The sequence below is a fragment of the Polaromonas sp. P2_G11 genome (assembly GCF_056403595.1).
The window spans coordinates 336,165-562,605 of sequence record NZ_JBFUFE010000003.1; the positions used below are offsets into that span (position 1 = coordinate 336,165).

Sequence of the window (226,441 nt, forward strand, 5' to 3'; positions counted from 1 at the left end):
GGGTTCAATACTGCAGGCAGCCTGCGGGTACTTTCAGCAAAAAAACGCTCGCCTGCCAGTCCTTTGCTGTACTTTGCTTAACGCAGGCCGGCAATGTAGTCGGCCAGCGCACGGATTTCACGGTCGTTCAGCTTGGCAGCCACCTGGCTCATGGGCAGGCTGTTGCCGCGGCCGCCGTCACGGAAAGCCGTCAACTGCGTCACCGTGTACTCAGAATGCTGGCCGCTCAGGCGGGGATATTGGGAAGGAATGCCGGCGCCAGTCGGGCTGTGGCAGCCTGCGCAGGCTGCGATCTGGCGGTCCTGCACGCCGCCGCGGTAGATACGCTCGCCGAGTGCAACCAGTTCCTTGTCTTTGGCAAAGCCGGTTTTGGCTTTCTTGGACGTCGCCCAGTAAGCGATGTTTTTCATGTCGTCTTCAGACAGCGCGGACGCAAAGCCTTGCATGATGGGGTTCTTGCGCTTGCCGGCCTTGAACTCCTGCAGCTGCTTGACCAGGTATTCGGGGTGCTGCTGCGCCAGCTTGGGGTTGGCGGGGGTGCCGGAATTTCCGTCGGCGCCGTGGCAGCTGGCGCAAACTGCGGTGAAGCTGGCCTCGCCCTTGACCAGATCAGGCTTGGCAATCTTGGCCGGGGCTGCTGCTGCTGCGGGAGCCGAAGCGGCGCCATGTGCAGGTGCGGCTTCGCCGGCAGCATAAGACGACACGGCAGGCACGGCCAGCAAGGCGGCCAGGAGAGAAGTAACGAACAGCTTCATATCGGGGGTTTTAATTGGTTGGCGCACAAAACTTATAACTTTCTGATTTTACAATGGCTTCAGGGCACCCCCGATTATTCGGGTCTTGCCGCGGCAACGGGCCAGCAGCTCCGCACCGCCTCAGCGCTTCCCGGGTTCCGTCCCCGAAGCCATTGCTCCCTCCAACGCATGCCGGTAGCGTGCAACCGATCTCCAGGGACCGCCCGATCATGACCTCACCCTCTCCGTCCAAACCACCCTTAGCCGCAACTGGCGCGCCCGATCCCAAAATCGCGATGGGCTGGCTGCACACCGCCAAATTCCTGACCACAGCGCCTGAGCTCAAGCACCTGCCCCGTGTCGACGTGCCTGAAATCGCCTTTGTCGGCCGTTCCAACGCCGGCAAATCCACCTGTATCAACACGCTGACGCAGCAACACCGGCTGGCATTTGCCTCCAAGACGCCGGGCCGCACGCAGAGCATCAACCTGTTCAGCTTGGGCAAGCAGGGCGTGACGGACGCCGTACTGGCCGACCTGCCGGGCTACGGCTATGCGGCCGTGCCCAAGGAAGCCAAGTACCGCTGGCAGCAGGTGATGGGCAACTATTTGCAGACGCGCGACAACCTCAAGGCCGTGGTGCTGCTGTGCGACCCGCGCCTGGGCCTGACCGAGCTCGACGAGATCCTGCTGGACGTGATCCGGCCGCGGGTGGAAGACGGCCTCAAGTTCCTGGTGCTGCTGACCAAGTCCGACAAGCTCAACAAGACCGAAGCGGCCAAGGCGCTGTCCATTGTGCGACTGCAGGCCGGCGGCGGAGACGTCAAACTCTTTTCTTCGCTGAAGCGCCGCGGTGTCGAGGAAGTAGCCCAGCATTTGTGGGACTGGGCCCATCCGGCCGAAAAACCGGCAAAGCCTGCCAAAGCGGCGCCTGAAGAGCTGCCCGAGATCAATGACTGAGGCAGCTCTCCAGCGCTGAAATTTCAGGCAAATACCGGCTCCAACCCAACTGGGACAAGCGCAAACAGCTATAAAAAGTGTAGCAACATGATCGCCACCCGCTTGTATGCATTGCCCCACGGCATCACCCTGTCCTGCCGGATTGCGGGCGAAACGGGCCGCCCTGTCCTGATGTTCCTGCACGGCTTTCCGGAAGCCGCTTTTGTCTGGGACGGCTTGCTGGAACACTTCGCGCGGCCTGAAAACGGCGGCTTTCGCTGTGTGGCGCCCAACCTGCGCGGCTTTGAACATTCCAGCGCGCCGCTGGAGGCGACCGCCTACCGGCCCAAACACCTGGTGCAGGACATTGCAGCGCTGATTGCGCTGGAAGGTGGCCAACTGGAATGCCTTGTGGCCCATGACTGGGGCGGCGCGGTGGCCTGGAACCTGGCTGCGGGCCATCCCGCGTTGATGAAAAAGCTGGCCATCATCAACTCGCCGCACCCCGGCACTTTTCTGCGCGAACTGCAGCATTCGCCGGCGCAGCAAGCCGCCAGCGCCTACATGAACTTCCTGATTCGCCCCGACGCCGAAGCCTTGCTGGCCGAAGATGACTTTCGGCGGCTCTGGGATTTTTTTGCCAACATGGGCGCGGTCGATGGGCCGCACGCGTGGCTGACCGACGCCATCAAGGACCAATACCGCGAAATCTGGCGCAAGGGCCTGACAGGCCCCTGCAATTACTACCGGGCTTCGCCCTTGCGCCCGCCCCGGCCCGGGCCGCCGCACAACGACCCGGCCGCCGCGGCAGTGAGCATTCCACGGGACATGCTGGAAGTTCACCTGCCGACGCTGGTGCTCTGGGCACTGGACGATACGGCCTTGCCGCCCGCACTGCTGGAAGGCTTGGGCGACTACGTGCCGCAGATGGATTTACGCCGCATCGAAGGCGCAACCCACTGGATCGTGCACGAGCAGCCCGCATTGGTGGCGGCACACCTGCAGGATTTTCTGCGCTAGATTGCTATTGATTTAATAGCTTCTTGCGCTCATTCCGCCTGGCCCGGAGGACTATTCCCCTAAAATTTCGGCCCAACCCGCCCGCCGTCAATACAGGGACGGCTCGCCTTCTGGTCGGGTTTTAAAGCGCTTGTGCACCCAGTAGTACTGGGCGGGCATGGTGTTGATGTAGTCCTGCAGCTGCGCGTTCATGCGTGCGGTGTCGGCCACCGGGTCGTCGCTGGGGAAATCCGCCCAGGCCGGCAACACCTCCACCTCATAGCCCGTCGGAGTGATTCGGGGCAACAGGGGCAGCACCTTGGCGCGGCCCAGGCGTGCAAATCGAGAGAGAGACGGGACCGTTGCGGTGGGTATGCCGTAAAAAGGCACGAACACTGAATCGTCAGGGCCGAAGTCCATGTCGGGCAACAGGTAAAGCGGCTGCCCTTCCCGAAGCGCGGCCACAATGGGCTTGACGCCATCACCCCGCCCAAAAAGCCGCAGGTTGCCAAACCGCCGCCGGCCCCGCAGTATCCAGCGGTCGACCAGTTTGTTCGACTGGTCGGTGTAAATGGTGGTCGAAGGCCGCGGCATCTGCAGCGCCACACCGGCCCATGCCGCATCCAGGCCGACGAAATGCGGCAGGAATATCACCGTGGGCTCATTGCCCTCCAGTTCCTGCACAGCCCCCGTCACCTGAACGCGCCGCTGCACCCAGGCCTGGGGCGCGTGCCACAGCCAGGCGCGGTCCAGCCAGGCCTGGGCAAAAAATACAAATGTCAGCACCGTGAGGCGGCGCCGCTCTGCGGTCGGGTAACCGGGAAAGCACAACGCGAAATTGGTGGCCACCACGCGCCGGCGCGAGCCTACCATCGCATACAACATCCAGCCGAGCAGCACGCCCAGGCCACGCGTCCAGGAAAGCGGCAGCAGCGCCAGCACCCGCATAAAGAAAATGCCGCCGCGGGTCACGATTCGGCTGGCCAACTGGCGGGGAGTCTTCAAAGGGGAGTTTCCTTGCGAGGTGTCTTGTAGCGTGCATAGCCCCACAAATACTGGCCAGGCTGGCTCAGCACAATGGCTTCGATCGCCCGGTTGATCTGTGTCACCCCATGCAGCAGGTCGGCGCGCGCGCCGGAATCTGAGGCGTCCATCCCCTGCACCGGAGGCCATATCTTGAGGAAATACCCTTTGCCGCGGGCCAGGCGCTCGCAACTGACGGGCAGCAGCACCGCACCGCTTTGCAACGCCAGCCGCGCAGCCAGTGTCATCGTGTAGGCCGGCTTGCCAAAAAAAGGCGCCCACACGCCCAGGCCTTCGGGCGGCACCTGGTCCGTCAGCAAAGCCACGGCCTGATTGGCTTTGAGGGTTTTATGCATGAGGCGGATGCCGCTTAAGGAAGCGGGCACGACGGTGAGATTGGCCCGGTCACGCGCCAGGCGTTCCAGCCGGGCCAGCCAGGCCTTGCGCGCGGGCCGGTAAATCGCGGTAATGGGCCCATACAGCTCGGCCAGCGCTTGCGGGCCCAGCTCGAAGCTGCCGCAATGGGGACCAAAAAAAATCACCCCGCGGCCTTCGGCGAAGGCCTGCTCCGCATGCACCTGGCCTTCGATGCGGACATTACCCAGGCAGGACTCCGAAGCCGGCCGCATCCACAGCTTGGGTAGTTCGGCAATAAAGCGCCCAGCCTCGGCAATCGCCGGGCGGGCGACCGCGAACGGCAGTCCGGCCTGCGCCACATGTGCCCTGAACTGGGCGCGGTAGCGCGGACTCAAGCCCCACACCAGCCAGCCCAGCATGCCGCCCAGCGCATGCAGGGCGGCCAGCGGCCAGAGGGAAAAGAAGCGAAACAACCAGGGCATGAATCAGGTGAAAGGGGTATCGAAAGGTTACGCCGGCCAAAAACCAGCCGTCATATAATGCAGGCTGTCGCCGAGTTACTGAACTACTTGCAGGGCGACATTAAACCAAACTGCTAAAGCGTTCGCCGAGGCATTCCAGCCGGCAACGCGCCGACAAACTTCATGGAGTGTACGCAATGGCGAACGATTTTCTCTTTACATCCGAATCCGTCTCTGAAGGCCATCCCGACAAGGTCGCCGACCAGATTTCCGACGCGATCCTCGACGCAATTTTCAAGCAGGACCCACGCAGCCGCGTCGCCGCCGAAACCCTGACCAACACCGGCCTCGTCGTGCTGGCCGGCGAGATCACCACCAACGCGCATGTCGACTACATCCAGGTCGCGCGCGACACCATCAAGCGCATCGGCTACGACAACACCGAGTACGGCATCGACTACAAGGGTTGCGCCGTCATGGTTTGCTATGACAAGCAGTCCAACGACATCGCCCAGGGCGTAGACCATGCCAGTGACGACCACCTGAACATCGGCGCCGGCGACCAGGGCCTCATGTTCGGCTACGCCTGCGACGAAACGCCCGATCTGATGCCCGCGCCGATTTACTACGCACACCGCCTCGTCGAGCGCCAGGCCCAGCTGCGCAAGGACGGCCGCCTGCCTTTCCTGCGCCCCGACGCCAAGAGCCAGGTCACCATGCGCTATGTGGACGGCAAGCCGCACAGCATCGACACCGTGGTGCTGTCGACCCAGCACAGCCCCGACCAGAGCGAAACTGCCCACAAGATGAAGGCCTCGTTCACCGAAGCCATCATTGAAGAGATCATCAAGCCCGTGCTGCCCAAAGAGTGGCTCAAGGACACCAAGTACCTGATCAACCCGACCGGCCGCTTCGTCATCGGCGGCCCGCAGGGCGACTGCGGCCTGACCGGCCGCAAGATCATCGTCGACACCTACGGCGGCGCCTGCCCGCACGGCGGCGGCGCGTTCAGCGGCAAAGACCCCAGCAAGGTGGACCGCTCAGCTGCCTACGCAGCCCGTTATGTGGCCAAAAATATTGTGGCCGCGGGCCTGGCACGCCAATGCCAGATCCAGGTGGCTTATGCCATCGGCGTAGCCCGCCCCATGAACGTCACGGTCTATACCGAAGGCACCGGCGTGATCTCCGACGAGAAACTCTCGGCTCTCGTCAATGAACACTTTGACTTGCGCCCCAAGGGCATCATCCAGATGCTGGACCTGCTGCGCCCCATCTACGAAAAGACGGCAGCCTATGGCCACTTCGGCCGCGACGAGCCGGAATTTACCTGGGAACGTACCGATAAAGCTGCTGCGCTGCGCGCTGCAGCCGGCCTGTAAGGCCGCCGGTCGGACAGCCCGGTATCAGTTCTTCAGCGCAGGCTCACTTCGCGCAGCGAAGTTAAGGGCCGAAGGCCTGCGCCGAAGCTAAACGACCGATAAAGCTGCTGCGCTTCGCGCTGCAGCCGGCCTGTAAGGCCCCGAACGAAGCGAGCTTGTGCGGCTTTCAGCGCAGGCTTGCTCGCGCTGCGAAGTTAAGGACCCAAGAGGTCCCTCCCCTCGCTAATCCAGAAGATCAACCCCGCGATTCAACCGCGCGTGTAGGGGCTTTTCCCGACATGCGGGGTATTGCCCAATTCTTCGGACGGCGCATTGTCGGCTTTGGGCTGCGCGATGGTCTTGTTGGTGCCCTCTCTGCCGTATTCCTCGGCAGATATGGCGTCAGGCTGTGCGGCTGACCCGTTCTTGCGGTCACGATCACTCTTTGGATCAATACGTTTTTTCAGGCCCATCTCGTGTCCTTCGTGTCGCTGAACGTCACGTAACAAAGCTGCCGGGATCCGCGGCGGGAAATGCGGATGCCGACATTGAGGGCATTCCCCCCCGGGAATCACGGGCAGCATGCGATACACCAAAACCGTTGCCGGTGACGATGAACGGCCAGGCACTGCGGAATTTCCCCGCTTCCATGGCGACTTCGCGCGCAGGCCGGGTTGCCCGGATTTCTGGTTCATGCAGGGGAAAGCTGTCTAGAAACATGGCGGCGCCAATGAAGGCTTTGAGTGGCTGGGTTTTGACTGTAGGTTCACACTCGGCCACAAAGCGTCAGCGGGATAGGAAATGCGTGTAGGACAAGCCCGAATCAGGCACCACTTTCTTGATTCGAGCTTTAATTCCCGGCTTTCCGGCCGCTGCTTTTTACCCGCATCAGGCAACGAGGCAGGACATCAGGCTTTCGTAATCCACCGGTTTGACCAGGTGGTGGTTAAACCCGGCCAGACTGGCAAGGGCTTTGTCTGTTGTCTGTCCCCAGCCAGTGAGTGCAATAAGGACCATACTTTCAGCGGCCGGCTGCTGGCGGATCAAGCGTGCTGCGTCGTACCCGTTCATGCCGGGCATTCCGATGTCCATAACGACAACGTCCGGCCTGTGGGCCTTGGCTGCAGCAACGGCGGCCACACCGTCATACGCCGTTGTCACTGCAAAACCATCCATGCCAAGCAAAGCGCCCAAGGTATTGGCCGCATCCACGTTGTCGTCCACCACCAGGATTTTTTTGGCATTTCCGGACCGGGCGGAGCCCGCCATTTGCACAGGCGATGCAGGCTGCCCGCCCTCCAGAACCACCGGCAGCGCCAGGACGAACTCACTGCCATGACCCAGGCCTTCACTGCTGGCGTGCAGAGTGCCGCCGTGCATCTCGGCAAACTGCCTGGCCAGGCTCAGACCGATTCCCAGACCGGTCGGCGCTTCGCCAGGCACGGGCGTCTGGGCAAACAGGTCAAAGATCTTTGCCAGAGAAGACGCCTCAAGCCCGATCCCGTTGTCGGCGACCCGGAAAGTCACCACAGGCCCCTCGACTTCCGCGCGCAGCACGATATGCCCGCCTGGATGCGTGAACTTGGCGGCGTTGACCAGAAGGTTGGCGACGCTTTGTACCAGGCGCGCGTGATCGGCATCCAGAAAATACGGTGCGTCCGGCTCCTGCACGTCCAGCCGGTGCTGCTTGCTTTCCATGGCGGAACCGGAAATCTCCACCGCATGGTTGATCACTGATTGCAGTGTGATCTGCCCCCTTTTCAGGGTGACCTTGCCGCTGGTGATGCGGGCCACGTCCAGCAGGTCATCCACCAATCGCGTCAGGTGAGCCACCTGGCGGTCCACGACATTGCGCAACTCCGTGATCTGGCCCGAATCCGGGTAAAGATGCCTGAGGATTCCCATGGACGTACGGATCGGCGCCAGCGGATTGCGCAGTTCATGCGCAAGCGTAGCCAGGAACTCGTCCTTGCGCTTGTCGGCATCGCGCACCTGGTATTGCCTTTCGCGGGCCCGCACGGCCGAACGGGTGGCGGTAATCAGGGCAATGGTGCGCACGGGCCGCTCCACCAGCGTGACGTTACCCAGATGCTCGACCGCCCGCTGCACATCCAGCGAATCGGCGCCGCTGCGTGTCAAAAGCAGGATGGGGATGTCCGACCAGGTGGGCTGTGAGGCCACGTATTCGGCCAGTGGCCGCATGGCGGCACCACTGACAACCTCTTCCACCAGCAAGAGGGCGCCGGCACCCAGCGGGAGTTGCGTCATAAGCTCATCGCTGTTTGCACACACAATGCTGTGGATACCCACGGACCGGAGCACTTTGGCAGTCAGCGCTGCGTCCCGCCCTGTAGGCGCACAAATGACGATTCGCCGCTCCACCTATCTCGCTCCGCGGGCGCCACCCACTTCAGGATCGTTACCGACATAAACCGGCACCCCCGTCAGGATGCCGCGGAAGCCGCGCAGAGGCGCACCTACGTGGATACCCTTGCGAGACATGGAGAATTCGCGGATGGTGCGCTCGTGCAGGCTGCCTCGCTTTTTGAACACCGATACGGCCTGCTTGACCTCGCCGTCATGCTCGAAATAGCGCAGCATGAGCACGTTGTCGGCCAGATAGCTGGCGTCCACCGCGGTGGACATCTGGCCGCCCAGCATGCCCTGCTGCACACCCACCAGGATGGTCACCACACCGCGCTGACCCAGGTACGTCAGCAGTTCGTGCAAATGCGTGGTAAGGAAGCGCTCATCCGGCATGGCGTTGAGGTAGCCGTTGATGCTGTCGATGACGACGACTTTGCAGCCGCGGTCGGCAGCCTGGCACACCACCGACGCGAACTCCCCGGGGGACAGTTCGGCCGGGTCGATCTGCTGAATGCTCAGCACACCCGCTTCATAGGGCTCGCGGATTTCCATCCCCAAGCCGTCCGCGCGGTTCAACAGGTTGTTGGCCGCCTCTTCAAACAGGAACATCGCGCTGGTCTGCCCGCGCTGCGCCGCGGCAGTGACAAACTGGGCCGCCAGCGACGACTTGCCGGTGCCGGGAGGCCCGGCGATGAGGGTGCTCGTGCCCTCTTCCAGGCCGCCGCCAAGGAGGGTATCGAGCTCGGTAAGGCCGCTTTTGAGCTGCTCGCGCTTGCCCATCACCCGCGACTCGGCCGCCACCAGGCGCGGGTACACGCACAGGCCCCCGTACTGGATGTCGTAGTCATGCAGGCCGCCGCGAAAGGCAATGCCGCGGTACTTCACCACGCGCACGCGGCGCCGCTCGGCCCCATAGTCCTTCACGGACTGATCCAGCGTAATCACGCCATGGGCAATGGAGCGCACCTGAAGGTCTATGCCGGCGGCCGTGCGATCGTCGAGCAGCATCACGGTGCAGGACCGGCTGGCAAAGAATTGCTTGAGCGCCAGCACCTGGCGGCGATAGCGCAGCGGCGTATCGGCCAGCAATTGCAATTCGGAGAGGGAATCAATCACCACCCGGGTCGGTTTTCGCTCTTCAATCACGGACAGAATCATCTGTGTGGTGGTACCCATCTCCACCTCCGAAGGGTGGAACATGGTGTATTCGGCCTCCGGCATCAGCAGGTTTTCAGACGGCAGGACTTCATGAATGTGAATACCCTTCATGTTCCAGCCATGGGATTCGGCCACGCCGGTCAGCTCCGCGGCTGTTTCGGCCAGAGTGATGTACACAACGGACTCACCCTGCCGGGCGCCTTCCACCAGAAATTGCAGGCCGGTGGTGGTCTTGCCGGTGCCAGGCTCACCTTCGATCAGGTAGATCCGGTCCTTGATGAGGCCGCCTCCAAGGATGTTGTCCAGGCCTGGGATGCCGGTTGAAAGGAACTGAAGCTCGGTTGAGGTCTTTGTGGTCATGGTTACAGGGATGCGGTTGTGAGCCAACATGGCACGGAAAGAACAATCCGCAACACCCCGTTAAAGAACGAAGCGGCTTGTAACACCTGGATAAATAGTAGCCAGCAGCCTCCAAAATCCCCGGTTTGCGGAGCCTGAGTTGAGCGTAGGACGACACGCCGTCCCTTCGTCTCCCGTCAGCGTTTCTCCACTCGCTCCCCCTCCGGGATGCCGCCGGACGGCCAGGGTGGGAACCCGAGAATCGATCCGGGTCACAGCTAAAGCACCAAAACAGCGGTTTTCAGCGGCGCCACCTTGAAAACAGGCCTGATTGCCTCTATGATTAGCACTCGATGGTATTGAGTGCTAACAAAGCCCAGTCAATCCACCAAGTTAACAGGCACTCACTTTTACGCGGGTGCTTTTTGATTCCCAAAACCATTGTTCTCAAACAAGGAGCTCTCATGAAACTTCGTCCTTTGCACGACCGCGTGATCGTCAAACGCGTGGAAAACGAAACCAAAACCGCTTCCGGCATCGTCATTCCTGACAGCGCCGCTGAAAAGCCTGATCAGGGCGAAGTGCTGGCCGTTGGCCCAGGCAAGAAGAACGACAAGGGCGAACTGAGCCCAGTGGGCGTGAAAGTTGGCGACCGCGTGCTGTTCGGCAAATACAGCGGCCAGACCGTCAAGGTCGACGGCGACGAACTGCTCGTCATGAAAGAAGAAGACCTGTTTGCAGTGGTCGAGAAGTAACCTCTCTTCTGCTATTTATTTGATAGCTGCTGGCGCACGTCTTACTTGGGCTAGCAGGCGATTTCATCCATAAACTTTAAGGAATCTGCATCATGGCAGCAAAAGACGTAATTTTCGGCGGCGAAGCCCGCGCACGCATGGTCGAGGGTGTGAACATCCTGGCCAACGCCGTCAAGGTAACCCTGGGCCCTAAAGGCCGTAACGTGGTTCTGGAGCGCTCGTTCGGCGCCCCCACGGTGACCAAGGACGGTGTGTCCGTCGCCAAGGAAATCGAACTGAAGGACAAGCTGCAGAACATGGGCGCGCAGATGGTCAAGGAAGTCGCTTCCAAGACCTCCGACAACGCCGGCGACGGCACCACCACCGCTACCGTTCTGGCCCAAGCCATCGTCCGCGAAGGCATGAAATACGTGGCCGCCGGCATGAACCCGATGGACCTCAAGCGCGGTATCGACAAGGCCGTGCTGGCCCTGACCGAAGAGCTCAAGAAGGCTTCCAAGCCCACCACGACTTCGAAAGAAATCGCCCAGGTCGGCTCCATCTCCGCCAACTCCGACGAATCCATCGGCAAGATCATTGCCGACGCAATGGACAAGGTTGGTAAAGAAGGCGTGATCACCGTAGAAGACGGCAAGTCCCTGCAAAATGAACTCGACGTCGTCGAAGGCATGCAGTTCGACCGCGGCTACCTCTCCCCTTACTTCATCAACAACCCTGAAAAGCAGTCCGCACTGCTGGACAACCCGTTTGTTCTGCTCTACGACAAGAAGATCAGCAACATCCGTGACCTGCTGCCCACCCTGGAGCAAGTCGCCAAGGCCGGCCGTCCGCTGCTGATCATTGCCGAAGAAGTCGAGGGCGAAGCCCTGGCAACTCTGGTGGTGAACACCCTGCGCGGCATCCTGAAGGTTGTGGCTGTGAAGGCCCCTGGCTTCGGCGACCGCCGCAAAGCCATGCTGGAAGACATCGCCTGCCTGACCGGCGGCAAGGTCATCGCTGAAGAAGTCGGCATGTCGCTCGAAAAAGTGACGCTGGCTGACCTCGGTCAGGCCAAGCGCATCGAAGTGGGCAAAGAAAACACCATCATCATCGACGGCTCCGGCGCCGCTGCCGACATCGAAGCACGCGTCAAGCAAGTGCGCGTCCAGATCGAAGAAGCGACCAGCGACTACGACCGTGAAAAACTGCAAGAGCGCGTGGCCAAGCTGGCCGGCGGTGTTGCCGTGATCAAGGTTGGCGCTGCCACCGAAGTCGAAATGAAGGAAAAGAAGGCCCGCGTGGAAGACGCGCTGCACGCTACCCGCGCTGCCGTGGAAGAAGGCATTGTGGCCGGCGGTGGCGTCGCCCTGCTGCGCGCCAAGCAAGCTGCTGGCAAGATCGCCGGCGACAATCCTGACCAGGATGCTGGTATCAAGCTGGTGCTGCGCGCCATCGAAGCCCCCCTGCGCGAAATCGTTTACAACGCAGGCGGCGAAGCCTCTGTGGTGGTCAACGCGGTTCTGGCCGGCAAGGGTAACTACGGCTTCAATGCAGCCAACGACACCTACGGCGACATGATCGAAATGGGTATCCTGGATCCCACGAAGGTCACCCGCACCGCACTGCAGAATGCAGCCTCCGTCGCATCCCTGATGCTGACGACCGAAGCCATGATTGCCGAAGCTCCGAAAGAAGAGTCCGGCGCCGGCGGCGGCATGCCAGGCGGCATGGGTGGAATGGGCGGCATGGGCGACATGGGCATGTAATGCCTGCCTGAGCTTTTCGCTCCATCAAAAAGGGCCGCTTTCGCGGCCCTTTTTTTATTGCTCGTCCACTTTGTACGAAAAACGTTTTCACACAGCATGGCCTTTCGTCTGCGGCGCCACAGTCTCTTCACAAAAACGGGGAGGAAGATGCTGCACGTTGGCGCCTGCCGCTACCATGATTTCTCATGATCCACCGGATGACTTCCCTCGCCCCGTGCGATGGCGCGAATACCGCCGGCACAAACAATGACGCCATAGCAACCCGAACACATCCCGCATTCGCACTTGCCCATGAATCCCTCCCAGAAACTCTTCATAGCGGCCGCCCTGGCGGTTTCTTCCGTATACGGCTTTGCACAACAGGCGGGCACATGGTCCATGTCGGCCGGCGTCACGCGGATTGCGCCTTCCGTGAACAGCGGCAGCCTTTCGGCGCCGTCCGGAACTGGCGTAATTCAGGGCGCGAAAGTCGACGTCAGCAACAGTTCCAGGTTAACGGCCGCCGTAAACTACATGGTCACCGACCACATCAGCCTGCACCTGCCGCTCGGTTTGGGCTTCAGGCATGACGTCAGCGGCGCAGGTGTGCTCGCTGGCGTTGGCACAGTGGCCGACACCCGGGCCTTGCCCATCACGCTGATCGCGCAATACCGGTTTCTTGATGCCGACGCCCGGTTTCGTCCTTATCTGGGTGCGGGCCTCTCCTACGTGAAGTTCTACAAGGAACGCGGCACAGCCCTGCTGACCGCGTTGACCAACCCAGGCGGCCCCGCCACAAGCGTATCCTTCAAGTCGAAATTTGCCCCCGCGTTGCAACTGGGCGGTATTTTCAACCTCGACAAAAAATGGTTTGTAGAAGCCAGCTATACCAAGACTTTCCTGAAAACCCGCGGCACGCTCAGTACCAACCAGACCATCGATGTGGGCCTTGACCCTGATTGCTTCACCTTGCAACTGGGGTACAAGTTTTAATTTCACGCTACAGGACCATCAGGATAATCGGCCAAAACGGTCGTCTGTCTGCCGCCTGAACTCGGTAGGCGTCATGCCCTTGATCTCCAGGAAACGCCGGTTGAAGTTTGCGACATTGTTGAAACCGACCTGATAGCAGATGTCGGTGACGTTGTGGTCGGTCTGCATCAGCAGGTGGCACGCGCTGTTGATGCGCACACGGTTGACGAAGTCGGTAAAGCTGTTGCCGGTGGAGCGCTGGAAGAAGCGGCTGAAGCGGCTCTCGCTCATGCCGAGCTCGGCCGCCACGACTGACATCGAAATCGGCTCCGCCATGTTGGCGGTAATGCGGTTGACGATGCCGTTGATCTGGTCAACCTGCGCGTCGCCATCAGCGCCCTGTGTGCCCTGCATCTGTACGCTCGACAGCAGCCGGTAGTCCGTCCATTGCGCCAGGTCGGCCATGAATTCAAAAAAGTGGCCGAGACGGCGCACTCCACGCGCGGCCTTGATGTTGTCCCAGTGCGTCTGCGCCTGCTGCGACATGCCGAAGAACTCGATGCCATGGCGTGCCCGTTCGAGCAGCTGCATCACTTCGCGCAATTCAGGAATTCCGGTTGCCGCGCGCTCGATGGGCTCGTGATGGAACTGGATCACCCGGTCGCGTCCCGCGGCACCGCCTTCGGGCACGTCAAGCGAAATCCAGTTGTGCGGCAGGCGCGGGCCGCACAACACCAGATGACCGGGCTGGAACGGTCCGATCCAGTCGCCGACAAACGCCTTGCCCGAGGTCTCGGTGATCAGGTGCAGTTCATACTCTTCATGAAAATGCCAGCGTACCAGCGGGCTCGGGAAGCCGTGTGCAAGACAGCGCACCAGACCGGTTTCAGGTGCCTCGTAACCCAGTGATGGGGAGCGCGCAATATCGCGCTCCAGTTCGGGTTGGCGCTGACGGGGGATCGAGCGTTTGGATGTGGACGTTGTCATGGCAGTCTGGGTCAGGACCGTGAAGCAACCGTCTCATTGTCCTCCCGCACGAGCGCAGCGTGAACGGCCTCCAGCGTAGGCGGATCAGCGCCTTCACGGGTGCAGTTCAGTGCGGCGGCCGTGGCGGCGAAGCGCATCACTGCGCGCCAGGCGTCGCCGCTCAGCTCGCCAAGCTGGGCCGGGTGTTCGACGCCATGCGCAAGCAGCGAGACTGAAAGCCCGGCCGTAAAAGTGTCACCCGCGCCGATGGTGTCGACCACCTTCACACTCGGTGCCGCCACAGTCAACGGCTCGTGCCCCGTGCGCCAGAGCGTGGCACCGCCGGCGCCGCGCGTGACGATGACCGCTCGCGCACCGGCGTGCAGGCAACCCGCTGCCAACGCATCGACAGGCCTGCCGGGCGCCAGCAGTCCGGCATCTTCGTCGCTGAGCTTGACCAGATCGGCCATCGCAAACCAGCTCATGACGCGCGCGCGGTAGGCTGCCATATCGGAAATCAGGCTGGGCCGCACGTTGGGATCGAACACGATCACACGGCGCCCGGCGTTGGCAGTCATCAGCCCGGTGATGCGCGTGGCCGCAGGTTCCTGCAGGAGCGCGATCGAACCGAAATGAAGAAAGCGGCATTCAGCCGGCAACTGCGGCAGCGGCTCGGGTGCCCAGGTCGCATCGGCGCTGCCGTGCGTGTAGAAGGCATAACGGTTGGACTGCGGTGTGCGCTCAACGAAGGCCAGGGTCGACGGCGCATGGCTGCGCAGGATGAAACGGGTGTCCACGCCGTTGCGTTCGAGAAAACGCATCAAGCGTTCGCCGAACAGGTCGGTCGACAGCTGCGTGAGGAAGCCAGTGGGCTGTCCGAGGCGCGCGCAGGCGACAGCCGTGTTGAGCGGCGAGCCGCCCTCGTGGCCCAGGAACGCCAGCGTGCCCGCCTCGTCGGCGGTGAAATCGATCAGGGCTTCGCCCGTGAGTGCAATGCGCATGGTTTCCGGATTGTCCTCTGTCAGGGCAAGGCGCGGGCGTCGGCCAGGAACCCGCGCTCGGCAGCCAGCGTGGCGGGATGATCGAGCAATTCTGCAAAGAGGCGCGGCGCAATTGTGATGGCGCCCACACCTAATCGGAGCAAGGAAAGACAGGCCTCGCGGGAGCGGATGCTCGCCACCAGAAGTCGGGTGCCGGACGAAGGCCGCTGCGCTACCAGCGCCTGCATTTGCGCGATCAGCGCCAGCCCGTCCACACCAGCGTCCTCAAGCCGTCCCAGGTAGGGTGCCGCATAAGCCGCGCCCAGTTGGGCGGCAAAGTGCGCCTGCTCAGGCGCGTAGACAGCCGTCCACGTGACCGGCACACCTTGCGCGACAAGCCGGGCGCCGGCATCGAAGCCCTGGCGCGTGGCGGGGATTTTCACGACCAGCTGACCCCGCTCGAAGTGCGGCAAAAGATCCTGCGCGTCTTCAAGCATGCCATCGACTTCGCTGGAATACACCTGCGCCTGCACCTGCCGCGCACCCAGTTCGATACAGCGCGCCAGGAGGCCGGGCACCGCGGCGCGCCCGACACCCGCTCGCCGCAGCAGCGTGGGGTTGGTGGTCACGCCGTGCACCACCGGATGCGGCAGGCACGCCTGCAGCTCAGCCAGGTCGGCACTGTCGAGGTACAGATGGAAGTCTTCATTCATCGCGCTCCACTCCTAAAAATCAGCTCATGACGTTGCCGCCATCGACATTCAGGGTCTGCGCCGTGATGTAACGCGCCTCATCGCTGGCCAGAAATACGGCCGCTCCCGCGATGTCGGCCGGTACACCCATGCGGCCGAGCGGCACTTCGAGGCCCACGCGCCGCTTCTTTTCTCCCGGGGGCAACCCTTCTGCCCTGGCGAAAAGGCTGTCGACGTGGTCCCACATCGGTGTATCGACCACACCGGGTGCGATGCCGTTGACGCGAATGCCATGCGGCGCCATGGCCAATGCGGCACTCTGGGTGTAGCTGATGACCGCGGCCTTGGTGGCGCAGTAGTGCGACACCAGCGCTTCGCCGCGCCGCCCGGCCTGCGAGGCCATGTTGATGACTGACGCGCCCTGCGTGCCGGCTTCGACCATGTGGCGAAGCACGGCCTGCATGACAAAGAACATGCCTTTCACATTGACGGCAAAAAGCCTGTCGAAAGAAGCCTCATCACTGTCAAGCAGGGGCGCGAGATCGAACACGGCCGCGTTGTTGAACAGAGTATGAATGGGGCCAAAAGCGGCCTGTGCCTGCGCCAGCAGGTGCGCAATCGCCCGGGCGTCCGTCACGTCCGCCGCGATGTAGACCAGGCGGCCGGGATGGCGTTTTTGCAGTGCCTGCACGACTTCAGGCGTCGCCACGGCCCGGTCGACCACGCTGCAGTGCGCGCCCTCGGCGATGCAGGCTTCAGCCACCGCCAGACCGATGCCGCCACCGGCACCCGTCAGAAGCACATGACGGTCCTTCAGACGTTCGCTCATGTTCTTTTTACCCCTGAATTGACAAAGCCGGCTACCCTCCCGATCGCGCCGCGCACGGCATCCGTCAGCCGTGTATCGCCTGCGGCACTGCCCCATAGCCCCGCGTCGGAGCACAGCGCGCGCACAGGATCGACAGCGTCACAGATCGCGCGGGCCACGGCCTCGTCCATACCCTGGTCCTGGTAGGCATAGGGCAGCGCTCCCCGGTGCCAGCGCCGCAGGAAAACAAGGAACAGCGCAGGCAGCATTGCGACGCTGTCGATTGGCTGTCCCGCGGCGAGCCGCTCCCGTACCGTGGGCGCGATAAACCCTGGAATCTTTGAGAAACCGTCCGCCGCCACGCGTTGGTTGGTGTCGCGGATCGCAGGATTTCCAAAGCGCTCGAGCACCACATCGCGGTACGCTGTGAGGTCGATCGGCCCGGGAGAGTCGGGAGAACTCAGGCAGGGAATCACGTCGTCGGTCACATAGTCGTAGGCCATCTTCCGGATTGCCGCGTGGTGTGTTCCTTCGTGGATGAAATCCAGCCCGACCAATGTGCTGGCCCATGCAATACAGCTGTGCGTGGCATTGAGGATGCGGATCTTGGCCTCCTCGTAGGGCTGCACCGACTCGACCAGTTCCACGCCCACACGGCCCCAGTCGGGGCGCCCGGCCGCGAAGTTGTCTTCGATCACCCATTGAATGAAACTCTCGCCAGTGATCGCAGCCGCATCATCCCGCCCCGTGGCGGCCTTGACGCGAGCGCGCAGCTCGGGTGGCGGACGCGGCGTGATACGGTCGACCATCGTGTTGGGGCAGCGGGTGTTCCCCGCGACCCACGAAAGCAGCCCGGTGTCGCCTGTGAGTTCAATGAATTCGCGCAGCCCGTCACGAAAGCGGTCGCCGTTGTGGCGCAGGTTGTCGCAGTTGAGCAGGGTCACGGGGCCGGCCTGCGCCGCCTTGCGCGCACGCAGGATCGCGCAGACGGCGCCGTAGATGGTCACGCCCTCCCCGCCCGCCTCGCCGCGGCGTGCGCGCTCAAGGTCTGCCGCGAGATCATTGAAAGACAAGTCCAGCTTGCCTTTCGTGTCGAGGTAGTAGCCTGCCTCGGTCACGGTGAATGAAACGATGCGCGTGGACGGCGCCGCGCCGCGAGAGATCACCGCAGCCAGCGAGTCTTCCCAGGGAAGCACTTCGCGGATGGCCTCAATCTGTTCATAGCGGTATTCGCCGGCCGGCGATACGGTTTCCAGCGTGTAACGCCCGCCCTGTGCCTGCAAGGCCGCGACGACCTCGGCCATGTCGGGCCGGATGTTGGCGCCCACGATGGACCAACGGGTGTCGCCCGCGTCGATCAACCGCTGAAGATAAACGGCCTGGTGGGCTCGATGAAATGAACCCAGTCCAAGGTGAAGCACCGTGAATTCCGAAGGCGCCAATGGCGTTTTCGCAGGAAGCGCTGTTGCGAGAGTCAAGGGAATGTCCGAAAGGAAGAAGGAAGAAATCAGGCCGGAACCGCACGGCCTTCACGGTTGAACAGATGAAGCACCGAGGGGTCGAGCTCGACCGCTACATCGTCACCTGCATGCAGCGGTGTCCGTTCGTTCTGGCGCGCTATCAGCGGCACGCCGCCGACGTCGACGTGAATCAGGGTGTCGGCACCGAGTGCCTCGATCAGCTCCACGCGGCCTTGCACACCCAAAGCAACGGCCTGCTTCGGATGCACGCGCAAGCCTTCCGGCCGCACACCCAGGAAACCATCGCTCGGCAGGCGCCCGCCAGTGGCCGCCGAGAAGCTCGGAATCGCGCTTGCCGCCACCATGTTCATCGACGGCATGCCGATGAACTGCGCGACAAACCGGTTCGCCGGGTGGTCGTAGAGCTCGAGCGGCGTGCCGACCTGCTCGATCAGCCCGTCCCTGAGAACCACCACGCGGTCGGCCAGCGTCATGGCCTCGACCTGGTCGTGCGTGACGTAAATGGTCGTCGCGCCGAGCGCGCGGTGCAGCTTGTGGATTTCGACGCGCGTGTTGCCGCGCAGCGCGGCATCCAGGTTGGACAAGGGCTCGTCGAACAGGAACACCTTGGGTGCACGCACGATGGCGCGGCCAATCGCCACCCGCTGCCGCTGTCCACCCGACAGGTCTTTCGGTGTGCGGCCCAGGTACTGGGTGAGGTTGAGCGTTTTGGCCGCGTACTCGACCTTGGCCTGGATCTCGTCCTTCGGCACGCCCGCAAGCTTGAGCGCAAAGGACATGTTGTCGTACACACTCATGTGCGGGTAGAGCGCGTAGCTCTGGAACACCATCGCCAGGTCACGCTTGCCCGAAGGCGTCCAGGTGATGTCCTTGCCGTCCAGCAGCAAGTTGCCTTGGGTGATGGGCTCCAGCCCCGCGATGAGGCGCAGCAGTGTCGATTTACCGCAACCCGAAGGTCCGACGAAGACGATGAACTCGCCCTTGTTGATTTCAAGATCAACACCGCGGATGATTTGGGTTTCCCCGAAACTTTTCTCGATGTTCTTGAGTTCCAGATAAGCCATGGGTCAATTCCTTTCACTTCACCGCACCGAATGTCAGGCCTTGCACCAGCTGTTTCTGGCTGAACCAGCCGAACACGACGATCGGTGCGATCGCCATCAGCGAGGCGGCTGACAATTTGGCCCAGAACAGCCCTTCGGGGCTGGAGTACGAGGCGATCAATGTCGCCAGCGTGCCGGCCTTGGCCGAACTGAGGTTGAGCGCCCAGAAGGCCTCGTTCCAGCTCAGCACCAGGCACAGCAGGCCGGTCGAAGCGAGACCGCCCACCGACAGCGGCAGCACAACATGGCGAAATTCGGTCCAGAGGCTCGCACCGTCCATGCGTGCGGCTTCCAGTATCTCGTTCGGAATGTCCTTGTAGGCGCTGTAGAGCATCCACACCATGATCGGCAGGTTCGCCAGCGTGAACACAATGGTCAGCGCGGTGAGCGAATCCAGCAGGCCCGCGGTCTGCGCGAGAACGTAGATCGGCACCAGCGCACCCACCGCCGGCATCATCTTGGTGGAAAGCATCCACATCAGGATGTCGCGCGTCCTCTTCGTACGGAAGAAGGCCATCGAGTACGCGGCAGGTGCCGCGATCAACAGGCCGATGAGGGTTGAGCCAAGGCTGGTAATGAGCGAGTTGCGCGCGTACAGCAAGTAGTCGCTGCGGCGCTGCACTTCACTGAAGTTGTCTAGCGTGGGCTCGAAAATAAAGAGCGGCGGCACATGAATCGCCTGCAGTTCAGTCTTGAAGGCCGTGAGAAACAGCCAGCCGAGCGGAAAGAACAGCGGCAGCGCCACTGCCCACGCACCCACGGTGCGCAGCAGTTGCGGAAGAAAATTGCTGGGTCGCACAGTCGTTCCCTTAGTCGAGGTTCTTGCCGACGATACGGATGAGGAACACCGCCACGATGTTGGCCACCACCACTGCAAACAAAGCACCTGCCGATGCCACACCCACGTCAAAGTTCATGAGCGACTGCTTGAAGATCATGTAAGTGAGATTGGTGCTCTCGTTGCCCGGGCCGCCATTGGTGGTGATGGCGATCTCGGCGAACACGCTGAGCAGAAAGATCATTTCGATCATGATCACCACCGCCATCGGCCGGCCAAGATGCGGAATGATGAGATAGAAGAAGCGCTGGAACGAACTTGCACCGTCCATGCGTGCCGCTTCCATCTGCTCGCGGTCGAGCGACTGCAGCGAGGTAATGAAGATCAGGCAGGCAAAGGGCAGCCATTGCCAGGCCACCATGATGATCACCGACAACAGCGGCACATCGGTGAGCCAGTCGACCGGTTGCGCACCGAAAAAACGCCAGAGATCGGCAAGCACGCCGTAGATCGGGTTCATCATCATGTGCTTCCACAGCAATGCGTTCACTGCGGGCATGACAAAAAAAGGCGAGATAAGCAGCACGCGGACGATGCCTCGCCCCGGAAAGGGCTCGTTCACCAGCAGCGCGAGCAGCACGCCGAACACCACCGTGATGACGATCACGCTGCCGATGAGCAGCAGCGTGTTCCAGGTCGCGGGCCAGAAGTCCGGATCGGTGATGAAGTACTGGAAGTTCTCGATGCCGACGAACGGATGGTCGCCGGGCTGCATGAGGTTGTAGCTCACGAACGAGAAGTACAGGGTCATCACGAGCGGCACGATCATCCAGAGGAAGAGCGTGAGCACTGCGGGCGCCATGAGCGCGCGAGGCAAGAGGCGGTTCATGTTGTGGGTCCCGGGCGTCGGGGCAGAACTGCCGCGGATCCGGCTTCACCGGTCCGCGGGCAGGGCATGCTGCCTGTGGGTTTACTTGTAATACCCGGCCTTTTTCATCTCGCGCTCGGCGGCCGTCTGTGATGTCTTCAGGGCCTGGTCCACTGTGACCTTGCCCGACAGCGCGGCACTCATCTGCTGCCCCACCGCCACGCCGATGGCCTGGAACTCGGGAATGGCCGCGTACTGCACGCCGACGTAAGGCGACTTGGGCAGCGTGCTGTCGCTGAGGTTGGCGCTGTCGATGGCTTTCTTCTCGGCGGCAGCAAACTTCGCAACCTTCTGGAACTCTGGGTTTGCGTAGGTCGACTTGCGCGTGCCGGTGGGTACCGTCCCCCAGCCATGTTCTTTGGCGACCAGATTGATGTACTCCCTGGAGGTAGCCCACTTCACGAAGGTCTGGGCAGCCGCGCCCTTGGTCGAGCTGGCCGGAATGGCCAGGTTCCACGTCCACAGCCAGTTGGCGCCCTTGGGCGTGACGGCAACAGGGGCCTGGGCAAAGGCCACCTTGTCGGCCACCTTCGACTGCTTCGGATCACTGATAAACGAGGCGGCGATGGTTGCGTCCACCCACATGCCGCACTTTCCTTCGTTGAAGAGTGCGAGGTTCTCGTTGAAGCTGTTGGCCGAGGCGCCGGGCGGGCCGTAGGCTTTCATCAGGTCCACGTAGAAGCCGATCGCGTCCTTCCACGGCTTGGTGTCGATCTGCGGTTTCCACTGCATGTCGAACCACTGGCCGCCGTTGGTATTGACCAGCGTGGTCAGGAAGGCCATGTTGTCGCCCCAGCCCGGCTTGCCGCGCAGGCACATGCCATACACACCGGCCTTCGGATCATGGATCTTGCCGGCCAGTTCCTTCACCTGTGTCCAGGTGGGCTGCTCGGGCATCTTGAAGCCGACCTTGTCGGCGAGGTCCTTGCGGTACATGAGCATCGAGCTCTCGCCATAGAACGGCGCGGCGTAGAGCTTGCCTTCGTACGACAGGCCGGCGCGGATGGCCGGCAACAGGTCGTCGACGTCATAGGCGGCATCGGTGGCAATGGGCTGCAGCCAGCCCTTCTTCGACCAGATCGGCGCTTCGTACAGGCCGATGGTCATCACGTCGAACTGCCCGCCCTTGGTGGCGATGTCGGTGGTGACGCGCTGACGCAACGTACCTTCTTCGAGCGTGACCCACTTGAGCTTGATGTCGGGATGGGCCTTCTCGAAAACCGGCGTGAGCTTCTGCATTTCGATCATGTGGCCGTTATTCACCGTCGCCACCACCAGTTCGGTCACAGCATGGGCCATGCCGGCGCCCGAGAGTGCAAGCACCAGGCCTGCCTGGATAAAACGCTTCATAAGGTGTCTCCTTCGTTATGTCAGTCAAAACGGCCGCTTTGCCGTTCACTGCATTTTGAAGAAAGGTCCTTGCGGGTTTGATACCAGATCAGAGAACTTCAATACTTTGTTGCATTGAAGGAGTGGTAATTTCCCTAAACTCCGCATTATTAGATGCAACAAATTGTCAAGGCCAACGTGACGCGCTCTGCCAATACAGGCCGCTAGCCGGCGTTGCTTGCTCAAGAGGCAGAAAAATGAAATCTGTCGGCGTAGGCACGCCGACCGGTCGCGGCGCTATTTGCGCGCGACAGCCGAAGCCGGCACCAGCTTGAGTGGCCCGTAGAAGGCCTGCAGCTGGCCCTCGTTTTTTTCGCCCTCGGTGAAGACGGCGAAGCTCAGCAAAGCGCCCGGATCTTCGCCAAAGGCCTTGCGGTAGTCGGCGCGGATATCACGCTCGTAGCTGCGCCATTCGTTGTAGCCGTGGTCGCCCGAGTCGACAATGATCTTGCGGATACGGTCGGTGCGGTCGTTGACGACGACTTCGCCTGGCCGGTTGACGCGCGACCACGAATAAACCAGCGTCGCGAACGGCATTTCTTCGCCGGTCAGCAGCCGGCTCAACTCGGACAGCAGGGAATTTTTCATCGACAGCCGCGAGCGGTCGCCTTCGAACGCGAGCACCACCCGCACCGGCACATCCTCGAGTTGCGGCAGTGCAAGGTTGGTGCCCGCACCGGCGTACGGCACGTTCCAGGAAAAGCGCACGAGCCCAAGCTGGTCGGGCTCGATGCGGTGGCGATGGCGCAGGATGCTGCCGGACGCCTCGACCTTTGCGAGCACCGCGTCGCGGCCCTCATGACGCACATAGCTGTAGCTGGCCGGCTGCTTGCCCGGCACGCGGAAGATTTCCCACCTGAGGTCGTCTGGCTTGAGCTCACCGGCCTTGGGCGGCGCCGACATCTCGGCCCAGGCGGTGCCAGTCACCCCCTCCGCCGGCCCCAGCGTGCCGCCGCGGCTGACCGGCTCATCGACATCGGTGTCCTCGTCGGGCGCCGGGCGTGTCGCGCAGCCGGAGACCAGAGCCAGCGTGAGAAACGCTGCAGCGAACATCGAAAAACGGGGGAAAAGGCGGCGAAGCGGAAGGGAAAAAGACATGATGCGAAGCCATCGAAAAATCGGCGAAGTGGCAAGTTGACCACGGAAGCGCGCGCTCCCGCAATGGAAAAACGCACACTTTTGCGGTATTCAGCCGGCAATCTTGCGCAGCAGGCCGGCGGTCGAGCCATCAAGGCCAAAGACGTCCCCGCTGTGCAGGCGTGGCTCGATGTCTTTGGCCAGCACCTTCCCGAGCTCGACGCCCCACTGGTCAAAACTGTTGATGCCCCAGATCGCACCGCTGACAAACACACGATGCTCCTGCAGGGCGATCAGCGCGCCCAGGCTGGCTGGGGTGAGCCGCTCAAGCAACAGGAAAGTACTGGGACGATTGCCGGGAAAATGCCTGTGGCCTCCGACCTCTTCTTTGCCGGTCATCAAGGCTTGCGCCTGGGCCAGAACGTTGGCCAACAATTTGGCGTGATGCCCCGGCAGGTCGTGCGGTGCGTGCGCGGCTGTTTTCACCGCCACAAACTCGACCGGCACCACCGACGTCCCCTGGTGCAGCATTTGAAAGTAGGCGTGCTGGCCGTTGGTGCCGGGTTCGCCCCACAGCACCGGGGACGTTTCAAACGGCAAAGCCTTGCCGTCCGCATCCACGCGTTTGCCGTTGCTCTCCATCTCCAGCTGCTGCAGGTAGGCCGGCAGGCGGCGCAGCGCGCTGCTGTAGGGCGCGATGCTGCGGCTGGTAAAGCCATGAAAGTTGCGGTACCAGACGTCGAGCAGACCCAGGCGCACCGGCAGGTTGCGCTCCAGGGGTGCGGTGCGAAAGTGCTCATCCATGGCGTGCGCGCCGGCCAGCAGCTCGCGAAAGCCGGCTGCGCCAATGGCGATGGCTACCGGCAAGCCGATGGCCGACCACAGCGAATAACGCCCGCCCACCCAGTCCCAGAAACCAAAGGTGGTGCTGATGCCGAATTCGTTGGCTGCCGCGACGTTGGTCGTCAGTGCGGCGAAATGCCGGCTGATGTCGCGTCCGCCTTGCGCCTCAAACCAGCGCCGGGCCGAATGCGCGTTGGTCATGGTCTCGGTGGTGGTGAAGGTTTTGGACGCGATCAGGAACAGCGTGCTTTGCGGCTTGAGCCCCTTGAGCACGGTAGCCAGCTCGTCCCCATCCACATTGGAGACAAAGTGAACGCGCTTGCCGGTGGCGGCGAATTCGCCGAGCGCCAACACCGCCATTTGGGGTCCCAGGTCGGAGCCGCCTATGCCGATATTGACAACGTCGGTGATGGCGGCATCCGCGCGCACCTGTTCGGCATACGCCAGCATCGCGTCCAGCGTGGTGTGAACCTGGGCCAACTCGGTTGCTATATTTTTAATAGCTGCTGGCGCACGTTCATATTGGGCTACGGCCGGATTTCGCAGTAAAAAATGCATCACGGCGCGCTTTTCGGTGCCGTTGATCAGTTCCCCGGCAAACATCGCGTCGCGGTGCTGCTCCAGCCCGCACGCGCGCGCAAGGTCAAATAGCAAGGCCTGGCTGGCGGCATCGATCAGGTTTTTGGAAAGATCCGCAAAAACGTGGGGAGCGTCCTGGCTGAAGCTGGCGAAGCGATCCGGGTCGGCAGCAAATGCCGATTTCAGGTCGAAAGTTTTGCCGGAAGCGGCATACAGCGCCTGCAGCGCAGGCCATGCGGAAGTCTGGTCGCAACGCGGTCGGTTCATGACGTGTCCTGTGCGGGAGGTTATGCGGCCAGCATCAGCTGTTCAAGCTTTACGGCATCGGCCGCGAAAGCGCGAATGCCTTCGGCCAGCTTCTCGGTGGCCATGGCGTCTTCGTTGAGCGCGTAGCGGAATCCGGCTTCGTCAAAGTTCACTGGGGGCAAATCCAGCGCCGCTGCGGCTTTGGCATCGAGTGCGCGCGGCAGCGCGGTATCGCTGGCGGCAAGCTGGGCCAGCAGTTCCGGGCTGATGGTCAGGAGGTCGCAACCGGCCAGTGCAGTGATCTGGCCCACGTTGCGAAAGCTCGCGCCCATCACCTCGGTGGCAATGCCGAAGTGCTTGTAATGGTTGTAGATCTCGCGCACCGACTTCACGCCGGGATCGTTGGCGCCGGACATGGCGGCTTCGTCCCAGGCGGCGCCGGCAGTTTTTTTGTACCAGTCATAGATACGGCCCACAAAAGGTGAGATCAGCTGGACCTTGGCCTGGCCGCAGGCGATGGCCTGGCAGAACGAAAACAGCAGCGTGAGGTTGGTGTGGATGCCGCGCTGCTCCAGCTTTTCAGCCGCCTGTATGCCTTCCCAGGTGGCGGCGACCTTGATCAGCACGCGGTCAATGTGAATGCCTTCGGCCTGGTAGAGCTCGATGATGCGTTCGCCGCGTGTATACGTGGCGTTGGCGTCAAAGCTCAGGCGGGCATCAACCTCCGTCGAGACCCGACCCGGAATGATGGAAAGGATTTCGCAGCCAAAACGCACCAGCAGACGGTCCATGACTTCGTCAAGCGCCCGGCCCTTGAAGCGGCTCACGGTGTCTTTCAGCAGGGGCTGGTAGTCGGCCTTCTGCACCGCCTTGAGGATGAGGGAAGGATTGGTGGTGGCGTCCTGCGGCTTGAACTGCCCCAGTTGCTTGAAGTCACCGGTGTCAGCGACTACGGTGGTGAACTGTTTCAGGGCGTCAAGTTGGGTCATGGCTGGGTGGCTGGTCAAAACGCGGAGTGGTCCGGATGAAACACCGTACTGTGCCTGGATGCAGGCATTTCACGGGTTCGATGTCGAGTTACCATTATGCCCATAGAATATGAAACTTTATTACCAAGACAATTTTTTACCATGAGTTTTGACCTCATCCTGTTTGGCGGCACCGGCGACCTGGTGTGGCGCAAGATCATGCCGGCCCTGTTCCAGGCCTTCCGCCACGGCTCGTTGCCGGAGGGCGGGCGCATTGTGGGCGTGGCACGCGACGATTTGTCGGACGACCAGTACCGCGCGCTGATCAAGTCCCGGTTTGACAATGTCGAGCTGGCCAAGCGGCCGAGCGAAGAGGAGTTCTCGCGCTTCGCGGCGATGTTGGGCTACCTGCGCATGGACCTGTCCAACCCGGCCGACTATGCCGCGCTGGCTGCGAAACTGCAGCAGCGGCCCGCCGACGTGGTGGTGATGTACGTGGCCACCGCGCCCAGCCTCTTCACCACGGTCTGCGAGCAGATCGCCGCCGCGGGCCTCAATGGCCCGCAGACGCGCGTGGTGCTGGAAAAGCCGCTGGGCCACGACCTGGCGTCCAACCGCGCCATCAACAAGACGGTACGCAGTGTTTTGAGCGAGCAGCAGATCTTTCGCATCGACCACTACCTGGGCAAGCCGTCGGTGCAGAACCTGTTTGCGCTGCGCTTTGGCAATTCGCTCTTTGAACCGCTGTGGCGCCGCGAGACGATTGCCAACATCCAGATCACCATCGCCGAAGACCTGGGCGTGGAAAAGCGCGGTGCGTTTTACGACAGCACCGGCGCGCTGCGCGACATGGTGCAAAACCATGCGCTGCAGCTGCTGTGCGCCATCGGCATGGAACCACCCATCAACTCGCACGCCGATGCCATCCGTGACGAAAAGCTCAAGGTATTGCGATCGCTGAAGGCCTGGACGCCTGAAACGCTGAGCCAGCATGTGGTGCGCGGCCAGTACGCGGCCGGCAACATCGACGGCGAAGCCGTGCCCGGCTACCGCGACGAAAAAGGCGTGCCCCCTGACAGCAGGACCGAAACCTTTGTGGCCCTGCGCACCGAGATCGCCAACTGGCGCTGGGCCGGTGTACCGTTTTACATCCGCACCGGCAAGCGCCTGGCCGGCCGCGATGCGCACATCGAGGTGAACTTTCGCCCCGCGCCGCACGCGATTTTCAAGTCGGCGCTGGCAGGCTCCAATGTGGCCAACCGGCTGGTGATCAACCTGCAACCCAAGGACGGCCTGGAGCTGCACCTGCTTGCGCAGGGTGCCGACCAGCGCACGGGAGGCCGCGGCACGCCTTCGCTGGCGCCGGTGCAACTGGACCTGGATTTTGACAAACGCTTTGGCTCCGAGCGCGTGGGCGCTTATGAACGGCTGCTGCTGGATGTGATCGACGGGCGCTTGAATCTTTTCGTGCGCAGCGACGAGCAGGAAGAAGCCTGGCGCTGGGTCGAGCCCATCATGGACAGCTGGAGCAGCCAGGCGAGTGCGCCACGGCCTTATGCCGCCGGCACCTGGGGGCCCAGCGCTGCGAGCGCGATGATTGCCAGAGACGGCTATTGCTGGTCCGAAGAATGTTAGCCCCCATGCTCCCCACTGCGTGTGGTTCGCTGCCCCCCGAGGGGGCGCCCCGCCTGCGGCCCGGCAAAGCCGGTTCCGCGGCTCGGACTGGTATTTGGCAGACCTGTGAGATCTTGCAGCGTAGGGAGGACAGTTCCCGTGCTTGATCGAATAAAGGCTTCATTGCCGTCACTGGCGCCAGCGGAGCAACGCGTGGGCCGGTTGGTGCTGGCCGATCCGCGGGCATTTGCCAATTTGCCGATCACGGAGCTGGCGAGCCGCTCGCATGTGAGCAAGCCGACTGTGGTGCGGTTTTGCCGCAGCATGGGTTATGACGGGCTGTCGGACTTCAAGCTCAAGCTGGCGGGCAGCGTGAGTGAGGGCGTACCTTTCATCCACCGCAGCGTGGACGCGGACGACAAGACCGGCGACGTGATGGTCAAGGTGATCGACAACACGGTAGCGGCGTTTTTGAAATACCGCAACGACGCGAGTTCCGTAGCCGTTGAACGGGCCGCCGACGCGTTGCTGGCCACTTACAACACCGGCAAGCGGATTGAGTTCTTCGGCGTGGGCAATTCGGGCATCGTGGCGCAGGATGCGCAGCACAAGTTCTTTCGCCTGGGCATCACCAGCATCGCCTACAGCGACGGCCACATGCAGGTGATGAGCGCCTCGCTGCTGGGGCCGGGCGACTGCGTGGTGGTGATCTCCAACTCTGGCCGCACGCGCGATTTGATGGACGCCTGCGACATCGCCCGCAAGAACGGCGCGACCACGATCGTCATCACGGTCACCGGTTCGCCGTTGGCCGCGGCCGGCAACATCCACCTGGCAGCCGACCACCCCGAGGGCTACGACCGCTACAGCCCCATGGTGTCGCGCCTGATGCACCTGATGATCATCGACATCCTGGCAACCTGTGTGGCACTGCGCATCGGCAGCAAGCTGCAACCGTTGCTCAAGGAAATGAAAAACAACCTGCGTAACAAGCGTTATGCCTGAGACGGGCGCAGACAGGTGAGGCGCAGACGCGGCCTGCGTCGCCCCGCCTGTGATAGCGGCCCCTTGGAATTTCAAGAAGAATTCGCCCGCAGCCCATAAGGGGCATGCGCAAGCAGCTATTAAATTAATAGCAAATCAGCGCGTCGGCAGCGAGCGTTCGACAATTCCTGCAAACAGCGCCGAGCCCAGCGGCAGCACGCTGTCATTGAAGTCATAGCAGCTGTTATGCAAAAAGCGGCTGCCCACGCCGCCCATGGTTCCACCTTTGCCATCGGGCAACTGTTCGCCCTGGCCCAGGCGCAAGTAGGCACCCGGCTTGACCCTGAGCATGAAGGAAAAGTCTTCCGAGCCCATGCTGGGCTCAAGGTTGCGCACAACGTTCTCTGCACCCACGAGTTGTTCGGCGACGCTGGTGGCCAGCTCGTATTCGACCGGTGAGTTGATGGTGGCCGGGTAGATCCGCTCGTACTTGACGGTGGCCGTGGCGCCAAAGCCCTGCGCCACTGCGGCGCACAACTCCTTGAGGCGCCGCTCGACCAGGTCCTGCACTTCCGGTTTGAAGGTACGTACCGTGCCGACCAGTGTGGCATTGCCAGGCACCACACTCATCGCGCCCAGGTCGCCTGCCTGGATGGCACAAATGCTGATCACGGCGTTGTCCATGGCCTTGACGTTGCGCGAGACGATGCCTTGCACCGCGGTGATGATGTGAGCGGCCACCAGCACCGGATCGACCGTGAGGTAGGCGTGTGCCCCGTGGCCGCCCTTGCCGGTAATCTCGATGGTGATGCGGTCGGCCGCGGCCATCATGGGGCCGGGATTGATCCCGATGGTGCCAGGCTGCATCGCGGGCCAGTTGTGCATGGCGTAAATGGCTTGCACGGGAAAACGCTCGAACAAGCCGTCCTTGATCATCGCATCGGCCCCTCCACGCCCCTCCTCCGCGGGCTGGAAAACCAGCACCGCATCGCCGGCAAAATTGCGGGTCTCTGCGAGGTAACGGGCGGCGCCTACCAGCATGGTGGTGTGCCCGTCATGCCCGCAACCGTGCATCAACCCGGCCTTGGCGGACTTCCAGCCAAACTCGTTGTGTTCTGTCATGGGAAGCGCGTCCATGTCAGCACGCAACCCGATCATGGGCTTAAAGCCGGGTTGACCGGAAGCCTTGGCTGACTGCTGACCCTTGATGACAGCCACAACACCTGTTTTCCCAACACCGGTGTGCACCTCGTCAACACCGCATAACTTGAGCGCATGCACTACCCGGCTGGAGGTGTAAACCTCTTCAAACCCGAGTTCCGGGTGGGCATGCAGGTCGCGCCGGAAGGCGGTCAGTTCGGGGTGGTATTGCGCTATTTGCGCAAAGGCCCGCCCAGAGGCACGCAGTGGAGAGGGGCGATCGGGGTTTGCAATATCTCCCGCTGCGGCAGGCTGAATGGATGAAGCACTTGGAAGATTGGCCGGAGCGCGCATGTCAGTGGAGTCCCGAGTTCAGCAGGTTAAATACTAGTCCCGAAGGGATAGCGGTGCAAATCCAGGGGTTTGTGAAACCTGCAGCAATTCCGGCGCCATTGCGGGCCTGGCCACCATGCTTGCAGTTTTGCTTTTGAAGCTGACGGGGCCGTACCATGCCTTGGTGATTTGGCGCGTGTTGTCGCTGTCAGTCATGATGGCGACACCGACCAAAGCGCCGGGCGGCTCGCCGAAGGCCTTTTGGTAGTCGGCACGAATGTCACGCTGGTAATCGAGCCAGCGATCAAGGCGGCCGGGACCGGATTCGATCACCACTTTGCGGATCCGGTCGGTCCGTGTATTGATGATCACGCTTTCTGGCGCGCTGTGAGAGCCCCAGACATACATGAGAGTCGCATAAGGCAGCGGCTCGCCTGTCAGTGCCAATGCAAGCTCTGAAAGCATGGCGTTCTTGGCGGAAAACTTCGACCTGTCACCTTCAAAGGCCAGGACCACACGCACGGGTGAATCATCGCTGTCGCGTTGCGTCATGTCCGCACCCGTAATCATCTTCGGCACCTTCCAGGAAAAGCCCAGGGTTCCAAGTTCTGCGGGCTCTATACGCAGGTTTTGCCGCAGCATGCTGGCGGCGCTGTCGGATTCACCGAGGATGGCATTGCGCCCGTCCATGCGCACAGCACGGTAGCGGGTCGACTTCTTACCCGGAAATGTGCAGTGCTGCCACTTGATGGCATCTGCGGTAGTGCTTGTGGACGACGCCGAAGTCCAGTCGACGTTCGTGCCTGCTGCAGGTGCGGAAGGTGCGAATCCCGCACAACCCGCGATAAGGAGCACGCAACCGGCAGCAAGCAAACGCAACGTGCACAGGAAAAAGTGGCGATGTAGCAATGGCATTGAGAGATTGGGGCTGACGACGATGAACCGTAGTATCTATTGCGAGTTGACTCAAATAGCAGAACCTGCGCATTTAACGCGGCAGATGCGGAAAAGTTTCACCAATTTCAACGACTCACGGCATCAAACGTGTACATGTGTCTTTCTTCACGAAAAAAGCCGCCCCGGGTTACCCCGAGACGGCTTTCAGATTCTCATCAAAAACTGGCTTAAGCCAGCTTCAGATTAGAACGTGTGGCGAACACCAGCAGCAAACACGGTTGCCTTGTCGGTACGGGTCAGGTCCGTTGCGGACTCGCCCTTGACATTGGTGTAACCGGTGTACAGCGTGGTGCGCTTGGACAGATCATAGGTACCCAGCAGGCTGTAGCCGGTGCCTTTGCGGCTCACGCCAGAGAACTCGCTCTTGGTACGGGTATAACCAGCAGCAATGGAAGCGGCGCCAAACGGAACGCTCACGCCCACTTGGTATTCCTTGTCCTTGGCATCCACACCAGCGGCGATCAGGCCCTTGGCGGTGTTATAGCTACCGACGAGCTTGGCAACGCCGAAGTCATACGTAGCGCCCAGCAAGTTGTACTTGCGGGTAGTCACGAGCGGAGATGGGGTACCTGCATTGCTGGCGGCGGAAGCGATGCTGTTGGCGCCAAGGCCGTTCGCGCCGGAGAACATCGTGCTGACACCGTTGGACTTTTCAGCCTGGTAGCCGTAACCGACCAGCAGAGGGCCATTGGCGTACTTGATGTGGGCGCTGGCGCTGCTGGAAGCAGAAACCGTTGCCGACTTGTCTTCACCAAATGCGTACATCACCGAACCGCTGAAGCCAGAGAAAACTGGGGTGTCATAACGGATGGCGTTGTTGGCACGGTTGCTGTAGTCTTGCAGACCAACACCCCACACGGTGCCGGTGGTGGCGAACGTGTTGGAGTCATACGTGTTGTTGGTAGCGCCGCGCAGCGAGTCGTAAGCGGTGTACTGGCGACCGAGGCGAACTTCACCGAAGCTGCCTTTCAGGCCCACGGAAGCGGTACGGCCAAACAGGACGCTGGTCGAAGCGGCAGCGCTGCTGCCGCCGGCGTTAGCCAAAGCACCGCTGTCAATGGCGAAGCCGCCTTCGAGGGTGAACACAGCAGCCAAGCCGCCACCGAGGTCTTCGCTACCGCGCAGGCCCCAACGCGAGCTGCTCAAACCGCTGCCGCCTTGGATGTTGTTGGAAATGCTGGTGTTGGTGGTAGCCGACTGAACTTTAACGTTCTGCTGACCAACGAATGCATCGGCAACGCCGTACAGGGTCACAGAGGATTGGGCATGTGCAACGCCAGCGGTTGCAGCGAGTGCAGCCAGGGCGATAAGAGTCTTTTTCATTGAGAGTTTCTCCAAGGTTAAACATAGGGCTCCGGCACGGGGACCATTTCAGACTTTCGCCTTTATGGCACCACCAGAGACCCGGGCCAACCCCCGTTTCGGGAAGTTGGGTCTATTGCACCAGACTGGGCTTCAATTCGCAAAGGAATGCCCGAAAAAACAGTCAAGCCGTTGTGCTCAAGCCACAAATAGGCGGGGACCCGTGGAAAAGAAACAACGCCAGCGAAAACCCAGGATTTCTGCTTGCCAGAATCGGCTTTTTAGCCAGATTTCAGTCGACCCAAAGAAAAAAGCCGTTTCACTGAAACGGCTTTTGAGAGAACCCAGGCAAGCCCGGGTTTAGATCCAACCTGGATTAGAACGTGTGGCGAACGCCAACACCGTAGGTGCTGGTCTTGCGATCGGTCACACCGGCACCGGTTTCCTTGCCGCTCTGAACACCAGCGTACAGGTTCGTACGCTTGGAGAGCGCATACAGACCAGCCAGGCTATAGCCGGTACGCTTCAGCTCGGAAGCACCAGCTGGGCGGGTGCTCTTGGAGCGGGCATAACCGCCGGACAGGGTGAACGTGCTGTTGACTGGGAAGTCAAGGCCAATTTGATACTCTGTCGCTTTGTCCTGTGCCAAACCGGTCACGGGGGTGGTGCCGTTCTTCACAGTACCGTAAGCACCGAGCAGCTTGACCACGCCGAAGTCATACGAACCGTTCAACTGCGTGTACTTGATGGCAGTGCTGGCACCAGTGGCTTTTTCGGTCTGATAGGCCAAAGAAGCGCCGATGGGGCCGTTTGCATAAGCAACGTTAAAGCTGGCGATCTTGCCGGCGCTGACAGTAGCGGTTTTGTTTTCGCCGAAGCTGTACATCGCAGCAGCAGAGAAACCAGCCAGGTCGGGGGTCTGGTAGTACACGGAATTGCCTGGACGATCCTGGTAGCTGTTGCTGGCCCACACGCTGGTGGAAGGCGCGAACAGGAGCGAGTCAAAGCCAGCGGCACCGGAGCCCTTGACCATGTCGTACGGGGTCCACATTTTGCCGAGCTTCAGCTCACCGAAGCCACCAGACAGACCAACCCAGGACTGACGACCAAAGATTGCATTGGAAGTCGCGGCGGTATAGGGGTTGGTGTAGTTGTTTGCAGCACCGGTGCTGGGGTCAAAGCCGGCTTCCAGCAGGAAGTTGGCTTTCAGGCCGCCGCCGAGGTCCTCAGAACCCTTCAGGCCGAAACGGCTGGTCTGCAGACCACCACCGCTACCGGAAAAAGGATGGGCAACGTTCACGCCGGACTGGCTGATGTTGTTGTCCTTGACGGTACCAACCCAAGCGTCCACGAGGCCATAAACGGTCACGGTGGACTGGGCAGAAGCCATGCCGGAAACTGCCAGCACAGCCAAAGCAACTAGGCTTTTCTTCATCATTAGAAAATCTCCAAAAAGGTGGAAAACAAAACACTGCTACGAAACAAACATTTATAAGGGCTCAGTGACTACCCTTAGACCGATTTAACCAAAGAGTCACAAATCACACCAAGCCTTATCTCTACTATTAGCAACGTTCATACCCGAGTTGTTGGTCCCTAACAACGCATCGCATTTTGCGCACGCTGGAGGTGCGCGCACGAATGCGCCGGCCGGGCGATGCCGTACGAGGGAAGCTTCCAGGCAGCCGAGGCAGGCCGCCCCAAAGCAGGGCACCCGCCCCCAGATGCCCTGCCTTGGTGAAAAACACAAACCCAAGTCGTTTTTTGTCTCCGGGAAGCGTTATGGCTCAAAAAAACAGGCAGGAAAGGGGACAGGCTGGCGCAATGTGGCATGAACCGTTGTAAACGCGAGTCACTCTGCTGCCGCCAACCCGCCAGACGCCCCGGATTAGAGGTCAAACCCTAGCCACCGGTTGCGCATGACTGCGTCGTTCTCCAGCCTCGCTTAAAACGATCTTCAGCATCAGAATTTGAGAGGGGAAACACAATTTCCTGGCAGCCTCCCAAGGTTTGCCGCCAACATCAACCGGGGCAGGAAAACATCGGGTTTTCCCCTGTCGCAAAAGTGATACCCCCCGTATTGCCTCTCTTTACGGGCCGCCGCATCCCCACTAATCTTTGCTCCATCGAGTCAAGCCGGTGTGTGCATTTACGGCAATGACTGCGAAGGTTTTCCCTCAATTAAAACTCTCTGGAGACTCCATGAAAAAACTGACCCTCGTTGCAACTGCGATCATGGGACTTTTGTCCACTTCCGCTGCCATGGCACAAAGCACTGTGACCGTGTATGGCATTGTTGATGGCGGCGTCAACCATGTCACCGGCCTGCGAAGCGGGGCGATCACCCACATTGCCAGTGGCATCATGGAAGGTTCACGCTTCGGCCTGCGCGGGACCGAAGACATCGGCGGCGGCTACAAGGCCATTTTTACGCTTGAGAACCGTTTTGAAGTCGACACGGGAGCCATGTCGAATTCAGCAGCCTCTGGTACTCAAATGCCGGATCGCATGTCTACCGCCGCAGGACTTGGCTTGACCACGCTTCCCATTCCGGCAGCTTCTACGGCCGCGCTGATCACTGCTGTAAATTCATCGATCGGAAGCACGATTGGCGTGAACCTGCCTGGTACCACAGGCAGCCGGCTGTTCGACCGTCAGTCATTCGTGGGCCTGATCACGCCGGTCGGCGCGTTCACACTCGGCCGCCAGTACACGCCTGGCTACCTGGTTGGCGCCACCTTTGACGCGTCCCAGACCCAGTCCAGCCTGGCAGCCGGCCAGATTGCCAGCTTCCCGCCGGCTTTCGACATTCGCCTGAGCAATACGCTGCAATACGGCATTCAGACAGGCGGCGTCACCGCAGCGTTGATGTATGGCGCTGGAGAGGCATCTACCGCGACGGTCGGCAACTCCGCCAGCCGTTTCTTCGGCGGCATGGTCATCTACAAAGGCAACGGATTCTCCCTCGGTTTTGGCCGCAACCAGCGCAACAATGAGCTCGGTCAGAAGTCACTGGAAAACAATGTACTGGGCGGAACGGTTGACGTAGGCCCCGGTACCCTGTACGGCCAGTACGCCACGATCAAGGATGACAACCCAAGCGGCCTCTCCACCATCGGCGCAACCGTTACCACCGCTAGCGGTAGCGCAGCTGTAGGCGCAGCCTTTCAAGCCGCCTACAACAATGCCTTCCGGCAGGACGCCAACCTGGCGCACATCGGTTACCGCATGACCAGCGGCCCACACACATGGGTTGTGGCGTACAACCGCCTTGATGACAAGCGTCCAGCAGATGCCGACACAAGCTCATACGGCGTGACCTACACCTATGCGCTGTCCAAGCGCACCAACCTGAATGCCGTGCTGACCCGCTTCGACAACAAGGGCTCAGGCCAGGCAGCCCCTGGTGGCAATGGCTTCCTCGGCGGCGTGACGTCTGCTGCAGGCGTTGGCTCCACCAACATCGCCCTGGGTATTCGCCACACGTTCTAAAGATCAAGGTTGCGTCCGGATCCCGATCCGGCCTTCCTTTCATAAAAGCCCCCGCATGGGGGCTTTTTTGTGGCCGTTTCCATTCCACCGGACGAGGGATAACATGGAACCATTCCGTCCCTAAGAACCGAAGCACCATGACCACCGCACTCGATACCGCACTCAATGCCGCCGACGGCGCCCTTCGCACGCTTTTTGCCGCCCCGCGCGCCAGCCGTACCTGCCCAACCGTACCCGGTGAGAAAACCGAGCTTGCCGCGCAGGACAAGGTGCGTTCAGGCGCACTGATGCGCGTCAACCACGTGGGTGAAGTCTGTGCGCAGGCCCTTTACGCCGCGCAGGCCCTGGGTACCCGCGACCCGGCCCTGCGAGAGCACTTCCTGCAGGCCAGCCGTGAAGAGGGTGACCACCTCGCCTGGACAAAAACCCGGCTCGACGAACTCGGCGCCCGGCCTTCCCTGCTCAATCCGCTCTGGTATGCCGGCGCCTTCGGCCTGGGCCTGGTCGCGAGCCGGCTCGGTGATCGCCTGAGCCTGGGTTTTGTCGTGGAGACAGAGCGCCAGGTTGAAGCGCACCTGGCAAGCCACCTGGAGCGCCTGCCGGCAGGCGACCATGAGTCGCGCGCCATCGTGGCGCAAATGAAAGACGATGAAGCGCTGCATGCACGCGATGCCGAGCAGGCCGGCGCGCTGCAGTTACCCGAGCCGGTCAAGGCCCTGATGCGCTCTGCGGCGCGTGTCATGACAACAACGGCGCACTACATCTGAGGTTTCTGTCGCTGCAGCGCAAGCCGGCACAACCACATGCTATAAATTTAATAGCTGCTTGCGCTTATCTACAAAGGGAAAGAGGCCAAAATCATCTCAAGCTTCGATGACCTCGAAGCTGGTCGTGATCTCTGCTGTTTTCGCCAGCATGATGGTGGCCGAGCAGTATTTGTCGTGACTCATGGCGACCGCGCGTTCCACTGCGCTGGTGGCCAAGCCACGGCCTGTCACGACAAAATGCATGTGGATTTTGGTAAACACCTTGGGGTCGACAGGCGCCCTTTCGGCACTCAATTTGACCGAGCAACCCCGAACATCCTGGCGGCCACGCTTGAGGATCAGCACCACGTCGTAGGCCGTACAGCCACCGGTCCCGGCCAGCAAGGTTTCCATGGGCCGGGGTGCCAGGTTGGCGCCGCCGTTTTCCGGTTTGTCGGCATCGGGCGCGCCGTCCATCACCAGGGTGTGGCCGCTGCCGGTCTCAGCCAGAAAACTCATTCCGGAGCGCGATCCTGTGACCGCCGTCGGGCCCGTCCAACTCACCGTGCATTCCATGAATCTCTCTCCTCATGCATAAAATTTATGATTAAACCGTGAAAAATGTCGAATTTACGCCACAAGATATTGTGCAGCGCAACATCGGCCCGCTATACTGAAATCATCGCATCAAGATCAGTTGTCCGGCAACTCAGGGTCTTTTTGCACCGGTTGTCTCCTCCACCTCCTCTAAGGGTGGATTTACAGGCCCAGACTGCAAAGTCTGGGCCTTTTTTCTTGCCCACTATGATGTCAGGCTGCGAGAAAAACATGCCAACCCACACCAAACAAGCCACCCGCCCTGTTCCCAAAGTCATCAAGGCAGTCAAAGCTCCGGGGAAACCTTCCGGCAAAACGTCGAAGCCCGCGCTGAAACCAGCCGACTACCTGAAAAAGATCCTGACAGCCCGGGTTTATGACGTGGCAGTGGAGTCCGCGCTGGAGCCCGCCAAAAACCTGAGCCTGCGCCTGAAAAACACCGTGCTGCTCAAACGCGAAGACCAGCAGGCGGTGTTCAGCTTCAAGCTGCGGGGCGCCTACAACAAGATGGCTCACCTGAGCCCCGAACAGCTCAAAAAAGGCGTGATTTGCGCCTCGGCCGGCAACCATGCCCAAGGCGTCGCACTCAGCGCGCAAAAGCTCGGCACACGCGCCGTCATCGTCATGCCCACCACCACACCGCAGCTCAAGGTCGACGCCGTCAGGGCCTGGGGCGGCAATGTCGTGCTGCACGGAGAAAGCTACTCCGACGCCTACGCCCACGCCGTGGTGCTCGAGAAAAAGCAGGGCCTGACTTTCGTGCATCCGTTTGACGACCCGGACGTCATCGCCGGTCAGGGCACGATCGCGATGGAAATCCTCATGCAGCTGCAAAGCCTCGGCTCCAGCCGGCTCGACGCCGTGTTTGTTGCCATCGGCGGCGGCGGGCTCATCTCCGGCGTGGCCAACTACATCAAGGCGGTGCGGCCCGAGATCAAAGTCATCGGCGTGCAGATGAACGACTCCGACGCGATGCTGCAGTCAGTCAACGCCAAAAAGCGCGTGACCCTGAGCGACGTCGGCCTCTTCGCCGACGGCACGGCCGTCAAGCTGGTGGGTGAAGAAACCTTCCGTATCAGCCGCGAACTGGTCGATGAATTCATCACCGTCGACACCGACGCCGTCTGCGCCGCTATCAAGGACGTGTTCGTCGACACCCGCAGCATCGTCGAGCCGTCCGGCGCAATGGCCGTGGCAGCTGTCAAGCAGTATGTGGCCACCCACAAGGCCAAGGGTGAAACCTACGCGGCCATCTTGTGCGGTGCCAACATGAATTTCGACCGCCTGCGTTTCGTCGCCGAGCGCGCCGAAGTCGGCGAAGAGCGCGAAGCCCTGTTCGCCGTGACGATTCCAGAAGAGCGCGGCAGCTTCCGGCGCTTTTGCGAAGTGATTGGCGAGCTGCCGGGCGGGCCGCGCAGCGTGACCGAGTTCAACTACCGTATCAACGACGACGCCAAAGCCCACGTCTTTGTGGGCTTGACCACGTCGGCCAAGGGCGAGAGCAGCAAGATCGCCGCCAATTTCTCGCGCCACGGCTTCAAGACGCTGGACCTCACCCACGACGAGCTCGCCAAGGAACACATCCGCCACATGGTGGGCGGGCACAGTGCGCTGTCCAAAGACGAGCGCCTGCTGCGCTTCGTCTTCCCCGAGCGGCCGGGCGCGCTGATGAAGTTCCTCTCCAGCATGCGGCCGGGCTGGAACATCAGCCTCTTTCACTACCGCAACCAGGGCGCCGACTACGGCCGCATCCTGGTCGGCCTGCAGGTGCCCAAGGCCGACAACAAGGCCTTCAAGGATTTCCTGGACACGCTGGGCTACCCTCACGTCGAGGAAACCGCCAACCCTGTTTACCGGCTGTTCTTGCAGAGCTGACCGCAAAACTGACCGTAGAGCCGACAAGCCCATCCGCCATGAGCCCACAGGCCGCACCCCCGCCAACACCCGCCCAGGCCGACACCTCGGTGTGCCCCCGCTGCGGCGCCGGCCTGCGCTGCGGCATGGCGGCAGGAGATGCTGAATGCTGGTGCGTGCAACTGCCGCACATCATGCCCGTACCCTCCGAACGAACTCCGCAACCGGAAGGCAGCGCACTGTCGTGCTTCTGCCCCGCCTGCCTTAAACAAATCACCGATGAACGCACCCGACTTTCCACCCCTCCTCCTGCCCGCGATTGAGCCGACTGCCGACCTCCCGCTGGAGGCCAGGCTGCGGCACAAGATCGACCACAAGACCAAGCCGCAGGGCGCGCTCGGCCTGCTCGAAAGTGTGGCGCTGCAGCTGGGCCTGATCCAGCAGAGCGAGAACGTCACGCTGCAAGCTCCCCAAATGGTGGTCTTCGCGGCCGACCATGGCATTGCCGCCGAAGGCGTTTCGGCCTTTCCGCAGGATGTCACGGTGCAGATGGTCGGCAACATGCTGGCCGGCGGCGCCGCCATCAACGTCTTCGCGCGCCAGCACGGCTTTGCCCTGCACGTAGTGGATGCCGGCGTGGCGGCGGACTTGCCCGCGCACCCGCAGCTGCTGCAGCGCAAGATCGCCCACGGCACCCAAAACATCTGCAGCGGGCCCGCGATGTCGCAACTGCAAACCCACACCGCACTCACCGCGGGCATGGACATCCTGCAATCGCTGCCCGGCAACGTGGTGGCGTTTGGCGAAATGGGCATTGCCAACACCTCGCCTGCCGCCCTGCTGCTGGCACGCCTTGCCGGCATCAGCATCGACGAAGCCACCGGTCGCGGCACCGGCCTGGACGACCAGCAACTGCAACGCAAGCGCGCCGTGCTGGCGCGCGCGCTGGCAGGCCACGCCGGCGCAACGCAGCCTCTGGATGCATTGGCCGCCCTGGGCGGTTTTGAAATCGCCATGATGGCCGGCGCCATGCTGCAGGCCGCCAGCGAGCGCCGCGTGGTGCTGGTCGACGGCTTTATCGCCGGGGCGGCAGCACTGGTGGCCCGCTCGCTCGCTCCCGCGGTGCAGGACTACATGGTGTTTTGCCACCGTTCCGACGAGCACGGCCATCGCCTGCTGTTGGCGCACCTGAAAGCCCAACCGCTGCTCGAACTCAAGCTGCGCCTCGGCGAAGGTACGGGCGCGCTGTTGGCCTGGCCCCTGGTGCAATCTGCAGCCGGCTTTCTCAATGAAATGGCGAGCTTTGACTCCGCCGGCGTGAGCGGGCGGGAAGACGCATAAACCATCATGGGCCTCGCATGACATCCATCACCCTGTTTGTCCGCGAGTTCCTGCTCGCCGTCCAGTTCTTCACGCGCATCCCCATCACGGGGCGTCTGGCGGCCTGGGTGGGCTACAGCCCCGAGTTGCTGCGCGCCAGCGCCGGCCACTTCCCCGGCGTCGGCATTCTGGTGGGCCTGTTTGCCGCTGCCGTGTACGCGCTGTTTCAGGCGGTTCTGCCCGACACCACGTTCTCGCCGCTGGTGGCCGCGGCGTTTTCCACCGCCGCCACCGTGCTGCTGACGGGCGGCTTCCACGAAGACGGCCTTGCCGATGTAGCCGACGGCCTGGGCGGCAGCCACGACAAGGGCCGCGCACTCGAAATCATGAAGGATTCGCGCGTGGGTGCCTTTGGCGCCATGGCGCTGGTGCTCGCCTTGCTGTGCAAGGTCTCGCTGTTGGCCATCCTCGGCTCGGTCGAAGGCGCGCCCGCCGGCTGGGGTGACTGGGAAGAGGCGCCCTTTGGCAGCTGGTATGCCTGTGCCGCGCTATGCACAGGCCACATCATGTCGCGCGGCCTGCCGCTGCTGCTGATTTACCTGCTGCCACACGTGGGCGACACCGCCCTGTCCAAATCCAAGCCTCTGGCCGACCAGATCTCCCCCGGCAGCCTGCTGGTGGGGTTTTCCTGGTGCCTCGCCGCGCTGGCCCTGGCTACCTTCGTGCTTGACGTCATGAACCTCATCGTGGCCTGCAGCTTCGCCGTGCTGGCGTTGCTGTGGATGGGCCGCTTCTTCAAGCGCAGGCTGCAAGGATTCACCGGCGATTGCCTGGGTGCCACCCAGCAGGTTTGCGAAATCGCTTTTTACCTGGGCCTGGCCATCAGTCTATGACCATGGCTGCCGCTGTTGCCACAGCACGTCCAGGACATGCTGCGTCGCCCGCTCCACCGGGCCCATCCGGTGCGCAACCCCCAGCGACCGCCACAGCGCGGGGCGCAACGGAAGCATGCGGATGCGCGGGTCAAGCGGCGTGGTGGATGATGCCTCGTGCGGCAGCAGCGTGGCGCCGTAACCGGCGGCCACCAGACTCTTGATGGCGTCGTTGTAGTTGAGCTGGATGCGCGCCTTGGGGTGCTCCCCCGCCAGCGCGAACCACTCAGCGGTCAACCGCGACAGGCTGGTGCCCAAATCGTTAAGAATCAAGGGCTGAGCCGCCAACCACTTCGGCGTAACACGCTGGGGTACAGCCCAGGGCGACGGCACGAAGGCCATCATCGGATCCCGACGCCAGGGCTGCACCTTCACCCCTTGCACCGTCGCCTGCGGCAGCGCCACCAGGCCCACGTCGAGCGATCCATTCGCCAGGCGCGTCATGGTGTCCTGCGAAGTGAGCACTGCCACCTGCACGTCGATGCCGGGATGATTCCGGCCCAGCACCTCCAGGGCCTGCGGCAGCAAGTGGGCAATCGCGCCCGTGGAGGCGCCCAGCCGCACACGGCCCGCCAACCCCTGCACCTGCCGCTGAACTACATCCATTGCCTCGTCCGCATCGGCCAACAGGCGCCGCGCCCGTTCAATCAGTGCCTCGCCCACGCCCGAGGGACGCACTTCACCGCGCTTGCGCACCAGCAGGGGGGCGCCACACAGCGCTTCCAGGTCGGCTACGTGCAGGCTCACCGTGGGCGCCGCCAGATGCAGCACGCGCGCGGCTTCGGCGAACGAGCCCAGGTGTGCGATGGTGACCAGCGTGCGCAGCCGGTCCAGGTTGAGTTCGCGCATGACGTTCAGTAAATCTGATGCTGATGTTTATGAAATTCAACTTTTCAAATTCTAAGGTGTCGCTGAAGATTCGTCATTCTTCTTTCTTTGGCTCGAGCCATTCATCCCACCAGGAGCACCGCATGAGCGCACCCCTTGTCTTCATCGATGGCGATCAGGGCACCACCGGCCTGCAGATCCACGAACGCCTGCAGGGCCGCAACGACCTGACCCTCCTCACGCTGCCCGAGCAGGACCGTAAGGACCCGGCGCGCCGTGCAGAAGCCATTAATGCCTGCAATATCGCGCTGCTGTGCCTGCCCGACGGGCCTGCACGCGAAGCAGCGGCCTCCATCGTGAACCCGGCCGTGCGCGTGATCGATGCCAGCTCCGCGCACCGCACGGATCCGCAGTGGGTCTACGGACTCCCGGAAATGGGCTCGGAACAGTCCCGGCGCATCGCCAACGCGCGGCGCGTCACCAACCCCGGCTGCTATCCCACGGGCGCCATCGCCCTGCTGCTGCCACTCGTGAAGGCCGGCCTCGTGCCCGCCGACCACCCGCTGGCGATCCATGCGGTGTCGGGCTACTCCGGCGGCGGCCGCGCGCGGGTGGATGCGCATGAAGGTGCGGGTGCATCGCATGCGCCCATGTTCCAGGTGTACGGTCTGGGGCTGGCCCACAAGCACATCCCCGAGATCCAGAAACACGCAGGCCTGATACAGCGGCCCTTCTTCCTGCCGGCTTACGGCTCGTTCCGCCAGGGCATCGTGCTCACGATCCCGTTGCTGTTGCGGCGGTTGCCAGCGGGCGTCACTCCCGGTCGCTTGCAAGCCTGTCTACAGCAGCACTACGAAGGCGCCGTGCACGTGGAGGTGATGGCGCAAAAGGACGTTCAGGCCACGCAGCACCTGGACCCGCAGGCGCTCAACGGCACCAACCTGCTGCGGCTGGCCGTGTTCGCCAACCCGCAGCATGGGCAGGTGCTTCTGGCCGCCGTGTTCGACAACCTGGGCAAAGGCGCCTCGGGTGCGGCGGTGCAGAACCTTGACCTGATGCTGCAGCACGCCGCTTAGCGGCTTGACGGCACAGCAAGTTCGGCGAGGGGTGTCACAGATAGCCGGTTCTTGCAAGCAGTTCCAGAGATGGCCCCACGGTGGCGCAGAGGCTCGCCGCGCCGGCGCCTGTGCCGCTCTAGAATAGACCATGGGGCATGGCGGACCCTTCCTTATCGCACGGATCGCACAGCGTGCACTCCGCCATTCTCCAGCCACCGCAGCAGCCCCTCTCCATGATCACCGCATCACTTCCGTCCACCGCCACCACGGTCCCCGTGCAGGAGCAGCAGATCACCTGCACCGACCTGCAGGCGCTGCCCGACCAAGGCAGTCAGTAAGCCATGAAGCTCTGGCTGGCCCGCCACGCAACACCGCTGGTTGAAGCCGGCATTTGCTACGGCCGGCAGGACGTAGCGGCCGATGCGGCGGCCACCGCCGAATGCGCGCAAGCGCTAGCCACGCTGCTTCCCGCCGGCACACGGGTCGCCCACTCCCCTTTGCAGCGATGCGTGCAGCTGGCGCAAGCATTGCGCGAACTGCGCCCCGACCTGGCTTGCACCAGCGACCCGCGGTTGCAGGAGATGGACTTTGGTGCCTGGGAAGGCCGCGCCTGGCAGGACATCACGCCCGCCGAACTGCAGGCCTGGACGGACGGCTTTGCCCAATATGCCGTGGGCGGCAGCGGCGAAAGCACCCACCAGGTCATGGCACGCGTCGCTTCGGCCTTTGACGAGTTGCAAGGCCAGGCCGACACACTGTGGATTACCCATGCGGGCGTCATACGCGCCGTGGAACTGATTGGCCTTGGCGTGCGTCAGATCATGCACGCCAGCGACTGGCCTCTAAAAGCTCCGGCCTACGGCCAATGGTGCACACTCGAACTGCAAACCCACTCCTAAAAACCGGATAAGGTACAAAAAATGGCAGCAACTCTGGATGGTCAGCTCGTGGTGGCGATCTCGTCACGCGCGCTGTTTGACTTTGAAGAAGAAAACCAGGTTTTTGAAACCGGCATGACGGCCGAGCCCGTGCCAGGCGCCAAAAAGGATGCCGCCTATATGAAGCTGCAGCTCGAGCGGCTGGACGTGCCGGCCAAGCCTGGCGTGGCGTTTTCGCTGGTCAAAAAGCTGTTGGCCTTCAACGAGGTACCCGAAAGCGCCGGGGAAGCGGCCAGCCCGACAGCACCCACCCAGCGCGTTGAAGTCGTGATCCTCTCGCGCAATGACCCCGTCTCCGGCATGCGGGTTTTTCGCTCAGCCCAGCACTACGGCCTCAAGATAGAACGAGGCACTTTCAACCGTGGCGAGGCGCCCTGGCGTTACCTCAAGCCCCTGCACGCCAATCTTTTCCTGTCCGCCCATCTGAGCGACGTACGCGACGCCCTGCTGGCCGGCGTGCCCGCTGCGCAGGTCTATCCGCATTCAGTGCGTGCCAGCGACGCGCACCCCAACGAAGTGCGCATCGCCTTCGACGGTGACGCGGTGCTGTTTTCGGACGAAGCCGAGCGCGTCTTCCAGGCGCAGGGCCTGTCCGCCTTCCAGCAGCACGAACGCGACAAGGCCACACAGCCGCTGCTGGCCGGCCCGTTCAAACCCCTGCTTGAAGCGCTGCACCGTTTGCAGCAGGTCGGCACCTCGCACATGCGCATACGCACGGCCCTGGTTACCGCCCGCAGCGCGCCCGCGCATGAACGCGCCATCCGCACGCTGATGGACTGGAACATTGAGGTCGATGAAGCCATGTTCCTGGGGGGTCTCGCCAAAGGCGAATTCCTGCGCGAATTCGAGCCCGACTTTTTCTTCGACGACCAGACCGGTCACGTGCACTCCGCCTCGCAGCATGTTCCCTCGGGCCACGTGGCCAGTGGTGTTTCCAACCAGCTTTCCTGAGCCGCGAAAGGGCTTTCATGAATCCGTCCAGTCTTTTCGCAAAATTTACCGCATTCAGTCTTTTTGCCAGGCGGATAGCCGCACTGGCCGCCCCTTACTTCCGGTCCGAGGAAAAATGGAAGGCTCGCCTGCTGCTGGTGGCCATCGTGCTGCTCAACCTCGGCACGGTTTACATGGCAGTGCAGTTCAACGACTGGTACCGCGTGTTTTATGACGCACTTGAAAAACGCGACCAGGTCGTCTTCTGGCAGCAGATGGGCCGGTTCAGCTATCTGGCCTTTGGCGCGATCATCATCGCCGTCTACAAGTTCTACCTGACCCAGTTGCTGCAAATGCGCTGGCGCGCGTGGATGACACGCGACTACCTGCGCCGCTGGCTGTCGCACCACGCCTTCTACAAGATGGAGCTCGCGCGTTATTCGGCGACAACCGATATCAACGCCAGCCCGGACAACCCGGACCAGCGGATTCAGGAAGACGTGCAGTCTTTTACCACCTCCACGATCACACTGAGCATGGGCCTGCTCAATGCGGTCGTGACGCTGGTCAGTTTTGTCGGCCTTCTCTGGGTTCAGTCGGGTCCGCTGGACTTCACCCTGGGCGGAAGCAGCTATTTCATACCGGGTTACATGGTCTGGGCCGCGGTGGCCTATTGCCTGGTCGGCAGCGTGCTGGCGCATTACATCGGTCGGCCACTGATCAAACTCAACTTCTTGCAGCAGCGCTACGAAGCCAATTTTCGCCACCACATGGTACGGGCGCGTGAATACAGCGAATCCATTGCGCTGGACCATGGCGAGGCGGTGGAGCGCAGCCAGCTCGATGGTCGTTTCACGACGGTGCTGGCGAACTACCTGAACCTGATACGCGCCAACAAAAAACTCATCTGGTTCCAGAGCTTCTTCGGCCAGGCTGCCTTGATTTTTCCGTTCCTTGTTGCGGCACCTCGCTTCTTCGGCGGAGCAATCCAGCTTGGCCAGCTGATTCAGATTTCCTCGACCTTCGGCAAGGTTCAGGACTCACTCAGCTGGTTTGTGGATAACTACGACAATCTCGCCAGCTGGCGCGCGACAACAGATCGCCTGACAAGCTTCGAAGACAGCATGATTGCGCAGGCAAAAGACAACGTCGGCCTGGTCACCAGTGCGTCCACATCGCTCACGTCGAGCGACCTCAATCTGGCCCTGCCGACCGGAACCGTTCTCCTGACAGGCGTCGAACTGCATGCCGACGCCGGCGACCACATTCTGCTCAGGGGCCCTTCCGGCAGCGGAAAGTCCACCCTTTTTCGCGCTTTGGCAGGCATCTGGCCGTTTGCCACCGGCCGCATCGCCCGACCTGAAAACGCCATGTTCATCCCGCAGCGCCCGTATTTCCCGAACGGCTCCCTGCGCGATGCACTGGCTTACCCCGAACTGGCGGCAAGCTACACCGACGATGCGCTGAAGCAAGCCCTGAACGAAGCCCTGCTGCCCGAACTCGCCGCACGGCTGGACGAAGAAGACGCCTGGAGCCAAAAGCTTTCGGGAGGGGAGCAGCAGCGCCTTTCCATCGCCCGGGTATTGCTGAAGAAACCCAAATGGATTTTTGCGGACGAAGCCACCAGCGCGCTCGATGAGGCGGCTGAAAAAACGCTGTATGAACGTTTGCTGGCGCTCGTCAAAACATCGGGAGGCGCGATCATCTCGATCGCCCATCGGCCCAACGTGGCGGCCTTTCACAACAAGACCTGGGCTTTCGAAAAGCTGCCCGAAGGCTCACCCGCGCTGTTCACGCTGAACCAGCGTGCCGCACAGGAAGCGCCCTGAATGCCCGAGGAAGCCGCAAGAACCCCCGAGCCGGTAACGGCTGAATCCCTCTCCGCCTGGGCGCCCATCAAGCGCCCCGTGTTCCGCATGCTGTGGAGCACCTGGCTGGTCGCCAACATCTGCATGTGGATGAACGATGTGGCGGCCGCCTGGATGATGACCTCGATGACCACCTCGCCCCTCTGGGTGGCGCTGGTGCAGTCGGCCTCCACGCTGCCGGTGTTTTTGCTGGGGCTGCCCAGCGGCGCACTGGCCGACATCCTGGACAGGCGCCGCTACTTCATCATGACGCAGTTCTGGGTGGCGGTGGTGGCCACGCTGCTGTGCATCGCCGTGATCTCGGATGTCATGACGCCGCCCCTGCTGCTGGCGCTGACCTTTGCCAACGGCGTGGGCCTGGCCATGCGCTGGCCGGTGTTTGCCGCCATCGTGCCCGAGCTGGTTCCCCGCGTGCAGTTGCCCGCCGCGCTGGCGCTCAACGGTGTTTCGATGAACGCCTCGCGCATCGTCGGCCCGCTCGTTGCCGGCGCTTTGATTGCCGGCGCCGGCACCGAATACGTGTTTGTGCTCAACGCCGTGCTGTCGGTCATTTCGGGCTTTGTCATCATGCGCTGGCGGCGCGACCACGCACCCAGCCCGCTGGGGCGCGAGCGCCTGGTCAGCGCCATGCGCGTCGGCCTGCAGTTTGTGAGCCAGTCGGCGCGCCTGCGTGCGGTGCTGCTGCGCGTAGCGATTTTCTTTTTTCACTCCACCGCCCTGCTGGCTTTGCTGCCGCTGGTGGCGCGCGGCCTGCACGGCGGCGACGCCGGCACCTTCACGCTGCTGCTGGCGTCCATGGGAACGGGCGCCATCATCGCGGCGCTGAACCTGGCGCGGCTGCGCCAGATGATGCCGCGCGATGTGCTGGTGATGCGCTCCACACTGCTGCAGACGGCGTCCACCGCCGCCATGGCCTTCGCGCCCAATGTGTATGTGGCCGTGCCCGCCATGCTGCTCAACGGCATGGCCTGGATCACCTGTGCCAATTCGCTCAGCGTGTCGGCCCAGCTGTCATTGCCCGACTGGGTGCGCGCGCGCGGCATGTCGATGTACCAGATGGCCATCATGGGCGCCAGCGCAGCGGGTGCGGCGCTCTGGGGCCATGTGGCGGGCCTCACCAGCGTGTCCACCGGCCTGCTGATGGCCGCCGCCAGCGGCTCGATCGTGATGATGGTGGCGCAGTACCTCGTGTCGGACCTCAGCATTGAAGAAGACCTGACCCCGTCGCGCCAGTTCAAGGCGCCGGTGGCCGAAGAGCCGCCCGGTGCAGGCCGCGTGGTGGTGAGGATTCACTACCAGATAGACCTGGCGCGCGCCGACGATTTTCGCGCGCTGATGCAGGAAAGCCGCCGCAGCCGCCTGCGCCAGGGTGCACTTGAGTGGGAACTGCTGCGCGACGTCAACAAGCCCGGCCATTACATCGAGCAGATCATTGACGAGTCATGGACCGAGCACCTGCGCCGCTTTGACCGCGTGACGGCCAGCGACGTGGCGCTGCGCGAACGCAAACTCGGATTTCACCTGGGTGAAGAACCCCCGCTTGTCACCCGCAGCATCGTCGAGCCACCCGGCAGAAGCTAGCGGCATTTTTTAGCCACCAACCACGGAGTATTTTTGTGATTGCAGCCACACCCCCAGCCCCTTACTACGCCGTGATCTTCACGTCATTACGAACCGAAGGCGACAAGGGCTACGGCGACATGGCCGACCGCATGGTGGCGCTGGCCACGCAGCAGCCGGGCTTTCTGGGCGTCGAATCAGCCCGCGAAGGCCTGGGCATCACGGTGAGCTATTGGCAAGACCTGGCGTCCATCAAGACCTGGAAAATGAATGCCGAGCACCTGGTGGCGCAGCAAACGGGTCGCAGCGACTGGTACACGCATTACAAGACCCGAATCGCAAAGGTAGAACGCGACTACGGTTTCGAAAGCCCGTCCACATAGCCTGCGAAACCTCTGGCCCGCAATTCGCAGGCCGGGCAGGTGCCGCAGCCATAGCCCCAGGCATGCCGGTGCACACGATCACCGAGGTAGCATGTGTGCGTGTGTTCCACGATCAGGTTCACCAGCGCTTCACCGCCGTTGGGCTCGCCTGATTTTTCACCGATGTCATGCGCCAGCCGCCAGGTGTCGGCCTTGTCGATCCACATCAACGGCGTCTCGATCAGAAAGCGTTTGTCCATGCCCAGCGACAGCGCCAGCTGCATGGCCTTGATGGTGTCGTCGCGGCAATCGGGGTAGCCTGAAAAATCGGTTTCGCAAACGCCGGTGACCAGCACCTGCAAATCTCGCCGGTAAGCCAGCGCCGCTGCGAGCGTGAGGAACAGCAGGTTGCGCCCCGGCACAAAAGTGTTGGGCAGGCCCGAGCTTTCCATCTTGAAAGCGACGTCACGTGTCAATGAGGTGTCGCTGACCTGCCCGAGCACCGCCAGGTCCAGCAGGTGGTCTTCACCGATCTTGTGGGCCCACTGTGGGAACTGCTGTTTGATTTCGCGCAGCACATTGAGCCGCGCTTCCAGCTCTACCTTGTGGCGCTGGCCGTAGTCAAAAGCCACCGTCTCGACACGTTCGTATTTCGACAACGCCTGCGCCAGGCAGGTGGTGGAGTCCTGTCCGCCGGAAAACAGCACCAATGCAGAGGTATGCATCCGCCCTCTCCTTTTTTACAGCAGCTTGCGCTTGGCCAGGCTTTTCATCAGCGCCGAAATGCCGAAGGTCCACGGCGCAGCCTTGTCGGAAGTCGTGACGCGGTTCACCAGGCTGCCCAGCTGCGGCGTGGCCACCGTCACTACATCACCCACCACGTGGGTAAAGCCCTGGCCCGGGCCGTGGCGGTCTTGCGTGGGGGCAAACATGGTGCCCAGGAAAAGCATGAAGCCGTCGGGGTACTGGTGGTTGGCGCCAATGGCTTGCGCCACCAGGTCCAGCGGGTCGCGGCTGATCTTTTTCAGCGAGCTGCCACCCTTCATCACAAAGCCCTCAGGCCCTGTGACGGTGATGCTCAGGTCGCTGCTGCGCACATGGTCGATGGTGAAGCGTTCGTCGAGCAGGCGGATGAAGGGGCCGATCGCGCACGATGCGTTGTTGTCTTTGGCTTTGCCCAGCAGCAGTGCGCTGCGGCCTTCAAAGTCGCGCAGGTTCACGTCGTTGCCCAAAGCGGCGCCCACGGTCTCGCCGCGCGAGTTCACGGCCAGCACGACTTCAGGTTCGGGGTTGTTCCAGTCGCTGCCAGGGTGTATGCCCACTTCGGCGCCCGTGCCGACCGCGCTCATCGGCTGGCTCTTGGTAAAGATTTCCGCGTCGGGGCCGATGCCCACTTCCAGGTACTGCGACCACATGCCCTGGGCGATCAGCACATCTTTGAGCTGGGCCGCTTCGGGCGAACCGGGCTTGATGCTGCCCAGGTTCTCGCCGATCACGGCGATCACCGCCTTGCGCGCTCCATCGGCCTTGCTGGCGTCGCCGCCCGCCTGTTCTTCAATCACGCGCTCCAGCATCGATTCGACAAACGTCACACCCGAGGCTTTCAGCGCCTGCAGGTCGCATGGCGCCAACAGCCAGGGCAGCCTGGTGTCATGCGCATCCTCAGCGGAATTGGCCAGCACTTCGGCCGTGCTCGCCAGCCGCGGCAGCTTCGCCGCAGCGGCCCGCACAACCTTGGCGACACCCGGCAATTCCAGCAGCTGGCTGGCGGTCGGCGCGACGCTGGAAAGGTCATACACACCGTCGGGTGTGACCAAAGCCAGCACCGGGCCAGTGCCTTCTATCCAGACACGCCCCACCAGCAAGGCATCAGCGGCGTCAACAGGCAGGGTGGAAGCAGGGCTCAGGGAGTTTTTCATGATGTTGGAAGGGAGGAACAGGAAGGGCAGCACAGAAAAGCGTATGAAGCTGTCAATAGTACAAGGAAGTACGAGGCGCCCAGGCACCCCGCTGAGGGTTGAGGAAAAGCGCACGCACACGTCTCGGCCCCAGGCAAGCCCGCTACACTGAAACGCACCCGCTTGCGGGACACTGCCTTCATGCCACCCGGGAGGCAGCCAAACCTTCACACCCCTGATTTTTAAGTCAAATATGCCTCTAGCCCCCGAAAAACTTGCGCAAGCAGCTATCGAATTAATAGCAAGGCGAACCACGGGAAAGGCGGGCCCACGCTTGCCCGACAGCTGCCGTCCTGCCGACCTGGAAGACGGCTGGCAGGCGCAGCAGGAAGTCACCCGCCGGCTGGGCCAGCCGGTGGCCGGCTGGAAGGCCTCACCGCCCAGCCCCGGCAAGCTGGTAGCCGCACCCATTTACCAGCCCACCCTCAGCCGCGCCGCAACATGCACCGTGCATTTTCCTGCAGGTGCCGCCGCCGTGGTGGTTGAGCCGGAACTGGCTTTTGTACTGGCCAAAGACCTGCCCCCGCGCGCGCAGCCCTACACCGAGGCTGAGGTGGATGCAGCCATTGGCTCCGTCCATGCCGCGCTGGAAATCTGTGCCAGCCGCTACACGGACCACAGCAGCCTGCCTTTTCCCGAACTGCTGGCCGACGGCGTGGTCAACAACGGCCTGTGGCTGGGGCCAGAACTGGGCGGGCCCGATGTCTCGGCATTTGAATTGACCTGGCAAGTCGCTGGAGAACCTGCGCAAACCGCCGAAGCCAGGCACCCGAACGGCGACCCGCGCACGCCGCTGTACTGGCTGGCCAATTTCCTGAGCGAACGCGGCATCGGCCTGCTGGCGGGCCAGGCGGTGATCACGGGCTCCTATGCCGGCGTGCTGACGCTTCCCCTCGGAAAACGCACACAGTTTGACTACGCGGGCCTGGCCCGGTTTGAGGTGGAATTTCGCAACCCGTAACCTGAAGTAAATAGGGCAGGAAAGGTCCTGAAACGGCCAGCCGCTTCAGCCCGGCTTGCTAAGCTGTGAGGTTCGATTCTCCCATCCCGCCAACAACGACGGAGCCGCCATGCAAGTCCTTCACTACCAACAATTTGCCCAACTTCACAAGGCGCCCCACGGCGTTTTGCTGCTGCCCAATGCCTGGGACGCCGCCAGCGCCAAAATCTTTGAGGCGTCCGGCGCCAAAGCCGTCGCCACCAGCAGCGCGTCGCTCGCCTGGGCCTGCGGCTATGCCGACGGCGGCGCCTTGCCGCCCGACGAGTTGCTCGATGCCGTCGCCCGCATCACCCGTGTCTTGAGCCTGCCCCTGACCGTCGACATGGAAGACGGCTACAGCGAGAGCTCCGCCGAGGTAGGCCGCCTGGCCGCCGAGCTGGTCGCCGTGGGGGCGGCTGGCATCAACCTCGAAGACGGCGGCGGTGCGCCCGAGCTACTGGCGGAAAAAATCCGCGCCATCCGTACAGCACTCAAAGGCGCACCGCTGTTTATCAACGCCCGCACCGATGTCTACCTGCGCAAGCTGAAAGTCGAAGGCACGCCGGCCCAGGCCAGCATCACCCGCCTCAAGCTGTACCAGCAGGCTGGGGCGGACGGCGCCTTTGTCCCCGGCCTCACGGCCTTGCCTGACGTGCGGGAAATCTGCGAAGCCGTCAGCCTGCCGCTGAACCTGATGGCCATGCCCGGGCTGCCGGCCATTGCCGACTTGCAGGCCGCCGGTGTGCGGCGCCTCAGCGTAGGGCCGGCGCCTTTCCAGGTGGCTTACGAACACGCCCGAACCAGCGTCGAAGCCTTGCTGAAACAGGACCTGTCACCGCTGCTCGGCTCCAAGCTGGACTATTCGGCGATGAACACCTTGTTGAACACGCCACGCTAGAGCGCACAGGCGCTTGCCCGCTATCGCCTGTATTCCTTTGGGGATCAGGCGATTTTTCATTTGTTTCATCTTTTTTTGAAGGCAGGCGTCACAACGCGTCACAAACGGCAAAGCTGAATCGTCAATACGGTGTGACACCCAACTTTTGAACTCTTTTTAAAGGAAACACCATGACTGCCCCTACCGCTAACACCGCCGCCAACACTGCCCCCGTCCGTATCGACCTCGCGATTCCTGATGTCTACCCCGCCCTGCTCAAGGTCAGTCAAACCATTGGCGCCCAGGGCCTGGACAAAAAACTGCACCACCTGATTCACCTGCGCGCCTCGCAAATCAACGGCTGCGCTTTCTGCGTCAAGATGCACCTGCGGGAAGCCCGTGAAGACGGTGAAACCCAGGACAGGCTGGACCGCCTCGTCGTCTGGGCGCATGTCAATGACTTCAGTGAAGCCGAGAAAGCCGCACTGGCCTGGACGGAAGCGCTGACCACGCTAGACCACAAGACCGACTACGCCAGCCTGCGCGGCCGCCTGCGCCAATCGTTCAGCGACAAGGAGATTGGCGCGCTGACCGCTACCATCGGCATGATCAACCTCTGGAACCGCATCCAGGTCTCGGCACACTGAGCAAAGCAAGGCAAGGCGCGCGCAATGCAAAACATCGACCCCACCGCCGTGTTTGAAGAAAGGCGCAGGCATTTGTTTGGCCTGGCCTACCGCATCCTCGGTTCACGGGCTGATGCCGAAGACGCCGTGCAGGACGTCTTCATCAAATGGCTGGCGGCCGACTACGCGAGCATCGCCACGCCGGCTGCCTGGCTCACCGCCATCTGCACGCGCCACTGCATCGACATGCTGCGCGACGCCCAGCGCAGCCGGGTCGACTATGTCGGCACCTGGCTGCCCGAACCCATCCACACGCAAACCGAAGACACGCCCGAAACACATGCCCTGCTGGCCTCATCGCTGAGCATGGCCTTTTTGCTGCTGCTCGAACGCCTCACGCCCAAAGAGCGCGCTGCCTACCTGCTGCATGAGATTTTTGAGACACCTTACGCCGAAGTGGCCGAGATGCTGGACATGGAAGAAGCTGCCTGCCGCAAGCTGGTCTCGCGCGCCAGCACCAGCATCGCCCAGGGAAAAGTCCGGCACGTAACACCGCCCAAGGTGCAGGACGACCTGCTCACCGCTTTTCGCGAAGCCATCACCGCCGGCAGCACCGAATCGCTCGCCAGCCTGCTCTCGGACGACATCGCACTGAGCACCGACAGCGGCGGCAAGGTCAGCTCGGTTGAAGGCATCTTCCAGGGCAAGGGCAGCGTGCTCACCCTGCTGACGACGCAACTGGCCCGCTACTGGGCCCACTACGAATGGGTGCCCTGCGAGATCAACGGCGGCCGCGCCATCCAGCTGCGGTCGAGCACCGGCGAGATCGCCGCCGCCATCACCTTCGCCTACAACGACGACGGCAAGGCCAACAACATCTTCATCATGCGCAACCCGGACAAGCTCGACGGGCTGGCCTTCGGGCCCGAGGCGCTGGAATGAACAGCACCTCAAGCAACACATCAGGCACCGCTCCCACAGGCTGGATGGCTCTGCTGACCGGCGTCAACGCCATCCGCACGCTGGCGCTGGTCGGCGGCGTCGCGCTGCATGCCATCAACCTCTACATCGGCACCACCATCCTGCCGTCCGTCGTGCGCGACATTGGCGGGCTGGAGTTCTACGCCTGGAACACCGCCCTCTTTGTAGTGGCCTCCATCATCAGCGCCGCCATGGCGACGCAGGTGCTGGGCAAGCTCGGGCCGCGCTTTGCCTATGTGCTCGGCGCTGCGATCTTTGCTGTGGGCTCGCTCGCCTGCTCGCTGGCGCCTTCCATGCCCGTCATGCTGGCCGGTCGTGTGGTGCAAGGCTTTGGCGGCGGGCTGTTGCTGGCCCTGCCCTACGCGATGATCCGCCTGCTGTACGACGAAGCCTTGTGGTCCAGGGCCATCGGCCTGTTGTCGGGCATGTGGGGCGTGGCCACCCTGGTCGGGCCGGCCATAGGGGGCGTGTTTGCCCAGATGGATGCCTGGCGATGGGCGTTTGGCGCGCTTATTCCCGCAGCGGCACTGTTCACCGTGCTCGCCGTCTGCGTGATTCCCCGGCACAACACGGCCAGCAGCCCGCCGACATCCGTGCCGTGGATGCAGTTGTTCCTGCTGGCCGGTGCGGTCTTCGCCGTTTCAGCTGGCAGCGTCAGCACACAAGTCATGTGGAATGCGGCCGGTGTGGGTGCAGCGGTTGCGCTCAGCGCCTTGCTGGTCATCGTCGACAAGCGCGCCGCCAACCGCCTGCTGCCGCAGGATGCGTTTCGCCCCGGAGTGCTGGGCGCCCTTTACCTCGCCATGGGGCTGCTGGGCATGACGGTCACCAGCACGGAGATTTTTTCACCCTTGTTTTTTCAGGTCCTGCATGCCCAGACACCGCTTGTCTCAGGCTACCTCGCCGCCATCATGTCGGCAGGCTGGACGCTGGGCTCACTCATCAGCTCAAGCGCCACCGGCACCCGGGCCAGCCTGGCCATCCGCGTTGCACCAGTGCTGGCACTGGCGGGCCTGGTGGGCATGGCAGTGCTGATGCCCGCACCCAGTAATGGCGGCTGGCCCGTGCTGGCGCCAATCTGCGCCGCCATGGTGGCTGTGGGTTTTGCCGTCGGTATCGCCTGGCCGCACCTGAGCACGCGTGTGCTGCAGATTGCGCCATCTGGCGAAGAAGACCTGGCTGCCTCTTCCATCATGACGGTAGAGCTGTTTGCCACCGCCATGGGCGCCGCCCTGGCCGGCATGGTCGCCAACCTCGGGGGCCTGACCAACCCCGGTGGTGTACCCGGAACGGCGGGCGCGGCTCAGTGGCTTTTCGCCGTGTTCGCCCTGGCACCCGCGCTGTGCCTGCTGACTTCACGGAAAACGGCGAAGCCAGACCCGCCTGCCCTCAGGCAGACAGCCAACAGCGCCGCATAAGGTGTGAGGCGTGAAAAAGCCGGCGCACCCGCAAAGGATGCACCGGCTTTACACCGAGGTTGGCGTCTTGCTTACTTCCGCGAACGCAGCGCGTCAACGCTCCATGCACCACCGCCGGCAGCGGCAAAGAACAAAAACACAAAGCAGAACAACACGGCCGACTCGCCGCCATTCAGCATCGGCGCCGCCACAAAGCCTTTAGACGCATGGCCAATGAAATAGGCAAATGCCAGCAAGCCCGACAACACAAACGCCACAGGCCGCGTGAACAGCCCAATCAACAGCAACGCACCGCCAAAGAGCTCCAGAATGCCGGCAAAGCCGATCAGCGACAACACCTGCAGCCCGTCGAAATAGGCCACGTGGGGAAAGCCCAGCAGCTTGGCTGTGCCATGCTGAATAAGCAAATAAGCAGAAACAATGCGAAGCACCGAGAGTGCGCGTGAAGTCAGTTGGTCGTTTTGGGCAAAGGCCATGAGATTCCCTCCGTTAAAAGGGTGTCTGACAGGCCTGTAGCAAAAAAGTTCAGTGCCGCTGCGCAAGTTTCTGCCGGGACTTGGGGCCACCCGATGCGGGGCTTGCGATGCTCGCCGAACTTTTCTCGGTCAGCAGTTGAACCAGGTGCTGCCGGATCACCGAGGTGATGTGCTCGCGCTTGCCCTGCTCCAGCATGCCGATCAGCCGTGTCGGTGGCCGGCCCGGCAGCGGCAGCACACGCAGAAGCGCATCGTTGGCCCAGTCGGCGTTCTTGACATGCGGCACGATGGTGACGCCGACGTTCTGGCGCACCAGGTCGATGATGGCCGAGAGCGAGCTGAGCTCCAGAAAGTCCTGCGGCACCAGGCCCAGCTTGCGCAAGGTCTGCTCTATGCGGATGCCGCTGGGCGTGCGCCGGTCAAAGCGCAGGAAGGGTTGCTCACGCAGCAGTTTTTTGAAGTCGGTGCCCGGCGGCGCTGCCTGGGAGCTCGCGACCACTGTCAGCGGCTCGGTGTACAGCGGCGTCCAGCGCATGCCCTTTCGCTCCTGCGGCGAGTCGTCGACGAAGACCGCCGCGTCGAGTTCACCGCTCTTGACACTGCGCGCCAGGCCGCTGGACTCCTGCATGACCAGCCGCACATTAAGACGCGGGTAGAGCGGCTTCATCCTGACGACGGTGTTTGAGAGCAGCCCCATCGCCGTGACGATGGAGCCCACCGTCACGGTGCCGGCGATCTCTCCCTCGCCGTCCAGGCCTTCGCGCATCTCGTCGTAGTACCCGACGATTTTTTCCGCATGCGCCACCAGCGCGCGGCCCCCGTCCGAAAGCACCACACCGCGCCCCGAACGCTCGAAAAGCACGGTCTTGAGCTCGGTCTCCAGCGCGCGCATCTGCAGCCCCACCGCGGCCTGTGTCAGCGCGACGCGATCGGACGCTGCGGCGAACGAGCCGCCCTGTGCGACAACCAGAAAGGTCTTCAAAAACCGGATCGTGCTCATGCGCGCACCGCCCCAATACAAAAGAATAACTTTAGCATCTCAAAACATAATATAGATATATTTTTCAAACCGGATGGAGAACAATCCGCCTTAACAGGGTTGTGTGACGGACACATGTCTCCCGCCGCAACGGCGCATCTCCCTCGAAACGCGCGGCTTTTCCGGGCTTCTGCAGCAGCAGCCCGGCCGCTTGGATGGCTTGTTTTTTGGGGCGATGATTTATGTCTGATGCACTCCTGGCGAATACCGGCACGGCTTCACCACTCTCATTTGGGGAGAAACGGGCGGCAGCCATTTACGACCTGGGCCACAGCACGATTTTTGCGTCGCGCACCGACCCGCGCTTTTCCTACTGCACCTATGCCCCGCCGCACCTGGGTGAGTCAAAGCAGCCCATGCAGCTGGTGGTCGTGGTGCACGGCACGGGCCGCGCCTTCACCGAATACCGCGACGCCTTCGCCGCCTTCGCCAAATGGAATGACTGCATCGTGTTGTGCCCGCTGTTCCCGGCCGGTCCGCAGGGCGACGGCAACCGCGACGGTTTCAAGCACCTGCGCGAAGCCGACATCCGCTACGACCAGATCCTGCTCAGCATGGTCGACGAGGTAGCCGTCAAGTTCGGTTGCGACTTTTCAAAGTTCGCGCTCTTTGGCTATTCCGGCGGCGGCCAGTTCGTCAACCGCTTCGGCCTGCTACACCCCGAGCGCCTCTGGGCGCTTTCCATAGGCGCGCCAGGCTCGGTGACTCTCATCGACCACCAGCAGGACTGGTGGGTGGGCGTGCGCGACTTCGAAAAACGCTTCGGCAAACCGCTGAACCTTGCGGCCCTCAAAGCCTTGCCGGTGCACATGGTGGCCGGCAAGGCCGACATGGAAACCTGGGAGATCACCCACCGCGAAGGCGGCAAGTTCTACATGGCCGGCGCCAATGACGCGGGGCGCACGCGCCCCGAGCGGCTGGAGACCTTGCGCCAGTCCTTTGTGCAGGCCGGCGTCAACGTCACGCTGGACCTGGTCGACAACGTTCCCCACGACGGCCTGGCCTGCGTCGACACGGTGCAGGACTTCCTCGCGACCGTGCTGCGCGCCATCCGGAAAAAAGCGGCGGGCCGGGCCCAGTGATGTCACGTCAACCCCAAACCTGAAGACTGACCATGCTACGTTTCGCGCTGGCCCGCCTGATGATGGCGATACCGACCCTGCTGATCGTGGCGGTGGCGGTCTTTGTGTTGATCCGGCTCATCCCTGGCGACCCGGCGCAGCTGCTGCTGGGCGACCTGGCCGACCCGGTACGCCTGGCTGACCTGCGCGCCCAGCTCGGGCTCGACAAGAGTTGGCCGGTGCAGTTCGGCATCTGGGGCCGGCACGTGCTGGGTGGCGACCTCGGCGTTTCCATCAACACCGGCGAACCCGTGCTGCAACTGGTGCTGAGCCGCTTCCTGGTCAGCGCGCAGATTGTGCTGATTGCCGTGCTCTTCGCCACCCTGGTCGCGGTGCCCGCCGGCATGATCGCCGCGTGGAAGCAAAACCGCCTGCCCGACCTGATGCTGGTCGGCACCGCCACCCTGCTGGTGTCCATCCCTACCTTCTGGCTCGGCCTGTTGCTGCTGCTCTTCTTTGGCCTGAAGCTCGAATGGCTGCCCGTGGTCGGCTATGTCTCGATCATGAGCGACTGGAAGTCGGGCCTGCTGTACCTGCTGATGCCCATCCTCACGCTGTTCCTGCATGAAATCGGCGTGCTGATCCGCATGGCCAGGGCCAGCACACTGGAAGTGCTGCGGCTGGACTACATCACGCATGCGCGCGCCAAGGGCCTGTCGGAGCGTGCTGTGCTGGTGCACCATGCGTTCCGCAACTCCTTCGGCCCGACCTGGACTTTGATCGGCCTCGTCCTGGGCAACCTGCTGGGCGGCGTGGCGGTTGTTGAAACCGTGTTCACGATTCCCGGCCTGGGCCGCCTGCTGGTCGACGCGATCTTCGCGCGCGACTACCCGGTGATCCAGGGTTGCCTGCTGCTGGTTGCCGTGATCTATGTCATCACCAACCTGGTCATCGACCTCTGCTATCCGATCTTCGACCCCAGGGTGCTGGCCGAATGAAAAAATTCCTTACCCCTCAGGCCCTGATCGGCCTCGTCATCGTGGGCCTGATCCTCGCGGCGGCCGTGCTGGCCTTCTTCTGGACGCCGCACGAGCCGCTCAAGATCAATTTTCTGGCACGCCTCAAACCACCCAGCGCCACTTATTGGCTGGGCACCGACGAGTTCGGCCGCGACGAACTCTCGCGCCTGATGGCCGGCGCCTCCAACAGCGTGTGGATCAGCTTCCTCACCGTGCTGTTCTCCATCTCCATCGGCACCGCCATCGGCGTGCTGACGGGCTTTGTGCGCGGCTGGACCGACCGCATCATCATGGCCTTCATCAACGCCCTGCTGGCCTTCCCCGGCCTGCTGCTGGCGCTCGCGCTGCTGGCCGTTTTCGGCGCCAACAAGTACGGCATCATCCTGGCGCTGGGCCTGGCCTACACGCCTTCGGTCACGCGCATCGTGCGCGGCACGGTAATGTCGCTGCGCGAAAAGGAATTCATCGAATCCTCCCGCGTGCTCGGCAATTCAGAGCTGTACACCATGTTCCGCCATGTGCTGCCCAACTGCGTGGCGCCGCTCACCGTGCTGGCCACCTCGATGTTCGGCTGGGTCATCCTGGCGGAAAGCTCGCTGTCCTTTCTGGGCCTGGGCGTGCCGCCGCCCGCGCCCACCTGGGGCAATATGCTGGCCGCGGCCCGGCCCTTCATGGCGCAGGCAACTTACCTTTCCATCTTCCCGGGCCTGTGCATTGCGCTCACGCTACTGGGCATCAACTTCCTGGGTGACGCGGTGCGCGACCTGCTGGATCCGCGCATGAGGGGCGTCGAATGAACCACCTTGTGGATGTCTCGGCCTTAAGCCTTTCCATCGGCAAGGGCGGCCGCGAAATCGTGCGCAATGTGTCCTTCACCGTCGCACCCGGCGAAATCGTTGGCATCGTCGGCGAATCCGGCAGCGGCAAGACCCAGGCGGCCCGGGCCATCATGGGCCTCACGCCGCCGCCTTTGGTGCGCAGCGCCGGCCGCATCCTGTTTGAAGGTGAAGACATGGCGGCGGCCGGCGACGCGCGTTTGCGCCAGCTGCGCGGCGCGCGCATTGGCATGGTGTTCCAGGAGCCCATGACTTCGCTCAATCCGTCAATGACGATTGGCCGGCAGCTTGACGAAGGCCTGGCGCTGCACCGGCCCGAGCTCTCGCCGGCCGCGCGCCGCGACAAGGCTTTGGCCATGCTCGCGCGCGTCGGCATCACCGACCCGCAGGCCGCGCTCGCCGCATGGCCACATGAATTTTCAGGCGGCATGCGCCAGCGCATGATGCTGGCCTCTGTCATGCTGCTGGAGCCCGCGCTGCTGATCGCCGACGAACCGACTACTGCCCTGGACGCGCTGGTGCAGCGTGACGTGCTGGAGTTGATGGTTGGCCTCACGCGCGAACACAACACCGCCGTGCTGCTGATCAGCCACGACCTGCCCATGGTGGCGCGCTACACCCAGCGCATGATCGTCATGCAGCAGGGCGAAGTCGTCGAAGCCGGCGACACCGCTGCTTTGCTGGCCGGCCCGAAGCAGGACTACACCCGCAAGCTGCTGGAGGCCATCCCGCGCCGGCAAGCCGCGCGCACGATTGCCGACGAACAGCCCGTCATCGAAGTGCGCAACCTCGTCTTCGACTACCCCGGCAAACGCCGCCTGTTTGCCAAGTCCGCCGCCAAGCGCGTGCTGCACGGCATAGACCTGGTGGTGCGCCCGCGCGAGATCGTCGCAGTGGTGGGCGGCTCCGGCTCGGGAAAAACCACGCTGGGCCGCGCGATTGCCGGCTTGCTCAAGCCGACCGAAGGCGACATTCGTTTTCGCGGCCGTTCGATTGCTCGCGGCGACGCGGGCTGGCTGGACTACCGGCTCAACTGCCAGATGGTGTTCCAGGACCCGTACTCGTCATTGAATCCGCGCATGAGCATTGGCCAGCTGGTCGGTGAAGGGCTGCGGCTGGTTCCCGGTCTGTCATCCGCTGAGCGGCAGGCGCGCGTAGCAAAGATGCTCGATGAGGTTGGTTTGGAGCCCCGGCATGCGCAGCGTTATGCGCATGAACTCTCGGGCGGCCAGCGCCAACGCGTGGCGATTGCCCGCGCGCTGATACGCGAGCCGGCTTTTGTGATTGCCGACGAGCCGGTGTCGGCACTCGACGTCACCGTGCGCGCCCAGGTGCTGGCGCTGCTGGCCGAGCTGCAGGAACGCCACGGCTTTGCCTGCCTCTTCATCAGCCACGACCTCGGCGTGGTCGAGCAGGTGGCCGACCGCGTGATCGTGATGCAGGCCGGCCAGATCATCGAGCAGGGCAGCCGCGACGAGGTGTTCGACAAGCCGCAGCACGCCTATACACGCAAGCTGCTCTCCGCGATTCCTGCGCTCACGCCCACAGGCCAGGGCGGCATGCAGCTCAAGTGGCGCTTTGACGAACCCGATACGCCGGCAGGCGCCCTGAACCCCTTACACCCTCTTCCGGTCTGATCTTTAAGGAGCTTTTCATGCTTTCCCTTCGATTGAAATTTCTGGCCGCCGCCATGCTCGCGGCCTGTTCCGCGGCCCAGGCCCAGACCCCACAAATCGTGGTCGCGCAGCCGGCAGACATCCGCTCGACCAACCCCGGCGTGAACCGCGACAACACCACCGACGGTGTGGTGCTCAACATCGTCGAAGGCCTGGTCGCGTACCACGAGAACGGCACCGTCGGCCCGCTGCTGGCGCGCTCCATCGTCACCAGCCCCGACGGCCTGACCTATATCTTCAAGCTGCGCACCAACGTGAAGTTCCACAATGGCGAGCCCATGACTTCGGCCGACGTGCTGTGGAGCTGGAAGCGCTACATGGAACCCAAGACCGACTGGCGCTGCCTCAGCGAATTTGACGGCCGCTCCGGCGTCAAGGTGACTTCTGTCACGGCCCCCGACGCACAGACCGTGGTCATGCAGTTGGACAAACCCTCGGCCGTGTTCCTCGACAACCTGGCCCGCACCGACTGCGGCATGACGGCCGTCCTGAACAAAAAGTCCGTCAAGGAAGACGGCAGCTGGGACAAGCCCATCGGCACCGGCCCCTTCAAGTTTGAAGAATGGAAGCGCGGAGAGTACGTCACGCTCAGCGCATTTGCCGACTACCAGTCGCCCCCCGGCACCAAGCCCGACGGCTACCTCGGCCTCAAGAAGCCGCTGGTTGGGCAGGTCAAATTTTTGACCGTGCCCGACATGTCGACCTCCAAGGCCGGCCTGCAGTCCGGCGCCATCGACGCGGGCCAGATCACCTCGTCCGACGTGCAGGAGCTCAAGGCGAATAAAAATCTCAGCGTTGTCGCCGCAGTGGACGCGGGCAAGAACACGCTGCTGATGCAGACCAACGACCCGCTGCTCAAAGACGAGCGCATCCGCCAGGCCATCGCGCTCTCGCTTGACATGAACCAGCTTGTCGCGGCCGCGTCCGAAGGCCTGGCCCGCGTCAACAACTCGGCCATCCAGGACACTTCGGCCTTCTACACAGCGGCCCAGAAAAAAGGCTACCGCCACGACCCGGCCAAGGCCAAGCAGCTGCTGAAGGAAGCCGGCTACAAGGGCCAGCCCATCGTGATCCAGGCCAACAAGCGCGCGCACGTGCCCAGCTTCTCGGTCGCGGTGATGAGCCAGGCCATGATGCAGGCCGTGGGCATCAACGCCCAGATCGAGGTGCTCGAATGGGCAACCCAGCTGGACCGTTACAACAGCGGCAACTACCAGATGAGCTCCTTCACCTATTCGTCGCGCCTGGACCCGGCCCTGAGCTATGAGCAGTTCTCAGGCAACAAGGCCAAGCAGCCGCGCAAGGTGTGGGACGACCCGGCCGCGCAAAAGCTGATCGACCAGAGCTTCGCCGAAGCGGACCCCAAGAAACGCCAGGCCTTGTTTGACCAGCTGCACGCGTTGATGATCGCCAAGACGCCGCTGGTCATCCTCTACAACGTGACCGATTCGTGGGCTGTGCGCAAGCGCGTGAACGGGTTCACGGTGTGGGAAGGCAAGCCGCTGCTCTGGAATACAAAGCTGGCCGCCAAGTAAGTCATTCCAGCATCACCTCTCGGTCGCCTTGCACGCAGGCCCGCGCGCAAGGCATGGACAGGCACGCCTTGCGGCGGTCGTCATCTCTCTTCACGCAACTTCTTACGGCAGCCCAGCATGGCAAACATCAAACAATTCCCCTTTATCTCCGTCTCCGGCAGCCCGCATGAACGCGGCCTGCAGTACGGGCGGCAGGCCGCCGACCGGGTACGTGGCAGCGCGCGCCTGTACGGCCAGACGCTGGTCAACCTGGGCTACAGCGAACAGGCACGCGCGCGCTTGATCGACTTCTTCGCCAAGGAAATCGGCAACTTCGCACCCCACTACATCGACGAGATGCGCGGCATCGCCGAGGGCGCAGGCGTGGACTTCCAGGACATCGTGATGATCAACGCCCGCACCGAGGTGCTGGCCAAGGCCCGCGCCGAGAAGGTCACACAGGCCGACCAGGAGCCGGGCGACGGCTGCACCGGCGCCCTCATCCTGCCCGAGCGTTCGGCCAACGGCAACCTGCTGCATGGCCAGAACTGGGACTGGCGCGCCGAGTGCGTCGAGACCTCCGTCGTGCTGCGCGTGCGCAACGACAACGGCCCCGACTTCCTGACCTTTGTCGAGGCCGGCGGGCTCGCCCGCAGCGGCTTCAACAGCGCGGGCGTGTCCATTACCGCCAACTACCTCGAATCAGACCGCGACTTCAAGCAGCTGGGTGTGCCGTTGTCGCTGATCCGGCGCAAGGTGCTGGAGCAGGAGATTTTCTCGCTGGCCATGAAGGCCGTCGCCGCCACACCCAAGTCCTGCTCCAACAACATCATGCTGGGCATGTCGCAGGGCTTTGGCATCGACTTTGAATGCACCACCAATGAATCGTTTCCAATTTACCCCGGCGCCGACAACCTGATCGTGCACGCCAACCACTGGATGAGCCCGGTCGCCCTGAGCAAGCTGGTGGACATGGGCATTTCCCAGTCACCCGACAGCCACTACCGCGACTGGCGCGTACGCAAGCTGCTGAATCAGCAAGACAAGCTGGGCAGCCAGGAATTAAAGAACGCGTTTTTCGACAACTTCGGCCTGCCCTACTCCGTCTGCCGCCCGCCCCGCATCGGCAGCCACGACAACCTGTCGGCCACGGTCGCCATGGTCATCATGGAGCCGGCTGTAGGAGAGATGGAAGTCGCGCCCCTGCCGGCGCTGAACAAGGTGTTCACTTGCTACAGCCTGACGAAAGAGCCGCGGATTGTTGCTTGATTAGCGCGAAGTTTGCAGGCGCTACTGCGTATGACAACGGTTAGAGCGGTAGCATCCATTCACTTGAGTGAAATATGTCTGAACGCAAAAATCGCAGCTAATCGGTGGCCGTCAAAGCCAAGGTGTGAGTTTCCGAAATTAAGTTTTAGCAATCTAATGGATCAGCAGCTTCACCAGTTCCGGCGGCAAACCGTCGAATGCTTCGTACTTCTCGACCTCAGTAAGGAGACTTAAGTGCAAGTCCCGTACATCAGTATTTCTGCGATTCACCTCAGCAATGCAATGTTGGAGCCGCCGCATCCACTCCATCCCTTCTTCTCGAGACGGTCTTGGCCAATTCCCTTTAAAGATACTTCTACCTTGATTGCCCAGGATCCGGTTGAACGTCACTCGCAATCTACTGAGAGTTAGGTCCTTTAGATAAGGGTTGCGAAGATACTCAAGATTCCAGAATTCGGAGCGTTTCATCGTATTTGGGACGTCAACGACGGTTCTGAAGGCTTTGACATCTCCGTCACCTACCGAGGGAACTCCGGTACGCCGCTGTGTCCATGCCTCAACCAATCTATTAATGAATTGCAGCTTCCATGGCGACTGCATTACGCCAACGCTTTGAAAAATGAGCATAGCGAAAGCAGTTCTCCCGTCAGGCAGTAGTTGATAGTGCTTCTCTGAGACATAGATAATCGCGTCGATTGATGAGAAGTTTGGCAAGCTCCCAGACTTCCCTTTGATCTTTTTGTAGAGTGCATACCCCACCGCCTCTGGCGTGAACTCCCTTATTTTGGAGTTCAAAATAACGCAAAGATTTACGGCATTTTTCCGAGGATGCCGCTCCCTATATTCTTTGAATTGAGTATTTGCAGTTCTAAGAATTTTTTCGACCGAGCCTCCAAGCTTTTTCGCAATCGCCAAACTGATCTCGGTTGCATTACTCATGGACTCGAGCATGGGGCCAACTTCGCGTGACCCGAAGAATAGGGGACGCTCTTTTTCATCAATAAGTTGATCAAGAACTTCATTCAATCGCTCTGATTGGTCACTTTCGAGGTGCTTCATTTCGATTAGCATCAGCTCGTTGAAGCACGCAAAGTCCGGAAACTTTCCGCCTTTTGATTCGATATTTTTATTTGCGTCAAGGCTACGCCCTCCTGGAAGACCTAGAACCACCTGATGAAGCTCAGATGGCAGATCTGGTGGCCCACCCTGGCGTTCGAAGTGCATTACTCAACCTTAAGAATTGGGCGGGGATGGAGGTTAGTTGGCGAATTGTGGCCTTTGAGCCATCAACAAATCGACTAGTTGTTGTTGGCCTTTCTTCCGTGTTCTATTACTTTTTCTGTCGCCCCTTTGCAGCTTTCTTTACTGGGGCTTTTCTGGTAGGAGATTTCTTCGCTACCACTTTCTTTTTTGGAGATTCACTCGATGGGACTGCGGGCACTGCGCGCTCCCTTCGAGCTTTATGCGCCATCAGTTCGGCATCATCGGAATCGCTAGTTCGAGAAAACATTGCGTCGTGCGTTCGCATCCGTATCCCGCGACGCGCAATCAAATCTTGAGCCTCCTTCTGTTCGATTAGATGCGTAATGCTCCCAGAATTCTCAACACTAATTCCTTGCTGCATCAGAAGCCGAAATTCTGCGATTAGCGGCCTCAACGGATCTGTAAGTGTCGAATCGCCGGCAATGATTGATCGAGTTATGACCGACCCAATCTCCCCTGCGAGTTGCTGCTTGCTTCTACGCCTCTCGAAATCACCCAGCTTATCGATTTCAAGATTGATTTTCTTTAATGCCGTCGCTCCTCCCTCTCTCAACAGAAGACTCAACAACGTTTCAATTAGTCCCATGTCATCCCCGTTTGCGAAAGCTCTGGCAAGCTACAGCTCAAGTTCTCAACCTAGTGGATACGAATGAATCAACCTAAGCATTCCAAATACTCGCTGTCCTAGCATCGAATGTATGTACCTTGGCATGGAATTTCTTCTCTATGCTGCTGATCCATCGACTATCCGCCTCAGAGAACGTCCCGATATAGATGCTCCACAACTTTGGTGGGCTTTTTGTGCGAAGGTGATTTGCCTTGTTCAGGGCATCGATGATGTGGTCATCTGACTCGCCAAACCCAAACCCTAAAGTGACAACCGAACCGTCTAACTCACAAAGCTGGTCGTAGCAGTGCGAGAGATAGCGGTTGTGGCGAATCTGAGCTAGTTTCTCCGCGCCATTTCCTGCGGTAACAAAGATTGGGTACTCTCCGGCATCAAGGCGAACCCCAATGTTTTCCATCAGGTAACCTTCGTTGCTGTACTGCTCCTTGATGACCTCTGGACCGGTATCAAACAGTGGAAGCGAGCCGTGAAGATAGAAGATATTCTGGCTTTGCTTATTCAGACCCCACTGCAGTTCGGACCAATCCTCGGCCTCTGTTTTTTCTTGCACTTCTACAGGATTAAGCAGCTCCCGCCCAAATCCATCGGCCGAACCAGAAACGTTTTGACGCATCAAAATCCAGTACAGCAAAAGGTCGTAGTTCGTTGTAAAGATTTTTCCGCCCGACGTCGAGAATTTACTGATGAATTTGGCACAAGCAACGCTCTTCTCCTCTGGAATTTTGAAAACATGTTCGGGGTGAAGCGCCCTGATCGCATCTAGCAGGCTATGTTTTAGCTTTTCCTTCGCCGACGCCAATTTTTTGTGAAGATCCTTATCAGCACCAAGTTCTTCGAGCAGCGCGATGAACGTCTGGAGCTGCTCCATGATTAGTTCAAAATTCTTGGTTTTCATCGCAGCAAAAACGCCTGAAAGCGTGGCATCGTTCAAACTATCAATGAAATCGTATAGCGCGTTGTATGAGAAGATTTTCGGGTCATATGCCATGCTGAAGCCATTGCCCAGAAGCAAGTGTGCCGTCCGCCCCTTCTTTGCAAGCCCTTCTATGACCTCCTCAAAAGTGTCGTAATGCATCTCACCTCCACATACTTTTTATGCCCAGGATTGCATAGTGAACCTTGGGAAGGTAGCGCGCAAGGGTAGTAGGGCGTACTGTGGCCGTTCCGCCCATCTATGAATTACCTACCGTGGTCTCCGGTACATCCATACCCTCCAATTGGAGGAGACGGAGATGCTTGACCGTAATAGACTCAAGCGTCGGCCTCACATCGAGGAAACCTACCTATCCAACTGAAACTCCATGACAACACTCGCAGATCTGATTCCTGATGTTGATGTGCTGGTGGACTTACCTGATCAAGAGCTTGCATTGACTGTTCTGAAACTCTGTGCAGAACATGGTGGAGTCGGAAATCGCGGTGTTCATCCTCAGGTCATGCACCAATGGACTGTAGCCCCTAGTGATAGCGGCTATACCTATCCTATGGAGCGACATGATGAAGTAGATCTTTCTCTAGGCGAAGCGTGGAACTGGCTGACCGTGCAAGGGCTGCTGATACCGCAAGGTGGTTTTCATCCATCCAACGATTGGATGCGCTTAAGTCGCAAGGCACGTCGGATGCTCGATGAAGGTTCATTCGAGGACTATTCCCGCGGTGTGGCGTTTCCCAAAAGCCTACTTCATCCGGAAATAGCAGAAGCTGTTTGGCTCGACCTAGCTCGCGGCGATTTTTCTACTGCGGTGTTCAGGTCTTTCAGAGCTGTGGAAATAGCTGTGCGTAATGCAGGTGGGTTTGGCGATCAGACGATCGGGACAGATCTGATGAGAAAGGCCTTTTCTCAGAATGGGCCACTTGCAGACAACTCCCGGCTTGCAGCCGAAAATGAAAGTCTTTCCGCGCTATTTGCCGGTGCTATCGGTTCGTACAAAAACCCGATATCTCATCGCACCGTGGACCTGTCGGATATTAAAGAGGCCCAGGAGATGGTCATATTGGCGAGCCATCTTCTGCGCATTGTGGATAGCCGCCGTCCAAAGCCTGCTCGCTTAGCCTAAAAAATCCTGATTGGCCCGGAAGCCAAATTGGCGCCTAAATATGGGCTTTTTGATGCCCCCAGGCCGCCAAAATCCCTCCTGGCATAGTCAAAACACCGTGGAAGCGTCTATTTCGAGCGTGAAAAGGGCCTTGAGCCCAATCAGGACAAGCGCAACCAGCTCCTCTTCTGATAGCAAAACTGCAGTCCTGACCCTCGCTTGACAACCCGTTTGCAAGGTAAGGCAAAAGAAGTGGGAGGATGCGCCAGGCGTACTTCCTGACCTCGACGCGGCGGCGGTCGTGATGGCGGCGGCGGCAGTGGCGGCAACTGACTCCCCACCTAGCCTGTCTCCTACAGTGCAATCGGCCCTGCTCCGGGATGCTGGCGGTTACCTCGCCACTCCCCACTCCATCTTTAAGGACAAAGGCAGAAGCCATGGAAAGCCCCACCGATGCACTCACCATCTCCCGGCGAGGTATCCTGATCGCTAGCGCCGCTTCAGCGGCTGTGACCACTATGCCATCAGACGCAACCGCCGCCCCCTCTTCACCGCTCGCCGCACCCGGCTCCGTCCCTCAGGAGCGCGTGACCATCGAGGTCAACGGCACGGCCCACACCCTGAACCTGGACACACGCACCACGCTGCTCGATGCCTTGCGCGAGCATCTGCACCTTACCGGCACCAAAAAGGGCTGCGACCACGGGCAGTGCGGCGCCTGTACCGTGCTGCTTGATGGGCAGCGCATCAATTCCTGCCTGACGCTGGCCGTGATGCATGAGGGCAGCAAGGTGACCACCATCGAAGGGCTGGGAACCTTGCAGCGCATGCACCCGTTGCAAACAGCCTTCGTCAAACATGACGGCTACCAGTGCGGCTACTGCACGCCGGGCCAGATCTGCTCTGCCGTCGGCGCACTCGACGAGCTCCGTCGGGGCGTTCCCAGCCACGTCAGCGCGGACATTACCGCGCGGCCGCTGCTCTCGCCCGACGAGCTTCGGGAGCGCATGAGCGGCAACATCTGCCGCTGCGGTGCTTACTCCAACATCGTTGAAGCCATCACTGAAGTCGCGGGGGGGCAGGCATGAAACCCTTCACATACGAGCGCGCCACCTCGCCGGCACAAGCTGCCGCAGCGGTGGCCCGCAACCCGGCGGCAAAATTCATCGCAGGCGGCACCAACCTGCTTGATTTGATGAAGCTGCAGATCGAAGCGCCGGCGCATCTTGTCGACGTGAACGGCCTGGCGCTGGACAAGATTGAAGCGACACCCGAAGGCGGCCTGCGAGTGGGCGCGATGGTTCGCAACACCGCGCTGGCCTCAGACGAGCGCGTGCGGCGCGACTACGGCGTGCTGTCACGGGCCCTGCTCGCCGGCGCCTCGGGCCAGCTGCGCAACAAGGCAACCACCGCCGGCAACCTGCTGCAGCGCACGCGCTGCCCCTACTTTTATGACACCGACCAGCCCTGCAACAAGCGCCAGCCGGGCAGCGGATGCAGCGCCATCGGGGGCGTGAACCGCCAGCACGGCATCATCGGCACCAGCCAGACCTGCATCGCCACCCACCCGAGTGATATGGCTGTTGCCATGCGGGTGCTCGACGCATCGGTAGAAACCGTGCGGGCCGACGGGCGTGCGCGCGTCATTCCCATTGCTGACTTTCACCGGCTGCCAGGCGAAACGCCGCACATCGAAACCGCGCTGGAGCCCGGTGAGCTGATCACCGCCGTGACGCTGCCGCGCCCGGCCGGCGGCGTGCACATCTACCGCAAGGTGCGTGACCGCGCCTCTTACGCCTTCGCGCTCGTTTCCGTGGCTGCCATCGTGCAGCGTGATGGCTCCGGCAAGGTCGCCCTGGGCGGCGTGGCGCACAAGCCCTGGCGCGTTGAAGCCGCAGAGGCCGCCATGCCGCAAGGTGCGCGGGCTCTTGCGGCCGGCGTGCTGGCCGGCGCCACACCGACACATGACAACGCCTTCAAATTGCCACTGGCAGAGCGAACCATCGCCGCCGTGCTGGCCCAGGCGAGGAGCGCATCGTGAAATTCGACACCCCTGCCACCACCAACCCCATTGACCAGCTCAAGGTCATCGGCAAACCGACCGACCGCATTGACGGCCCGCTCAAAACCACCGGCACCGCACCCTACGCCTACGAGCGCCACGACGCCGCACCCGACGCGGCTTACGGCTACGTCGTAGGCGCCGGCATCGCCAAGGGCCGCATCGCGTCGATGGATTTGCGCGCGGCCCGCACCGCGCCGGGCGTGCTGGCCATCGTCACGGCAGAGAACGCCGGCAAGCTCACCAAAGGCAGCTTCAACACGGCCAAGCTGCTGGGCGGGCCGGAGATTGAGCACTACCACCAGGCCGTGGCGCTGGTGGTGGCCAACACATTTGAGCAGGCGCGCGCCGCCGCGCAACTGGTACGCATCGTCTATGAGAGCACGCCGGGCAAGTTCAACCTGGCGTCTGAAAAAGACGGCGCGCCACTGGCCAAGGCGTCTGATTTTTCGGGTGAACCTGAAACCAGGGTGGGCGATTTCGCGGGCGCCTTTGCCACCGCGCCTGTGCAGCTGGACGCCACCTACACCACGCCCGACCAGTCGCACGCCATGATGGAGCCGCACGCCACCATCGCAGCGTGGAATGGCGACAAGCTCACGGTCTGGACAGCCAACCAGATGATCGACTGGGGCGTGGGCGATCTGGCCAAAACGCTGGGCATCCCCAAAGCCAACGTCAGGCTGGTGTCGCCCTTTATCGGCGGGGGCTTCGGCGGCAAGCTTTTCCTGCGTGCCGATGTGCTGCTGGCCGCGCTGGGTGCGCGCACGGTGCAGCGGCCGGTCAAGGTCGCGCTGCAGCGGCCGCTGATGATGAACAACACCACCCACCGGCCGGCCACCATCCAGCGCATACGCCTTGGGGCGGGGCGCGACGGCAAGCTCACTTCCATCGGCCATGAGGGCTGGTCAGGCGACCTGCCCGGCGGCGGGCCCGAGACCGCGGTGAACCAGACGCGCCTGCTTTACGCCGGCGCCAACCGCATGACCGCCACACGGCTGGCCGTGCTGGACCTTCCCGAAGGCAACGCGATGCGTGCACCGGGCGAGGCGCCCGGCTTGATGGCGCTCGAGATCGCCATGGATGAAATGGCCGGGAAGCTGGGCATGGACCCGGTGGAGTTCCGTGTCCTCAACGACACGCAGGTAGACCCTGAAAAACCCGACCGTGCTTACTCCCAGCGCCAGTTGATCCAATGCCTGAGAACCGGCGCGCAAACCTTCGGCTGGAACCGGCGCGTAGCCAAACCGGGCCAGCTGCGTGAAGGGCGCTGGCTGGTGGGCCTGGGTGTCGCCTCGGCTTTTCGCAACAACCTGACAATGCCGTCTGGTGCGCGCGTGCGGCTGGACAACACCGGCCTTGTCACGGTCGAAACCGACATGACCGATATCGGCACCGGCACCTACACCGTCATTGCGCAGACCGCCGCTGAAGTCATGGGCGTGCCGCTGCAAAAGGTGTTTGTGCGGCTGGGCGACTCCGCCTTTCCCGTGTCGGCCGGCTCGGGCGGGCAATGGGGCGCCAACAGCTCTACGTCGGGCGTGTACGCCGCCTGCATGAAGCTGCGCGAAGCCGTCGCCAACAAGCTGGGAATGACCCAGGGCGACATCACGTTTGCCGACGGCATGGTCAGCGCGGATGGCCGCACTGTGCCGCTGGCTGAAGCTGCCGGCGCCCAGGGCCTCGTCGCCGAAGACACCATCGAGTTCGGCGACCTGGGCAAAAAATTCCAGCAGTCGACCTTCGGCGCGCACTTTGTGGAAGTGGGCGTCGACATCTACACCGGCGAAATTCGTGTGCGACGCATGCTGGCCGTCTGCGCCGCGGGCCGCATCCTCAACCCCAAGAGCGCGCGCAGCCAGGTGATAGGCGCGATGACCATGGGCGTGGGCGCGGCGTTGATGGAAGAACTCGCCGTCGACAAGCGTCACGGCTTTTTCGTGAACCACGACCTGGCGGGCTACGAGGTACCGGTGCATGCCGACATTCCGCACCAGGACGTGATCTTCCTGGAAGAGACCGACCCGACCTCATCGCCGATGAAGGCCAAGGGCGTCGGTGAACTGGGCATCTGCGGCGTCGGCGCTGCCGTGGCCAATGCGGTCTACAACGCCACCGGCGCGCGGGTGCGCCACTACCCGATCACACTGGACAAAGTGCTGAACAGCCTGCCGGCGCTGGTGTGAGCGCCGGCGCGCCTCATCACGCCGGCGGCGGGTGTGGAAAACACCTTAAAAACGCCTGTTTCAGGCATAAAAAGTGCCTGAAACCTAATCAGGACGGGCGCAAGCAGCTCCTGATTTAATAGCGCGTCTGCACAATCCTGAACCCCTTGCGCAAGCTCACCGGCGAGCGGAACGGCGGCCCGCCGCACCGCTGGAACAAGTCCTACACAGCTGCGTGTTCGCGCGTACTAGGATCGGTTTTACCTGTGAATCCGTTCCGTACTGACGGTGCCATGCCAACCCGCCCTTTTCGCCTCGCCACACGGCTGATCCTGGCGTCAGCCCTGGCCGCTGCGTGCCTGGGCACCGCTGCGCAGGACAAAGCCGCAGGCACGCTGCCGCAGGTCACCATCGCCGCCAAGGCAAACCGCGACCCCGTCGAAAAGTCCTACCGCAAGATGGTCCGCGGCATGGACCTTTTCGAGAAACAGCGCGCCGCCATGGCGCCCAACGCGTCGCTGCGCTTCAAACTCTTGCCGCGCAAGCGCGAAACGGAGATGGACCGCATCGAGATGGAGGTCATCGGGACGACGGTGGCGTTTGGCGTGGCGGTGGCGCCGGACCATACCTTTACGCTGGAGCGTGACCCCAAGGCGTTTGACGAGAACGCACAGGTGATTCCGAACCGGAAGGCGCAGACCATGACGTGGCGCACGGAGATACGCACGCCGGGCCTGCCGCCCAACACGCGTCGGCTGGGGGACTTGCGGCTGGAGTGCCAGGTGGGCATGGAGGCTGGCCTGGTGTCGAACACCACCAACGTGATCGGCCGGCTGGCGCGGGTGATTCTGGATACGCCGGCTTACTGCGACAGGAAGGCGCCGCTTTATCTGTTCTTTGCAGACCGGCCTTTGTTCAGCGTGGCCATGGTGAACGGCGCGCGGCGGGAGATTCTTTCCATCGACAAGCTGTACGCCGCCGCCAGCGACGACCCCAACCTGAACGGCGACCTGCCGTATTGCGACTGCGAGGTACTGGTAGACCGCACTTACGTGCTGCCGCTGGGTGACCGGAGCTGGCCGGACGACACGCTGGTGGAGTTTGAGTACATGGACGGGCCGTGATGAAAACCTTGCCCCGCCAAACGTTGCGGCATGCCGGTGCGATGCTGCTTGCCTGCCTGTGGCTGGCCGGCTGCGCGGGCCCGGGGGGATTGTTCGGCCCTGAGGAAGCGCCGCCGCCTTTTCGTGACCCGGCGATGACGATGGAAAGCGCGCAGGGCGCCATCGTGGCCGGGCAATCCACCAAGGCAGACGTGACGGCCGCGCTGGGCGACGCCGCCACGTCGGTGAAGTTCGACAGCGGATTCGAGGTGTGGGTCTACCGGAAAAAGACGCCGCAAGCCACGGTGACCAACCCGGAACTGGTGATTCTGTTCACACCGGGTGGCGTTGTGAAAAAGACGCGGATTCGCCCGGCGTATTCGGCTGACTCGGCTTACGGAGAGCGCAAGGATTGACGGCGTAACTTCCCCCCGAACCAGCCCGCCACTTCATACCGGAATCACGGTCGTCTCGAACACTTCCTTGAGGCATACAAAGGTGCGCACCTGCCGCACGCCGGGCAGGGCCACAAGCTGGGCGCTGTGCATCTCGTTGAACGAGTCGATGCTCTTGATGCGCAGCTTCACAAAATAATCAAACTCGCCGGTCACCAGTTGCACCTCAAGGCAACCCGTGAGGCCGGCGGCGGCTTTTTCAAACGCGGCGAATGAGTCGGTGGTGGAGCGGTCAAGCACGACACCGATGATGACCAGGCCGTTGTAGCCCAGCGCACGCGGGTTGACCAGCACCACGGTCTTGCGGATCAGCCCCAGCTCCTTGAGCCTGGCCACCCGCCTGGAGCAGGCCGGTGCGCTGAGGTTGGTTTTTTCGGCCAGCTGCATGTTGGGCAATGAGGCGTCCTGCTGCAGCAGCTTCAGGAGCTTGCGGTCTACCCGGTCGAGTTCTTTTTCCATTGAGGAATTGTACAAATCTTGCACAAAATGGCAATTCAACAAAATAAATTGTGCGTTTATCCAATTCAAAGATTCCTGAGTCGACTTATTCGCTGAAGTATGCAATTCATTCCACGGCCCGGGCGATACGATTTGATTCAGGACTGCACCCAAACCTTTACCCACATGCCCTCCTTCTTTGCGGCCATTTCAGTCTACGCACAAGGGCTTCAACCGAGAAACACTGCCATGTCTACCCCGCTTCAGTATCCGCTCCAGCTCCAGAAATTTGCAAAACACTCCCTGACCTTCGGGCCCAGCCCGATACAGCCGCTCAAGCGCCTGAGCGCCCACCTGGGCGGCAAGGTCGAGCTGTTTGCCAAGCGCGAAGACTGCAACAGCGGCCTGGCGTTCGGCGGCAACAAGACGCGCAAGATGGAATACCTGATCCCCGAGGCGCTAGAGCAGGGCTGCGACACGCTGGTGTCGATCGGTGGCATCCAGTCCAACCAGACGCGCCAGGTCGCGGCGGTGGCGGCGCACCTGGGCATGAAGTGCGTGCTGGTGCAGGAGAACTGGGTCAACTACTCCGACGCGGTGTATGACCGCGTGGGCAATATCGAGATGTCGCGCATCATGGGCGCCGACGTGCGCCTGGACGCGGCCGGTTTTGACATCGGCATCCGCCCGAGCTGGGAGCAGGCGATGGAAGACGTGCGCAAGAAGGGCGGCAAGCCCTTCCCGATTCCGGCGGGCTGTTCAGAGCACCCGTATGGCGGCCTGGGTTTTGTCGGCTTCGCCGAAGAAGTGCGCGCGCAAGAGGCCGAGCTGGGCTTCAAGTTTGATTACATCGTGGTGTGCTCCGTCACCGGCAGCACGCAGGCCGGCATGGTGGTGGGCTTTGCGGCAGACGGCCGCGCCGACCGCGTGATCGGCATCGATGCGTCGGCCAAGCCCGCACAAACCCACGCGCAGATTTTGCGCATTGCGCAGAACACCGCCAAGCTGGTGGAGCTGGGCCGCCCCATCACCGAAAAAGACGTCGTGCTCGACACCCGCTACGGCGGCCCTGAGTATGGCCTGCCATCCGAAGGCACGCTGGAGGCGATACGGCTGTGCGCCCGCCAGGAGGGCATGCTGACCGACCCGGTGTACGAAGGCAAGTCGATGCAGGGCATGATCGACATGGTGCGGCGCGGGGAGTTTCCGGCCGGCTCACGCGTGCTGTATGCGCACCTGGGCGGCGTGCCGGCGCTCAATGCCTACAGCTTCCTGTTCCGCAACGGTTGAACATGGAACGGCCTGCAGCATTGACCGTGGCGCTGGCAACCCGGCTGATGGAAGCCTTGTGCGCAGCGCCGCGTGACGCGGAGGCACCCGAGAGCGCCGGCATGCCCCTGCTGCGCGCGGCACTGAATGACCCTGCCGTGCACACCGTGGTGCTGGCCATCAGCAAAAACGGGCCGGCTGCCAGCCTGGTGCAGGTGATACGGCAGCCGGACACGCTGCATCAATGGGTGGAACTGGCCTGCATCTGAGCGTGACGTCAGCGTTTTGCTATCAATTAAATAGCTGCTCGCGCATGACTCTATTGGGTTACAGGCCTTTTTTATGCATCAAAAGCGGGCTCCGGAGGCCTTTTTCCGCGGCCCAGCGCCTGCCTCCACACGCTAAAACCGCTTGAAAAAGACCATTTTCAAGCATAAAAAGTGGCTGTATCCCAATAGAGTCATGCGCGAGCAGCTATGTTTTTAATAGCATTCGTCGGCTAACGACCTCTAGATCCGGTCCTTCCAGCGCTGCATTTCCCATGAGGGCAAACCTCGGAGGTCGCCGACCTTCGCGCTCTGGAATTCCGTGATGGCGGGTTTGGCGCCCAGCCGCTCGTAGGCCTGTTTGGCGATCGGTGCGGTTTGCACGAACACACTTTTCACCTGCGCCCAGTTCAGGGGTTGCGGGATGATTTTGGCGCCTGCAATCATTTTTCCTGTGGCAAACAGCGACAACGCGTCGCCTTCGGTCGACCACACCCAGCCCCGGCGAAACACCACGTCATCGCGAACCACCCTGGCGCCATCCGCCGGAGACAGGCCCCAGTAGGACTTGACCAGCTGCGACACCGCCTCCGGGTCGGCCTCACTGAGTGCATGCACAGCTTCCTGTTGCGCCAGCAGGAAAGCCTGCACAAGGTTCGGGTGCTTTTCCACAAGGCTGTTATGCACGATGCGGAAGGACCGGTGCAGGTAGTAGCCGTCCGGATAGAAAGGCGAATTCTTCACCGAGGGCAACAAGATGCCGGCGCCCATGCCGGCCGGCCCCTCGTAATGGGCTTCTGTGTAGCCGTGGGAGTTCATGATGGCCACCGTGCCCGTTCCGGTGGCCTGCGCCTTCAGAAAGGCCGGGTACACCGCCAGCGTGGCGTCCACCCCGCTGGGCACCTGCGCCGCTTCGGGCAAGGTCGGCAAGTGCACCATGCGAATGCCGTGGGCGGCAGGGTCGGGGTTGCCCAGCTCATAGCGCAGGATTTGCGTCAGCGCGTTGTAGGGGTCGCCGCCCAGCACGGTACCAACTGTCTTGCCCTTGAGGTCTTGCACATTGCGGATGGGCGAGTCCTTGCGCGTGCACAGCACAAAGCGCAACCGCCCTTCCGCCACCGACGCCAGGCTGAACGGAAGCCTGGCCAGGATGCCGCCCAGCGTTGCCGTGTTGCCCCACAGCGCCATGTCGAGCTGGCCGGCGGTGAGTGCGTCTACCTGCGGAGCGCCCGTCTGGTAGATGCGGTAGTCCACCGTGAGGTCGTAGCCGAACTCCGCGGCATATTTTTCAAACAGCTTTTTGCCGATCATGTATTGCGTTGTCGGCGAATTGCCAGCCGCCCACGGCACCCAGCCAAATGACAGCGTGAATGGCTTGCCCGCCTGGGCGCGAACAATGCCCGCGGCCCCCAGTGCGCTGCCGGCCAGGCCGGCGCTTTGGCGCAACCAGTGCCTGCGCGTCAACATTGATCTGCCGGTCATCGGCTCTCCTTTTGGTTGGGGGTTGCCCGCGAAAGGCACGGCGCCGGGCCGCGGATTTCCGCCTGAAACAAAAATCAACGCCCCCGGGTTGGCAAGCTCCGGGTTCGCTAGGTCCGGTCCTTCCAGCGCTGCATTTCCCATGAGGGCAGGCCGCGAAGGTCGCCGACCTTCGCGCTCTGGAATTCCGTGATGGCGGGTTTGGCACCCAGCCGCTCGTAAGCCTGTTTGGCGAGCGGTGCAGTTTGCACGAACACACTTTTCACCTGCGCCCAGCTCAGGGGTTGCGGAATGATTTTTGCGCCCGCAATCATTTTGGAGGTGGCGAACAAAGCCAGCGCGTCGCCTTCGGTGGACCAGGCCCAGCCGCGGCGGAACACGACTTCGTCACGAACCACCTTGGCGCCATCCGCCGGCGACAGGCCCCAGTAGGACTTGACCAGCTGCGAGACGGCCTCCGGGTCGGCTTCGCTGAGAACGCTCACGGCCTCCTGCTGCGCCAGCAGAAAGGCCAGCACGAGGTTGGGGTGTTTTTCCACGATGTTGCTATGCACGATGCGGAAGGAACGATGCAGGTAATAGCCGTCTGGATAGAAAGGCGAATTCTTCACCGAGGGCAGCAGGATGCCGGCGCCCTTGCCGGCTGGCCCGTCGTAATGCCCTTCGGTGTAGCCGTAGGAGTTCATCACAGCCACCGTGCCCGTGGCCTGCGCTTTCAGGAAGGCCGGGTACACGGCCAATGTGGCGTCCACGCCGCTGGGCACCTGCGCCGCTTCGGGCAAGGTGGGCAGGTGCACCATGCGGATGCCATGGGCGGCCGGGTCGGGGTTGCCCAGCTCATAGCGCAGGATTTGCGTGAACGCGTTGTACGGGTCAGCGCCTACCAGTGTGCCGACCGTCTTTCCCTTGAGGTCCTGCACGTTGCGGATGGGCGAGTCCTTGCGCGTGCACAGCAAAAAGCGCAGCCGCCCTTCCGCCACCGACACCAGGCTGAAAGGAAGCTTTGCCACGATGGCGCGCAGCGTCGGCGTGTTGCCCCACATGGCCATGTCGAGCTGGCCGGCGGCCAGGGCCTCGACCTGCGGCGCTGCCGCGGGGTAGGCGCGGTAGTCCATGGTGAGGTCGTAGCCAAATTGCGCCGCGTGTTTTTCGATCAGCTTTTTGTTGATCATGTGCTGCGTGATCGGCGAGTTGCCCGCCGCCCACGGAACCCAGCCATAGGACATCGTGAGCGGCTTGCCTGCCTGCGCGCGGGCAAGCTGCGCCAGCCCCACCGTCGCTGCGCCGGCCAGGCCGGCACCCTGGCGCAGCCAGTGCCTGCGCGTCAACATTGATCTGCCGGCCATAAAGACCCCTCTTTCACATGAAGAACAGCCACGCGGACCCGACGGTGCAAACCTGCAGCTCACACGGCCGGCAGGCTCACGCCCTCGTGTTTCGCAGGGTGTTCGTGGTCTATTCTTTCCAGGAGCTCATACACCTCGCACAGCTCATCCTTCGGGCCTAGCGGTACTGTGGCCACCAGCCTGAAACGGAAAAACCGCGCGGCCGCAAGCGCCACCGCGCGGCTGGCGGCGATGTTCACGCCCAGCGCATTGGCCTGGCGCGCCAGCGCCCGGGCCCGGTCCAGCGGTGCGCCCACTGCGGTGAAAGTCAGGTGATCCCAGGTGCCGAAGTTGCCGACTGTGGCATTGCCAAAATCCAGGCCAAAGCGCGGTGGCTTGACCGGCACGTCCAGGCCTTCGGCCAGCGCCTGCATGGAGTCCACCGCGCGCAGGGCCGCCTCGCAGGCATAACCGGCCGGGTTAGACACATTGAGCGGCGTGTTCCACAGCGCGACGGCGGTGCAGCTTTCGTAGCGGTCCATCATGCCCTTGCCCTGCGCCACTTCCACCGCCAGGATCTGCAGGTAGTGGTCGGCATTCGGCGACCAGGTCATGGCCGTGGCGTGGTCGTCGTCCAGCGCGGCGCACAGCACCGCCAGCTCGCGTTGCTCGACGCCGGCCTGCGGCGTCAGGCGGTTGGCAATGAAATGCTGCACCAGCGGCCGCGGCACGTAACGCGAAAAGCCCTGCAACGCGATGCGTGCCAGCGCCAGCGATTCCTGCAGCCGGCGCACCTCGGCGATGTCGCTGTCCTGGGGAATGTCGCTGTCGAATTCAAATTGCCGGATGTGCCTGGCCGAGCGCACCAGGTTCTTCAGGGGCCTGGCCAGCCGGTTGGCCATCCAGAACAGCATGGGCATCAGCAGTACCAGCCCGGCCACGCCCACCCCCAGCAGCATCCACCGCATACGCCGCACCTGCGCCAGCAGCAGGTTCTGGTCAGACACCAGGGCCACATAGGCCTTGCGGCTGAACACGCCTTCGATCGGCATCACCACCGCGGCAAAACGCTGGCCGTCGGCGCCATCGATCGAATGAATCGGCGTATCTTTCAGAGAGGCCTGTGTCATCAGCGGCGGCAACGCGGCATACAAGGGGTCATTCAGCGCGGCAAGGCTCACGGGCCGCCCGGACGCCAGCAGACGGCGAAGGCGGTCTGCATCGGACCAGCCCCAGACGCGGCCCTGCTCATCAAAGAGGATCAGCTCGGCATGGCTCTCCTGACTGCGCGCACGCAGAAAATCCGAGAGGCCCGCGACCGTGAACGTTACTGCCGCGACGCCGCCCTTCGGCCCGCTGAGCGGCCGCGACAACGCCATGCCGAACTCCGCCGGGAGCTGCAGCATAAAAGGATCGGTGGCCTGGAAGGTGCCCAGGTTCAACTCGCTCACCCCCTCGTACCAGGGCCTGCTGCGGGGGTCATAGCGGTTGCCCCAGGGACGCCGTTCGCTGGCGATGGCGGTCATTTGCTGGTCGTAAAAAACCCATTCCTCCACCCGCTTTTCGTGTTCGTCGACCCGGATGATCTGCTCCGCGTAGCGGGCTTCCGGCAGCGATTTAGCCCAGGCCCGGTCGCGTTCGGTGCGCAACACCATGCTTTGCAGGTAACTGCCGTCCGGATAACCGAACACCAGCGAGGCGATCTGGGGATAGCGGTTTTGCATCGACATCTGCATGCGCTGCACTGAAATGTCGTTCTCGCCTTCGAGGCCGGCATGCGGGTCATTGGTGGTGGCTTCCAGCCAGGCGCGGGCCGGTTCCTGAAAGCGCAGCAGCTGCTCCTGCGTGCGGCGGCCCAGTTGCTCCAGCTCGCGCTGCGCGCCGTCCAGCACGATGCGGCTTGCGGCCAGCTCGGCCAGCACCATGAGCGCCACAACAAGCACCGTGCCCAGCGCGGCGTAGGTCCAGAACAGGTGGGAGCGAATCGACCTGGCGTGAAAAGTCAGCAACTTCAACTTTTTCAAGCGTGTCCCCCTGCTGTGCTTGTTTGATCGCAAGATACGCTGCAGTAATACCTTTGACAAGGCGGTTGCTACTGCCCTGCCGGGTATCTTTTCGCCTTCCACATTTTGTGACGTTTGTCAGAATTTTCAGCGTGACGGCATACAGAGGGAGCATCTTCAAAAATGCAAATTTTTGGACGCCCGTATGGATACAGATAGTGACATCGGCGCAGCCTGTTTGCGACATGTACTGCTGGAGTACACACCCCGGGCTATAACGGAAGCGCTACATGCGAGCGGCCCGCCTTGCCGATTTGTCGATTGCCGCTTTTGCTTTGTATTGCACTGTATCGAGAGGCCTGTGCGATCAGCTGCCCTCAGCGGGGGCGCGGAAAGCCTACGCCCGCTTCTTGAACAGCGCCGAAGCCCCGCTGGCTGCCCGGATCTCATCGGCCGTTGCCCGCAACGCCTCGGACAACTCTTCCATCCTGACTTGCGTCAACCGCACCAGCGGCCCCGCAATCGTGACCACACCGATCGCGCCCGAGGGCGACAGCACGGGCGCGGCCATGGCGGACATGGAGGGCGCGAACACTTCGCTGATTGTGCTGAAGCCGCGCTTGCGCGCCGCGTGCACAAAGCCGAGCAGCGCCTTCACGGTGGTGGGGGCCTTGGGGCCGAAGTCTTTGGGTGGGCCGAAGCCTTGTTGGGCCACCAGGCGCAATGCCTCTTCATCGCTCATGGTGGAAAGCCAGGCATGCCCGGCGGCGCTGCAAGACAGGCGAACCGACAGGCCCATGTCGGGGTCGTAGCGCAGGCCACGGCGCGCGCCCTGCGCTTTGGCGACGAAGGTCAGGTCGTCGCCGTCGACGACGGCCAGACGCACCAGTTCGCCGGATTCTTCGGCCAGATGGTCGAGCAGGGGCTGCGCGACATCGACGATGCCTGAGGCGCTCAAAAACCCCAGGCCCAGCGAGACCAGTTTGATGGTGAGAACGTATTCGCCCTGCTCACGCACCTGGCGCACATAACCGCAGCGGCACAGCTCTGCCAGCAGGCGGTGGGTAGCGCTGAGCGGCATGTCCAGGCGGGCTGCAATCATGGACACGGTTTGGCCTTCGGGGTGCGCGGCCAATTGCTCCAGGGTGTTGAAGCTTCTTTCGAGAAGGGTGCTCATGCGGTTTGACTCTCTGGTTTCGCCGGTTTGCCGTTTGCCGTTTGCCGTTTGCCGTTTGCCGTTTGCCGACATTTAGCCATGGCTTGGAAACTGGTTGCACTTCAAATAATAATGGTTTTCCATTATGGAAAGACTTTCCACTTTATCGGATGATTCGCCGGTCTGGGGTGCGATCTGGCCGAACAGCCTTGCCCCGCCCCTTTGCCCTCCCCCTCTTTCTCCGCAATAAAAGGACATCCAGATGCAGTTCAATCGCAGGTCACTGACCCTGGCAGCCGCGCTGCTGGCGCTTTCATCCGCCCCGGCGTTGGCCCAGGACATCCAGGAGCGCACCATCAAGTTCGGCCACCTCAACAATGCCGACCACCCGGTAAGTTTTGGCGTCAAGCGTTTCAGTGAACTGCTGGCAGCCAAGAGCGGCGGCAAGATGAAGGTGCAGGAATTTCCGGCTTCAACGCTGGGCAATGAGCTGCAGCAGCAGTCCGCCCTGCAAGGCGGCGTGCAGGAAATGTCGGCGCCGGCCACCACCTCTCTGGCGGGCATCGTCAAGGAATTCGGCCTGGTCGATTTTCCTTTTTCAGTCGCAAACTTTGCGCAGGCGGACGCGCTTCTTGACGGCCCGCTGGGCCAGGCGCTCATCGCAAAACTTCCGGAGAAGGGACTGATCGCACTGGGTTATTGGGACCTGGGCTTTCGCAATGTCACCAACAGCAAACGCCCCATCACCAGGCCGGAAGATCTGGACGGCCTGAAAATCCGTGTGATTCCCAATCCGGTGTTCCTGGAGACCTTCAAGGCCTTCAAGGCCAACCCGGTGCCCATGCCGTTTGCCGAGCTCTACGGCGCGCTGGAATCCAAAGCCGTCGACGGCCAGGAAAATCCTTTTGCCGTGATCCAGTCCAACAAGTTCTACGAAATCCAGAAGTACGTCAGCGCCACCAACCATGTGTATGCAGCCAATATCGTGCTGGTGAGCAAACGCTTTTGGGACAAGCTCTCACCGGCCGAGAAAAAGATCATGAACGATGCGGCCGCCGAAACGCGCGACTACCAGCGCCAGGTCAGCCGCGCCGCGGCGCAAAAAGCCGTGGGCGAGCTGCAGGCCAGGGGCATGCAATACAACGAGCTGAGCCCGGCTGAGCAGGGCCGCATGCGGCAAGTGGCCAAACCAGTCGTTGAACGGTTCATGAACGCTTACGACCCGGTGACCACGAAGCTCTACACCTCCGAACTTGCACGCATCCGCAAGTAAACCAGCAGTCATTATGAAAATTCTTGTCCTGCACGGGCCCAACCTCAACCTTTTCGGCCGCCGTGAACCGCATATTTACGGCACGACCACGCTGGCCGAAATCAACGCCAGCCTTCAATCGCTGGCCGCCGAGCTTGGGGTTGAACTGGAAATATTCCAGTCCAACCACGAAGGTGCGCTGATCGATAAATTTCACGAGAACATCGACAGCGCGCAGGGCGCCCTGCTGAACCCTGCAGGCCTGACCCAGCACGGCGTGCCGCTGCATGACGCGATCAAGGCCATGCCCTTCCCGGTGCTGGAGATTCATATGAGCAACATCGCCGCGCGCGAAGCGTGGCGCAGCCACTCCATCATTTCGCCCGCGGTAAAGGCGACCATCCAGGGCCTCGGCTGGCGGTCCTATACCGCCGGCTTGCGGGCACTGGTTGAAACGCTGAAGGATGTGAAGGCGGGCTGACCGGCAAGCGGGACGGTTGCCGATCGCAGCGGTGGCGCTGGGCCGAGTTCCGCGGTGAGTAGTTTGCGCAGAGGCTACAACCGCGGCGGGACAAGCCAGATCCACAAGGCCGCGGCGAATCCGATCCAGACCAGCACGATCACGACCGCAGCAACCCGGCTGCGCGGCTTTGAGCCCTGCGTCTTCACCCACTCATCGGCCCGGTTACGGCAATCGGTGAGCACCTCTGGGGGCAGGAGCCTGATGGTCAACCAGATCAATCCGGGGAGCAACAAGACATCGTCCAGATATCCAAGCACCGGGATGAAATCGGGGATGAGGTCGATGGGGCTCAGCGCATAGCCCACGACGAAGAGCCCAAGCGCCTTCGCATACCAGGGCGTTGCCGGGTGCTTGCCGGCGAACCAGAGCGTCAATCCATCGCGCTTGATCCGTCTGGCCCAATTGTCGAGTTTGCCGCGCACTGTCATGCGCACAAGCATGCCACAGCGATTGGAATGATCACATCGATTGCACCGATTCCGTCGGTTTGCAGACTGTCGTTTATCAGGGCCCGTCGAAGGTCTGTGAAGAAATGTTGAGTTTTGCGAGCCGATCCGTGTATGCCCTACCTGTCAGTTCTGACAGGGGGATGAGGGTTGTGAGCGGAGCGATTTGAAAGGTCGCAGGCCTTGGGTATTTCCAAAAAACCCGGTGCTCATTCGCGAGTTTGTAAGGCGGAATAGGTATCGACGATCAGACAAGAGCAGTCATCGCCACACAAGGTTTTTCAGCACTGGCAAGCTCCAGCCATATTGGCGAAAGGCTGTCCGGTTGACCGTGAAAATAGGCAAAAAATTCCTGGGTGCATCCCCGCACCTCGAATGCAATTCACACATTCTGCTTACAGAAGTTTGAAGCTGGAATTCAGTGAATAGTTGCGTCAGCCTTCAGTGCAGTTCAGCAGCCAGGTCAATCAAGAATTTTCGGTACTAATTGCTCCTGCAATTGGAGGATGTGAGGGGGTGGCAATTCTCTTATGTTTGCGCTTCCAGGCACTCGGTTTCTTCTTGCTTCCTCGCGAAAGCAGGCAGAAGCCCCTGAAGTAGCCGCAATAAAACGGGGGATGTTGATGAGTGCAAGATTCGGCTTCCAGTTGCTGGGATCCTCAGAATCCCTGGCGAAAGTGCGCACGCAGATCGAGCGTGTCGCCAGAGTTGATGCGGCGGTTCTCGTCGAGGGTGAGACAGGCACCGGAAAGGAAATGGTGGCACGGGCCATTCACTACGGCAGCAAGAGGGCCGACCGCGCTTTTGTTCCGGTCAATTGCGGGGCGCTGGCCGAAACCCTGGTTGAAAGTGAGCTCTTCGGTCACGAGCGTGGGGCTTTCACTGACGCAAAAGTTGCCTCGCTCGGACTTGTCAGCGAAGCCGGCGGCGGCACACTTTTTCTTGACGAGGTCGACGCGCTCAGCCTCAAGGCCCAAGCCGCGCTGCTGCGTTTTCTGCAAGATGGCAGTTACCGCCGCGTCGGCGGGAGTTCGACCAAACAGTCTGACGTTCGTATCGTCGTGGCCAGCAACGCCAACCTCAACGAGCTTGCCGAAGCACGCCGTTTTCGCAAGGACTTGCTGTATCGCATCAACGTGTTATCGGTCTATCTGCCAACGCTGCGCGAGCGCGGCGACGACGGGATCGAACTTGCCAGGATTTTCCTGACGCGGCTCGGCCACCATCATGGAAGGCCGCAGGTTCGCCTGACGCCGGCATCGATCGCATTTATCCAGAGCTACACGTGGCCGGGTAATGTGCGTGAGCTCGAGAATGTTGTCCAGCGAGCTTTCTTGCTCTGCGACAGCAACGAAGTCGATATCAGCCAGGCAATGTCACAGCCCCGCGGCGAGCGTCCCGCTGCCGAACCGGCGGTCTTTCGCACAGCCAAGCAGCAGGCCGTCAAGGAGTTCGAGCGGCTGTATGTGAGCCGCTTGCTGATGCAAACCAACGGCAACCTGACTCAGGCGGCACTGATCGCGGGACAGGATCGCAGCGCTTTCGGACGGCTGGTGCGCAAACACAGCCTGAGCCCCAGCCGGGCCCAGGCCGCCACCGCTACCCGCGCCGGTGAAGCCTGAGTCCGAGCGTGCTTGCGAAGTACGGCCTTGTCCTGTTAACCCTGGTATTCGGCATGGTGGTCTTCGCCGCCGGGTTGCTTGCGCCTTCCTCATTCAAGGAAGGTGTGGCAAAAATAGCGCAACAAATCGGAGCGAAAATCCCGGGCCGTGCCACTCCAGGTACAGGGGCGGCTTCCACACCAACCGCAACACCTGGCAGCACACCAGCCGCCGCTGCCGCTTCTACAGTCGCTGCGGCCCCGGCAAGCGCGCCGGCCGTCGCGGCATCGTCACCCCTGCCTGCGGCCAGCCTGATATTGCCGACGGTGGCCACGGCTTCTCCCAGCTTCGCGCTGCAGGCGGCACAGTTTTCGACGGCGCAGCCTGCCAGCCAGCTGGCTTCGTCAATACAGGCACAAGGTGTCACCAGCACGGTCGTCCTGATGGGCGAGCCCGCGGGCGGTTCATGGTCAGTGGTCACCGTCGGGCGTTTTGGCAGCGCGGACGAGGCATTGTCCCAACGCAACTACCTCTCGCTCAAGCTCGGGCTGCCACCCAATATGGGCACCATCGCATTGCCGCCCCCACCCAAATAACAACTCAGCGCAGCAAGTGCGCTACCGGGTGCCGCTGCTGTTTGTTGACCCAACCAGCCTGGCCGTAGGTGTCGACATAGCAGACCGCGAGCTGTGCCATGCCAAGCGAGCAAAAGTAAACGTACAGGTTCGCATCCTGCTTGGGGGCCATGTACCAAAGCCACGGGCGGGTGGCCAGGCCCCAGCTGCCAACCCGGTGCACGAGAAGGTCGGCCTGGCCGAGGTCACTGACGAGCGCGACACGGATGTCGGCGTCACCCATCGTGGGGGATTCATAGATGCGCGGCATATATTTCTTTGTGATCGGGGTTTTCCTGCTGCCGCCGGCGAGCGGTCTGCCGGATCGGGGTCATTTGTGTTTCAGACCGCCGGCGACTTCGGCACGGCACTTCACACAATACGCCATGGCGTCACCCGCGCTGACCTCGCTGGTGGCGTGGTGGTGCACATCGGACAGCGCACCGTGCTGCTGGATGTCGTTCCAGGCCATGAACGACGACTCCTTCGCCGCGTACTCGTGCCAGCTGTCCATGCCGGTCATGCTTTTGGCAAGGCCGTCGAGCGTAGCCTGGCGTTGCTGCACGAGCGTGCCATGTTCCGCAACGCGTGTCGCCTCGGCCGCCTGGTACTTGCTCATGAGCAGGTTCTTGCGCGCATTTTTTGTGTTGGCGCCGAAGGTCGGTGCAGCTGCCGGCACATAAGCCGGCACGGCTGGTACCAGCCCGGCCGTGAACGCGTCGAGGTGTGCCGCCGCATGGGTGTTGCCGCGCTGGTTAAGTTCCTGGTGCGCAGCGAGAAGGCTGTGGCCCTCTGCACAGGACAGTCCGCGCTTGTCCTCAGCCGGAGTCTGCTGGACATGCCGGTCCATGAGTTTTTGTGCAAGCGGATGGTCCGCGTGGTTGGCCTTCATATAGGCCACGCGGGCCTGGTATTTCGGCACGCCGGCGCCTCCGTCCGGGACCGGTTTTTTGGCCCAGGCGGTGTTTTTTCCCGTCACAGAAAGCGAATCACTGCCGCCGGTCAGGCGCCCTCCGCCTGGCGCTGTGACCGTCATCGTCGCATGTACGAGATCTCGCGGCGGAGCAGCGGTGGAAGGCGATGCCGTACGCGTCGTCTTCGGGCCTGACTGCGCTGTGACCGGCTTGGACAGCGCTGGCGTTTGTCGTTTGGATGCCATGGTTTACTCCCTCTGAAAACGTGCATATTTTTTCCCGGGTGACACGACCGGTATCTGTAACCTGGCTCCGGACTGCGAAAATTGCCGCATGCCGGGCTCGTGCCCTGCAGCGCAACGGCCGCGCAGCCGCCCGCACGGCCAGCGTGCCGGTTGCGCTGTGTTTGAGACGGCCTGAATCCCCGTTTCTCCCCGCCATCTACATGCCGACGCCGCGGCCGGTGTCGAGTTGTGCCGCAACAAGGCGGCGCCGGTCTTCTTCAACCGCAGACAGATGGCCACCTGGATCAGTCACTTCAGCCGCCTGCTTCCTGAATTTTTTGGCAGTGGACTGCAACTGTGGGCCCTGCAGTGCAGGCAGCCGCGGATGACTCAATATCTCCGACCCGTAGGCCTCCATTTCCCGTTGCGGGCTGGTCGTGGCCTTCATGACTGCCGGGCTTTTACGTTGCGCGACGTGTGTCATCTCATGACCAACAGTGCGAACGAGCTTGCGAAAGCTGTCCGTGTTCTCGTCACGAGTGATCTCTTCCAGCGCACGTTTTCCGTAACCTTTTTTCATCGTCAGCGTGATCGGCTTCGTCCTGTCCTTTTTGGCGCTGTAGCCGCCACCGGTCGAAGCATGACCGGCATCGTCCCTCACCTTGACCTTGTCGGGCATCGGCAGTGTGCCGTCAGTGGCCCGATGGACTTCAGTCGCGGTGGCTTTTGTAACCGCACGTAGCGACAGGTGGCTCGGATGCGATTTCGGCAACGCATTGCGCGTGGCCATAACGTTGGCAAACATGTCCCAATGGTCGAGCGGCGCTCGGCCCTGCGCCGCTCGCTGCTTGACCGCCAGCTGGGTCTTTGTCGGTGGTTTCACGGCTGGCGGCACGCCCACGCCCTGCTGCGGACCCGGGTTTTGCGCAGAGGCATTTTTCTTTCTGAGTAGCATGATGTTTCCTTTCAGGTTCAGAATGTGAAGCCCGGGCCAGCCACCCACCGGACAGGGCTCAGCGGCGGTTCGGTCAGGGTCTTGTCATTGGCCATTTCGCGCAGGCTGCTGAGGTCAAGCCGGGGAGTCGCGCCGCGCCAGCGCCAACGGCGGCAGCAGGCAGCGAGCCGAGATAGCGACGTGTCGACGGCTTGAAGGCGGCGTCCCTCGCAAAATTGGCGCGACGCGCCATCCTGGCCCATACCATGCTTTACCTGCCCGGCGCGATGCGCGCTCTCATTTTCCTGCCTGCTTGTACATGTCGGCGAGGCCGGCGCGCTGTTCGGTGACAACGTCCTTCAGATGGTTTTCATGCGTGGCATCGATATGTCCGGTGCTCCGGATGCGCGTGAGCATCTCAAGCTGGCGGTCCATACCCCACTCTGCGTCCTTTTTAGGCACCACGCCCTGCTGCGAAGGGTTATCGAAGGGACGGGCATCGTGAATCGTCGGTTTGCCGAAGAGCGTCGCGGGTGTGGCTGTTGACCGGAACTCGACCTCAAGCGTTGCCGCGTAGTGGTCCTGCGTCGTGCCCATCGGGCCGGCGAAAGGTACCTGGCCATGATGAGCGTTCAGCAGGTAGGCGCGGTGGTGCTCGACCACTGCACCGCTTCCGGTCGTGAGCTTGCGCCGGTGTTGCGTTTTATTCATCGCCGAAGCCGGCAGGCGTTTGCTCAGAGAAGCACCGGCGCCGCTTTTCCTCGAACTGCCGGCTGCCTGGTGCAGGGAGTCGGGACTCATGTGGTCGACCTCAACCGGTGCCTTCGATGGGGTCTTTTTGTAGACCGACTGCTGCGCGTGCGTGCCGATGACTTTTTTGGGGCCGCGTATCGGCCCATAATTGCTGGGCGCCGGGCCCAGCCTGTCCTTGGCGGTCTGGTCCGCTGTGTACCGTCTCGATGCCATGGTCAAACTCCTGGTGGGTTAAGAAAAAACGCGGGGTTATCCGCGCCACGTGTCAAAAGCCGTGCGTTTTATAGAGATCAGCCAGTTCACTACGCTGCTCGGTCACCACATCCATCAGGTGCTGTTCGTGCTCGCCCGTGATGTGCCCGGTGTTCTGGATGCGCTTGAGCATGTCGAGCTGCCGGTCCATACCCCATTCGGCATCGAGTTTCGACACCACTCCCTGCTGCGACGGCTTATCGAACGGCCGCGGATCGTGAATCGTCGGTTGACCGAACAAGGTGGACGGCGTCGCGGTCGAACGGAACTCGACCTCAAGCGCCGCCGCGTAGTGGTCCTGGGTTGTGTTCATGGGGCCGGCGAACGGTACCTGCCCGTGATGCGCATTGAGCAGATAGGCCCGATGCGCCTCGACCGCGTTGCCGCTACCGGTTGTGAGCTTGCGCCTGTGCTGGGTCTTGTTCATCGCAGCGGCCGGCAGCCGCTTGCTCAACGATGCACCGCCACCGCTCTTGCGCGAGCTGCCAAGGGCCTGGTGCAGCGAGTCGGGACTCATATGGTCGACCTCGACCGACGCTTTCGACGGTGTTTTTTTATAAGTCGACTGCTGCGTGTACGTGCCGAGCTCCTGCTTCACGCGTTTGATCGGCGGGAAGTTGCTAGGAGCAGGACCAAGCAGGTCCTTGCTGATCTGGTCGGCTTTGCGTTTGCGGCTGGCTGCCATGGTCGATCTCCAGTTAGGGTTGAAAATGCTTCAGGAAGGTCCAGGCGGCGCCGCCCTTCATCGAGTAACCGATTGCCTGATGCAACGAGCCGGGGCTCATATGGTCGACCTCCACCAATGCGCCCGATGACGCCTTCTTGCAGGTCAATTGCCGCGCATGGCTACCGATCTCGAGCTTGGGCTGCTTGACTTTCGGGTGACAGCTTCGCGCCGGTTCGAGCTTGCTTTTGCCGATCTCTCCAACCCTTCCTTTGCATTCCATGGTTTCTTCTCCTTCGGTTGAAAACAGAGTCAACGCACCAGCGGCTCCCCGATGCATTCGCACACGGCCGCGAGCCGGCGCTCGAGTTCGTCGTGAGTGCAGGCAAGCGCGCCAGGCAGCGCGAGGTGCATGAACCGGTAACCCACATCGTCGCCGCGCGACTCGTGCCCGAGCGTGTCAAAACCGGCTTTTTCAAGCAGCCGGTGCGAGCGCGTGTTGCCCTCGTGTACCGAGGTGAACAGGTGCCGCACCGGGCCACCGGCGAGGCTTGCCGTCAGCAGCCGCACCGCACGCGCACCAAAGCCAGTGCCTTGATGCTCGACACCTATCCAGAAATGGATATGCGCCATATCGGCCTCGCGGCGCAAACCGACGGCACCGACAAAACCTAAATTCCGGTGAACCACTGCATATTCGGTCCCCTCGCTGCCGCCTACATGGGCAAGATAGGTTTGCGCCTCTGCTTCACACGTAATTGGCGGCAATCCGGCCACCACGGCGATGTTCGGGTCCCGGTATTGATGCAGCCATGCCGGGATATGCAGGACATCAAGTGGCTCGAGCGAGAGCTCATCGTCGCGCAGCGCGTCGGCTTCATACCAGTTGCTGGCCTGCCAATTGGCCAGCCGGCGCTCCAGCAGCTCATGCATGCCTTGTGCCTCAGGATGACCGGCATCCAGGCGCAGACATTCCCGTACGACGCGCAATGCAGTGGCGCTGCGCCCGGTTTCCGCCTCCAGCCGCGCACGCAGCAGCAGCTGATCGATGCGAGAAGCCGTCGGCGAATCGCTGTCGGGAGTTTCGGCGAGCACATCACGCGCCAGCGCCCACTGACCCACATGCACCAGCAGGCGTGCCAGGCCTGTCCCGGCATCACAACGCTGACGCTGTGTCATGTGCTGCCACGTGCGTGTCAGGCTGCGGTGCAGTGTTTGCAGTGCACCTTCGTCCGCAGCGTCCAGCAGGCGAAGATCAAGGCTGTCGAGGATGGATTGGAGAGCCCAGGGATCATGACCCGAGCAGCGAAGGCGAAAATTGATTTCGTCAACGCTCTCCACAGGACTGTGGGGAGCCCCGTGCCACCAGCGCTCCGCTGGATGGTCTTCATCTACCGTCTCGACCAGACTGCTCCAGCTTGCGGCATCCATGCCGATGGCATCGTCGCGGCAGGCCATATGCTGAATGCATCCCGATGCGCCCCACTCCAGATGCGCAACATGTGCGCCGGCGCTTTCCTGATGCATGCCAAGCGCATGGAAATTGACCGGCAGTCCCAGTTCACCAGGAGCGAGTTGTTCAGGAAGCGCCATGCAGTTAAGCCTGATCTGCCGCTCATCGGCGACTCCCTGGTCTGCCGCCAGCAGCAAATAGCGTCCGGCAGAAAAATCGGCAAGCGCATCCAGCAGGGACAGTGCGGCGTTTGAAAGCAGAACAGTGGCACTGATCAGGCTGGCGCGGTAATGGCCCAGCAGCGCGGAAGCGGCTGAGGCAAGCTCATCCTCCGCCAAAGCCTGCCATTCGGAAACCAGCGCAAAACGGCCTTCGCTGCCTGGCTGCGCCTGAACCCGCGCCTGCAATAGTTCGCCGTAGTGCACACCGTACAGTTCTGCCGGCAATGCGGAGAACCCGCCTGCCGTCATCGCGACCACCGGGTTGCGTGACCCGAACAGGGCAAAGCGGTTCGCACCGAGCAAAAGCGGGTGGCCGCGCCGAGCCTGCCAGCTCGCCTGGTCAAGCCAGCCGCGCGCGACAAAAGGCTGAAGTGCCGGCTGTTTGAGCAGCGCCAGTGCCGGTTCTTCACCGGCCAGCGGGCACAGCACATACCGGACGGGCCAGCCGAGCATGCCGCAGGCATGCATCTCATCGCGCAAAGTGGTCAACACCATCGCAGCCAGGGCGCCGTCATCCGGACCCACGTTCAGGATGTAGAGTGGTTGCGACAAATCCAGGCTGCCCAGGCGTTCAAGCCTGCTCCAGTACATAACTACGGCACGCGCCCAGGCGCGCCCCAAGCGCGGGCCGGTCAGGGCGGCAGCAATGCCCGAACGCTCCTTAAATAGAAGGGACGGCAGTTCGCAAAGGTTTTTCCAGACCGAAGCGGCGATATCCATCGCCACTGACGGGGTCGACGGATCAGTCCCCAGGGAAACCGGTACGAGAAGCCCTTGGGGTTCAGATGATGCGATCATGTTTCCTCCCGCGCTGCGGGTGTTTCAAGCCCTACCAATTCGAAGATATTGAGTTGGCCGCCAAGACGGATAAACACTTCCTTGTAGAGCTCTGCGGTGTTGAGCCGTCCCCATTCGATCGCACGGCGTATCAGGTAAGGCGCCGGGCTGTGCGGATCCATCTTCAGCAACGCCTCCACCAGTTGCTCCAACATTGCGTAAACCTGGCGCCGGTCATCGATGGCCCACATCTGGTCACCCACAATGACCGTTTCGTCGGACCCCGCAACGGTGCCAGGCCCCGGCTCGGAATCCCCGCTCACCGTCGCCAGCTTTATCCCGCGCCGCTGCAGCTCAGATTCGGCCAATGCGTGCAGTTGAGCCAGCAAGCCGGCCAGCGCCGACAGACTCGGTCCGTCCACCGCGAAATGGCGGTCGATGCTGTCCCTGAGCAGTTGCATCGCTCCCAGCGCATCATTCAACTGCTGGTGCAGCGCCTGATACCAGGCCAGGGGCGTCGCGGCCATCGCTGCAGTGATCGTTTCCGTGCTGGCATGCTCCTCCTCATCAGCGCTGCTAGCTGCGGCCGCGGCGGCCGGGGCCAGTCGTTCGCGGTGCATGGCAACTTCCCAATCGGCGAGGTTGTAATTGCGATGCATGCCCGTTGAAGTCATGGCGAGCTGCTTGAGCACAAACGGCAAACGGTTGTTGAGCGAACGCAGGATGTTGGCTCGGTGTTCGCCGCCGGAATCAGCGTCCTGGGGGTAGAGATCGTCCCAGTAATCACGCAACAAGCCATCAAGCAGCAAAAGGCTGGGAGCTATCGCAGAAAACCCATGCTGGTTCACTTCGGCCTCAAGCAGCCAGGCAGCGACCTGCAGGTCCTTGGATTTGGAACAAAGGGCCTCGGTGGCGACACGGCTCACCACTGGCCAGTCCGCTCGCTTGAGCTTGTGCTCCCACGGACCCAACGGCAAACTCGCATCGTCCTCGCGTCTGGCGTTCTGGATGGTGTTGTAGACACCATTGCCTTTGACCGAATAACCGGCGGGATTGCCCGCGTCGATCGGGTCGAGCAGGGTCTCGAGCGAACATCCAAGCCGTTCGCCGAAGTAACGCTGTGATCGGGTCATCAATTCAGTGTTCATGGTTTTGCTCGCTTTTGCGTGGAAACATCTTGCCGCTGCGGTGCAGACTTGGGGAAAGGTCCCGGCCAGACCAGGCGGGTACTGGCCTGGGATTTCGGATCGGTGCCAGACAGGGTCAAGCCGAGGTAGAACGTGGCCTGGCCCGTCGTGACAACCGGGGCTGCTGTGGGTGTCGCCTGGGTCGTGCGCTGTATCGGCACGCTGAATTCGAGCAATGCCTTGCCGGGCTTGAGGGGATCGGCCGGTCGTGCCGGCGCAGGCTGGTAGCGCTGCAGCATGCGCAGCAGCGCCCAGTTGCCGCTTTCAGTAAACGAAGCTGTGCTGCCTTCGGCCCGGTAGCCGCTTTGCGCCGGGTAAGCAGCCGGTCGCCAAACAGACAGCTCGGCCCAATTCAGATCAAGCGCGAGCACCTGGCCGTAGCTCCAATCCACGGTTGACGGCTTTCCACCCGGATAGCTCGCCACCCGTGAACCTGAGCTCACAACCCAGCTCACGACCTGTTCACTGCCAGGCGACTCCTGGGGTAGCGCACGGAAAGTGATGTCGAGCTTTAGAGGCTGCGGTGCTGCGCCTATACCCAAGCCTGGCCGCAGAAACTGATCGGCTGCATCGAGTTCACTGAGGAACCCGCGTGCCGAAACGACCCAGCCAGGGCTGCTCAGGCTTGACAGCGACTGTTGCAGCGATTCACGTTGTGCCGCGTAGTCACTGAAGAAGGTCTGTACCTCAGCCAGCGAGGCGTCCGGACTGCTGGTCTCGCCGAACGGAAACCGACCCTTGAGCCGGCTGTTGAACCGTTTGGCCAGGGCATCGTAGGCAGTGGTTGCCTGTTCGGTACGACGATCGACACAGCGCAGATTCAGTTGCGCAATCAGGTCGCGCCGCCTCTCCGAGAACATGTCGTTGCCGTAGTCGGCTGGCTGGTAGGCCGCCAGCACCTTGCCGCAGTTCGCATAGGTGAGATCGGCAATGGTCTTGAGGAAAAGCGTGTCGAGCGCGCCGACTTGCTTGCCCGGATCCTTGAACTGCACGTAACTGGTGACCTCATTGATCGTATTACTCCAGTACGGCAAGGTTTGCGCGTTGTCGCGCTGCGCATCGTTGACGCCGTCAGTGTTGCGCAACAGATTCACGAAAGGATCAGCGTAGCCAGCGAGTACCTGCGCGCGCGCAACCTGCCGCGCGAGGTAGTCGCGTATCACCGGTGTGGTGCCCAGGTTCACGAGCAGGCCGTCGGCAGGACCGGCCTCGGGGTCATAAAGCCGGCTGCCACTCACAAGGCCTGAGACGCGGCCCAGAGCATCCGATGAAAAGTCCCGCGCGCACTGTGAAACGCGTCCTGCGCTCGCTGTAAAGCCGAACTGGGTATAGAGCCGCAGGTTGCCGATCAGCGGATCCAGTGCGCGCGAAAAATCACCACTCTGCTGCAAAAGCTGCTGGTCTGCCGCCGAGACCGCGTCAAGTCCCTGAAGCACGAACGACTCAGTTGCCGCCGACTGCGCCGAGCGCATCGCGTCATTCATGACCTGCTCAAGCTGCGCCCTCGCAAGCCGGTCGAACAGCGGCTTGCTGGTTGCCGGCGCACCGAGAGGCGGCAGTCCCTGGCCTGCTGCGAATCGCTGGTAATCAGCAGCGTAATTCATGGACCGGCCGAGGTCTGCCAGGCGCCAGCCCGGCGCTGAACTCACGCAGGCGAAGGCCTGCGGGTTCCGGACCTGCATGAAAGTCTGCTGTAGCAGGCTTTCGAGGCCGCGTACCTCTGCCGACAGTGCCGGATTCATGACGAGACTCTGGCCCTGTGCGATGAGCAGAGGCCCGTAGGGCGAAAGCTGCATGCCGCGCAGCACCTGCATGGCCGGGTTGTAGCACCTTGCCTCATCAAAACCGCCGTCACCTGCCAACAGGTCTTTCGGATAGCTGTACTGCGTCACGAGGGGCGACAGCAGTTGCCGCAGTTCCTTCGCGTCATCGGCGCAAGGGTTGTTGTTCGGGTCCGATGGCACCCATGATTTGGCGACCCAGACCAGCCATGAGGTGAACCGCCTGGTGTTGTCAACAAGCGGCCCTTTTGCCGGATCAACCTTGGCCAGGAGGCTGGGGCCCGTCGAGGCCTCAGCAAGCAAATCGACATGCAGTTGCCGGCTGGAATTCGCCAACTGGCGCGCCCAGTTGCCGCGCGAACGCTCGGGCACATTCACCACGCCGCTGTAAGGCACTTGCTCGAGCGAAGCGGCAACCACGCCGCCGGGCCGCGCCGCAGCAAGGGGCAAGCCCGCTCCGTAGACGTAGAGATAAATCAGGTTGAGATCATCCAGCTTGCGGACGGTGGATTCGGCGGGTATGGCAGTCAAGCGTGCGAAACGCTGGAGCTTGTCTTCCAGGTTGTTCACCTCCAGCGCAAGCACCTTCAGGTTGGCGCGGGTTTTGGCATACGCCGAGTTGTTGACTGTGATACCGGCAAGCGTCGGCTCGGACGCTACGGCCAGACCAGCGTCGAGCCGCGCGACCCGCGCCTGCAGGCCGCAAGCCAGCGCCGGAAACACCGTGCGCGCCATCACGGTACTGGAGACAGCCTGCACCGCGTTGTTGCTGGCACGCCGATCGACCCAGGACAACGGCATCGTCGCGAACACCATGTCGATATCGAGGGCCGAGGCCCGGGACAGCGCATCGTCAATCAATGGGCGGCCGGCGCAGCTCTCCTGTGCACCTGCCAGTGCCTGCGACTGGTAGAGCGCGGCGATGCTGCGACCCAGACCATCAACCTGGCGCTGCAGCCGCCAGCCCGATAACACCAGCGCCAACAGCAGCAACCCGGCCAGCACGATGCAGGCTTGCTGAAGCCGCAGCAGCCCCGGCTCACGCGACCAGAATGACGCCAGCGTGGCGCGCGCCAGCCCGCATTCCCCCAACGCCTTCTGCGTCAGGACGTCTTCGGCAAACGAGACATCGGCACGCGGCATGCCTGCTGGCGCACCGGTGCCTTCGGTGCAGCCCGTGAAATAGACACCTCGGCACAGTGCAGGCTGCGTCGTCGCCGTGTCGTGAAAGACCTCGGCCAGGTAGTCGCGCAAGGGCGCATGCAAACGCTCGAAATGCCTCGGAAACAGAAAAAACGCATCAGCGTCGGCAATCTGCTCCTGGGTCGCAGCGGCCTCTACCTGGATCTCCTTGAGTCGTTCACCGATGCCAACAAATGCCTCGTCAATCCACTGGACCGGGCCGGACTGCAACAGGCCGTCGCGCGCCGACCAGCCAAACATGCCTTCCCTCTGCGAACGCCCCTGCAGACGCCAGTACGGTGCAAATCCATCAACCGCGTCGCACTGGCTGACGATCACGTAGACCGGCAAGGCCAGGCTGGTGGCGGAACGCAGGTCGTCGAGCTGTCGCCGGGCATCGAGCGCGAGTTGAAGCACACTCTCACGGCCCGTGCCCAGCAAGTTACGGGAGGAAACCACCAATAGCGCCCCGTCAAGTGCACGTTCGGGGCGCAGGTGGACGAGTCCGCGCAGTACGGCTTGCCAATCTGCCGCGTCGGGCCCGGTTTGACCGGCAGCGCTGAGCTTGCCTTGCGGGTCTATGAGTTCACCCTGTGCCAGGCTGTGCCAGGCTGTGTGGGGGACGCCGGCGATCGTCGCCGCCTGTGCGTCTGGCCGTTGCCGGACCTGCAGCAACGAAGCGACCAGGCTGCTTTTACCAGCGCCGGCCTGCCCGATCAAGATGATCCAGGTTTGCTGGTAGCGCTCCCGTGCGGTTCTGGATAGCACGGTCCGCAATCCGCGCAACCAGGCCAGGAACGACTGCCAGCGCGTTCGCCAGAAACTCGCTGCCAAAACCGGCTTGATGGCGCCGGTGGCCACGATCAATTTGGCCCGGCGCGAGCGCACGATCAGCCATAACACCAGAATGCCGAATACTGTCGCGACCGCAGCAAGCACGCCAAACCAGGTACTGCTGTTCATGCTGCTCATCTCAGACACCTGCAACCTTGACCAGCGGCTGGATCAGCCATAGCCAGAGCGCCGACGACACCAGCACAAAGCCAAATGCATAGCCCATCGCCAGACGCAACCACGGGCGAAGGGGCGCCACCCGTGCATCGGCAGTCGACTTGACCGTGTGTTCATAGGCTTGCACAAACAGCCTGCCGTCAGGCTCTGCCGATCGGCCGTTGACAAAACGGTACAGTCGCTGGCGCAGCGTGTCCAGGAACAGCTGGCCCTGCGCTCCCCGGTGCATTCCCTTGAACCCAAGCTGCAGCGCGAGCAGAAAGCAGGCAGCGAGATCGCGATGCAGATTGGATCGGGACACCACAGCCAGCACCTGCTCCGCCATGTCGAAGAAGCGTCGCCCGGCCTGGCGCGAACCGAACTGCCGGTGCTCAAGCAAAACCTCGAGCCAGGCGTCCTGCGCCGGCCACGAGAGTTCAAGGATGAATATCTCGTCAGCCAGCACCACCATCACATAGCTGGCTGCCGTATAGGCGCGTTGCTGCGCCTCACTCGCGGTAGCCCGCATATCGCGTGCCTGGCCGGCCAGAAGGTCGGCCAGGCGCAGGCTCACACGGCCCGCGAGTTCGGCCGGCTCGGCCGGTGCCGCACCGGAGACCCCCAGGTAGGCTTGCAGCGACCCGCGTTCGCTTTCCTGCCGCACGCGCGCAACCTCCTCATAGAACTGCGCAAAGCAGCTCAGGAGCGGCATTTCGGGCAAAGCGGCAGGCTGCATGGCTGCGTCTTTCAGGTCCGCGTGCCTGCGGCGCGCGGACGATAAAGCAGAATCATTGCGGGCGGGGTTCCCGGTGACTTCTTGTCACCGCTAATGACGAGGTTTTGTCCCGGGCCGAACAGTCTGGTCTCGCCCTCCTTGAGCTGCAGCACCTGGTTGTCGACTGCAAACAAGGCGGCCCCCGAGCGAAGGTTGCGCTTCGCAAGTTCCTCGGCGGTCAAAAGGCGTGGCCTTGCAGTCACGCGCAGCCGGGCTGCGGCAGGCAGCAACGCCTCGCTCGCAATGCAGGCGTCAAGCAACCAGCGTTCCAGTGACGCGCGGCCATCGGCCCCCAGGCCCTGGCCGCCTTGCGGCCTGAGCTCGACAAGCAGTTGTTCACCCGCGTCAGGAGGCAACACATGTGTAAATGTGCCGTCGGCATGGCGTTCAAACGGCTGCAGCTCGAAACTGGTATTGATATAGCTGAGCTTGCGCACCACATAGTCCAGCGCACGCCGGAACTGCGGCGAACAGTCATCGTGCTGATAAGCGTCCAGCACCGGCGGGATGGGATTGGCGCCGAACGATGCCATCGCGCCAAGCAGGAGCGCCAGGCTGTCGTAGACCGCGCGCGGGCTCGACTCGGGGCGCTGCACGATGAGGCTGAACTGAGGCAGCACGGCAGCCAGCCGCCGGGCCATCTCCAGGTGCTTGCGGAAATGGGCACCCTGCAATTCATCGTCCTCGGGGCCGTCGCTTTCCCGATTAGCGCCCAATTCGCGCAGCTTGAGCCACAGCGCTTCATTGAGCAGCTGGAGCCGGTGCCGCAAGCCGGTTGCCTTGAGAAAATCGCCGGCCTGCCAGCACAGCATGGGCGGGTGGTAGGGCTTGAATTCGACATGCCTGTTTTCTTCGCGCCGGAACAACTCGAACAAGGGACAGGCCTCGTAGCCGGCCGGAGCTGCAACTTCGGCTGACAGCGAGATCGCCGGCCGCAGGCGGTCGACCGGCACCGATCCGGTCAGGGTGTTCTCGTCAAGCGATACCAGGCCGTGCACAACCTCATTGCGTGCCGGTGTCGTATTCCAGTGATTGGAGGCGTTGCCCCTCACGGGCATGATCAGCGACAACCGCACCCCATCCGGCGTGCGCTGCAACTGCGCGGTGACATCAAGTTCGAGCGCTTTTCCGGTGTACGAGCCGGGAAACACGACCGGCGTGCCGTCTGGCATGATGCATTCAAGCCGTTTGATTGCGACGATACCGGCCTTGAGCTTCACCATATCCAGCTGCAGCAGGCTCAACCCCCAGAAATCCGGCGCGACGCACGACAGCCGGTACCTCAACTGCTCCTGCCAGTAAACATCGCTTTGCTGGAAATGCTGGGGTGACAGCAGCATCCCTTCGATCCACTGGACACTGTCGGGCAAGGCCGGGCCAGCCGCAGCTGAGAACAGCTTCGCTGCGGGCTGGGCGGCTTTAGGCGCTGAAGTGGTTTCGGGCATGGGTTCTCCAATCATGAAAGGCAGCTCGTATAGCTGATCTGCGTGCTACGCAGGGTGATCAATGCGCATTTGTAGGCAGTGATGTTGGCGACAGCCTGACCGCCGGCGCTCACATAGCTTGCGTAGCTGTAGACATAGACGGCCTTGCCATAACCAATGGGCAGGGGCTGGTTGGTGACCGTGCTGCCAGGGACAACCTGCACACCAAGCACTGCGATGCCGCTGGCCAGACCGGCTTGCAGCGCGTCGCGATTGGCAAACCAGTCGGGTGAGGTCTTCGGCAAGACGGCCGCCGCGTTCTTGTCGAAGACAAACACCAGGTCGACCTCGGTTCCCATATTCTGATTGGCATCGAGTTCGGCGACGATGTTCAGCGTCTTTAGCGGCGTAGTAGGGCTGTAGCCCAGCGCGTAGCTGATAAAACCGCAGCCGGAAACAGCCAGCAATGCCGCTGTGCCGAGAAAACCGTTGACGATGCGCATGATCATCCCAGCACCATCACGCATACCTGCGAAGGTGTGATCGACATGCCGATCGCGTTGCCTATCATGCCGTTCTGCCCGACCACACTGGTCAGCCGTGTCGCAAACACACCGCCCATCGCGACCTTGAAGCTACCCATGAGGTATCGGTCCGGCCCAATTTCCATGCCCGAAACCACGCCCAGGTTGACGCCGGGCTCGTCACCGTTGCTCAACGTGCCCTGCGTCACCAGGTTTTCAGCGAGTCCGCCGCCGATGATCACGCAGGCCTGCGAAGGAATGTGCGAAATCGTGATGACGATATTGGGAAACGGAATGGGCACCGGCCCCACCGGCGTAGGCACCAGACAGACGTCGGGAAACGCGAAATTGATGACGCAGAGGTTCGTATTGGCGAACATGACTCATCCCAGGCTGATGCGTTCAGCATCGAGCTTGATGTCTTCTTCAGCTGTAACCAACGCCTGCCGTCCATGGAGCCGCAGCAGCGCCGAGGCCTGCATGATCCCGTGCTCGACACGCGTTACGAGATGGCGTGCCGACTGCACCATGGTCTCACTGACGGACGCCAGGAAATCTCTTGCGTTGACGCTGACGGAGCCGCTGGCCGACGTCAGCTCGACGTCACCAAGACAACGCAGTGCGATTTGACGGGTGCAGGCCAGCTCAAAAGCTGGCTGGGTGATCGCCATAAGCTCCGCACCCGGCACGGAAAGCTCTGCACGGCCTGCGCCCGGCGTGTCCGCGGCCGGCTGCGGTCGCAGCAAAATATGGGTCACGAACAAGCCCGAAGCACTTTGCAACACGGCCACCGTGTCACCAGGCAGGGGCGTGAGCAGGCAGGAAACCGCTTGCAACGCAAGCCGGCCGTCCGCCAGCCGCCACCGCGCTTGTCCGAGCGACCGGCCTATGCTCGCCTCTCCCCAGCCGTGCACGGTTGCGGCGCGCACGGGAAGGTCAAGCTGTTGTGTTGCCTGTTTCATGCTGCTTCCATTTCAAGTGAGCGTTTTTCGGCGGCAGCGCGCGCCTCCTGGGTGCCGAGGGCGGCGGCTACGTTGGCACCGGTGAAATCGGCGCCGGTCCAGACCGCACAGTGAAAACTCGTGCGGTCGAGCTTGCAGTACCGGAAATCCATTGCCCGACCATTCGCATGCGCGAACTGGGCAAACTGCAAGTCCGATCCCGCGAAAACGACACTGTCAAGCCTGCTGTGATCCCAGATCGTTTTCACCAATCCGGCCCCGCGCAGCGAAACTCCGTTGAGTTGGGCTTTTTGCAATACCGCACCCTCGAGTTGGGCGCCGTCAAGATTTACCCGGTCAAACTTCGCTTTTACGAACTGGCAGCGTGTCGCGTCAATGCCGCCCATCAGAGTTTCGCTGAAGCTGACTTCGGCACAATTCGATTCACGGATGCTGGCGCGACTCAGATCAGCACCTGAAAAATCGGCACCCTGCAAAGTGCAACGCAACAAGCTGGCGCCGGCCAGTTTCTGCCCGGCGAAGCTGGCTTTGATAAACAGGCTGGTGCTGGCTCGCATGCCGGCGAGCCTGGCTTCCTGCAGTTGTGCCTCGTTCAGGCTTACCTGCTGCAATTCGGCACCCTGCCAGTCGCTGCCGCCCCACTGGCAATCTGCAAATGCGCTGCGCAGCAAGCGCGCCTCAATCCAGAAAGAGCCGCCGATGTCGCACTTCGTCAACATGGATTTCTCAAGGCGCGCACCGTCCCAACGACTTTGGCGGAGGTCACACTGACTGAAGGCCAGCATTGTGCCGGACGCACCACGCCAATCGCTGCCAGCCAGACGGCTCTGGCAAAAAGCGGTGCGGCGCAACCCGGCATCGCAAAAGTCGGCCGCGCCGAGTTCGCAATCAATAAAGGACGCTCCCTCCAGCTGGGCACCGGCCCAATGCGAACCCGCCAGCTGGCAGCCGCTGAAAACCGCACCTGTGAAATCGTGGCCGCTTGCATCAAGTCCGGCCAGCATCTGGCCACGCACCGGACGGCCAAGCCGCACCAGGCGCTGGATCTCGGCCCAATCCTGGGCGGAGGCCTGGCTGTAAGTCCTGCTCATGCGAGCCTCCTGCGCGCATCCAGACGTACACCGCGTGTGTCCGCATCAACCAGGCAGACCTCAGTGAGTTCGGCTTCATACAGGCTGGCGTCGCGCAGATCGGCTTTTCCAAAGTCAGCCTTTCGCAACAACGCCTGGTAGAAGTCGGTGCCCACGGCACTCGCACCGGGCAGTTGTGCCTTCATCATGAGAGTGCGCGGCAGGCAGGCACCGTCAAGGCTGGCGGCACTAAGGTCAGCCCGACTCATGTCGCACGCCATAATGAAAGCGCCGTCGAGCCGCGCACCCTGCAACTGGCTTTGCGTCCAGCTTCCGCGTTCAGCGCGCAATCCGGACAGGTCGGCGCCACGCCAGTCGCTGTCATTCCCCTGGACTTGCACCAGCCGGGCCTCTCTCCATTGACTGGTCGACAGGTCGGAACCGATCAGTGCACTTCTCTGCCATCGCGAACCCGAAAAATCGGCCCCCCGGGCTTGCAGCTTCCAGGCAACGCATTTGTTGAACGAGGCACCGCACCAGCTGCTTCCAGCCAGTTTGGCCTGGTTGAAAATTGTTGTGTCCAGCGTCGCGCGATCGAAGTTTGCGCCGCAAAGATCTGCTTCGTCGAGTTGCGCAGCTGACAGGTCGCAATCGCAGCCGCGAGCTTGTGTCCAGTTCGCCCTGGAAGCACGGGCCGAGCAAAGGCGCGCCCCGCGAAAACTCGCTTCGCATGCATGACTACTGCAGAGATTGGCCTCATCAAGGTTGGCCTCATCAAGTAGTGCGCCATCGAGCCGCGCCTGCGTCAGTACAGCGCGGCGCAGGTTGCAGCCGCGCAGGTCCGCACCGCTGAGGTCGGCGTACTCCAGCAGGCATCCACCAAGGTCAAGGCCCGCAAGTACTGCACCGCGCAGGTCCGCGCCGGCAAGGTCGCGGCCGGCAAGCTTTTCTCCGGCCTTCGCCCAGGCCAGCACCTGTGCCCCCAATAGCGACGCGACAGCGGGCGACAGCGCCTGCGCGGGCGACAGCGGGACGGGAGACGCATGGCGGGCTTTGCTTTTAAGTTGCGCGGCTGCCATAAGGTCGGCATGTTGGGACGGCGTTGCGGCAAGCGCGAGCGGCGCCAGTGCCTCTCGCGTCGCCGTACCATCGGCGCGCTGCAACACCTCCACCCAGAGCGGCCCGGACTCCGGAGCATTTTCATGCTCCCCAGCGGGAACATCCGTCTGCCCCGTCAGCACCTGTAGCTCTGCAAGCTGGTGAGCAAGTGCTGCCTGCTGAGCGGCCGCGTTTTCGCGGGTACTGGCCACCAGCTTTTCGACGCTGTGCATCAGGTCGGTCAAGTCCATGTCACCGTCGGCCAGGGCCTTCGCCGACGGCGTCTGGAGCAGGGGCGGCCCGGCTTTTGGCGGCTCGTAGCCCGCGGGCGGCTTCATGCCGCTTTGCTGCCAAAATTCGCGCGTCACTTCGTCAAGCACGTCCTGGCGTTTTTTCAGTGCCGCCTCGGCTTCGGTGGCAGCCAGCGCGGGATCGGCAGGATCGAGCCGCGGCGCGAGCTGCGACTCGTTGAGTGCATGCAACGGTGCAGTCTTGGGGTCCAGGCGCAGCGTGAGCACTTCTGCGTAATAGTTCAAGGTACGCGGCGCCTCGGTCGCGCCTTCGTAAGCCAGCATCAATACCCCAATGTCCAGTGCATCGCTGTCAGCGACCTGAATCTCGCCCCGCCAGGCCGCAACACCGAGTTGCTGCTCGGGGAGGAACCATACCGTGTCCATGCGCAGCCCGATTTCAGCCAGCGAAGCAGGAGAAGCGTCTTTTTTGAGCGCGAAAGCCTTGACGCGCTGCTCAGGCAGTGTGCCCCGGATGGCCTCAATCTGTGGATGCATCCCCTGTAACAGGTAGGCTTCGCCGCCCGCGAAAGGATTCGCGATGCGCTGGTCGGCCGCTGCCTGGTTATAGAGCCGCCAGTCAAGATCTCGCGGCAAGCCGGGATAATCCTCGCGCAGCCAGCGTTCATCGTAAGTACCGGCATAGCGCTTGCGAGGCACCCAATCGACAGGCATGGGCCCAAGTCCGGCAGGGGGATAGCGACGCCCATGGCAGTCAACGGGCTGGGCGGCGTACTCGACGTTCGGCATAACCCCTTCGTTCGCACCGGCTATTGCGGCGAACCGGTTGCCGTCATGGCCACAGCCAACCGGATTGTCTTCGTAGCCCGGACCACCGAAGGCATGTGCGAAATCAAGCGGCATGTGTACAAATTCCGCAGGCTGCGAGATGCCAAAGAGCGGCAAGACGCCATAGCGCCATTGCCTGTCGCCAAAAACCGCCAGACGCTTGTCGATGGGACCGACTTGCAGCCGCGCTTCCATGCGCCTCACCGGACGGTTTCCCGGCGCGCAAGCGCGACCCAGCACCAGGGCTTCGGCCCCGGTCTTGGGCATCGCCTCGTCCAGCGCCTGGCCCACCGGCAATGCGGCCAGTACCCGTGCCCATTGCGGGCCCTCCATGAGAAAGCGCTGCGGCCTGACTTCACCCAGCGGAAAAAAACCCAGCGCCGTCACCACCAGGCGGTTTATGCCGGATTGCCGGTATGTCTTGTAGAGCAGGCCTAGGCTCAAGGGCTTGATGATCTTCATGGCGGCCTAGAGATAGATCTTCAGCTCGGTGATCGTCAGGCTCAGGCCCGTGATCTGCATCGTCGCCTGCAACGCGGTGAGTTGCACCAGGATGCCGGCCCCGGTCATTTCAATCGAGGTTGATGCGCCTTTCATCGAGATCGCCGTGGTGTCGCCCGACAGCGAGATGTCAGTACTCGACCCCAGAACTGAAACACTGTTGCTCTGGCCCGTGAGGCTGACCCGGCTGGACAGGCCGGTCAGGCTGACCTCGTTGTGAGCGCCAACCAGGTTCATCGCCGTACTGGCACCGGTCAGAGAGGTGCTGTTGCTGACGCCAACCAGATTGGTGCCCGTATCGACCAGCGTCATCGAGACATGATCCGAAGCAAGCGTCACCGCAACGTTGTTGCTTGAACCGGTTGCGCTGGTCTGCATGCTCATGCCAACAACCGAGTCACTGTCGCTGAGGCCGACCATGCTGCTGCTGCTGCTCATTCCCTCCATCGAGCCCGACAGCCGCACTCCGGTCGCGCTTGCGCTGACAGCCATACCGACCGCCGAGGTCGAGATGTGCTGACCGGTTACGTCGAGGTTGACGCTGCTGACCGTGAACGACTCGCTGGTTTGGCTCGCGGTCGTGGTTGTATTGAACACGATGTTTTGCGAAGTCGTGTTGCTGAGCGTGCCTTCGGTCTTGCTGGTGTTGGTGGCGTCACCGGTCACCAGCGAGTGGTTGGTGGTCGTACCAAACTCGGTGCTGCTCCAGCTTTCCGCACCCTTGTGCGTGCTGTGGGTCGAACCGAAGGAATCCGACTGGCTCAACAGGCCGTTCGCGCCGTCTTCGGAGGTCGAATAGCCATAGCTGGCCCCCTGCGAATACGACGATTCGCGGAACTTTCCGCTGTCGTATTGCTGGCTGACGATGGCAACCGCGTTGTCCAGGTCAGCATCGGAGTGCAAGCCGAAACGGATGCTCTTGCCGTCGCCATAGGCCGTCGAATAGCTGCTGCCAACGTTGGTATTGGCCGTCCAGCCTGATGGCATGATGACCTTGGTGCCATTAGCCTGGATGATGCTCTGGATTTCAGGCAGCTCGGACTGATCCTGCGCCCGCGTGATGATGACGGTCGTACCGATCTCCGGCACGGTCTGCATGTGTGGCGCCAGCTTGACCCAGACCGGCTCCGCCGGGTCGGCGCCGTCCGGTGAAAAGATGTCCTGGCCTGTCGAGAACCGCACATAGACTCCCTGCGCCTCAAGCACCGGAGAAATTCCCTCGCTGTCGACAATGCGGCTGGTCTCCGGGTCAAAGTTATCCTTCTGCATATAGCGCCAACCCACCGGCGCAACACCCTGGTTTCCACCCGAGACGACACTGGCGAGCACACTGCCCTGCTGGGTCTCCTGGATGGAGAACGGCGTGACCAGCCCCTGGGCGTCTGTCGCCTGGAACTTGTTGCTGTAGCTGCCGTCGAGTGTTGCCTCATGCTGAACCTGTGTTGCGACAAAGCTCCTGCCCTCCAGCTGAGGTCTGACCTGCAATGGCCATTGTCCTGAGCGCACTTCCTGCGTCACCGAGAAGCGGTGCCCGCAATGCAGGTAGGGGCAATAACTCGAACCACTGAATTGCCGGCTACCCGTATCCAGGGTGTCCTGCGTTGCATGGGCATAGTGATCGACCTCAACGTCGCTGCAGCCGTATTGATAGATCTGGTATTGGTTGAATGGCAAGGTACCAGGCGCTGGCTTGGTCTGAGCATGAAAGCTCTGAAACCCAGCCACCGCATCCGACTCCCAAGCCGCCTCTTCGCGTGTGAATACCGAGTTCACCGCGCTGCTGGCCAGGCTCTGCTGAAAGCTATAGTCGCTGATCATGTCAGGCTGAGCCAGGCCGAGAGCGTCTTCCTGGGTGCCGCAGTAGCGTAGCGGCCTGCCATCGGGCAGGGCTTCCGGGTAAACAGGCCGGTTGGCGAAAACCGCTGTGTGACTGGTGCCGGTGGTCACGTAGAAATAGTAGATGTGCGCTTTCGACATGAGCCGCCGCACGAACTCATAGTCGGTTTCGCCGGCCTGCAGCCAGTCCTGCTGCCTCGCGACTGCCAGATTGCCTGAGCCAACCAGCGCCGCGACCGAAAAGTCAATGTTGTGCTTGCGCAGGACGCCCGCAATAGCATCACGCACATTCAGCTGGCGATGGATGCAGTAGTTGTTCGTGAGCGTAAGCTTCCAAAGTGCCGGCCGCATGGTCGCGCGATAGACGCCTGGCTGCTCCATTGAGAAGGATGCGACGATGCCATTGAACAGGGTCAACCGCACGCCTTCGTCCTGGCCGTGTACGGCCTGGTCAAACCACTCGTTGGCTTCCTCGCGCGTCGGCTGCTGCTGGCCATCCAACACAGGGTAGTGAACCCCCACAGTGACCGGTCGCCCGAGCAGGTCATCAAAGGCCAGCTCAAGGCCGCTCTCGGGGTCCGAGTTTCCGTGCAACTCCAGTTCGTACTCAAAATGATCAGAAATGCTTTCCTGCCCTTTAAAACTGACCAGCCGAAAGCTACCGTCACCCAGGATGACGCCCGTTTCCAGGAACAGCGCGACATGCAGGTAGACGACCGGCGCCGGCGACAGCAGAGCCAGCGGGGTCGTCATGCCAGTTACGCGGTCGTTCATGTCATGGCTCCCGACTCATAGGCGGGGACCAGAAAGCGCGCAACACAAACACCCGAAACGCCAGCGGTGCCATCCGTCGGCCGCGACTTCAGCCATGCGTTAAAGCCCAGACGCATACCGGAGAAACCGGAGGCCTGAGTCGATACCAGCCGCGCCAGCGGCACCTCTGCTGCAAGCACCGAAAGTTCGATCTCGGCATCGTGGCGACGGTCAAGCATCAACCGTAGCAAGCCTTGCAGTTCCTCATACGAGCTGTGCACGGCAGGTGCTTCACTGCCTATATCGACCTGGCGTTGCAGGCGTTGCCATTGACGCAGCGAACGCTTTGGTTCTGTGTCTTTTTTCAGCGGCGGCAGCAGTGCCTCCAGTTGGGAGTAAGCGACAGGGCCTGCGGTCAGCCGGATGCGCGACTGCTGATCCCAAGTGCTGCGACCAAGCAGCATGTCAACGCCAAGCCGGTGACCACTGCGGCCCAGGCGGTGCTGATCGTCCGGATCGATTGCACGCCATGCGCCCACCAGTGGCTGCAACCTGACTGGAAATCCAAGCTGCGCCGAGATCACCTGAACCAGCCCGGCTGCCGACCGCCGGCCGTTTGCCAGCAAATCCCCGATGCCGAGCCACTGGCGCTGGGGCATCGGGATTTGCCCGGCCTGCTCGGCGTTGTCCACCCCCATCAGCGCGCCAAGGTATTCGGCAAGCTGGCTGCGCTCAGGCCGCTCGTTGTTCAGCCCAGGCTCAAAGCCGGCGCGAGTTTCATAACGCAGCAGATTTAGCCGGTTATTGAAAATGTCGAGAAATGCGCGCGTCGCGGATTTTCCTGCACGATCCAGCTCGCGCATCCACTCGAGAAAAGGTTCGGGCAAGGGACCGAGTGCACTGCCAACACAGAAGTCCGGGGTGATGATTGCCAGCATTTGGGGCCGGTCATGCAGATCGCCTTCAGCTTCGATCAACGCCGGAACCGCAGACGACCCGGATGCAATGGCCTGCACGCGCACGGCGCTCGCCGCGCGCGCGGGAAAGCCCGCATCAAGATCAGCCTCGAAACGCACGGTCTGGCCCGACCCGCCGGCACGATCATCCGGCTGGCGCAGCCACAGACGGATCATCTGCAGGAAATTGAACTCCCCAAAACGCTGCTCGAGCCGGCGGCTCAAAGAACGATCTGGGCCCCAACCATTGGCGGCCATCTTTTGAGTACTCCTTTCTCGTCAGTGGTTTCCAGGCTTACGCAGACCATGTTGTTGACTGTCGAGTAGAGCGCAAGAAAATAGCGCAGCACCGACGCAAATAGCAGCATGCTGGTCGACTCGAACTGTTTTCGATTCAGCGTAAGGGTGATATAGAGGCATTGCACATAGCCCCGCACTCCATCGCGTATCGTGTAGCGCATGCCGGGCCGACATTGCAGCGCCTGAATTCCTTCAATGCTGCGGAAAGCCTGTGTCTGCAGAGGGTCGATGTGGTCGCGCAGCATGCTTTTGAATGCAGCGAGCGCCTGCGGCCCCTCTGCCATCGACAAGTGGCTCATGCCGAGCTGGGAAACCAGCGACCAGGGACGCCGCCCAATCAGCGCGGGGGTGATGTGACGCGAGGGCCGGCTTATCACTTCGAGTACCGTGATCGGCCCCGCCCCTTCGAGCTGCAGAGGTTGCTTGACCAGCAGTTGTTCTGCCAGCTTGCGATTGGTGCAAAGCGCCCGCCCGCCAACAACTTCTGCCGGCGGCAGTGCCATCTGCTGCCGGACATCAAGAAAAGATATGAACACCTCGGTACCGGCAATGCCGCCAAGCTGGTTTTCCTCGCGCCGCATGACATAAAAATAGTCATCGGTGCCGCGCGTCTTCGCGTTCCCAAGTTCGAAGTACGGCACCAGCTTGCGTTGGCTGCCGTCGGCGCTAATGGAAACCAGCTCCTCAATGCTGTAGATCTCGCAGTTTTGGCGGTTCTGCACGTCTGCGGTTAGCTGGTATTCGTACTGCGTGTGGTCAAGCGCCAGAGGCTCCATGCGCTGACGATAGAGGTTCACCATGGGCACGCAGTTGAGCTTGAGCGAACGTGACGAGAGCTGGCGATCCTTATGGGAAGCCACGTCAAACTGGAACAACAAGTCAAAACCATTCTCAAACGGAGCTAGGTCAAACTCGCCGGTTTCGAAAAACATGAATTTTTCCGGAAAGGAAAAATATTCCTGAAGAAGCCGGTGTCCGGGATGCATGTTGTTTCGGACCGGGAGAGCGGCCTCTTCGTCCTCAAACCCGAGCCAGTGGACGGCGCTCTGGTTTGCGCCTGGCAGTGGCTCACCACCAATCTGTGCGATGTCAACGGCGTGCAGATGCAGGCCCAGCATCTCCTGCAAATACCAGGCGTCTTTTTGGCTGGTGTCGATGTAAAAGCGCAACCGGGTTTTCTTGAGCGCCTTCACCGGGTCGATACCCAGGCTGCGCACCCGAACACGCAGCACCGACAGGCAACGTTCGTCGCTCAACCCGACCGGGAAATCTCCCGCCTGCAACATTTCAATCTCGACAATGCCCAGCGGCAACAAAGGCAAGTCGCAGGTTGTCGTAAAGCGGCAGACGCTTTTCCGGCCCCGGCCGTCCTCAGCCGTCACACTGGCCTGCCGCCCGCGCTCCAGAACCGCGCCGGCCGCGTCGTCCGGCTTGACGCGGACCTGGGCAATCAACATGGACGGCACAGGCGCCGCCAGGTGCGGGTAAAGGTAACCGAGGAGTACGTTCGGGATCAGCGCCTTGCTGACTTCGGACTCATATTGCACCCGACCGGTCAGGAAAGCAAAGGACTGCAGCAGCATTTCCACGTGAGGATCGTGCGAACCGGTGCGATCGAGTTTGAGTGCCTGCGCCTCTGTCGGATAGGCCTGCGCAAATGCAGCGGCGTCGTTGCGCAGCCCTGCCAGTTCGCGCTGGTAGTAGTCCTTGAGTTGAGTTCCGTAGACTTGCATGGTCTGGAAGCGCCTAGCGGCGCGGCAACCCGAAGCTGAAGGTCTCCGTCAGCGGCTGGTCGGCGAGCTTGCCGGTGACGACTACCTGGAAAGGCATGACGGAACTACGCGTTTCCTCAACAGTCACACGTACGCCCGTCAGCCGAGGTTCGTGGCGCACGATCATGTCGCGGATGCCCAGCGAATAACGCTGTACGTCATCTTTCTGGGCATAACCGGCGCCGGTCAGGGAAGGCAGGCCGACGCGCATGAGTTCCAGACCGGTCGAACCGGCCCAGACGTGCGAGCTAACCAGACGCTGAATCTGCAGCCGCACGGCATCGCGCAGATTGAAGCTCTGGCCGCTTTGCGCCGGCGCCGCACCTGCAAACTCCAGGCGCTCAAGCAAGAACTGCATGTTTATCCCCTTGGGCTGGCGCGCCGCAATAACGGTACGCCATCTCAAAAACAACGAAAATCCACGGCGCCCGCAGGGCCGCAACGAGGCTCAAGTGAACGCCGTCAAAGGCCTGTTCTGCGCCAGGCTCCAGCCGGCAGTGACGTTCCCCTTGACCTGCATGTCCGGTGTCTGCACGGCGTAGGTCCAGACGATCTCGGTGAAGTTAAGCTTGAACTGCTCGGTCGGCATGTCGTCAGGATGTGACTGGAATTGAATTTCGCTGATAAGCGCGTCGCGCAGCATGAAGGTAATGATGTTGCCGACCTTGTCGCCCGAGTTTCGCAGGATGTAGATGTACGAGGGCTTGGCCTTGTCGCCCAGCGACTTCGCGCGCAAACAGAAGTCGTAGAGCTTGACCGAAGTCTTGTCGACATATTTGACGCAGGTGAACTCCGTGATCACCGGCCTGCCAGAGGTGCGCGCCGAATTGCTGACGTCCGTCGTCACCTGCTGCTTCATACCCTGGTGCACTGACACCAGTTCGATGCATTGGCCGAGCTTAAGTTCCTCGTTGGCGGTCCAGTCGGCGCCGGTCGAAATCAGGCTGCCGCCCGTGGCCCAGTCATTGCTTGTTGTGGGGAACACGGAAGTGTCGCCGGGTTGTAGCAGTATCAGATCCATGGCTTGTCTTTCGTTGGTCTATATTGGGTGGGAAGAGAACGCGTCACTTCGGAAGATTCGCCACAAGGCGGATCGAGGTTGTCAACTCCTCAAGCTGGAAGTGCGGCCTGAGGAAGACGACCGCGTTGTAGGAACCCACGGCGCCTGGCACATCCTTCACGATCACGTTCGCCTGGCTCAGGGGAAAACTCGCCTTTGCGTCCTGAGAGGCGTTCTCATCGAGCAACACATAGTTCGATATCCAGGTGTTGAGGTAGGCCTCTACATTGCCCCGCGTCAGGAAGCTGCCTATCTTGGCGCGCATGATGACCTTGATGTAATGCGCGAAGCGCGAGGCCGCGAGCATGTAGGGCAGCAGCGCGGAAATCTGTGCGTTGGCATTGGCGCTGTCGGAAAAATACTTCTTCGGCTGGTTGCTGGTCTGCCCGCCAAAGAATGCAGCCTGCCCCTTGCCCTTGCAATGGCATAACGAGATGAAGCCCAGATCGTTGAGCTCCTTTTCGCGCCGGTCGGTGATGGACACTTCAGTTGGACAAAACAGCTCCTCGGCCCCGGAATCGGTGCGGTAGCTGTAGGTCGGCAGGTCCTCAACCAGTCCACCACCTTCAACTCCGCGTATCGCTGCCGTCCAGTTGTACCTGGAGAACGCGTTGGTCACGCGCTGCGCCAGCATGTAGGCCGCATTGCCCCACAAGAAACTGCCGCTATCGGGTGAACTGCTGGAAGGCCCGACAGTCTCCTCGAAGTCCATGCCGTCAACCGGCCAGCTGTTCTTGCCGTAAGGCAGGCGCAGCAGCACATGCGGCATCACCAGCGTCACATAGCGGGAATCCTCGCTTTCGCGAAATTCCTGCCAGCCGGCCAGCTCAATGCTTTCAAAGATTTTTTCCAGGTCACGGGGCTTGGCGAGGTCGCGAAAGCTGTCGAGTCCGAATAGCGACGCTGAGGCTGCGGTGATGTATGGCGCATGGGCGGAGGCCGCGACTTCCGCGATCTTGCGCAGGAATTCGATATCCTTGGCGCTGCGCCCCACCTCGTAGCCGCCAATCAGAAGACTGTAGGGCAGGCCACCGAAAGTGCCGTACTGGTCTTCATAGATCATCTTGAAGAGTTTGCTTTGGTCTTTGTCGACCGCCTTCTCCATGTCGTCCAGCAGCTCGTCCCTGGTGGCGTTGAAGACACTGAGCTTGAGCATCTTGCCGGTTTCGGTGTTTGACACGAAATAGTGCAGGCCGCGCCAGGTCGCTTCGACCTCCTGGAACTTCGGCGCATGCATGATCACGCTCAATTGCCTGCTCAACCAGCCGTCGATGTCGGAGATGTGCGAGTCAATCGCAGTTATCGCGGCCACCGGCGCATAGGTGGAACCTGGAGCATCGAGCCGCGCCAGCACATCCGTCGCAAAGAAACCGATCGGGCCAAGGAATTTCTGCCTGTCCTCGTCGGTTTTCAGGCCGGCCGCATCCATGAGAGCGAAGACCGCATCAATGTTCTGCCTGGCTTGTTTTTTTGTCGGAGGCACCGGCTTTGCCTTCGGGTCAGGCGTGTCGGTAGCGCCGCTGAGAACCAGCAGCATATTGTTGGCCACCCTGCGATTGACCGCGTCATGCTTCTGCTCGGCCACTGTGCGCACTTGTGCGGCGTCGGTCGGCATCGCGATCGAATCGCTGTCGTCGGTCTGCTGCATGCCGAGCACAGCCAGAGCAGCCCTTTTTGCGTCGGCATCGATCTGGCCGTCTTTGGGTGCGAGCGCTGCCAATAGCGCTGTGGCGTCCGCAGCGAGCTTGGTCTGCGTCGCGGTCGCAGTGGGGTCGGCGCCGAGATTGCTGGCAATCGCATTGCGTTCCAGCTGGATTTTGGAAGACAGGCCGGCATCCCACTGCGTAAGTTGCTGCAGCTGGGCTGACACTGTCTGCAGGTTCTCCGGCGTGTCCGGGGTCGAAAACACCCCCAGCAGCCTGCGCAGCGGCGCCAGGGTTGCATCGGCGTCAACCACCGGCTTGCCGTCCGCGCCCACGCCGTTGACGGTCTCATATCCCCAGTCGGTGGCAGCCTTGAGCTTGGGCGCCTGATCGGCCTTGCCCATCACCATGGCCAGGTCGTACAAAGAAGATGTGGCCTTTTTGAGTTCGCCAGGCGCCTTGTCCATGTCTGCTTTGACGACGCTGTTGCGGTAGTCAGGCCCGGCCAGCACCTGAAGTTGTGCGCGCCTGGCCTGGCCGTCCGGCGTTTTGGCGATCAACAGATTCAGCTGGTCATTGAGCCGGTCGCTCGACTCCGCCCGCGACTGCAGCATGCGGATGTTGCTTCGTACCCGATAGAGCTTGTTGAGGTCAGGAATGGCGCGCACGATGGCGATCGGGTCGAACGCATCCAGCGAACTGAAAGTAATGTCGCCGGACAGATTGGCCGATTCGACGGCTCCGATCTGCATTGCACCGGGTGGTGACGGGATTCGCGGAACGTGGCCCAGAGCCACACGCGGCAACTGCGTCTTCATGACGTCGTTGAAGAGGTCCCGGTCAATAGGCACCATCTGCCGTTGCTTGTACGGCGGAAATTCCACGTCGGGATCGCGATCGCCGGCCAGGTCAGCAAACACTCCAACAATGAAGGGGAGCTCCTGCTTTTCGATGGCGCCGCCAGTCTCCACCTCGTAGGTGATCTTCACCCGGGGTGGACGATTACGCTCCAGCCATTTTTGAACACTTTCAGCCATTTTTAGCCTCTCATAGTCAATACCGCACGCACTTGCAGAAACGCTCGCCAAGCCACGAGGGCCGCGGGCGGAATTTCTCCCGCACTGTTTTCGCAAGCGGCATGCCAACCTTAAAAATCTCCTAACGCATTGATTCGTATGAGTATTTTTTTCACCTCTGAAGGTGAGGAGGACTTATTTGCACTGCTCTTTTTTCAGTTGAGCGAAGGCATCGCATACCGGCAAAGCGTGCCGGTCGAAGGCCCTCGACATCTGTCTGTGCCGGTGAAACCGGCAGGACAAAAATATCCATGCTTTGGTGCAGATATGTCCCGCCACTTTGAAAACCGCGGAAACTTTCCGAAGAATGGAATGCCACTATTGCGAATAGTTAGTTTCCAAAGAAAATGACTGGTTTTGAGCTGACCGGGACAATAATGAAGTCATCCGTTGCGAAGAAACTGCAGAACAGGCGCTTCGAAGACATCACGGCATGCAGTAGTGCCTGGCACGCGCACGCTTAATGACACGCAGCGGCATCTCCACAAAACAAGCTTGCTTGATGAACAAACAACTGGTCGATTTCGCCGTCCTCTGTATCCGCAGAAAGCTCGAGAGTGCCCCGCACTCAGTCGATACGGCCAGGGGAATTCACTCTTTCTGGATCGAATGGGAAGAGCCCGTCCCTCCGGAAGCTACAACACTGGAGGCGCTGGAAAGACTCGAGAGCGACGGAGTGGTAGAACGTGTCGCGCTGGACACTCAGGAACTCTGGATGATGAAGAAGGAGTCTCAGTTGCCCTCATCGACGTGAGCCCGGAGCCAGGAATATGACCCGACCCATTTCACTCGCCGCCCTGACCGTGCTGGAATTGACGCCGCCTGAAATGGTGACCTGCGCCTTTGATGCCGGCTTCAGCCATGTCGGCATCCGCTTGCTGCCGGCAACGCCGACCGAGCCGCAGTACGACATCGTGGGAGACACGCAGATGCTGCGCGAAGTCGAGCATCGCCTGGCGGACACCGGCATCAAGGTGCTTGATGTCGAAATCTTTCGCATCAAGCCCGATACCCTGGTCGGCGACTACGAAGCCGCGATTGCCACCGCCGCCCGGCTCGGTGCGAGCGATTTGCTTGTGGCCGGAAACGATCCAGACGAAGCCCGGCTCACCGATACCTTCGCCGCATTCTGCGACCTCGCCGACAGCTACGGGCTGGCAGCCGCCCTGGAATTCATGCCCTGGACCGATGCGAAGGATTTGACCCAGGCCGCGCGCATCGTTGAGCGCACCGGCCGCAACAACGCGGGTGTGCTGATCGACCCTTTCCATCTGAGCCGCTCGCGCAGCCGCATCAAGGACATTGCCGAAATCCCGCCGTCGCGCATGCGCTTCATGCAGTTTTGCGATGTGCCCGCAGCCATCCCGCCGACGATGGACGCGATCCTCGCCGAGGCCCGCTCCGAGCGCCTGTTTCCTGGCGATGGCGAAGTGGACCTCCTCGGTCTTCTGCGTGCTGCGCCGCGCAACATCCCGCTCAGCCTCGAAGTGCCAACGCACACGCTGGCACTCACCGTCAGCGCCACCGATCGCGCACGCCGCGCCCTTGCCGCCACACGGCGCGTGCTAGCGCAACTCGAAGCACTGGAGTCGTAAACATGCCCAGATATCGCAAGGTTTCCAAGGGGATGCGCAGCTTCGATCGGCGGACTTTATTCATCGCAACCCGGCGCTGATTGCCATGAATAAAGTCCCCCTTGCAAGAGCCCAAGCCAAGCACCGGACGCCGTACCTATGCCAGCTACGCCTCCAGGCGTACGACGACCTTGCCGGAGTGCCGGCCCTGCAGCAGGTCTGACAGGGCGGCGGGCGCATTCAGCAGGCCATCTACAACGTGCTCCGATGCCTTGACCTGCCCACTGTTGACCCATTCGCCCATTTCACTGCGGAACACGTCAAAGCGCGCGCCATAGTGGTCAAGAATGATGAACCCCTGCACCCGCACCCGCTTTTGCAAAATGGCGGCCAGGAACTGCGGCAGTTGGTTGGGGCCGATTGAGCCTGCAGAGTCGTTGTAATGTGCGACAAAACCGCACACAGGCATACGGGCGCCAAGATTGAGGAGCGGAAGGACTGCCGACAATACGTCACCGCCGACGTTTTCAAAGTACACGTCAATGCCCGCCGGGCATGCGGCAGCAAGCTGTTCCCCAAACAATGGCCCGCGCCTGTCGACGCAGGCATCAAAGCCCAGATCGTCGACCGCCTGGCGGCACTTTTCGGCACCTCCGGCGATGCCTACCACGCGGGCGCCCTTGAGTTTCGCGATCTGGCCGACCATGGCGCCAACCGCACCGGTCGCCGCTGCAACCACAACAGTTTCACCAACCTTTGGCTGGCCGATGTCCAGCAGACCGACATGCGCTGTAAAACCCGGCATTCCGAGCGCGCCAAGCGCGAGGGATGGTCGGCCCATGTCATCCATCAACTGCAGGTCGCTCCCATCGCTCAGAGCGTAGTCCTGCCAGCCAGCGTTGGCGAGCACGAGATCACCAACGCGATATTTGGGATGCCTGGATTCGACGACACGGCTGACTGTGCCGCCCGGCATGGTGCCGCCTAGCGGAACAGGAGGCGCGTACCCCGGGCCGACTTTGTCCATCAGGTTGCGCATGTACGGGTCCAGCGAAAGGAACTGCGTTTGCAAGAGCACCTGGCTTTCGCCCACGTGCGGCACAGGCTCGGTCACAAGATTGAAGTCAGACGCAACGGGCAGGCCGCGCGGGTGCGCCGCCAAGGTAATGCGCCGATTGATGCTGGGGTCTGGTCTTGACTTTGTCATGACTGCCTCCGTGCATCGGTCGCTGCGGGGCCCGGGCCGTGCTGCCATGCCAGCAGGCCGCCCAGGGCTACAGCCACCATGGCAAATGCAGGGGCGCCGAGCGCTCCAGTCCAGTCAACGATGAGGCCGCCCGCGATGGCGCCCGTGGCGATGGCGATCTGGAACGCTGCCACCAGCAAGCCGCCCGCGGCCTCTGCCTGGTCGGGTGCGGCGCGCACGATCCAGGTCTGAAAGCCGACCGGAAACGCGCCGAATGCGAACCCCCACAGCGTCACCGCCACAGCGGTGACCACGGTGGAGCTGCCGCCAATGAGCAGCGCAGCCGCAAGCAAGGCGATCATCCCGCTGCCTGCGACGATCGCGTATCGCTCACTGCGCCCCGCCAGCCACCCCCCTGCAAAGTTCCCGAAGAAACCGCCGATGCCATAGCCCAGCAGCACAGCGGAAATCGCCGACACCGACAGCTTGGTCACGTCTTCAAGCACGGGCCGGATGTAGGTGAAGCCCGCGAAGTGGCCGGATATCACGAGCAACACGGCCAGCAGCGCAATTCGTACCGGTCCCCGCGTGAGCAGATCGCGCAGGCCTTTCAAGCTGGCTTTGTCACGCGGCGGCAGTGCCGGCAACGCGACCAGCTGCACAGCGAAAGCCAGCAAGCCGACAGCACCTGCCGCGACAAAAGCGCTACGCCATCCCCACACATTTCCCATCCATGCGCCAACGGGCGCAGCGCAGACGGTGGCAATGGACACGCCCGTCAACACGAGCGACATCGCGCGCGGGAAAAGCCGCTCCGGCACCAGGCGCATGGCCAGTGCCGCCGCCATGGACCAGAATCCACCGAGCGCAATACCGAGCACCACGCGCGCGACCAATAGCACCGCGAGCGAGGCAGCCGTCGCCGCCAACAGGTTGGATACAAACAGAAGGGCTGTGAGCGTCAGCAACACCCGCTTCCGATCGAAGCGCGCCGTCAGCAAGGGGATGGTTGGCGCGGCCACCGCACCGACAAGCGCGGTGGCCGTGACGGCCTGGCCCGCAGCGCCTGCCGTGACGTGCAGGTCAGCCGCCATGGCGGTCAGCAGGCTGGCCGGCAAGAATTCCGCAGTGACCAGGCCGAACACGCCAAGGGAAAGTGAAGCAACCGCCGCCCAGAGGGCGGCGGCTTCGCCAGGTGAATCGTTGCCAGGGGTCGCGCCAGCGGCCAGTGGATCGAGACAGGCAGAACAGGAAGTAGATGACATGAAATGTGAAGCCTTGTTGAGGACAGGGTTGCCAGCTTAGGCCTAGCATCGACACCTTTCCATGGCGAAAGAGCCGAAATGCTTGACGATTCCTCCAGAACTTTTACGCCCATCGTTCAGCCTCCTCACGAAAACGGGGGCCTGCCTGCCGCAGGCCCCGACCCCCTCACCAAAGTCCTGCTGGGCCTGCGCCTGGACGGCGTTGAGTACGGCCGCTGCCTGATGCACGCGCCGTGGGCGATTTCCTTTGCCGCGCAAGCTGCCGCACGTTTTCATTTCGTCGCCAGCGGAGATTGCTGGATGCATACGCAGCGGTCCGGGTGGATGGAACTGAAGGCCGGTGACGCAGTGCTGCTGCCCCGCAGCACCGCCCACACCGTGGCCAGCTCACCAGAAGTGCCGCCGGTGGATCTCGCGACTTTCGATCGCGAGCGGGTCGCAGACGACATCTATTTGTTGCGGGATGGAGCCCCCGCAGCGCAGACGCCATCCCACGTCATGTTCTGCGGCACCATGAAGTTCAACCTTGACCCTCTGCACCCATTGCTGGCCATGATGCCAGAGGTGATACGCGCCGGCGACCTGGCCCAACGCGACCCGGGTGTACCCATGCTGCTCGACGCGATGGAGCGTGAAGCCTCGCTCAACCGCATCGGCGCCTGCGGCATCCTGGCCCGCATGGCCGATGTGCTCGCCGCGAGCATCATCCGTGCCTGGGTGGAATGCGCTTGCAGCAACTCGACGGGCTGGATCGCAGCGCTGCGCTCGCCCGGCGTGGGCAAGGTGCTTGTCGCCATTCACGCGACGCCGGAGCAGGACTGGAGCGTGCCGGAGATGGCGAACATCATGGGTGCATCGCGATCACGTTTTGCCCAGGCATTCAAGGATTCGGTGGGCGAGAGCCCGGCCAGGTACGTGGCCCGCATTCGCATGTTCCAGGCCCGCAGCTGGATCATGCAGGACGGCATGCGTGTCACAGTGGCCGCTGACCGGCTGGGTTACGACTCGGAGGCCTCGTTCAGCCGGGCGTTCAAGCGAGTTATCGGCCACCCACCCAGCAAGGCCCGCAGTTCCATGTGACCAAGGCGTGTTGTGGTGCTGTGGCGCTGGAACTTCTCAGTTGGGCTTTGGTGCACATTTGCAATACGCCCGGCGCACAGAGCAATGAGCGCTGGCAAGGCCCAGTGAAGCAGGGCATGACCGTCGGCAATTCGTGAATCGCCCAGCTAATCCAGTGCGCGAGGCTGCACGCCGACTGCTGTGCAGTACCGGTGGTAGTCCGAGATCCGGTCGGCGGCGGTTATTTGCTGCAGTACGCTGTGGTGCGCTCCGAGGTATTCGACACTGCCCTTGACGACGACGTGCACCAGCAGATCCTCGTCCCCTACAGCTTCCCACCAGTCCACATTGCCGGCAGGCTCGTGAATGTAGTCCCCGACGCCCACCATGCGACCGTCGTTCAGGCGACGCTCGCCAACCAAGGTCAGGGCGTGAACCTCGCCAGTGTGCCGGTGTAAACCCAGCCGTGTGCCCGGCTTGAGTCGCATCAATTCGACCCAGCCTGAACCATCTGGCAGGAACTGGATCGGAAGTGACCATTTCCCTTCCCCTTCCGGGATCCAGGTGCTGAGTCCAGCCCGGCGCATAGCCGCGGCGACGATAGTGTTTGCTAGTTCCATGGCTCTGCCTCTTATTGGTCTGGATGTTGATGGCGGTATTCCTGGGTGCGGCCGCCATAGCCGTACGCGCTGCCGCGCACGTCTTGCACGTACACGTAGCTTTCTGGGTGCAGGTCTCCCAGGATGCGCCCGAACGCTTCGAATGATTCGGCGACAAACCGGGCCTTTTCGGCCTTGGTGTTGGTTTCGTCCACCACCTTGATGTCGAAGTAGAAGCTGGTCATCTTCAGTTCGGCCAGCGATTTCCCGGCGACAAACCAGTCGCGCGGATCGACATAGTCGATCACCACTGCGGTGAGATCACGTCGTTTTCCGAGCAAGCGGCTGGAAAGGTCCAGCAGCGTGTCGGTGACGAGTTGCGAGAGTTCTGGCGTACGGTTCGCCGAGATCTTGACATTGAGGATAGGCATGGTTGTTTCCTTTTTTGGGTTGGTGCCGCCACTTTAGGGCGAGCCACTACAGCCGGAAACCTCCATCCCGCATAATCGGTTTTGCTCGAAACGCAAAGGCAACCCCGATGAAACACTTCCTGCCGGACCCTGCGGACTTGCGGTGGCTGGTTCGCTCACTCGACCTCAATTCGTTCTCTGCGGCCGCCCGGGAGTTGGACGTGGCAGTCTCTGTCGTTACCCGAGGAGTCAACCGCCTTGAAACGGGGTACGGGGTCACTTTGTTGCGCCGGTCCACGCATGGGCTGTCAGCAACCGCCGAAGGCTTTGAGTTGGCGCAGGAAGCACGTGAACTGCTGGCGCGGATGGAGGACATCTCTGCCGCGGTGTCGAAACAGCGAAATCGCGTGGCCGGCGCGCTGCGACTGGCCTCAAGCCAGGAGATTTGCGAGGAACTGGTTGTGCCGCAGCTGGGCGCGCTGCGCGCGCGATACCCGGAGTTGCGCATCGAGGTGGTGGCCGATGACCGGGTTGCCGATCTCGTGACGGACGGGATCGATGTGGCCCTGCGCACCACAGTAGGCAATAGCGAGGCTGTGGTCGCCCGTGCCCTTGGCTCCTTTGAACGCCGCCTGTACGCCTCGCCTGAATATTTGCGCCAACATGGAGAACCCGCCGGCCCGGATGAGTTGGGCAGGCATCAGACGGTAACCCATACCGCGCAGGGGCCCGTTGTGACATGGGCGTTCCGCAAGGCCGGACGGAAGGTCGAAGCCACTGTCAGGTCACAGCTCGCCATGAATACCACGGCCCTGGTGCATCACGCCCTGGTGGCCGGGGCGGGCATCGGCATGCTGTCGGTTCCATTGGCGGCGGGGGACGTGGCCAAGGGCCTTTTGAAGGAGGTCTTGTCGCCTTACGCTTCCGGTATTACCCACACGATGTTCGCAGTGTCCTTGCCCAACCTGCGTAACGCGGCGCGCGTACGGGCTGTGATCGACTTCCTTCAGGCGGCCGCCCGCCGGCAGTGGGCCATGACTTGCACCTAGCGGAAACCGGCCTTGAACTCCAGCACCTGGAATGCTGCGCTTAAGGTTTGTTTTGATTCCTCATAACCTGCCCAAGAGGGGATGCAGACAAAAATTGGACTATCAGGAGGTAGTTCACGTATCCGTGCCAAGACAGGATTCGAGCGGTCGAGCTCTACATCAAGTCCGGAAAACCCGTGAGCCAATCATCCGTCAGCTGGGTTGCATGAATAAAGTCCTTCAGTTGGTGCTTTGAGCAAGCGCCGGCATGCGCATGCCCTCATCCACAATCGTTAGCGGCAGTTCACCGGCACAGTTGCCACGACCCGCCAGCGGGGTACACGCAGACAGCTGCCTGAACTCAGGCGCTGGCAGCGGCGTTTGCGCTTTTGCCTGCTGGTAGGGTGAGCCGCCGGTCGACCCTGCAGCCTGACCAGGCAGTAGTCCGGCCGTGATCAACAAGGTGCCGGGCGTGTAGTTGATCGTGTAGTTGCCATTGGCTGCCAGCAAACCCTGGTTGATCGCGTAATTGCCAGGCTGCTCGCCCGCCACGCGCTGCAACGCACCGCTCAGTACAGAGGCCGCGCTGTCGCCGGCCGCAAACGGCCCGGTGCGGTAAGTCAGCAAAGGGTCGGGCGTATAGACCTGTTTGGCCTGGTTATCGGCAATCACCGAAAGTGACGCTGGCGTAATGACACCGCTGTTGTTCGCGGCATAGCTGACGCTGTAGTTGTTGCCGCCATTACCGTCGTTCATGACCAGTCCGGCGGCAGTCAGCGTCTTGCCGCTGCCGGCATTTTTGTTGTCGAAGGTCTGCGTGGCTGCGCTGGCAACTGTGTCGTACAGCGCGCCGGTGACCACGGGCGCTGCTGCCGACGCGGTGGTGCCGTCGTAAACACGGTTGTCGGCCTGCGCGGTCACAGTCAGCGCGGCCGGGGTGATGCTGGCCGTGGCCGCCGCCTGACCGGTGATGGTGTAGTTACCCACGTCGGCGCCTGTGTAGCTGCTGCTGAGGGCGACGGCTTTCCCGCTGCCCACATGTTTGTCTGCGAAAGCGCCCGTGGCAGTTACCGCGAGATCGTCGTTGGTGATCAGGCCGGCGTAGCTTGCACCAGCCACGTTGACGGTAGCGGTCGCGTTGCCGTCGTAGACCTTGTCAGCAGCCGTGATGCCGCTGACCGTCAAGGCCTTGGGTGTGATGTTCGCCGTCGTCGTAGCCTGGCCGGTGATGGTGTAGTTGCCGACGTCGGCGCCCGTGTAGCTGCTGGCGAGCGTCACGGTTTTGCCATTGGCTACGTTTTTGTCGGCAAATCCGCCAGTGGCAGTGACCGCGAGATCGTCGTTGGCGATCAGGCCGGCGTAGCTTGCGCCGCTGGTGTTGACGGTAGCGGCGGTGCTGCCGTCATAAACTTTATCGCTGGCCGTAATGCCGCTGACCGTAAGTGCTTTCGGCGTGATGCTGGCCGTGGTCGCTGCTTGATCGGTGATGCTGTAGTTGCCAACATCGGCACCGCCATAACTGCTAACGAGCGTGACAGTTTTGCCGTTGGCTACATTCTTGTCGGCGAAAGTCCCGGTAGCACTAACGCTGAGTACATCGCCGCTCACTAGTCCTGCATAGTTGGCTCCGCTGCTATTGACGATAGCGGCAGTGTTGCCATCGTAGACCTTATCGCTGGCCGTGATGCCGCTGACGGTCAGTGCTTTGGGCGTGATGCTGGCCACCAGCCCGACCGGATTGCTGACGCTGTAGTTAGCGGCGTCGGCGCCAGACAGCAAGCCGCTCCCGCTCAGGTTTACCGCCTTGGCATTGCCAACATTTTTATCGGCGAAGCTGCCCGTCACTCCGCTCAGGCCGAGCGTCACAGCGTCGCCGCTTACCATTCCCGCCAGCGCCGCCGCACCAGTGTTCAGCGTGGCGGTGGTGTTGCCGTCGTACACCTTGTTGTCTGCAGTAAGGCCGCTGACCGTCAAGGTTTTAGGCGTGATGTTGGCGACCACCGCGGTCGGGCTGCTCACGCTGTAGTTGCCCGCATCAGTGCCAGACAACAAGCCCACCCCGCTTACTGTTACTGCTTTGGCATTGCCTACATTTTTATCGGCAAAGTTGCCGGTAGCGCTGCTCAAATTGACGGCAACGTTATCGCTGCCGAGCACGCCAGACAGCGTAGCCGCGCCGGTATTCAACGCGGCGATAGTGTTGCCGTCGTAGACCTTGTCGCTCGCCGTCACGCCGCTCACGGTGAGCGCGGCCGGCGTAATAGTCAGCAGGCCGCCCACAATATCCAGCCCCTGCTGGTCGGAAAACGCGGTGTAGGTGCCGACGTTGCGGCCACTGGCGGCAGTGCCGGTGCGCGTGCCCGAGGGCGCCACCACGCTGCCGGCCTGCGTCGCCGCGTTGTAAACCGTGTTCACATTGGCCACGTTTTGCGCCACCAAAAAGTTGCGCAGCAGCGGGCTGGTCATGCCTTCGTAGATGCGCCAAACGGTGGACGTGCCGCCTGTGGCACCCACGTCCCATCCGGCAAAGGTGGCCTGCTGGCGCATCTGCGCGGTCGTGCGGCCGGTGCCGGCAGCGCTGGTAGCCTGCCCCGTGGTGGCGGTGTCCCAGTAGCTGTTGGTGACCGTGCCGGAGGCCGAGCCGGCCAGCCCGCCCAGGGCGCTGGTGCCGCTGACGGCGCCGGTGGCGTAGGTCTTGTCCACCGTGCCGGCCACCACATCGCCGATCAAGCCGCCGACCTGGCTGCCACCGCTCACGCTGCCGCTCGCATAGGCATCGCTGAGCGCGCCGCTGTTGCTGCCGATCAGGCCGCCCACCGCGGTGCCGGTGCCGGTGACGGCCCCCGACGCGTAGGCGCCGCGAATCACGCTGGCAGCGTCGGTGACCCCGACCAGGCCGCCCACGCCGCCGGCACCGACCACCTCTCCCGTGGCATAGACGTTCGAGGTGGGAACACCCCCGGTGTTGACGCTATGCCCTATCAGGCCGCCCACCCGGCTGCCGGCACCCTCCACCCGGCCGGTGGCGTAGGCATTGCTGAGCGTCGCCTCAGCCGATCCGATCAGGCCGCCGACATCGCTGTTGCCCGTGTCGGTCGCCCGCACGGAGCCTTCGGCGTGCACGTTGCTGATGACGCCCATGGTTTGCCCGAGCAGTCCGCCGACGTTCGTGAGGCCTTGCACGTTGCCGGTCGCCACCGCGTTGGAAAGCTGTGCGTCGGCGTTGCCGATCAGGCCCCCGACCGACCTGCGGCCCGTGACGTTGCCGGTGGCCCGGACGTCGGAGACCGTGCCGCCGGCGTACCCCGCCAGGCCGCCGACGTTCGCGCCGGAGACGAGGCTGTCGCCCGCGACCGCACCGGTCGACCTCGACCGCGTCAGCGAGGTCCCCTCGAAGTTGCCGACCAGGCCGCCAACAAATGAATAGCCGCTCACGTCACCCGTCGCTTCCCCCTGGTCGATCGTCCCGCCGGCGACCCGCCCCACCAGGCCGCCGACGTTCGCGCCGGCATTGCCCACGGCGTTGCCTGTGTTGGTGACGGAGCCGGTGGCTGTGACGTTGCTGAGGTCGGCTCCCGTCGATCTGCCGATCAGCCCGCCGCTGTACTGCCGCTGGCTGGTGACGTTCGCGGTGGCGCGGGCGTTCTGGATGGCGCCGCCGCTGTGGTCGCCGATCAGTCCGCCGGTGTAATTGCCGGGTCCCTGCACGGTCACGGCGTCGGAGCGCGCGTCCGTCACCGCACCGGTGTTGCGTCCCACCAGGCCGCCCGTGTAGTCGCCGGTGGCGCTCACGTTGCCGGTCGCATAGACGTCAGCCAGCGCGCCAGTACTGTGCCCGACCAGCCCGCCGACGTACTGCGTGACGCCGGTGAGTCCCGTGGCCGTGACGGAGCCGGTGGCATACGAATTGGTGATGTCCCCCGAGTAGTTCTGGCCGACGAGGCCGCCAACCCCGGTATAGGTGGTGGTCGCGCCGCCGTCGGCCACCACCGCTCCGGTCGCGCTCGCCTGGGAGATGTTGCCGAAATTCCAGCCCACCAGGCCACCTACGTTGCGGGCCGCTCCGTTCACGCCCTGGCCGCCGAGCCTGCCGATGCCGTTGACGGTGCCGCTGGCGCTGACGTTGGTCAGGGTGGTGCCCGCGGTGAGCGCGTCGGCGTTGCCGTTCGCGCCCAGCAGCCCGCCCACGTGGGCGCGGCCCGTGACCGCGCCCGAAGCCCGCGCATTCTGCACGGTGGCGCCGCCGCTGAGGCGGCCCACCAGCCCGCCCACATAGTCGTAGTTGTTGCCCCCGTTGACCGCGCCGGAGGCCGACACGTCACGCAGCGTGGCCCCGTTGATGGCCTCGCCCACCAGGCCGCCAATCACCATGTCACCGCTGCTGGTCATGTTGATGGCCACCTGGGCGTGCGCATCCTGCAAGGTTCCGCCACTCATGAAGCCCACCAGTCCACCGACGCTGGAGCCAGGACCTGCCAGCGTGCCCGATGCACGCAGGTTGTGCAGCGTGGCATTGTTGGCGTCGCTGGCCAGTGCGCCTGCACCCGTAAAAGCATTGCCCGTCACGTTGACGAGGTCCAGGTTCCTGACCGTTCCGCCGATCACCGAGAACAAGCCCGTCATGCTCGTCGGCACCCAGAGCTTCAGGTTGCTGATGGCGTGGCCCAGACCGTCCATCACGCCGCCCAGCCCCGTCAGCGGCGAGGCACCCTTGTTGCCGTTCCAGCCCGCGGTCGCGCTGGCGTCGATGTCTGCGCCCAGCGCGTAGCGCAGGCCGCCGTCGAGGTTGATGGACTGCAGGCCCGTGGTGGAGCCTTCGGTGCCAAGGGTGTTGATGACGATGTAGCCCTCGCCGTTGATGGTGAGAAAACCCGTGCCCGCCCGGTCGAAGTTCACGCGGCCGGCGAATCCTGTGAGCGGGTCCACCGGCACCTTGACCTTGCCTCCGGCCACACCTGCATCGGCGCCGTTGGCGGTGCCTGTGTTCATGACCAGGGCCGAGCTGCCGGTCGCGTCCATCACGGCGCGGATGTTGATGTCGCGCGCAGCGGTTAGCGTCAGTGTGTTGGCGTTCCAGTTCACGTTGTCGTTGACGTGGATGTCGCCGTTGCCCGCCGCGTTGCTGCCGCTGCTTGACAGGATGGTGACGTCGCTGTTGGCCAGATTGGCGGACAGCGTGGCGCCGCTGATGTCGCCGCCGCTCGCGGCGATGGTGAAGTCCGCGGGGTCAATCAGCCAGGTGCCGGTCTTGCCCTGCGCGGCGCGCGTGCTGACGTGTGAGCCTTCAGCCACCTTGACATGCGCGCCCGAGGTGTCGATAAAGCCGCCGTTGCCGCCACTGGGTGCGGACGCATCCAGCGTGCCGCCCACCTGCACCGTGCCACCGTCAAAGCCGCCCAGCAGTTTGATGACGCCGCCGCGGCTTTCGAGTGTGCGCGCCTGAATGACGCCGGTGTTGTTGACCACGGTGCCGGCCAGCGCGTCGGCCGCTTTCGCGGTGAGCAAGGCCGTGCCGCCGTCTGCCTGTATCAGCCCGCCGTTGTGCGCGAGCGCATTGACCGCGCCTTCGTCCACCGCGAGTTTAAGCAGGCCGTCTCCTGCGAAGTCGAGCGTGACCTGCTTGCCGGCGGCCAGGGCCACCGTACCCAGGTTGGCCACCAGCGTGCCGGTGTTGCTGACCTGGCCGCCAATCAGCGCGATGCTGCCGCCGTCGGCGGCACGTATCGTGCCTTCGTTGCGCACGCTGGCGCCACTGCCACTGGCGCGCAACACATAACGCCCGGCCATGAAGTCGGTATCGCTCATGCCCAGCGTCGAGGCCACCAGCCCGCCCACGCTGACCTGCGCGCTCTGGCCGAACAACACGCCGTTGGGGTTGAGCAGGAAGACCTGGCCGTTGGCATTGAGCCGGCCCAGGATCTGGCTGGCCTCAGTGCCCAGCACGCGATTGAGTGCAACGGCATTCGATCCGGGCTGCACGAAATTGACGGTCTCGTTGCCGGCAACGCCGAAGCTCTGCCAGTTGATGGCAAGTTTGGGTGTGGTCTGGGTGATGGTGGTGGTGTTGCCGCTTTGCGTGATGCCACCCTGGCCCGCGCTGACCTGGCCACCCGTGGGAGCGGCCAGCGCCTGCGCCGCTGCCAAGCCGGCGGCAAGGGCCAACGCGCGGAGCTTGCGTTCACGCTTGCCCAGGCTGCGTTTGCCCTTGCCGCTGGCTGTTTCGGCCACGGCTTCAAAGCAGGCACCGGCTTCGTTCCAGATGACGCGGTAGGTGTGGTTCATGGCGATTTTTCCTTCGGTTGTGAATCAAATCGGGCTTCAGCCCTTTCAGGACGTGCGCAAGCAGCTATCAAATATGTAGCGCGAAACAGGCGGTGCGTTGGCCACTCAAAAACTCCTGGACACCTGCAGCCACAGCCGGCTGCTGCGATCCGGCTCGGCGGTGGCCGGGCCGCCGTGCAGCTTGCGTGCGTAAAAGAAGCGTGCGCTCCAGCCGTCGGCATGCGCCCAGTTCAGGCCCAGGCCGGCACCCGACAGGCTTCGCCGGTTTGACGCGCCAACGCCGGACAACGGCTGCTCATTGCCGTAGCCAACGGCCGCGTCGTAAAAGCCGACCAGCTGCCAGCCGGCGCCCAGCGGGTATTGCAGTTCCAGCGTCAGCAGGCTGGCGCGGTCTGACGGCGCTTCGCCCTGCGGGTAGGCGCGCACGGCGCCAGCGCCGCCAAGCGGCAGCTTTTCGGACGAGTCCAGGTTCTTGCTGGGCCACTGGCCGGTATAGGAGACCAGCAAGTTGGCCTTGCCGACGCTTTGCTGGCGCATGGCCAGCAGGCCCAGCTTGCCGAAGCTGCCGGCGCTGCGCACGGTGGCCTCGTCGATGGCCAATGCGTCGGCACTGTTAATGGCCAGCTGGCCGCGCGTATAAGTGGCCGAAAACCCCCAGACGCCACCGCCAACCCAGCCGTCGCGTGCATCACCGGAAAGGCCAAGATTGAGCAGGTTCAGATGCTTGTCATCGGCAGAACCGACGAGGTCGATGCGGTCGCGCAGGCGCTTGTGCTCGGCACTGACTTGTGCGTTCAGGTTGTGCAGGCGTGAGCGCAGCACCGGGTGCGCGGCGAACAGGGTGGCTATGGAGGCGTCGCCGTGTGCGTCCAGGTTTGCAAACTCCCCGCCCAGGCGGTACCTCATCACCGAGACGGCAGCGCCCGCGCGCGTGCCGTTGCCGCCCACCGGTAACTGCCACCCCAGGCGCGCATAGTTCATATCGCTCCCGGCGGTCAATGCGCGCAGGGACACCAGGTCGCCCAGGCCGGCCGGGTTGTTGAAGTACAGGCTGGCGCCTGCCCGTTCGCGACCGGTGGCGCGGCTGCCGAAATTGTCGGCCTCCAGCAAGCCAGTGACAGCCGGCCCCCGCTCAACGTCCACCACCAGTTCGCTGGTGCCCACCGACGCGCCGGGCTGCAGGGTCGAGCGCACCGCGATGCCGGGCACGTCGGCTGCCAGCAGCAGCGAACGCTCCAGCGCTGCTTCGTTTACCAGCTCACCCGGCACCAGCGCGGCCAGTGGCAGCGGCGCGGGCAATTCGCCCTGCGGCTTCACGGTGATGGCGCTGTAACGGCCCTCCACAATGGCGATTTTCACAACACCATCCCGGATGTCCTGCCGGGGCAGGTAGGCGCGCGCCACCGTATAGCCGTGCTGGCGATAGAAGCGGCTCAGGCGCACCGCCAGTTCCTCGAGCCCGGCGAAGTCAAGCTCACGGCCGATGGCGTCCTGCACCACCGTGAGCAGGTCTGCTCCAGAAAAAGCGGTGGCACCCGAAATTTTTATCTGCGCCACCCGCACCTGGATTGCAGCATCCCCCGGTGATGCCTGTGGCATCGGGGATGCCGCGGCCGGTGCTGCAGGCAGCACAGCCGGTGCATCTTCGCGAGGCACGGGAGCCGCAGGCCTGAGTTGCTGCAACACATTGCCGGCATCGGGAGGGCTGACCGCCGCTGCAGGCTCCAGTCCGGCCAGGCACGCGGCTCCGCACAACAGCGCCGCGGCGCGGCGCACGGGCCAGGAAGAGGCGTAGACGCCCTGACGCAGCGGCAGCGAAGCGCCTGTCGTGGATCGGGTAGTGGTTTGCATGCCGCGTATGGTGTCGGGCCGGGAAGGCAATCGCCTCCCCTGATTCGGGGAGACGGTCCGAATTTTTTTGCGGTCAAATAGGCGCACCCGCTAAGATTCACGGCGGCGTCAGCCCCAACAACAACTGAAGGAATCAAGCGCATCCATGTCCATCCTGACCGTGACCCTGGTGGAAGACGACACACCAATCCGCGAGGAATTCGCGCGCATGGTGCGTGAAGATGTTGGCCTCAGGCTGCTGGAGGCGGTGGGTTCCTGCGCTGAGGCACGGCGCAGCTTTTCATTTGCCCAGCCGGACGTTGCACTGATTGATTTGGGCCTGCCCGACGGCGACGGCACCGAACTGATCGCGGACCTGGCCCGCCGCTCGCGCCACACCAGCATCCTGGTGGTGACCATCTTCGGTGACGAGGCCCATGTGGTGCGCGCCCTGCAGGCGGGCGCCCACGGCTACCTGCTCAAAGACACGCCGACCGCGGAATTCGGCCGTGCGATCCGCGCAGTGAGCGAAGGCGCAGCCCCGCTTTCGCCGCAGGTGGCGCGCTATCTCCTGCGCAGCTTCGCCGCGCCGCGGACAGAGGCACAGCGCTGGCTGATGGAACCGCTGACGCCTCGCGAAAAAGATGTGCTGACAGCCGTCTCGCAAGGCCTTTCGGTGCCCGAAACAGCGCGGCACCTCGACGTCGCGCCGTCTACCGTAGCCGCCCATATCAAGAGCATTTACGGCAAGCTGGCCGTGCACTCGCGCGTCGAAGCCGTGAACCAGGCGCGCGCCCGGGGACTGATCTGAATGCGATTGCAGGGCATATGGGCCGCGCTATGCGCCTGCGCCACGCTGATGCTGGCGGCGCCGTCCTGGAGCGCCACGGCGGCCACCCTGGAACAGGCGGTGGTCGCCACTGAAGACGCAGGGCGCCCCGCCGAAGTCGATTTCAGCAAGGCTTCGCCCGTCACGCTGCCCGACAACTGGCGCCGCAGCCGCCCTGGTTTTGACGGCGTCGCCTGGTATTCGATCGCGCTCGATGCCCCTCTGAAGGCCACCGGCGCTACCGGCCCGGAGCATGAACTTGTGCTCGTCGTGCCGCGTGTGGCCGACCTGGGCGAATTCTGGCTCAACGGCGAACGGCTGGACCTTGGCGCGGGCAACGGATTTACCCGCAACCGCGCGCTGTGGGTGCCCCTGGGAGGCCACGTGCTCAAGCCCTCTGGCAACCTGCTGCAGGTGCGCGTCAGCGGCAGCGCCGACACCCGCGGCGGACTTTCGCGCATGAGCCTGGGAGCCGCTGCGGCCGTAGGGCCGGCCTTCCAGGTGCGCCGTTTCCTGCAAAGCATCGCCCCCACGATGCTGATGTTCGCGGTGCCGATCTGCCTGTTCGGCGCCATCCCGCTGTGGTTCAAGACGCGCCGCTACATCCACCTGCTGTTCGTGCTGCTGTGCCTGAGCTGGATGCCGCGGGCACTGGTGATGCTCGCGCCTGAAGCCGGGCCGCCCGGCCCCGAATCCTTGCTGTTCGCACTGGCCAGCACCCTTGTGTCCAACACGCTCATGATCATGCTGCTGCTGGAGTACAGCCACTGGACCAGCCCGCCCTGGAAGCGCTACCTCAAAGTGCTCTACGGGGTCATCGCGCTGTCTTTCGCAGCGGGCGTCGCCGCCTACCTGAAGGGCGACATGCGGCCCAACGTCGCGGCCGTGCTGCACTGGCCGTATTTCGCCCTGACCATCGCCGTGGTGCTGGCCCAGGTTCACAGGGCTTGGCGCACACGCCGGCGCAACGAAGTGTTCCTGGCCGTGACGCTGGTCCTCTGGTGGGCCGCGGTGCTGCAGGACCTGGCCATTCCCGCCGACCTGAACGCCTTCGACAGCTTCTTCATGGCCCCAGTGGCCGCGCTTCTGGTGCTGGCCACCCTGGTCGCGCGCACGCTCGAGGGCCTGGCGCTGCACAGGGCCAGCGCCGAAGAAGAGATCAACCTTGCGGTCGCCGGCGTCAGCACAGCGCACGGCCAGGCCCTGGAAGAAATGCGCGCGGAATTCGACCGCCGCAAGGCCGAGGAGCGCCAGGCCGTGATCGCCGCCGAGCGTACCCGGCTGCTGCACGACCTGCACGACGGCATGGGCAGCCAGCTGATCACCGCGCTGCGGATGACCCGCCGCGACGAGGTGCCGCGAGAGGAAGTCGCGCGCGTGATTGAGGACTCCCTGGAAGACATGCGGCTCATCATCGATTCGCTGGACCTTGAGGAAAGCGACCTGCTGCCCCTGTTGGCCAACTTGCGTTATCGGCTGGAGCCGCGGCTCAACGCCATCGGGGTTGGTTTGCAGTGGCAAGTGGGGCCGTTGCCGGAGATGGACTACCTGACACCCGAGACAGGCCTTTCCATCCTGCGCACGCTCCAGGAGGCCATCAACAATGCAGTGCGCCATGGCGCGGCCAGGACCATCACCGTTCGCGCACGTGACACCGCCAGCACCCTGGAGCTGTCCGTCACAGATGACGGCTGCGGCTTCGACACGCACGCCGTTCCCGCACCCGGCAAGACCCAACGCGGCCTGGCCGCGATGCGAATGCGCGCACAAAAACTGGCGGGCCAGGTCCGCATTTCCAGTGGCACACATGGAACCTGCGTGACGCTGGAGCTTCCGTTAAGACGTTGAGACGGCACCCTTCAACCGCATACACAAAACTTTGGTACGAAGCTTGAGCCGCCCTCTTCTTACGACACTCTTGTGGGCTGCGAGTCCGGCGCCTTGACCGACGCGAGCACGCGGTCGACCATCACGCCTGCCTGGCCCAGGTTATTCATCGGATCGCAGAACGAGGCCAGCTGCTTCCGTGTCACGTGCTTCTTGATTTCGGGATGCTCCGCCAACAACTCGATCAGTGGGCGCTTTTGCTTGAGCGCGTCGCGGCAAATGTCGTAGACCAGGTCGTGGGCGTATTCACGCCCGATGTAGGGGCCCAGGCCCATCATCACGGCCTCCGACATCACGAGGCCGTGGGTCATGTCGATGTTGCGGCGCATCTGCGCGGCATCGACTTCCAGACCCGCGAGGATGAACTTCGTCTGCTTGAGTGCGCCCGAGATCAGGCAAAAAATCTCGGGCATCGCCACCCATTCGATCTCCCAGGGGCCTGTGGAGCGTTCATGGTCGGCGACCATCGCGTCCATCAGCGATGCGGCCAACTGGCGCACCACGGAGATGTTGGCGTGGATGTAGAGGCAGGAGATGGGGTTGCGCTTTTGCGGCATGGTTGACGAGGAGCCGCGCCCTGGCGCGAAAGGCTCAAACACTTCGGCGACTTCGGTCTGCATCAACAGCTTCACATCCATAGCGATCTTGCCGAGCGAGCCACCGACGATGCCGAGGAAGGCGCCAACTTCGGCGAAGTTGTCGCGCACGGTGTGCCACGAAATCAGGGGCTGCCCGAGGCCGAGTTCCTTCATGAGGCCAGCCTGGGTTTCCATCGCACCTTTTTCAAGCGAGGACAGGGTGCCCGACGCGCCGCCGAACTCGCCAACCAGCACCCGCGGCTTGAGCTGCGTGAGGCGCTCGCGGTGGCGCTCGATACCTGCGAGGATGCTGGCCATCTTGTAGCCGAAGGTGATGGGCGTCGCCTGCTGCAGGTTGCTGCGGCCGATGATCGGCGTGTCGCGGTGGTCGCGCGCCAGTTTGGCGAGCGAGGCCGAGATGTCCGCGAGGTCGGCCTCGACCAGTGCGAGGCCCTCGCGTATCTGCAGCACGGCGGCCGTGTCGGTGATGTCCTGCGTAGTGGCGCCCCAGTGGCAGTATTCGCCCAGGCCATCCTTGCAATGCGCGTTGATCTGGTTGACCACGGCGATGATCGGGTAGCCGATCTGCTCGGTCTTGGCCTTGAGCTTGACCCAGTCGATCTGGCTGGGCTCGCAGTTCTTCACGATCTCTTCAGCCGCCTCGTTGGGAATGATGCCGAGGGCGCCCTGAACCTTGGCGAGCGCGCGCTCGATGTCCAGGTATTTGGCGGTGCGATTCTCGTCCGACCAGACATGCCGCATGGCGGCATCGCTGAACATGTCGCCGAAAATTTTTGAGTCGATGATGGTTGCGGACATAGCTTCTCCGTTGGGTTATGTATCTTGTGAAAAATCAGGGGTGCGTGCAGCCAGGGCCACGATACGCTCGGCTTTGAGGACAACCGGGCGATCGACCATCTTCCCGTCGAGCTGGATGGCGCCGCCGCCGGCTGCGCGCGAGGCGCTCAGGATGCGTTGTGCCCAAGCCAGCACTTCGGCGTCAGGCCGCAGCGCTCGATGCACTGCGGCAACCTGCACGGGGTGTATGCACATCTTGGCGCCGAAGCCAAGGCAGCGTGCCTGCGCCATGTCGGCGGCAACCCGGTCCGCATCAATGTCTGGCGTGACGCCAGCCACGGGCGAGGGCAAACCCGCGGCGCGTGAAGCAATAGCCAGCTGGATCGCGGCGTGCTGCAGGGCCGGGCTGTCGGCGGGAAGATCAAGGTCGGCCATGTAGTCGAGCGAGCCGAAGGCCAGGCGTGCGATGCCCGGTGCGGTGGCAAGGTCGAAGGCGGCCAGCAGGCCACGCGCTGTTTCGACCAGCGGCAACACGGCGGTACCCGCATCGAGCGAACCAAGAACGTCAGCCACCTGCCGTCTGTTTTCGCATTTCGGAAGCATGACGCAGACTGCCCGAACCTGCCGCAGGAGCTGCAGATCGTCTGCGTACCAGCCCGTGCTCGCGTCGTTGATACGGATCAGCAGCTTGCCGCGAATCTCCTCGTTGGCGGAGGGTATCCACGCTGCGATGGCTTCGCGCGCGGCAGCCTTGTCCGAGGGCGAGACTGCGTCTTCCAGGTCGATGATGACGCGGTCCGCACCCGAGGCCAGCGCCTTCGCGAATCGCTCCGGCACGTTGCCCGGCACGAACAGGTAGCTCAGCGGCACGACGGGTGACATGCTCATACAGCGCCTTCCGCGCGCAGCTGGGCAATCTGTTCGGTGCCGTAGCCGAAGTGGTTCAGGATCGCGTCGGTGTGTTGGCCCAGCGCGGGCACGGCGTCCATGCGCGGGGCGCCATGTTGCCAGGAACCGGGCGGCAGCATGGCGGGCACGGTGCCCGCCGGTGTATCGATTTCACGCCAGCGCGCGCGAGCTTGGAGTTGCGGATGTTTCCACAGCTCGCTCATGGTGTTGACTTGCGCGTTAGCGATACCGGCGGTTTCCAGCCGCTCGACAACTTGCGCGGCGGTCAGGGTGCTGAAGGCTTCAACGATGATTGACGAGAGTTCGCTCCGGGCGGCGCTGCGCTGTGCATTGCCGGCGAAACGCGGGTCACTGGCAAGCGCGGGCCGCAGCAGCACTTTTTCGCAAAACACCTTCCACTCGCGTTCGTTCTGCAGGCCCATCATCACGGTCTTGCCGTCACCGGCCAGAAACGGGCCATAGGGGTAAATGGTCGCGTGGCTGGCACCCGTTCGCGGGGGCGGCGCCGCGCCTTCAAAGGCGTAATAGAGCGGGTAGCTCATCCACTCCGACAGCGACTCGAGCATCGAGATGTCGATGCGCTGACCCTCACCGGTCTGCCGACGGTGCATGAGCGCGCCCAGGATGTTGGTGTACGCATACATGCCGGCAGCGATGTCGGCGATGGATGGACCGGCCTTGGACGGTGTGTCGGGCGTACCGGTTACCGAGACGAAACCGGCCTCGCTCTGGATCAGCAGGTCATAGGCTTTTTTGTCGCGGTAAGGGCCGTCGTCGCCATACCCCGAGATGTCGCACACGATGATGCCGGGCTTGCGCTTGGCCAACGCTTCGTACGACAGACCGAGCCGTGCTGCAGCGCCCGGCGCGAGGTTTTGCACCACGACGTCGGCCTCTTCAATGATCAGGCGCATGAGGATCTTCTGCGCCTCCTCGTGCTTGACGTCCAGCGTCAGGCTTTCCTTGGAGCGGTTGGTCCAGACGAAATGCGATGCAAGGCCCCGCACGCGACTGTCGTAGGCCCGCGCGAAATCGCCCACACCGGGGCGTTCAACCTTGATGACCCGCGCACCCATGTCGGCCAGCTGCCGTGTGGCGAAAGGCGCCGCGATGGCGTGTTCGAGCGTGACGACGGTGATGCCCTTGAGTGGTTGCATTGCGTTTCCTCAGCCCAGCGTGGCGGTGGCATCCATCGTGAGCCAGCCTTCGTGGTCACGCCCCCACAGCCGCACGCTCTTGCCGTCGGCTGAAGGCTGCCCGTGGATCGAGAACGGGTTGACGTCGAACGTGGGCCGGACCGCCTTGAACTCAAATTTCCGCACCATGGCCTCAGGCATGTGCCGACGCAACAGGTCCATGAGCAGCGTGGCGATCAAGGGGCCGTGCACGATAAGACCGGGGTAACCCTCGACCTCCGTGACGTACTTTCGGTCGTAGTGAATGCGGTGCCCATTGAACGTGAGGGCCGAGTAGCGGAACAGCAGCACGTCGTCGGCAACGATGCGGCGCACCCACGCGAATTCCGCGGGCGCTGCCTGCGGCGGCGGAGCCACGTCGGCCGGCGTTGGCGCCGCACGGTAGACGATGTTGTGGTGCTCGGTCAACGCTACGCCTGCAGAACCGTTGCGGCGCAGTTCATGGCGCACCTTCACGAAAACCAGGCTGCCGGTGCGGCCGCTCTTTTCCGTCACATCAACGATGGTTGAGGTGCGCGCGAGCGCGTCGCCGACACACAGCGGCTCGTGGAACTCGAAATCGCTGCCGGCCCACATGCGGCGCGGCAGCGGAACGGGCGGCAGGAAGCCGCCGCGCCGCGCATGGCCATCCGGGCCGATCTCCGATTGCGCGTGGATCGGCAGGAAATACAGCCAGTGCCAGAGGTAGGGCAACGGCGTGCCGGGCGCGGGGCGCGAGGTGTCGGCGCGGTCGAGCGTGGCCGACAGCGCTGCGTACGGCGTGGCAGTGGCGGTGTCTTCCACTGTCTCGATGCGGCCTGTCCAGTCTTGCAAGTTCATGCGCATACCCTTCTTTCAGTAAAACTTGCGCGACTTAGTCGAGCTTGATTTTTGCGGTCGCCACAACGCCCTTCCAGCGCGTGACTTCCTTCTGCACCAGGGTTTTGAGTTGCGCAGGCGTGCTGGTTTCAACCTCGGCCCCCTGGTCTTCAATGAATTTCTGTACGGTTTTTTCGGCCAGTACGCGGTTGATCTCCTGGTTCAGCCGGTCAACCACCACCTTGGGGGTTTTAGCGGGGGCGAACATGGCGTACCACTGCGACATGCTGACGTTGGGAATTCCCTGCTCGGCCAGCGTCGGAACGTCAGGCAAGACGGGAGATCGCTTGTCACCGGCGATGCCGAGCGCCTTGAGCTTGCCGCCCTTGATTTGCGGGTACGCGGTAAACAAACTGGGAAACATGTATTGCGTGATGCCAGAGATGGTGCTCATCACGGCGGGCGCTGAGCCTTTGTGGGGAATTCCGATCACATCCACCCCTGCGGACAGCTTGAACAGCTCGCCTGCGATATGCGGTGCGGTGCCATTCCCCGCCGTCGCGAAGCTGAAGCTGTCGGGTTTGGCCTTGATGAGCTGCACCAGTTCTTTGGCGGTCCTGGCCGGCACTTCCGGGCTGACGACCAGCACCGTCGGAGATGCCGCCACCATGCCGATGGGTTCAAAATCGGTGACCGGGTCGTAGCGCAGCTTTTGCAAGGCCGGGTTGATGCCGTGGGTAGCGATGTAGCCGAACATCAAGGTGTAGCCGTCCGGCGCGGCGCGGGCCACGAACTCGCTGGCAATCGCGCCGTTCGCCCCGGCCCGGTTGTCGACGATGACCGGTTTGCCGAGCCGGGCGCTGAGTCCCTGGGCCAGGACGCGCGCCATCGCGTCGTTGGCGCCGCCGGCGGAGGTCGGCACCACGATGGTGATCGCTTTTTCGGGCCAGTTCTTGGGCGTCGCCGGACTGGTCGCCGCCATGGAGGAGCCAACCGCCAGTGGTAGCAAGCTCAGCATCAGCAAAGTCCGGACGTGGTGTTTCGGCAGCATGGTTTGTCTCCTGTGGATGTTCTGGTTGCCGGATCTTCGGCGAATGAAGGGAATCCGTGAAGTGCAACTTTTGCTAGTATTGGTGCATGGCACGCATCAATTTCGATTTACAGCAACTCGAAGCCTTCGTGGCGGTGGCCGAGCGCGGGAGCTTTCGCGCAGCAGCCGACCATATCCATCTTTCCCCACCCGCTTTAAGCCGGCGCATCGACAAGCTCGAGACCATCCTGGGCGCGCGGCTTTTCAACCGCACCACACGAGAGGTCGAACTGACGGCCCTCGGGCACGTTTTCCTTGATCGCGCACGCGCCGCGCTGGACGACCTCGAGTCCGCCATGCTCGGCATCACCGACATCGCCGGCAGCCGGACCGGCCGGGTCACGGTGGCCTGCGTGCCTTCCGCGGCCATCCATTTCCTGCCCACGGTCGTGAGCTCTTTCTCCGAACGCTACCCGCTGATCCGCGTCCGTGTGATTGACGAAGCCGCCGGCGCGGTGATGGCCAGCGTAGTGTCGGGCGAGTCGGACTTCGGCATCAGCTTCATGGGCAACCAGGTGCCCGGGGTGGACTTCGAGCCGATCCACACCGACCCCTTCGTGGTGGCCATGCCGCGCCGCCATGCACTCGCCGGCCGCAAGACGCTGTCCTGGAAGAACCTGGAAACCGAGCGCCTGATCGCGGTATCGCGTACCAGCGGAAACCGGCAACTGCTGGATGACGCGCTGGCCAAGGCGGGTATCAACCCCTCGTACCGTCTCGAGGTGAGCCACATCGCGACACTGCTCGGTATGGTCGAAGCAGGGCTCGGGCTTGCGGCCGTACCGCGCCTGGCCTTGCCGAAACGGCATCCGTCGATCATCGGCGTTGCGCTCGTGGCACCGGCGGTATCGCGTGTACTGGGCCTCACCACCTTGCGTGGCACGACGCTGCGCGCACCGGCAAAGATGTTCTACGACTACCTGCACACGGCGCTGAAAGAGCGTCGCTAAGGGAAGTGCCAAAGGCCGGCACTGGTGCAGGCCAGGCACCAATGCGTACTGGTGTTTTTCCTGTTCGGGTCGCGATGAAACTTCGAGCGCCCGAACGATGGGTAGTGGAGCAACCACCGCGACCACCTCGGCCTTCCACCCGAATCAGGGCAGCCGGCCTGGCGGGCGCGTGCCGAAAGGATCGGCTGCGCCTGTTGCCATTCGCGCGCCAATTTGGTTATTATAAATAACTATTATTGTGACTCCGTGGCAACCAGTAGAAAAGGCGTATGACCTATCAACCCGCTGTGCAAGATGCGCAATTCATTCTTTTCGACGTACTGGACGCGGGCGGCCAATTGCGACCGATCGAGCGCTTTGCCGATACCGACGGCGACCTGCAGCGGCAGGTTCTGGAGGAAGCAGGAAAGTTCGTCGCCGAGGTTGTGGCGCCGCTGAATGCGGCGGGCGACAACCCGGGGTGCCGCTTCGATGCCGGCGCGGTCGTGACGCCTCCAGGTTTCGTACAGGCCTACCAGGCGTTCTGGCAGGCAGGCTGGCCTGCGCTTTCATGCGCGCCTGAACACGGCGGGCAAGGGCTGCCCTGGGTGCTGGAAGGTGCGCTGTACGAATGGCTGAGTGCCGCCAACCATGGCTGGACCATGGCACCGGGCCTGCTGCACGGAGCCTATGAGTGCCTGGCCCATCATGGCAGCGATGAATTGAAGGCGACTTACCTGGAAAAACTTGTCTCTGGCGAATGGCTGGCCACGATGTGCCTTACCGAAGCGCATGCCGGCAGCGATCTCGGACTGGTGCGCACCCGCGCAACGCCGAAGCCGGACGGCAGCTACCGCGTCAACGGCAGCAAGATCTTCATTTCCGGTGGCGATCACGATCTCACCGGCAATATCCTGCATCTCGTCCTCGCACGCCTGCCGGATGCACCTGCCGGCCCCAAAGGCCTGTCGCTGTTTCTCGCCCCCAAGCTGCTGATGGACGGCAGCCGCAACCATGTCTACTGCGATCGCATCGAAGAAAAGATGGGCCTGCACGGCAGCCCCACCTGCGCCATGCGCTTCGATGATGCGACAGCCTGGCTGGTAGGCCAGCCGGGCGAGGGCCTGAACGCAATGTTCGTGATGATGAATGCGGCGCGTTTGCACGTGGCGCTGCAGGGCATCGGCCTGCTCGACGCCGCATGGCAAAAGGCCGATGCCTATGCGCGCGAGCGCAGGCAGATGCGCGTGCCCGGGCCACGCACCAGCACCGAGCCCGCCGACTTCATCATCGGCCACCCGGCGATGCGCCGCCTGCTGGATACGCAACGAGCCTGGATCGACGGAGGGCGCGTGCTGGCTTACCAGACAGGACTCGAGCTCGACATCGCCAGGTACCACCCTGACCCCACTCGTCGTGAAAGGGCACAGCAGTGGTGCAGCCTGCTCACACCCGTGTTGAAGGCTGCTTTCACCGATCAGGCTTTCCACGGCGCCAGCGAATGCCTGCAAGTTTTCGGTGGCCATGGCTACATCCGCGAATGGGGAATCGAGCAGACCGTGCGCGATTCACGCGTGACCATGATCTATGAGGGCACCAACGAGATTCAGGCCATCGACTTGCTGGTCCGCAAGGTGATACCGGACGGCGGCAAGGCGTTGCGGCAGATGTTCCAGGTCCTGCAGGAGGGCCTGGACGACGGGCGCGCGAACGAGAAGGCTGTATTGAGCTGTTTCGCCCGCCTGGAGATGACGACCGCAGCATTGATCAAGGTCGCGGGTGCGGCGCCCCAGTTGCCCTATTGGGTCGCTGGCGACTACCTGCGCGCGGTGGCGCTGGCACTGCTTGGTTGGGCTTGGGTGCGCATCTGCAACACGCCTGGCGCGCAAGGCAGTGAGCGCTGGCAAGGCCCAAGTGAAGCGCTACGGCGCTGGGTGATGCCTGAGTTCGATATGCGGCTGGGCATCATCGAAGATGAAATCAGGCGCCGGGATTGACCGGCCTTTCATGTGGACGGGGCGACACCGGATCGACGGTCAACCCCAGCATGCCCTGGGCGTTGAGAGATCAGATCTTCCGCACGCCTTGGGCAGCCTGCTAGTTCTGAACCCCGCGACCGCCCAAGGTGCGCTGCGCATCGTTTTCAAGCGCGATGGCATCATCGAAATGGCGAAGGCCGATGTCGTTGAGAACCCGTTTGAAGCTGGCTGCCACCACCGGCTGAAGCGACGCCAGCCTGGCGCCGATTTGTCGGGAAGCCGATTCGAGTTCCTGGTCGGAGACCACTTTCCAGACAAGTCCCCAAGCCATCGCCTGCGCAGGTGAGAACTCTTCGCCCAGGAGCATCAGCGCCTTGGCGCGCGCAACGCCTGCATAGGCAGATAAGGTGGCGGTCAATCCACCCGTCACAAAAACCCCGAGGGAGGACTCCGGCAACTTGAAGCGGGTGCTTTCCCCCGCGATCACAATGTCCGCATTGAGCATCCACTCCAAGCCGGCGCCGACAGTCCAGCCATGAACCGAAGCAAGCACCGGCTTGGGCAGGGACACCAGCGCTTTGGACACGGCTTGCACCAAGACCAGGTCCTCTTCAGTGGGTGGCGCACTGACGTCCCTCCCCGCACAGAATGCCCGGCCATTGCCGCGCAGAAGGAGCACCCGGACGGCATCGTCGCGCGAGGCCAGCTCTATAGCAGCAAGAAGTGCGCGCGCAAGCTCGTTGTCAATGGCATTGAGCTTGTCGGGGCGGTTCAGGGACACGGTCATGATGCCGTCCACGGACTCGATCAGCAGCTTGGGAGTTGTCATGGGTGTGATTCTGAACCGGGAAGCCGTCAGCGAACGCATAAATTTCCGGCCTAATGTTTTTTTGGCCGGACCGTCCGCATATCGGCCCGAGGGAGCGGCGGCTTTGCTGCCTGAATTGAGCGCCCGCCAAACCTCGCAGTGCGCTGCATGCCGCCTCGAATCCGTCACTCCACGGTGACGGATTTAGCCAGGTTTCTCGGTTTGTCCACATCCGTCCCGCGCGCCACAGCCGTGTGATACGCCAACAACTGCAGCGGCACCACGTGCAGCAGCGGGCTCAGTGCCCCATAGTGTTCGGGCATGCGGATGACGTGCAGGCCTTCGCCGCTTTCGATGTGACTGTCGGCGTCTGCCAGTACATAAAGGACGCCGCCGCGGGCGCGGACTTCCTGCATGTTGCTTTTGAGTTTTTCGAGCAGTGCGTCGTTGGGCGCGACGCAGACGACGGGCATCTCGCTGGTGACCAACGCCAGGGGGCCGTGTTTGAGTTCGCCGGCCGGGTAGGCCTCGGCGTGGATGTAGCTGATCTCTTTGAGCTTGAGGGCGCCTTCGAGTGCGATGGGGTAGTGCAGGCCGCGGCCGAGGAACAGTGCGTTTTCCATCTTGGCGAAGTCTTCGGCCCAGCTGATGACTTGCGGCTCCAGCGCCAGCACGGCTTGCAGGGCGGCGGGCAGGTGGCGCATGGCTTTGAGGTGGCCGGCTTCTTCTTCATCGCTGAGCTTGCCTTTGCTTTGGGCCAGGGCCAGCGTGAGCAGGAAGAGGCCTGCCAGTTGCGTGGTGAAGGCCTTGGTGGACGCCACACCAATTTCAACGCCGGCGCGCGTGATGTAGGCGAGCTTGCATTCGCGCACCATGGCCGACGTTGACACATTGCAGATGGTGAGGGTTTGCGTCATGCCCAGGCTTTGCGCGTGGCGCAGCGCGGCCAGGGTATCGGCGGTCTCACCGCTTTGCGTGATGGTGACGACGAGTGATTTCGGGTTGGGTACCGATGTGCGGTAGCGGTATTCGCTGGCCACTTCGACTTGCGTAGGGATGCCGGCAATCGACTCGAGCCAGTACTTGGCCGCGCAGCCGCTGTAGTAGCTGGTGCCGCACGCGAGGATAAGCACCGAATCAATGTCCTTGAAGACGCGGTAAGCCTCGTCGCCGAACAGCTCAGGCACGATGCCCTCGACGCCTTCGAGCGTGTCGGCAATGGCGCGCGGCTGCTCGAAGATTTCTTTTTGCATGTAGTGGCGATACGGGCCCAGCTCTGCGGCGCCGCTGTGGGCGTGCACGGTTTTGACTTCGCGCTGGACGGCTTTGCCTTCTTTGTTGAGTACCCAGTACTTGCCGAGCTGGATGTCGACCATGTCGCCTTCTTCGAGGTAAACGATCTGGTCCGTCACGCCGGCCAGGGCCATGGCGTCGCTGGCCAGGAAGTTCTCGGTCTTGTCCTTGCCGACGCCCAGGATCAGCGGCGAGCCGGCGCGCGCGCCGACGACGCGGTGCGGTTCGTCCTTGCAGAAGGCGGCGATCGCGTAGGCGCCGTGCAGTTGCGCGACGGTGGCCTTGAGGGCTTCAAACAAATCGCCGTCGTACAGGCTGTCCATCAAATGCACGATGACTTCGGTGTCGGTCTGGCTGTCGAAGACATAGCCCTTGGCCTTGAGGCCGGCGCGCAGCTCTTCGTAGTTTTCGATGATGCCGTTGTGCACCAGTGCAACCTTGCCTGCGCGCGCCGTGGCGCCCGCGCCGCTGCCATGGCTGAAATGCGGATGTGCGTTGTGAACGACTGGCGCGCCATGTGTGGCCCAGCGGGTGTGGGCAATGCCGGTGACGCCTTCGAGTTTGTCGGCGCTCACCTGCTCCTGCAACTCGGCCACGCGCGACGTGCTGCGAGCGCGCTTCAGGCCGCCGGCGTACACGGCGACGCCGCAGGAGTCATAACCGCGGTATTCGAGGCGCTGCAAACCCTGCACCAGGATGGGAACGATATTTCGGGTCGAAACGGAAGCAACAATGCCGCACATGAAGGTCTCCTGAAGATCAATGCGGTGATGCTACGTACTTACAGTTTTCCAATGTGATCTATTTTTTCTATTTAATGGAATTTAATTTCATACACTTCAGTATATAGAATTAAATTTCATTTATATTCACTTAATGGAACAAATAACCATTGATGACGTTGACGTGAAGCTACTGGCCAGCCTGCAAACCGATGCATCGCTGAGCAACCAGGCGCTGGCCGAACGCGTCCATATCTCGCCGCCGACCTGCTTGCGCCGCGTGAAACGCCTGCGCGATGCCGGGCTGGTGGAGCGTGAAATCGCACTGCTCAGCCCCGACAAACTGGCCACCCTCACCGGCCACGGGCTGACGGCCCTGGTCGAAATCACGCTGGATCGTCAAGGCACCGAGCAGCAGGAAGCGTTTGAGGCGCGGGTGGTGCAGGACGACGCCGTTCAGCAGTGCTACCGCGTCTCACCGGGGCCGGACTTCATGCTGGTGGTACATGTGGCCGACATGCCGCGCTACCTTGCGCTGGCACAGCGGCTTTTCACCAGCGACGCGAATGTGCGCAACGTGAAGGCATTTTTCAGCACCAAACGCGCAAAATTTGAACCAAAAGTGCTTCTAGGCCAATAGGAATCTGCGCGAGGGGCTATCAAAACAATAGCAATACGACTTCAGGTAGTGGCGGTATAAAACTTATTGACCGGGCTCCACAGCCTGCCGGGTTTGCCTGAGCAGCACCCACGCCATCAGCCCCAGCGCCAGGGCTCCCGCCAGCAAGACGCCCCACAACACCAGGCTGCGTGTGGGCATGCCCTGGCTGGGGGGCTGCGCCGCCACCAGCGGGCCGGCCACAGCGGCACTGCCACCGGTGACGTCTGCTTTGGACACGTCGGCCTGGGCGACAGGCAGCGAGTTTTCCTGCTGGGCCTTGTAGCCAGGAATCAGGCTGGCCATGGGCAGAAAAGCGCCTGCTGCCCCCGTTGCGCTGGCCAGGCCCGCAGCCAGGGTGAAAGGGCCCTGCCCGCTGGCCAGAAAGATGAGCTGTGCCGGTTCGAACTGCAGGACGATTTCAGGCGCGGCGGCAAACCCCGGCGTTTTGAGGTCGGCTTCGATCTTCATTTCGCGCACCGATGAGCCCTGCAATTCGACCGGTCCGCTGGCTTGTTCTTTGCCCGCGGTGGTCATCCGGTAGACCACGGCGCTGGCCAGCAACGCCCACGGCTGGTTGCGGTCATTACGGCCCAGCACGCGGATGGGCACCAGCACATTGCTGCCTTGCGGCGTGATCTTTAAGGCCGCAACAGGCGTGGCAAAAGGCAACGCAAAAGTCAGCTCATGCGGATGGGTCAGCACCGGCGTGGCCATGGTGGCGCCCACGCGCTGGCGCAGGGCCGTGCTGCGGGACGTGACCAGCGTGGCGCCGCGCAGGGTGACGGCGGCGTCCCCCCAGGTGATGCGCAGGTAGTGGTCTTTCAAATCCGCCATGGCAAGCGCCAGGCTGCTGTCACCCAGGCTGGCGGCCGGGGCGGAAGCATCGGCGCGGTACAGCACGGTGTCGGCCAGGGGCCGCCAGTTCTTCAGATCCTTGCTGGCCTGCACATTAAAGCTCACGGGCTGGCCGACCGGCAGGTCGGCGTCCAGCGTCAGGCGGGCTGCCGGCGCATTGACGCTGCGCGTGTCGAGCAGCGCGCCCAGCACCTTTTGCGATGAAGCCGCGCCCGCGGTGTCTGCCGCGCTGCCCGTGTTGAGCTGCACCACGCGCCGGCCCTGCCGCTCTTCAATGCGCAGCGACAGACCCTCCAGACCGGCAGCGCCTGCGGCACCCAGGATGGGATACGCCGTGAGCTTGACCTGCTGCTCCTGCGTAGCCGTTTCCGCGGCGACGTTGGCCAGCGCCATGGGCACCGGCTGACCCGCCGCATTGAAGAGGCGTATGTCGCCATAACCGGCGCTTTGCAGCCGCACCAGGGCTTCGGCCGGCACCACCAGCCGCTGCAACGGCGCATCAGGCGCCAGCGTCACAGGTATGCGAACAGCATACGATTTGGCGCTGCCGGCATCCGCGGCGTCGGCGGCCAGCGCCAGCAACGGGGCTGCCAGCGCGGTGGAGAGCGCCAGGGTTAAAAAGCGTTGGTTGATTTTCATGACTGGGTTACCTTCTGGTCGCCCGCATCTTCGGGCAAAACATCTTGCGCAGTGGCGGTGGCGGCGGCCTTGGGCGGCAGCGGCGCAAAGTAGCCCACCACCAGCATCAGCACCCCCACCACGATGAACGCGATGATGCGCTCCGCCCCGCCGGCGTTCGACAAGTCAATCAACAGCAGCTTGACGACCACCAGGCCCAGCAGGCCAGCGCCCACCAGCCACAGCGGCCGCTGCACGCGCCGGTGCGCCAGCACCATCAGGCTCAGGGCCAGCAGCGTCCACAAAATGGCGTAACCGGTTTGCACCACGAAGCTGCCGAACAGCGCGTCGGCGTCCCAGCGTACGCCGAAGAAATGGTGGGCGATGCGCAGCCACACGGTATTGACGGCGACAAACATCAGCAAGGCCAAAGCCACCAGCGCATTACGGCCGGTCACCCAGCCCGCATTGCCCGGCGGCGGCGCGGCCGTCACCAGCACGCGGCGCCAGAACACCAGGGCGCCCAGTGCGAGCGCAAGCGTCAGGTCGGTCGGGTTGAGCAACGGGATGTAAGGCAGCGGTGCAGTGTGACCCGACGAGTGAACCGCAGCCACCAGCGCGCCCCAGAACACCAGCACCGCCAGCGGCAAGGCGGCATACCAGTAGTAAGCCTGGGCATGCGGATTGAGGGGCCACTTCGCGCCCTGTCGCAGGGCCGCGCTGTTGACACGCCCTGCCCACACCGCCAGCAGCATCAGCACCGCGATGGCGCTGACCAGCAGGACCACGCCGGCCCACGAAGTGCGCCAGAGCTCGGCCTTGCCGATACCCGACCACAGGCAGTCCGCAAGCAGGAAGGTCACCAGCCACGCGCTTGCCGCATGCAAAAAACCATAGGGCGACCGGGCCTCCATTCCCGCTGGCGAAGACAGGGCCAGCGCCTGCTTGTCAGACTGCCGCAGCATCCAGTAATGCAGCACCAGCACCGCCGGCCACACGGCCCACGCCGGCGTGGCGAGCACGCGGTAGCCTTGACCTGCCTGCGCCACATAACCCAGCGCCAGCACACCCACGGTGATGCGCGCCGGCCAGGTCGCCACCGCCCACTGCTTCTTCAGGCCGAGCACCATCGACAAGGCCGCGCTGGCCACCACCGCCAGCATCATCAGCAGGCCGGTGGTGCGGTCACTAAAGGCCTGCCGGGGAAAGGCATCTGCCTCCAGCGCCGGCACGCGGCGGTTGATTTCCAGCAACCAGGCCAGGCACCAGAAGAAAAAACCGTAGAGGTAAACAGGAACACTGAGCTGCGACTCCACACCGGCATAGGCCTTGGCCCACGAAGACTCGCTGTGCGGCAGGGGCCGGCGCAGCCACCAGGCCAGCTGCAGCGCCGGCAGCGCGATCAGCATGGCGCCGATAAAGGCCGGGTTGCCGAACGGAATGGCCGAAACAGGGTTGCCCAGCGCACCTGCGTCGTCAAGCCCGCACAAAAACGCCATGGCGGCCACGCCCTGCAGCAGCAGGCCGAAAGCGCGCGGCATCCAGCGCGCCTGCCGCATGCCGACCCAGAACGCGCCCGCGCCTTCGAGCGCCCAGACAGCCGAGGTCCACTTTGCATCAAGCGCCAGCGGCACCGCCAGCGTGGCAAAACCCACACCCACGGCAATAAAGCATTCGATCAGCAAGCGGTAGCTGGACAGCGCCCGGCGCACCAGCACCATCGCCGTCACCAGGTACAGCGCGGCAAAGCCCAGCGCCGAAAAGGCCGTGCCCAGTTCCATGGCGCGCACCAGCCCGGCCTGAAGGCCGAAGCCCACCAGCGGCGTGCCGAACACCAGCATGGTGTCGACGGCGTTGCCGAGCTTCGTGGGCGTGTTGCGCGCATAGAGAATGGCGGCAAAAAGATAGATCAGTACAAAGCCGATGAGGAAGGGCTGGGTGCTGGCGTAGTGCTCTGGCGTGTACTTGAGAACACCCCAGGCAGTGGCCACGCCGAAGGTGGCGATAAAGCCCACCACGTTCAGGACGCGCCACGAACGCTTGTAGGCAATGAACAAAATGGCCAGGTTCAGCACTGAGTAATAGCTGAAGAGACCCACATGGCTGCCCTGCCCTGTCGACAGCAGGATGGGCACGGCAAAACCGCCGGCGAATGCGGCGACCGCCAGCGCGCGCGAGTTTTGCAGCAGTGCCAGCGCACAGCTCAGCGCGCACACCACAATCATCAAACCAAAGGCCGGTAGCGGTTCAAGCAGGCCGTACATGCGGAAGGCCGCAAACACCGTGAGGTACATCACCGCCACGCCGGCGCCCTGCAGAGCGAGTGCAAAGCCGGGCTTTTCCGTGCGCTTGCGAAAGCCCACGGCCAGCAGCGCGATCGCCGCGGCGGCGATGGCCGCCAGGCGGAATTCCACCGGAAAGAGCCCGGCCGATGCCGCGTAGCGTGCCAGGAATGACAGGCCGATGAACAAAATAACCAGCCCGACCCGGACGATGGTGTTGCCGCCCAGGAACCAGTTTTTGCCGGCAATCAGGGCCAGCTCGATGGCATTGGGCTCGGCCGGCTTGTAAGCCGGCCGCACGGCGGGCGCGGCCTGAGCGCGCGGCAAGCCATTCGGGGCCAGGTCTTCTTGCAGGGATGCCTCTTCGTTGCTAACCGCGCTGAGCGTGCTGGCAGCCACAGGCGCCATGGTTTGCGGCGCAGCAGGTGCGCGTGCAGGAAGCGGGGCAACGGGCGAAGGAGCGGTGTTTTCAAATTCCCTGAAGCCGCCGTCGTCTTCCACAACCTGAATGCTGCCACGCGGCATGGCAGATGGTTGCGGTGCCGATGCAGTCGCCGCTTTGACCTGCTGCGCATGCTTTCTGTGTGCGGCCTCGACTTCGGCGCGCACGGCCCAGCGCAAGGAAAGGCCGGCGAACAAACCGAGGAAGCCCCCCAGAAAGACTCCGAAATCGCCATAGCCCGGCCAGAACCAGCCCAGCACGGCACCCCAAACAATGCTCCAGATAATCATGACCCCGGCCTCCCTGTTGTTTTCCGTGCTGCGATGTTGCACGCCAGCCTGCGGAATGGGCTGATGGTACTTGATGGGCCCACTCGTGAGCACCGGCGGCACGGTGCCGGGCAAGCCAGCAGAAAAGCCCGTCTGCAGCCCTCATTGATTTAGAAAGAAACCGGCTGCAATCCAATCAGGACAAGCGCAAGCAGCTATTAAATAAGTAGCAACCTGATTCAGTGCGCTTTGACTCCTTCACGGGCGGTGTTCCAGAAGGCGCGTGCCAGCGGCGAGAGTTTGGCCACATCCAGGCAGGCCAGGCCGACCGTGCGCGGCTGCGGCGGTGACAGGGGCCGGTACACCACGCCCCTGGGCGCATCGGGCAGCGCCAGGCGGGCAGCTACCGATACCGCCAGGCCCTGTTGCACAAATTGCAGGATGGAAATGATCTGCGTGAAGTGGTACAGCACCTTGGGCAGCGCGATGTTTTTCTGCAGGATGGGCACAATGACCGGGCCGCAGCCGGCCTCTGTCAGCACAAAGTCCAGCCCCGTCAGGGCGGTAACCGGCACGGCCTTGTGTTTGGCCAGTGGGTGTTTGACCGGCAGGATGGCGACAAACTCGTCCTGCACCAGCGGCAGCACTTCAAAGCGCTCGTCAGGCACGACGACAAAACCCAGCTCCACCCGTTTTTGCAGCAGCCAGTCGTCCACCACTTCGTCGCTTTCCTCTTCAATGCGCACCTGCGCGCCTGGGTGGCGCTTTTTAAAGGCAGCCAGCAGTGGTGGCAAAAGGTTGACAGTGGAGGTGGGCCCAAATGAGCCGATGCGCAACGTGCCGGTTTTCAGCTCGCGGGCGTCGCCGAGCTCCTGCGTCATGGTGGCGGCCAGGGCGGTCATTTCGCGGGCCCGCAGCAACAGCCGCTCGCCGGCATCCGTCATGGCCACGCCGGACGCGTCACGCTGCGCAAGCTTCACGCCGAACTGCGTTTCAAGCGCACGCAGCGCATGGCTGACGGCCGACTGCGTCGTGCCCAGGCGCATGGCCGCGCGTGAAAAGCTGCGGCATTCATCGAGAGTGATCAGGACTTCAAGTTGGGCGAGTGTCATGGTCGGTTCAACAAGCGTTAAGGGGGTACGCGGGCAAGAATGAGTAAACACTCATTTGATAGTGAGTCATTTAGCAGTTAATCTCATGCATCAATCTAACCGATGCCAGCCTTTTTCCCAACAAAAACCGCATGACCGCTACAGCCACATCATCCACCGCAGCCCCCCTGTCCGGCATCGCCGCCACGGCTCCCCCGGCGGGTAAAAGCCTCCTGGGCCTGTACCTGCGCCTGACCTGCGTGCCCTTTCTCTGGGGCGGCACCTTCATTGCCGGGCGCGTCATCTCCGCCCACCTGCCGCCCGCCACGGCGGGTTTCATACGCTTTGTGTTTGCTACGCTGGCGCTGCTGGTGGCGCTGCATTTCACCGAAGGCCTGCGCGCACTCACGACACTGTCGCGCCGCCAGCTGCTGGGCACGATGGCGCTGGGCGCCACCGGTATCTTTATTTACAACCTGTTGTTCTTCTCGGCGCTTTCCGTGCTGCCGGCAGGCCGCACCTCACTCATCATTGCCCTGAACCCGGTGGTCACACTGCTGCTGGCCGCCGCATTCCTGGGCGACCGGCTTTCGCCAGTGCGCTGGCTGGGCGTAGCCCTGGCCTTGCTGGGCGTATGGATCGTTGTCACGCGCGGAGATCTTTCGCAAATCGCGCAGTCGCTCGGCAAGGGTGAGCTGTCGATGTTTGGTGCGGTGTGCGCATGGGCGGTGTACACGCTGCTGGGCCGCAAGCTGCTGCAAGGCTTGTCACCCGTGCTGGCCACGCTCTGGGCGGCCATCTGGGGCACGCTGTTCCTGGGCCTGCTGGCCCTGCGCGATATCTCCGGCGTACATGCCGAATCGTTCACCCCTGAGGTGTGGGCCGGCCTGGCCTTCCTCGGCGTGCTCGGCACCGCAGTGGCTTTTGTCTGGTACTACGAAGGCATACGCCAGCTGGGCGCGGCACGCACCGTGGTGTTCAACAACCTGGTGCCGGTGTTTGGCGTGTTGCTGGGGTGGCTGATTTTGGGAGAGCCCTTGAGCATCAGTTTGCTGGCGGGTGGGGCGTTGGCGATTTTTGGGGTGTTTTTGGTGAATCGAGTGAAGAGTTGAGCTTCTGTTTATTTGATGGGCGCGCTCTTTGCTGAGTGCTGCTGGCCGGGGGTTGCCCGGCGGCAAGTAACTTTCTTTTGCTTCGCCAAAAGAAAGTCACCAAAGAAAAGGCGACCCTGCTGTCTGCGACCCTCCGCTTCGCTACGGGCAACCTGCGGTGCTCGGTTCAGGCGGGGTCTCGCTCGAACTCGCTTCGCTCAGACAATCGCGATCCCTGATCCGCCTGAACCTGCGCTCCTCGGCGCAGACAGAAGGGGCTATCGGGAGCGGGGACCGAAGACAAATACCAACTCCAATACCGACAAGGACACGCCATGGCGTGTCCTTGTTTTTTCAGGTGTTCGGGTTCTGGTATTCGGTTGTTGGCTGTTCGGTATTCCTCTCCCACCCCCTTGTGTATGCGCCGAGGAGCGCAGGGCCAGACGGATCAGGGCAAAAACTTGTTTGAGCGAAGCGAGTTGTTTTTGACCCCGGCTGGACCGAGCACCACAGGTTGCCCGCAGCGAAGCGAAGGGACGCAGGAACCAGGGTCGCCTTTCTTTTGCTTACTTTTCTTTGGCGAAGCAAAGAAAAGTGAGTTGCATGCCGGGCAACCCCCGGCCAGCCGCCCTCAGCAGAGCGCGCCCAACCCTGAGCAAGAACGGCCAAGACAAGGCTCTGCCAGGATAAGCAAAGACCTACCCCTTAGCCACCTTCACAGGCCTCTTCCAGTTAGGCAAACTGACCTGTTTGCCCCGCGCCACACTCAGCGAATCCGGTGGCGTACTTTTGGTGATGGTCGACCCTCCTCCCACCGTGCCGCCCGCGCCTATGGTGACGGGTGCCACCAGCACGCAGTTGCTGCCGATGTGCACGTCGGCCTCAATCACCGTGCGGTGCTTGTTGGCGCCGTCGTAGTTGGCGGTGATGCTGCCGGCACCGTAGTTCACGCGCTCGCCCACCGTCGCGTCGCCCAGGTAAGCCAGGTGGTTGGCCTTGGCGCCCTTGGCCAGGGTGGCGTTTTTGACTTCCACAAAATTGCCGATGTGTACCTCGGCGCCCAGTTGCGCGCCGGGCCGCAGGCGGGCAAAGGGCCCGATCAACGCGCCTTCGCCGATCTGCACACCCAGCTTCTCGCCGTCGATATGGGTGAAGGGATGGATCACGGCGCCGGCGGCAATGGTGCAGTTGGCAATCACGCAGTTGGCGCCAATGCGCACTCCGTCGCCCAGCGTGACCTGGCCTTCGAACACGCAGTTCACGTCGACTTCCACATCCTGGCCGCAGCGAAGCGTGCCGCGCACATCCAGTCGTGCGGGATCGGCCAGCCGCACGCCTTGCTCCATCAGCGCCGTGGCCAGGCGGCTTTGGTACACGCGTTCCAGTTCAGCCAGTTGCACCGGACTGTTCACGCCGGCCACCTGGGCTGCGTCTGTGATCTGCTGCGCCACGACGGCCACGCCATCAGCCACCGCAAACTTGACGATGTCGGTGAGGTAATACTCGCCTTGGGCGTTTTGATTGTCCAGCCGGGAAAGCCAGGCACGCAGCAGGCGCGTGGGGACAGCCATGATGCCGCTGTAAATTTCGCGGATCTCGCGCTGGGCAGGTGTCGCATCTTTATGCTCGACGATGGCGCGTACCTGGGCCGAGGCTTCGGCGCCGGCCCGCAAGGGCTCGGAGGCGTGCGCCTGCGCGCGCACGATACGGCCATAACCCGTGGGGTCGGCCATGCTGAGCGTGAGCAGTGCCAGCCGCTGGCCGTCGCACTGTGCCAGCAGGGCCTGCAGCGTGGCGGCTTGGGTCAGCGGCACATCGCCCGACAGCACCAGCGTGACGCCATCGTCGGCCAGCAGGGGAATCGCCTGCTGCACTGCATGACCGGTGCCGAGCTGTGGTTCCTGCCGCGCAAATTGCAGGCTGAGCTTCGAATCTGTGCCCGTTTCCCGCTGCGTAAAGCCCTGGCAGGCGGCCTCAACAGCCTCAGCGCCGTGGCCGGTAATGACGACCGCCTTGCGCGCTGACAAAGACGCAGCGCATTCGATGACATGCTGCAGCAAAGCCTTCCCGCCCAATCGGTGCAAAACCTTGGGTAAGCTGCTTTTCATCCGCGTGCCTTTGCCTGCGGCCATGATGACGACATCAACTGGGGTTGCCATGAAGTTTCCTCTGGATTTTCGAAGGACAGGATTTGAAAAGCGTGCCAGCCCCGCCGGGGCAGCGCTGGTACGCAGCTTACGGATTATCGGTGTGCTTGCCGCCATGCTGCTGGGTGCGGCGCTGCCCGGTTGCAACGTGATGATGAAACTGGCCTACAACCAGGCGCCTGAGCTGGTGTATTGGCATCTGGACGGCCATTTTGACTTCACCGACACGCAAAACGTGCAGGTCAGGGCCGACCTGGACAGGCTGCATGCCTGGCACCGGCAAACCCAGCTGCCGGGCTATATCGACACGCTGCAAAAACTGCAGCACCAGATGCCGCAGGACATGGACACGGCAAAGGCTTGTGCGGTCTATACCGACCTGCGGCGAAAGCTGATGGTGGTGTCGAACGAGGCTGAGCCCCTTATGACAAAGCTGGCGGGCACGCTCCACGCCAGCCAGATGAAAAAACTGCAGCAGCATTTTGAAAAAGGCAATGCCGACTACCGCGAAGACTTTCTGGAGTCATCCAAAACCAACCGCAAAAAGCGCTACAAAGAGGCGGTGAACCGGGCTGAAATGCTTTACGGGCGGCTGGAGGAAAAACAACTGGACATCATCGGCCGGCGAATCGATACGTCCCACTTTGACGCCGCCGTGTCCTACCGGGAAAGGCTGCGGCGCCAGCAGGATGCCCTGCAAACCCTGCGCCCGCTGGCTGACGGCCACAGCACACCCGAGAAAACGCAGGCCGCCGTGAACGGACTGTTTGAACGCACGCTGAACTCACCAGACGTCGCTTACCGGGACTATTTCGAACGCCTGACCCAGGACATTTGCCAGGGGTTTGCAGAACTGCACAACAGCACCACGCCCGCCCAGCGCTTAAAAGCCGTGGAAAACCTTCACCGCTATGAGCGGGATTTCAAAGCCCTGCACAGCCAAAAGTCCTGACCATGGAACCCCGCCCTACGCAACCCGCCTTATTTGCCGGGCGCCTTGGAATGGGACAAGCCTTCCTCTTCAGCTTTCTTCAGTTCTGCCGCCTGCTGGGGTGAATCGGGTTTCGCCGCCTTCGCGTCGGCAGCGACATCTGCATCCTTGAGATAGGACTTGATGTTCTTCTGGTAGTCGCGGGTGGCTTCATAGCTCCCTTCGCCCATCTGCCCGGCCGGGGCATCGCCCGGCCTGGACTGGCGCGGCTGAAACTCGCGGGAGCCGCTGCTTTGCTGTTGCTGGCGGTCCGAAACACGGCGCGGTTGCTGCTGCAGGCGTGCACCGGGTGCTTGTGCGTGGTTCATGAACGTCTCCTGGGTGGGTTGTCGGTGCGTGTCGCCACGACCTTCCCTTCGCTGGAAAAGGGGGCAAATCGTGGGCAAGGAGAGTCACCTTAAAACCGGATGCAGGCCGCATTTGTCATCCGCCCCATGACCTTGTTGTCAGCAACCGCCTACACACCTGAACCAAAGCAAAAACAGATGAAATCAGAGTAAAGGAATGTGCGCAGGCGGCGTGTCGTAGTAGTCGGCAATGCGCTCCAGCGCGCGGGTATTGAGCAACCGGAGCTGCCCATTTTCAATCTCATGCAGGCCCAGCTGGCGCAAACGCCTGAGCGTCTTGTTGGTATGCACCAGCGACAGCCCCAGCGCGTCGGCAATATGTTGCTGGTTGATGGGAAACCCTATCCAGCCTTTTTCGGCCATGCCCACGCGTTCCAGCCTGCGGTACAGGTGCATCAACAGCATCGCCACGCGTTCGGTGGCGTTGCGCCGGCCTGCCGTCAGCAGATGGTCATCGACCATACCTTCCTCGCGCGCGCCCATCCACGTGATGTCGTAGCCCAGGCTGGGGTGGTTGCGAAACAGTTCCCACAGGCCGTCCCGCGGGAACACACAGAGGCTGACATCCGTCACGGCCTCGATGCCGTGCATGGCGCCGTCCGCGAACTTTTGCTGCAGGCCGATGAAGTCCCCGGGCAGCAAAAAATTGAGTATCTGGCGACGGCCATCGCTCAGGGTTTTGTAGCGGAAGGCCCAGCCCGAGTAAAGGGTGAAGAGTTTGCCGTTGGGCTTTTGCTCATGCAGGATGGTTGTGCCGGCGGCTACCTGCAAGATGCCAGTGCGGAAGGCCTCGATGAACTGGAGCTCTTCCGCTTTCACGGGCATGAATGCACCGGTCTTGCGTAAACCGCAAGCATTACAGCGAGGCGGGCAGATGGCTGATGTTGGCGTCGGAATGCTCATGGAAGGCACATCTTAGGCGCATATGCCTGTGTCTTTTGACATTGTGAGGTGTGCAGTCCGTCGTTACATTCGGCGCAATGAAAAAAATAAGCACCACTTTGTATGAAATTCTTTACGTCAGCACACTCGCGCCGGAGGCGCCGTTGAGCGTAGTGGGGGATATTGCGGCCAAGGCTCGCCTGGTCAATGCGGAGCGCGACATTACGGGACTGCTGATTTTTGACGGCATGCGCTTTTGCCAGCAACTGGAGGGCGACCAGAAGCAGGTGCTGGCGTTGCTGGAGCGCATCCGCCAGGACACCCGCCACATCAACATGCAGGTTCTGCACCACGACGAACTGGCTGCCCGGCGATTCCGGCGCTTCAGCCTGGGTTACTGCATGGTCGACGACGACGACGTGCTGGACCGGATGGAGCAGATGGACGGGCAAGTTGCGCTGGAGGCATTTGTGGGGCTGCTGTCCAGGCTGGATCTCGACGCCTGAGGTTCAGCCCTGCAGCGCTTGCCACATTTCCTGGTCGCGTTCGGCTGTCCAGATACGCGGGTTCTTGATGCCGCTGGCTTCGTCAAATGCGCGGCTCACGTCAAACGGCAGGCAGTGCTCGTAAATAAACACATGACCGAAGATCGGGTCCATGCTTTTGCGGGTGTGGTCCATGGCGGCTTTGAGGTCCATGCCGGCGGCGGCGGCTTCCTTGCCCGCCTGGTACAGCGTTTCGACCCAGCGCTTCGTATAGTCCAGTGCCTTGTTGACATTGGCAGCGCCCTTCATGGCCTCGCCGCGGCCGGGCACGATGGCTTCGGCTTTGAGCGCGCGCAGGGCTTCCAGTGTGGCGGGCCATTCCTCCAGCTGGGCGTCGCCGGTGTAGACGCCGGCCTCGTACTCGACCAGGTCGCCTGAGAACAGCACTTTTTCTTCTTCGACCCACGCAATCGTGTCGCCGCGTGTGTGGCCGGGGCCCGGGTGCCAGACCTGCACCTTGACACCGCCCAGGTCCAGCACCAGCTTGCCGGGCACTTCGCCCTTCACCGGGTTGCCGCCGTCGATGACCAATGTCGGCCAGGTCAGGCCGGGCACGCTTTCGGCGTTGCGAAAGAGACGCGGAAAGCGTTCCATCTCGCTTTGCATGTCCTGCGCGCCGCGCTCGACGATGAGCTCGTACGTGCCCTGGCTGGCGATCACTTCCGTGGCGCCTTCCGCAATGTAGGCACTGGCGCCCAGCACCCGGACCGCGTGGTAATGCGTGAGCAGCACATATTTGATGGGCTTGTCGCTCACGGTGCGGATGCGGGCGATCAGGTCTTGCGCCATGGCCGGGGTGGCGGTGGCGTCGCTCACCATGATGAATTTGTCGCCAATGATCACGCCGGAATTGGGGTCGCCCTCGGCGGTATAAGCCCAGCAATGTGCGCTGAGCTGCTCAAAGGTGATGACCTTGTCGGTGAGATCGGACTGCGAGGCGAAGGCTTTGGACATGCGGTTCCTGTGTCTGGGACGCTGTGCCGCCGGTTCAATGAACCCGGCGGCAGTTTTGGGTCATTTTACTTAAACGTAATGCGTTACGGATAGTTGAACCAATACACCTGCCCGGTGAAAACGATTTTCAAGGTCGCTATTGATTTGATAGCTGCTTGCGCTCGTCCTGATTGGCCTGCAAGGCAATTTGATGCCAAAAAAAGGGCCCTGCAGGCGAGGCCGGCGGCAGGGCGCTACCCGCGGATTGCCAGCCAGGCAACCGCGCTGTCGGCCAGGGCTTCCAGGGAAGCATTTCCGGCCAGGGTCAACACCCCCGGCTCGGCCGAAGGGTCCTGCAGCGCCTCGAACTGGCTGGCGACCAGGCTGGGCGGGTAAAAGTGGCCCGGCCGCGCGGAGACGCGCCGCAGGGATTCGGCCTGGCTGATGGCCAGGTGCACAAACTGCAGACCGGGCACGGCGCCGCGCAGGCTGTCGCGGTAAGCGGCCTTGAGGGCGGAGCAGGTCAGCACCACACCGGCCGGGTGACGCGCCAGCTCCACACCCAGCTGGCGCAGCCAGTCGGCGCGGTCCTCGTCCGTGAGGGGAATGCCTTGCTGCATCTTCTGGATGTTGCCGGAGGGATGAAAATCATCGCCTTCGATCAGCGGCAACGCCAGCTGGTCGGCCATCAAACGCCCGACCGCCGACTTGCCGCAGCCGGCCACACCCATAACCACCACATGGACTGCCGGCGTGGCGAGGCGCACACCGGGCGCGGAGAAGGAATGGGTCTGGGAAGCTGGGGCCATGCCCAAATTATCGCGGCCCGCCGTGCCTTTACGCGTCGCGCCCGCGATATCTGCCAGGCACCGGTTTTTTTGAGCAAAGCGACAGCCATGGCGCGCTGAGCCTGCCGCAACACAATTGCACCGGGTTTGGTATGGTTGCGCGATGGCCTCTTCCACGAATGATTTTGCGACCTACTGCTGCGAGCTTTTGTCAGGCGTCGGGCGCTGCACGGCCAGGCGCATGTTTGGCGGGTTTGGCATCAGCACCTCGGGACTGACGCTGGCCCTGGTGGCCGACCTGGGCGGCGGCGAGAAGCTGTGGCTCAAGGCCGACGCGGAGACCCGCAGCCTGTATGAAGCCCATGGCTGTGAGCGGTTCACCTATGAGATGACACGCAATGGCGTCAGCGCGCCGCACAGTCTCAACTACTACGCGGCACCCGAAGAGGCGATGGAGTCGCCCGCCGTGATGCTGGAGTGGGCGCGCGTAGCGCTGGAGTGTGCGTTGAAGGCGCGTGCGGCCAAGGCGACCAAAGCGCCCAAGACAGCGAAGGCGAGGAAAACGCCAAAGGCGCCGGCAACCAGGACCGCCAAAACGGCCAAGCCCCGAACCAGGCGCCCATAAAAAAACCCGCAGCCTTGCGACTGCGGGTTAAACGGTTTTCCCGGAGTAAAACTGTTGGCTATCTGCGCTTAGACCAGGTTGGACATGGCCAGCACGTTGTAGTTGCGCGGCTGGAGCTGATTGTCCCTGTAGGCGTCAAAGTCGTGGCCGGTGACGTGAGGCCGGGCGCGGGCAGTGACGAACACCACGGCAACGGGGGTCAGCACCGCTTCAACAGCGGCGACAGCACCCATCGCCATCCCGCGGACCAGGCGGCCCAGGGCGCTGGTGGCCAGGCCGAAGGCGGCACGCAAGTCACCCAAAGGCTGCATCACGCCGGCGCGCCAGCCGGAAGTCTCTTTCATCTCGGGCACTTCGGCGCAGGCCGTTGCCGGCTCCCAGCTGAAATAAGCGGAAGCAGCGTGACCAGCGCTGAAGGACTCCATCACCAGCGACTCACCCGCCCGCAGCGAAAGGCTTTCGCCCCGGCTGAGGAAATGGTCGCCGGCGCGGACCTGGATGTCCTGGCTGGCGGAGTCGAAGGTGGCCCAGACCCGGCCATGCGCAATTCGCAACACGCCGGCCTGCGAGGCGCGCAGCGTCAGCGCTCGGCCCGCACCCAGTTTCCAGAAGCCCGCCAGGCCGGCCACATGGCCGTTGGTGGCATCGGAAGCCTGTTGCAAGAAACGATCTCCTGAGAGGTGAGCTGCGTGGTCCATGGTGTTCTCCTAAAAAGGCACAAAGTGAGTGATGAGGGTTGAATCATCTCGCCACGGGCTTGCACAGTCCAATGAAATCGCGGTAAGCTATTGATTCCATAATCGCATCAATCAATTAGGCCCGAATTGCCCTATTTGGCCTTTTTCACCCTCACACTGTCATGCTCCATTCACAAACACACCTGCGCTCCCGGCCGATTTCCGCCGGCCAGTTAAGGGCTTTTGAGGCCGTCGCCCGCCACCTCAACTTCCGCGCCGCCTCGGAGGAGCTGGCCCTCACCCAATCGGCTGTGAGCCGCCAGATCCAGGGCCTGGAGGAAGACGTGGGCGTGAGCCTTTTTCACCGCCATACCCGGGCGGTGGAGCTCACCACCGCCGGCGGCATCCTGCTGCGGGCCGTCACGCCCTCGCTGGAGCGCATTGACAACGCCGTGCGGCAGATACGCCAGACCGCCGGGCGCAAGAGCGTTTCGCTCACCACCTTTGCCTCGTTTGCCTCGATGTGGCTGATTCCGCGGCTGGAGGGCTTTCAGCGCGACAACCCCGACATCGACATCCGGATTGATGCGTCAGACGTGGCGGTGGACCTGGACATTTCTGACCTGGACCTGGCGCTGCGCTACGCCCCGGCCAGCCACATGCCGCCAGGCGCCATACGCCTTTTCGGCGAGCAGATCACGCCCGTCATCAGCCCCTGGCTGCTCAAAAGCGGGCCGCGCCTGAAGAAGCCAGACGATCTGGCACAGTTCACCTTGATTGAGGCGGGCGACGCGCATCACACCCATCTGGAATGGCTGACCTGGCGCCGCTGGCTGGAAGAGCACGCCAGCCCCAAGCTGGAAGCCAAGCGCTGGCTGTACTTCAACTACGCCTACCAGATGGTGCAGGCGACGCTGACGGGCCAGGGCGTGGTGCTGGCGCGGCTGCCACTGATTGCCGAAAGCCTGGCCTCAGGCGATCTGGTGGAGCCCCTGCCGCAAATGCGCATGGAGTCTCCGATGAGTTATTGGCTGATCATCGGCCCGCGCAATGTGGCCCGGCCCGAAGTGCTGGCGTTTTGCGACTGGCTCAAAAGCCAGGCCGCGCTGACGCGCGAGGCGATTGGCGATGTGCCTGATCCGGATACCGTGGATTCCCTGGACTAGAAATAGGGCCCCCACGCTCCCCCACTTCGTATGGGTCGCTGCCCCCCCGAGGGGGTCGCCCGCCTGTGGCCCGGCAAAGCCGGTTCCACGGCTCATGCTGGGTTAAAGAATTCTTGGGGCACTACCAGTGGGGGCCGAGGGTCCGGCTTCGCCGGCCCCAGGCGCCGCCCCCTTGAGGGGGGAACAGGCTACACGCAGTGAGCCTGGACGGGGGTGTTTCTTATTACACATGCCGTTTTAACAGGCGCCCGGCGCGCGCCTGCACCCTGACGCTGGCCGCATCAGCAGCGCCGGCGACGTAGGCCAGTTCGCCGTTCACAAAGACTTTTTCAATGCCGTCCGAAAGCGCGATCGGGTTTTCGTACGTCGCCACGTCGCGCACTCGGACCGGGTCCAGCACCACGACATCGGCGTACCAGCCCGGCTGCAACTGGCCGCGCTGGTGCAGGCGGAAGTTGCGCGCCGAGAGGCCCGTCATCTTGTAGATCGCGGTCTCCAGCGAAAACAGCTGCTGCTCGCGCCAATAGCGCGCCAGCACCCGCGGGAAGGCGCCCCACAGGCGCGGGTGCGGATGCTTGTCATGCGGCAGGCCGTCCGATCCGATCATGGAAAGCGGATGGGCAATGACGCGCCGTACGTCGTCCTCGTGCATCTGGAAATAGCAGGCCCCGCCGGGCTGCAGGCGGCGGCAAACTGTTTTCTGGTCAACGCCCCACTCGGCTGCAATCGACGCCAGGGTGCGGCCCATCATTTCCGGATGCGGGGCCGACCAGCTCACGAGCACGTCAATAATGCCGTCGACCAGGTCTTCGCGCAGCACGGTCGAGCCGGCCACGTAGGGATAGACATCCATCGCGATGTCCTGGCGCTGCGCCAGCGTGTCGATCAGCGGCAGCGTCTCCTGCGTGCGGCCCCAGTTGGCCGGGCCGGCGCATTTGTGATGCGAGATCACCAGCGGCACACCTGCCTCGAAGGCGCAGCCGGCGGCCTCGTGCATGGCCTCCAGGATGTCGGCCATCTCCGAGCGCATGTGTGTGGCGTAAATGCCGCCGTACCGCGCGACGACGCGCGCCAGCGATGTCACCTCGGCGGCCGGTGCCGGCATGGCTTCGGCGTAAAAGAGGCCCGACGACAGGCCGATCGCGCCCTGGGCCATGCATTGCTCCAGCAGGGTGCACATGGCGGCCACTTCGCCGGCGGTGGCTGGCCGGTTGAGGTCGTCCACACAGGCATAGCGCAGCGTGGTGTGGCCGATCAGCGGCGCTACATTGACGGCCGGCTGCGCCTCGCCCACCGCCTGCGCATAAGCATCCACCGAGGGGTACTTGAATGAATTTCCCAGCAGGGTGAGGGCGCCCTGCGGTTCCTCCACCACGAAAGGCGCGACCGACAGGCCGCAGTTGCCGGTGACCACCGTGGTGATGCCCTGCGACAGCTTGGGAAACATGCCGGGCGCGTTCAGCACGATAGCGTCGTCGTGGGTGTGCACGTCGACGAAGCCGGGCGCAATCACCAGGCCGCTGCAGTCGTACACCTGGACATCGGACAGAGACAGGCCGTCCGGCAGGCTGCGACGCAAGTCCGGGCCCATGGCCACGATCCGGTCGCCCGCCAGCAGAAGGTCACCTGATCGGCCAGTCGCGCTGGTACCGTCCACCAGCAGGCCATTTTCCAGCAAGGTGGCGCGCGTCATCGTACTTTCCCCATGGTGAGCTTGGCGCCTTCGTCCCAGTCCAGCCGGGGGTGGTGGTGCATGTCCACGCCGCGTGTTTCCAGCGTGTGCTGGATGTTGGCCAGCCGGTTCACGGCCTTGTCGCCCAGGCGCTGCGCCACCAGCACGGTGAGGATTTCGATCACCGTCAGGTGCGCCAGGTAGGCCTCGGGGCCCACCGGCATTACCGGGTCGGGCGCCACTTCCACGCCCAGCACGATGTCGGCCAGCGCCGCCAGCTGCGAGCCGGGCTGGGTGAGCGCGATGATGGTGGCGCCCTGCGAGCGCGCCACGTCCACAGCCTCCAGCAACGAGGGCATGCCGCCGACATGTGTGATGGCCATCACCACGCCACGCGGGCCGATGGTAGCGGCCGAGATCAGCTGCAGGTGCGGGTCCAGGTAGCTGTTGGAAGCCACGCCCATGCGGTACAGCCGCGCCTGCAAGTCGGAGGCCATGAAGTTGGAGGTGACGCCGACGCCATAGCAGTCCACCCGGGCGCCGTCGACGATGGCGTCGGCCGCCGCCTGCACCGCTTCCACATTGAGCTGGGCCTGCACGCTGTTGATCACCGTGGTGGCGCCGCGCGTCACCTTGGCGATGACCTGCCGGGTGTCGTCATCGATGCGCACGCGCCGGTTCAGCGGCGAGCCGCCCACCGCGAGTTCTTGCGCCAGCGCCAGCTTGAACTCGCGCAGCCCGGGGTAGCCCAGGTCACGGCAGGTGCGCATGATGGTGGGGACCGAGCTGTTGGCGCGCTGTGCCAGGGTCTCGAAGGTTTCGTCCAGCACGCGCTGCGGGTCTTCCAGGATCAGGGCCAGCACAGTGCGCCGCGCAGCGGGCGCGCGGTCCATGATCTCGGCAATTTTTTCAAGGACGCGTGGAGTCATTTAAAAGCAGGTGACGATGGCGTCACACACGTTGTTTTGTTCGTCCACCACCGGCATCCAGCGCCATTTGTCGAAGGTGGTGCAGGGGTGGGAGATGCCCAGCGCAACCAGGTCGCCCACGCGCAGGGCCTGGTGTTCGGGGCCACTGCCGCGCAGGTAGGCATGCTGGTCGTTCAGGCCGGCGATCTTCCAGTCTGCAGGCGCCGGTGTCATGGTGGCCTCGCCCGCTCTGCACACACCCAGGGGCACGGGAAGCTCCAGGTCGTAGGAGATGTCGCGCTTGCCCACCGCGAGAATGGCCAGGCCCGGTTCAGGGCAGGATTGCACCGCCGCCCACACCTCCATCGCCGCGTGCAAGCCATGGCCGCAGCCCATGCGCGCAGCTACCGTATTCATGAAGCGGTGGTACGTGCCATGGTCGTGCGTCACATAGCAGCCCGAACGCAGCAGGCCCTGCACAGGCTGCGACAGTTTCATCTTCAGGTGTTCGGCTACCAGATCGAAGATGGCGGAGCCACCGGCCGTGAGCAGGATTTCATTCGTTTCGAACAACTGTTGTTCGTCGCAGGCTTTGGCGATGTCGCGCACACGCTGCATCAGCGCATTGGCGTAGGCCGTGTCGGCGTCTGACTGGCCGGTGGCGCCCAGGCCTTCGTAGCATTCGATGCCGACCAGCCGCGTGGCCTTGCCGCTGCGCAGGCGCTGAGCCAGGGCCAACGCCTGCTCGTGGCTGCGGCAGCCGGTGCGGCCGCCGTCCACACCGATCTCCAGCAGCACGTCGAAAGGCTCAGCGTGTGCATTCACCGCATGCCAGGCTTCAATGAGCTCCGCCTGCGCCAGTGAGTCCACCAGAAAAGCCACCCTCAGCCCGGCATGGGCACGCTTGAGGTCGGCTATGCCCTGCAGGTCCACCGACTGGAACACCTGGTTGGCGATCAGGCAGCGTTTCGCACCGGCCGTCACGCCTGCGCGCAGCTGCGTCACGGTGGCGAAGGTCAAGCCCCAGGCGCCGGCATCGAGCTGACGCCGGAACAGCTGCGGCGACATGGTGGTTTTGCCGTGCGGCGCCAGGCCCACGCCGTGGCTGCCGGCAAAACCCTGCATCCATTGCAGGTTGCCGGCCAGAGCGTCGCGGCGGATCACGGCCAGCGGCAACGGCAGGTCGCCGCGCAGCACGTTCCAGCCCTGGGTGCCAACGGCCGAGCGGCGCAGCGGCGGGCTATGGTGCGGAAAGCCCTTCCAGGAGGCGTCGAGCAGGGGGTCGAGAATATCTTGCAGTGTCATGGTGTCGTCAATGATTCGATGTCGTCTCGGATGCAGGCTTTGAGGCGGCCGCCGCCCATGTCGCGCGGCTCCGGCCGTGTCTCGGCACAGGCGTCAATGGCATGCGGGCAGCGTGTGCGAAACACGCAGCCCGAAGGCGGATTGACCGGGCTGGGCATGTCGCCTTTCAAGGGCACATGCACCATCCTGATGGTCGGGTCCGGTTTGGGCGAAGCGGCCAGCAGGGCCTGCGTGTAGGGATGCAGCGGCCGCGCGAACAGCTGCGCCGTCGGCGCCACTTCCATCACCCGGCCCAGGTACAGCACAACCACCCGGTCGCACAGGTATTCCACCACATCCAGGTCATGCGAGATGAACAGCATGGTCAGCTTCAGGCTATCGCGCAGGTCGCACAGCAGGTTGACCACCTGCGCCTGGATGGAAACGTCCAGTGCCGAGAGCGGCTCATCGGCCACGATGAATTCAGGCTGCACCGAGAGGGCCCGCGCCACGCCGATGCGCTGCCGCTGGCCGCCGGAAAACTCGTGCGGGTAACGCGCCGCGTGTTCAGGCGGCAGCCCCACTAACTGCAACAGCTCGGCGATGCGCTGTGCGGTGGCCTCCTTGCCTTTGGCCAGGCCATGCACCTGCAATGCCTCGCCCAGGATGTCGCGTACCCGCATCTTGGGGTTCAGGCTGGCGTATGGGTCCTGGAAGATCATCTGCAGCTTGCTGCGCAGCGCGCGCATGCGGCTGCCCGAGGCCGCGCCGAGGTCTTCGCCGCGGTAGCTCACCGTGCCGCCGGTGCTGTCGACCAGGCGCAGCAGGGCGCGGCCGATGGTGCTCTTGCCCGAGCCCGATTCGCCCACCAGGCCCAGTGTCTCGCCGGGATGGATCACGAAGGACACATCGTCCACGGCGCGCACTGGCCGCACAGAGGAACCGAAGAATTTCTGCAGGTTGCGCACCTCGATCAAGGGCGCAGCGGCTGGGGTCTGTGCGCTCATGCGGCCTCCGGCACCAGGATGCAGCGGGCGCTGCCGCCGGCTTCGTCGTTGCGCAACGCCGGCATGGCGTCGCGGCAGGCCGCGATGGCCTTGTCACAGCGCGGCTCGAAAGCGCAACCCGGTGGCGGCGCCAGCGGGCTGGAAACCTGGCCGCGGATGGCATAGAGTCGGCGCTTGCCTCCCGCCGCATGTGAGCCCTCGCCCGCCGACGCCCGCCCGCGCTGCTGCGCCGGCAGGCAGGCCAGCAGGCCCTGCGTGTAAGGATGCTGCGGCCGTGCGAACAGGTCGTTGACGGGCGCGGCCTCCACGATGCGGCCGGCGTACATCACAGCCACGTCATCGGCATGGTGGGCCACCACGCCCAGGTTGTGGGTGATGAACAGGATGCTCATGCCGGTCTCAGCCTGCAGCCTGCGCATCAGCGCCAGGATCTGCGCCTGGATGGTAACGTCCAGCGCGGTGGTGGGTTCGTCGGCGATCAGCAGCGTCGGGTCGCAGGCCATGGCCAGCGCGATCATCACCCGCTGGCGCATGCCGCCCGAAAGCTGGTGCGGGTATTCATGCAGGCGCTGGGCAGCCGCCGGGATCTCGACGAGCTCCAGCATGCGCAGGGCCTGGGCCAGGGCGGCCGCATGGCCCAGGCCCTTGTGCAGGCGCAGCGATTCGGCCACCTGCTCACCCACGGTGAAGACCGGGTTCAGGCTGGTCATCGGCTCCTGGAAGATCATCGCCACCTCGTTGCCGCGGATTGCGCGCATGCGCGGCTCGGGCAGCGTCAACAGGTCCAGCGTTTCGCCGGCGCGATTGACGAACAGGGCCTGGCCGCTGACCTGCGTCGAAGCGGTTCGCGGCAAGAGGCGCATCAGCGTCAGGCTGGTGACCGATTTGCCCGAGCCCGATTCGCCGACCAGGGCTGTGGTCTTGCCGGCACGGATGTTGAAGCTCACGTCGGCGACGGAGCGGATCAGGCCTTCGTCGGTGTCGAAGAAGGTGGAAAGGTGGCGTACTTCGAGACGGTTCACATCGATTTCCGCAGGCGCGGATCCAGCAGGTCGCGGATGCCGTCGCCCAGCAATTGAAGCGACAGCGCGGTAAGGATGATGGCCAGGCCCGGGAACAGCACGATCCACAGCGCCTGGTGGGCGTATTGCTGGCTGCCGGCGACCATGGTGCCCCAGGTCGGGATTTCGGGCGGCACGCCCACACCCAGGAAAGACAGCGCGGCTTCCGCCAGGATGGCGTAGGCAAAGATGAAGGAAGCCTGCACGAGAATCGGCGACATCAGGTTGGGCAGCACATGGCGCCAGAGGATGCGCACGGTGGAGACCCCGACGGCGCGCGCCGCTTCCACAAACAGCAGCTCGCGCACCACCAGCGTCGAGGCGCGCACCACCCGCGCCACGCGAGGCGTGTAGACCAGCACCAGGGCCAGCACCACGTTCAACATCGAGGGGCCGAGAATGCCGACCAGGGCGATTGCCAGCAGGATGTCGGGGAAGGACATCATGGCATCGACCAGCCGCATGACGGGCGCGTCGAGCCGGCGAAAGAAACCCGCGATCAGGCCAAACAAGGTGCCGGCCACCACCGAACCCAGCGCCGTCAGCAGCGCGATGGTCAGCGAATAGCGTCCGCCGAAGGCGATGCGGGCAAACAGGTCGCGGCCCAGTTCGTCGGTGCCGAACAGGTGAGCAGAAGAGGGTTGCGAGAGGCGCTGGCTCACGGCGGTTTCGTTCGGGTCCAGCCCGCTCAGGGGGCCGGCGAAGAGTGATACCAGCACCACCACGACCAAAGCGATGGCCGCGGCCAGAACGATACGGCGGCGAAACAGCTTGCGCAGGATGAGAGGAAGTTGAGGCATACGCATCGCTTCAGTACTTCACGCGTGGATCGACCACGGTGTAGAGCAGGTCGATCGCAAAGTTGATCACCACATAGATTGCCGCCACCACCAGCAGTGCCCCCTGGATCACCGGGTAGTCGCGCCGGATCACCGCGCTCACCACCAGGTTGCCCACGCCGGGCAGGCCGAACACCGTCTCGGTGACCACCGCGCCACCGATCATCAGTGCCACTGTCAGGCCGAGCACGGTGACGATGGGCACCAGCGCGTTGCGCAGCGCATGTTTGAGCACCACCACGTTTTCCGAAAGCCCCTTGGCCCGGGCAGTGCGCACGTAGTCCTCGCCCAGCACATCCAGCATCGAAGCGCGGGTGAAGCGGATGATCAGCGCTGAATTGAGCACGCCCAGCACCGTGGCCGGCAGCACCAGGCAGTGGATGCGGGCCGCCAGCGAGGCGCCCGGCTCGCCATAGCCCGAGACGGGGAACCAGCCCAGCGAGACCGCGAAGATCTGCATCAGCACCAGGCCGAACCAGAAGCTGGGTATGCTGGCGCCCAGCATGGCGAAGCCGGTGAAAGCCTGGTCGACGGCCCTGCCACGATACACGGCCGAGACGATGCCGCACGGCACACCGATCAGCGCGGCAATGGCGATGGCCATCAGCGAGAGCAGGGTCGTGGGCTCGGCCCTCTCCCACAGCGCCTGGGTTACCGGGCGCTGCAGAAAGATCGATTCGCCCAGGTTGCCGCGCGCCAGCTCCCGGACCCACAAGCCGAACTGCACCGGCAGGGGCTTGTCCAGGCCATAGACCTTCTGCACGCGCGCGATGTCCTCGGCCGTGGCCTGGTCGCCCAGCAGCACGGCGATCGGGTCACCCGGGGCAGCGCGCGTGAGGATGAAAACCAGCACCGCCACGATGGCCATGACCACCAGCATGCCGCCCAGCCGGGACAGGAGGTACCGTGTCATGACGTTGCTCTATTCAATGATGCGAATTTTTTACTCATTCGAAGGCACTCCACGTCCCCATCTCCACGCCCGCCGAAAGAACAGCGAAATAAAGCCAGTTGAGCCGCGGAACCGGCTTTGCCGGGCCGCAGGCGGACGGCCCCCTCGGGGGGCAGCGCATTACACGGAGTGAAAAGCGTGGGGGCTCAACTCTTTAGGCTGGTGTTCCAGAAGAACGGGTAGGTGTAGGGGGTGTAGCCCTGCAGCGCAGGCGCACGCGCCGACAGGCTGGCGAACTTGCCCACCTGGATGTAAGGCACCTCGTCATACACCACCTGCTGCACCTTGCCCCATAGCGCACCGCGCTTGGCAGGGTTCGGCTCCTGGTTCAGCGCGGCCAGTGCCTCGGCCTTGGCGGGCGAGCTCCACCAGCCCGGCGCGCCGTCGCCCAGCTGCGGCGGTGAAAGCATGGGCTCGGGGAACAGGCCCGAATGGGTGATGTAGATGTCCCACAGCTTGGGGTCGGCGCGGCGCTGCAGCAGCGTCGCCCACTCGACCACGTTGAGTTCGGCCTTGAAGCCGGCACGCTTGAGCTGCTCGGCCATGATCAATGCCATGTTGTAGTGAAAGTCGTACTGCCGGCTGGTCAGGATACGCACCGGCTCGCCCTTGTAGCCGGCCTGCTCGGCCTGGCTCTTGGCCTTCTTGGCATCGCGTTCGTTATAGGCTGCGGTGCCGGCTGTGGAATAGAAGGGCGTGCCTTTGGGGAAGTGGTTACCTTCGGCGATGAAAAATCGCGTGTCGCCAAAGCCCGCTGCCAGCATCTCGCCTTCGCCCAGCGCGGTCTGCACCGCCTTGCGCACCGGTTGATGCGCCAGTGAACCCTCCTTGGTGTTGAACACCAGGTAAGGAAAGCCGAAAGAGGGCGTCATGATGGGCACGACCTTGCCGCCGGCTTTTTCCAGCCGCGGCAGCGCCTCGATCGGCAGCAGATCGGCGTAGTGGAACTGGCCGGCCAGCGCACCCTCCACCCGCGTGTTGGCATTGGGCACCGGTACGAAGCGCAGTTCCTCCACCACGGCCACCCGCTTGCCGCCGTAACCGCTGGCAGCTTCATTGCGCGCGGTGTAGCCATCGAAGCGGGTGAGCAGCACATACTGGTCGGGCTTGCGCTCCTTGAACTTGTAGGGCCCCGTGCCCACGTATTCGCGCAGCGGTTGGGCCAGCGATTCCTTGGCCATGATGGCTGCCATGCCCGAGGCCATCGCCAGCTGCGAGAGCAGCGGCGCATAGGCGTTCTTCAGGCTGATCTCCACGCTGAGTGGGCCCTTGGCCGACAGGTCGGCCACCTGCACCGCCACCGACTTGCCACGCGGCGAGACTTCCATCCAGCGCTTCAGGCTGGCCACCACGTCGTCAGCATGAAGCTCGCGCCCGCTGTGCAGCATCACGCCCTTGCGCAGGGCGATGCTGTAGAGCTTGCCGTCCGCCGATATCTTGGGCATCGCCTCGGCCAGCATCGGCACCAGGGCCGCCTTGGCGTCGAAGGTGAACAGCGGCTCGTAGACGTGCTGCATGATGATGCAGACCAGGTCGGCCGGGGTCGACTGGATGTCCAGCGTCGGCGGCTCAGCCACCATGGCCAGATTCAGGGCTGACTTGCCCGTCTGCGCGGCGGCCGGACCGAAGCCGGCGCCGGCCGCACCCAGGGCCAACAGGGAGGACAAGGCAGTGCGGCGGTGCATGCGAATTCCACGGATCATGACAACTCCTGATTGAAGTTAAATTTCAAAAGTGAAGATTAATTGACCTGAAGACGATCATTTTCAGGATAAACCCGAGTATTTGCGCATATTCATGAAAATATATTTCATAATTTGCCATAAAAGAGACTGGAAAAAAGGAGTTCTTCATGCCTCTGGAACATTTCGGAAATCCTCCGCTGGCCTCCGACCGCCAGCCCCGACCGTTCTCACCCGCCGTACGCGCCGGTGACTTCGTCTATGTCTCCGGCCAGGTGCCGGCCAATGAAAACGGCGAGATCGTGACCGGCGGGATTGAGGTGCAGACCCACCAGGTGATGAAGAACCTGCAGGCGGTGCTGGCCCTGGCCGGTTGCACGCTGGACGACGTCTGCAAGAGCACTGTTTGGCTGCAGGACGCGCGCGACTTCGGCAGTTTCAACCGCATCTACATGGGCTATTTCGGTGAGAAGAAGCCGGCCCGCTCGACGACCGAAGCGCGGTTGATGGTGGATGCGCGGGTGGAGATTGATGTTGTGGCTTATAAGCCAAAGGGCTGAGGCCTGGCTTGTTCTGTCGTTGCGCTTTTTGCTGAGGGTTGCTGGCCGGGGGTTGCCCGGCCAGCAGGATCCAGAGGAGGGTGCGCCGGAAAATTAATAACAACCCTGAAAAAACGCTATCAATTCAATAGCCGCCCGCACTCGTCCCTAAAATACTTCAAGGCAGATCCTTGTAAGGCTCCGGCTGCGCCGCATCCCTGGGCCCCACGGTGCCAAGCCGTGCTTTCAGCGACTGCGGCTGCCCCGTCAGGATGGCCGCGTAATTGGTGGTGTTCGACAGCACTTTTTTCACATAGTCGCGCGTTTCGCTGAACGGCACGCTTTCGGCCCAGATCGCAGCGTCCAGCACCGGCCCGTTGCGCCAGAGGCGTGGCCGCCCGGGGCCGGCGTTGTAGGCTGCGGCGGCCATGGGCATGGAGCCGTTCAGGTCATCCAGCGCAAACTTGAGGTAGGCCGTGCCGATCGCGATGTTGGTATCGCGGTCATTGAGCTGGTCTTGCGTGAAGCCTTCAAGGCCGATTTTTTTGGCCGTCCAGCGTGCCGTCGCCGGCATGACCTGCATCAGGCCCGAAGCGCCCACGCCGGAGCGCGCGTCCATGATGAAACGGCTTTCCTGGCGGATCAGGCCGTACACATAGGCCGGGTCGAGGTTGATGGACTGGCTGCGTTTGGTCACCGTTTCGCGAAACGGCATCGGGAAGCGTTGCTCGAAATCGATCTCGCCTTTGGTGCGCTCACTGGTGTTGATGCAGCGGTCCCAGATCTGCCGGTCGCAGGCGAACTGGGCGGCCGCCAGCAGGTCGCGGTCAGCCATGCCACCGCGCTTGTGCAGGTTGGTGCTGTAGTTCCACTCGCGCGTGCCTTCGGGGCGCAGGCCGACGGCGATGGCATAAGCGGCGCGGTTCAGGCCCGGGTTCAGCCGTGCAGTTTCTTTTTCCTCGGCCGTCAGCGGCGCTGGTCTGGCCGGCACCGTGATCTTCTGGCCCAGCTCTTCCAGCGCGAGCTGCTCGTAAAAACCACGGGCCGACGCGAAGGACTGCAGCAAGGCCAGGGCTTCGGCTCGCTGCGGCGCAATGGTGATGCCGGTGCTGATGGTTTGCGTTACGCCGGGTGTGGTCGCGACGACGATCGGGCCTTTGGGCGCTGCGTCAGGCGGCGCGGTGGCCAGCAGCGCGCGCGCTTTCCAGTAGCTCCAGGTAGGTTCCTTGCGCGCGTCGTCGCTCATGGCGTTGACGGCTGCCAGCACGAGCGTCCAGTTGGGCTGTGTCCCTGCGCGCAATGCGGCCCGGACTTTCCAGCCCAGCATGTCATCGCTGAGGTCGGTGTCCTTGGTGACCTTAGAAAAGTACTGCAGCGCGTCGCCTGCAGGCGTGGTGCCCAGGCGGGTGGCGGCCTGCCTGCCGATCACACCCCAGACCCAGTTGCGCTCTTCGGTATTCAGCTGCATGCCCCATTTGTTTTCCATTTGGGATGCCGCTCCGTCCGTGTCGCTGATCGCCATCTTGATCAGCGCCAGCGTGACGATTTCGCGCCGCGCCTTGCTGAGCGCGAGGTGTTTGCCCGCCAGGAACCTGATGGGGCTGGCATTCAGTTCATTGACCATGCCGACGGCGTCGGGCGCAATGATCTGCACCGCACTGGTCGCTGCGCGTGGCCGGTTGGCCTCGGTGGCCAGGCGGGCCTTGATCCAGACGTCCTGCGCTGTGAGGTTTTTGGTGCCAACCAGCCGCTCGGCGGCCGAGTTGCAGCCGTCGTCTGCCTCGCGCTGTGCATACCAGTTCTTTTTCACTTCGTCGGCCAGGCGCGCATCAGCCACCGGATTTTTGAGGTGTTCGACCAGCAGTGCGTAGCAACGCACTTCCTTGTCATCGTTCATCCGGTAGTTGGGGTATTCAGCGGCAAAGCCGGCCCAGTCGCGGCGCTGGCCCAGCAGCAGCAGCCAGTCGTTGCGCAGCCGGTCTTCCTGGTAGGTGCCGGCGTAACGGCCGAAAAAATCCTGCACCTCTTGCGCACTGGCTTCGCCCAGTCGCGTCTTGAGTTCCCAGTAGGCCGCCCAGGGCTCAAGCGCGTGGCCCCGGGCCTGGGGCAGCAGTTGTGCCAGCCGGCCCTTGTCGCCGCGTTTGAAAGCCTTGTTCATCTCCACAATCACGTTGTCGGCTGCGCTGGCGCTTGCGGGAAGGGTGGTTTGGGCGGTTGCAGGGACGAGCAGCGTCAGGGAGGCAATCGCGGAAAAAATGGCGGGCAGGGAGGCCGCACGTACCGGGCCGTTAAGAAATTTGTATAGCATCGGGACATTATGGACAAATTAAGCATACGCAAGGCGCTGGTGGAAGCGCGACTGAACATGCCTGACCGCCTGGTGCGGGCTGACCTGCTGCAGCGTGTGATGCGCATCTGGCTGGTAGGTTCCACGCACGAGGTGATTGGCGCGTATTGGCCCATCAAGGGCGAGTTCGATCCGCTGCCTGCGCTGTACCGCTGGCAGGAAGATGCCATTTTGAGCCAGGATTCGTCATCAAATCCGGCGCTGGACCAGGTGGAACGTGCGCAACTAGCTACTGAAAGCATAGCAGCGCGGTCGCCGCGCAAGATCGGTCTGCCGGTGGTCAACAAGCTGCACAAGACATTGACTTTCCATGCCTGGTACCCGGGCTGCCCCATGGAAGAAGACGCCTACGGCATTCCGAAACCAAAAGATACAGAGGTGATTATTCCCACCCTGCTGTTCGTGCCCTGCGTAGGTTACGGCCCCGGGGGCTATCGGCTGGGCTATGGCGGGGGCTTTTACGACCGCACGCTGGCCACGCTGCAACCACGGCCTTTCACAGTGGGCCTGGGCTATACCCAGGGCTGGCTGCCCGACATGGAGCCCGAGCCGCACGACATTCCGCTCGATGCCATCCTGAACGACAAGGGCGTGGTCTGGCCGGTGTGACCGCTCAGCGCTCGCTTCGCCCGCCTTGGAAAGCAGGCGAGGGCCGGTATATTAGCCACTCGAGCAAAGCGGTTAATGACTAAAAAACAGGGAGCGGAGCATGGCAGGCAGTGGAGAAGACGGCAATACGGTGAGCAGCAGGATCAGGAAGGACCTGCTGAAAGTTCTGGCCCTCGCGCTGGTGACGCTGTTTCTGGTTCCGGGCTCAACCTTGCTGTTCGCCAGGCATGCACAGCAGCAACTCGACCGCACCATCATCCAGTCGATAGAGCGGCAGGTCGACCAGGACTCGAGCATGTCCGCCGAAAGCAAGGCGCACACCAAGAAGTTTTACCGTGACAACCCGGTCTCCCGCATATGTGCCGACGCCAACGCCGACCTCGTGCAGGACAGGGACATGTTCTGCGAGCCGTTCTCCGAAGTCTGGCAGTTTTACGCAGCGCATCTCATCGCCAAATGGACGATTGCCGGCGGTGTGGCCATCTTGCTGGTGGAACTGCTGCTGGGCGCCGTGGCTTTCTGGAACCGCAAGGCCCGGTACCTGAGTTTTGTGACCGGCTGGCGCCTGCTGAGCCTGGCCAGCGCGGCGCAAATGCTGGTGCAGGGCACCATGCTTGTCTGGCTGTCCTTTTGGGTGACGGCATTCTTCTTTCACGTGTATTACATCAAGCTGATCGCGCTGATCGGCTTTGTGGTGGCTGTCGCGGTGTTCTTTGCCATTGCCGGGCTGCTGCGGCGCCCCGCCATGGCAAACACCATTGACGGGGAGCTGGTCAGCGACGGCGACGCGCCGGGCCTTTGGGCCAACACACGCGCTCTGGCCGCGCGCCTGAAGACCGCGCCGCCCAAACAGATCGTGGCGGGCATTGACACCAATTTTTTTGTCACCGAAGCGCCGCTTACCGTGGCCGGCCAGGCGCTGACCGGCCGCACGTTGTTTGTCAGCCTTCCGCTGCTGCGGCTGCTGGACCGTGCCCAGGCCGATGCCGTGCTGGGCCATGAGCTCGCGCATTTTCGCGGTGGTGATGCCGCCAGCAGCGCCCGGCTTGGGCCCAAGCTTGTGCAGTACGACCACTACCTCGGCCTGATGCGTGGCGGTGGTCTGACGGTTGCGGTCTATCACCTGATGTACCTGTACCGGGTGATATTTGAATTCGCGCTGATGCGTGACAGCCGCGAGCGCGAATTCAAGGCCGACCGCGCCGCCGCGAAGCTGGTTTCGCCGCAGGCCATTGTGGAATCGCTGATCAAGATTACCGCCTACGCAAGCTACCGGTCGGAAATCGAGCGTGAACTGTTCGAGCACGACCGGCAGCACGGCCAGCAACTCGGCATTGCGCAGTTTGTGGCCTCGGGCCTGACACACTACGCCGCCTCTACCAAATTCGTGAAAGCCATGGGAACAGCCAGCGTGCCGCATCCGTTTGACTCGCACCCGGCCATGCTGGACCGCATGAAGAATGTGCATCACCTGGTCAAGCCCGACGCTTTCGGCGCCATCGTGACTGATCCACCATTGCGCAACTGGGCTGACGACATACAGACCGCGCCGCAGATTGAGCAACGACTGTGGTCGGCCTACGAGCAGGGTTTTGCCGCCGACCATGAACGTACCCTCGCTTACCGCTACGGGCCGGACAATGACATGGAGCAGGCGCTGGTGCTGCGCTACTTTCCCCCTGTGCTGTTTCAGCTCAAGGGCACCCTCTCTGTCGGTGTGACATACAGCGGCCTGCAGCTGCCTGGCAAGCCCGATGAACTTTCGTGGGACGACATTCAGAACCTTGGCTATGAAAACGGTTTTGGCGGTGATGTCCTCACGGTTACCTTGACTGAAAAAGGCCTGTTGGGTGCCAAGACGACCAAGGTAAAGCTGCCCGGCATCAGTGCGCAGCGTGAGCAGTTCAAAGAGGTGCTGGGGACTTACCGGCACCGGCATGAGGTGATGCGGAAGCAGTTGGCGGGGTAGGCTTTTATCGGCCGGTTCTTGCTCCGGCCTTTGCGCTCTTTGCTGAGGGCGATTGGCCGGGGGTAGCCCGGCCAGCAATCCTCAGACGAAAGCGCAACGCCGGAACAAGACCGACCGCTATCCGTCCCAGCCTAAGCGGGGTAGACCGCCCCCAGCACCCGCAACCCCTTTGCCCCCGTCGCGCTTGGCAAATTACCGGGCCTGCGCAACACCGCCTGCTGTGCCAGCCACGCAAAGGCCGCCGCCTCCACCTGCAAAGGTGGCAAACCATGCTGGCCGGAAGTCTCAACCTTGAGCTGCGGCAACCCGGCCTGCAGGCGCCCAAGAAGATGGGTATTGAACGCGCCGCCGCCGCAGACGATCAGCAGGCTGCTGGCTTTTCCATGGCTGTTGACGTCCGCCGCGCAGGCGCTTGCCGTGAATTCAGCGAGGGTGTTCTGGACGTCTTGTGGCCGCGCCGCGGAAAAGGGCGCGAGCTTGCCGGCCAGCCAGGTCATGCTGAAAAGATCGCGGCCGGTGCTTTTGGGAATCGGTTGCGCAAAGTAGGGTTCGTCAAGCAGGCTGGCCAGCAGGTCCGGCAACAGCTTGCCCGTGGCCGCCCAGGCGCCGCTGGCGTCATAAGACTGACCGGTGTGTTGCAGGCACCATGCATCCATCAGGGCGTTGCCCGGTCCGCAGTCAAAACCCAGCACGGGTGACGACGCGCCAGGCGGAAGCACGCTGAGGTTGGAAATTCCGCCCAGGTTCAGCACCGACACCGTGACGTCCGCCTGGCCGAAAACGCCCTGATGAAATGCCGGCACCAGAGGTGCGCCCTGGCCACCGGCCGCCACATCGCGGCTGCGAAGATCAGCCACCACGTCGATGCCCGTGAGCTCTGCCAGCAAAGCCGGGTTGTTGAGCTGGAGCGTGTAGCCTGCGCCCGCCGGGTCGGGGGATGTTCTTTGGGGCTGGTGCCGCACGGTTTGGCCATGCGCGCCAATGGCGCGAACCTGCGAGGCGACGATCCCCTGTGCAGCAGCCTGGACAAGCAGCGCAGCGACGACTTTGGCATACGCCGCCGCGATGTGATTGGCAGCAACGGCGGCCCGGTGCAGTTCGTTGTCCGTGGGCGAATTCAGCGCCAGCAGCTCCGCGCGAAACAGCCCATCAAAGGATTCGGTGGCCGCAGCAAGCACGCGCAATTTTCCACCGGAAAGATCGACCAGCACGCCATCGGCACCGTCGAGCGAAGTGCCTGACATCAGGCCAATGAAGAGATCGGATGTTGTAGGCATGGGCCTATTTTGCCGCAGTGGGCGAATGTGAAAGCCCCGCCTTTACCAGCAGGGGCCGCGGGACTGGCTTTGCCAGACCGCAGGCGCAGCGCCCCCTCGGGGGGCAGAGAGCTACACGCAGTGAGCGAACGTGGGGGCTCTAGTTACTCAGCGCGGGTTTGCGTGATGGTGGCGGCCGCTTGCAGCTGAGTCTTCACGCCCGCCGAGAGCTCCCTGAATGCCGGCATGGCAGCCGTAGACACGGGAATGGTCTCGCTCTGCTTGGCGATCGTCATCGGGTCCTGCTGGGTGCCGTTGACGCGGAACTCGAAATGCAGGTGTGGGCCGGTGGCCCAGCCGGTGGAGCCGACGAGACCGATGGTCTGGCCCTGGCTGACGTTCTGGCCGCGCTGCACCATGATTTTGCTCAGGTGGGCATAAACAGTTTCATGGCCGTTGCGGTGGCGAACGAACACCACGTTGCCGTAACCGTTCTGGACACCCGAAAACTCCACCACGCCGTCGCCGACGGTACGTGCAGGTGTTCCCGTAGCTGCTGCGAAGTCGGTGCCCAGGTGGGCGCGCCATTTTTGCAGGATGGGGTGAAAGCGCATTGAAAAGCCGCTGCTGATGCGCGAGAACTCGACGGGCGAGCTCAGGTAGGCGCGGCGCAGGCTCTGGCCGTCGAGCGTGTAATAGCCGCCCCTGTGGGCAACGCCCGCGGCGTCCACGCCCGGAGGCTGGAACCACATGGCCTGGTAGGCCTTGCCGGCGTTGACAAACTCGGCCGACAGCACGCGACCGGTGCGCAGCGGCTCGCCGTCGGCTTCCAGGCTTTCATAGACCACGTTGAAGCGGTCGCCCTTGCGCAGTGCGCGGCGGAAATCGATGTCACTGGAGAAAATTTCGGCGATCTGCACCGCTACGCCATCGGGAATGCGGGCGTCGTCGGTGGCGGCGAACAGCGACGTCTGGATGCTGCCGCTGGACAAGCGCGCAGTAGCCACATACGGGGCGGTTTCAATGCGCGAGCTGAAACCGGCGGCGCCGCGCTCGACCACGAGGCGCTTGAACATCGTTTCGTCGTCAGTGGGCCAGCGCATGCTGAGCTTGAGCAGTTGCTGGCTGTCGCTGGCTTCGGCGGTTACGTTCTTTCCGGCACGGCCCGACAACAGCAGGCGCGCATTGGCGTCGCTGCGCAAAAAGGCGGCTGCGGCGCTGTCGTCGATGTTCAGGCGCTTGAGCAGGGTGTCGGCGGTATCGCTGCTGCGGGTGCTTTCGGTGCGGAACAGCTTGAAACGGAAATCGGTGAGGGAATCGGTCTGTATCTGCGTGGGCAAAGGCTCGACCGCTTCGAGTATCTGGCGGACCGGCAGGTTGGCCGCATCGGGTGCCAGGGGCGCAACGCCGAATGCTGTGACACCTGTGCCCAGCAGCAGTGCTGCAAGGCTGGCGGTGACCCGTTTGGGATGGCGACGGAGGCTGTCGGCGATGGGCAGCAGTATCTGGGAGGGAGATGGCAGTGGCAAAGCAGTATTCCCAACAAAAGTGCATCGGGCGCTGCGCGAGCACCGGACTGCTGTATAAAAGGTGGAGAGCTTTGGCGGCCAGCCCTGGATTCAGGGGTGGGGCCGGAGCCATCCGGTTATGAGTTTCCTGATCAGCAAATTGCAGGCCAACTAAAATGGCTCCGCCGCTGCAGGAGAGCCGCCAGTATATCTGTCGGACAATTCCCCGACATGTGAAAAACCCTTATGAATCAAGAGCTTGTTACAAAATTTCCCGTCACCGACCGCGTCAGGGAGGCCCTGGCGGTGTCCCTGCGCGGCTGCGATGAGCTGATCCCGGAAAACGATTGGATACAAAAACTGGCCAAATCGGAGGCCACGGGCGTCCCGCTGCGCATCAAACTGGGGCTGGACCCGACGGCGCCTGACATTCATGTCGGACATACCGTGGTGCTGAACAAAATGCGTCAGCTCCAGGATCTGGGCCATACAGTCATTTTTCTTATAGGCGACTTCACCAGCCTGATCGGCGACCCGTCCGGGCGCAACACCACACGGCCCCCGCTCACGCCCGAGCAGATCAAGGTCAACGCCGAAACCTACCGCGCCCAGGCCGACAAGATCCTGGACCCCGCCAAAACCGAGCTGCGCTACAACAGCGAATGGAGCGAACCGCTGGGCGCCACCGGCATGATCAAGCTGGCTTCTCATTACACCGTGGCCCGCATGATGGAGCGCAACGACTTCAACGACCGTTTCAAGGCCGGCACGCCTATTAGCGTGCATGAGTTTTTGTACCCGCTGATGCAGGGCTACGACTCGGTCGCGCTCAGGAGCGACCTGGAACTCGGCGGCACCGACCAGAAGTTCAACCTGCTGATGGGCCGGCACCTGCAGCAGGAATACGGCCAGGAGCCGCAGTGCATTTTGACCATGCCGCTGCTCGAAGGCCTGGACGGCATCGAGAAGATGTCCAAGAGCAAGAACAACTACATCGGCATCAGCGAAGACGCCAACACCATGTTCGCCAAGGTGCTGTCGATCTCCGATGTGCTGATGTGGAAGTGGTACACACTGCTGTCGTTCAAGAGCGAGGCCGACATCGCAGCGCTGAAGGCCGAAGTGGACGGCGGGCGCAACCCCAAGGACGCCAAAGTGGCGCTGGCCAAGGAAATCACTGCGCGCTTTCATTCCGCTGCCGCAGCCGACGCCGCCGAGCAGGATTTCATCAACCGCAGCAAGGGCGGCGTGCCGGATGAGATTCCCGAGGTGTCGCTGTCCGGTTCGCCGATGGGGATAGGCGCGCTGCTCAAGGCGGCCGGCCTCGCGCCCTCGGGCAGCGAAGCCACGCGCCTGATTGAAGGCGGCGGCGTGCGGATTGACTCCAGCGTGGTGAGCGACAAGGCGCTCAAGCTGAACAGCGGAACGTATGTGGTGCAGGTGGGCAAACGCAAGTTTGCCAGGGTCACGCTGGCCTGAACTGCGGCCCGGGGCGCTTTCCGCAGACTCGGGGCGGCGACCGAACGCTACTATTTTAATAGCTGCTTGCGCTTACCCCTATTGGTCTACAGGCATTTAACCTGCATACCAGTCATCTTGTTACCGAACCTCGATGGCCACGCGCCGGTTGCGCGGTTCTTCCACTTCGTCAGCGGTAGGCACGGCCAGGTCGCGCTCGCCCCGGCCCGCCGCTTCGATACGCTCTGCCGGAAACTGGCGGTCGATCAGTATCTGGCGCACCTGCTGCGCCCGCTGGGCCGACAGCACGTCGTTGCTGGCTCCGGCGCCCACAGTGTCGGTATGGCCGGTGATCACGATGTCGCCGCCACTTCGGGCCAGCGCATCGGCGAGCACGTCTTCCATGATTTTCTGCGACTCGGCCGTCAGCACCGTGCCGCCCGCATCAAAGTACACGGTGTAACGCTTGCCCCTGGGCGGCGCCATGTCATACAGCGCAGCGTTATCGGCGCGAACCTTGGCCGGATCAGCCTGGTCCACCCTGGGGGCACCCGTTGAACCCCGCGCTGCCGTGGCACGCTGGAAAGGCACGGACAGCACCGCTTCGCCGCCTGCGCCTTCCCTGGCGCGCACCACCACGGCGGACGGCGTACCGCCCTCCTGCGGCAGCAGCACAACACGGGTGCCGGTGGAACAAGCCGCCAGCAGCGTGCTCAGGAGAATGGCGGAGAGAAGGGGGAAATGGATTCTCATGGCTGTGGGTCCGCCTGCACGATGAAGTCGGTGCCGCGAATGCCGATGAAAGCGGTCTTGGTCTCGATGCGCACGGTCTCGGGATGGGCCTTGCCCACCAGGCCGCTCATCATGCGCAGCGAACCTTGCAGCAGGGAGAGCAGCAGGCCGCCCTCTTGTGTGGTGGCATCAAAGCTGAAACCCTTGATGTCCAGTTGCGAAGCCGGACCCACCACCACCGTGGTGCCGTCGCGCAGTACCAGGCTGGCGGCGGAGTCGGCGCCTGTGACGATGCGGCCGGCGGGCAACACGGGGTCTCCGGCCTTTGCCGGCCGCGCTGCGCCGCCGGCCTCCAGCAGCTTGACATCACCGCGCAGGGTTTTCAGAAAGCCGGCCTGCCCCGGGGCGGGTGGAGGCGGGGGCAAGGGTACAGAAGCGGGGATGGCCGATGCCTCGACGGCAGGCGCCGGCGCCGCTGCCGGGGTGGCCGGAGCACCCGCGGCAGGTTCCGGCCGGGTTTGTGCGGCGGCTTGCACGGCTGCAAGCATCAGTCCGGCCAAGGCTGTCAGATAGCGATGTTTCATGAAGACCTCTTTGGGCGGATTATCCATTACCTTTAGTTACGATTCGCCAGGCAAGTCTTACCACCCCGCCATCCTTCTCCGGTTTGTTACCCGGCATGCCCCCATACCTCACAATGCACAGATGAATTTTCCCGCCTGGCAATCCCTGACGCCGCAGCGGCTGCTGCGCACTTCCGTCGCCGTGGCCGCAGCCACCATCGTCCTCAAAACGGCGGCCTGGTACATCACGGATTCGGTCGGCCTGCTGTCTGACGCCATGGAGTCTTTCGTCAACCTGGCCAGCGCCCTCTTTGGCCTGGCCATGGTCACGATTGCGCAGCGCCCTGCCGACGACGACCACCCCTACGGCCACCACAAGGCCGAGTATTTTTCGTCCGGCTTCGAGGGTGCGCTGATCGTCGGCGCGGCGCTGGCCATCATCTGGGCTGCCGTGCACCGCATGCTGGACCCTCGGCCGCTGCAGCAGCTTGGCTGGGGCCTGGCGTTGTCGGTGGGCAGCTCGGCGCTCAACGGCCTGCTGGCCTGGGCGATGTTCCGCGCGGCCCGGCAGCATCGGTCCATCGCGCTTGAGGCCGACGCCAGGCACCTCGTGACCGATGTCTGGACCTCAGCCGGCGTGGTGGTCGGCATAGGTGCTGTCATGTTGACCGGCTGGCTTTGGCTGGACGCCGTGGTGGCGATCGGCGTGGCCCTGAATATCCTGTGGGAGGGAGGCCGGCTGGTCTGGCGCTCGTCACAGGGCCTGATGGACGAGGCGGTGGAGCCTGAAGTGCTGACCGAGATCCAGAAAACACTCGCAGGCTTCAGCCACCCCACCATCCGCTTTGACCACCTGAGCACGCGCCGCGCCGGCCAGCGGCGCTTTGTCGATATGCACATGCACATGCCGGCCAGCTGGTCGCTGGGCCGCGCGGCGGCCGTGCGCACCAGCGTTGAGCAGGCGCTGATGAGCGCCGTGCCCGGCCTGCGCGCCAGCATCCAGCTGCTGCCCACCGATGTGGAAGCCCATTTCGACGATGAGGCCGACCTGATCTGATGGCCTGCCGCCCTCTTCCGGCCGCCGATAATTTCCCCGACCTTCCGACTTTCTACCCCTGAGACCAGGAGCCTTGATGAAACGACCCCCTCTTGCGCTTGCCGCCCGCGTCCTTGCCTGCGCACTGCTCAGCGCCGCCGCGCAGGCGGCGGAGCTCCAGGTGCTGAGCGCCGGCGCCATCGAGCCCGGCCTCAAGGCGGCAGCGGCAGCTTTTGAAAAGCAGACCGGCCACACCGCCAAAATCACCTTCAACACCGCGCCCGAGCTGAAAAAGCGCATGGACGGCAACCCGGCGTTTGACGTGGTGATCGCGCCGCCCGCCGTCATCGGCGAATTTGCCGCGGCCAGCAAGCTGGCGGAAACACGCGCCAACGTCGGCCGTGTCGGGATGGGTGTGGCTGTGCGCGAAGGCGCACCGGTGCCCGACATCGCCAATGCCGAGGCACTCAAACGCTCGGTGCTGGCCGCCGACTCGCTGGTGTTCAACCGCGCCTCCACCGGCTTGTACCTGGAGGGCCTGCTCAGGAAGATGGACGTGTATGCGCAGGTGGAAAGCAAAACCACGCGTTATCCCGACGGCGCCTCGGTGATGGAGCACGTGCTCAAGGGCAAGGGCCGCGAGATCGGTTTCGGTGCGATGACCGAGATTCTTCTATACAGGGACAAGGGCCTGAAGTTCGTCGGCCCGGTTCCGGCCGAAGTGCAGAACTACACGTCGTACACCGCCGCGCCGCTGGCTTCCGGCAAACAGCAGGATGTGGCCCAGCAGTTCGTCAGTTTCCTGGCCGGCCCGGTCGGCAAGCCGCTGTTTGTCGCGGCCGGCGTGACCGACTGATGAAGGCCGTGCTGCAGCGCGTGGCCGAAGCCCGCGTGGTGATTGCCGGCGAAACCGTCGGCCAGATAGGCGGCGGGCTGCTGGTGCTGGTGTGCGCTGAGCGCGGCGACGCTGAAGCGCAGGCTGACAAGCTGCTGGCCAAGCTTCTCAAGCTGCGCATCTTCTCCGACAACGCGGGAAAGATGAATCTGAGCGTGCAGGACGTCCAAGGCGGCCTGCTGATCGTGAGCCAGTTCACGCTGGCGGCTGACGCCTCGGGCGGCAACCGGCCCAGCTTCACCGGTGCGGCCCCGCCTGACGAAGGGCGCCGGCTCTACGACTACTTTGTGGCCCAGGCCCGCGGCGTGCATCCGCAAGTCGAAACCGGGCAATTCGCAGCCGACATGCAGGTGCACCTGGTCAATGACGGGCCGGTAACGATTCCGCTGCAGGTCGTGCCGGGCACATAAACTCGCTATTAATTCAATAGCTGCTTGCGCCCGTCCCTATTGGGCTGAAGCCCAATAAACCTTGAATTTCAGCGGTAAGGGTTTTTGACGCCCAGGCCGGCCAGGATCTCGATTTCACGCGCTTCCATGGCTTCGGCATCGGCTTCGCCGGTTTCATGGTCCCAGCCCTGCGCATGCAGCGTGCCGTGCACCAGCAGATGGGCGTAGTGGGCCTGCAAGGTCTTTTTGTTCTCTTTCGCCTCTTTGGCCACCACCGGCGCGCACAGCACCAGGTCGGCCGTGACCACCGGCTCTCGTGTGTAGTCGAAGGTCAGCACGTTGGTGGCGTAGTCGCGCTGGCGGTAGTCACGGTTCAGCGCCTGGCCTTCTTCGGCGTCGACGATGCGCACAGTGATCTCGCCGTCGTGCGCCAGCGCGTGGCGGATCCAGCGGGCCACGCTGTGACGCGGCAGCGCTGCGCGGTGGCGGGCGGCGTCTTTCAGGTCGCCAAACTGCAAGGACAAGCTCAGGTTCTTAAGAGCCATTTCGGCTCCTGGCGCTTGTGCGCCGTGCGGGAGCAGCTATCGAATCTGTAGCAATTTCTGCCGCGATGCCGGGCCGCGTCTTGTCGTACGCATCAACAATGCGGGCCACCAGCGGGTGGCGCACCACGTCGGCACTCGTCAGGCGGGTGATCGCAATGCCCTTGACGCGCTTGAGTACGCGCTCGGCATCCACCAGGCCGCTCAACTGCGTGCGCGGCAAATCGACCTGGCTGATATCGCCCGTCACCACAGCCTTGCTGCCAAAGCCGATGCGCGTCAAAAACATCTTCATCTGCTCGGGCGTGGTGTTTTGCGCTTCGTCGAGGATGACAAACGCGTGGTTCAGCGTGCGGCCGCGCATGAAGGCCAGCGGCGCGATCTCGATCTGCTGGCGCTCAAAGGCCTTTTGCACGCGCTCAAAACCCATCAGCTCATGCAGCGCGTCATACAGCGGACGCAGGTAAGGGTCCACCTTCTGGCTCAGGTCACCCGGCAAAAAACCCAGGCGCTCGCCGGCCTCGACCGCCGGGCGGGTCAGCACAATGCGTTGCACCGTGCTGCGCTCCAATGCATCCACCGCGCAAGCCACGGCGAGGTAGGTCTTGCCGGTGCCGGCGGGGCCGATACCGAAAGTGATGTCGTGGGTGGCAATGTTTTCCAGGTAGGTGCCCTGGTTGGTGGTGCGGGCGCGCAGGTCGGCGCGGCGGGTCGACAGCGCCATGGCGCCGTCGGGCGCGATGCTGAGCGCGGTGTCGCCGGCCAGCATCAGCTGCACGGTTTCGGGCTCTATGGGCCGCTGGGCGATTTCGTACAGGGCCTGCAGCACCTCGAGCGCCTGGTTGGCCTTCACCTTGGTGCCGTCGATCTTGAACTGCTCGAAGCGGTGGGCAATCGTGACATCCAGCGCCACTTCGATGGTGCGGATGTGGCTGTCCATGGGTCCGCACAGGTGACCCATGCGGGTGTTGTTCGGCGGCGTGAAGGTGTGACGAAGAATCAAGGCGGTGGTTTTCCTGGAAAACGGCGGTTAAAGGCGGAAAAACACAATTGTCCGCCCAAACAGGCGCCTGCGTCTGACTGATAAGATTTGCCCATGATAGGAAGACTCTCTGGCCAGCTGGCCGAAAAAAATCCCCCGGAAATCCTGGTGGACTGCAACGGCGTCGGCTATGAGGTACTGGTGCCCATGAGCACCTTCTACAACCTGCCCGGCCTGGGCGAAAAAGTCAGCCTGCTGACACACTTTGTGGTGCGCGAAGACGCACAAATCCTCTACGGTTTCGGCAGCGCCACCGAACGCGCCGCCTTCCGCCAGCTCATCAAGATTTCCGGCGTAGGCCCACGCACCGCGCTCAGCGTGCTCAGCGGCATGAGCGTTGAAGAGCTGTCGCAAGCCGTCACCCAGCAGGAAGCCGGCCGCATCATCAAGGTGCCCGGCATCGGCAAAAAGACCGCCGAACGCCTGTTGCTGGAACTCAAGGGCAAACTGGGCGCCGACATCGGTATCCAGGTCAGCGTCGCCAACGATGCCCAGTCCGACATCCTGCAGGCCCTGGTGGCGCTGGGCTATAGCGACCGCGACGCCGCACTGGCACTGAAGGCATTGCCCAAAGATATCGGCGTGAGTGACGGCATCAAGCTGGCGTTGAAGGCGCTGGCGAAATAGGCCGGTAACCCAGTATGAGCATACAAACCGACGATTTCGCTCCCGGCGACTTCCCGCCCGCCAAGCGCGTGATGTCGGCCGCGCCGGCCTCACCCGGCGAGGAGGCGATCGAGCGCGCGTTGCGCCCCAAACTGTTTGACGAGTACGTCGGCCAGACCAAGGTGCGCGACCAGCTTGAAATCTTCATTGGTGCGGCCAAAAAGCGCAGCGAGGCGCTGGACCACGTGCTGCTGTTCGGCCCGCCCGGCCTGGGCAAGACCACGCTGTCGCACATCATTGCGCATGAGCTGGGCGTGAACCTGCGGCAGACCTCCGGACCGGTGCTGGAAAAACCCAAGGACCTGGCGGCGCTGCTGACCAACCTTGAAAAGAACGACGTCCTCTTCATTGACGAAATTCACCGCCTGAGCCCGGTGGTAGAAGAAATCCTCTACCCCGCGCTCGAGGACTACCAGATCGACATCATGATCGGCGAAGGCCCGGCGGCGCGCAGCATCAAGCTCGACCTGCAGCCCTTCACGCTGGTGGGTGCCACCACGCGCGCCGGCATGCTGACCAACCCGCTGCGCGACCGCTTCGGCATCGTCGCGAGGCTGGAGTTTTATACACCCGACGAACTCGCACGCATCGTGCGGCGCAGCGCCAAGTTGCTCAATGCGCCCATGGACGAAGAAGGCGGTTTTGAAATTGCCCGCCGTTCACGCGGTACGCCGCGCATTGCCAACCGCCTGCTGCGCCGCGTGCGCGACTATGCCGACGTGAAGGGCACCGGCCACATCTCGCTGGACATCGCCAACAAGGCGCTTGCCATGCTCGACGTAGACCCGCAGGGCTTTGACGTGATGGACCGCAAGTTACTCGAAGCCGTGATCCACCGCTTTGATGGCGGCCCGGTCGGCCTGGACAACATCGCGGCCAGCATTGGTGAAGAGCGCGACACGATTGAAGACGTGATCGAGCCCTATTTGATCCAGCAAGGCTATTTGCAGCGCACGCCGCGCGGGCGCATCGCCACGCTGGCGGCCTACCGCCACCTGGGCGTGGCGCCGCCGCAGCAAGGGCAAGACTTCTTTGGCGCCGGCAAATAAACAATGAACCGGCCCGCCAGGTGGCAAGGGCAGGAGGGGAGCATGGAATTTCCGGATACTGTTCCGTCGGCCTTGCTGGCAGGCGCACCTGATGCGCCTGAATATGTGCGTGAGTTTCCCTCATCGTGGCGCAGCACCACGGGAACCCTGACGATCCTCTTTTCATTCCTGGCCGTCATTCCGGCCTTGATGCTTGTGTTTGTCCCGTTTTCCGGTTTTCCCGGATGGCGACTGGCCAGCCTGGGCGGCCTGCTGTGGTTCGTCTGGCTTTTTGGGCGGCAGCTTGTCGGCGGACGTCCGGCCTTGCGGGTGGGCCCCGAAGGCATCAGCGCCGCCGTACTGAAAAACAGGACCATCGCGTGGCCTGAGGTGTCAGATATCGAGTCGCAGTCTGCGCAGGGCCACACGTCGATCAACGTGTCGCTCGCACCTCATGTGAAAGACAAATGGTGGTGGGGCAGCCGTAAAAAGCGGCTTTGCATTCTCTTGAACAGCGTACGGACCAAAGACCACCCCGATGCGATCATGGCCGCGACGCAGGCCTTTGCCACCTACGGCGGGCGGGGCTTTATGCAGGCGATGGAGCAGCGGACCGCTGAACTCAAGGCCGTGGAAAATTTCGACGCCCGCCTGAAGGAGCTCACGCCTGTGACTTGGGCGCTTTACCTGGTGGTCGGCGTGAACGTCGCTGTCTGGCTGGCGAATCTCGGTGCCGGAATCAGCGCGTTCAAACCCTTGCCGTCGGAGCTTTTGGCCTGGGGCGCCAATTCGGCGGCGTCCGTGGTGGAAGACCGCCAGTATTGGCGTCTGTTGACAGCCACCTTTCTGCACGGCGGCTTTCTGCACCTCGCGTTGAACATGCTGGGCTTGTGGCAGGGCGGGGTCCAACTCAACCGGCTTCACGGCAACTTTCAGTTCCTGTTGATCTACCTGGCCAGTGCGCTCACCGGCAGTGCGCTCAGCCTGCATTTTTCTGCCCAGCAATCCGTTTCCGTCGGTGCTTCCGGTGCGGTGTTTGGTGTCCTGGGGGCGCTGCTGGTGGCGGTGCACCAGCATCGCGGGCAAATACCCGGCGTTACCAGCAAGAACGTGATGACCAGTCAGGGCGTGTTTCTGGCGTATGCGCTCGTTCAGGGTTTCAGCAAGCAGGGTATCGATAACGCCGCCCACGTGGGGGGCCTCATGGCAGGATGTGTGCTGGCCTGGGTGCTGACCGAAAAAATCGCCGCCGTTGCCACACCGGCGCGGCGGCTTTCAACGGCGGCTATCGGTTCGTTGCTGTCGGCCACCGCAGTGGCCGCTCTGGTGGCCACAACGCCGACGCCTGCCGTGCACCATCGGCAGCTGTTTGAATTTCAGGCCGGGCTGACGCGCATTTTGCCCGCGATGCAAGCCGCGGAGAAAGCCTTTCAGGCCGACGTCAAAGCTTTTCGCGAAGGCAAGATGCCGGAGCCTGAATTTGTCCAGGCGATAGAAGCACGGCACCTGCCGGGTTACCAGGCCGTCCAGCGCGCCCTGGCCCCGCTGGACATTCCTGCCAATGACAAAGTCGGCGCCGGCATGCGCGATGTCAAGCGCGCCAACAACCTGATGGTGGAACTGATGCAAATCCAGCTGGCCACTGCACGTGCCGTGCAGGGCGATGTCACCGCCGCAGCCGGTCAGGCCCGCGTGCTGGTGATCAGCGCGGAGCTCAAGGCCATTGATTCGCGGATTTCCGAGCGTGTGAGCGCCGCCAAGCCCAAATCCAAATCCAACCCCTGAGAAAAATAGCCATGTCTCGCCGTTCCCTGATTTCGCCGGGCCTGATGCTTTGTTGGGCAATGGCGGTCGGGGGCTGCGCGGTCCCTGCACCGGGACCGCGCACGCCCAATCCAGCCGTGCCTCTCGCTTCCACGTCCAGCCTGCCGGAATTCCCCGAGCTGTTCCGGCAGATGGGAAAACTCTACGCTGATCATCCGCAGGCGCCGCAGATGCAGGACGGCGACGGTATGGGGCAAAAAATTTCCATCGCGCGCGTGCGCAAGCCCGGCGCGCTCGACGCCTTGCAGGCTTACCGCGCGCAGGGAGTGCATGGCCGCGTCGTCGTGATCACACTGCTGGACGCCGAGGGCAAGCTGCTCGATGCGCGGGTGCTGTCGTCCACGCATGCCGAACTCAATGGGGCCGTACTGCAGTCGGCACGCGAAGCGGAGTACCGGGGCGGGCGCATCAATGGCGCGCCCTCGCCGATGTATGCAGTCTACGGCGTGAACTTCTAGGCGCGCTTCTCAGACGCCATGCCGGCAGGTCAGGTCAGGTCAGCGCGCCACGCGCATCAACCTGGTAAATGCGCTGCACTGTGCCGTGGCGCAGACCACCGGCCACGCCAATCATGGCGTCGTGCAAATTCACGGTGGGGTCGCAGTGGCCGGGAATCAGCCACAGCATGCTGCCCAGGCCGGGCAGGCGCTTGCTGTCGCCCGCGGGCCGCAAAATGCCGTGCTCGTCGCCGCCATTGAAATAGGCCAGCTCGCTTTCACTGTCAAAGGCATGCACCAGCGGCAGGCCGGAATCAATGGCGTGGCTTTTGTGGCCGGCGTCGCACACCGCATGGCTGCCGTGCGTGCTGATCACCTGGGTTTTGACGAACAGCGCGTGTTCGAACTGCGGCTGCGACGGGTCCCGTTCGTTTTGGGCGTAGTCGGCGTCCATGAACATGAAGGAGCCGGCCTGCAGTTCGCCGTAGACGCCGCTGGCGGCTTCCAGCATCAGGCTGCCGGTGCCGGCCCCCGTGACCAGATCTACCGTGATGCCCTGGGCTTCTATCAGTTTGCGCGTCAGGAGCACGGCCTCCACCGCCCTGGCGATGGCGTCGCGCCTTTCCTGGGCGCTTCGCATGTGCTGGGCCTTGCCGTGGTAGGCCTGCAAGCCGGCAAAACGCAGCGCGGGGTGTTTGCGGATTTCCAGCACCAGCGTGACGGCGGCCGCGCCGGGCTCGACACCGCAGCGGCCCTGGCCAACGTCAATTTCCACAAACACGTCGATCACGGTGGCGCCCGCGCTCTTGTTGTTGATGCGGGCCTCCGTCATGGCCTGCGCCAGGCGGATTACGCCTTCGGTGCTGTCCACCGCAATGGCAAGGTGCCCACCCTGGGCCGCGACTTTTTGCGTGAGCGCCGCCACACGGGCCAGCTTGCCCGGGGCGATCACTTCATTGCTGATGTAGACGTTGTACACACCGCCGGCCACCAAGATTTCGGCTTCGGACGTTTTTTGCACGCACACGCCAATGGCGCCGGCCCGCATCTGCGCCTTGGCCAGCGCGACACTTTTGTGCAGCTTGGCATGGGGACGCCAGCGAACGTTGTGCTTCTTGGCAAATTCGGCCATGCGCGCGAGGTTGCGCTTCATCGCATCCAGGTCGATGACCAGGGCGGGGGTATCGATGTCGTTGACCGGTTTGCCGATCAGTTCGGCCAGATGGGATGGCAGGGTGCTCATGGATACGTAGAAGTTTATCTGTGCCTATTGTGCGCCGACACCGGAACCGGCCTCGCCGCCGGCAAATCCGTCATCCAGCGCAATGCCGTCCAGGTGCTGGGTGTCGGCCCAGCCTACCAGTGAAAAACCCTGGGGCGTCCAGAGCAAGCGGTTGATGGCCGTGTTGCCCAGCGCCCAGGTGCGTGGGGCCTGGATGTCCAGCCGCGTGGCGGCGCGGTACAGCACGTCCATCACCCCGCCGTGGCCGACCATGGCGATCAGCTCGCCCGGGTGGGCGGCTGCCAGGCGCTCGGCGGTAGTGACCACACGACTACGCAAATCGAGCAATGATTCACCGCCAGCGGGCGCAAATTCCGGGTCCCGCTTGCGCCATCGCATCGACTGCTCGGGCAGCAGCGCCTCGATCTCCGAAAAGGTTTTCCCTTCAAAGTCGCCGAAGCCGCGCTCCCGCAGGCCTTCCTCACGCGTCACCTCGATGCCCAGTGCACGGCCCAGGTACTCCGCGGTTTCCCAGGCGCGTGTCAGATCGCTGGCGTAGATGGCGGTGATGGGTTCCTCGGCCAGCGCGAGCGCCATGCGCTCAGCCTGCCGGCGTCCAATGTCATTGAGGGGAATGTCCAGATGGCCCTGGATGCGGGTATCCACATTCCAGGTGGTCTCCCCATGCCGTATGGCAATAACGCGCGTCACTTCAGTCATGACACACCAACACGAAGGGGGTAATAGAAGCGAGAAGCGGTGCTAAGCCAGCCAGGGCCGCGGAACCGGCTTTGCCGGGCCGCAGGCGCAGCGGCCCCCCCCGGGGGGCAGCGTAGTACGCGAAGCGACAAGCGTGGGGGCCACATCTACCTTGGGATCTCCACATTGATGCGGCGTGTCCCCGGCGGCGGCTGCGGGAAGCCGCGCAGTGCCGAGTCCAGCATGGCGGGCAGCACCGCCGGGGTGTCCGACCAGACGCCGTCGTGCAGGGCCCGTGTTTCATAGGCGACCTGGTTGGTGCGAAGGTCGCGCATCACGATGCTCAGCTCGCGCTTGAAATAGGTCGGCTCCGAGATTCCGCCGCCGATTGGGAACGACAGGCCGACCCCGACGCCGCGGCTACCGCCGCCCATGAACACACCGCTTCCAAACCCAAAACCGCCGTAGGGACTGTAGCCATAGGGGCCGCGGTCGATGATCTGGGTGTTGGCCACAATCTGCACGCTGTAGCGTGCGGCGGGCGGATTGAGCTCCATTCCCACCTTGGCCAGGGCGCTGCGCGCCATGCCCTCGAGGGCCTCCTGCGGCGAACCCGGGGCCTGCTGGGAGGGCAGGCGCTCAAAGCGGTAAGGTGTGCCCGGCGCCGGCGGCGCGCCGTTCCAGTTGTAGAAGGCAGTGACATCACTGTCGACCAGGCGCACGGTGGAACAACCCGCCATGACAAAAGCCATGGCAGCCATGAAGAAAATCGCGAACGCACGTTTCATGAGACCTCCAAAGCAATGAGTTGTTGAAAAACGAAGAACGCTGAAAAAACCAGTCAACCGGAATGAACACCGATCACGGACAATCCCGGAGGCACCGGCTCCCGGAACTCCTCAGTGTCAAAAGCCTTGTCGCCTTCCGGGTCGGCAATGCCCGTTGTCTTGATGCCCTTGAAATCGTGGCGCTTGTTGTCCATCAGGTGCGAAGGCACGATGTTTTGCAGTGACGCGAACATGTTTTCCAGCCGGCCGGGGAATTTTTTCTCCCATTCGCGCAGCATGTTGCCGACCTGCTTGCGCTGCAGGTTTTCCTGGCTGCCACACAGCGTGCACGGGATGATGGGAAATTCGCGCACCTGCGCCCAGCGCGTCAGGTCTTTCTCGGTCACGTAGGCCATGGGGCGGATGACGACGTTCTTGCCGTCGTCGCTCACCAGCTTGGGCGGCATGCCCTTGAGCTTGGCCGCAAAAAACATGTTGAGGAAAAACGTCTGCAGCATGTCGTCGCGGTGGTGGCCCAGCGCAACCTTTGTACAGCCGAGTTCACCCGCGACACGGTACAAAATGCCGCGGCGCAGGCGCGAGCACAGCGAGCACAGTGTTTTGCCTTCGGGGATCACGCGCTTGACGATGCTGTAAGTGTCCTGGTTTTCGATATGGAAGGGTACGCCAAGCTTGCCGAGATAGTCCGGCAGGATGTGCTCCGGGAAACCGGGCTGCTTCTGGTCGAGGTTGACGGCCACCAGTTCGAAATTGATGGGCGCTCGCTTTTGCAGCTTCAGCAAAATGTCGAGCATGGCGTAGCTGTCTTTGCCGCCCGAGACGCACACCATGACCTTGTCGCCCTCTTCAATCATGTTGAAGTCGACGATGGCGCGGCCGACTTCGCGGCATAGGCGTTTTTCCAGTTTGTGGTCTTCGCGCTCGATCTTCATGCTGTTTTGCACGCGCGCGGAGCTTTCCTGCTGCTCGTGTTCCGCGACAGCATCTTCCCAAACAGCACTCATATCATTCACTCCCATATCGTTCACCACTGTCCCGTCTCGATGCGAATGGCTACTTCGCAGTCGTCAAAAATTTCAAGTTTGGCGATCTTCACCCGCACGCCCAGCACGCCGGGCAACTTCATCAGCCGGTGCGCCAGCTTGCCGATCAGGCTTTCCAGCAAGTTGACGTGTTCCGAGGTGCATTCGGTGATGATGATCTGCCGCACCTTGCGGTAATCCAGCACATGGTGGATGTCGTCGTCATGGGGCAGCAGCGGCTGTGTGCCCAGGTTCAGTTCGGCATCGACCTGGATCGGTTGCGGCGCGGTTTTTTCGTGATCCAGAATGCCCAGGTTGGCGTCAAAGCGCAAACCGGTGAGATTCAGGATCTGGGTGCCCCGGGAATTGAACATGGTGCCAGTCTGTAGTGGGTCAGTTGTGGTGATGTGTAAGCCGTTGCCGATGGCTTACATCAGCGAAAAATCGCGCTCGAACTTCATCAGGTGCTGGCCGCCATCCACCAGCAGCGTGGTGCCGGTGATGGAGCTGTTCTCCAGTGCAAACTTCACCGCGGCCGCCACGTCGGCCGGGGTGGACGACCGGCCCAGCGGCGACAGCTTGTGGCGGGCCTCGAATTGTTCGTCGGTGAGCAGGTGGCTGGTCAGCGTCAGTCCCGGCGCAACGCCGACCACACGAACCTGCGGCGCCAGCGCCAGCGCCAGCATGGTGCCGGCCGCTTCCAGCGCGGCCTTGGAAAGCGTGTAGCTGAAAAAGTCGGGGTTCTGGTTCCAGAGCTTCTGGTCCAGCAGGTTGACGACGGCCCCCCTGGCACCGCGCGAGGCCACATGCGCATGCAGGGCCTGGGCCAGCACGATGGCGGCGCCGGTGTTGCTGTGCAGATGCCGGTCCATGGCGGCGAAACCGAAACTGGCGGCGCTGTCTTGTTCAAAGGTCGAGGCGTTGTTCACCACGGCATCGACCTGGCCCATGCGCTCGACCACGGCCGGCAATAGGCCGCGCACTGCCGTTTCGTCGTTTAAATCCGCATGAAAAGCGGCTGCAGCGCCCGACAGTTGTGCGCAAGCAGCTACTGTTTTAATAGCATCTTCCTCGGAGCTGCGGTAGTGCACCGCCACCTGCCAGCCGCCGGCCGCGAGCGCCAGCGCGATGTCGCGGCCCAGCCGCCTGGCGGCGCCGGTCACGAGGACAACGGGTCGGGATGATGGCGGGGTTGGGGTCATGGGTGGTGAGGGTTGGCAAAAAAGGTCGGGGACGTATCGCCGACAATTGCAGGCGGTGACAAACATGACCCAGACGACCAATCCCCCTATTTTACCGACCGGCCTCGCCGACCACATCGCCAGGGCCATTGACGCTGCCGGCGGCTGGATCGGGTTTGACCGTTTCATGGACATGGCGCTTTACACGCCCGGCTGGGGTTATTACGCCAATGCCTCGCGCAAATTCGGCCTGATGCCGCAGTCGGGCAGCGATTTTGCGACGGCCCCGGAGATGTCCGCCCACTTTGGCCGGGCGCTGGCCAGGCAGGTGAAAGAAGCCCTTGCGGCAACCGGCACCACGGAAATCTGGGAATTCGGCGCCGGCTCGGGCGCCCTGGCGCACCAGTTGCTGGATGCGCTGGGCGACTCTGTCACGCAGTACCGCGTCGTCGATTTGTCGGGCAGCCTGCGCGAGCGCCAGCAGGAACGGTTGCAGGCTTTTGCCGGCAAGGTGGACTGGGTAGCGGAGCTCCCGGCGCAGATGCGGGGCGTGGTGGTGGGCAACGAAGTACTGGATGCCATGCCGGTGAAGCTGCTCGCGCGGCTCAACAACACCTGGCATGAGCGCGGCGTGGCCCGCCTTGAGGGAGGATTTGTCCATGCCGACAGCCCGACCGATCTCCGGCCTCCCATTGAAGTGGAAGGCGAACACGATTACGTCACAGAAATCCATCGGCAGGCGGAAGGCTTCATGCGGACACTGGCCGACCGGCTGGACGCCGGCGCTGTGTTCCTGCTCGACTACGGCTTTCCCGAACACGAGTACTACCATCCGCAACGCAGCATGGGCACGCTGATGTGCCACCGTGGCCACCTGGCCGATGCCGATGCGCTGGCGGACGTGGGCGACAAGGACATCACGGCGCATGTCAACTTCACCGGTGTTGCCCTGGCAGGGCAGGAAGCCGGCCTGCAGGTGCTGGGCTACACCAGCCAGGGGCGGTTTTTGCTCAATTGCGGCTTGCTGGACGGCATGGAAAACGCCAGCCTGCCAGACCGGGTGATGTTGCAAAAGCTGGTGAACGAGCATGAAATGGGCGAACTGTTCAAGGTGATCGGCTTTGCGGTGGATTCTCCGGACGCTCCTTATTCAGGATGGGAAGCATCGGGGTTTTCTCAGGGCGACAGAAGCCACACCCTGTAGGGCCCCCGCGCCACAATGCCCTATATGAAAGCACCTCCATGATTCGCTGGATGATCGTGATTTTCCTGATCCTGGTGGTCATCAGCGGCCTCACGCCCTGGCTGCACAAGCTGGGCTTCGGCAGGCTGCCAGGCGATTTCCGCTTCAGGCTATTTGGCCGGGAATGGTTTATTCCATTGGCGACCACGGTGTTGCTAAGCCTGATCGCCACGCTGGTTGCCAAACTCATATGAAACAAATCACGCCAAAAGACTACGCGCACCCCTTCTGATGACAGATAGCATCTATCCTCAATGCGCATTGACTGATCCATCCATCGGCCCACCTCTGGAGACCCGGCCTTGAACGCAAACTCCCCCTTCCCGATACCCGCTCAGATTCCCGTGCTGCCCAAGGGCTCCGCACCCTTGCTGTGCGTTGACGTAGGCGGAACCAAGGTGGCCGTCAGCGTGGCCGATGAGCAAGGCGTGCGGGGCCGGGTGACCGAAGCCACCGTTAAACAGGGCAGCCGCGACGCCCTGGGCCAGCAGGTTCTGGCGTTGATGGCACGCAGCTGCGCCGAGGCGGGCATCGATCCCTCAGCCGTTTCGGCAGTGGGCGTCGCATCGTGCGGACCGTTTGCGCTGCACGACGGCCTGATCGAGCTGACAACCCCCAACATCTGCGGCGGCATGGCCGGCAAGGCGCGTGGCCTGCCCAACGACTGGCTCAGCGTGCCGCTGGAAGCACCGCTGCGCCAGGCCTTTCCCAACGTACGCGTAGAAAACGACGGCATCGCCGCACTCGAGGCCGAGCGCCGCTGGGGCGCCCTGCAGGGTCTGGAGCACTGCGCTTATGTGACCTGGAGCACCGGCGTCGGTGTTGGCCTGTGTGTTGATGGCCGGGTGCTGCACGGCAAGCACGGTAATGCGGGCCACGCCGGCCACATGTTTGTGAGCGACAGCCATGACGCACTGTGCGGCTGCGGCAATATCGGCGACCTGGAAGCCTTGGTGGCCGGCAATGCGATAGAGCGGCGGTTTGCCGGCGCGGGCCACGCCGGCGCGATCAACCTCTTTGCCGCCGCGCGCGCGGGCGATGCCAGCGCAACGGTGATGGTCGACGAGCTTTGCCGGGTGATGGGTCGCGCCCTTTACAACCTTGTGGTCACGCTGGATCTCCAGCGCATCAGCCTCGGAGGGAGCGTGTTCCTGAATCACCACGACTATCTTTTGCCGCGCCTTCGGGCCCAGATACAGGGCAAGCTGCCGGCCCTCACGGATGGCGTTGAACTGGTGACGGCCGGGCTGGGCGAACGGGTCGGGGATTTTGCAGCTTTGGCACTGGTGAGTTGACGCGACTGCCGGCAGAAAAAACTAGCCCTGCCCCGAAGCCTCGGTCGCTTCAGCCTTCTTCACCACCCTCACCTGCGGCGACAGCTGCCAGAAAATCCCCGCTGATGCCAGCGTGATCAGCCCCATCGCGGCGAACGTCGCCTGGAAGGAGTGCAGCGTCTGCACGGCCTCGCCGGCACCAAAGAAGCCCGTGAAAGCGGCCAGCACCGCGCCCGCTGCGGCCACGCCCATGCTCATCGCCAGCATCTGCACCATCGACAGCAAACTGTTGCCGCTGCTGGCCATGCTGCTGTCCAGGTCGCGCAGGGTCACGGTGTTCATCGCAGTGAATTGCATCGAGTTGACCGCGCCAAAACATGCCAGCTGGAGGATGTGCAGCCACAGCGGCTGCGCCGGTGTCACGAAAGCAAAACTCGCCATCGTCAGGCCCACCATCGCGGTGTTCGTCACAAGCACCCTGCGATAGCCGTAGCGAGTGATCAGCGGTGTGGTGAAGCGCTTGACCAGCATGCTCGCCACGGCAACCGGCACCATCATCATCCCCGCCTGCAACGGCGAATAGTCCAGGCTGACCTGCAGCAGGAGTGGCACCAGGAAAGGCATGCACGAGCTGCCCAGGCGTGAGAACAAATTGCCCAGCAGTCCGATGCTGAGCGTGGGAATCGAGAACAGCCGCGGCGAAAACAGCGGGTCAGGGCGTTTGGCGGCATGCAGCCAGTACGCGGTAAGGCTGGCCATGCCGAACACCAGCAGCACCAGCACGCTGGCCTGTTTCAGGCCCAGGCCCGACAGCCCGTCCACCGCCAGCGACACGGCCACCATGCCGAAGGCCAGCAAAAGGTAGCCCGGCAGGTCGAAACGCGGCATTTGAAGCCGCGGGTTGTCCTCCATGTAGAAAAGCGTCGCCACGCAGCCCAGTACCCCCACCGGAATGTTGATGAGGAACACCCAGTGCCAGGAAGCCACCTGGACCAGCCAGCCGCCCAGCGTGGGCCCGATCAGCGGGCCAACCAGGCCCGGAACGGCAATGAAGCTCATGGCCTGCAAAAAGCGCTCGCGCGGAAAGGCGCGCAGCACGGCCAGCCGGCCCACCGGCAGCAGCAGCGCCCCGCCCATCCCCTGCACCACCCGCGCCGCCACCAGCTGCATCAGGTTGCCGGACAGCGCGCAGGCGATGGAGCCAATGACGAACAGCGAGATCGCCCCCACATACACCCGCCGCGTGCCAAAGCGGTCGGCGATCCAGCCGGACGCGGGGATCAGCATGGCCATGGTGAGGGAATAGGCCACCACCACCGACTGCATGCGCAAAGGGCTTTCGCCAAAGCTGCGGGCCATGGCCGGCAAGGTGGTGTTGACGATGGTGGCGTCCAGCGTCTGCATGAAAAAGCCGATAGCTACCAGCCAAAGCAGCATGCGCAATGATTTTTCTTCTGCCTGCATGGATAAGAGATGCGAAAGTGCGAACTTGGTTCACCGCATGGGAAATCAAGAAGACAAGAGGATGGCCGGACAGCAAAAAGCCGCCCCGAAGGCGGCTTTTAAAGCGAAAGCGTTGAGTTCCGCCTCAGGCCGAGAAGCTGGATCCGCAGCCGCAGGTGCTGGTGGCGTTGGGGTTCTTGATGACGAATTGCGCGCCTTCAAGGTCGTCCTTGTAGTCGATTTCGGCGCCCACAAGATACTGGTAGCTCATGGCGTCGATCAGCAGGGACACGCCATTTTTGGTCATGGTGGTGTCGTCTTCGTTGGTGATTTCATCGAAGGTGAAACCGTACTGGAAACCGGAGCAGCCCCCGCCCTGCACAAAGACGCGCAGCTTCAGATCCGGGTTGCCTTCTTCGGCGATCAGCTCAGCCACTTTGGACGCGGCGCTGTCGGTGAAGACAAAGGGCGCGGGCATTTCGGTCTGGATATTTTCGGCAACGGCACTCATGGGGACTCCAATACATAAAGCGAATCAGGGTTCGCGATTCGAGGCTTTCAAGCCTCTGGCGACACTTATGGCAAATAGTACAGCAATTCAATCAACCATAACGCCCATGCGTGTTAGGCCCGGCGGTCTATTTGTGAGCGCTTACTCGCCCAATTCACCCCCACCAATCAGATGTTGTTGGCGGCCAGTTTGAGCGTGGGTTTTTCTTCTAGTTCCGCGTGGCTTGTAGCGCGCAACTGTCCGAAGATGACGGCGCCCTGGTGCATTTCAAGCGCCTTGTAAGACACGTCGCCCTCGATTTTGGCTTTGGGCTGCAATTCAAGCAGCTCGGATGCGTGGACAGGGCCCATCACCCGGCCATTGATGATCACATGGTCGGCATGAATATGGCCGGTCACGGTGGCGGACTCGCTGATCACCAGAATGCTGGAGCTGCCTTCGGCGGCGCGGATGTCGCCGATCACTTCACCGTCGATCCGCAGGCCGTCGGTGAATTTCAGGTTGCCCTCAATGCAGCTGCCTTGGGCGATCAGGCTTTTGATGGGCGGCTGCTTCTTTTTTCCAAACATACAAAGGTTCCTGTGCTGGGGTGGCGGTGGAAGGGGAAATCGGGGAGAAATTCTCAAAGCTTGAAGGTCTGGGCAGATCTGACCGCTGTCCCCTCAATGACTTTAGCTGTAACTGTTTGTACCATGGCTTGGGGGGGCAAGTCGAGGACACCTTCCACACGAAGGTACTGTTTGAACTGTAAAGTTTGCGGTCCGCCGGGCAAAGTCATCGTCCAGGGTTTTCCGTCCTGCGTGCCATGAACCGTCAGGTCAAGTTTCCCGTTGAAATTAGGCGCACCTTTGACGGGCTGGATCACCAGGACCTGCCATTTGAGCTGGGTTCCCGACAATACCTCGGCCTGCAGGCTGCGGATGGCGACAACCTCGGCGCTGCCAGCCGGCAAAAGCTTCTGAAAAAATCCCAGGTCGTCGCGCAGGCTGCGGTTGTCGCTCTCCAGCTGCCGGATCTGGCTCATCATCTTTTCCTGCACCGCTTTTTCGGCCGTGAGCAGGCTGCCTGAAGTATTGGCAATCGATTGCGCCCTGTCGCGGTCTGCACGCAAAGTGACCACTTCCTGACGCAACACGCTGATCTCTTCCCTGGCATCGGTATCCACGCCCGCAATCCCCTTGCCGAACTCGAAGGCCCAGAGGGCGACCGCTGCGGAAAACCCCAGCATCAGGGCACCGGCGATCCACCGCAAGGGCCAGGGGAGCGAGCTGCGCACCGACATGCGCGGGGAGCTGATCGTCAGCCGGCGGCGAAACAGGCGAAATTTCAAATCGGGGACCCTGCAGTTTTCGGTTCGAGGAGCTGCATTGTGCACGCAGACATCCGCTGAACCGCCCGATTCAGCCGTAAAGCCGGGTAAGGCTTTGCATCAGGAAAACTAAACGCTTACAAAGCATTGACAGGACGTTGCGGTCGCCACACAAATGCTTCGGCCATGAAAAAAGCCGCCGGGTAAACCAGGCGGCTTTTCGGGGACAGCGAAAGCGGCTAAATGTCGATTTAGCGCTTGCTGAACTGCTTGCGGCGGCGAGCTGAGCGGAAACCGACTTTTTTACGTTCGACTTCACGTGCATCGCGGGTCACAAAGCCAGCCTGGCTCAGGGCCGGCTTGAGCGTTGCGTCGTAATCGATCAGCGCACGGGTGATGCCGTGGCGCACTGCGCCGGCCTGGCCGGACTCGCCGCCGCCGTGGACGTTGACCATGATGTCAAACGTCTCGACGTGGTTCGTCAGAAACAGGGGTTGGCGGCAGATCATGATCGAGGTTTCACGACCGAAGAACACCTGGATGTCACGGTCATTGATCGTGATCTTGCCGGTGCCTTTTTTGATAAACACACGGGCGACGCTGGATTTGCGACGGCCGGTGCCATTGTTCCATTCACCAATCATCAATGGCTCCTTAGATGTCCAGCACTTTAGGCTGTTGGGCGGTATGCGGGTGCTCTGCACCACCGTACACCTTGAGTTTCTTGATCATGGCGTAGCCGAGCGGGCCCTTGGGCAGCATGCCCTTGACGGCTTTTTCCAAAGCGCGGCCGGGGTGCTTGGCTTGCATGTCGCGGAAATTGGTGGCAGTGATGCCGCCTGGATAACCGGAATGGCGATAGTAGATCTTGTCAGTCGACTTGGCGCCGGTGACGCGCAGCTGGGCTGCATTGATGATGACGATGAAGTCACCGGTATCGACGTGAGGCGTATAAATGGCCTTGTGTTTGCCGCGCAAACGGAGAGCAACTTCGCTGGCTACTCGTCCGAGGACCTTGTCGGTCGCGTCAATCACAAACCACTCGTGCGTCACGTCAGCGGGTTTTGCGCTGAACGTTTTCATGAGTTTTCTTTCGAAAAAATGGTTTGTCGGGTTCTTTTCTGCGGTCGGTGTTCTTCTGATGAGAACCTCTTAGGCAGTATTTCAAGCTCTGCCGCGGAACCACTAGGCGCTGCAGAGCCCACGATTATATGAAAAATCAAGGACTTGCGTCAATATTCAGCCGGGTTTAAGGCATTTCCCCCATGCAAGAAGGTAGGATAGACCCATGTTTTCCTATCGCCACGCCTTCCACGCAGGCAACCACGCCGACGTGCTCAAGCACACCACGCTGATCGCGTTGATGAAGTATTTGACCCAGAAAGACACGGCGCTGACCGTGATCGACACGCATGCGGGCGCGGGCCTGTACCGGCTTGACGGCGACTACACCGAAACCAGCGGTGAGGCCCAGGAAGGCATTTTCAGGCTGCTTTCCCAATCTGTTTCCGAGGCAAAACCGGCTCCAGCCCAAGCACAGCATGCGCAAGCAGCTCCTAAAAAAATAGCAAAGCCCACCACCGCCAAACCAGCCGCAGGCGGCTGGGCGCCTGCCCTGCAGGACTACATCGACCTGCTGCGCGGCCTGAACCCGCAATTCGCCGAAAGCGGCGACATCGCGCACCTGAAGATCTATCCGGGCTCCCCTTTCATCGAGCAGCAATTCCTGAGCGGGCGCGACAAGCTCAAGTTGTTTGAATTGCATCCCACCGATTTCAAGTCGCTTTCCGGCAACATTGAACAGTTGGGTGTAGGCCGCCAGGTGGCGGTTTCGCGCGAAGACGGCTTTGAAGCCCTGAAAACCTTTTTGCCGCCACCCGCCCGCCGGGCGATGGTGCTGTGTGATCCCAGCTATGAAATGAAGAGCGACTACGCGCGCGTGTCGGCCTGCATGGCAGACGCCGTCAAGCGCTTCGCCACCGGCACCTATGTGGTCTGGTATCCCATCATCCCGCGGCCGGAAGCCCATGACCTGCCCCGTAAGCTCAAGACGCTGGCCGTCAAAGCCAGCCGAAGCTGGTTGAATGCCGCTTTAACGGTGAAATCGAGCAAATTAACAACAGATGCCGCCGGTGACGTGGTGCGACCGGGCCTTCCTGCCAGCGGCATGTTTGTCATTAACCCGCCCCACACCCTCAAGGCAGAGCTGCAAGCGGCCCTGCCGCAAATGGTGGCCCTGCTGGGGCAAGACCGCAATGCCGGCTTCACGCTGGAGCATGGCGGCTAGGGCTTTCAGGACGACGCCCTGCAAGAGGGGATGGCAGCCGGCACCGCCAGCCGGTTATGCCAGGTTGGCTGTGTTGTGCGCCCAGACTTTCCTGTCTTTACCGCCGCAGTGAGTTGTGGCAAGGTTGCCCCGTAAACTTTCCCAAAGTCTGCGCCTCCATTGCCCCACCCCTGTTTGCCCGCTTCCTGTCCTGATTTCCGCTTTCTTTTCTTCTTTTCCTCCTGGCTCTCCCGCTCCCTCGGTGCTCCACCACTAAACATGCCCGTCCAGGCTCAAGCTCTCCCATCCGCCGCCCCGGATACGCCGGGCCGTGGACCGCGCGTGCGTGGGAAAACGGCCGGACCTGCGGAAAAGGGAATCAATGACGGCTCAGCAAGCGGGATGGCGATGGGCACGCCAGAGGACATGGAAAGTGAAATCGAGCGCCGGGTTGCGCTTCGCACCCAGGAGCTTCGTGCATCGCTGGCGCGCTACCAGACCATGGTGGACCTCGCGACCGAAAACATCTGCGTCGGGCAGGAAGGCCTGCTGCGCTTTGCCAATCCGCCGTGCCTGGCCTTGCTGGGTACAGAGGCCGGCACCATGGCCGACCGGCCCATGATCGAGTTCATCCATCCGGAAGACCGCAACTTTGTTTCCGGCAAGCACAAGCTGCGCGCCGCCGGCAACGTCGTCCCGGCTTTTGAGGCGAGATTCCAGCGCGACGACGGCACGACTTCCTGGGTGGAAATCAACGGCGTGCTGGTGGACTGGGAAGGTGCGCCGGCGGACCTTTTTTTCCTGAAAGATGTCACCGAGCGCAAAAGACTCGAGGCTCTGACCCGATCAGCCGCCGAGCGCTACCGGGCGGTTGTGGAAAACGTCAACGACGTGATCCTGGTGGTGCAGAAAGGCATCGTGCGCTTTTCAAATACCAGCGCCCAGGCCATGTTCGGCCTGACGCTCACCGGGCTGCCGTCCATGCACCTGATCCATCCTGACGACCGCAGGATGGTGCAGCGCCAGCGCGAGCTCATGCAGTCAGGCACCATGGTCAGCGCCTACGAGGCCCGCTTCATCACGCCACCGCGCGAGACCATGGCGCCGGACCTGCGCACCGGCTGGGCGAGCATCTACGGCACGCGCATTGAGTGGGACGGCGAACCCGCCCTGCTCGTGCTCATGTCCGACATCAGCGAACGCCGCCGGCTGGACGAAGAACTCAAGACCGCGCTGACGCAGCGCGAAGCCATCCTCGAAACCACCGCCGTCGGCGTCACCTTCCTCAAAAGCCGGCGCCACCAGTGGCTGAACCGCACGCTGGCCGCCATGCTCGGCTACAGCCCGGCCGAATTGCTGGGCCAGGAAACGCGCGTTCACTATCCCAGTGACGAGGACTTCGAACGCACCGGCGAACTCGCCTACGCGCAGATCGCGCAAACCGGATCGTTCTCGCTGGAAACGCGCATGCGCCGCAAAAGTGGTGAACTGATCTGGGTTCAGCTTGACGGCTCGGCGCTCGACCGCAATCGCCCGCAGGAAGGCTCGGTGTGGACTTACGTGGACATCACCCGCCGCAAGGAAGCCGACGAAGAAGCCCGGCGGGCCCTGGCGCGCGAACGCGAGCTGGGTGAGCTCAAAACGCGCTTTGTGTCGATGGCCTCGCATGAATTCCGCACGCCGCTTGCCACGATTCTGTCGTCCGCAGAGTTGATCGAACACTACGGCGAAAAAATCACGCACCGCGAGCGCCAGGACATCATGGCCGACCTGGTGATCGCGGTCAAACGCATGCAGGGCATGCTTGAAGACATGCTCACCGTCGGGCAGGCCGACGCCGGCAAACTCAAGCTCAACCTGAAACCGCTGGATATCGCGGCGCTGTGCCGCAAGCTCGTGACCGAAATGCACACCAGCGACGCCGGCCAGCATGCGATTGAATTTGAAGCCCCCATCGGCCACGACGCTTTTTCGCAGCTGGTCCTGCTCGACGAACGGCTGGTCCGGCACATTGCCAGCAACCTGCTGGCCAACGCCTGCAAATATTCGCCCGCCGGCAGTGTGGTGGTGCTCACGCTGGACCGCCGGCAGGATGAGTCCGGGGACCACCTGATCCTGCGCGTCAGTGACGAAGGCATCGGCATTCCGCCCTCAGACCTGCCACGCCTGTTCGAGAGCTTTCACCGCGGCTCCAATGTAGGCAACCGCCAGGGCTCCGGGTTGGGCCTGGCCATTGTCAAACACGCCGTTGACCTGCATCACGGCAAAATCGAGGTGGCAAGCATGCCGGGAACGGGCACACAGTTCACGATCAGCCTGCCCATTTCTCAAGGAAACCCATGACCCTGATCCTGATCGTTGAGGACGACGACGCCATCCGCAGCAACATCGTGCGGCTGCTCAAACTTGAAGGTTTTGAAACGGCCGCGGCCGCAGATGGCCGGCAGGGCCTGGAGCAGGCCCGTGCAAGCCGCCCCGACCTGATCGTCTCCGACGTCGGCATGCCCGGCATGAACGGCTTTGAACTGCTGGCAGCCGTGCGCGCCGACCCGCTGCTGGTCAACACTCCCTTCATGCTGCTGACCGCGCTGGATGACCGCGAGAGCATGCGCCGCGGCATGACGGCCGGCGCCGACGACTACCTGTCAAAACCCTTCAGCCGCGCCGAACTGCTCGACGCCGTCAACGCGCAGCTGAAGAAAAAAGAACGGGTGCGTGAAGCCATCGACTCGGGGGTGGCCGCCGGCGAAGAACGCCTGCGCGCAGCTTTTGCCAGCCGCATCAGCGGCAGCCGCCCCGACAGCGTACCGGTTGATATTCCGGCCAGCGCGCAAACCGAAGAAATCGCCAATGCCACCGTGCTGGTGGCCAGCATCCGCAATTTCACCTCGCTGGCTGAAAAGCTCAACGCCGCGGAAGTGTCACAACTGCTCACCGAATATTTTGAGCGCATCTCCGAACCCGTGCTGAAAAACAGCGGCCGGCACATCAAGTTTGTCGGCGATGGGCTGATGGCGGTGTTTGTCGACACCCTCACCGGCTCGCCGCTGCCGGCCCCGCGCCGCGCCATTTCTGCGGCTCTTGCCATGGCACTGGCCACGCATGAATTCCGCGACTGGCTGGAGCAGCGCTTCGGCGGCCGCGCGCTGCCGCCGTTTGCCATGGGCATCGGCATCCACAGCGGCGCCGTCACGCTGTGCCAGCTCGGCACGCAACAGACCAAGGAACTCACGCCCGTGGGCGAAACCGTCACGCTGGCCTCACGGCTGGAAGACGCCACCGAAGAAAAGGGCTGGACGGTGATGGCCAGCGAGCAGACGCTCGGCGAAGCCGGCACCGGTATCCAGACCGGCATCCACACCTCGCTCTCGCTGCCCGGCCGCAACCTCGCCATCGATGTGGCCGAGGTCACGGGCCTCGTCACCACCATGGAAGACAAGATCCACGGCATGGCCAGCCTGACCGAGCGCGCCAGCGAGATCAGCGACGCCGTGCGCGCCAATTCGGACATTACCGCACGCGCGGTCAAGGGCGCGCTGGACGCCAAGCTCTCGGCGCTGAAAGACCTGCGCTTTGACGCCAGCAGCGAGGCGGTACGCCTCAAGGGCTACCGCATCACGCGCAAGATCGGCGCGGGCGGCATGACCGAGGTCTACCTGAGCGAACGCGAATCCGACGGCCTGCCGATCGTGCTCAAGGTGCTGGACTCACGCGGCAAGGAAGCCTCGGAACACCTGGTGCGCTTCATCCAGGAATACGCCCTGCTCTGCAAGATCGACCATCCGCACGTGATCAAGATCTACGACCAGGGGTTCACCGACGAGCATGCCTACATCGCGATGGAGTACTTTGAACGCGGTGACCTGCGCAGCCTGTTCGGACCCGACCTGGCCCGCTCGCAGGCGCTGACGGTGGCGCGCGAGGTCGCCCAGGCGCTGTCGGCCATCCACGCACACGGCATTGTCCACCGCGACATCAAGCCTGAAAACGTCATGCTGCGCGCCGACGGCAGCGTGGCGCTGGCCGACTTCGGCATTGCCAAGTCCATGCTGCAGGCCCCCAGCATGGGACTGACCCAAACCCATCACGGCGACGTCGTGGGGACGCCCTACTACATGAGCCCCGAACAGGCCACCGGCCGCAAGGTGACGGCGCAATCCGACCTTTACAGCCTGGGCGTGATGCTGTTTGAAATGCTGGCCAACCGCCGGCCCTACATTGCCGAATCGCTCGAACTGCTGCTGGCCAAGCACCTGAACGCCGACACCCCCGCCCTGCCCGCGGTGCATGCGGAATTGCAGGGCGTGGTCAACAAGCTGATGGCCAAAAGCCCCGAGCACCGCTACGAATCAGCCGAAGCCTTTCTGCTCGAACTCGAATCCATCGCGCCCGCGCCTGAAATTAGTCTTTAGAAAAGCTCCCCCCTGTCCAGGCTCACTGCGTGTAGCCCGGTCCCCCTCAGGGGGCGGCGCCTGGGGCCGGCAAAGCCGGACCCTCGGCCCCCGCTGGTAAATACCCCCGCTGGTAACGCCCTGAATTCTTCAACCAGCATGAGCCGTGGAACCGGCTTTGCCGGGCCACAGGCGGGCGGCCCCCTCGGGGGGCAGGGAGCTACACGAAGTGAGCGACCGTGGGGGCCATATCCTGCGTGGGGGCTAATATTTCAATGCGGTACTTTTTCCCCAGAACACGCGATAAGCGAACACGGTGTAGCCGATGATCATCGGCAGCACCACGGCTGCACCCGCCAGGATCACGCCCATGGCCTCGGGCGCGCTGGCCGACTGCCAGATCGTCAGCTTGTCGATCACCAGCCACGGGAAGAGGCTGTAAGCCAGGCCGTAGAAGGCCAGCAAAAACACGCCCACCGTCGCACCAAAAGGTACCCATGCGCCGTATTCATTGCCTTGTGCCAGGCGCACCGGCAGGCGCTGCAGGCTGCGGAAAATCACGCCAAACAGCACCGCCGTGGCCGCCGGGATTGGCAGCAGCAGCACGATGTTCGGAAACGAAAACCATTTGTCGAAAATGCTCTGGCTCACCAGCGGTGTGGCCACCGAGATGGCACCGATGCCGATCACAGTGAACAGGAGGCTGCGCCTGGCCCAGCGCACGGCTTGCAGTTGCAATTCGCCTTCGGATTTGATGATGAGCCAGCCGGCGCCGAGCAGGCAATACGCCGCGACCAGCGCCGCGCCGATGACCGCGTTGAAGACGATGGTCCACCAGGTCGCCGCAAAACCGGTGATCAGCGAACCCAGCATGTAGCCCTGCGACCAGCTTGCGAGCAGCGAACCGGTGTAGAACATGCGGTTCCACAAGGGCTTGTGGCTGGCGCGCGCCTTCACGCGGAAGTCAAAGGCCACGCCGCGCAGCGTGAGGCCGATGAGCATGAAGGCCACGGGCAAATACAGCGCGCCCAGGATGACGCCGTGCGCCAGCGGAAACACCGTGAGCAAAATACCGACGCCCAGCACCAGCCAGGTTTCGTTGGCGTCCCAGAAGGGGCCGATGCTGGCGATCATGGTGTCCTTGTCGTCATCGCCGGCGGTGCGCATCAACACGCCCACGCCCAGATCGTAGCCGTCAAGAATCACATAGGCCAGCATCGCCAGGCCCATCACCACCAGGAAAACAATGGGCATCCAGCCGGCGGCTTGCGTCAGGTCAGGGGCAAGGTCAAGCATGGGAGGCTCCTTCTTTTTCGGGGTAGTTCACGACGTTGAGTTCCTTCTCGGTCGCACCGGCGGTGTTGTCGTCCCCGAACGGCTTGTCGGCGTGTTTCCTGTGCCGCGCGAGGTAGAAGACCACCGACACATAAGACACCAGCAGCACCGCATACAGCGCGAGGTAGAGCGTCAGCGTCAACGCGATGCGCGGTGCCGGCACTCTTGAGGCGGCATCGGCTGCCGTCAGCACGCCCGTCACCAGCCAGGGTTGCCGGCCGATCTCGGTCACGTACCAGCCGGCGATCAGCGCGATCCAGCCTGCGAATGTCATGGCGACCAGAACTCGTGCATGCCATACGGTGAGCGTACGGTCAGGGTCTTTTTTCCAGGGTGCCAATTGCCACACGCTGGCCCAACTGACCAGAAGCATCAGGACGCCCACCCCCACCATGATGCGAAAGGCCCAGAACACCGGCGCCACCGGCGGATGTTTTCCCTCGAACTCGTTCAAGCCCTTGACCTCGCCGTCCAGGCTGTGCGTGAGGTAGAGCGACGCCAGCTTGGGAATGCCGATTTCATAGCGGTTGGATTTGGTGGCTTGGTCGGGCAGTGCAAACAGTACCGCGGGCACGCCTTTTTGGGTTTCCCAGATGCCTTCCATGGCGGCCAGCTTGGCCGGCTGGTGCTCCATCGTGTTCAGGCCGTGCTGGTCACCCGCAACGATCTGCAGCGGAATCAGCATGGCAGCCATGTAGATGCCCGTCTTCAGGCCGGCCATGACTTCGGCCCCGCGGTCATCACGCAGCCAGCGGTAGGCCGAAACGCCCGCCACCAGAAATGCCACGGTCAGCCCCGACGCCAGCAGCATGTGCACCAGCCGATACGGAAATGAAGGATTGAAGATCACCGCCAGCCAGCTCGTCACATGCGCCTGGCCGTTGATCATTTCAAAACCCGCGGGTGTCTGCATCCAGGAGTTGAGCGCCAATATCCAGAAAGCCGACAGCGTGGTACCGCCCGCCACCAGCAGCGTGGCGATGGTGTGCATGGTCTCGCTCACGCGTTCCCGCGCAAACAGCATCACGCCCAGCATGGTGGCCTCCAGAAAGAAGGCGGTGAGCACTTCATAGGCCAGCAGCGGCCCGGCAATGTTGCCCACCTTCTGCATGTAGCCCGGCCAGTTGGTGCCGAACTGGAAGCTCATGGTGATGCCGCTGACCACACCGAGGGCAAAGGTCAGCGCGAAAATTTTCACCCAGAACTGGTAGGCGTCCATCCAGTATTGCGCTTTGGTTTTCACGAAGCGCAGCTTGAAATACAGCAGCACCCAGCCCAGCGAAATGCTGATGGTGGGAAAGAGGATGTGGAAGGTGATGTTGGCCGCGAACTGGATGCGGGCCAACAGGAATGCGTCTAAACCGTCCATCATCAACTCCTGTTTTCGTCGGGAAGGTTGGCAGCAGGTGCTGCGGGGCCGAGGAGCTCGCCGGAAGGCTTCGCCGCCACTTTGCTGGATGCGGTGCGGCCTGTCAAACCGGCCTTCACGCTACTGGCGACCTTGTCCTTCACTTCCAGCAGCTTCTGCACCTTGGCGCCCATCTTCATCAGGCTCATCAGCGTGGCCGAGTCCATCTTCTGCACATCGGCCAGCCAGCCCGTCATCAGCTCGATCAGGTCGTGCATCTGCTTCATGCGCGCCTGGGCGTGGATGTCATCCTGGTTGGCCGGGTGTTCCATCAGCGCATCGCGCAGCATTGAAAGCGTCGGGTCAATCTCGCGCTTGCGGCGTTCCTCGGCCAGTGTGCGGAAGATGGCCCAGACGTCTTCCGGCGCACTGAAATACTCGCGCCTGTCGTTCGGCAGGTGCTGCAACCGCACCAGGTTCCACGACTGCAACTCCTTCAGCCCCATGCTGACGTTGGACCGCGAAAACGCCAGCGCTTCGCCGATTTCATCGGCATTCAGGGCCCGCGGCGAGACATATAACAAGGCATAAATCTGCCCCACAGTACGGTTAATGCCCCACCGACTGCCCATTTCACCGAAATGGAGAACAAACCGCTGGGTTAAGGGGGCCAGATTCATGGTTTGGGTCTCTTTACGGCGTCTTTGGTGTATTGAATTTTCAGGAATTACTGAAATTCTAATAAATCCAGGGAGTTCACGCCAGGGGTTTGGTGGGTTGACCTTTGGAACCTCTGAAAATTGATAATGGGCTTTCGTCGGCAAGCCCTCCATTAGGGGTTTGCACTCTGAATTCAATTTATTTACCGGATTGGGCCATCCCATATGCCAGAACGCAGTGAACTCGAAGGCTTCATCCAGATTAATGGCATTAACCAAACCGGCAAGGTGGCCGTATTTGTGTCGGACTACGAAGCAGTGATCAGTGACACACGAGAGCCGTCCGGATTAATCAAGGAGAAGCTCTACCTTCATCCCTTCAATCTTCACATGCTCCGCAATTCCCAAAGCAACGTGATGAAAAGCGGGTTTTTCTATTCAGTCTCCGGGACATCGGTCGGGTCGTACGCCCAAGGTCCCTTGGGGAATCCACGTGATTGCGAATTTAACCAGCGACCCGTCAAGAGATTTGACATTCATTCCCAGTACACCGCGGAACTGCTGACAGTGAAGATTGAAGGCACCACAGAAGCGGGTGTGCATGCTTTCCCGCAGAATCAAGGCAAGCCGTTGCCACCATGGGCATTCAAGATCCAGTTTGCCGTTCCGAGAAGTGATATGAAGCGATTTTTTGGATTCGCCGACTTTAACTATCCAGCTTTTGAGCAATTGCTTGATGGCTGTCGATAGGCGAAGGCCCGAATCACTGAAGCTCGGCCCTTCATCCACACCACGCCCCATGTCCCAACACCTGGGGTTGAGCGCGCAAGAGTATGAGCTGCTGCTGCGCCCGCGGCGCTTCGGCATGCTGGTTTAGGCGGTTTTTTACGGTGGCGTGCCGGGTGCCCGCCCGTCACTTGCTATCAATTCTGGAGCTGATTGCCCAGATACTTGCTGGGCTATAGGCCGATTTGACTCATAAACGAGCGAAGCACAGAGCCGGGGATGGCAGAACCTGCAGCGAAACGAAAAGGCTGGCCACCCGGTCGGGTCACCGCTATTGGCAAGCCCGTCGCAACATGGGCATACTGGCCCGCCCATATACAACACCCTGTAAAAGGATTCCATGCGCCATACCACCACCGTCCTCGGCTTTTCCATCACCCTGGCTTTTGTAGCCGGGATTGCGCTGTCACCGCTGGCCCAGCACGCCCTGCCCGATGCGCATGCGCAGGCCGTGCCCCTGGCGCCGGCGATGATTGACCTCGCCGCGCTCAAGCACAGCGACATTCCCGGCACCCCCAACCCTGAAATGAACGCGAAGGGCCTGGTCATCACCGACAACGCCACCATCGGCATCCAGTCGGGCAACGTGGCCAAACACATTCACCCGAAAACCGACGAGATCCAGTACATCATCGAAGGCAGCGGCGCCATGTGGCTGGGCGGCGAGCGCAAGGAGTTCAAGCCGGGCACGCTGATCATCATTCCCAAAGGCACGGCACACGGCGGTACGCTGGTGACCAGCGGGCCCGTCAAGGCGCTGGCCATCAAGATCCCGCCTCAGCCCAGGGACGACGTGACTTTTGTGAACTGAGCGAGCGCGCCTCGGTCAGCGAGGCGATTCAGCGCGGCGTACGCGGCGCCGCTGGGCGCCGCCTTGCAGGCGGGCGCTTCCGGGCCGCAGGCGCGGGTGTCGTCGCGACCTCCGGCCTGGACTCCGGCACCAGCAGCACAACTTCCTTCAGCCCCATGCCCAGCATGCCGAGCTCTTCCGCCGCGGCACGGCTCAGGTCGATGATGCGGTCGCCGCTGTAGGGTCCGCGGTCGGTAATACGGACGTCCACGTCGCGGCCGTTGACCAGGCTGTGGACACGCACCATGGTGCCAAAAGGCAGCGTGCGGTGCGCGGCGGTGAACTCCTGCATGTCAAAGCGCTCACCGCTGGCGGTGCGCCGGCCGTTAAAGCGCGGGCCGTACCAGGAAGCCTGGCCGCGCTGGAATTCGCGGGGCACTTCGCCGGCCAGCAGCGACGGCCTGGGTGCAGCGGCAGAAGGCGGCACCTCGTCGGCCATCTCACCGATCACGGGTGATGCATCGGTGGCGGGACGTGAAGGACGCGGCGCCGGTACAGCAGCACCAGCGCCCGGCGCGGTGGAGGGCTTGTTGGATGGCGGCGTGGTGCAGGCAGCCAGCAAGGCCAGCAGCACCGCAGCGCTGAGGGTGGCGGCAGACCGGCGGGCCCCCTGCTGCATGGATGGCGGCCTCAGGCTCGCTGCAGTCGCCCGATGATTTCGGTCGTCGCTGCCGCCTGGTTCATCGTGTAGAAATGGATTCCGGGCACACCGGCTGCGTAGAGCTGCTCGCACAAACCGCTGATCACATCAAGGCCGAAGCTCTTGATGGACGCGGTGTCGTCACCAAAGCCCTGCAGGCGCAGGCGGATCCAGCGCGGAATCTCGGCGCCGCAGGCATCGGAAAAACGCATGAGCTGCGTGGAGCTGGTGATGGGCATGATGCCGGGCACGATGGGCACGTCCACACCCAGGGCCTGCGCGTCGTCGACAAAACGGTAGTAGGCGTCGGCGTTGAAGAAATATTGGGTGATCGCCGAGTTGGCGCCGGCCTTGACCTTTTGCACAAAGGCCTGCAGGTCGGCATCGGCCGATCTGGCCTGGGGATGGATTTCCGGGTAGGCGGCCACTTCGATATGGAAAGTGTCACCGGTTTCGGCGCGGATGAAGGCCACCAGGTCGCTGGCGTAATGGAACTCGCCGCCCGCGCCGTAGCCGCTGGGCAGGTCGCCGCGCAGGGCGACCAGGCGTTTCACGCCCATGATCTGCAAGGTGGTGAGTTGCTGGCGCACGGTGGCCTTGGTGGCGCCCACGCATGAGAAATGGCAGGCCGCCGCCACGCCTTCGGCCAGGATTTCGTTCACCGTGCCGAAAGTGCCGTCTTGCGTGGAACCGCCCGCGCCAAACGTCACCGAGCAGAACTCGGGCTTGTGCGCATACAGCGCCTGGCGCGCCACACGCAGCTTCTCGGCGCCTTCGGGTGTCTTGGGCGGGAAAAATTCAAAACTGAGGGGAAGGTTCAGGCTCATCGCGGATCTCACTCGTCGTTATTTGTCGTATCGGTTTTGTTGTCACGCCGTTTGCCACGCGCAGGGCCGGGCTGGCCGGCATGCGCAAGTTCGGAGTCTTCGTGCGGCGCGCGGGAGGCGCGCATTTCGCTGCGTGGCACGCGCTTGGCAACCTTGCGCTGCGGTGCGGCCGGCAACGGCTGGTCTTCGCCTGCCACGTCCTGGCCCTTGACGGCCTGGATAAAAAATTCGCGGTTGCCGTCACCGCCTTCAATCGGCGACGCCAGCCAGGCTTTCACTTCCAGCCCCAGCGTTGCGCAGGCATCGCGCAGGCGCTTTTCGACAAACTCGAAATGCGCCGGGTCGCGCACGATGCCGCCCTTGCCGATCTGGCCGGGCTGCAATTCAAACTGCGGCTTGACCAGCATGAGCAGATCACCGCCGGGTTTGAGCAGGCGAACCACCGCAGGCAACACCAGCGTGAGCGAGATGAAGGACAAATCACCGGTCAGGAAGTCGAAGTTGGCTTCTGCGGCTGGGCCCGCTTCATCCAGGTCAGCGTCATCCTCATCGCCATCGAAGTCATCCGGAAAATCCATGTCGCCGCTGTCGCCGGCATGGCCCGCCACCAGGTTGGCGGCGGTCATGGAACGGGCATTCAAGCCCTCGACGCAAACCACACGCGGATCTTCACGCAGGCTGGCGTGCAGCTGGCCGTGGCCCACATCGACGCCCACCACCTGCAATGCGCCATGCTGCAACAGGCAATCGGTAAAGCCGCCGGTGGACTGGCCGATGTCCAGGCAACGCAGGCCGACCACGCTGAGGCCGGTGGCCTTGAGCGCACCTTCCAGCTTGAGCCCGCCGCGCGAGATGTACTTGGCTTCGGTGGTGTCCAGCAGCTGCAGTTCGGCGCCGGGCGGAATCTCGTCGCCGTTCTTGGCGACCTTCTTCCAGGCAGCATCGGCTTCGGGACGCCACTGCACCCCCGAAGCAATCAGGCGCTGGGCCTGCGAGCGGGTGGCGGCATGGCCGTGTTCGACGAGGAATAGGTCAGCGCGCATGTAGTGTCTTCCGGTATTCCAGCAACAGACTTAAGGGCGTAGCGAGCGGCCCGAGAGCAAGGCGCGGGCGTCAGGCAACCGGAATGCACTTGAGGTGCATGAGGATTGCCTGATCGGGACCCGCAACGCCGCTATCGGGTCGCGCAGTAGCCAGGGAAAATCAGTAGCGGTAGGTGTTGGCCTTGTACGGGCCTGCTTTGCTGACACCGATGTACGCAGCCTGCTCGTCGCTCAGTTCAGTCAGCACAGCGCCAACCTTCTTCAGGTGCAAACGAGCGACTTTTTCGTCAAGATGCTTGGGCAGCACATAGACCTTGCCCACTTCGTACGCATCTTTCTTGGTGAAGAGCTCGATCTGCGCGATCGTCTGGTTCGCGAAGCTCGAAGACATCACGAAGCTCGGGTGGCCGGTGCCGCAGCCGAGGTTGACCAGGCGGCCCTTGGCCAGCAGGATGATGCGCTTGCCGTCCGGGAAGATCACGTGGTCGACTTGCGGCTTGATCTCTTCCCAGGTGCACTTTTCGAGTGCGGCAACGTCGATCTCGTTGTCGAAGTGGCCGATGTTGCAGACGATGGCCTGGTCTTTCATCTTCGCCATGTGGTCGTAGGTGATGACGTTCTTGTTGCCAGTAGCGGACACAAAAATGTCGGCCTTGTCAGCGGCGTATTCCATGGTCACGACCTTGTAGCCTTCCATCGCGGCCTGCAGGGCGTTGATGGGGTCGATCTCGGTCACCCACACCTGGGCGCTCAGGGCGCGCAGGGCTTGTGCGGAGCCCTTGCCCACGTCGCCGTAACCGGCCACCAGTGCGACCTTGCCGGCCACCATCACGTCGGTGGCGCGCTTGATCGCGTCGACCAGGGATTCGCGGCAGCCATACAGGTTGTCGAACTTGCTCTTGGTGACGGAATCGTTCACGTTGATGGCGCGCAGGGCCAGCGTGCCCTTGGCCGACATTTCATTCAAACGCAGCACGCCGGTGGTGGTTTCTTCGGTCACGCCGATGATGTTTTTCAGGCGGCGGCTGTACCAGGTCGGGTCTTGCGCCAGCTTGGCCTTGATCGAGTTGAAAAGGCAGATTTCTTCTTCGCTGCCGGGCTTGGAGATCAGGCTGGCGTCTTTTTCGGCCTTGGTGCCCAGGTGCATCAGCAGCGTCGCGTCGCCGCCGTCGTCCAGGATCATGTTGGGGCCTTCTTCAGGCGTGCCCTTGGCACCGCTGAATTCGAAGATCTTGTGGGTGTAGTCCCAGTAGTCGGCCAGGGTTTCGCCCTTGATGGCGAATACCGGCGTGCCGGCGGCGGCGATCGCGGCGGCGGCGTGGTCCTGCGTCGAGAAGATGTTGCACGACGCCCAGCGCACTTCGGCGCCCAGGGCTTGCAGCGTTTCGATCAGCACGCCGGTCTGGATCGTCATGTGCAGCGATCCGGTGATGCGCGCGCCCTTGAGCGGCTGCGCCTTCGCGAATTCTTCGCGGATGGCCATCAGGCCGGGCATTTCGGTTTGTGCGATGTTCAGTTCCTTGCGGCCCCAGGCGGCAAGCGAAATATCGGCAATGGTGTAGTCGGTGGAAGGTTTCAGGACGGCGCTCATTTGGTAACTCCAAAAGTCATAGGTCAAATTGGGCAAAATAGCCACGAGCCTGTGTGTCAATCGGGGAGTTTGTTGTTAGCCTCACCCGGCTTGAAAGCACATGCGGGTGAGCGTGGTTGCAAATGAAAGTCCTGAGCCTAGACCACATGGAGTGGGTTGCAACGCTCCTCAGGAAGCCGTGATTATAACAAATCACCCCCGTCCAGGCTCACTGGCGTGTAGCCCGTTCCCCCCTCAAGGGGGCGGCGCCTGGGGCCGGCGAAGCCGGACCCTCGGCCCCCACTGGTGAAATACCCCCGCTGCATACGCCCTGAATCTTCAAGCCAGCATGAGCCGTGGAACCGGCTTTGCCGGGCCACAGGCGGGCGGCCCCCTCGGGGGGCAGCGACCCACACGAAGTGGGGAGCGTGGGGGCCACATTCAGTGCGAAAATTTCATGATGCAAGAACTCCAGCAGTGGCCTGTTACAGAACGTCAACTCATTACCGGCGTCTTCACCGATATCGACGACACCTTGACCACGGAGGGCGAAATCACACCCGATGCGCTGGAGGCTTTGGGCGAATTGAAAGCTGCAGGGTTCAAAGTCGTGGCGATCACCGGGCGGCCTGTCGGCTGGAGCGAGCCTTTCGCGGCGAGTTGGCCGGTGGATGCCATCGTGGCGGAGAATGGTGCGGTGGCGCTGCTGCCGGAGCAGGTTTTAGGCAAAGAAGTCCCGGAATCCGCACCAGCCGTGCGCAAGCAGCTATCAAAAATATACCGACAGGATTCCGCGACACGCGCTGCCAACTTCGCTCGCATGCAGTCCGTGCTGGCGCGCATCGAGTGCGAGATGCCAGGTGTGCACCGCGCCACCGATTCACCAGGCCGCGAGACCGACATTGCCATTGACCACAGCGAATTTGTGCAACTGAGCGACGCGCAAATCGCTGCGGTGGTGGCGCTGATGAAAAGCGAGGGCATGCACGCCACCGTCAGCAGCATTCACATCAACGGCTGGTATGGCAGCCACAACAAGCTCGAAGGCGCGCGCTGGATCGTCCGGCAGCTCTGGCAGCGCGACCTGGACGCCGAGATGGACCTATGGGTCTATGTGGGCGATTCGACCAACGACCAACTGATGTTCAAGACTTTCGCCAACAGCGTGGGCGTGGCCAACATCGCGCGCTTTGTGCCGCAGCTGGCGCACTTGCCGCGCTATGTGACGCACGGCGAGCGCGGTGCCGGCTTTACCGAAGTGGCGAAGATGTTGCTCACCCCTATCGGGACTCACTGCCTGTAGTCCCTTTTCCCCTTGCAGGGGACGAGGCCTGCGGTCCGGCAAAGCCGGTTCCGCGGCCTCCGCTGGTCAATGGCAGGCGGCCGCGCGGCGCACTGAGCCCCACCGCAACCAAGCGCCCAATGCGGCCACTGCCAATACAAGCGCAGCGTAGCCCTCCGCCGTGGCGGGCAGACCTAGCGGCGCAATCAAACGCCCAGCCAGCATGGCCGGCACGCTGAAGGCCAGATAGCTGGTGGCATACAGCGCGGCAAATAATTCAGCCCGCTGATGCGGCTGCGCCAGCGGCGCGAGGGTCTGCACCTGCGCAGAGAAAGCCGAGCCGCCGCCAAAACCGGCCAGCGCTGTTCCTGCAAAAAACAGCGCCACGGAGCGCGTGGCCAAAGACACGGCCACCAGCCCCGCACCCACAGCCAGCAAGCTCATGCCGACGGCGCTCATACGCACCGGCGACAGTTTTTTCAGCAAAGTTGGCGACGCGGCGCCCAGACCGAAGAAGGTGGCAATGGCCAGGCCGTTGACGATGCCGTCATGGATGCCGAAGATTTGCTGCAGCATGGAAGGCACCAGCGACAGGTACAGGCCCGCGAGCGACCACACCGCCAGCATCGTCGGCACGCCACGGAAGAATTCAGCGCGCGCCTGCACCGGTATCGAAATGCGCGGCACCAGCGAGGCCAATGCGCCGGGGCGCGGCGTGGCGCTTTCGGGCAGAAAGAGCGTAGCCACCGCACCCACGACGCAAATCGCAACCAGCACACCAAACACCAGCGGCACCGGGTGCAGCGCAAACTTGACGGCGATGCCGGTGAGCAACGCGCCCACAGCCAGCCCCGCCAGCGGCGAGACGCTGCCGATCATCGCGCCCAGGCGTTTTTGCGCGGCCGGTGCGGCCTCGACCACCGCCGCCGTCAGCGCGCCGCTGACCATGCCGGTCGCAATGCCCTGCACGATGCGCGCAGCGATGATGCCGTTGATGCTGTCGGCCAGCAAAAAGGTCAGCATGGCGCCGGCCTGCAGCAGCAAGGCGGTGAACACCACGGGCCGACGGCCGATGTGGTCAGACAGCGAGCCGGCCACCAGCAGCGAAGCCAGCAGCGCAATCGCATAAATCGCAAATGCCACCGTCAGCAGCGCCGGCGAAAAGCCCCACTGCTGCTGGAAGACGACAAACAGCGGCGAAGGCGCACTGCCCGCCACAAAGAACGCGAACAGAAGGATGGCCAGCAACGGGAAGGCGGCTGCGGGCGGCAGCTGCCAACGGGTGGCAGAGGACTTTGAAGAGGCAGGGGCGGTCATGGGAAACGCTCAACTTTCTTAAAGCGAATATATTTGCGTTTGAGAATTCTACGCCAATTTAAAAATTAACGCAAAGATCATTGCTTTAGGTTAAAGTTAGCCCTAATGAGCACTCTACAAACACCCCCGAACAAACGCCCCGGCGGACGCAGCGCCCAGGTGCAAATCGTGGTGCGCAAGGCGCTGGAAGAGCTGATTGCCCAGGAGGGCCGCGACAAAGTCACCGTGCCGGCCGTGGCCGAGCGCGCCGGCGTGAGTGCTTCCAGCATTTACCGGCGCTGGGGCGACGTGAACGGCCTGCTGGGCGAAACCGCTCAGCAGCGGCTGGACCCGAACCGCCCCTTGCCTGAGACGGGCGACCTGAAAGCCGAACTCACGGCCTGGGCCAAAGAACTGATCAACCACCTCAACAAGCCAGGCAATGCCTCGCTGCTGAAGGCCGCTGCCGCGCTGGCGGGATCAGAAGAAACCAACTGCCTGAAAAACCGCCGCAACGAAGCCACGGTTCTGGTCAAACGCGCCCAGACCCGCGGCGACGCCACACCCACCGTGCAGCAGGTGCTGGACCACATGATGGCCCCCATCATTTACCGGTTGATTTTTGGCGCTGGCGTTGAACCGACGCTAGCCGATCAGCTGGCCGACGAACTGTTTGCGCTAGCCAACCCCGTCAGTAAGTAAACCGAGAAGCCAGCAGAGGCCGCGGAACCGGCTTCGCCGGGCCGCCAGCCTCGTCCCCTGCAAGGGGAAAAGGGATTACACGCAGTGAATCCCGATAGGGGTGTGCCTACTTTCAGTTGGGCTTGGCGAGGCCTAACTTATCGATCAGCACCTTCTCCCGCCCAACGGTGTCTTGCGCAAACTTCGTGTAGTCCGCCGAGCTCAGGTAGTTGGGCAGCATGTCGTAACGGCCCAGCGCCGCAACATAGCTGGGTTCTTCCATCGCTTTCTTGAAGGCATCGTGCAGGCGCTTGACCACCTCGCGCGGCGTACCTTTGGGTGCGCCTATGCCAAAGGGCGAGTTCTGCACGATGTCATAGCCCAGCTCTTTCAGCGTGGGCGCGTTCGGGAATTTATCGAGCCGCTTCTCGCCCCAGGTATTGAGCACACGCAGCTTGCCGGCTTCGACCTGCGGCGCAAAGCCGGTGCTGTCGGCGCCCGCCATCAGCTGGCCGCTGACCAGTGCCAGCATCAGGTCAGCGCTGCCTTTGTAGGGCACGTGCTGCAGCTCGATGCCGGCCTTCTGCGCGATGAGCTCGGTCGTCAGGTGCGGGCTGGTCAGCGTGCCCGTCGAGCCGTAGGTCAGCTTGCCGGGGTTGGCCTTGGCATAGGCGACAAAGTCAGCCCAGGTCTTGAACGGGCTGTCGGCAGGCACCACGATGCCGAAGGCGTAGCCGGTCACGTTGATCACGTAGCTGATGTCCTTGACCGGGTCCCAGTTGATCTTGGTGGTGTAGCCAAGGCGGAACACACCCAGCGGAATCTGCGCCAGCGTGTAGCCGTCGGGCTGCGCGCTTTGCAGCTGCTGGGCCGGCAGGGTGCCGCCCGCGCCGGGCTTGTTCTCGACGATCACCGTCTGGCCCAGAATTTTCGAGGCGTTGTCGGCCAGCGAACGCATGGTGATGTCGGTCGGCCCGCCGGCCGGAAAGGCGACGATCAGCTTGATCGGTTTGACCGGGAATTTTTGCGCATGGGCAGCACCCCACACGCCAGCGAGGGAAATGGCCAGGGCGGCGGTGATCTGCAGTAAAGGACGGCGTTGCATCGGTGTATCTCCTGATCCTGAAAGTATGGCGGCTTGAAGCCCATATCATGCGTGCAGCAAGCCGCCGTCGCATCAGGGCAACACCTGAAAGTTGTCACGTCGGCGTCAGCCAAATCTTAAAGCGTTTTATGCGTTTCAACCATACAGGACGAGCGCAAACAGCTATCAATTCAATAGCAAATCACAAACACCCCCTGCAAGCAGGGGCCGCGGGACTGGCTTAGCCAGACCGCAGGCGCCGCCCCTGGAAGGGGGAAGGTGCTACACGAAGTGAGCGTCCGACGGGGTGAACTAATTCGCCGCCCCCTCGAGGGGGGAACAGGCTACACGGAGTGAGCCTGGACGGGGGTGGATCTATTCAGCACGCTTCCCAAGGCTTTCCCTGTATGCGTGCCGAGCTTGACGACAGCCTCAGGCGGTGCCGAAGCCACCACGCGCCCACCGGCGTTGCCGCCGTCCGGCCCCAGGTCAATCACCCAGTCGGCTTCGGCGATCACGTCCAGGTCGTGTTCGATCACCACCACGCTGTGCCCGCCGTTGACGAGGCGGTGCAGCACGTGGATCAGCTTTTCGACGTCGGCCATGTGCAGGCCCACCGTGGGTTCATCCAGCACATACAGCGTGTGCGGCGCCTTCTGGCCGCGGCGCGTGATGTCGTCGCGCACCTTGCTGAGCTCGGTCACCAGCTTGATGCGCTGCGCCTCGCCGCCTGACAGCGTCGGCGAAGGCTGGCCCAGGGTGAGGTAACCCAGGCCCACGTCTTTCAGTAACTGCAGCGGGTGGCTGATGTTGGGCATGGAAGAGAAAAAATCCATCGCCTCATCCACTTCCATCTTCAGCACGTCGCCGATGTTCTTGCCGCGCCAGGTCACGGCCTGCGTTTCAGGGTTAAAGCGCGCGCCGTGGCAGGTTTCGCACAGCACTTTCACGTCGGGCAGGAAGCTCATGCCGATGGTGCGCACGCCCGCGCCTTCGCAGGTGGGGCAGCGGCCTTCGCCGGTGTTGAAGGAAAAGCGCCCGGCGCTGTAGCCGCGCGCGCGGGCTTCCAGCGTGTCGGCAAACAGCTTGCGTATCGTGTCCCAAAAACCGATGTAAGTCGCCGGGCAGGAGCGTGGCGTCTTGCCGATGGGCGTCTGGTCGACTTCCAGCACGCGGTCTACCGCCGCATAACCCTCGATGCGTTCGCAGCCGGTCCAGTCGGGTGTCTTGCCCTTGTCGTCGGCGTCGCGGCCCGACTTGGTCGAGCGCTGCATGACACCCGCATGCACATTGGTCAGCAGCACGTCGCGCGCCAACGTTGATTTGCCGGAGCCCGACACACCCGTCACCGCCACCAGCCGGTACAGCGGCACGGTGACCGACACATCCTTGAGGTTGTGCAGATCGGCATTGACCACGGTGAGCCAGGAGGTGAAAGGCCCGGCGGCCACCGGGGCCGTATTGTGCAGCGCGCTGGCACTGGCTGCGGCGGCTTTCAACGCGGCTGCTTTGAGCGTGGCCGCTTTCTGTTTGCTCACCGGCTTGGCGTTAACGTCAACGGGCGCTTCTTTCAACACGGCCACCGGCGCTGCGCCCTTGCGCGTTTCACGCCGCAGCTGCAGCGGGTGAATCAGCGGGTTCGCCAGGTAGCGTCCCGTCAGAGATTCCGGCACAGCCGACAGTTGCGCCGCCGTGCCTTGTGCAACCAGCGTGCCGCCGCGCTTGCCCGCACCGGGGCCGATGTCGATGATGTTGTCGGCGCGGCGGATCGTGTCTTCGTCATGCTCGACCACCACCAGGGTGTTGCCGCGGTCGCTGAGTTTGCCCAGCGCGCTCAGCAAAATCTGGTTGTCACGCGGGTGCAGGCCGATCGTCGGCTCGTCCAGCACATAACAAACGCCCTGCAGGTTGGATCCCAGCTGCGCCGCCAGGCGGATACGCTGCGCCTCGCCGCCCGAGAGCGTGGGTGCACCACGGTCCAGCGTGAGGTAGCCCAGGCCCACGTCTTCGAGGAATTCGAGGCGACTTTTGATCTCGGGAATCAGGTCGCGCGCGATGCCGGCTTCACGGCCCAGCAGCGCGAGTTTTTCGACCCAACCCCGCACGTCCGTCACCGACAGCGCTGCGATGTCGGCAATGCCGACGCCCGCAAACTTCACCGCGCGGGCCTTGGCATTGAGGCGCGTGCCTTCGCAGGTCGGGCAGGCGGTGCCGGCCACGTCTTCCACTTCGGGTTCGGCAAAACTTTGCTCGCGGCCCTTGTTGTCGTCGTCCATCACCGAGTCGTCAAACACCTTGCGCTGTTCCTTGGTGAGCTTGACGCCCGTGCCGACGCAGTCGGGGCACCAGCCGTGCTTGCTGTTGTAGCTGAAGAGACGCGGGTCCAGCTCGGCATACGAGGTGGCACAAATCGGGCAGGCACGCTTGGTCGAAAAGGCGATCAGCTTGCCGATGTTTTTGGCGCTGGCGCCGGCCATCATCGCGCCGCGCAAACCATCCAGCGGCGCCAGCACATGGACAACGCCCTTGCCGTGCTCCAGCGCGGTCGCGAGCGCGGCACGCAAGGCGGCCTCGTTGTCGGGCGACACATGGATGTCGGCAATCGGCAGCTCGACCGTGTGTTCCTTGAATCGGTCAATGCGCGGAAAGCCCGTGGTCGGCAAAAACTCGCCGTCGATGCGCAAATGCGTGTAGCCGCGCGGGCGCGCCCAGTCAGCCAGCTCGGTGTAGACGCCCTTGCGTGCGATCACCAGCGGGGCCAACAGGCCGATGTGCTGGCCACGGTAGGTTTTGATCAGCTGCGCGGCGATGCTTTCAGGGCTTTGCGGCATCACGGCCGCGCCGTCCTTGGTGCAGTGCTGGATGCCCAGCTTCACATACAGGAGGCGCAGGAAATGCCAGACCTCGGTGGTCGTGCCCACGGTGGACTTGCGGCCGCCGCGCGAGAGGCGCTGCTCGATCGCCACGGTGGGCGGAATGCCGTAGACCGCGTCCACCTCGGGCCGGCCCGCCGGCTGCACGATGCTGCGCGCATAGGCGTTCAGCGATTCGAGGTAACGGCGCTGGCCTTCGTTGAACAGGATGTCAAAGGCCAGCGTGGACTTGCCCGATCCCGACACGCCGGTCACCACATTGAACTTGCCGCGCGGAATGTCGACCGACAGGCTCTTGAGGTTGTTCTCTTTGGCGTTGACGATCTGGATCAGGTTGGAGAAGGCCGGGCGTGTAGCCCAGACCTTGGGACGCGACTCTTCAACGCCGTGCACCTTGCCCATGGCCTGCTCGTATTCGCGCAGGGCGAGCGCCGTGTGAGAGGTCGGGTGCTGGCGCACTTCTTCGGGCGTGCCCTGCGCCACCAACAGGCCACCGCCCTCTCCGCCTTCGGGGCCGAGGTCGATCAGCCAGTCGGCCGAGCGGATCACGTCCAGGTTGTGTTCGATGACGATCAGCGAGTGACCGGCTTCGAGGAGCTTGCGCAGCGCGCGCATCAGCTTGGCGATGTCGTCAAAGTGCAGGCCGGTGGTCGGCTCGTCAAACAAAAAGAGCGTGCCACGGCCTGGTTGCCTGAGTGCCAGCGCCTGCTTGCTGGCGCTCGCCGTCTTGCTGGCATTGGCCAGAAAGCCCGCGAGCTTGAGGCGCTGCGCCTCGCCCCCCGAGAGCGTGGGCACGGGCTGGCCCAGCTTCACATATTCCAGGCCCACATCGACGATGGGCTGCAGGGAACGCACCACTTCGCGGTCTTGCGCAAAGAGCGCAATCGCCTCGCTCACCGTGAGGTCCAGTACGTCGGACACATTGAGCAGGCGCGGCTTCACGTCGCCTATCGCCTTGCGTTCAATCGTCACTTCGAGGATCTCGGCGCGGTAACGCTTGCCGTCGCAGTCGGGGCAGCGCAGGTAGACGTCGCTGAGGAACTGCATCTCGACATGCTCGAAGCCCGAGCCGCCGCAGGTCGGGCAACGCCCGTCGCCGTTGTTGAAGCTGAACTTGGTGGCGGTGTAGCTGCGTTGTTTGGCCAGCGGTGCCAGCGCGAACAGGTCACGCACGGCGTCCCACGCCCCCACATAGCTGGCGGGATTGGACCGCGCCGTCTTGCCGATGGGCGACTGGTCGACAAACACCACATCGGTCAGGTGGTCAGCGCCCATTAGCCGGTCGTGCAAACCCGGCGTTTCAGTCGCCTTGCCAAACTGGCGCAGCAAGGCCGGCGCCAGGATGTCCTGCATCAGCGTGGACTTGCCCGAGCCGCTGACGCCCGTTACGCAAACCAGGCGCTGCAGCGGAAAGTCGACGGTCAGGTTCTTCAGGTTATGGTCACGCGCGCCTTCGAGGATGAGGCGCGGGGTGTTGTCGGTTACCGCACGCTTGAACCCCATGCCCACCTGCTTGCGCGAGCCGAGGTAGGCGCCGGTCAGGGTGTCGGCGTGTTTGATGTCGTCGGGCGTACCGTCAAACACGATCTGGCCGCCCTTCTCGCCCGGGCCCGGGCCCATGTCGATCAGGCGGTCGGCCGCCAGCATGACGGCCGGGTCATGCTCGACCACCACCAGCGTGTTGCCGGCGTCACGCAGGCGGTGCATGGCCTGGGTGATGCGGTTCATGTCGCGCGGGTGCAGGCCTATGGAAGGCTCATCGAGCACGAACAGCGTGTTGACCAGCGAGGTACCGAGTGCGGTGGTGAGGTTGATGCGCTGCACTTCCCCACCCGAGAGCGTGCGGCTTTGCCGGTCGAGCGTGAGGTAGCCGATGCCGACATCACACAGGTACTTCACGCGAGTCTGGATTTCTTCGAACAGCGACTTGAGCGCCTGCAATTCGGCATCGTCGCCCATCACGTCGAGTGAAAGGCCGCTGAAGAACTGCCGCAGCCTGTCAATCGGCAGGCGCATCAGGTCGTGCAGCGCCAGGCCCGGCAGAGCTTCGAGCTGCTCGCGGCTCCACTGCACCCCCACCGGCATGAAGCGCTGGCTGGGCGGCAGCACCGCATCTGCGGCTTCTTTGGAACCGAGGCGCCAGAGCAAAGACTCAAGCTTGAGGCGCGCGCCGCCGCAGGTCTCGCATTGCGTGTAGCTGCGGTATTTCGACAGCAGCACGCGGATGTGCATCTTGTAGGCCTTGCTTTCAAGGTATTCGAAGAAGCGCTTGATGCCGTACCACTGCTTGTTCCAGTTGCCGTCCTTGTAGCCCGGTGTGCCGTTGATGACCCAGCCCTGTTGCTCTGGCGTGAGCTTGTACCAGGGCGTGTCGCGCGGAACGCCCGCCGCTTCGGCGTGGCGCAGCAGGTCGTCCTGCGCTTCTTTCCAGGCAGGGGTCTGGATGGTCTTGATGGCGCCGGCGCGCAGGGTGAGCTTGTCGTTGGGAATCACCAGGCCGTAGTCGACACCGATCACGCGGCCAAAGCCGCGGCAGGTTTCACAGGCACCCATGGCCGAATTAAAAGAGAACAGCGAGGGCGTGGGGTTGGTGTAGCGCAGGTCGCTGTCGGGGCAATGCAGGCCCGTGGAGAAGCGCCACATCACATCCGGTTGACCATCCTCTGCGTGTTGTACATAGATGTTCAGGCGCCCGCCACGCTTCAACGCCGTTTCGATAGCTTCCATCACACGGGCTTTTTCCACCGCGTGGGTGCGAAAACGGTCGGCCACCACGTCCAGCAGCTTGTGCGGGCCGGCCGGTGTGGCCACGTCGCGCTGGGCATGCACGCGCGTGAAACCACTGACAGAGAGCCACTGCTCGACCTGCTCGGCGCTGGTGTTGCCGGGCAGCTCGACCGGGAAGGTCAACACCACGCGCGGATCACCCTCTGTGGTGCGCGCCATCAGCTCGGCATAAATCGATTCAGGCGTGTCGTGGCGTACGTTCTGCGCGGTCTGTTTGTCGAAGAGCTGGGCGGCGCGCGCGTAAAGCAGCTTCAGGTGGTCGTTCAACTCCGTCATGGTGCCCACGGTGGAACGCGAGCTGCGCACCGGGTTGGTCTGGTCGATGGCGATGGCGGGCGGCACGCCTTCCACCTTGTCGACGGCCGGCTTGTCCATGCGGTCAAGGAACTGCCGCGCGTAAGCAGAGAAGGTCTCCACATAGCGGCGCTGGCCTTCGGCGAACAGCGTGTCAAAGACCAGGGAGGATTTGCCCGAGCCGCTGGGCCCTGTGACTACCGTCATTTCACCGGTGCGGATATCCAGATCGAGGTTTTTGAGGTTGTGCTGGCGCGCGCCGCGAATGCGGATGATTCCCTGGGACATGAGTGCAGTCTTTCCTGAAGAGGTCAAACATTCTAGACAGGGCAACCGGCTGTGCAGGATGTAGGGATTAATGTCCTTTTTGCACACTTTTAGCTACGCCAATTAGGGCGGCTTCTGGTTTTCCTGATCGCATTTTTTGCGCTTTCATGCTTCACTTATGGATACATCATTTCACCCCGGATGGAAACACTGTGAACAACATGAAAAAACTCAGCAGATGGTGCGCCGCCATCGCGATGGTGGCCGTGGCCCAGGCCAGCCATGCGCAACTCCTTGTCGGGCAGACCGCAGGGTTTACTGGCCCCGTGGGCGCCGGCGTCAAGGAAACCACGGAAGGCGCCAAGCTCTACATCGACGCCGTCAATGCCAAGGGCGGTGTGGGCGGGCAAAAGATTGAGCTGGTGTCGCTCGACGACAAATTCGATCCCAAGCTGGCGGTCGAAAACGCACGCAAGCTGATTGAAGAACAAAACGTGCTGGCCATGTTCCTGACCCGCGGTACACCCCATACCGAAGCCATCATTCCGCTGCTCGACAAAAACAGCGTGCCGCTGGTCGGCCCTTCTACCGGTGCCATGGTGCTGCACCAGCCCGTCAAAAAACATGTGTTCAACGTACGCGCCACCTACCAGCGTGAAGCCGAGAAAGCGGTCACTCACCTGCATTCCATGGGCATCACCCGTATCGGCATCGTGTATGCCGACGACAGCTTCGGCGCTGACGGCGTGATGGGCGCGCAAAAAGGGCTGACGACTGCCAAGCTGCAGCCCGCTGTACTGGAAAAATTCGACCGCTCCAAACCCGACTTCGCGCCGATCGCACCCAAGGTTTACCAGTCCAACGCGCAGGCCGTCATCATGGTGGCCTCAGGGCAGGCCGTGGTCGACGGCATCAAGGCCTTCCGCGCGGGCGGCTCCACGGCGCAGATCGTGA

The 226,441-nt window shown here is 62.7% G+C and carries 199 protein-coding genes and 1 riboswitch (2 of these 200 only partly in view); of the genes, 81 read left to right on the forward strand and 118 right to left on the reverse strand.

The window, feature by feature from the left end; translation table 11 throughout:
* Positions 1–81 carry the 3' portion of a hypothetical protein gene (locus tag AC1DWQ_RS12340; protein ID WP_477669895.1) on the forward strand. 123 nt of this gene lie to the left of the window's left edge, so only the last 81 of its 204 coding nucleotides appear in the window; the start codon falls outside the window, past its left edge; the stop codon is at positions 79–81.
* Here the strand turns inward: AC1DWQ_RS12340 and AC1DWQ_RS12345 are convergent.
* Positions 78–755, reverse strand: coding sequence for a c-type cytochrome (locus AC1DWQ_RS12345; RefSeq protein WP_477669896.1), 678 nt, complete (start codon positions 753–755; stop codon positions 78–80). The two genes, AC1DWQ_RS12340 and AC1DWQ_RS12345, sit on opposite strands and share 4 nt — an antisense overlap.
* A gap of 209 nt (positions 756–964) precedes the next feature.
* Between AC1DWQ_RS12345 and yihA the strand changes: the two genes are divergently transcribed.
* Both yihA and AC1DWQ_RS12355 read left to right on the forward strand, forming a co-directional pair.
* Positions 965–1,693, forward strand: a complete 729-nt coding sequence (gene yihA, locus AC1DWQ_RS12350) for a ribosome biogenesis GTP-binding protein YihA/YsxC (RefSeq protein WP_477669897.1) — start codon at positions 965–967, stop codon at positions 1,691–1,693.
* A gap of 87 nt (positions 1,694–1,780) precedes the next feature.
* Positions 1,781–2,692 carry an alpha/beta fold hydrolase gene (locus AC1DWQ_RS12355; protein ID WP_477669898.1) on the forward strand — a complete coding sequence of 304 codons (912 nt, stop codon included), beginning with the start codon at positions 1,781–1,783 and terminating at the stop codon, positions 2,690–2,692.
* Positions 2,693–2,779: 87 nt separating this feature from the next.
* Here AC1DWQ_RS12355 and AC1DWQ_RS12360 read toward each other — a convergent pair whose 3' ends face one another.
* Complete coding sequence (locus AC1DWQ_RS12360) at positions 2,780–3,676, reverse strand: lysophospholipid acyltransferase family protein (protein ID WP_477669899.1); 897 nt, start codon at positions 3,674–3,676, stop codon at positions 2,780–2,782.
* On the reverse strand, positions 3,673–4,533 hold the full coding sequence (locus tag AC1DWQ_RS12365; RefSeq protein ID WP_477669900.1) for a lysophospholipid acyltransferase family protein: 861 nt from the start codon (positions 4,531–4,533) through the stop codon (positions 3,673–3,675). Before AC1DWQ_RS12365 ends, AC1DWQ_RS12360 begins: the two co-directional genes overlap by 4 nt.
* Positions 4,534–4,709: 176 nt before the next feature.
* Between AC1DWQ_RS12365 and metK the strand changes: the two genes are divergently transcribed.
* A complete protein-coding gene (gene metK, locus AC1DWQ_RS12370) occupies positions 4,710–5,891 on the forward strand; it encodes a methionine adenosyltransferase (protein ID WP_457279749.1) in 1,182 nt (393 codons plus the stop codon).
* Between the two features lie 248 nt (positions 5,892–6,139).
* Here the strand turns inward: metK and AC1DWQ_RS12375 are convergent, their stop codons facing one another.
* The 3 genes from AC1DWQ_RS12375 to AC1DWQ_RS12385 form a co-directional block, all read right to left on the reverse strand.
* Positions 6,140–6,565, reverse strand: a complete 426-nt coding sequence (locus tag AC1DWQ_RS12375; protein WP_477669901.1) for a hypothetical protein — start codon at positions 6,563–6,565, stop codon at positions 6,140–6,142.
* 193 nt (positions 6,566–6,758) lie between these two features.
* Positions 6,759–8,138, reverse strand: a complete 1,380-nt coding sequence (locus AC1DWQ_RS12380) for a hybrid sensor histidine kinase/response regulator (protein ID WP_477669902.1) — start codon at positions 8,136–8,138, stop codon at positions 6,759–6,761.
* A gap of 114 nt (positions 8,139–8,252) precedes the next feature.
* A complete protein-coding gene (locus tag AC1DWQ_RS12385) occupies positions 8,253–9,755 on the reverse strand; it encodes an ATPase domain-containing protein (protein WP_477669903.1) in 1,503 nt (500 codons plus the stop codon).
* A 443-nt stretch (positions 9,756–10,198) separates the two neighbouring features.
* Between AC1DWQ_RS12385 and AC1DWQ_RS12390 the strand changes: the two genes are divergently transcribed.
* From AC1DWQ_RS12390 to AC1DWQ_RS12400, 3 genes are all read left to right on the forward strand, one after another.
* On the forward strand, positions 10,199–10,489 hold the full coding sequence (locus AC1DWQ_RS12390) for a co-chaperone GroES (protein ID WP_007872916.1): 291 nt from the start codon (positions 10,199–10,201) through the stop codon (positions 10,487–10,489).
* 92 nt (positions 10,490–10,581) lie between these two features.
* Positions 10,582–12,234: a chaperonin GroEL gene (groL, locus tag AC1DWQ_RS12395; RefSeq protein ID WP_411877453.1), complete on the forward strand. Its 1,653-nt coding sequence runs from the start codon at positions 10,582–10,584 to the stop codon at positions 12,232–12,234.
* A 291-nt stretch (positions 12,235–12,525) separates the two neighbouring features.
* Positions 12,526–13,206, forward strand: a complete 681-nt coding sequence (locus tag AC1DWQ_RS12400) for an OmpW/AlkL family protein (RefSeq protein ID WP_477669904.1) — start codon at positions 12,526–12,528, stop codon at positions 13,204–13,206.
* Between the two features lie 18 nt (positions 13,207–13,224).
* Here AC1DWQ_RS12400 and AC1DWQ_RS12405 read toward each other — a convergent pair whose 3' ends face one another.
* The 12 genes from AC1DWQ_RS12405 to tal form a co-directional block, all read right to left on the reverse strand.
* Positions 13,225–14,172, reverse strand: coding sequence for an AraC family transcriptional regulator (locus AC1DWQ_RS12405; RefSeq protein WP_477669905.1), 948 nt, complete (start codon positions 14,170–14,172; stop codon positions 13,225–13,227).
* Between the two features lie 11 nt (positions 14,173–14,183).
* Positions 14,184–15,152 carry a carbohydrate kinase family protein gene (locus tag AC1DWQ_RS12410; protein WP_477669906.1) on the reverse strand — a complete coding sequence of 323 codons (969 nt, stop codon included), beginning with the start codon at positions 15,150–15,152 and terminating at the stop codon, positions 14,184–14,186.
* A 20-nt stretch (positions 15,153–15,172) separates the two neighbouring features.
* Entirely contained in the window at positions 15,173–15,844 is a 672-nt protein-coding gene (locus tag AC1DWQ_RS12415; RefSeq protein WP_477669907.1) for a transaldolase family protein, read from the reverse strand.
* A gap of 19 nt (positions 15,845–15,863) precedes the next feature.
* Positions 15,864–16,652, reverse strand: coding sequence for an L-iditol 2-dehydrogenase (locus tag AC1DWQ_RS12420; protein ID WP_477669908.1), 789 nt, complete (start codon positions 16,650–16,652; stop codon positions 15,864–15,866).
* A complete protein-coding gene (gene dalD / locus AC1DWQ_RS12425; RefSeq protein ID WP_477670210.1) occupies positions 16,649–18,052 on the reverse strand; it encodes a D-arabinitol 4-dehydrogenase in 1,404 nt (467 codons plus the stop codon). The genes AC1DWQ_RS12420 and dalD overlap by 4 nt, the downstream gene beginning before the upstream one ends.
* Before the next feature lie 86 nt (positions 18,053–18,138).
* Positions 18,139–19,176, reverse strand: a complete 1,038-nt coding sequence (locus AC1DWQ_RS12430; protein WP_477669909.1) for an ABC transporter ATP-binding protein — start codon at positions 19,174–19,176, stop codon at positions 18,139–18,141.
* Positions 19,177–19,189: 13 nt separating this feature from the next.
* On the reverse strand, positions 19,190–20,014 hold the full coding sequence (locus tag AC1DWQ_RS12435) for a carbohydrate ABC transporter permease (protein WP_477669910.1): 825 nt from the start codon (positions 20,012–20,014) through the stop codon (positions 19,190–19,192).
* A gap of 10 nt (positions 20,015–20,024) precedes the next feature.
* Positions 20,025–20,882 carry a carbohydrate ABC transporter permease gene (locus tag AC1DWQ_RS12440; protein WP_477669911.1) on the reverse strand — a complete coding sequence of 286 codons (858 nt, stop codon included), beginning with the start codon at positions 20,880–20,882 and terminating at the stop codon, positions 20,025–20,027.
* Positions 20,883–20,963: 81 nt separating this feature from the next.
* Entirely contained in the window at positions 20,964–22,271 is a 1,308-nt protein-coding gene (locus AC1DWQ_RS12445) for an ABC transporter substrate-binding protein (protein ID WP_477669912.1), read from the reverse strand.
* 276 nt (positions 22,272–22,547) lie between these two features.
* A complete protein-coding gene (locus tag AC1DWQ_RS12450; protein WP_477669913.1) occupies positions 22,548–23,408 on the reverse strand; it encodes a DUF3047 domain-containing protein in 861 nt (286 codons plus the stop codon).
* Between the two features lie 90 nt (positions 23,409–23,498).
* Positions 23,499–25,076, reverse strand: coding sequence for a glucose-6-phosphate isomerase (gene pgi / locus AC1DWQ_RS12455; protein WP_477669914.1), 1,578 nt, complete (start codon positions 25,074–25,076; stop codon positions 23,499–23,501).
* 20 nt (positions 25,077–25,096) lie between these two features.
* Complete coding sequence (tal, locus tag AC1DWQ_RS12460) at positions 25,097–26,044, reverse strand: transaldolase (protein ID WP_477669915.1); 948 nt, start codon at positions 26,042–26,044, stop codon at positions 25,097–25,099.
* 141 nt (positions 26,045–26,185) lie between these two features.
* On the opposite strand from tal, the gene zwf reads away from it, so the two are divergent.
* Positions 26,186–27,658, forward strand: a complete 1,473-nt coding sequence (gene zwf / locus AC1DWQ_RS12465) for a glucose-6-phosphate dehydrogenase (protein ID WP_477669916.1) — start codon at positions 26,186–26,188, stop codon at positions 27,656–27,658.
* 138 nt (positions 27,659–27,796) lie between these two features.
* Positions 27,797–28,642: a MurR/RpiR family transcriptional regulator gene (locus tag AC1DWQ_RS12470; RefSeq protein ID WP_457282600.1), complete on the forward strand. Its 846-nt coding sequence runs from the start codon at positions 27,797–27,799 to the stop codon at positions 28,640–28,642.
* A gap of 135 nt (positions 28,643–28,777) precedes the next feature.
* Here the strand turns inward: AC1DWQ_RS12470 and AC1DWQ_RS12475 are convergent, their stop codons facing one another.
* From AC1DWQ_RS12475 to AC1DWQ_RS12490, 4 genes are all read right to left on the reverse strand, one after another.
* Positions 28,778–30,115, reverse strand: a complete 1,338-nt coding sequence (locus AC1DWQ_RS12475) for a M20 aminoacylase family protein (RefSeq protein WP_477669917.1) — start codon at positions 30,113–30,115, stop codon at positions 28,778–28,780.
* Between the two features lie 33 nt (positions 30,116–30,148).
* Entirely contained in the window at positions 30,149–31,009 is an 861-nt protein-coding gene (locus AC1DWQ_RS12480) for a DUF3047 domain-containing protein (protein WP_477669918.1), read from the reverse strand.
* A 225-nt stretch (positions 31,010–31,234) separates the two neighbouring features.
* Positions 31,235–32,374, reverse strand: a complete 1,140-nt coding sequence (locus AC1DWQ_RS12485; RefSeq protein ID WP_477669919.1) for a porin — start codon at positions 32,372–32,374, stop codon at positions 31,235–31,237.
* 355 nt (positions 32,375–32,729) lie between these two features.
* Entirely contained in the window at positions 32,730–33,791 is a 1,062-nt protein-coding gene (locus tag AC1DWQ_RS12490; protein ID WP_477669920.1) for a porin, read from the reverse strand.
* Between the two features lie 764 nt (positions 33,792–34,555).
* On the opposite strand from AC1DWQ_RS12490, the gene AC1DWQ_RS12495 reads away from it, so the two are divergent.
* Together AC1DWQ_RS12495 and coq7 are read left to right on the forward strand one after the other, a co-directional pair.
* Positions 34,556–35,845, forward strand: coding sequence for a porin (locus AC1DWQ_RS12495; protein WP_477669921.1), 1,290 nt, complete (start codon positions 34,556–34,558; stop codon positions 35,843–35,845).
* Positions 35,846–35,982: 137 nt separating this feature from the next.
* Positions 35,983–36,612, forward strand: a complete 630-nt coding sequence (coq7, locus tag AC1DWQ_RS12500) for a 2-polyprenyl-3-methyl-6-methoxy-1,4-benzoquinone monooxygenase (RefSeq protein WP_477669922.1) — start codon at positions 35,983–35,985, stop codon at positions 36,610–36,612.
* 96 nt (positions 36,613–36,708) lie between these two features.
* Here the strand turns inward: coq7 and AC1DWQ_RS12505 are convergent, their stop codons facing one another.
* On the reverse strand, positions 36,709–37,167 hold the full coding sequence (locus tag AC1DWQ_RS12505) for an OsmC family protein (RefSeq protein ID WP_457282593.1): 459 nt from the start codon (positions 37,165–37,167) through the stop codon (positions 36,709–36,711).
* 252 nt (positions 37,168–37,419) lie between these two features.
* Between AC1DWQ_RS12505 and ilvA the strand changes: the two genes are divergently transcribed.
* The 4 genes from ilvA to AC1DWQ_RS12525 all read left to right on the forward strand — a co-directional run bounded on the left by ilvA (position 37,420) and on the right by AC1DWQ_RS12525 (position 41,255).
* Entirely contained in the window at positions 37,420–39,063 is a 1,644-nt protein-coding gene (ilvA, locus tag AC1DWQ_RS12510; RefSeq protein ID WP_477669923.1) for a threonine ammonia-lyase, biosynthetic, read from the forward strand.
* Between the two features lie 125 nt (positions 39,064–39,188).
* Entirely contained in the window at positions 39,189–39,365 is a 177-nt protein-coding gene (locus AC1DWQ_RS12515; RefSeq protein WP_477670211.1) for a cysteine-rich CWC family protein, read from the forward strand.
* Positions 39,322–40,383 carry a nicotinate-nucleotide--dimethylbenzimidazole phosphoribosyltransferase gene (cobT, locus tag AC1DWQ_RS12520; protein ID WP_477669924.1) on the forward strand — a complete coding sequence of 354 codons (1,062 nt, stop codon included), beginning with the start codon at positions 39,322–39,324 and terminating at the stop codon, positions 40,381–40,383. The genes AC1DWQ_RS12515 and cobT overlap by 44 nt, the downstream gene beginning before the upstream one ends.
* A gap of 17 nt (positions 40,384–40,400) precedes the next feature.
* Positions 40,401–41,255, forward strand: coding sequence for an adenosylcobinamide-GDP ribazoletransferase (locus AC1DWQ_RS12525; RefSeq protein ID WP_477669925.1), 855 nt, complete (start codon positions 40,401–40,403; stop codon positions 41,253–41,255).
* On the opposite strand, the gene AC1DWQ_RS12530 is transcribed toward AC1DWQ_RS12525, so the two are convergent.
* Entirely contained in the window at positions 41,250–42,143 is an 894-nt protein-coding gene (locus AC1DWQ_RS12530) for a LysR family transcriptional regulator (RefSeq protein WP_477669926.1), read from the reverse strand. The genes AC1DWQ_RS12525 and AC1DWQ_RS12530 overlap by 6 nt on opposite strands.
* A gap of 122 nt (positions 42,144–42,265) precedes the next feature.
* Here AC1DWQ_RS12530 and argC point away from each other — a divergent pair, with 122 nt between their 5' ends.
* The 6 genes from argC to AC1DWQ_RS12560 all read left to right on the forward strand — a co-directional run bounded on the left by argC (position 42,266) and on the right by AC1DWQ_RS12560 (position 48,859).
* Positions 42,266–43,198 (forward strand): N-acetyl-gamma-glutamyl-phosphate reductase, encoded by a 933-nt coding sequence (gene argC, locus AC1DWQ_RS12535; protein WP_477669927.1) that lies wholly within the window; start codon positions 42,266–42,268, stop codon positions 43,196–43,198.
* 323 nt (positions 43,199–43,521) lie between these two features.
* On the forward strand, positions 43,522–44,079 hold the full coding sequence (locus tag AC1DWQ_RS12540; protein WP_477669928.1) for a histidine phosphatase family protein: 558 nt from the start codon (positions 43,522–43,524) through the stop codon (positions 44,077–44,079).
* Between the two features lie 21 nt (positions 44,080–44,100).
* Positions 44,101–45,069 (forward strand): 5'-nucleotidase, encoded by a 969-nt coding sequence (locus AC1DWQ_RS12545; protein WP_457282584.1) that lies wholly within the window; start codon positions 44,101–44,103, stop codon positions 45,067–45,069.
* A 17-nt stretch (positions 45,070–45,086) separates the two neighbouring features.
* Positions 45,087–46,877 (forward strand): ABC transporter ATP-binding protein/permease, encoded by a 1,791-nt coding sequence (locus tag AC1DWQ_RS12550; protein ID WP_477669929.1) that lies wholly within the window; start codon positions 45,087–45,089, stop codon positions 46,875–46,877.
* On the forward strand, positions 46,878–48,497 hold the full coding sequence (locus AC1DWQ_RS12555; RefSeq protein ID WP_477669930.1) for an MFS transporter: 1,620 nt from the start codon (positions 46,878–46,880) through the stop codon (positions 48,495–48,497).
* A gap of 35 nt (positions 48,498–48,532) precedes the next feature.
* A complete protein-coding gene (locus AC1DWQ_RS12560) occupies positions 48,533–48,859 on the forward strand; it encodes an antibiotic biosynthesis monooxygenase family protein (protein ID WP_477669931.1) in 327 nt (108 codons plus the stop codon).
* Here AC1DWQ_RS12560 and queC read toward each other — a convergent pair.
* Together queC and AC1DWQ_RS12570 are read right to left on the reverse strand one after the other, a co-directional pair.
* The gene (queC, locus tag AC1DWQ_RS12565) at positions 48,832–49,563 is read right to left on the reverse strand and encodes a 7-cyano-7-deazaguanine synthase QueC (protein WP_477669932.1); all 732 of its coding nucleotides are present in this window, start codon (positions 49,561–49,563) and stop codon (positions 48,832–48,834) included. The genes AC1DWQ_RS12560 and queC overlap by 28 nt on opposite strands.
* 15 nt (positions 49,564–49,578) lie before the next feature.
* A complete protein-coding gene (locus AC1DWQ_RS12570; protein WP_477669933.1) occupies positions 49,579–50,757 on the reverse strand; it encodes a fumarylacetoacetate hydrolase family protein in 1,179 nt (392 codons plus the stop codon).
* A gap of 232 nt (positions 50,758–50,989) precedes the next feature.
* Between AC1DWQ_RS12570 and AC1DWQ_RS12575 the strand changes: the two genes are divergently transcribed.
* The 5 genes from AC1DWQ_RS12575 (at position 50,990) to AC1DWQ_RS12595 (ending at position 55,677) form a co-directional block, all read left to right on the forward strand.
* Positions 50,990–51,757 (forward strand): 2-keto-4-pentenoate hydratase, encoded by a 768-nt coding sequence (locus AC1DWQ_RS12575; RefSeq protein WP_477669934.1) that lies wholly within the window; start codon positions 50,990–50,992, stop codon positions 51,755–51,757.
* Between the two features lie 109 nt (positions 51,758–51,866).
* Positions 51,867–52,673, forward strand: coding sequence for an isocitrate lyase/PEP mutase family protein (locus AC1DWQ_RS12580; protein WP_477669935.1), 807 nt, complete (start codon positions 51,867–51,869; stop codon positions 52,671–52,673).
* Positions 52,674–52,843: 170 nt separating this feature from the next.
* Positions 52,844–53,299 (forward strand): carboxymuconolactone decarboxylase family protein, encoded by a 456-nt coding sequence (locus tag AC1DWQ_RS12585; RefSeq protein ID WP_477669936.1) that lies wholly within the window; start codon positions 52,844–52,846, stop codon positions 53,297–53,299.
* A 24-nt stretch (positions 53,300–53,323) separates the two neighbouring features.
* Positions 53,324–54,220, forward strand: coding sequence for a sigma-70 family RNA polymerase sigma factor (locus tag AC1DWQ_RS12590; RefSeq protein WP_477669937.1), 897 nt, complete (start codon positions 53,324–53,326; stop codon positions 54,218–54,220).
* On the forward strand, positions 54,217–55,677 hold the full coding sequence (locus tag AC1DWQ_RS12595; protein WP_477669938.1) for an MFS transporter: 1,461 nt from the start codon (positions 54,217–54,219) through the stop codon (positions 55,675–55,677). Before AC1DWQ_RS12590 ends, AC1DWQ_RS12595 begins: the two co-directional genes overlap by 4 nt.
* Positions 55,678–55,748: 71 nt before the next feature.
* Here AC1DWQ_RS12595 and AC1DWQ_RS12600 read toward each other — a convergent pair whose 3' ends face one another.
* Positions 55,749–56,153: a DoxX family protein gene (locus AC1DWQ_RS12600; protein ID WP_477669939.1), complete on the reverse strand. Its 405-nt coding sequence runs from the start codon at positions 56,151–56,153 to the stop codon at positions 55,749–55,751.
* A gap of 49 nt (positions 56,154–56,202) precedes the next feature.
* Positions 56,203–57,153: a LysR substrate-binding domain-containing protein gene (locus tag AC1DWQ_RS12605; protein WP_477669940.1), complete on the reverse strand. Its 951-nt coding sequence runs from the start codon at positions 57,151–57,153 to the stop codon at positions 56,203–56,205.
* Positions 57,154–57,374: 221 nt separating this feature from the next.
* Here AC1DWQ_RS12605 and AC1DWQ_RS12610 point away from each other — a divergent pair, with 221 nt between their 5' ends.
* The 6 genes from AC1DWQ_RS12610 (at position 57,375) to AC1DWQ_RS12635 (ending at position 64,567) form a co-directional block, all read left to right on the forward strand.
* On the forward strand, positions 57,375–58,274 hold the full coding sequence (locus tag AC1DWQ_RS12610) for an alpha/beta hydrolase (RefSeq protein WP_477669941.1): 900 nt from the start codon (positions 57,375–57,377) through the stop codon (positions 58,272–58,274).
* Positions 58,275–58,306: 32 nt separating this feature from the next.
* Positions 58,307–59,251, forward strand: coding sequence for an ABC transporter permease (locus tag AC1DWQ_RS12615; protein ID WP_477669942.1), 945 nt, complete (start codon positions 58,307–58,309; stop codon positions 59,249–59,251).
* On the forward strand, positions 59,248–60,069 hold the full coding sequence (locus AC1DWQ_RS12620; protein ID WP_477669943.1) for an ABC transporter permease: 822 nt from the start codon (positions 59,248–59,250) through the stop codon (positions 60,067–60,069). Before AC1DWQ_RS12615 ends, AC1DWQ_RS12620 begins: the two co-directional genes overlap by 4 nt.
* Positions 60,066–61,745 (forward strand): ABC transporter ATP-binding protein, encoded by a 1,680-nt coding sequence (locus AC1DWQ_RS12625; protein WP_477669944.1) that lies wholly within the window; start codon positions 60,066–60,068, stop codon positions 61,743–61,745. The genes AC1DWQ_RS12620 and AC1DWQ_RS12625 overlap by 4 nt, the downstream gene beginning before the upstream one ends.
* A gap of 17 nt (positions 61,746–61,762) precedes the next feature.
* Positions 61,763–63,319: an ABC transporter substrate-binding protein gene (locus AC1DWQ_RS12630; RefSeq protein WP_477669945.1), complete on the forward strand. Its 1,557-nt coding sequence runs from the start codon at positions 61,763–61,765 to the stop codon at positions 63,317–63,319.
* A 117-nt stretch (positions 63,320–63,436) separates the two neighbouring features.
* On the forward strand, positions 63,437–64,567 hold the full coding sequence (locus tag AC1DWQ_RS12635) for a C45 family autoproteolytic acyltransferase/hydolase (RefSeq protein WP_477669946.1): 1,131 nt from the start codon (positions 63,437–63,439) through the stop codon (positions 64,565–64,567).
* A 153-nt stretch (positions 64,568–64,720) separates the two neighbouring features.
* Here AC1DWQ_RS12635 and AC1DWQ_RS12640 read toward each other — a convergent pair whose 3' ends face one another.
* The 3 genes from AC1DWQ_RS12640 to AC1DWQ_RS12650 form a co-directional block, all read right to left on the reverse strand.
* Positions 64,721–65,791 carry a hypothetical protein gene (locus tag AC1DWQ_RS12640; RefSeq protein WP_477669947.1) on the reverse strand — a complete coding sequence of 357 codons (1,071 nt, stop codon included), beginning with the start codon at positions 65,789–65,791 and terminating at the stop codon, positions 64,721–64,723.
* Between the two features lie 106 nt (positions 65,792–65,897).
* Entirely contained in the window at positions 65,898–66,416 is a 519-nt protein-coding gene (locus AC1DWQ_RS12645) for a hypothetical protein (protein ID WP_477669948.1), read from the reverse strand.
* Positions 66,417–66,489: 73 nt separating this feature from the next.
* Complete coding sequence (locus AC1DWQ_RS12650; RefSeq protein WP_477669949.1) at positions 66,490–67,533, reverse strand: DUF4917 family protein; 1,044 nt, start codon at positions 67,531–67,533, stop codon at positions 66,490–66,492.
* 226 nt (positions 67,534–67,759) lie between these two features.
* On the opposite strand from AC1DWQ_RS12650, the gene AC1DWQ_RS12655 reads away from it, so the two are divergent.
* The 6 genes from AC1DWQ_RS12655 to AC1DWQ_RS12680 all read left to right on the forward strand — a co-directional run bounded on the left by AC1DWQ_RS12655 (position 67,760) and on the right by AC1DWQ_RS12680 (position 74,240).
* Positions 67,760–68,515: a TIGR02391 family protein gene (locus AC1DWQ_RS12655; protein WP_477669950.1), complete on the forward strand. Its 756-nt coding sequence runs from the start codon at positions 67,760–67,762 to the stop codon at positions 68,513–68,515.
* A gap of 416 nt (positions 68,516–68,931) precedes the next feature.
* Entirely contained in the window at positions 68,932–69,582 is a 651-nt protein-coding gene (gene paoA, locus AC1DWQ_RS12660) for an aldehyde dehydrogenase iron-sulfur subunit PaoA (protein WP_477669951.1), read from the forward strand.
* Entirely contained in the window at positions 69,579–70,535 is a 957-nt protein-coding gene (locus AC1DWQ_RS12665; protein ID WP_477669952.1) for an FAD binding domain-containing protein, read from the forward strand. The genes paoA and AC1DWQ_RS12665 overlap by 4 nt, the downstream gene beginning before the upstream one ends.
* Positions 70,532–72,742: an aldehyde oxidoreductase molybdenum-binding subunit PaoC gene (paoC, locus tag AC1DWQ_RS12670; protein WP_477669953.1), complete on the forward strand. Its 2,211-nt coding sequence runs from the start codon at positions 70,532–70,534 to the stop codon at positions 72,740–72,742. The genes AC1DWQ_RS12665 and paoC overlap by 4 nt, the downstream gene beginning before the upstream one ends.
* A 272-nt stretch (positions 72,743–73,014) precedes the next feature.
* Entirely contained in the window at positions 73,015–73,845 is an 831-nt protein-coding gene (locus AC1DWQ_RS12675; RefSeq protein ID WP_477669954.1) for a hypothetical protein, read from the forward strand.
* Complete coding sequence (locus tag AC1DWQ_RS12680) at positions 73,845–74,240, forward strand: hypothetical protein (RefSeq protein WP_477669955.1); 396 nt, start codon at positions 73,845–73,847, stop codon at positions 74,238–74,240. Before AC1DWQ_RS12675 ends, AC1DWQ_RS12680 begins: the two co-directional genes overlap by 1 nt.
* A gap of 33 nt (positions 74,241–74,273) precedes the next feature.
* On the opposite strand, the gene AC1DWQ_RS12685 is transcribed toward AC1DWQ_RS12680, so the two are convergent.
* Positions 74,274–74,738: an Lrp/AsnC family transcriptional regulator gene (locus AC1DWQ_RS12685; protein WP_477647589.1), complete on the reverse strand. Its 465-nt coding sequence runs from the start codon at positions 74,736–74,738 to the stop codon at positions 74,274–74,276.
* Between the two features lie 228 nt (positions 74,739–74,966).
* On the opposite strand from AC1DWQ_RS12685, the gene AC1DWQ_RS12690 reads away from it, so the two are divergent.
* Positions 74,967–76,007, forward strand: coding sequence for a 1-aminocyclopropane-1-carboxylate deaminase (locus tag AC1DWQ_RS12690; protein WP_477669956.1), 1,041 nt, complete (start codon positions 74,967–74,969; stop codon positions 76,005–76,007).
* Between the two features lie 2 nt (positions 76,008–76,009).
* Complete coding sequence (locus AC1DWQ_RS12695) at positions 76,010–76,255, forward strand: hypothetical protein (RefSeq protein WP_477669957.1); 246 nt, start codon at positions 76,010–76,012, stop codon at positions 76,253–76,255.
* Positions 76,256–76,495: 240 nt separating this feature from the next.
* On the opposite strand, the gene AC1DWQ_RS12700 is transcribed toward AC1DWQ_RS12695, so the two are convergent.
* The 4 genes from AC1DWQ_RS12700 to AC1DWQ_RS12715 all read right to left on the reverse strand — a co-directional run bounded on the left by AC1DWQ_RS12700 (position 76,496) and on the right by AC1DWQ_RS12715 (position 82,236).
* Positions 76,496–77,734 carry an ABC transporter substrate-binding protein gene (locus AC1DWQ_RS12700; protein ID WP_477669958.1) on the reverse strand — a complete coding sequence of 413 codons (1,239 nt, stop codon included), beginning with the start codon at positions 77,732–77,734 and terminating at the stop codon, positions 76,496–76,498.
* A gap of 107 nt (positions 77,735–77,841) precedes the next feature.
* Positions 77,842–79,077: an ABC transporter substrate-binding protein gene (locus AC1DWQ_RS12705; protein ID WP_477669959.1), complete on the reverse strand. Its 1,236-nt coding sequence runs from the start codon at positions 79,075–79,077 to the stop codon at positions 77,842–77,844.
* Between the two features lie 59 nt (positions 79,078–79,136).
* On the reverse strand, positions 79,137–81,080 hold the full coding sequence (locus tag AC1DWQ_RS12710) for a hypothetical protein (RefSeq protein ID WP_477669960.1): 1,944 nt from the start codon (positions 81,078–81,080) through the stop codon (positions 79,137–79,139).
* A 376-nt stretch (positions 81,081–81,456) separates the two neighbouring features.
* Positions 81,457–82,236 carry an IclR family transcriptional regulator gene (locus AC1DWQ_RS12715; RefSeq protein ID WP_477669961.1) on the reverse strand — a complete coding sequence of 260 codons (780 nt, stop codon included), beginning with the start codon at positions 82,234–82,236 and terminating at the stop codon, positions 81,457–81,459.
* Between the two features lie 241 nt (positions 82,237–82,477).
* Here AC1DWQ_RS12715 and AC1DWQ_RS12720 point away from each other — a divergent pair, with 241 nt between their 5' ends.
* Positions 82,478–83,488 carry a TRAP transporter substrate-binding protein gene (locus tag AC1DWQ_RS12720; protein ID WP_477669962.1) on the forward strand — a complete coding sequence of 337 codons (1,011 nt, stop codon included), beginning with the start codon at positions 82,478–82,480 and terminating at the stop codon, positions 83,486–83,488.
* Positions 83,489–83,501: 13 nt separating this feature from the next.
* On the forward strand, positions 83,502–83,948 hold the full coding sequence (locus AC1DWQ_RS12725; RefSeq protein ID WP_477669963.1) for a type II 3-dehydroquinate dehydratase: 447 nt from the start codon (positions 83,502–83,504) through the stop codon (positions 83,946–83,948).
* Between the two features lie 74 nt (positions 83,949–84,022).
* Here the strand turns inward: AC1DWQ_RS12725 and AC1DWQ_RS12730 are convergent, their stop codons facing one another.
* Positions 84,023–84,418, reverse strand: coding sequence for a YkvA family protein (locus AC1DWQ_RS12730; RefSeq protein ID WP_477670212.1), 396 nt, complete (start codon positions 84,416–84,418; stop codon positions 84,023–84,025).
* Positions 84,419–85,059: 641 nt separating this feature from the next.
* On the opposite strand from AC1DWQ_RS12730, the gene AC1DWQ_RS12735 reads away from it, so the two are divergent.
* Complete coding sequence (locus tag AC1DWQ_RS12735; protein ID WP_477669964.1) at positions 85,060–86,058, forward strand: sigma-54 interaction domain-containing protein; 999 nt, start codon at positions 85,060–85,062, stop codon at positions 86,056–86,058.
* Positions 86,059–86,066: 8 nt separating this feature from the next.
* Positions 86,067–86,633, forward strand: coding sequence for an SPOR domain-containing protein (locus tag AC1DWQ_RS12740; RefSeq protein WP_477669965.1), 567 nt, complete (start codon positions 86,067–86,069; stop codon positions 86,631–86,633).
* Positions 86,634–86,637: 4 nt separating this feature from the next.
* Here AC1DWQ_RS12740 and AC1DWQ_RS12745 read toward each other — a convergent pair whose 3' ends face one another.
* The 22 genes from AC1DWQ_RS12745 to tssC all read right to left on the reverse strand — a co-directional run bounded on the left by AC1DWQ_RS12745 (position 86,638) and on the right by tssC (position 114,773).
* Positions 86,638–86,922, reverse strand: coding sequence for a 7(1) septoil knot domain-containing protein (locus AC1DWQ_RS12745; protein WP_477669966.1), 285 nt, complete (start codon positions 86,920–86,922; stop codon positions 86,638–86,640).
* Between the two features lie 60 nt (positions 86,923–86,982).
* Positions 86,983–87,810, reverse strand: coding sequence for a hypothetical protein (locus AC1DWQ_RS12750; protein ID WP_477669967.1), 828 nt, complete (start codon positions 87,808–87,810; stop codon positions 86,983–86,985).
* A 196-nt stretch (positions 87,811–88,006) separates the two neighbouring features.
* The gene (locus AC1DWQ_RS12755; RefSeq protein ID WP_477669968.1) at positions 88,007–88,792 is read right to left on the reverse strand and encodes a hypothetical protein; all 786 of its coding nucleotides are present in this window, start codon (positions 88,790–88,792) and stop codon (positions 88,007–88,009) included.
* Positions 88,793–89,020: 228 nt separating this feature from the next.
* The gene (locus AC1DWQ_RS12760) at positions 89,021–89,689 is read right to left on the reverse strand and encodes a hypothetical protein (protein ID WP_477669969.1); all 669 of its coding nucleotides are present in this window, start codon (positions 89,687–89,689) and stop codon (positions 89,021–89,023) included.
* A gap of 52 nt (positions 89,690–89,741) precedes the next feature.
* The gene (locus tag AC1DWQ_RS12765) at positions 89,742–90,413 is read right to left on the reverse strand and encodes a hypothetical protein (RefSeq protein ID WP_477669970.1); all 672 of its coding nucleotides are present in this window, start codon (positions 90,411–90,413) and stop codon (positions 89,742–89,744) included.
* A gap of 13 nt (positions 90,414–90,426) precedes the next feature.
* On the reverse strand, positions 90,427–90,675 hold the full coding sequence (locus AC1DWQ_RS12770) for a hypothetical protein (RefSeq protein WP_477669971.1): 249 nt from the start codon (positions 90,673–90,675) through the stop codon (positions 90,427–90,429).
* Positions 90,676–90,704: 29 nt separating this feature from the next.
* Positions 90,705–92,864 carry a GNAT family N-acetyltransferase gene (locus AC1DWQ_RS12775; RefSeq protein ID WP_477669972.1) on the reverse strand — a complete coding sequence of 720 codons (2,160 nt, stop codon included), beginning with the start codon at positions 92,862–92,864 and terminating at the stop codon, positions 90,705–90,707.
* Positions 92,861–93,991 (reverse strand): type VI secretion system protein TssA, encoded by a 1,131-nt coding sequence (gene tssA, locus AC1DWQ_RS12780; RefSeq protein WP_477669973.1) that lies wholly within the window; start codon positions 93,989–93,991, stop codon positions 92,861–92,863. Before tssA ends, AC1DWQ_RS12775 begins: the two co-directional genes overlap by 4 nt.
* Entirely contained in the window at positions 93,988–97,956 is a 3,969-nt protein-coding gene (locus AC1DWQ_RS12785; protein ID WP_477669974.1) for a type VI secretion system protein, read from the reverse strand. The genes tssA and AC1DWQ_RS12785 overlap by 4 nt, the downstream gene beginning before the upstream one ends.
* 10 nt (positions 97,957–97,966) lie before the next feature.
* On the reverse strand, positions 97,967–98,719 hold the full coding sequence (locus tag AC1DWQ_RS12790) for a DotU family type IV/VI secretion system protein (RefSeq protein WP_477669975.1): 753 nt from the start codon (positions 98,717–98,719) through the stop codon (positions 97,967–97,969).
* Between the two features lie 11 nt (positions 98,720–98,730).
* Positions 98,731–100,203: a type VI secretion system baseplate subunit TssK gene (tssK, locus tag AC1DWQ_RS12795; RefSeq protein ID WP_477669976.1), complete on the reverse strand. Its 1,473-nt coding sequence runs from the start codon at positions 100,201–100,203 to the stop codon at positions 98,731–98,733.
* Between the two features lie 11 nt (positions 100,204–100,214).
* Positions 100,215–100,685, reverse strand: coding sequence for a hypothetical protein (locus AC1DWQ_RS12800; protein WP_477669977.1), 471 nt, complete (start codon positions 100,683–100,685; stop codon positions 100,215–100,217).
* Between the two features lie 2 nt (positions 100,686–100,687).
* Positions 100,688–101,086: a DUF4150 domain-containing protein gene (locus AC1DWQ_RS12805; RefSeq protein ID WP_348049148.1), complete on the reverse strand. Its 399-nt coding sequence runs from the start codon at positions 101,084–101,086 to the stop codon at positions 100,688–100,690.
* Between the two features lie 3 nt (positions 101,087–101,089).
* Entirely contained in the window at positions 101,090–101,668 is a 579-nt protein-coding gene (locus AC1DWQ_RS12810) for a DUF3540 domain-containing protein (protein ID WP_477669978.1), read from the reverse strand.
* Complete coding sequence (locus AC1DWQ_RS12815) at positions 101,665–102,672, reverse strand: pentapeptide repeat-containing protein (RefSeq protein WP_477669979.1); 1,008 nt, start codon at positions 102,670–102,672, stop codon at positions 101,665–101,667. The genes AC1DWQ_RS12810 and AC1DWQ_RS12815 overlap by 4 nt, the downstream gene beginning before the upstream one ends.
* A gap of 83 nt (positions 102,673–102,755) precedes the next feature.
* Positions 102,756–105,377 (reverse strand): DUF2169 family type VI secretion system accessory protein, encoded by a 2,622-nt coding sequence (locus AC1DWQ_RS12820; protein ID WP_477669980.1) that lies wholly within the window; start codon positions 105,375–105,377, stop codon positions 102,756–102,758.
* A 6-nt stretch (positions 105,378–105,383) separates the two neighbouring features.
* The gene (locus AC1DWQ_RS12825; protein ID WP_477669981.1) at positions 105,384–108,026 is read right to left on the reverse strand and encodes a contractile injection system protein, VgrG/Pvc8 family; all 2,643 of its coding nucleotides are present in this window, start codon (positions 108,024–108,026) and stop codon (positions 105,384–105,386) included.
* Positions 108,023–109,219, reverse strand: a complete 1,197-nt coding sequence (gene tssG, locus AC1DWQ_RS12830; RefSeq protein WP_477669982.1) for a type VI secretion system baseplate subunit TssG — start codon at positions 109,217–109,219, stop codon at positions 108,023–108,025. Before tssG ends, AC1DWQ_RS12825 begins: the two co-directional genes overlap by 4 nt.
* The gene (gene tssF, locus AC1DWQ_RS12835; protein ID WP_477669983.1) at positions 109,183–110,994 is read right to left on the reverse strand and encodes a type VI secretion system baseplate subunit TssF; all 1,812 of its coding nucleotides are present in this window, start codon (positions 110,992–110,994) and stop codon (positions 109,183–109,185) included. The genes tssG and tssF overlap by 37 nt, the downstream gene beginning before the upstream one ends.
* A 13-nt stretch (positions 110,995–111,007) precedes the next feature.
* Positions 111,008–111,391, reverse strand: a complete 384-nt coding sequence (locus tag AC1DWQ_RS12840; protein ID WP_477669984.1) for a GPW/gp25 family protein — start codon at positions 111,389–111,391, stop codon at positions 111,008–111,010.
* 90 nt (positions 111,392–111,481) lie between these two features.
* Positions 111,482–112,054: an Hcp family type VI secretion system effector gene (locus AC1DWQ_RS12845; RefSeq protein ID WP_348049164.1), complete on the reverse strand. Its 573-nt coding sequence runs from the start codon at positions 112,052–112,054 to the stop codon at positions 111,482–111,484.
* A gap of 43 nt (positions 112,055–112,097) precedes the next feature.
* Positions 112,098–114,773, reverse strand: a complete 2,676-nt coding sequence (tssC, locus tag AC1DWQ_RS12850) for a type VI secretion system contractile sheath large subunit (protein ID WP_477669985.1) — start codon at positions 114,771–114,773, stop codon at positions 112,098–112,100.
* A gap of 138 nt (positions 114,774–114,911) precedes the next feature.
* On the opposite strand from tssC, the gene AC1DWQ_RS12855 reads away from it, so the two are divergent.
* The 3 genes from AC1DWQ_RS12855 (at position 114,912) to AC1DWQ_RS12865 (ending at position 116,407) form a co-directional block, all read left to right on the forward strand.
* Positions 114,912–115,163, forward strand: a complete 252-nt coding sequence (locus AC1DWQ_RS12855; RefSeq protein WP_477669986.1) for a hypothetical protein — start codon at positions 114,912–114,914, stop codon at positions 115,161–115,163.
* A gap of 151 nt (positions 115,164–115,314) precedes the next feature.
* Positions 115,315–115,566 carry a hypothetical protein gene (locus AC1DWQ_RS12860; RefSeq protein WP_477669987.1) on the forward strand — a complete coding sequence of 84 codons (252 nt, stop codon included), beginning with the start codon at positions 115,315–115,317 and terminating at the stop codon, positions 115,564–115,566.
* A 16-nt stretch (positions 115,567–115,582) separates the two neighbouring features.
* Positions 115,583–116,407, forward strand: coding sequence for a sugar phosphate isomerase/epimerase family protein (locus AC1DWQ_RS12865; RefSeq protein ID WP_477669988.1), 825 nt, complete (start codon positions 115,583–115,585; stop codon positions 116,405–116,407).
* Between the two features lie 145 nt (positions 116,408–116,552).
* Here AC1DWQ_RS12865 and AC1DWQ_RS12870 read toward each other — a convergent pair whose 3' ends face one another.
* Positions 116,553–117,593, reverse strand: a complete 1,041-nt coding sequence (locus AC1DWQ_RS12870) for an NADP-dependent oxidoreductase (RefSeq protein ID WP_477669989.1) — start codon at positions 117,591–117,593, stop codon at positions 116,553–116,555.
* Positions 117,590–118,837: an MFS transporter gene (locus AC1DWQ_RS12875; protein ID WP_477669990.1), complete on the reverse strand. Its 1,248-nt coding sequence runs from the start codon at positions 118,835–118,837 to the stop codon at positions 117,590–117,592. Before AC1DWQ_RS12875 ends, AC1DWQ_RS12870 begins: the two co-directional genes overlap by 4 nt.
* Positions 118,838–118,915: 78 nt before the next feature.
* Here AC1DWQ_RS12875 and AC1DWQ_RS12880 point away from each other — a divergent pair, with 78 nt between their 5' ends.
* Complete coding sequence (locus AC1DWQ_RS12880; protein WP_477669991.1) at positions 118,916–119,917, forward strand: AraC family transcriptional regulator; 1,002 nt, start codon at positions 118,916–118,918, stop codon at positions 119,915–119,917.
* A gap of 146 nt (positions 119,918–120,063) precedes the next feature.
* Here the strand turns inward: AC1DWQ_RS12880 and AC1DWQ_RS12885 are convergent, their stop codons facing one another.
* Entirely contained in the window at positions 120,064–120,516 is a 453-nt protein-coding gene (locus tag AC1DWQ_RS12885) for a cupin domain-containing protein (protein ID WP_477669992.1), read from the reverse strand.
* An 11-nt stretch (positions 120,517–120,527) separates the two neighbouring features.
* Positions 120,528–120,926 (reverse strand): tautomerase family protein, encoded by a 399-nt coding sequence (locus AC1DWQ_RS12890; RefSeq protein ID WP_477667405.1) that lies wholly within the window; start codon positions 120,924–120,926, stop codon positions 120,528–120,530.
* 107 nt (positions 120,927–121,033) lie between these two features.
* Here AC1DWQ_RS12890 and AC1DWQ_RS12895 point away from each other — a divergent pair, with 107 nt between their 5' ends.
* Positions 121,034–121,954, forward strand: a complete 921-nt coding sequence (locus tag AC1DWQ_RS12895; RefSeq protein ID WP_477669993.1) for a LysR family transcriptional regulator — start codon at positions 121,034–121,036, stop codon at positions 121,952–121,954.
* Between the two features lie 219 nt (positions 121,955–122,173).
* Here AC1DWQ_RS12895 and AC1DWQ_RS12900 read toward each other — a convergent pair whose 3' ends face one another.
* A complete protein-coding gene (locus AC1DWQ_RS12900; RefSeq protein WP_477669994.1) occupies positions 122,174–128,215 on the reverse strand; it encodes a YDG domain-containing protein in 6,042 nt (2,013 codons plus the stop codon).
* 105 nt (positions 128,216–128,320) lie between these two features.
* Positions 128,321–130,066, reverse strand: a complete 1,746-nt coding sequence (locus tag AC1DWQ_RS12905) for a ShlB/FhaC/HecB family hemolysin secretion/activation protein (protein WP_477669995.1) — start codon at positions 130,064–130,066, stop codon at positions 128,321–128,323.
* A 145-nt stretch (positions 130,067–130,211) separates the two neighbouring features.
* On the opposite strand from AC1DWQ_RS12905, the gene AC1DWQ_RS12910 reads away from it, so the two are divergent.
* A complete protein-coding gene (locus tag AC1DWQ_RS12910; protein WP_477669996.1) occupies positions 130,212–130,856 on the forward strand; it encodes a response regulator in 645 nt (214 codons plus the stop codon).
* Positions 130,857–132,722 (forward strand): sensor histidine kinase, encoded by a 1,866-nt coding sequence (locus tag AC1DWQ_RS12915; RefSeq protein ID WP_477669997.1) that lies wholly within the window; start codon positions 130,857–130,859, stop codon positions 132,720–132,722.
* Positions 132,723–132,781: 59 nt separating this feature from the next.
* Here AC1DWQ_RS12915 and AC1DWQ_RS12920 read toward each other — a convergent pair whose 3' ends face one another.
* The 5 genes from AC1DWQ_RS12920 to AC1DWQ_RS12940 are packed head-to-tail and all read right to left on the reverse strand — an operon-like array spanning position 132,782 to position 138,091.
* Entirely contained in the window at positions 132,782–134,158 is a 1,377-nt protein-coding gene (locus tag AC1DWQ_RS12920; RefSeq protein ID WP_477669998.1) for a class-II fumarase/aspartase family protein, read from the reverse strand.
* 15 nt (positions 134,159–134,173) lie between these two features.
* On the reverse strand, positions 134,174–135,025 hold the full coding sequence (locus AC1DWQ_RS12925) for an HpcH/HpaI aldolase/citrate lyase family protein (RefSeq protein ID WP_477669999.1): 852 nt from the start codon (positions 135,023–135,025) through the stop codon (positions 134,174–134,176).
* Positions 135,022–136,203 (reverse strand): CaiB/BaiF CoA transferase family protein, encoded by a 1,182-nt coding sequence (locus AC1DWQ_RS12930; RefSeq protein WP_477670000.1) that lies wholly within the window; start codon positions 136,201–136,203, stop codon positions 135,022–135,024. The genes AC1DWQ_RS12925 and AC1DWQ_RS12930 overlap by 4 nt, the downstream gene beginning before the upstream one ends.
* Before the next feature lie 9 nt (positions 136,204–136,212).
* Entirely contained in the window at positions 136,213–137,061 is an 849-nt protein-coding gene (locus AC1DWQ_RS12935) for an HTD2 family dehydratase (RefSeq protein WP_477670001.1), read from the reverse strand.
* A 34-nt stretch (positions 137,062–137,095) separates the two neighbouring features.
* On the reverse strand, positions 137,096–138,091 hold the full coding sequence (locus AC1DWQ_RS12940; protein ID WP_477670002.1) for a Bug family tripartite tricarboxylate transporter substrate binding protein: 996 nt from the start codon (positions 138,089–138,091) through the stop codon (positions 137,096–137,098).
* An 86-nt stretch (positions 138,092–138,177) separates the two neighbouring features.
* Here AC1DWQ_RS12940 and AC1DWQ_RS12945 point away from each other — a divergent pair, with 86 nt between their 5' ends.
* Complete coding sequence (locus AC1DWQ_RS12945) at positions 138,178–139,080, forward strand: LysR substrate-binding domain-containing protein (RefSeq protein WP_477670003.1); 903 nt, start codon at positions 138,178–138,180, stop codon at positions 139,078–139,080.
* Between the two features lie 269 nt (positions 139,081–139,349).
* On the forward strand, positions 139,350–141,056 hold the full coding sequence (locus AC1DWQ_RS12950) for an acyl-CoA dehydrogenase family protein (protein ID WP_477670004.1): 1,707 nt from the start codon (positions 139,350–139,352) through the stop codon (positions 141,054–141,056).
* Positions 141,057–141,156: 100 nt separating this feature from the next.
* Here the strand turns inward: AC1DWQ_RS12950 and AC1DWQ_RS12955 are convergent, their stop codons facing one another.
* Both AC1DWQ_RS12955 and glmS read right to left on the reverse strand, forming a co-directional pair.
* Positions 141,157–141,867 (reverse strand): enoyl-CoA hydratase/isomerase family protein, encoded by a 711-nt coding sequence (locus tag AC1DWQ_RS12955; RefSeq protein WP_477670005.1) that lies wholly within the window; start codon positions 141,865–141,867, stop codon positions 141,157–141,159.
* Positions 141,868–142,031: 164 nt separating this feature from the next.
* Positions 142,032–143,882, reverse strand: a complete 1,851-nt coding sequence (gene glmS / locus AC1DWQ_RS12960; RefSeq protein WP_477670006.1) for a glutamine--fructose-6-phosphate transaminase (isomerizing) — start codon at positions 143,880–143,882, stop codon at positions 142,032–142,034.
* Positions 143,883–144,015: 133 nt separating this feature from the next.
* On the opposite strand from glmS, the gene AC1DWQ_RS12965 reads away from it, so the two are divergent.
* Positions 144,016–144,501 carry an Lrp/AsnC family transcriptional regulator gene (locus AC1DWQ_RS12965; protein WP_477670007.1) on the forward strand — a complete coding sequence of 162 codons (486 nt, stop codon included), beginning with the start codon at positions 144,016–144,018 and terminating at the stop codon, positions 144,499–144,501.
* A gap of 63 nt (positions 144,502–144,564) precedes the next feature.
* Here the strand turns inward: AC1DWQ_RS12965 and AC1DWQ_RS12970 are convergent, their stop codons facing one another.
* The 3 genes from AC1DWQ_RS12970 to AC1DWQ_RS12980 all read right to left on the reverse strand — a co-directional run bounded on the left by AC1DWQ_RS12970 (position 144,565) and on the right by AC1DWQ_RS12980 (position 150,100).
* Positions 144,565–146,016 carry a DUF3999 domain-containing protein gene (locus AC1DWQ_RS12970; RefSeq protein ID WP_477670008.1) on the reverse strand — a complete coding sequence of 484 codons (1,452 nt, stop codon included), beginning with the start codon at positions 146,014–146,016 and terminating at the stop codon, positions 144,565–144,567.
* Positions 146,013–149,009 carry a DUF2339 domain-containing protein gene (locus AC1DWQ_RS12975; RefSeq protein WP_477670009.1) on the reverse strand — a complete coding sequence of 999 codons (2,997 nt, stop codon included), beginning with the start codon at positions 149,007–149,009 and terminating at the stop codon, positions 146,013–146,015. Before AC1DWQ_RS12975 ends, AC1DWQ_RS12970 begins: the two co-directional genes overlap by 4 nt.
* A gap of 218 nt (positions 149,010–149,227) precedes the next feature.
* Positions 149,228–150,100 (reverse strand): LysR family transcriptional regulator, encoded by an 873-nt coding sequence (locus tag AC1DWQ_RS12980; protein WP_477670010.1) that lies wholly within the window; start codon positions 150,098–150,100, stop codon positions 149,228–149,230.
* 131 nt (positions 150,101–150,231) lie between these two features.
* Between AC1DWQ_RS12980 and AC1DWQ_RS12985 the strand changes: the two genes are divergently transcribed.
* On the forward strand, positions 150,232–151,191 hold the full coding sequence (locus AC1DWQ_RS12985; protein WP_477670011.1) for a DMT family transporter: 960 nt from the start codon (positions 150,232–150,234) through the stop codon (positions 151,189–151,191).
* A 677-nt stretch (positions 151,192–151,868) separates the two neighbouring features.
* Here AC1DWQ_RS12985 and glmU read toward each other — a convergent pair.
* Positions 151,869–153,329, reverse strand: coding sequence for a bifunctional UDP-N-acetylglucosamine diphosphorylase/glucosamine-1-phosphate N-acetyltransferase GlmU (gene glmU / locus AC1DWQ_RS12990; RefSeq protein WP_477670012.1), 1,461 nt, complete (start codon positions 153,327–153,329; stop codon positions 151,869–151,871).
* Between glmU and AC1DWQ_RS12995 the strand changes: the two genes are divergently transcribed.
* Entirely contained in the window at positions 153,328–154,269 is a 942-nt protein-coding gene (locus AC1DWQ_RS12995) for a DUF6279 family lipoprotein (RefSeq protein WP_477670013.1), read from the forward strand. The genes glmU and AC1DWQ_RS12995 overlap by 2 nt on opposite strands.
* Positions 154,270–154,298: 29 nt before the next feature.
* Here AC1DWQ_RS12995 and AC1DWQ_RS13000 read toward each other — a convergent pair whose 3' ends face one another.
* Both AC1DWQ_RS13000 and AC1DWQ_RS13005 read right to left on the reverse strand, forming a co-directional pair.
* Positions 154,299–154,616, reverse strand: coding sequence for a hypothetical protein (locus AC1DWQ_RS13000; RefSeq protein WP_477670014.1), 318 nt, complete (start codon positions 154,614–154,616; stop codon positions 154,299–154,301).
* A 183-nt stretch (positions 154,617–154,799) separates the two neighbouring features.
* Positions 154,800–155,558, reverse strand: a complete 759-nt coding sequence (locus AC1DWQ_RS13005) for a Crp/Fnr family transcriptional regulator (RefSeq protein WP_477670015.1) — start codon at positions 155,556–155,558, stop codon at positions 154,800–154,802.
* 77 nt (positions 155,559–155,635) lie between these two features.
* Here AC1DWQ_RS13005 and AC1DWQ_RS13010 point away from each other — a divergent pair, with 77 nt between their 5' ends.
* Positions 155,636–156,043 (forward strand): BLUF domain-containing protein, encoded by a 408-nt coding sequence (locus tag AC1DWQ_RS13010; RefSeq protein ID WP_477670016.1) that lies wholly within the window; start codon positions 155,636–155,638, stop codon positions 156,041–156,043.
* 3 nt (positions 156,044–156,046) lie between these two features.
* Here the strand turns inward: AC1DWQ_RS13010 and AC1DWQ_RS13015 are convergent, their stop codons facing one another.
* Both AC1DWQ_RS13015 and AC1DWQ_RS13020 read right to left on the reverse strand, forming a co-directional pair.
* The gene (locus tag AC1DWQ_RS13015) at positions 156,047–157,036 is read right to left on the reverse strand and encodes an MBL fold metallo-hydrolase (RefSeq protein ID WP_477670017.1); all 990 of its coding nucleotides are present in this window, start codon (positions 157,034–157,036) and stop codon (positions 156,047–156,049) included.
* Positions 157,037–157,269: 233 nt separating this feature from the next.
* Positions 157,270–157,824: a gluconokinase gene (locus AC1DWQ_RS13020; protein ID WP_477670018.1), complete on the reverse strand. Its 555-nt coding sequence runs from the start codon at positions 157,822–157,824 to the stop codon at positions 157,270–157,272.
* Positions 157,825–157,966: 142 nt separating this feature from the next.
* Here AC1DWQ_RS13020 and AC1DWQ_RS13025 point away from each other — a divergent pair, with 142 nt between their 5' ends.
* A complete protein-coding gene (locus AC1DWQ_RS13025; protein WP_477670019.1) occupies positions 157,967–158,428 on the forward strand; it encodes a TfoX/Sxy family protein in 462 nt (153 codons plus the stop codon).
* Between the two features lie 68 nt (positions 158,429–158,496).
* Here AC1DWQ_RS13025 and AC1DWQ_RS13030 read toward each other — a convergent pair whose 3' ends face one another.
* A complete protein-coding gene (locus tag AC1DWQ_RS13030; RefSeq protein WP_477670020.1) occupies positions 158,497–159,126 on the reverse strand; it encodes a DUF2917 domain-containing protein in 630 nt (209 codons plus the stop codon).
* Between the two features lie 161 nt (positions 159,127–159,287).
* Between AC1DWQ_RS13030 and AC1DWQ_RS13035 the strand changes: the two genes are divergently transcribed.
* The gene (locus AC1DWQ_RS13035) at positions 159,288–160,271 is read left to right on the forward strand and encodes a LysR substrate-binding domain-containing protein (protein WP_477670021.1); all 984 of its coding nucleotides are present in this window, start codon (positions 159,288–159,290) and stop codon (positions 160,269–160,271) included.
* 223 nt (positions 160,272–160,494) lie between these two features.
* On the opposite strand, the gene AC1DWQ_RS13040 is transcribed toward AC1DWQ_RS13035, so the two are convergent.
* The 8 genes from AC1DWQ_RS13040 to AC1DWQ_RS13075 all read right to left on the reverse strand — a co-directional run bounded on the left by AC1DWQ_RS13040 (position 160,495) and on the right by AC1DWQ_RS13075 (position 169,697).
* Positions 160,495–161,964 (reverse strand): N-acyl-D-amino-acid deacylase family protein, encoded by a 1,470-nt coding sequence (locus tag AC1DWQ_RS13040; protein WP_477670022.1) that lies wholly within the window; start codon positions 161,962–161,964, stop codon positions 160,495–160,497.
* Positions 161,961–162,872 carry a MurR/RpiR family transcriptional regulator gene (locus AC1DWQ_RS13045; RefSeq protein WP_477670023.1) on the reverse strand — a complete coding sequence of 304 codons (912 nt, stop codon included), beginning with the start codon at positions 162,870–162,872 and terminating at the stop codon, positions 161,961–161,963. The genes AC1DWQ_RS13040 and AC1DWQ_RS13045 overlap by 4 nt, the downstream gene beginning before the upstream one ends.
* The gene (locus tag AC1DWQ_RS13050; protein WP_477670024.1) at positions 162,873–164,156 is read right to left on the reverse strand and encodes an amino acid deaminase; all 1,284 of its coding nucleotides are present in this window, start codon (positions 164,154–164,156) and stop codon (positions 162,873–162,875) included.
* Positions 164,153–165,142, reverse strand: a complete 990-nt coding sequence (locus AC1DWQ_RS13055) for an ABC transporter ATP-binding protein (protein WP_477670025.1) — start codon at positions 165,140–165,142, stop codon at positions 164,153–164,155. The genes AC1DWQ_RS13050 and AC1DWQ_RS13055 overlap by 4 nt, the downstream gene beginning before the upstream one ends.
* On the reverse strand, positions 165,139–166,164 hold the full coding sequence (locus tag AC1DWQ_RS13060; protein WP_477670026.1) for an ABC transporter ATP-binding protein: 1,026 nt from the start codon (positions 166,162–166,164) through the stop codon (positions 165,139–165,141). The genes AC1DWQ_RS13055 and AC1DWQ_RS13060 overlap by 4 nt, the downstream gene beginning before the upstream one ends.
* Positions 166,161–167,009 carry an ABC transporter permease gene (locus AC1DWQ_RS13065; protein WP_477670027.1) on the reverse strand — a complete coding sequence of 283 codons (849 nt, stop codon included), beginning with the start codon at positions 167,007–167,009 and terminating at the stop codon, positions 166,161–166,163. Before AC1DWQ_RS13065 ends, AC1DWQ_RS13060 begins: the two co-directional genes overlap by 4 nt.
* A 4-nt stretch (positions 167,010–167,013) precedes the next feature.
* Positions 167,014–167,955, reverse strand: coding sequence for an ABC transporter permease (locus AC1DWQ_RS13070; protein WP_477648166.1), 942 nt, complete (start codon positions 167,953–167,955; stop codon positions 167,014–167,016).
* Between the two features lie 185 nt (positions 167,956–168,140).
* A complete protein-coding gene (locus tag AC1DWQ_RS13075; protein WP_477670028.1) occupies positions 168,141–169,697 on the reverse strand; it encodes an ABC transporter substrate-binding protein in 1,557 nt (518 codons plus the stop codon).
* 149 nt (positions 169,698–169,846) lie between these two features.
* On the opposite strand from AC1DWQ_RS13075, the gene AC1DWQ_RS13080 reads away from it, so the two are divergent.
* Positions 169,847–170,236 carry a RidA family protein gene (locus AC1DWQ_RS13080; protein WP_477648168.1) on the forward strand — a complete coding sequence of 130 codons (390 nt, stop codon included), beginning with the start codon at positions 169,847–169,849 and terminating at the stop codon, positions 170,234–170,236.
* Positions 170,237–170,393: 157 nt separating this feature from the next.
* Here AC1DWQ_RS13080 and AC1DWQ_RS13085 read toward each other — a convergent pair whose 3' ends face one another.
* The gene (locus AC1DWQ_RS13085) at positions 170,394–172,523 is read right to left on the reverse strand and encodes a lytic transglycosylase domain-containing protein (RefSeq protein WP_477670029.1); all 2,130 of its coding nucleotides are present in this window, start codon (positions 172,521–172,523) and stop codon (positions 170,394–170,396) included.
* A 9-nt stretch (positions 172,524–172,532) separates the two neighbouring features.
* Here AC1DWQ_RS13085 and AC1DWQ_RS13090 point away from each other — a divergent pair, with 9 nt between their 5' ends.
* The gene (locus AC1DWQ_RS13090; RefSeq protein WP_477651343.1) at positions 172,533–173,171 is read left to right on the forward strand and encodes a 5-formyltetrahydrofolate cyclo-ligase; all 639 of its coding nucleotides are present in this window, start codon (positions 172,533–172,535) and stop codon (positions 173,169–173,171) included.
* 100 nt (positions 173,172–173,271) lie between these two features.
* On the forward strand, positions 173,272–175,140 hold the full coding sequence (locus AC1DWQ_RS13095; protein WP_477670030.1) for a M48 family metallopeptidase: 1,869 nt from the start codon (positions 173,272–173,274) through the stop codon (positions 175,138–175,140).
* A gap of 131 nt (positions 175,141–175,271) precedes the next feature.
* Here AC1DWQ_RS13095 and AC1DWQ_RS13100 read toward each other — a convergent pair whose 3' ends face one another.
* Positions 175,272–176,417 carry an anhydro-N-acetylmuramic acid kinase gene (locus AC1DWQ_RS13100; protein ID WP_477670031.1) on the reverse strand — a complete coding sequence of 382 codons (1,146 nt, stop codon included), beginning with the start codon at positions 176,415–176,417 and terminating at the stop codon, positions 175,272–175,274.
* Positions 176,418–176,560: 143 nt separating this feature from the next.
* Entirely contained in the window at positions 176,561–177,925 is a 1,365-nt protein-coding gene (locus AC1DWQ_RS13105; protein WP_477670032.1) for a peptidoglycan DD-metalloendopeptidase family protein, read from the reverse strand.
* A 225-nt stretch (positions 177,926–178,150) separates the two neighbouring features.
* Here AC1DWQ_RS13105 and tyrS point away from each other — a divergent pair, with 225 nt between their 5' ends.
* Positions 178,151–179,383 carry a tyrosine--tRNA ligase gene (gene tyrS / locus AC1DWQ_RS13110; protein WP_477670033.1) on the forward strand — a complete coding sequence of 411 codons (1,233 nt, stop codon included), beginning with the start codon at positions 178,151–178,153 and terminating at the stop codon, positions 179,381–179,383.
* A gap of 120 nt (positions 179,384–179,503) precedes the next feature.
* Here the strand turns inward: tyrS and AC1DWQ_RS13115 are convergent, their stop codons facing one another.
* Together AC1DWQ_RS13115 and AC1DWQ_RS13120 are read right to left on the reverse strand one after the other, a co-directional pair.
* On the reverse strand, positions 179,504–180,115 hold the full coding sequence (locus AC1DWQ_RS13115; RefSeq protein ID WP_477670034.1) for an OmpA family protein: 612 nt from the start codon (positions 180,113–180,115) through the stop codon (positions 179,504–179,506).
* Positions 180,112–180,678 (reverse strand): FecR family protein, encoded by a 567-nt coding sequence (locus tag AC1DWQ_RS13120; protein WP_477670035.1) that lies wholly within the window; start codon positions 180,676–180,678, stop codon positions 180,112–180,114. The genes AC1DWQ_RS13115 and AC1DWQ_RS13120 overlap by 4 nt, the downstream gene beginning before the upstream one ends.
* 121 nt (positions 180,679–180,799) lie before the next feature.
* Between AC1DWQ_RS13120 and AC1DWQ_RS13125 the strand changes: the two genes are divergently transcribed.
* The 3 genes from AC1DWQ_RS13125 to dtd all read left to right on the forward strand — a co-directional run bounded on the left by AC1DWQ_RS13125 (position 180,800) and on the right by dtd (position 182,998).
* A complete protein-coding gene (locus tag AC1DWQ_RS13125; RefSeq protein WP_477670036.1) occupies positions 180,800–181,714 on the forward strand; it encodes a cation diffusion facilitator family transporter in 915 nt (304 codons plus the stop codon).
* A gap of 76 nt (positions 181,715–181,790) precedes the next feature.
* Positions 181,791–182,549: a substrate-binding domain-containing protein gene (locus tag AC1DWQ_RS13130; RefSeq protein WP_477670037.1), complete on the forward strand. Its 759-nt coding sequence runs from the start codon at positions 181,791–181,793 to the stop codon at positions 182,547–182,549.
* Positions 182,549–182,998: a D-aminoacyl-tRNA deacylase gene (gene dtd, locus AC1DWQ_RS13135; protein WP_477670038.1), complete on the forward strand. Its 450-nt coding sequence runs from the start codon at positions 182,549–182,551 to the stop codon at positions 182,996–182,998. Before AC1DWQ_RS13130 ends, dtd begins: the two co-directional genes overlap by 1 nt.
* A gap of 68 nt (positions 182,999–183,066) precedes the next feature.
* On the opposite strand, the gene ybeY is transcribed toward dtd, so the two are convergent.
* Complete coding sequence (ybeY, locus tag AC1DWQ_RS13140; protein WP_477670039.1) at positions 183,067–183,522, reverse strand: rRNA maturation RNase YbeY; 456 nt, start codon at positions 183,520–183,522, stop codon at positions 183,067–183,069.
* Positions 183,512–184,522 (reverse strand): PhoH family protein, encoded by a 1,011-nt coding sequence (locus tag AC1DWQ_RS13145; RefSeq protein ID WP_477670040.1) that lies wholly within the window; start codon positions 184,520–184,522, stop codon positions 183,512–183,514. Before AC1DWQ_RS13145 ends, ybeY begins: the two co-directional genes overlap by 11 nt.
* A 93-nt stretch (positions 184,523–184,615) precedes the next feature.
* On the opposite strand from AC1DWQ_RS13145, the gene ruvA reads away from it, so the two are divergent.
* The 4 genes from ruvA to AC1DWQ_RS13165 all read left to right on the forward strand — a co-directional run bounded on the left by ruvA (position 184,616) and on the right by AC1DWQ_RS13165 (position 188,537).
* Complete coding sequence (gene ruvA / locus AC1DWQ_RS13150; protein WP_477648181.1) at positions 184,616–185,188, forward strand: Holliday junction branch migration protein RuvA; 573 nt, start codon at positions 184,616–184,618, stop codon at positions 185,186–185,188.
* A 14-nt stretch (positions 185,189–185,202) separates the two neighbouring features.
* The gene (ruvB, locus tag AC1DWQ_RS13155) at positions 185,203–186,276 is read left to right on the forward strand and encodes a Holliday junction branch migration DNA helicase RuvB (RefSeq protein ID WP_477670041.1); all 1,074 of its coding nucleotides are present in this window, start codon (positions 185,203–185,205) and stop codon (positions 186,274–186,276) included.
* A gap of 42 nt (positions 186,277–186,318) precedes the next feature.
* On the forward strand, positions 186,319–188,040 hold the full coding sequence (locus tag AC1DWQ_RS13160) for a rhomboid family intramembrane serine protease (protein WP_477670042.1): 1,722 nt from the start codon (positions 186,319–186,321) through the stop codon (positions 188,038–188,040).
* 116 nt (positions 188,041–188,156) lie between these two features.
* Complete coding sequence (locus AC1DWQ_RS13165) at positions 188,157–188,537, forward strand: energy transducer TonB family protein (RefSeq protein ID WP_477670043.1); 381 nt, start codon at positions 188,157–188,159, stop codon at positions 188,535–188,537.
* Positions 188,538–188,571: 34 nt separating this feature from the next.
* Here the strand turns inward: AC1DWQ_RS13165 and AC1DWQ_RS13170 are convergent, their stop codons facing one another.
* From AC1DWQ_RS13170 to AC1DWQ_RS13195, 6 genes are all read right to left on the reverse strand, one after another.
* On the reverse strand, positions 188,572–189,759 hold the full coding sequence (locus AC1DWQ_RS13170; protein ID WP_477670044.1) for a DSD1 family PLP-dependent enzyme: 1,188 nt from the start codon (positions 189,757–189,759) through the stop codon (positions 188,572–188,574).
* Between the two features lie 24 nt (positions 189,760–189,783).
* Positions 189,784–190,458, reverse strand: coding sequence for a histidine phosphatase family protein (locus tag AC1DWQ_RS13175; RefSeq protein ID WP_477670045.1), 675 nt, complete (start codon positions 190,456–190,458; stop codon positions 189,784–189,786).
* Positions 190,459–190,604: 146 nt separating this feature from the next.
* Complete coding sequence (locus AC1DWQ_RS13180; RefSeq protein WP_477670046.1) at positions 190,605–191,225, reverse strand: DUF4136 domain-containing protein; 621 nt, start codon at positions 191,223–191,225, stop codon at positions 190,605–190,607.
* Between the two features lie 53 nt (positions 191,226–191,278).
* Complete coding sequence (ttcA, locus tag AC1DWQ_RS13185) at positions 191,279–192,229, reverse strand: tRNA 2-thiocytidine(32) synthetase TtcA (protein ID WP_477670047.1); 951 nt, start codon at positions 192,227–192,229, stop codon at positions 191,279–191,281.
* Positions 192,230–192,249: 20 nt separating this feature from the next.
* Positions 192,250–192,621, reverse strand: a complete 372-nt coding sequence (locus AC1DWQ_RS13190) for a dihydroneopterin aldolase (RefSeq protein WP_431094939.1) — start codon at positions 192,619–192,621, stop codon at positions 192,250–192,252.
* 54 nt (positions 192,622–192,675) lie between these two features.
* Positions 192,676–193,449 (reverse strand): SDR family oxidoreductase, encoded by a 774-nt coding sequence (locus AC1DWQ_RS13195; RefSeq protein ID WP_457282902.1) that lies wholly within the window; start codon positions 193,447–193,449, stop codon positions 192,676–192,678.
* A gap of 64 nt (positions 193,450–193,513) precedes the next feature.
* Between AC1DWQ_RS13195 and AC1DWQ_RS13200 the strand changes: the two genes are divergently transcribed.
* The 3 genes from AC1DWQ_RS13200 (at position 193,514) to AC1DWQ_RS13210 (ending at position 195,966) form a co-directional block, all read left to right on the forward strand.
* Positions 193,514–194,632, forward strand: coding sequence for a class I SAM-dependent methyltransferase (locus AC1DWQ_RS13200; protein ID WP_477670048.1), 1,119 nt, complete (start codon positions 193,514–193,516; stop codon positions 194,630–194,632).
* A 38-nt stretch (positions 194,633–194,670) separates the two neighbouring features.
* Positions 194,671–194,865, forward strand: coding sequence for a DUF2905 domain-containing protein (locus AC1DWQ_RS13205; protein ID WP_477670049.1), 195 nt, complete (start codon positions 194,671–194,673; stop codon positions 194,863–194,865).
* Between the two features lie 174 nt (positions 194,866–195,039).
* On the forward strand, positions 195,040–195,966 hold the full coding sequence (locus tag AC1DWQ_RS13210; RefSeq protein WP_477670213.1) for an ROK family protein: 927 nt from the start codon (positions 195,040–195,042) through the stop codon (positions 195,964–195,966).
* 21 nt (positions 195,967–195,987) lie between these two features.
* On the opposite strand, the gene mdtD is transcribed toward AC1DWQ_RS13210, so the two are convergent.
* From mdtD to rplM, 6 genes are all read right to left on the reverse strand, one after another.
* Entirely contained in the window at positions 195,988–197,409 is a 1,422-nt protein-coding gene (gene mdtD, locus AC1DWQ_RS13215; protein WP_477670050.1) for a multidrug transporter subunit MdtD, read from the reverse strand.
* Between the two features lie 124 nt (positions 197,410–197,533).
* The gene (gene erpA, locus AC1DWQ_RS13220) at positions 197,534–197,899 is read right to left on the reverse strand and encodes an iron-sulfur cluster insertion protein ErpA (protein WP_122955163.1); all 366 of its coding nucleotides are present in this window, start codon (positions 197,897–197,899) and stop codon (positions 197,534–197,536) included.
* 167 nt (positions 197,900–198,066) lie between these two features.
* Positions 198,067–198,468 carry a bactofilin family protein gene (locus AC1DWQ_RS13225; protein ID WP_457282898.1) on the reverse strand — a complete coding sequence of 134 codons (402 nt, stop codon included), beginning with the start codon at positions 198,466–198,468 and terminating at the stop codon, positions 198,067–198,069.
* A gap of 53 nt (positions 198,469–198,521) precedes the next feature.
* A complete protein-coding gene (locus AC1DWQ_RS13230; RefSeq protein WP_477666786.1) occupies positions 198,522–199,229 on the reverse strand; it encodes a DUF6776 family protein in 708 nt (235 codons plus the stop codon).
* Between the two features lie 230 nt (positions 199,230–199,459).
* Positions 199,460–199,852, reverse strand: coding sequence for a 30S ribosomal protein S9 (gene rpsI / locus AC1DWQ_RS13235; protein WP_007867568.1), 393 nt, complete (start codon positions 199,850–199,852; stop codon positions 199,460–199,462).
* 10 nt (positions 199,853–199,862) lie between these two features.
* Positions 199,863–200,291, reverse strand: a complete 429-nt coding sequence (gene rplM / locus AC1DWQ_RS13240; RefSeq protein ID WP_007867557.1) for a 50S ribosomal protein L13 — start codon at positions 200,289–200,291, stop codon at positions 199,863–199,865.
* A gap of 205 nt (positions 200,292–200,496) precedes the next feature.
* Between rplM and AC1DWQ_RS13245 the strand changes: the two genes are divergently transcribed.
* The 3 genes from AC1DWQ_RS13245 (at position 200,497) to AC1DWQ_RS13255 (ending at position 205,886) form a co-directional block, all read left to right on the forward strand.
* On the forward strand, positions 200,497–201,495 hold the full coding sequence (locus AC1DWQ_RS13245) for a 23S rRNA (adenine(2030)-N(6))-methyltransferase RlmJ (RefSeq protein WP_477670051.1): 999 nt from the start codon (positions 200,497–200,499) through the stop codon (positions 201,493–201,495).
* Between the two features lie 387 nt (positions 201,496–201,882).
* On the forward strand, positions 201,883–203,817 hold the full coding sequence (locus AC1DWQ_RS13250) for a sensor histidine kinase (protein WP_477670052.1): 1,935 nt from the start codon (positions 201,883–201,885) through the stop codon (positions 203,815–203,817).
* Complete coding sequence (locus tag AC1DWQ_RS13255; RefSeq protein ID WP_477670053.1) at positions 203,814–205,886, forward strand: protein kinase domain-containing protein; 2,073 nt, start codon at positions 203,814–203,816, stop codon at positions 205,884–205,886. Before AC1DWQ_RS13250 ends, AC1DWQ_RS13255 begins: the two co-directional genes overlap by 4 nt.
* 243 nt (positions 205,887–206,129) lie before the next feature.
* On the opposite strand, the gene AC1DWQ_RS13260 is transcribed toward AC1DWQ_RS13255, so the two are convergent.
* The 3 genes from AC1DWQ_RS13260 to AC1DWQ_RS13270 are packed head-to-tail and all read right to left on the reverse strand — an operon-like array spanning position 206,130 to position 209,228.
* Positions 206,130–207,161 carry a cytochrome d ubiquinol oxidase subunit II gene (locus tag AC1DWQ_RS13260; protein WP_457282893.1) on the reverse strand — a complete coding sequence of 344 codons (1,032 nt, stop codon included), beginning with the start codon at positions 207,159–207,161 and terminating at the stop codon, positions 206,130–206,132.
* Complete coding sequence (locus AC1DWQ_RS13265; RefSeq protein WP_477670054.1) at positions 207,154–208,569, reverse strand: cytochrome ubiquinol oxidase subunit I; 1,416 nt, start codon at positions 208,567–208,569, stop codon at positions 207,154–207,156. Before AC1DWQ_RS13265 ends, AC1DWQ_RS13260 begins: the two co-directional genes overlap by 8 nt.
* Before the next feature lie 2 nt (positions 208,570–208,571).
* Positions 208,572–209,228, reverse strand: a complete 657-nt coding sequence (locus tag AC1DWQ_RS13270; RefSeq protein WP_477670055.1) for a GbsR/MarR family transcriptional regulator — start codon at positions 209,226–209,228, stop codon at positions 208,572–208,574.
* Positions 209,229–209,432: 204 nt separating this feature from the next.
* Between AC1DWQ_RS13270 and AC1DWQ_RS13275 the strand changes: the two genes are divergently transcribed.
* Both AC1DWQ_RS13275 and AC1DWQ_RS13280 read left to right on the forward strand, forming a co-directional pair.
* Entirely contained in the window at positions 209,433–209,957 is a 525-nt protein-coding gene (locus tag AC1DWQ_RS13275; RefSeq protein WP_477670056.1) for a hypothetical protein, read from the forward strand.
* A gap of 376 nt (positions 209,958–210,333) precedes the next feature.
* Positions 210,334–210,804 (forward strand): cupin domain-containing protein, encoded by a 471-nt coding sequence (locus tag AC1DWQ_RS13280; RefSeq protein ID WP_477670057.1) that lies wholly within the window; start codon positions 210,334–210,336, stop codon positions 210,802–210,804.
* A gap of 28 nt (positions 210,805–210,832) precedes the next feature.
* Here the strand turns inward: AC1DWQ_RS13280 and AC1DWQ_RS13285 are convergent, their stop codons facing one another.
* The 4 genes from AC1DWQ_RS13285 to ahcY form a co-directional block, all read right to left on the reverse strand.
* Positions 210,833–211,462: a septal ring lytic transglycosylase RlpA family protein gene (locus tag AC1DWQ_RS13285; RefSeq protein WP_477670058.1), complete on the reverse strand. Its 630-nt coding sequence runs from the start codon at positions 211,460–211,462 to the stop codon at positions 210,833–210,835.
* Positions 211,463–211,473: 11 nt separating this feature from the next.
* The gene (gene metF, locus AC1DWQ_RS13290) at positions 211,474–212,310 is read right to left on the reverse strand and encodes a methylenetetrahydrofolate reductase [NAD(P)H] (RefSeq protein WP_477670059.1); all 837 of its coding nucleotides are present in this window, start codon (positions 212,308–212,310) and stop codon (positions 211,474–211,476) included.
* A gap of 8 nt (positions 212,311–212,318) precedes the next feature.
* Positions 212,319–213,353: a TlyA family RNA methyltransferase gene (locus AC1DWQ_RS13295; RefSeq protein ID WP_477670060.1), complete on the reverse strand. Its 1,035-nt coding sequence runs from the start codon at positions 213,351–213,353 to the stop codon at positions 212,319–212,321.
* Between the two features lie 160 nt (positions 213,354–213,513).
* Complete coding sequence (gene ahcY, locus AC1DWQ_RS13300; protein WP_477670061.1) at positions 213,514–214,944, reverse strand: adenosylhomocysteinase; 1,431 nt, start codon at positions 214,942–214,944, stop codon at positions 213,514–213,516.
* A 101-nt stretch (positions 214,945–215,045) separates the two neighbouring features.
* Positions 215,046–215,120, reverse strand: a riboswitch (S-adenosyl-L-homocysteine riboswitch).
* A gap of 263 nt (positions 215,121–215,383) precedes the next feature.
* Here ahcY and AC1DWQ_RS13305 point away from each other — a divergent pair.
* On the forward strand, positions 215,384–216,226 hold the full coding sequence (locus AC1DWQ_RS13305) for an HAD-IIB family hydrolase (protein ID WP_477670214.1): 843 nt from the start codon (positions 215,384–215,386) through the stop codon (positions 216,224–216,226).
* A 66-nt stretch (positions 216,227–216,292) separates the two neighbouring features.
* Here the strand turns inward: AC1DWQ_RS13305 and AC1DWQ_RS13310 are convergent, their stop codons facing one another.
* Entirely contained in the window at positions 216,293–217,522 is a 1,230-nt protein-coding gene (locus AC1DWQ_RS13310; protein WP_477670062.1) for an MFS transporter, read from the reverse strand.
* Positions 217,523–217,627: 105 nt separating this feature from the next.
* On the opposite strand from AC1DWQ_RS13310, the gene AC1DWQ_RS13315 reads away from it, so the two are divergent.
* Positions 217,628–218,203, forward strand: a complete 576-nt coding sequence (locus AC1DWQ_RS13315) for a TetR/AcrR family transcriptional regulator (RefSeq protein WP_477670063.1) — start codon at positions 217,628–217,630, stop codon at positions 218,201–218,203.
* A 112-nt stretch (positions 218,204–218,315) separates the two neighbouring features.
* Here AC1DWQ_RS13315 and AC1DWQ_RS13320 read toward each other — a convergent pair whose 3' ends face one another.
* On the reverse strand, positions 218,316–219,287 hold the full coding sequence (locus AC1DWQ_RS13320; RefSeq protein WP_477670064.1) for a Bug family tripartite tricarboxylate transporter substrate binding protein: 972 nt from the start codon (positions 219,285–219,287) through the stop codon (positions 218,316–218,318).
* Between the two features lie 323 nt (positions 219,288–219,610).
* A complete protein-coding gene (gene uvrA / locus AC1DWQ_RS13325) occupies positions 219,611–225,508 on the reverse strand; it encodes an excinuclease ABC subunit UvrA (protein WP_477670065.1) in 5,898 nt (1,965 codons plus the stop codon).
* 200 nt (positions 225,509–225,708) lie between these two features.
* On the opposite strand from uvrA, the gene AC1DWQ_RS13330 reads away from it, so the two are divergent.
* Positions 225,709–226,441 carry the 5' portion of an ABC transporter substrate-binding protein gene (locus AC1DWQ_RS13330; RefSeq protein ID WP_477670066.1) on the forward strand. It continues 380 nt past the right edge of the window, so the window shows 733 of its 1,113 coding nt (coding positions 1–733); it begins with the start codon at positions 225,709–225,711; its stop codon lies beyond the right edge, outside the window.

Excerpts from the sequence above, each read along its gene's own strand:
- AC1DWQ_RS12345 (WP_477669896.1), bottom strand. The coding sequence starts at position 755 with ATGAAGCTGTTCGTTACTTCTCTCCTGGCCGCCTTGCTGGCCGTGCCT.
- yihA (WP_477669897.1), top strand. The coding sequence starts at position 965 with ATGACCTCACCCTCTCCGTCCAAACCACCCTTAGCCGCAACTGGCGCG.
- AC1DWQ_RS12355 (WP_477669898.1), top strand. The coding sequence starts at position 1,781 with ATGATCGCCACCCGCTTGTATGCATTGCCCCACGGCATCACCCTGTCC.
- AC1DWQ_RS12365 (WP_477669900.1), bottom strand. The coding sequence starts at position 4,533 with ATGCCCTGGTTGTTTCGCTTCTTTTCCCTCTGGCCGCTGGCCGCCCTG.
- metK (WP_457279749.1), top strand. The coding sequence starts at position 4,710 with ATGGCGAACGATTTTCTCTTTACATCCGAATCCGTCTCTGAAGGCCAT.
- AC1DWQ_RS12375 (WP_477669901.1), bottom strand. The coding sequence starts at position 6,565 with ATGAACCAGAAATCCGGGCAACCCGGCCTGCGCGCGAAGTCGCCATGG.
- AC1DWQ_RS12380 (WP_477669902.1), bottom strand. The coding sequence starts at position 8,138 with ATGACGCAACTCCCGCTGGGTGCCGGCGCCCTCTTGCTGGTGGAAGAG.
- AC1DWQ_RS12385 (WP_477669903.1), bottom strand. The coding sequence starts at position 9,755 with ATGACCACAAAGACCTCAACCGAGCTTCAGTTCCTTTCAACCGGCATC.
- AC1DWQ_RS12390 (WP_007872916.1), top strand. The coding sequence starts at position 10,199 with ATGAAACTTCGTCCTTTGCACGACCGCGTGATCGTCAAACGCGTGGAA.
- groL (WP_411877453.1), top strand. The coding sequence starts at position 10,582 with ATGGCAGCAAAAGACGTAATTTTCGGCGGCGAAGCCCGCGCACGCATG.
- AC1DWQ_RS12400 (WP_477669904.1), top strand. The coding sequence starts at position 12,526 with ATGAATCCCTCCCAGAAACTCTTCATAGCGGCCGCCCTGGCGGTTTCT.
- AC1DWQ_RS12405 (WP_477669905.1), bottom strand. The coding sequence starts at position 14,172 with ATGACAACGTCCACATCCAAACGCTCGATCCCCCGTCAGCGCCAACCC.
- AC1DWQ_RS12410 (WP_477669906.1), bottom strand. The coding sequence starts at position 15,152 with ATGCGCATTGCACTCACGGGCGAAGCCCTGATCGATTTCACCGCCGAC.
- AC1DWQ_RS12415 (WP_477669907.1), bottom strand. The coding sequence starts at position 15,844 with ATGAATGAAGACTTCCATCTGTACCTCGACAGTGCCGACCTGGCTGAG.
- AC1DWQ_RS12420 (WP_477669908.1), bottom strand. The coding sequence starts at position 16,652 with ATGAGCGAACGTCTGAAGGACCGTCATGTGCTTCTGACGGGTGCCGGT.
- AC1DWQ_RS12430 (WP_477669909.1), bottom strand. The coding sequence starts at position 19,176 with ATGGCTTATCTGGAACTCAAGAACATCGAGAAAAGTTTCGGGGAAACC.
- AC1DWQ_RS12440 (WP_477669911.1), bottom strand. The coding sequence starts at position 20,882 with ATGAACCGCCTCTTGCCTCGCGCGCTCATGGCGCCCGCAGTGCTCACG.
- AC1DWQ_RS12445 (WP_477669912.1), bottom strand. The coding sequence starts at position 22,271 with ATGAAGCGTTTTATCCAGGCAGGCCTGGTGCTTGCACTCTCGGGCGCC.
- AC1DWQ_RS12450 (WP_477669913.1), bottom strand. The coding sequence starts at position 23,408 with ATGTCTTTTTCCCTTCCGCTTCGCCGCCTTTTCCCCCGTTTTTCGATG.
- pgi (WP_477669914.1), bottom strand. The coding sequence starts at position 25,076 with ATGAACCGACCGCGTTGCGACCAGACTTCCGCATGGCCTGCGCTGCAG.
- tal (WP_477669915.1), bottom strand. The coding sequence starts at position 26,044 with ATGACCCAACTTGACGCCCTGAAACAGTTCACCACCGTAGTCGCTGAC.
- zwf (WP_477669916.1), top strand. The coding sequence starts at position 26,186 with ATGAGTTTTGACCTCATCCTGTTTGGCGGCACCGGCGACCTGGTGTGG.
- AC1DWQ_RS12475 (WP_477669917.1), bottom strand. The coding sequence starts at position 30,115 with ATGCGCGCTCCGGCCAATCTTCCAAGTGCTTCATCCATTCAGCCTGCC.
- AC1DWQ_RS12480 (WP_477669918.1), bottom strand. The coding sequence starts at position 31,009 with ATGCCATTGCTACATCGCCACTTTTTCCTGTGCACGTTGCGTTTGCTT.
- AC1DWQ_RS12485 (WP_477669919.1), bottom strand. The coding sequence starts at position 32,374 with ATGAAAAAGACTCTTATCGCCCTGGCTGCACTCGCTGCAACCGCTGGC.
- AC1DWQ_RS12490 (WP_477669920.1), bottom strand. The coding sequence starts at position 33,791 with ATGATGAAGAAAAGCCTAGTTGCTTTGGCTGTGCTGGCAGTTTCCGGC.
- AC1DWQ_RS12495 (WP_477669921.1), top strand. The coding sequence starts at position 34,556 with ATGAAAAAACTGACCCTCGTTGCAACTGCGATCATGGGACTTTTGTCC.
- coq7 (WP_477669922.1), top strand. The coding sequence starts at position 35,983 with ATGACCACCGCACTCGATACCGCACTCAATGCCGCCGACGGCGCCCTT.
- AC1DWQ_RS12505 (WP_457282593.1), bottom strand. The coding sequence starts at position 37,167 with ATGGAATGCACGGTGAGTTGGACGGGCCCGACGGCGGTCACAGGATCG.
- ilvA (WP_477669923.1), top strand. The coding sequence starts at position 37,420 with ATGCCAACCCACACCAAACAAGCCACCCGCCCTGTTCCCAAAGTCATC.
- AC1DWQ_RS12515 (WP_477670211.1), top strand. The coding sequence starts at position 39,189 with ATGGCGGCAGGAGATGCTGAATGCTGGTGCGTGCAACTGCCGCACATC.
- cobT (WP_477669924.1), top strand. The coding sequence starts at position 39,322 with ATGAACGCACCCGACTTTCCACCCCTCCTCCTGCCCGCGATTGAGCCG.
- AC1DWQ_RS12525 (WP_477669925.1), top strand. The coding sequence starts at position 40,401 with ATGACATCCATCACCCTGTTTGTCCGCGAGTTCCTGCTCGCCGTCCAG.
- AC1DWQ_RS12530 (WP_477669926.1), bottom strand. The coding sequence starts at position 42,143 with ATGCGCGAACTCAACCTGGACCGGCTGCGCACGCTGGTCACCATCGCA.
- argC (WP_477669927.1), top strand. The coding sequence starts at position 42,266 with ATGAGCGCACCCCTTGTCTTCATCGATGGCGATCAGGGCACCACCGGC.
- AC1DWQ_RS12540 (WP_477669928.1), top strand. The coding sequence starts at position 43,522 with ATGAAGCTCTGGCTGGCCCGCCACGCAACACCGCTGGTTGAAGCCGGC.
- AC1DWQ_RS12545 (WP_457282584.1), top strand. The coding sequence starts at position 44,101 with ATGGCAGCAACTCTGGATGGTCAGCTCGTGGTGGCGATCTCGTCACGC.
- AC1DWQ_RS12550 (WP_477669929.1), top strand. The coding sequence starts at position 45,087 with ATGAATCCGTCCAGTCTTTTCGCAAAATTTACCGCATTCAGTCTTTTT.
- AC1DWQ_RS12555 (WP_477669930.1), top strand. The coding sequence starts at position 46,878 with ATGCCCGAGGAAGCCGCAAGAACCCCCGAGCCGGTAACGGCTGAATCC.
- queC (WP_477669932.1), bottom strand. The coding sequence starts at position 49,563 with ATGCATACCTCTGCATTGGTGCTGTTTTCCGGCGGACAGGACTCCACC.
- AC1DWQ_RS12570 (WP_477669933.1), bottom strand. The coding sequence starts at position 50,757 with ATGAAAAACTCCCTGAGCCCTGCTTCCACCCTGCCTGTTGACGCCGCT.
- AC1DWQ_RS12575 (WP_477669934.1), top strand. The coding sequence starts at position 50,990 with ATGCCTCTAGCCCCCGAAAAACTTGCGCAAGCAGCTATCGAATTAATA.
- AC1DWQ_RS12580 (WP_477669935.1), top strand. The coding sequence starts at position 51,867 with ATGCAAGTCCTTCACTACCAACAATTTGCCCAACTTCACAAGGCGCCC.
- AC1DWQ_RS12585 (WP_477669936.1), top strand. The coding sequence starts at position 52,844 with ATGACTGCCCCTACCGCTAACACCGCCGCCAACACTGCCCCCGTCCGT.
- AC1DWQ_RS12590 (WP_477669937.1), top strand. The coding sequence starts at position 53,324 with ATGCAAAACATCGACCCCACCGCCGTGTTTGAAGAAAGGCGCAGGCAT.
- AC1DWQ_RS12595 (WP_477669938.1), top strand. The coding sequence starts at position 54,217 with ATGAACAGCACCTCAAGCAACACATCAGGCACCGCTCCCACAGGCTGG.
- AC1DWQ_RS12600 (WP_477669939.1), bottom strand. The coding sequence starts at position 56,153 with ATGGCCTTTGCCCAAAACGACCAACTGACTTCACGCGCACTCTCGGTG.
- AC1DWQ_RS12605 (WP_477669940.1), bottom strand. The coding sequence starts at position 57,153 with ATGAGCACGATCCGGTTTTTGAAGACCTTTCTGGTTGTCGCACAGGGC.
- AC1DWQ_RS12610 (WP_477669941.1), top strand. The coding sequence starts at position 57,375 with ATGTCTGATGCACTCCTGGCGAATACCGGCACGGCTTCACCACTCTCA.
- AC1DWQ_RS12615 (WP_477669942.1), top strand. The coding sequence starts at position 58,307 with ATGCTACGTTTCGCGCTGGCCCGCCTGATGATGGCGATACCGACCCTG.
- AC1DWQ_RS12620 (WP_477669943.1), top strand. The coding sequence starts at position 59,248 with ATGAAAAAATTCCTTACCCCTCAGGCCCTGATCGGCCTCGTCATCGTG.
- AC1DWQ_RS12625 (WP_477669944.1), top strand. The coding sequence starts at position 60,066 with ATGAACCACCTTGTGGATGTCTCGGCCTTAAGCCTTTCCATCGGCAAG.
- AC1DWQ_RS12630 (WP_477669945.1), top strand. The coding sequence starts at position 61,763 with ATGCTTTCCCTTCGATTGAAATTTCTGGCCGCCGCCATGCTCGCGGCC.
- AC1DWQ_RS12635 (WP_477669946.1), top strand. The coding sequence starts at position 63,437 with ATGGCAAACATCAAACAATTCCCCTTTATCTCCGTCTCCGGCAGCCCG.
- AC1DWQ_RS12640 (WP_477669947.1), bottom strand. The coding sequence starts at position 65,791 with ATGCACTTCGAACGCCAGGGTGGGCCACCAGATCTGCCATCTGAGCTT.
- AC1DWQ_RS12645 (WP_477669948.1), bottom strand. The coding sequence starts at position 66,416 with ATGGGACTAATTGAAACGTTGTTGAGTCTTCTGTTGAGAGAGGGAGGA.
- AC1DWQ_RS12650 (WP_477669949.1), bottom strand. The coding sequence starts at position 67,533 with ATGCATTACGACACTTTTGAGGAGGTCATAGAAGGGCTTGCAAAGAAG.
- AC1DWQ_RS12655 (WP_477669950.1), top strand. The coding sequence starts at position 67,760 with ATGACAACACTCGCAGATCTGATTCCTGATGTTGATGTGCTGGTGGAC.
- paoA (WP_477669951.1), top strand. The coding sequence starts at position 68,932 with ATGGAAAGCCCCACCGATGCACTCACCATCTCCCGGCGAGGTATCCTG.
- AC1DWQ_RS12665 (WP_477669952.1), top strand. The coding sequence starts at position 69,579 with ATGAAACCCTTCACATACGAGCGCGCCACCTCGCCGGCACAAGCTGCC.
- AC1DWQ_RS12675 (WP_477669954.1), top strand. The coding sequence starts at position 73,015 with ATGCCAACCCGCCCTTTTCGCCTCGCCACACGGCTGATCCTGGCGTCA.
- AC1DWQ_RS12680 (WP_477669955.1), top strand. The coding sequence starts at position 73,845 with ATGAAAACCTTGCCCCGCCAAACGTTGCGGCATGCCGGTGCGATGCTG.
- AC1DWQ_RS12685 (WP_477647589.1), bottom strand. The coding sequence starts at position 74,738 with ATGGAAAAAGAACTCGACCGGGTAGACCGCAAGCTCCTGAAGCTGCTG.
- AC1DWQ_RS12690 (WP_477669956.1), top strand. The coding sequence starts at position 74,967 with ATGTCTACCCCGCTTCAGTATCCGCTCCAGCTCCAGAAATTTGCAAAA.
- AC1DWQ_RS12695 (WP_477669957.1), top strand. The coding sequence starts at position 76,010 with ATGGAACGGCCTGCAGCATTGACCGTGGCGCTGGCAACCCGGCTGATG.
- AC1DWQ_RS12700 (WP_477669958.1), bottom strand. The coding sequence starts at position 77,734 with ATGACCGGCAGATCAATGTTGACGCGCAGGCACTGGTTGCGCCAAAGC.
- AC1DWQ_RS12705 (WP_477669959.1), bottom strand. The coding sequence starts at position 79,077 with ATGGCCGGCAGATCAATGTTGACGCGCAGGCACTGGCTGCGCCAGGGT.
- AC1DWQ_RS12715 (WP_477669961.1), bottom strand. The coding sequence starts at position 82,236 with ATGAGCACCCTTCTCGAAAGAAGCTTCAACACCCTGGAGCAATTGGCC.
- AC1DWQ_RS12720 (WP_477669962.1), top strand. The coding sequence starts at position 82,478 with ATGCAGTTCAATCGCAGGTCACTGACCCTGGCAGCCGCGCTGCTGGCG.
- AC1DWQ_RS12725 (WP_477669963.1), top strand. The coding sequence starts at position 83,502 with ATGAAAATTCTTGTCCTGCACGGGCCCAACCTCAACCTTTTCGGCCGC.
- AC1DWQ_RS12730 (WP_477670212.1), bottom strand. The coding sequence starts at position 84,418 with ATGACAGTGCGCGGCAAACTCGACAATTGGGCCAGACGGATCAAGCGC.
- AC1DWQ_RS12735 (WP_477669964.1), top strand. The coding sequence starts at position 85,060 with ATGAGTGCAAGATTCGGCTTCCAGTTGCTGGGATCCTCAGAATCCCTG.
- AC1DWQ_RS12745 (WP_477669966.1), bottom strand. The coding sequence starts at position 86,922 with ATGCCGCGCATCTATGAATCCCCCACGATGGGTGACGCCGACATCCGT.
- AC1DWQ_RS12750 (WP_477669967.1), bottom strand. The coding sequence starts at position 87,810 with ATGGCATCCAAACGACAAACGCCAGCGCTGTCCAAGCCGGTCACAGCG.
- AC1DWQ_RS12760 (WP_477669969.1), bottom strand. The coding sequence starts at position 89,689 with ATGGCATCGAGACGGTACACAGCGGACCAGACCGCCAAGGACAGGCTG.
- AC1DWQ_RS12765 (WP_477669970.1), bottom strand. The coding sequence starts at position 90,413 with ATGGCAGCCAGCCGCAAACGCAAAGCCGACCAGATCAGCAAGGACCTG.
- AC1DWQ_RS12770 (WP_477669971.1), bottom strand. The coding sequence starts at position 90,675 with ATGGAATGCAAAGGAAGGGTTGGAGAGATCGGCAAAAGCAAGCTCGAA.
- AC1DWQ_RS12775 (WP_477669972.1), bottom strand. The coding sequence starts at position 92,864 with ATGATCGCATCATCTGAACCCCAAGGGCTTCTCGTACCGGTTTCCCTG.
- tssA (WP_477669973.1), bottom strand. The coding sequence starts at position 93,991 with ATGAACACTGAATTGATGACCCGATCACAGCGTTACTTCGGCGAACGG.
- AC1DWQ_RS12785 (WP_477669974.1), bottom strand. The coding sequence starts at position 97,956 with ATGAACAGCAGTACCTGGTTTGGCGTGCTTGCTGCGGTCGCGACAGTA.
- AC1DWQ_RS12790 (WP_477669975.1), bottom strand. The coding sequence starts at position 98,719 with ATGCAGCCTGCCGCTTTGCCCGAAATGCCGCTCCTGAGCTGCTTTGCG.
- tssK (WP_477669976.1), bottom strand. The coding sequence starts at position 100,203 with ATGCCCGAAACCACTTCAGCGCCTAAAGCCGCCCAGCCCGCAGCGAAG.
- AC1DWQ_RS12800 (WP_477669977.1), bottom strand. The coding sequence starts at position 100,685 with ATGCGCATCGTCAACGGTTTTCTCGGCACAGCGGCATTGCTGGCTGTT.
- AC1DWQ_RS12805 (WP_348049148.1), bottom strand. The coding sequence starts at position 101,086 with ATGTTCGCCAATACGAACCTCTGCGTCATCAATTTCGCGTTTCCCGAC.
- AC1DWQ_RS12810 (WP_477669978.1), bottom strand. The coding sequence starts at position 101,668 with ATGAAACAGGCAACACAACAGCTTGACCTTCCCGTGCGCGCCGCAACC.
- AC1DWQ_RS12815 (WP_477669979.1), bottom strand. The coding sequence starts at position 102,672 with ATGCTGGCCGGACTTGATGCAAGCGGCCACGATTTCACAGGTGCGGTT.
- AC1DWQ_RS12820 (WP_477669980.1), bottom strand. The coding sequence starts at position 105,377 with ATGAAGATCATCAAGCCCTTGAGCCTAGGCCTGCTCTACAAGACATAC.
- AC1DWQ_RS12825 (WP_477669981.1), bottom strand. The coding sequence starts at position 108,026 with ATGAACGACCGCGTAACTGGCATGACGACCCCGCTGGCTCTGCTGTCG.
- tssG (WP_477669982.1), bottom strand. The coding sequence starts at position 109,219 with ATGGCCGCCAATGGTTGGGGCCCAGATCGTTCTTTGAGCCGCCGGCTC.
- tssF (WP_477669983.1), bottom strand. The coding sequence starts at position 110,994 with ATGCAAGTCTACGGAACTCAACTCAAGGACTACTACCAGCGCGAACTG.
- AC1DWQ_RS12840 (WP_477669984.1), bottom strand. The coding sequence starts at position 111,391 with ATGCAGTTCTTGCTTGAGCGCCTGGAGTTTGCAGGTGCGGCGCCGGCG.
- AC1DWQ_RS12845 (WP_348049164.1), bottom strand. The coding sequence starts at position 112,054 with ATGGATCTGATACTGCTACAACCCGGCGACACTTCCGTGTTCCCCACA.
- tssC (WP_477669985.1), bottom strand. The coding sequence starts at position 114,773 with ATGGCTGAAAGTGTTCAAAAATGGCTGGAGCGTAATCGTCCACCCCGG.
- AC1DWQ_RS12855 (WP_477669986.1), top strand. The coding sequence starts at position 114,912 with ATGAGTATTTTTTTCACCTCTGAAGGTGAGGAGGACTTATTTGCACTG.
- AC1DWQ_RS12860 (WP_477669987.1), top strand. The coding sequence starts at position 115,315 with ATGAACAAACAACTGGTCGATTTCGCCGTCCTCTGTATCCGCAGAAAG.
- AC1DWQ_RS12865 (WP_477669988.1), top strand. The coding sequence starts at position 115,583 with ATGACCCGACCCATTTCACTCGCCGCCCTGACCGTGCTGGAATTGACG.
- AC1DWQ_RS12870 (WP_477669989.1), bottom strand. The coding sequence starts at position 117,593 with ATGACAAAGTCAAGACCAGACCCCAGCATCAATCGGCGCATTACCTTG.
- AC1DWQ_RS12875 (WP_477669990.1), bottom strand. The coding sequence starts at position 118,837 with ATGTCATCTACTTCCTGTTCTGCCTGTCTCGATCCACTGGCCGCTGGC.
- AC1DWQ_RS12880 (WP_477669991.1), top strand. The coding sequence starts at position 118,916 with ATGCTTGACGATTCCTCCAGAACTTTTACGCCCATCGTTCAGCCTCCT.
- AC1DWQ_RS12885 (WP_477669992.1), bottom strand. The coding sequence starts at position 120,516 with ATGGAACTAGCAAACACTATCGTCGCCGCGGCTATGCGCCGGGCTGGA.
- AC1DWQ_RS12890 (WP_477667405.1), bottom strand. The coding sequence starts at position 120,926 with ATGCCTATCCTCAATGTCAAGATCTCGGCGAACCGTACGCCAGAACTC.
- AC1DWQ_RS12895 (WP_477669993.1), top strand. The coding sequence starts at position 121,034 with ATGAAACACTTCCTGCCGGACCCTGCGGACTTGCGGTGGCTGGTTCGC.
- AC1DWQ_RS12900 (WP_477669994.1), bottom strand. The coding sequence starts at position 128,215 with ATGAACCACACCTACCGCGTCATCTGGAACGAAGCCGGTGCCTGCTTT.
- AC1DWQ_RS12905 (WP_477669995.1), bottom strand. The coding sequence starts at position 130,066 with ATGCAAACCACTACCCGATCCACGACAGGCGCTTCGCTGCCGCTGCGT.
- AC1DWQ_RS12910 (WP_477669996.1), top strand. The coding sequence starts at position 130,212 with ATGTCCATCCTGACCGTGACCCTGGTGGAAGACGACACACCAATCCGC.
- AC1DWQ_RS12915 (WP_477669997.1), top strand. The coding sequence starts at position 130,857 with ATGCGATTGCAGGGCATATGGGCCGCGCTATGCGCCTGCGCCACGCTG.
- AC1DWQ_RS12920 (WP_477669998.1), bottom strand. The coding sequence starts at position 134,158 with ATGTCCGCAACCATCATCGACTCAAAAATTTTCGGCGACATGTTCAGC.
- AC1DWQ_RS12925 (WP_477669999.1), bottom strand. The coding sequence starts at position 135,025 with ATGAGCATGTCACCCGTCGTGCCGCTGAGCTACCTGTTCGTGCCGGGC.
- AC1DWQ_RS12930 (WP_477670000.1), bottom strand. The coding sequence starts at position 136,203 with ATGCAACCACTCAAGGGCATCACCGTCGTCACGCTCGAACACGCCATC.
- AC1DWQ_RS12935 (WP_477670001.1), bottom strand. The coding sequence starts at position 137,061 with ATGAACTTGCAAGACTGGACAGGCCGCATCGAGACAGTGGAAGACACC.
- AC1DWQ_RS12940 (WP_477670002.1), bottom strand. The coding sequence starts at position 138,091 with ATGCTGCCGAAACACCACGTCCGGACTTTGCTGATGCTGAGCTTGCTA.
- AC1DWQ_RS12945 (WP_477670003.1), top strand. The coding sequence starts at position 138,178 with ATGGCACGCATCAATTTCGATTTACAGCAACTCGAAGCCTTCGTGGCG.
- AC1DWQ_RS12950 (WP_477670004.1), top strand. The coding sequence starts at position 139,350 with ATGACCTATCAACCCGCTGTGCAAGATGCGCAATTCATTCTTTTCGAC.
- AC1DWQ_RS12955 (WP_477670005.1), bottom strand. The coding sequence starts at position 141,867 with ATGACAACTCCCAAGCTGCTGATCGAGTCCGTGGACGGCATCATGACC.
- glmS (WP_477670006.1), bottom strand. The coding sequence starts at position 143,882 with ATGTGCGGCATTGTTGCTTCCGTTTCGACCCGAAATATCGTTCCCATC.
- AC1DWQ_RS12965 (WP_477670007.1), top strand. The coding sequence starts at position 144,016 with ATGGAACAAATAACCATTGATGACGTTGACGTGAAGCTACTGGCCAGC.
- AC1DWQ_RS12970 (WP_477670008.1), bottom strand. The coding sequence starts at position 146,016 with ATGAAAATCAACCAACGCTTTTTAACCCTGGCGCTCTCCACCGCGCTG.
- AC1DWQ_RS12975 (WP_477670009.1), bottom strand. The coding sequence starts at position 149,009 with ATGATTATCTGGAGCATTGTTTGGGGTGCCGTGCTGGGCTGGTTCTGG.
- AC1DWQ_RS12980 (WP_477670010.1), bottom strand. The coding sequence starts at position 150,100 with ATGACACTCGCCCAACTTGAAGTCCTGATCACTCTCGATGAATGCCGC.
- AC1DWQ_RS12985 (WP_477670011.1), top strand. The coding sequence starts at position 150,232 with ATGACCGCTACAGCCACATCATCCACCGCAGCCCCCCTGTCCGGCATC.
- AC1DWQ_RS12995 (WP_477670013.1), top strand. The coding sequence starts at position 153,328 with ATGAAGTTTCCTCTGGATTTTCGAAGGACAGGATTTGAAAAGCGTGCC.
- glmU (WP_477670012.1), bottom strand. The coding sequence starts at position 153,329 with ATGGCAACCCCAGTTGATGTCGTCATCATGGCCGCAGGCAAAGGCACG.
- AC1DWQ_RS13000 (WP_477670014.1), bottom strand. The coding sequence starts at position 154,616 with ATGAACCACGCACAAGCACCCGGTGCACGCCTGCAGCAGCAACCGCGC.
- AC1DWQ_RS13005 (WP_477670015.1), bottom strand. The coding sequence starts at position 155,558 with ATGAGCATTCCGACGCCAACATCAGCCATCTGCCCGCCTCGCTGTAAT.
- AC1DWQ_RS13010 (WP_477670016.1), top strand. The coding sequence starts at position 155,636 with ATGAAAAAAATAAGCACCACTTTGTATGAAATTCTTTACGTCAGCACA.
- AC1DWQ_RS13015 (WP_477670017.1), bottom strand. The coding sequence starts at position 157,036 with ATGTCCAAAGCCTTCGCCTCGCAGTCCGATCTCACCGACAAGGTCATC.
- AC1DWQ_RS13020 (WP_477670018.1), bottom strand. The coding sequence starts at position 157,824 with ATGGCCCCAGCTTCCCAGACCCATTCCTTCTCCGCGCCCGGTGTGCGC.
- AC1DWQ_RS13025 (WP_477670019.1), top strand. The coding sequence starts at position 157,967 with ATGGCCTCTTCCACGAATGATTTTGCGACCTACTGCTGCGAGCTTTTG.
- AC1DWQ_RS13030 (WP_477670020.1), bottom strand. The coding sequence starts at position 159,126 with ATGGACCACGCAGCTCACCTCTCAGGAGATCGTTTCTTGCAACAGGCT.
- AC1DWQ_RS13035 (WP_477670021.1), top strand. The coding sequence starts at position 159,288 with ATGCTCCATTCACAAACACACCTGCGCTCCCGGCCGATTTCCGCCGGC.
- AC1DWQ_RS13040 (WP_477670022.1), bottom strand. The coding sequence starts at position 161,964 with ATGACGCGCGCCACCTTGCTGGAAAATGGCCTGCTGGTGGACGGTACC.
- AC1DWQ_RS13045 (WP_477670023.1), bottom strand. The coding sequence starts at position 162,872 with ATGACTCCACGCGTCCTTGAAAAAATTGCCGAGATCATGGACCGCGCG.
- AC1DWQ_RS13050 (WP_477670024.1), bottom strand. The coding sequence starts at position 164,156 with ATGACACTGCAAGATATTCTCGACCCCCTGCTCGACGCCTCCTGGAAG.
- AC1DWQ_RS13055 (WP_477670025.1), bottom strand. The coding sequence starts at position 165,142 with ATGAGCGCACAGACCCCAGCCGCTGCGCCCTTGATCGAGGTGCGCAAC.
- AC1DWQ_RS13065 (WP_477670027.1), bottom strand. The coding sequence starts at position 167,009 with ATGCGTATGCCTCAACTTCCTCTCATCCTGCGCAAGCTGTTTCGCCGC.
- AC1DWQ_RS13070 (WP_477648166.1), bottom strand. The coding sequence starts at position 167,955 with ATGACACGGTACCTCCTGTCCCGGCTGGGCGGCATGCTGGTGGTCATG.
- AC1DWQ_RS13075 (WP_477670028.1), bottom strand. The coding sequence starts at position 169,697 with ATGATCCGTGGAATTCGCATGCACCGCCGCACTGCCTTGTCCTCCCTG.
- AC1DWQ_RS13080 (WP_477648168.1), top strand. The coding sequence starts at position 169,847 with ATGCCTCTGGAACATTTCGGAAATCCTCCGCTGGCCTCCGACCGCCAG.
- AC1DWQ_RS13085 (WP_477670029.1), bottom strand. The coding sequence starts at position 172,523 with ATGCTATACAAATTTCTTAACGGCCCGGTACGTGCGGCCTCCCTGCCC.
- AC1DWQ_RS13090 (WP_477651343.1), top strand. The coding sequence starts at position 172,533 with ATGGACAAATTAAGCATACGCAAGGCGCTGGTGGAAGCGCGACTGAAC.
- AC1DWQ_RS13095 (WP_477670030.1), top strand. The coding sequence starts at position 173,272 with ATGGCAGGCAGTGGAGAAGACGGCAATACGGTGAGCAGCAGGATCAGG.
- AC1DWQ_RS13100 (WP_477670031.1), bottom strand. The coding sequence starts at position 176,417 with ATGCCTACAACATCCGATCTCTTCATTGGCCTGATGTCAGGCACTTCG.
- tyrS (WP_477670033.1), top strand. The coding sequence starts at position 178,151 with ATGAATCAAGAGCTTGTTACAAAATTTCCCGTCACCGACCGCGTCAGG.
- AC1DWQ_RS13115 (WP_477670034.1), bottom strand. The coding sequence starts at position 180,115 with ATGAGAATCCATTTCCCCCTTCTCTCCGCCATTCTCCTGAGCACGCTG.
- AC1DWQ_RS13120 (WP_477670035.1), bottom strand. The coding sequence starts at position 180,678 with ATGAAACATCGCTATCTGACAGCCTTGGCCGGACTGATGCTTGCAGCC.
- AC1DWQ_RS13125 (WP_477670036.1), top strand. The coding sequence starts at position 180,800 with ATGAATTTTCCCGCCTGGCAATCCCTGACGCCGCAGCGGCTGCTGCGC.
- AC1DWQ_RS13130 (WP_477670037.1), top strand. The coding sequence starts at position 181,791 with ATGAAACGACCCCCTCTTGCGCTTGCCGCCCGCGTCCTTGCCTGCGCA.
- dtd (WP_477670038.1), top strand. The coding sequence starts at position 182,549 with ATGAAGGCCGTGCTGCAGCGCGTGGCCGAAGCCCGCGTGGTGATTGCC.
- ybeY (WP_477670039.1), bottom strand. The coding sequence starts at position 183,522 with ATGGCTCTTAAGAACCTGAGCTTGTCCTTGCAGTTTGGCGACCTGAAA.
- ruvA (WP_477648181.1), top strand. The coding sequence starts at position 184,616 with ATGATAGGAAGACTCTCTGGCCAGCTGGCCGAAAAAAATCCCCCGGAA.
- ruvB (WP_477670041.1), top strand. The coding sequence starts at position 185,203 with ATGAGCATACAAACCGACGATTTCGCTCCCGGCGACTTCCCGCCCGCC.
- AC1DWQ_RS13160 (WP_477670042.1), top strand. The coding sequence starts at position 186,319 with ATGGAATTTCCGGATACTGTTCCGTCGGCCTTGCTGGCAGGCGCACCT.
- AC1DWQ_RS13170 (WP_477670044.1), bottom strand. The coding sequence starts at position 189,759 with ATGAGCACCCTGCCATCCCATCTGGCCGAACTGATCGGCAAACCGGTC.
- AC1DWQ_RS13175 (WP_477670045.1), bottom strand. The coding sequence starts at position 190,458 with ATGACTGAAGTGACGCGCGTTATTGCCATACGGCATGGGGAGACCACC.
- AC1DWQ_RS13180 (WP_477670046.1), bottom strand. The coding sequence starts at position 191,225 with ATGAAACGTGCGTTCGCGATTTTCTTCATGGCTGCCATGGCTTTTGTC.
- ttcA (WP_477670047.1), bottom strand. The coding sequence starts at position 192,229 with ATGAGTGCTGTTTGGGAAGATGCTGTCGCGGAACACGAGCAGCAGGAA.
- AC1DWQ_RS13190 (WP_431094939.1), bottom strand. The coding sequence starts at position 192,621 with ATGTTCAATTCCCGGGGCACCCAGATCCTGAATCTCACCGGTTTGCGC.
- AC1DWQ_RS13195 (WP_457282902.1), bottom strand. The coding sequence starts at position 193,449 with ATGACCCCAACCCCGCCATCATCCCGACCCGTTGTCCTCGTGACCGGC.
- AC1DWQ_RS13200 (WP_477670048.1), top strand. The coding sequence starts at position 193,514 with ATGACCCAGACGACCAATCCCCCTATTTTACCGACCGGCCTCGCCGAC.
- AC1DWQ_RS13205 (WP_477670049.1), top strand. The coding sequence starts at position 194,671 with ATGATTCGCTGGATGATCGTGATTTTCCTGATCCTGGTGGTCATCAGC.
- mdtD (WP_477670050.1), bottom strand. The coding sequence starts at position 197,409 with ATGCAGGCAGAAGAAAAATCATTGCGCATGCTGCTTTGGCTGGTAGCT.
- erpA (WP_122955163.1), bottom strand. The coding sequence starts at position 197,899 with ATGAGTGCCGTTGCCGAAAATATCCAGACCGAAATGCCCGCGCCCTTT.
- AC1DWQ_RS13225 (WP_457282898.1), bottom strand. The coding sequence starts at position 198,468 with ATGTTTGGAAAAAAGAAGCAGCCGCCCATCAAAAGCCTGATCGCCCAA.
- rpsI (WP_007867568.1), bottom strand. The coding sequence starts at position 199,852 with ATGATTGGTGAATGGAACAATGGCACCGGCCGTCGCAAATCCAGCGTC.
- rplM (WP_007867557.1), bottom strand. The coding sequence starts at position 200,291 with ATGAAAACGTTCAGCGCAAAACCCGCTGACGTGACGCACGAGTGGTTT.
- AC1DWQ_RS13245 (WP_477670051.1), top strand. The coding sequence starts at position 200,497 with ATGTTTTCCTATCGCCACGCCTTCCACGCAGGCAACCACGCCGACGTG.
- AC1DWQ_RS13250 (WP_477670052.1), top strand. The coding sequence starts at position 201,883 with ATGGGCACGCCAGAGGACATGGAAAGTGAAATCGAGCGCCGGGTTGCG.
- AC1DWQ_RS13255 (WP_477670053.1), top strand. The coding sequence starts at position 203,814 with ATGACCCTGATCCTGATCGTTGAGGACGACGACGCCATCCGCAGCAAC.
- AC1DWQ_RS13260 (WP_457282893.1), bottom strand. The coding sequence starts at position 207,161 with ATGCTTGACCTTGCCCCTGACCTGACGCAAGCCGCCGGCTGGATGCCC.
- AC1DWQ_RS13265 (WP_477670054.1), bottom strand. The coding sequence starts at position 208,569 with ATGGACGGTTTAGACGCATTCCTGTTGGCCCGCATCCAGTTCGCGGCC.
- AC1DWQ_RS13270 (WP_477670055.1), bottom strand. The coding sequence starts at position 209,228 with ATGAATCTGGCCCCCTTAACCCAGCGGTTTGTTCTCCATTTCGGTGAA.
- AC1DWQ_RS13275 (WP_477670056.1), top strand. The coding sequence starts at position 209,433 with ATGCCAGAACGCAGTGAACTCGAAGGCTTCATCCAGATTAATGGCATT.
- AC1DWQ_RS13280 (WP_477670057.1), top strand. The coding sequence starts at position 210,334 with ATGCGCCATACCACCACCGTCCTCGGCTTTTCCATCACCCTGGCTTTT.
- AC1DWQ_RS13285 (WP_477670058.1), bottom strand. The coding sequence starts at position 211,462 with ATGCAGCAGGGGGCCCGCCGGTCTGCCGCCACCCTCAGCGCTGCGGTG.
- metF (WP_477670059.1), bottom strand. The coding sequence starts at position 212,310 with ATGAGCCTGAACCTTCCCCTCAGTTTTGAATTTTTCCCGCCCAAGACA.
- AC1DWQ_RS13295 (WP_477670060.1), bottom strand. The coding sequence starts at position 213,353 with ATGCGCGCTGACCTATTCCTCGTCGAACACGGCCATGCCGCCACCCGC.
- ahcY (WP_477670061.1), bottom strand. The coding sequence starts at position 214,944 with ATGAGCGCCGTCCTGAAACCTTCCACCGACTACACCATTGCCGATATT.
- AC1DWQ_RS13305 (WP_477670214.1), top strand. The coding sequence starts at position 215,384 with ATGCAAGAACTCCAGCAGTGGCCTGTTACAGAACGTCAACTCATTACC.
- AC1DWQ_RS13310 (WP_477670062.1), bottom strand. The coding sequence starts at position 217,522 with ATGACCGCCCCTGCCTCTTCAAAGTCCTCTGCCACCCGTTGGCAGCTG.
- AC1DWQ_RS13315 (WP_477670063.1), top strand. The coding sequence starts at position 217,628 with ATGAGCACTCTACAAACACCCCCGAACAAACGCCCCGGCGGACGCAGC.
- AC1DWQ_RS13320 (WP_477670064.1), bottom strand. The coding sequence starts at position 219,287 with ATGCAACGCCGTCCTTTACTGCAGATCACCGCCGCCCTGGCCATTTCC.
- uvrA (WP_477670065.1), bottom strand. The coding sequence starts at position 225,508 with ATGTCCCAGGGAATCATCCGCATTCGCGGCGCGCGCCAGCACAACCTC.